Raw genomic sequence first — 206995 nt, 5'->3', positions numbered from 1 at the left:
AGAGTATAAAATAGCTGCTTTCTGTGCTGCTTTGTGAGATCCAGAGAATAAATAATTCTTTCTCCCCAGGGCTAACGGTCTAATCGTGTTTTAGACTAAGTTGTTATCAATTTCAAAACGACCATCGGTAATATATCTTTTCAGTTTACCCCATAATTTTAGTGTATATCCAATTGCTTTTCCGATGGCGCTTTTAGGAAGTACAATAAGAATTTGCTCTTTTAACCAATTCTCTAATGTACTTAAGACGGGAACTGCATATAATTTTCGATAGCGTTTTCTTTGCTCAAAGCAACTTTCCCGCTCTCTGGTTTTTCGTTCCATAGCATACAACCTTTGAGTCTGTTCTAATACATAAGTGGCTCTGGAGGCATCATTATCCAGTGCTTTTTCAAAATATCGCCTTGCATGCGCCATACATGCTAGTAAAGTCATATCTCCTTTAGTGTTTAGGTTTATATACCCAGAATATCCATCAGTTTGAATCCCTCCGTTATACTCTTGTAATAATTCTTCAGGTACCTTTCTAGATCTGCTAGGAGCATATTTAAATAGAACTAACCTTTCTATCGGAGCATGGTATACCCAATGATAGCCCATATGAAGTTTTCCTTTTTTAGCAGTATCCTGAACTCCTATTGGTGACTCATCCACCTGAAGGTAGCTACTTTGTAAAAGTTGTTTTTGTAAGGTATCATATAATGGCTCTAATAGTTTAGTCGTTGCATTAAACCGACTACAAAGTGTTCCTCTACTAATATCAAAGTTTTGACTTTTGAATATTTGTTGCTGTCTGTAAAAAGGTAGGTGATGTACAAATTTACTGACCATAATATGCACTAATAAGCTCCTGCATTTCCTTTTGGAATAGAAAACGATCCGATAACAATCTTTTGATCTTCTGGAAATATATATTTAGGACGCACTATTTTTCTAACATAAATGTTTGAAGGGTTATATTCCAATATTTCGGTAATCTCTTCTCCAATCTTAGTCGCTCCAGGCACTCCATTAGGATAATGAACCTCAATAGGTACTGTTTTAGAAACTACTTCTTCCTTAATAGAACCAGAAACTTCTATAGGAATAAAAACGGCATCTTTTTTTGAAATTGTTTTCTTGGATTCTGGAAAATCAATCCTGAATTGCCTATTCCAGTATTTCATAATACCATAATTGATACCACGTTTATAGCCATATTCCTTTAAACTCAAAGAACTTTTTCTCCAGTTCTTTAAAATGGAATACATCTCTTGGTTGTTTCTTTTTGCATACCACAAAACTAAAGCCTAAAACAACGTTGTACAAGATGCAGTTTGCCGAACGGTTACAGTTTTTCAATAAAGAAACTTATTCTGCTATTAATTTATTACATAGAATAGATATCTAATCGATTTTATGTAATAAAACGATCTAGAAGAACGCGACCTACTAAAATTTTCTGAAAAAGAAAATACATGTCATAAAGCAAATGTTAATAATATAAAACATAGAAGTATTTAATATTCTGACGGGTATAGTTTTAAATACTTTGTATCATAAGGAAATGAAATCTCTTGGTATTTTTTATTCTTATGCCCACAATATTTATTGACAACACACCCTCCGCATTTTTCAGGTTTAATTTTATCAATTGCAAAAGGTTCTTGTTTAGCGCTAATAATTTTTTTTATACTGGTAAAAGACTTTTGAAAAACATCTTCATTATCAGCATCTAAAACTATCTTTTTGGTACAAACTTTATGTATGTAAGGTATATCTTTTTTGTAATCGTAATACCAATAAATTAAATAGCCATACTTTAAATCAAATTCCGTTATAGATTTCAAATAAGTTAATAATTTCAATAAGTTGCCAATAAAGCTTTATATTCTGTCATAAACTCTAAAATTTCTTCTAAATATTCTATCAAAAAGTTTGAACTCTGAGGGTTCGGGCTCACAAGTTTAAAGCTACTGATAATCAGTGGCTTTTCTTGTTTTAACCCCCTTTGTGTTCTTCTTTGGGTATATGTTGCTTTTCCGTTTTTAGTCATTTTTAATCAAAAAACAGTAGATTTGTTAGACAATTGTTAGACAATTTTTTAAATATGATTGAAGCTGAAATAATAGTAATTACTAAAAGAAAGACGAAAAAGAGTTATCCGATAAAAATTTGAATATATTCCAATAGAGAGTATAGGCATGTTGAATTAAAAAAATACCATCAAAACAAAATACTGAAAATAGATAATGAAATAGCTGAAAGATCAATTTCATTAGAAAAAAATGTGAAGCGAGAGTAAAATGCAACAGAAAAGAATTTTGAACGTTTTTTTATTTAACTTAGTTATCTCTACATATTACGCCAACTTATTTGAATAAAAAAATCACATCCAATTCCATCAAAGAGACCAAATTCTCCAATTTGTTTGATAAACATTATAATAGACTGTATAGTTATGCCTTTAAAGTTTTAAAAGATACTGATCTTTCTGAGGAGTTGGTTCAAGAAACATTTATTAAATTTTGGGAAAAATTTGAGTCCATCAAAGAGTCTGAACGTTCTATAGAATCATTTTTAATTACAACACTCAAAAATAAAATTATAGATGAGTATAGAAAAAAACAAACTAGGGAAAAACATACTAATTTATATGTTCTTAATACAAGTCTTGAAACTCAGATTGATAAACAATGGGAATTAGTAAAGCGTATTGATGATATTTATATGACTCTTGAACAAAAAACAACAGATATTTTCAAATTATCGAGAGATAAAGGTTTGAGCTACAAAGAAATTTCTAAACAAAAAAATATTTCTATAAAAACGGTAGAGCTCCATATTTCAAAGGCTTTAAAAGCTTTTAAAGAAGGTTTAAAAGACTACTTTTAAGAGAAAAAAACGTGTTTCCGATAGGGAGATGCCACTCGGCATACGTCTTATAGCTATGGAGCATTTTAAAATTACAGAAACCGAACTTTGGGAATATATCTCAAAAAAGGCTGATGATATAACGATTCAAAAAATAGAAAAATGGATGAATTCTACAGATTTTGATGAAGATTTATTTATCAAAATGTCTACTATCTATAATCACACTTCTAAAGAAGATCCATCTGTTGAACAAGCAAAAAAACGTTTCTTTAATACGATCAAACCAAAAACGGCAATTTGGAAAGGAATACTAAAGTATGCAGCCATATTGATTGTAGTAATCTGTGGAACGTATTTTTACAGTACTACATTCTCAAATAAAAATGAAATAGTTGTACAGACAACTTTTGGTGAGCAACGGAGCTTTGTACTACCAGATGGTTCCAAAGTTTCGTTAAATGCTTCGAGTAGATTAACCTATGATTTAGAAACGCCAAGAACTTTATATCTAGAAGGAGAGGGTTTTTTTGAAGTTGTAAAAGATACACTAAACCCTTTTACAGTAACTACATTAGATCATATTACAGTAACAGCTTTAGGAACCAGTTTTAATGTAAAGTCATATACAGATGCTATAATTACAGAAACAAAATTACTTATCGGTAAGGTTAAAGTAACTTCTGATATACAGTTTAAAGAAAGCATAGTCATGATTCCTAGTGATAAAGTAACCTTTTATAAGAATACTAAAGAAGTAATGAAATCCAAAATGGATCTTAATGAGTCTAGAATTGCTTGGAAAGAAGGAAAAATACAATTCGAAAACAAAACCTTTAGAGAAATAGCAATTGACTTAAAAGCACATTTTGGAAAACAAATCCACTTTAAAAATAAAAGTATCGCAACTACTAAATTTACAGGTTCTTTTAATACTACAACTCCTATAGATGAGATTTTTGAAATACTTAAAATTTCAAAAGATTTTACATATAACCTAAATACGAAAACAAATGAGTGGATAATAGAATAAAAAAAGTGGGAAAACTGCCATTTTCCCACTATAAATGCTAAAAAAATCTAATCGCAAAATCAGTATAAATTAACAATATTCAAATTTATGAAAATAAACCTTTTTGGAGGCATGCCATGTCCAAAAAATAGTTTTAGAAAATCTGTTTTTTTAATGAAATTATCCTTCTTTTTTTATATAGTTTTTTGTTTTCAACTCTTCGCATTCAATGGGTTTTCTCAAAACAGTATTACACTAAAGGAAGAGAATAGTTCTTTAAAATCAATACTACATCAAATTGAAGAACAGACATCTTATAACTTTATTCTAAACAATGATGTGATCAATGTCGATCAAAATTTTAGTATTGAAGTTGTAGAAAAAGATGTAGCAGAAACAGTTGCATTACTATTTGAGAATTCTTCAATTTCTTATAAAATCAAAAAAAATCATATTATTCTCTCTAGAACTAGAAAGAAACCTAGCGATTTTACAGTTAATGGAATCGTTACAGATGCAAGTACTGGCGAAACACTTTTGGGTGCTAGTATTATTATTAAAAATAGCAACAAAGGTGTATTTACTAATGAATATGGTTTTTATTCTATAACATTAGCTAAAGGAGATTATATTTTTAAAATTTCATATTTAGGCTATGCCACCAAAGAAATTCCTGTTCAGTTAAATGATAATATAAACCTAAAAATAGAATTACAACTCTCTTTAAATGAGTTAGAAAAAATCATCATAGAATCCAATCAGAATACTAAAAGTCAAGTGCAATCAATTCTGGGAGGAACTTCTAGTATGACTGGTGCAGAAATAAAAAAATTACCTGCTCTTTTAGGTGAGCCAGATATTACAAGAGCAATATTAACACAACCAGGAATTAGTAGTGTTGGTGAAGGAACTAGTGGTTTTAATGTAAGAGGAGGAAATATAGATCAAAATTTAATTCTACTCGATGAAGCTCCCTTGTATAATTCGTCACATTTGTTTGGTTTTTTTTCTATTTTTAATGCGGATGCAATTAAGGTAATGAAATTGTATAAAGGTGGAATCCCAGCGCGTTTTGGAGGTAGAGCATCATCAATACTAGAAATCAGACAAAAAAATGGAAACTCAAAAAAAATTAAAGGAGAAGGTGGATTAGGGCTATTGTTTTCCAAATTCACTTTAGAAGGACCTATTAAGAAAGATAAAATAAGTTTTCTAGTTTCTGGAAGACGATCATATTTTGACTTGTTTTTTCCACTCTTTAAAGATATTCGGTTTAAAAAATTTCATTTTTATGATCTTAATACAAAACTAACTTGGAATATTAATAAAAATAATACCTTATATGCCTCAGGTTTTTTTGGTGCTGATGTGATTCGATTCGAACAAGAAACTCGTAGTACGCAAAGTGATAGCCCAAAAGTTATCGCAGATTCTGGCTGGACCAACACGACAGCTACCTTACGATGGAATCATATTTTTTCTAACAAGTTATTTGCTAATATCACTGGAGTTTATAGTAATTATAAGTTCGGTTTGTGGATAACAACCAATATTGAAGACAGTTTTAATTCCAATTTTAAAAGAAGTATTGAAAATTGGATTGTTAAGCCTGATTTTACCTATTATCCAAACCCTACTACAAAAATTAGATTTGGCTTGCACAACACACTTTATCATTTCATTCCTGAAATGAAAACTTCGAGGTTTGATCTATCCACAGATCGACAAAAAGCGCTAGAATCGGCCATTTACTATAGTATAGAAAAACAATGGAAGAAATTATCTTTACATACAGGTCTTCGCTTTTCTTGGTTCGCTAATTTTGGAGCAGCAACAGTTGCTCGCTATAATCCAAATTTTCCTCAAACACCTAGTACTATTATAGGGACACGAGATTACAAAAAAAATGAAATAATCAAAAACTATTTTGGTGTAGAACCTCGACTTTCCTTAAAATATGACCTTAATGAGAGAGAAGCCTTGAAAATTGGGTATAATAGAATGTTTCAATACATCCATTTAATATCTAACCAAGCCGTGTCCTTACCTACTGATACCTGGAAACCTTCTGGTCCATATATCGAACCCTTAGAGGTAAATCAATTTTCTGTAGGCTATGCACATGATACTAATAGTGGAAAGTATAATTTTTCGGTAGAAACCTACTATAAAACATTCGATAATATTGTAGAATATAAGAATGGTGCTAGGGTCGGAGTTATCAATAATATAGAAACCGAATTAATGCCAGCAAAGGGTTTTTCTTATGGATTAGAATTGGCAGCCTATAAAAATAAAGGGAAATTAACCGGAAATGTAAACTATACCTATTCGGTATCAAAACGGAAAACAGAAAGTAGTTTCTCTTCAGAACAAATTAGTAACGGGGCTTATTTTCCTTCGAACTTTGATAGACCTCATCTATTTAACATTACTGCGAATTATAACGTATCTAAAAAATGGAAGATAGGTATGTTTTTTACATATCAAACAGGAAAACCCTATACTCAACCTAATGGAAGAATAACTTTTGATGGAGACTCATTCGTCACTTATTCTGGAAGAAATGGATTCAGAATTCCAAATACCCATAGAGCAGACATTTCATTTACCTACACACCAACAGGAAACCCTAAAACCAATTGGAAAGGAAGTTGGAATTTTGGCGTATATAATGTGTATGGTCATAAAAATGCATTTTCAATTAATTCCATTTTCATAGATGGTAAAATAGAAACAGGACAAACCTCTTTGATAGGGGCTCCTGTTCCCTTTGTTTCTTATAATTTTAAATTTTAGAAAAATGAAATATATATATAAATATATCGTATTTGTTTCCTTAAGTGCTTTAACAACTAGCTGTTTTGACGAAATTACTCCAGATTTTGAATTTAAAGAACAGGTATTTATTTCTGGATTATTGACTAGCGACAAAGGGGCTGTGTCCGTTCAAATTCAAAAAACAGTAGCAATAACCGATACCACTTTTAGTGCTGTAAATGACGCACAAGTATCCTTATTTACCAGAGATACATCGAATACCATCTCCTTAATCTCGGATTCATTTACGATAAATAATGGTAAGTATACCACATCTGATAACATTACACCAATCATAGGAAATACCTATTGGATAGAAGTAAAATTGAAGGACCAAACCGTACTTAGATCGGAAGAAGAAATTTTAAACCCACCAATACCGATAGTAGACATGGTAAAAAAAGGTAATACGATTCGAATCACTTTTATAGATCCAATTGAAGAAGAAAATTTCTACTTTATTCGTGTAGATATTTTTAGAGATGAAGTCTTAATTTCTAAAAACCTAAACTTATTTGACGATAGACTAACAAACCAAAACTCAGAAAAACTTCTTATAATTGATGATGTAAATGAAGGGGATAGGGTTAGAACGACTATCTATAACCTGAACTTCAATACATTTCAATTTTATAACAATATATATACGAATCCAAATGATCCTATACTATCAGTTATTGTATTACCTACAAACTCTCTGGGCAATGTTACTAATATAGCGACTGATGAATTAGTACTAGGCAATTTTGGCATAGCAGGATTTAGTACCATGACTATGGATTTCTAAGTTATTATCATTCACATATACTTTTTATAAACGAGTTGGGGTACTACTACCTTGATCATACTCGTTCATTTTTAATAATCAACACCGTATTAATTTTATAAGTATCTAAAATAAAAGGGTTTGCATTTATTTAGATGCCCCCATTTAACTATTATAAACAATAAAAATAAACAATTATGAAACGTTATTTTACCTGTATAACAGCACTTATTGTATCATTATCTTTTACCAGCTGCGACTCCGATGATACTAATTCACCTTCGAACACATTTGATCAAATTTCAGATATTGCTAAATTTTATGGAAATTTAGATGGAGAGATTGTAGTCATTCATGCTCAGGGAGGTCCGAGTGTTAAACTAGATGATGATAAGACATCAAATGAAACGGTAATTGAACTAGGAATTCAATCAGCATTATATGTAATGGTGCATCAAGTACAAACAAAAAATCCAATGCTATTCACAAGTTCAGATATTACTTTTGAACAAGCAAAACAATATGATTTACAAAGTATTTCTAATATGAAACGTGTTGTTGATTTTTTTAAAAATCAACAAGGAAAAACTGTCTATGTACTTGGGGTTTCATTTGGTTCTTTCATTGTCCAAGAATTAATAGCTACTCATGGAGTTGATGTTGCTGATGGCTATCTTATATTAGGGAATCGTCTAAATGTCGATAATGATGTTTGGCAACTTCTTAGTGAAGGAAAATTTTTAAAACATGTCTATGATAATGATGGCAATTATACCATTGAATTAGAAAATGATCCTGATAATGATACCATAGAAGAAAGAAATATGGGAAGGTTAATTGCTGGGTTCGCATTTAATCGATATACTGATAAACTCAATAGCGTTTCAAGCCTTTCTAAAGTAACCTATGTCTATGGTGATAGAGATGAGGCAGCTGGGGCGCTTTCTGCTCAAGAAATTCAATTTTTAAATGATAAAGGTGCAAATGTAATAGTGGCTGAAGGTGCAAGTCATGATGAAGCGATATGGAAAGGAGTAGGGCTATTAAAAAAAACATTTGGGATACAGTAAGTTGAACAAACAAAACTGGTTATAACAAAATATAGATTTCTAAACTAACCATCCAATAAATATATACTTTTTATAAACTAGTCTAGATAATTAATTACCCTGATTGTATCCTTATTAGTTTTTAAGATTAATTTTTTTTAATAGCTTAATTTAATGTTATTAAGTGACTTAGATCACATTTGAAGAAATTGAATTTTTAAAGTCTAAAAATGTGAACATAATCTTAGAAAGTAGAGGTTGTGATAAATCTATTAATGATTTTGTTGTTCTATTTTATAATAGTGCGTGTTATTGTTGATAGTTTTGTGTTCAATCATGCTGTTAATGAATACGAGATTTTTTATAGTATTTAGAAAAATACACTATACTGGTATAAATTAGGGTAATTGTTTATTTTTGTTCCTGAATAGAAAACCAAGAAGTCTTACTTCTAACTAAAGGCGAAATTTTATGAGCATATACAGTGAATATCTTAAAGAGATTGAAGAAAGAAAAGATCAAAAACTTCACCCTAAACCAATTGATGATGCGGAATTGTTAAGGGAAGTCATTGAACAAATCAAAGATTTAACTAATGAGCACCGATCCGATTCTATCAATTTCTTTATTTACAATGTATTACCAGGAACTACAAGTGCTGCTGGCGTAAAAGCTAATTTTCTAAAAGAAATTATTCTTGGTGAATCCAAAGTAGAAGAGATTTCACCTGTTTTTGCCTTTGAGCAATTATCACACATGAAAGGAGGACCGTCAATTAAGGTGTTATTGGATTTAGCACTAAGTGATAATGTAACTACTGCTAAGGAAGCAGCAAAGGTTTTAAAGACACAAGTTTTCCTCTATGAAGCAGATATGGAACGTTTAGGGGAGGCTTATAAAGATGGTAATGAAATCGCTAAAGAAATTATTGAAAGTTATGTTCAAGCTGAATTTTTCACAAAATTACCAGAGATAGAGGAAGAGATTAAGGTTGTTACATATGTTGCTGGTGTAGGAGATATATCAACAGACTTACTATCTCCTGGTAGTGATGCTCACTCCAGATCAGACCGTGAGTTACATGGTAAGTGTATGTTCGAACATAACATAGAACGACAAAATGAACTTTTGGCTTTACAAGAAAAGCACCCTGATAAAAGAGTAATGTTAATTGCAGAAAAAGGAACAATGGGAGTTGGATCTTCAAGAATGTCTGGTGTTAATAATGTTGCTCTTTGGATAGGTAAACAAGCAAGTCCATATATACCATTCATAAACATTGCTCCAGTTGTTGCTGGAACAAATGGAATTTCTCCAATTTTTCTCACAACTGTTGGTGTAACTGGAGGGATAGGACTCGACCTAAAAAATTGGGTTAAGAAAAAAGATGCTAATGGAGAAACAGTTGTTGATGAAGACGGAGAACCTATTTTAGAACAAACTTATTCTATTGATACAGGTACTGTACTTACAATAAATACTAAAGAAAAAAAGCTTTATAAGGATGGTAAGGTATTGAAAGATATTTCTGCTGCATTTACGCCTCAGAAAATGGAGTTCATGAAAGCAGGTGGCTCTTATGCAATTGTATTCGGTAAAAAATTGCAAGCATTTGCTGCAAAGACTCTGGGTGTTGTCATACCACCTGTATTTGCGCCATCCAAAGAGGTTTCTCATCAAGGACAAGGGCTTACAGCAGTAGAGAAAATATTTAATAAAAACGCAGTTGGTACTTCGGGAGCAATATTACATGCTGGTTCTTACGTTCGAGTAGAGGTGAATATTGTAGGTTCTCAGGATACAACGGGTCTTATGACCTCTCAGGAGCTAGAAATGATGGCGGCTACAGTGATTTCACCAATAGTAGATGGCGGTTATCAGTCGGGCTGTCATACTGCTTCTGTATGGGATTTAAAAGCGCAGGAAAACATTCCAAGGCTGATGAAGTTTATGAACGATTTCGGTCTTATTACAGCTCGTGATCCTAGAGGAGTATATCATTCAATGACAGATGTAATTCATAAGGTACTTAATGATATTACCGTTGATGATTGGGCTATTATTATAGGTGGTGATTCTCACACAAGAATGTCTAAAGGCGTTGCATTTGGTGCTGATTCTGGTACTGTTGCGTTAGCATTAGCTACTGGTGAAGCAAGTATGCCAATTCCAGAATCAGTAAAGGTAACTTTTAAAGGAAAAATGAAAGATCATATGGACTTCCGTGATGTGGTTCATGCTACTCAATCCCAAATGTTAAATGAATTTGATGGAGAAAACGTATTCCAAGGTAGAATTATTGAAGTTCATATTGGTACGCTTCCTTCTGATCAGGCTTTTACTTTTACAGACTGGACTGCAGAAATGAAAGCTAAAGCTTCTATCTGTATTTCTGAGGATGATACCCTAATTGAATCACTCGAAATAGCAAAGGGAAGAATCCAGATTATGATCGATAAGGGTATGGATAATGAAAAGCAAGTACTACAAGGCCTTATAGATAAAGCAAATAATAGAATTATTGAGATTAGATCAGGGAAAAAACCGCCATTAACTCCTGATGATACTGCTAAGTATTACGCAGAATTTGTGGTTGATTTAGATATCATTGATGAACCAATGATTGCAGATCCAGATGTACACAATGAAGATGTTTCAAAACGTTATACACACGATACTATTCGAGAGCTTTCTTATTATGCAGGAAAGAAACATATAGATCTTGGTTTTGTTGGCTCCTGTATGGTTCATAAAGGAGACATTAAGATTGTTTCCAAGATGCTGAAAAACCTAGAACAACAACATGGTAAAGTTGAGTTTAGTGCTCCTCTTGTAGTGACAGCTCCAACATATAATATTATAGATGAACTCAAAAAAGAAGGAGATTGGGAGGTGTTACAGAAGTATTCTGGGTTTGAATTTAATGATGTAGCTCCTAAAAATACAGCACGTACAGAGTATGATAATATCTTGTATCTTGAAAGACCTGGTTGTAACCTATGTATGGGTAATCAAGAAAAAGCAGAAAAAGGAGATACTGTAATGGCTACTTCTACACGTCTATTTCAAGGACGTGTTGTAAAAGATTCAGATCGCAAGAAAGGAGAATCATTACTAGCATCAACACCAGTGGTAGTTCTTTCTGCAATTCTTGGTAGAACACCTACACTTGAAGAATATATAGCCGCAGTTAAGGGGATCAAACTGACTCAGTTCGCACCCCCACTTAAGAAAATGACTTCCAGTCCAATGTCCGGTCATAAGATTTCTTATTAAGTTTTTAAACACTAATTAGATTTAAGTTATGTCTAAAGACATTATAATTTTTGATTATATAAAGTTTAAACTTGAGGACTAGACGATTATGTATATGTTTAAATGATAGTAATTTAAAGAATATAACTGCAGAAATAGAACAATTTTTAACAAAGAAAGGCTTAAACATCAAAAGAAAACATGTTTATATGAATTTTTACATTTATCAAATGCAATAAAACATTTTAGATAAGAAGTTTCTGAAACAATACTGAAAAAAATACAATTATTCAGATAATATTAAAGATGGTTATTGAATAATATATTAGAAGGTAATGTAGATAATATAAATGCTAGAAAATGTTTAGGATAACTCAGTTTTTTAAAACAAGAATTATCTAAAACATACTTTTTAAAACTAGTTTATTATATTACACCAAATTCATATTATAAATAATTTTAATGCTTAAGTTCGCATCACTTTTTTTAATATCTATTATGCTATTTCATGATACAATACAATCACAGTCTATTGTAAGAGATTCAGTAGGAATAAAAAAAGTTAAGAAACTAGAAAAGGCGTCACAAGCTATATATAGAACAGGGAATTTTGAATTATATAAACAGTATGTAGATTCTCTACAAATATTAGCAAAAGAATATAATCTTTTAAAAGAAGAAGTCTTAGCTGTAGTAGGGCAAGGTATTTATTATAGTAATCTAGATATGTATGATGAATCCCTTAAAAAATACCTTGCTGCATTAGATATCGCAAAAGAATTACCAGAAAATTCTAAAACAAGAATTATTATTTTGGCTAATTTAGGTAATATATATAATAACCTAGGGCAATATGATAAGGCTGAGCAAACCTTTAAGAAAGTTATAAGGCTAGCGAAGAATCACAAAAATCCTGAACACGTATTGATTGCTTCATATAACGCTTTGGGAATTACAGCGATGCATCAAAAAGAATATGAAAAATCATTACTATGTAGTCAAAAAGTTTATCGTTTTGCTACAGACTTATCTAGGAATGATATGAAAATAAAAGCGTTAAACAATATTGCAGATGCGTATATAAAATTAGAAAAATATCAAAAGGCTATCATTAATGCTAAACAAGCATTAAAATTAATAACAAAAGAAGAATCGATAAAAGGTAAAGTAAGTTCTTATTTACATATTGGGGTATCATACATTAGACTTCATAGACTTTCAGAAGCAATTGATATACTTACAACTGCTCAAGAAATTGCCAAGAATAACCAATTATTGAGTTTAGAAATGTACGTTCATGAACATCTTGCAGAAGTTTATGAATTAAAAGGTGATTTTAAAAAAACCGTAGAAGAACATAAAAAATATATGGTATTAAAAGATTCTTATTTAAATACTCTTTCTGAAGGTAAACGTATTATAGCCGAGAGAGAGCTTAAAGAGCAGACAACTTTCTTTAAAAAACAAAAAAAATCATTAGTAAAGCAAAATAAGAAAATCATTATTTTTGGTTCTGTACTATGTGTTATTCTTATTGTCGGTATATGGGGATATTTTTTCAATAGAAAAATTTCTTTAGAAAAAGAATCTACTAGCTTATTACAATATAAAGAGCTTTTGGAAAACGAAAACCAAAGCCTTAGATCCAAGCTTAATACTATAATGAAAAGAAATAATGAAAGTATTATAGCAACATCAATATCTGATAGGTCTGTAAAGTACCAAAACTCTTCATTAAGCTCTGAAAATAGAGATATATATGCAGAGCGAATATTAAAATATATGGAAGAACAAAAGCCATATTTAAATGAAGATTTTAAGCAATCTGATTTAGCCAAAGCATTACAAATGAATATCCCTCAGGTTTCTGAAGTTCTAAATGTATGTTTTCAAAAGAATTTCAATAATTTTTTAAACTTATATAGAATAAATGAGGTTAAAGAATTAATGAAAAACCCAAATTATGAAGAATATAAAATTGTAGCTATCGGCTACGAAGCAGGTTTTAAAAGTAAAACATCTTTCAATAGAGCATTTAAAAACTTAGTAGGGATAACACCTTCAGAATACAGAAAAAAGAGTACTTAAACCTTTATTTATAGGTTTAAAATTATAATTTGAAACGTTTTTACTAACATTTATACATAGTTTTGACAAAGAAAAAATGAATTCTCCTTATTAAAGAAAATTCGGTTTGTTGATACAATAAAAACAATAATTTTCAGGAATAATCTGGATTATACTTATACTATATTTTAATGACTCAGGAGATAAAGAAAAAAATCATAGAAATTCTTAGCAGGGGAACTATTCAATGACAAACGATGGAGAATGTTTTTAATGGATGTGAAAACATGAACTTTGATGCTATAGATTCTCCTGATCTATAGAGTAACGAGTCTTAAAAATATATTTCGTGATTGTTTAATAAATAGCTCAATTAGTTATCATTAGATTTTATTGCTTTCCAAATACAGACTAATTTCTTCTAAATATTCTCTAAAAAAAAGTTTGATTTTAATAGGCTCACATTAAGTTATACTGATAGCAGTATAGCTTAATGTAAGCCTATCATCCTGTAATAATATAGGACTTATAGATAAAAGTGTAATTCTAACTGTTACGCTCACATAAAAAACTTAGTTAATATAAATAAGAATAGTTCATATTTTTCTCAAATTTAAAAATGTTAAAAAAGAAATGAGTAGTGTAATAAATAATAAAGAGTAGATTGATTTCCCCCAATTTATATGATTCTGTATTAAAGCTATTTTTGGCTTGAATTTACTCCAATCTTCATTTTTAACGAGGTAGTTTTCAAATATTTTAGGATAAAAATATAGCCTCAATTCTTCATGGAATTTATCCAGATGATCTAAAAACTGCATATGATTGTTTAAATCTGTTTGTGTAATTTGATTAAACATCAATTGAGTATGCATTGTAGGTATGATAGTCGCTATTGTCTGACTGATGCTTTCTCGTAACAATATTTTCTCTTTCATTTCTTTGCTAGATTCTCTAGATTCATCATCACCCATTTGTTGCATCCCATAATACCATAGCCAACTAAATTTATCTTTAGGAACTGGATACTTTTTATATTGTGGATAATGGGCAAAAAAATTATCCATAGTTACTTCTTTTGCCTCGTCCCATTTTTCGTGATACCCATCTCGTTGTTCTATCATTGTGCGTAAAGCTTCCGGAACAGGATATGTATTCATAACATAGTTATTTACAATAGCAGGAAATAGTATCGTTAATGTTATCCAGACAGAAAGTAATGCTAAAGCATTAAAGCTTGAGTTTTTTTGAAAAGAAACTACAAGAAAACATAAAGATGTCCAAAATGCTAAATAAAAAACACTTATACTAATGAATGCTAATAACGCTTCATTAATTGGGATTTGTAAAATACTGATGGCTAATAAAAATAGTACGATTAATATCATATATAAAAATAGTACTCTTATGGTTAATTTTTTATAAAGAAAATTAACAGTAGAAGCTGTCTGAGAAGCTATTAACCGCCATGTTTTACGTTCTTTTTCTTCAGAAAATAAATTAAATGTTAGTGCAATGAGTACTAATGGAAACAAGTAAATAATTACAAATCCTAAATCTAAATTTCCTGATAATAAAAGAGAAGGATTTTCAAAATCAGTATCGTATTTCTGACCTTCAAGTCCTCGTATTGTAACAGTTTGTATAGAAGGATTTACATCTCGCTGACCTATAGAAAGCCCTGTTAAATTATTTGGTTCTTTAATTAAAGAAAAACGTAAATAGTAAAGTAATAATCCAATATCATCATTATGATACATTACATTTCTCTTAATACTTTCTTTCTGAAATAACTCAGCCTCTGAAATAGCTTTTTCTTGTTTCTGGATAAATTGCTTTCCCAAAAGAATACTTATTAAGCCTACTCCCATAAGAAGAACAATTGAAATAATTGCTATTTTGGATCGAATAAAAGATTTAAATAATATAGAATACATAGTTTTATATGGCTTTTGCTTTTTTGGATAAACGGATCATTATTATTATGCTAAGAATACTCCAAAGTATTAAGGAAAAAATAGATAAGAACTCATTTTTAAGAATGGATCCTATGGATAAAAAATCATATTTAAAATCAGGAAATGCTTTCCAATGACTTTTATCGATACGATTAGGTTTGTCAGTTCTTTTATTAGGAATAAATTCCATTTGTAAGGTATTCATCTTTTGCGCCAATTGATAGCGATAACGCTCTGCCTGATGTTGAAAATCTATATATGAAGCAAAATCAGTTCCTGAGAAAGCCATAGAAATATGTTTTATTGCTGTATATGGATTAATTAAAGCAGAAAACCTTTCGATGGTATTTTGGTTTTTGTAAATGTTAAATAAATCTTTTTGATGTTTATTATAAATAGCCGAACTAATTTTTTCACTCTCATTCATAATAAACCCTCCATAGTTAAAAGGCAATTGATCTACAGATGTAACATTATTTGCTAGTAATACAGAGTCTCTGATTGTTTTATAATGAGCATCATCGGGATTATGGCTATCACCTTCCTTTATTAGATCATTCTCTACAATAGATTCAAATTCTATTTTTGAAGGAGTAGGGTAAAGGTAGTATCCTAAAGCTTGTAATGTTTTAGGAAGAATAATTATAAAAATGAGCCATATACCCAGTAGTTTTATTAAAGAATTTTTGGCAGTTGTACTTGTCGCAGAAACTAGTATCGTAATAATACTTAGAATTCCATAAAACAGTAAATAAGTAATGATAAGTATAAAGAATCTAAGCATTTCTGCAAATGTTATAGTATAGTTTTCTGTAGTACTTATAAACAACAGAGTAAGTACCATTACTGGGATAAAAAATAGCATTGAAAGAACGATTAGTCCAAGAGATTTTCCAAAAAGTATTTCATTCCAAGAAGCACCCTGAGTAATCATTATTTTTAAAGTACTATTCTCCCTTTCATTAGCGATAACTCCAAATCCTAAATAAAAAATAAGTAGAGGGAAAATAACTTTAAGTAACATTGCTAGGTTAATTTCCCCAAACCGAAGCAAGCCTGTAGATAGACTTGCTTCAGAAAAATTGATCGTATTTTGTTTATGAGCTTCTAAAAAAACAGCATTACCGATGTAGTTTTCCATTCCAAAATCAAACAAACTTAATTTATGTTTGAGTCGAAAAGCAAATGAGCCATAATGAGCCATACGATGTGGGTGTTTATCAGGATTACTCTCCCAACTGTGTCTTGCTTCTTCTTGATAAAAATTTCGAATACGGTTTTGATCTTTATAATTTTTCCATCCACTATATGCTGCGAATGTTATTAAAATAATAGCTAAAGTTAGAGTAACATGCAATACTTTAGATCTAAAAGCATTCTTCCATAACTGTTTAGCGATTATTATGATTACTGACTTCCTCATAGTTTTTAAAATTTATAAGTTGTTGTAAGCATTATGTTTCTTGGCGTACCAGGAAATAATCTTAAATAGTGTTGTGCTCCTATCCAATAGGTTTCGTCTAAAACATTATTGACATTAAGTGCTATTTGAAAATTTCTTTTCTTTGAAGGAGTATAATATAATGCAAGATCAAATATGGTGTAGGAAGGCACTGTAAAATCTCTAATAAACCAAGGAATTACTTCCTCTCGATGTTGCATTCCTAAGCCTACTCCTATATCTTTAAGAATAGATGTTGAATCAAAATCATATCTTGTCCAAATAGTACCGCTATGGATAGGAGTGTTTTCTTTTCGGGCATTATCTAGTTTTGGATCATTTGATTTTATAATTCTAGCATCAATATAACTATATGAAGCATTTAATTGCCAGTTAGGTAAAATATATCCGGCCAGTTCCATTTCAAAACCACGACTTCTTTCTTTACCTCTAGTAATGTACTTACCAATATCATCAGGATCTTCAACTAAGACATTTTTTTGGTTAATAGAGTATATAGATGTAGTTAGTTTAACTTTATCATTAAACAAATCAATTTTAGCACCGATTTCATACAGATCACTTTGTAAAGGATCTAATGAAGAACCTGCAGGAAGATAATATGCATTAGATACTAAATTAACAGTATTAGCATGTGGCTGATATCCTTCTAGATAAGTTCCATATACATTTATATCATCATTTATTGCGTATGTAATACCAGCCCTACCTATTAGTTCTGATTGAGATATTTTAGTTTCATTATTAGTGTCATAATTAGTAATATCATTGAACCATTCATTTCTTAATCCTAATAAAATAGATAACTTTTTCCACTTTAATTGTGTCTGTATGTATGCAGCCTGAGAAGTTGTTAAAGCGGATGCCAATGCAGTGTTTGAATAAATATAATTATCTATTTTCTTAATGGTATATGTCGGATTTTCTAAATCAAAATGATCAACATTTGGTTTAGGTATTTCTATACCATTTACAGTTATCATTTCGAATTCATCACTCTTTGCAGGGTCATATTTTCTAGAAGTAGTACCATCTTTTTTTACATAACCTCTAGCAGAGTTTAGCCCACCTCCTTTTAGTTTTTTCCATCTGTTTATGTCATAACCTATTAGAGTTTTGGTGTGTATATTACCTAGATCAATATCAAAATTTAGATAAGCATTTAGGTTATCAGTATTCCAGTTATGCTGTCTTATCCAAAATCGCATTGCTGCTAATGTAGAGACTTCGTTTCCATTTTTATCAACAGCAAATTTGTTTTCTGTTCGATGTTCTGCTAGATCCTCACTCCATGTTTGCTTCATGTAAGTGCCATTGAACGTAATTTTATCTGTAAATTTATGAGATAGATTTGTAATAAAAATGAATTCTCTATTTTTGAGATAATCATTCGTAGCATTAAGAGCCAAGCTTATAGGAGTACTTTTTAAATCAGTTTTACCTGCTACGGCACCAAAAATGGGTTGTCCTCTATCTAGTTTTGTATCAATAGAACTATAGATAAGCTCTGCATTAACAGCTGTTTTATCATTTGGGATATAAGAAAATGAAGGAGATATTAATAACGTTTTTTGTCCTTGCAAATCTCTGAAGCTTTTTCCTTCCTGATATGCTCCATTTACACGATACAACAAGGTTTTATCTTCGTTTAGAGGTCCTGTAAAATCTATTGTTGCTCTAGATGTACTATAACTCCCGACACTGAGGTTTACTTCATTTCGATTTATATGCAAAGGTTTTTTTGTAACCAAGTTAATACTACCACCAGGATCTACACTAGAGAAAGTCGCACTGGCAGGGCCTTTTACAACTTCTACTCGTTCGATATTACTTGTGATAGGTTGGGTAAAGAAATATTGGTGTGTACGCATTCCATTAATAATAGCACCCTCTTCATTTTGGTTTAAACCTCTAATAGAAAATTGATTATAAAAACTATTGGGGATTACACTACTAGCTGTTTTTATAGCATCTGATAATTGAAAAGCTTGCCTGTCGGCGATTGATTCTTTTGTAACAGAAGAAATAGATTGTGGTAGCTCTTTATTTGCGATAGCTATTTTTGTAGCCGAGAAAGAATAGTCGCTAGCATAATCTCGTTTGATACGACCTACGATTTCTATTGTTTGGAGTTGTTGTATATCTCCTTGTAATACTATAGTACCAAGATCATAACTTTTATTATCAAGGAAATCATACACTTTTGTAATAGGAATAAATCCAACAAAGCTTATTTTTATCTTATAGGTTCCTGTTTGTGGTACAATAAAATTGAATTGTCCTTCTTCATTAGAAATAATTCCACCATCTTTTTCTCCATTACTAAACGATATTGTAGCTCCTAGAATAGGAGTTTGTTTATGATCTGTAACCTTACCTTTAATATAGATTTGAGAAAAACTTTGTTGGAAAATGATGATGAATAAAATAATTAAAAATTCTTTTTTCATGGGGTCTTTATATAGTTTCTAAATACAATTGTTTTAATTGTTCGGCATTAATACCATTGGTTTGGATTTGCTGTACTAGCGCTCCTTCTTTCATAATTCCTATAGTAGTGCCTACATTTACAGCATTGAATATATCATGAGTAGCCATAAATATGGTTTTTCCTGTTAAGGCAAGTTTTTTACAGGTTTTAATAAATTCTGCTGTTGCTTTAGGATCTAAACCAGATGTTGGTTCATCCATAAAAATAACATCAGCATTTTTGGCTATTGCAATAGCAATACCTACTTTTTGCCGCATTCCTTTAGAATATGTAGACAATCGTTGATGATGTACTTTTTCTTGTAATCCAGCATTGGTTAAAAACTCAGATAACTGTTCTTTTGGATATTCTAATCCCGCTAAATGACTAAAGAAACCTAGATTTTCTACTCCTGATAAATTGTCATATAAATTAACCATCTCTGGGATATAGGCTGTTTTCTTCTTTAAGTAATTTTTATTACTTTTAATTTCTTTATTATCAATTAAAGCATTTCCACTATCGGCTTTAATAAACCCAAGAAATAGATTAATAGTAGTGGTTTTTCCTGCGCCATTTTGACCAAGAAGGCAATATATTTCACCACGTTTTACTTGAAAAGAAACATTGTTAAGCGCTTTTTTTTCATTATAGCTTTTTGTAAGGTTTATTGCTTTAAGCATTGTAAACTATTTTTATATTAGAGAATTGATGATACAGTGTGTTTAAGACGATGTCTTTTTATTATTTATATAATGTTTTGAAAATCATATAAATAAGTTTTTTATGTGTGATTATAGCTTAGTTTTAGGTCGTTATACCATGGTATGATATATAATAATCTAAGAAGTTTTTAAACTTTAAAAATAGTTGCAGTAGAGATTAAATTTCTTATTGAAAAAGAGTTTATTCCTGAAGGTTGGTTTAGAAATCATTTTTTCAAGAGCATACCTTATGAGCTTGCTACGAGATTATTGGTTTTCTTTTTAATGGAATGATTTTTTAAGAAATAAATTAATCTCTTTATTTATATTGTATATATCTGATGTATTCCATTAAGGAATAGATACATAAAATCGAATAGCAATAGTTGCTATACTACAAAAAATAAATAAAGAAAATTATACTAAGAAAGGAGGAGGTCTAGAGAGTAATTTGGTTCTATTAATATTTTTACTATAAATAAAGTTATAGCGATTTATTACATTTTTTTTAGTATAAAGCTCAACGTTACTTGTTATACAATTTTGAGCAATAATATCAATTGCAGGAGTGAAATTGGTAGTAGTAACAAGGTCACAAACCTCACAATGTTCAATACTACTGTTATCATGGGTTAATACATGCAAACTTACCACTTTCAAAGAAAGAAAGAAAACAATAAAAATATAAGATATATATATATTTAAACGACTTGTTAGCATAGAAAACAAACCTACTAAATTATATCAAAACACAATGTTAAGAACTTCTAAATTATTTAAAGACCTATAGGTATAATTGGTAAAAGGTCTAAACATTGTATCTTGATGTGTATTATTATTTTCTTAAATGACTGAAATCTGGTTGAGAAAGTAAAAATAATTCTCAGTATTTAAAAAACTTGTGTAGTAATTAATTAGCTTTATAAACTGTGGTCATGATTTGATCCATTTTAGAATCATACTTTTCTAATATAAAGTTTTTATCATCATCAAAATGACCTAAACAATTATCGTCATTTCCAAAGTTAACAATATAATACCCATTAGCTAATGCTCTAGCTTTTGCAGTTTTGTTATCGGATTTGCTTGATAAATTCATTATAAACCCTTTATCATCAGTAGTTTTGGTATAAGTTTTAATATCGGTAGAAGAGTGCGATTTTTGGACAGCTACTTCTTCATCTGTGTATTCTACTGATTGATTGGTTTTATTTTCATCATTAGGGTTGAGTTTTAATTTACTTTTTTTTGTAATAACTTCTTCCTTCTTAATAACTTTCTCTTCACCATTAGCTCCTTTAATACGAATAGTTTTAGTTACTGTTTCTTTTGATGAATTTCCTTCGGTTTTCACCTCTTCTGATTGAGAGTAGCTCATAGTAATGCTTACAAGCATAAATGGTACTAGTAGTAGATTGCTTAAATTTTTCATTATATTAATTGGTATTTAAAATTACTTGTACTTAAATCTACGAAAAAAAACAAAAACCAATAAGATTCCTTTTTTTTAACAATAAATAACATTTTTAAGAAAAAAAGTATTAAGGTATAATCTTATGAATCTGTATTTGCTTACTACACATGAATAACATTATATTTGCACTCTCAAAAATTGAGAATGAAATTTTAGAAATATCTCAATTATTATTAATACAAGCACCATGAAAGCAGGAATCGTAGGATTACCAAATGTTGGAAAATCAACATTATTTAATTGTTTATCTAATGCAAAAGCGCAAAGTGCTAACTTTCCATTTTGTACAATAGAACCTAATATAGGGGTTGTTAATGTGCCAGATCCAAGATTAGAGAAATTAGAAGAATTAGTAGACCCTGAGCGAGTAATTCCTGCAACAGTAGAAATTGTTGATATAGCAGGTTTAGTAAAAGGAGCTAGTAAAGGAGAAGGGCTTGGGAACCAGTTTTTAGGTAATATTAGGGAGACAGATGCTATTATACATGTTTTACGTTGTTTTGATAATGATAATATTGTACATGTAGATGGTTCTGTAAATCCTATTAGAGATAAAGAAACGATAGATATCGAATTACAACTAAAAGATCTAGAGAGTATCGACAAAAAGTTAGAAAAGGTAAAAAGAGCTGCTAGAACAGGTAATAAAGAAGCCCAAAAAGAAGAAGCAATATTATTACAACTTAAAGAAGGCTTAGAAGCGGGAGTTTCTGTTAGAGCAATTGATATTTCTGAAGACGATCATGAAGCATATGTTAAGCCGGCACAGTTTATAACAGATAAACCTGTTCTTTATGTATGTAATGTAGATGAAGACTCTGCTGTTAGCGGTAATGATTATGTACAAAAGGTAAAAGAAGCTGTAGCTTTAGAAAATGCAGAAGTGATTGTACTGGCAGTAGGAACAGAAGCAGATATTACAGAGCTGGATGATTATGAAGAACGACAGTTGTTTTTACAAGACATGGGGTTAGAAGAAGCAGGAGCATCAGTATTGATTCGTGCAGCATATAAATTACTAGATCAACAAACTTACTTTACCGCAGGAGAGAAAGAAGTAAGAGCGTGGACAGTAAATATTGGAGCAACAGCACCACAAGCAGCAGGAGTGATTCATACAGATTTTGAAAAAGGTTTTATACGAGCAGAAGTTATTAAATATGATGACTTTATTACATATGGTAGTGAATCTAAAACCAGAGAAGCAGGAAAATTGGGAGTAGAAGGTAAGTCGTATGTAGTACAAGATGGTGATATAATGCATTTCTTGTTTAATGTATAGTGAAGAACATCATAAGATTTTTTTAAAACCTTTCTAGAGAAGATTTCCTCAGAAAGGTTTTTTTATTGGGTATCGTAATTAAGGTATGTATAGAAGGTACTTTATAAATCAAGGCTTCTATTTTTGAAAAATGGAAAAAACTAAATTATCTTCATACGGAATTATATTGGCTATCACTGGTATTGTTTTATTTTCAGCAAAAGCAGTATTGGTTAAATTAGCCTATAGGTTCGATATAAGTTCAGAACATTTATTATTATTTAGAATGTTATTTTCATTGCCTGTATATAGTGTGCTAGCAGTTCTTAATAAACCTCTAAACAAAGAAAAAATTAAAAAAAATGATTATTTATGGATTTTCTTTTTCGGGTTTATTGGATATTATTTGGCAAGTTACTTTGATTTCCTTGGGTTACAATATATAAAGGCTGGGTTAGAACGGATCATTCTTTTTATATATCCAACATTGGTTATTATTATTTCAAAACTTTTTTTAAAAAAAGTAATAACAAATCAACAATTAGTAGCAATTCTAATCACTTATGTAGGTGTAGTTGTAACTTTTTGGGGAGAATTTCAGGTAGAAACTTCAAATATAGCTTTAGGTGTATTTTTAATTTTTTTAAGTGCTTTAACCTATGCTATTTATCTTGTAGGTAGTGGATGGTTGTTACCTAAATTTGGGGTTGTAGCATTTACATCATATGCAATGATAGTTTCATCAGGATGTATCATTATTCAGTATTTGATTTTTGATAGACAAGATATTATGGGATATCCACTAGAGTTGTATCTTATATGTATAGTAATGTCAATTTTTTCAACAATTATACCATCATATTTGGTTTCTGCTGCTATTTCAAAACTAGGAGCTTCTGATTTTTCAATTATCGCAAGCCTAGGACCTGTATCAACAATTATTTTAGCATATTTTTTCTTAGGAGAAAATCTATCTTTAACTCAGGGAGTTGGAGCTATAATAGTAATTTTTGGGGTATATATAGTTTCTAAAAAAAAGAAAAAATAATTTTCTATTAAATCAGAATGAACAATATTATTGTATAAAATATTTGTGTTACTTTGATATAGTATTTAGATAATATCATATTCTAATTCAGGTTATCTATGTCAAACAAAAAGATCCAAACAAATCAGTTACTCTTGGTTGAGCTAAGAGAAAGTAACAGAAGAGCTTTCCGGAAACTGTATACTAATTAATATCTAAATGATAATTGGCAAACTAGCCACAAACGATATTACATTTTTGAATACAATTTCAGGGCTTTCTTTATGAGGAGTGTGTCCAATATCAGATAACATTAGAGCGGTAGATTCTCCTGTTGTATTTTCTATGATAGAGTTAACCTGTTCTATTGTCCCATATTCATCTTTTTTACCTTGGATTATTAATGCAGGACACTTTATTTTTGGTAGACAATCCTCAATATTCCAAGATTTAAATGCTGGAGAAAGCCAAGTTTTTGCCCACATATTAAAAACAGCATCTGTTTTATTGCTATGATATTTTAATAACTTTTCTCTAAGGTTTGTGTTTTGATAGGCAAAAACAGCAGTTTTAATACCATTTAGCGTCTCTTCTTCCACAAATACGTGAGCTCCTTCTGTAATAATACCTATGATTTTTTCTGGAAATAAAGCTGCTGCTAATAATGCAATACTACCACCATCACTGTGACCAAATAAAATGACACTTTTTAGAGACAGTTGATCTATTATTTTACCTAAAACCAGTGCTTCTTTTTTTAAGTAATCAAGATCTCTTTCCGTACAAATAAAAGGATCTGATTTACCATACCCATTTCGATCATACGAAATGATATTACATGCTGTCTCAGAAGCTATTTTTTTAGGGAAATCTCTCCAAAGAGCAACACACCCTAATGAATCATGTAGAAAAATAATAGTTGTCTTTTCAGGAACCAATGCCTCTATATCATTAGAAAAATGTAATTGATGATTATCTATAATTAAACTTAAAATTATCATTTTATTATAAAAAGTTGTAAAAATAAGTCATAATATATCCAAATTGTATATTTTGCATCACTAAAGTTGGAATACTAGGTGTTTTAAGCCTAGTTGTAATAAAAGTTAATCAGATATAATGAAAAAAACATTAGCCAAGATTTCTATTGGTGTATTATTAATTGGTTGTGGAACTAAGAATTCTACAAATGATATAGCAACAAGCTTACCTATAGCAACAGCTATAGATTTAACACAAGTAAAAGATGATAAAATACCAGTAACAATAGATCCAGGTCGATTTGTTCAAGATACTGTAAAATATTATATCCCTAAAGTAGTTCAGGGTACTTATTCTGTAAGTGATTTTGGTAAATTTATAGATGATTTTAAAGCCTTTGACTATAAAGGTAATGAGTTGATTTCTAAAAAAGAAGGTGTTAATACATGGTTAATATCAAATGCAAAACAATTAGATAAAATAACGTATTTGGTAAATGATACGTATGATATAGAAAACATAGAAGTAAAAATCCCTTTCTCTCCATCAGGAACTAATATAGAACCTGATAATTATGTGTTAAATCTTCATGGGTTTATAGGGTACTTTGATGTGTTAAAAAATAATCAATACGCTTTGGAAGTAAAAGCTCCTACAACGATGAAAAGAACATCTGCGTTACAAAAAATTGGATCTGATGTAGATGGAACTGTAACCACAGATAAATATTTTGCCGCACGATATTTTGATATTACAGATAATCCTATGATGTATGGAAATCTAGATGTCGAAGAATTTATGGTTGGAGATATTAAAATTGTACTTAGTATTTATTCTCCAAATAAAGTTCATACAGCGGCTAAAATAAAGGAAACGGTTTTTAAAATGATGAAAGGTCAGAAAGCATACCTTGGAGATATTAATAGTACTCCTAGATATGATATATATCTGTATTTAGCACCAAGTACAGAGACTGCACCTACAGGATTTGGAGCTTTAGAGCATCATACTTCTACAGTAGTAGTATTGCCAGAACAAATGCCTGATGAAGCATTAGCATCTGCAATGATTGATGTAGTATCACATGAGTTTTTTCATATCGTAACACCATTAAGTGTACATTCTGAAGATGTACATTATTTTGATTATGATAAACCTACTTTTTCAAAACACTTATGGATGTATGAAGGAGTTACCGAGTATTTTGCAACACTATTTCAGGTTAACCAAGGATTGGTTGAGGAGCAAGATTTTTATGACAAAATAATGGGTAAAATTCAAAGCGCTAAAGGGTTTGATGATGCTATGAGTTTTACAGTAATGAGTGAGAATATATTAGAAGAACCGTATGCTTCTAATTATGTTAATGTATATGAAAAAGGAGCATTAATAGGGATGTGTATTGATATTTTGATGCGAGAAGAAAGTAATGGAAATCGTGGAATTTTATCCTTAATGAAAGAATTATCTTTAAAATATGGTAAAAACAAACCTTTTGAAGATGATACCATAATAGATGAGATTACTGCCATGACATATCCATCAGTAGGATCATTTTTAAAAACACACGTTATAGGTAAAACACCTATTAATTATGAAGATTTTTTTAAGAAAGTAGACCTTACAATAGTATCAGAGAATGTAGAAGCAAATTATATACAAAATTCTGGAGCTTTAATAATAGCTGGTAATCAACAAAAAGGAACTATCTTTTTTACAGAATTGGTGTCTGATAATAGTTTTTGGGCAAAAAATGGAGTAAAACCTAATGACGATATTGTAGAGGTTAATGGAACTAAACTAACATTGCAGAATGCTAATGATGTATTAGGAGCTACTTTTCAATGGAAAGAAGGAGATGATGTAGAGGTGAAATTAAATAGAGCAGGAGAAGAGATTGTTATAAAAACGAAAGTAACTAAAACATATACCAAAGGAAAAAAATTGAAGATAGTTGATACTCCTACTAAAAAACATACAACGCTTAGAGAAGCTTGGATTAAAGGGTAATTTATTATCTAACTAATAGAATATAAGTGAAAAAGAGTATCTGTAAATTTAGATACTCTTTTTTGTTTTAATCAAAACAAAAAATAATATTTCTAATAACTATCAATTAGTTGATTATAAAAATGACTTTATTATTTTTTAATCATAATAAGAAATGAAACCAAAAATTTTATTAGGATCACTAATAGATTTATAAATAAAGTGTTTGTTTGAAAAACAAGGATGAATTTTTGAAAATAAATATTATAATGAATCAAATAAGAAAATATTTTGAAGAATTTACTAAACTAAGCGACCAAGATTGGAAACTATTCTCTTCTAAACTAATAGAAGTTCACTATCCTAAAAAAACAGTTTTTACATACAAAGGAAAAATAGAAAATTATCTTTCTTTTATTGAAAAAGGATCAGTTAGGCTTTTTATACCTGAGGAGGATGAAGACCAAACGTTTGGATTTTGTTTTGAAAATCAATTTACAAGCGCTTATGATTCATTTATAACCCAAACATATAGTACCTATCAAATAGAAACATTGACCGATACAAAGCTTTGGAGATTAACATATAAAGATTTACAAGATATCTATAAGCAAACAAAAATTGGAAATGTAATAGGAAGAAAAATAGCAGAAAGCTTATTTATAATGAAATCTAAGAGAGAGCAATCATTACTTAATGACACTGCAGAAGAAAGGTACATGAAATTGTTTACAGAACAGCCTCATTTGATGAGAGAAATACCATTAAAATATCTGGCCTCGTATATAGGAATAACTCCCCAAGCTCTTAGTAGAATTAGGAAACGAATTTCTTAACTTAAATTCATTTTTTAGTAGTAAAGCTTTTCGATATTTGTAATAAAAAAATGAAACCACTTATTGTACTTATTATAACTTCAGTAATTTCATTGATCCTTATAAAAATAATTAATAGAGAATATGATTTTGCCCTTTCTGCACGTATTGGAATGTCTGTAATGTTACTTTTTACTGCCTTAGGACATTTCTTATATACAGATGGGATGACTATGATGATCCCTGATGTTATGCCTTTTAAAAGAGAAATCGTTTATTTTACTGCTATTATTGAAATTGTGGCAGCTATAGGTCTTCATATTTCTATAATCCGACCAATAACTGCATGGATTTTAATTGTATTCTTTTTGTTAATGCTACCAGCGAATATAAAAGCTTCGATAGAGCAAATAAACTATAAAACAGGTACTTATGACGGAAGTGGGTTACAATATTTATGGTTTAGAATTCCATTACAGTTAGTATTTATAGTTTGGGTATATGGTAGTTCTTTAAGGTTTTCAGTGAAAAATGAAATCGGTATGATTTTATAAATGAATTGGTTTTTATGGTTTCTGACTAAATAAGTTTTAATATATAAATCTAACAACATATAAAACTAATAAAGCAAGTTTCGGATTTTAGGATAACAAAATGAATTTTACTTTTGTAATATAAGATTTGAAATAAATGAGTGAGCAAGAACATATTAATTATAACCGAATAGCAGAAGCTATACATTATATAGCACACAACTATACGGAGCAACCCACACTCGATGAGATTGCCAAAAAAGTACACCTAAGCCCGTATCATTTCCAAAGAATTTTTACAGATTGGGCTGGTATTAGCCCTAAGAAGTTTTTACAATATACCAGTGTACAACATGCTAAAAAAATCCTACATAATACACAAGCGACATTGTTTGATACAGCATATGAAACAGGGCTTTCAGGAACAGGAAGATTACATGATTTATTTGTAAAAATAGAAGGAATGACTCCTGGAGAATACAAAAATAAAGGAAAAAATCTTTTTATTAACTATAGCTATGTAGATGTTTTATTTGGTAGAATCTTGATAGCATCTACCCCTATAGGGATATGTTATATGGGGTTTTCGGATACAGAGAATGATGCTTTTTTAGAATTGGAAAAACGCTTTCCAAATGCTAGTTTTAACCAAGCTACAGATTCAATCCAACAAAATGCATTACAAATTTATAAACAAGATTGGAGTAAAATCAATCAAATAAAATTACATTTAAAAGGAACTGATTTTCAGCTTAAAGTGTGGGAGACATTGTTAAAAATTCCATTAGGAAATTTATCAACATATGGAGCTATTGCAAAAGAAATACAAAAACCTAAAGCATCTAGAGCTGTAGGGACAGCTATAGGGAGTAATCCCATAGCGTTCTTAATTCCTTGTCATAGAGTTATTCAATCTACAGGATTGTTTGGAGGATATATGTGGGGAACAACAAGAAAAACGGTTATAATTGGATGGGAGGCTTCTAGAGTAGATATAATGATGAAAAATGATAATGAAGAATATCAGGACTAAAATTACTGATACTGATTGGCAAGAAATATCAGAAGCAATGAATGAAAAAGGATTTTCGATCATTCCAAAATTGGTGTCTGATATACAATGCAAAGAGCTTATCGATATATATAATATAGAAGGATTATATCGAAAAACAGTAGTAATGAAACGATATCGGTTTGGCTTAGGAGAATATAAATACTTTAATTACCCACTTCCAGAGATTGTTCAGATCATAAGAGAAACTATGTATCCTAAACTTTCACAGATAGCTAACTTATGGATGAAAGTTCTTAAAATAGATAAAATATTTCCAGAAACATTCAGTGAATTACAATTGCTTTGCCATCAGAATGGACAATTAAAACCAACACCTTTAATTTTAAAATATGGTAAAGGAGGATTCAATACATTGCATCAAGATTTATATGGAGAGATTTATTTTCCTATTCAGGCAGTATTATTTTTAAGTGAACCTGATAAAGACTACATAGGAGGAGAGTTTGTGTTAATACAGCAAATGCCTAGAGCACAATCAAAAGCTATAGTTTTAAAACCTAAAAAAGGAGATATGCTTATATTTACTACTAATTATAGACCAGTTAAAGGAGTAAAAGGATATTATCGAGCTCATATGAAACATGGAGTTAGTGAGTTAAGTGAAGGAGAGCGATATACTTTAGGAATTATATTTCATGAAGCAGTTAGCTGATATTATGATACACCATATAGAAATAAATACTCGAGAATTATACAAAATGATAGAACGAGATGAAATTGTTTATGCAGGAAATAATACATTAAAGATTTATGGAACATTACGTTGTAAATCAGGGAAACGAATGAAAATAGAAAACAGAGTATTCTTTTCATCTACGGCAGAAGCAGAAGAAAATGGCTTTAGACCTTGCGGAAACTGTATGAAAATAGCTTATAAAAACTGGAAAAATGGATCTATTTAATTCTAATTCAATATCAAATTTGCTGCCTTATGATGGAGAAGTAAATTATTATGGATATATTATGAATAGTCAAAAATCTCAAAACTATTATGAGCAACTTCTTAAAAATATTGAATGGAAAAATGATGAAGCAATTATTTTTGGAAAACGAATTATTACTAAACGAAAAGTAGCATGGTATGGAAAAAAACCTTTTCAATATACCTACTCTAATACGACTAAATTTGCTTTACCATGGACAAAAGAACTAGTAGAACTAAAGGAAATGGTAGAACATAATACTGGAGAAAAATTTAATTCTTGCTTACTTAATTTATATCATAATGGACAAGAAGGAATGGCTTGGCATAGTGATGCAGAAAAAGATTTAAAAAAGAATGGAGCGATAGCATCTCTAAGTTTTGGAGCAGAAAGGAAATTTTCGTTTAAGCATAAAGAAACAAAACAAGTGGTATCTCTTGTTTTGGAAAAAGGAAGTTTATTGGTGATGAAAGATACTACACAAACTAATTGGTTACACCGTTTACCACCTACAAAAAAAATAATGAAACCTAGAATTAACCTAACATTTAGGACTATTTGTAAGGAGATATAATTAATATACAATTTCTATTCTTGGTAAGGAATTGTATTTAGAATATACTGTATTGCTTTAATTCTAGCTTCTGTTTTGCGATCAGCTTCAATAATAACCCAAGGAGAACGTGCTGTATTTGTTCTTTCAAACATTTTTATTTTATACGCTGTATATTCATCCCATAATTCCTGAGCCCTTTCATCTACTGGAGTCATTTTCCATTTTTTTAAAGGGCTTGATTTTATATCCATAAATCGAGAAGCCTGTTCTTCTTTAGTAATAGAGAAATAGAACTTTATAAAATAGATGTCAGACTCTAATATCATTCTTTCAAAATCATTTACTTGTCCCATAAATCGGGTATATTGATCTTCGCTACAAAAACCATTAACTGGCTCTACAACAGCACGATTATACCAACTACGATCAAAAAGAACCATTTCTCCAGGTTTTGGTAATTGGTTGATATATCGCTGAAAATACCACTGACCTTCTTCTTCACTTGTAGGTTTAGGTAAAGCTATAATTCTAAAATGACGGGGATTTATATGTGAAGTAATACGTCTAATAGCACCTCCTTTTCCTGCTGCATCTCGACCTTCAAAGACAATAACAATTTTCTTTTTGTTCTCGATTGTCCAGTTTTGTAATTTTATAAGTTCAGCCTGTAATTCTTTAAGCTTTATTTCATACTTAGTCATTCTGAGGGCTTTTTCAATATCTGTTTTTCTATCTAAAAACAGATATTTTAGACCAATAGGAGAATTTAGTAATTTTAAGTCTTCTTCAGAAAGATGGATGTATTCTGGTTTTTGAGTTGCTGTCATAAATTAAATATCTATCTGTTCAATATGTCTATAATATCGCGCAATTATATTAGGATCGGGAAGTAATGTAGTTTTTGCATCTAGCTTTCCTGTATACTCAAATTTTGATAAAATGTATCGCATACTTTCTAAACGAGCAGTTTTTTTATTATTAGTATTCACAATTATCCAAGGACTAAATGTAGTATGAGTTTTTGAGAACATTTGCTCTTTATATTTAGTGTATTCATCCCATAATTTTTGTCCTTGCATATCTACAGGGCTAAATTTCCATCTTTTTAATGGGTTTTTTAATCTTGCATCAAAACGCTTTTTTTGTTCATCTTTTGATATAGAAAACCAGAATTTAATTACAATAATTCCATCTTCATATAACATATGTTCGAACTCAGGAACTTGTACCATAAATTTTTGATACTGTCTATTGGTGCAAAAATCCATAACAGGCTCCACAACAGCACGGTTATACCAACTACGATCAAAGAAAACAATCTCTCCTGGGTTAGGTAATTCTTTAATATATCGTCTAAAATACCATTGTCCTTTTTCAACCTCAGTAGGTTTTGATAATGCCACAATTCTCATAGAACGCGGATTAAGATGCTCGGTGAATCGCTTTATAGATCCACCTTTTCCTGCAGCATCTCTACCTTCAAAAATAACAGCTACTCGTAGCTTATTATTAGCTATCCATTGTTGTAGATTTACTAACTCACCCTGCAAAAAACGTAATTCTTCTTCATATCTTAATTTTTTTATAACTTTTTTGATATTGATATTTTTTTGATCAGCGATGTTGATCAAATGTTTTCGTTTTTTAACCTGATTCAGGTTTTCAAGTGTAAACATATAAACTATGATTAGTAATCATTAAATAAGAATTAAAGGTAAAAAATGTATTTCAATAGAAACGGAACAAATTTAATTTTTAGATTTTTTATAATTCCTGATTTTAATCATATGTTTTATTATATAATCTATCTTTTTTTGGATAAATGATGGGATGTTTTTAGCTATTTTAGTTTAGGGTATTATTTTTATATTTTAACATAGAGGATGATGCGTAATTATGATTACCAAGTAACTGTATATCAAATAATCAACAAAAATCGATGTTGATTTGTTAATTACTTTGTGAAGAGGCTATTTTAATTTAATAGGTGAAACCTTATATTAGCGAGCATTCTACCCAAAATTTATGAGCAAGGAAACCAAATATACCGAAGATAATATACGATCCCTCGATTGGAAAGAACATATCCGTATGCGTCCTGGGATGTATATAGGAAAATTAGGTGATGGATCTTCTGCAGATGATGGAATTTATATTTTAGTAAAAGAAGTACTCGATAATTCTATTGATGAGTACGTTATGGGAACTGGTAAAACGATTGAAATTTCTATACAAGGCGATAAAGTAATTGTTAGAGATTATGGTAGAGGGATTCCCTTAGGAAAGGTTGTAGACGTAGTTTCTAAAATGAATACAGGAGGGAAGTACGATTCTCGTGCTTTTAAAAAGTCAGTAGGTCTTAATGGAGTAGGTACTAAAGCAGTTAATGCATTGTCTACATTTTTTAGAGTAGAATCTACGAGAGATGGTAAATCTGCTTCTGCAGAATTTGAAAAAGGAAACCTCATTAATCAAGATACTCTAGAAGAAACTTCGCGTAGACGAGGAACCAAAGTTTCTTTTGTACCAGATAATACTATTTTTAAGAATTATAAATATCGTGCAGAGTATGTGGTTAAGATGCTTAAAAATTATGTATATCTTAATCCTGGATTAACTATTATCTTTAATGGAGAAAAATATTTTTCAGAAAATGGTCTTAAAGATTTACTTTCTGATACGATAGCTCAAGATGATAGATTATATGATATTATCCACCTCCAAGGAGACGATATAGAGATAGCAATTACTCATAGTAGAACACAATATAGTGAAGAATACCATTCTTTTGTAAATGGACAGCATACTACGCAAGGAGGAACACATCAAGCAGCATTTAGAGAAGCTATAGTAAAAACCATTAGAGAATTTTATGGTAAAAGCTATGAAGCTAGTGATATTCGTAAATCAATTGTATCCGCTATAAGTATTAAGGTAATGGAACCTGTTTTTGAGAGTCAAACCAAAACTAAATTGGGCTCTACAGAAATGGGAGGAGATTTACCTACAGTACGGACATATATCAATGATTTTGTAAAAAATAAGTTAGATAACTTTTTACATAAGAACTCTGATACAGCAGAGAGCTTACAACGTAAAATACTACAAGCAGAACGAGAACGTAAAGATTTATCAGGGATACGTAAGTTAGCTAAAGAAAGAGCAAAAAAAGCTAGTTTGCATAATAAAAAACTAAGAGATTGTCGTGTTCATCTTACTGATAGTAAGAAAGATCGTAATCTAGAAAGTACACTATTTATTACAGAGGGAGATTCAGCAAGTGGATCTATAACTAAGTCCCGAGATGTAAATACTCAAGCTGTTTTTAGTTTACGTGGGAAACCACTTAATTGCTATAATATGAGCAAAAAAATTGTGTATGAAAATGAAGAGTTTAACCTTTTACAAGCAGCATTAAATATAGAAGAATCTTTAGAAGATCTACGATATAATAATATTGTAATAGCTACCGATGCAGATGTAGATGGAATGCATATACGATTATTACTGATTACCTTTTTTCTACAGTTTTTTCCTGAAGTTATAAAAGAAGGACACTTATATATATTACAAACTCCATTATTTAGAGTACGTAATAAAAAAGAAACAATCTATTGTTACTCAGAACAAGAAAGAAAAGATGCTATAACAAAATTATCAGGAAAACCAGAAATAACTCGATTTAAAGGATTAGGGGAGATTTCTCCAGATGAGTTTGTGCATTTTATAGGAGATGATATACGTTTAGACCCTGTAATGCTAGATAAAGAAAAACCTATTGAAGAGTTATTGTCATTTTATATGGGCAAAAACACACCGCAACGACAAGAATTTATCATTAATAATCTAAAGGTAGAATTAGATACTATAGAGGAAGAAAAATAAAGATCTATACTTGTTTTATAATAGTATAGATTAGATGTTTTTATTGTATTAAAATACTTTATAAGCGTTATAAAATAAGCTCTGGAAATTATATATGGATTTGGAAAACGACAACGAAGAATTGGATAATGATTTAACCTCAGAAGATCACCAACCGCAAGAAGTGATTACCAAGGTTACAGGAATGTATAAAGATTGGTTTTTGGATTATGCATCATATGTAATCCTAGAACGAGCAGTACCAGCAATAGAAGATGGCCTAAAGCCCGTACAGCGACGTATTCTTCATTCTATGAAAGATCTCGATGATGGACGGTATAATAAGGTAGCCAATATAGTAGGGCATACAATGCAGTATCACCCACACGGTGATGCTAGTATTGCAGATGCAATGGTACAAGTAGGGCAGAAAGAGTTGCTAATTGACATGCAAGGGAACTGGGGTAATATACTTACAGGAGATAGAGCTGCAGCTTCTCGATATATCGAAGCCCGTTTGTCTAAATTTGCTTTAGACGTAGTCTATAACCCTAAAGTTACAGATTGGCAATTGTCATATGACGGTAGAAAAAAAGAACCGATTAATTTACCAGTAAAATTTCCATTATTATTAGCACAGGGAGGAGAGGGAATTGCAGTAGGGTTGAGTACTAAGATTCTTCCTCATAATTTTATAGAGCTTATAGATGCATCAATCAAACATTTACAAGGTAAAAAATTCACTATCCTACCTGATTTTCCAACATCAGGAATAGCAGACTTTACCAACTATAATGATGGAAATCGTGGAGGAAAGGTAAGAGTGCGAGCAAAAATATCGCAGTTAGATAAAAACACACTGGTTATTAATGAAATACCGTTCTCTACTACAACTACCACTTTAATAGATTCTATCCTTAAAGCGAATGAAAAAGGAAAGATAAAAATTAAAAAAATTGAAGACAATACAGCTGCAAAAGTAGAGATTTTAGTGCATCTCCCTTCAGGGATTTCTCCTGATAAAACTATTGATGCACTATATGCTTTTACGAATTGCGAAATTTCTATTTCGCCATTAGGATGTGTTATTGAAGATAATAAACCAAATTTCATTGGAGTTTCAGAGATGTTACGTCGCTCTACAGATAACACTGTAGCATTATTAAAAAAAGAATTAGAGATCCAGTTAGGCGAGCTTCAGGAACAATGGCATTTTGCATCATTAGAAAGAATATTTATAGAAAATCGTATCTACCGAGATATAGAAGAGGTAGAAACTTGGGAAGGTGTAATAGAGGCTATTGATAAAGGATTACAACCTTATATAAAGCACTTAAAAAGAGCAGTTACAGAAGAAGATATTGTACGATTGACAGAAATACGAATTAAGCGTATATCTAAATTTGATATTGACAAAGCTCAACAAAAGATAGAAGCTTTAGAGAATGACATAGCTCAGATAAAGCATGATTTAGAACACCTTATAGAATTTGCAATAGCCTATTTTAAAAGGCTTAAAACTACATATGGTAAAGAGAAAGAACGTAAAACTGAAATTAGAATTTTTGATGATATCGAAGCTACTAAAGTAGTTATTCGTAACACAAAACTATATGTAAATAGAGAAGAAGGGTTTATTGGTACTTCACTACGTAGAAATGAATACGTTACAGATTGTTCTGATATTGATGATATTATTTGTTTTACAGAAGAAGGTAAAATGATGATTACCAAAGTTGGGTCAAAAACTTTTATTGGTAAAAATATAATCCATGTAGCCATTTTTAAGAAGAAAGATAAACGTACTATTTATAATCTGATTTATAAAGATGGTCGAGGAGGAGCATCATATGTAAAACGTTTTGCTGTAACAAGCGTAACTAGGGATAAAGAATATGATTTAGCACAAGGGAAGAAAGATTCTAAATTACTGTATTTTTCTGCAAACCCAAATGGAGAAGCAGAAGTTATTACGGTTCTTCTACGACAAGCAGGGAGCATCAAAAAATTGAAATTTGATCTTGATTTTGCAGATTTATTGATTAAAGGAAGAGGAGTAAAAGGAAATATTGTTACCAAATACAATATTAAACGAATAGAATTAAAAGAACAAGGGGTATCAACTTTAAAACCAAGAAAAATCTGGTTTGATGATTCTGTACAGCGACTCAATGTTGATGATAGAGGAGAATTATTAGGCGAATTTAGAGGAGAAGATCGACTCTTAATAATTAATCAAAAAGGGAATGTAAAAACAGTAGTTCCTGAGATGACATTACATTTTGATTCGGATATGATCGTTCTAGAAAAATGGAAACCTACTAAGCCAATATCAGCAATATATTGGGATGGAGAGAAAGAACGATATTATGTAAAGCGTTTTTTAATTGATACTCCAGAAAAAGAAGATATTATTATAACAGAACATCCTAAATCCTTTTTAGAACTTGTTTCTACAGATTATAAACCAATAGTGGAGCTTGTCTATACTAAAATCAGAGGAAAAGATCAACGCCCTAATGATGTAATAAATTTAGAAGAATTTATTTCTATTAAAGGTGTTAAAGCATTGGGGAACCAATTAACTACACATAAGGTAAGACAAATTAATTTATTAGATCCAATTCCTTATGAAGAACCAGAATCTTTACCTGTAGAAGAAATAGAAGTAATTGAAGAAGAAAATATAATTGCAGAAGAAAATACACCTCAAGGTTTTTCAACAGATGCTACAGATACTGATAATGAAACAGGAGGAGAACAGGCGAGTTTGTTTTAGAATCATCAAGAGTTGTAACCGTACTAATTTATTTAATAAACCTAGACTATAGGATATGATAAAATCGTTATTACCTTTTTGTTTTTAATAACTTGATATTAAGAAGGTAAGAGTACATAAATTATTTGAATTTATAATTATACCAGTTAAAAAGAATCGAGTTGTAATCATAAAATGGTTAAAACGTATTACCAGAAATTACACAAATAATACTTTTACCATTGGTTAAATTATATTTCCACATCCCTCAAAGCTGTTTTTTAAATATATTTTAAAATAATGAACTAAGTTTTCTTAACAAATTTGGTGAGAATTACAATATGCTGACCGCTAACTCGTCCTTCAATATGCTCAGGGTTATCATGTACTAATGAAATATTACGAACAGGAGTACCTCTTTTAGCAGTAAAATTAGCACCTTTTACATCTAAATCTTTAATTAATACTACAGAGTCACCAGCTTGTAAGATAGCACCATTAGCATCTAAATGCTTAATTATATCTTCTGGATCATCTCCTTCTCCAGTAGCATTTGCCCATGCAATAGTATCTTCATCTAGATATAACATATCTAATAAATCTTGTGGCCATCCTTCAGATTTCAATCGATTTAGCATTCTCCATGCCATTACCTGTACTGCAGGGATTTCACTCCACATACTATCATTGAGACAACGCCAGTGATTAGGATCTATCTTTTCTGGATTTTCAATTTGTTCTAGACAAGTTTGAGAAATTAAAATATGAGAGTCTAGACCTGTTCCAGGAGATTTAGGTACTTCATAAACTTTTAGATTATCTGTTTCTCCGGATAATTCACATACAGATCCACTACGCTTATTTAATTCTCTTTCTAAACTCATTAGTATACTTGATTTAATAAATTTTAATAGTGCAAAAATGCACTAAAATTTATGAATTATGATGCTCCATAGTATTTATTTAAACACAAAAATATGTTAACTTTTTTGAATAGTATTTTATATATTTTAATACATTCTAAAATAGTTTTATTAATCTATTAATCAGGCATACGGTCACGATCTGATTTTTTTCGATTAAATCGATATGTAAACGTTATAGTAGCTCTTCTGCCACTTCTGATATTAGAAGAAACTAAACTATATTTTGGTCCTGTAACAGTATATTTATCAATTCTAGAGTCAAAAATATTACTTACGTTTAAAGTTATGGAAGCTTTATCTTTAAATAGATCTTTACTAACTCCTAAGTTAGCCCAATATTGAGATTTAATGAATCGTTGCCCACTATTACTTTTTCCTTGATAATTAAAATTTGTTTGTATAGATAACCCTTTTGTAAATTTCATGTTAGAATTAAATCTTGTAGACCATTTAGTATCTTCTGTAGTATAATTAACCTCTTTATATACCCCTTTTTGGGTGAATGTATAATAATTAAACTCCCCTGATAATCGCCACCATTTTATAGGTTTATATGTTATAGATAGTTCAAAACCAAGACGATTTTCATGAGATAGATTTACAGGAGTTGTTACAAAACCTTTTTCCATAGTTGGAGTAGTAATAAACTGAAAGAAATCAGTTTGGTATTGATAATAGAGTGATGGATTGATAGTTATTTTATCCCATCTTTTTAATAAAGCTAATTCAATAACATTAGCATACATCGGGTTTAAATCAGGATTTCCTTCAAAAAGATTTTTAGGATCCGAAAACCCACCAAAAGGATTTAACTGCCAGAATCGAGGTCTGTTAATTCTTTTACTGTAACTTAATTGAAGGTTTGTTTTTTCTGTAAAATTATAAGTAAGATGCGCAGTTGGAAATAGATCCGTATACCTTTTTTGATTGTTAAAAACTTTTTGATCATCATTAATTCTGATATCTGAATGTTCTAATCGAAGCCCTAAAAGATAATTGAACTTTTTTATACTAGTACCATATTGCATATATGCTCCATAGATATGTTCATCATAATTTAAAAGATTGTCAAAATCTTCTGCTATTTTATCATCTATCCAGACAGTATAATCACTGGTAATCCTTCTTATTTCTCCTCTAATTCCTGTTTCTAACTTTGATTTTTTGGTCAATGGAGCTATAAAATCGGATAAAATAAGGAGATCTTTACTGCTTTCGACATCTTTGGTTATAACTGTTGTTTGATTATTAGAAATTGGTAATGTACGGTGTTGTATAATCATTTCATTTTCATCATCATTCCAAAAATCATACTGAATAGTAGTAGTAAGTTTCTGTTCTTTTTTATCAAATGTTTTTAAATACGTAAGTTCTAACTGGTTAAAATTTTGAGGTTCCTTATACTCTTCTTTCCGAGAAACAATACTATCTAGTTTTCTATTGTTATTAAGATAATTATATGTAAAATCAGTTTCGTCAGTATTTTCTAGTTTATTATGATAAAAACTTGCAGTCAATGTATTTTTTTCATTGAAATAATAATCACCGCCAAAGTAAAAATTGTAATAACTATCATTTCTTTTAGTATCCGAATTTAATTCTAAAATAGTAATAAAATCATCTATTCTAGAGGTTTGTAATTGTTTTTGTTCTCCAAAGAAATTAGCATATTGATACCCTAAATTAGTAAAAACATTAAATTTTGAAGTTTTATAATTTAGGTTAACATTTACTCTATGATTAGCAGGAATTCCGGAGGTAAGTTGTATAGAACCTCCGAATCCAGAACGCTTATTTTTTTTAAGAATGATATTTATAATACCTGCGGAGCCTTGAGACTCATATCTTGCTGATGGATTAGTGATGACTTCTACTTTTTCGATATTTTCTGCAGGAATTTGTTCTAACCCATTATTTTCTGTAAGCACAGATGGCTTTCCATTAATCAATATTCGAACACTAGGATTTCCTCTAAGACTAACTGCTCCTGCCGCATCAACACTTACTGAAGGAACATTATCCAGTACATTACTTATTGTTCCTCCTTTATGAATAAGATCTTTACCAACATTATATATTTTCTTATCTAATTTATACTCTACAGTGGTTTTTTCGGATACAACAGTTATTTCATCCAATTGCTCATTATCTTCTTCTAGTTCTATAGTATTCAGTACAGTATCTTTATTAATAATGATGTTTTTTACTATATAAGGTTTAAAAGAAATATATTCTGCTTTGATCGTATACGTTCCTAATGGAATTTCTATCTCGAACTCTCCCTTTATACTAGTAATTCCTCCCGAAATGATTTTATTGCTTACAGGATCCATTACGGTTATAGTAGCAAATTCTAAAGATTGTTGCTGTTGTTTTTCGACAATTTTACCACTTAAGATTACTTTTTTTGAAATTTGCCCCTGTAGTGATAAAACACTATAGAATAAACATATAAATGTTATTATTCTCATTTAGATAAATTTTTATTTTTTTCAAAAATGACTGTTTTAATGGTATAGATTTTTGCTTATCGACAAAAACCTTTAAAAAATCGTCAGAAGTTAGAAAATCATTTATAAGTTGTATTCGTCGTTTATTCTTATCGTTTAAGGTGTTTTTTTTAAGTATTTGTCTACTTTTTATTTTAAATTGAATACATCTTATATTTTTGAATTAAATCGGTTATATAGCCCTAAATGATTTTTATAGAATTGTAATTATGAGTTATGTTAAAAGAATAGAAGTATATTTTTCCCAATCAAAATATTCTTTTCACATTGTTTTTTGGGTATCTACACTATTATTTTTTAGTCTAAGAGATGAATTAGAAGAAAATCACAATATTGTTAGAGCATTTGTGTATTCTGCATTTTTGATGATTCCTCAATTGCTAGCTTCATATTCATTAGCATATTATTTGATCCCAAAATTTATATATACAAAACGATATTTGTCATTTTTAGGACTATTTGTTTTTAGTGCATATTTTTTTTCAGTATTAGCAAGAGTTTTTACAGTTCATTTAGCAGAACCACTAGTACGAAAACGACCATTTGATCAAGAATCAATTTTGGAGATTTTGGTAGATTTACATTATTTGACTGATAATTATTTCCCTTTAGTATATACTGTAGTTTTGGTTTTTTTAATGATACGTTTTATTGTTGATATATCTAAAGTTAAACAACAAAATTTAGAGTTAGAAAAGGAAAAAGCTACGACAGAATTAAAAATACTTAAGGCGCAATTACACCCGCATTTTTTATTTAATACACTTAATAATATTTATATGTTATCCTTGGAAAATTCTCCAAAAACACCTGAATCTATTGAGAAATTATCTGAAATTTTGGATTATGTACTATATCGATGTAATACAAAATTTGTATTGGTTAGTAATGAAATTTCATTTTTAAAAAATTATATTACTTTAGAAAAATTAAGATATGATGAACGTTTGCAAGTAACGATTCATACATCTATAGAACGGGGGGATATAGTCATAGCACCATTAATCTTATTATCTTTGGTAGAAAATGCTTTTAAACATGGTGCAGGAGAGGATAGCGGAAGTCCAAGAATAGATATTTCTATTGATTATGAAGATTCTCTTTTTACCTTTAGAATAACAAATTCGATAGCAAGCTCAGCTCAGATAAAGCCTAAAATTCCTATTGGACTTACTAACATTAGAAAACAATTGGATTTAATTTACCTAGATAGTTATACAATGGATATTGAAGAGCAGGAAAACTTATTTACTGTAACTTTAGAAATTAAAGTATGAATACTCCTATAAAAAAAATAAGATGCTTAATTGTAGACGATGAACCTTTGGCTGTACGACTTATAGAAAAACATGTCTCTCAGATAGTATCATTAGAAGTAGTAGGTACTTGTAATAATGCATTAAAAGCATTTGATATTATTACTAATCAATCTATTGATTTATTATTCTTAGATGTAAAAATGCCTTCACTCACAGGAATAGATTTTTTAAAAACATTAAAAAATCCACCAAGCACAATTATAACAACAGCATATAGAGATTATGCTATAGAAGGATACGATTTAGATATCATTGACTACCTTTTAAAGCCGATTATCTTTGATCGTTTTTTTAAAGCAATAGAGCGCTATTTTAGAATTAAACAAGGTCCTGAAAAAACGATAATCAATACAGCTACAGCAATAGAAGAAAATTTATCGATCTTAATAAAATCAGGGAGTAAATATCATAAAATATATATAGACACTATTTTATATATTGAAAGTTTAAAAGATTATATAAGAATACATACACATCAAAAAAGTATTGTAGCAAAATATAAGATTAGCGATATAGCACTAGAATTACCAAGTACTGATTTTTTGAGAATTCATCGTTCTTATATTATTAATTTAAAAAAAGTAACCGCTTTTACACTAAGTGATATTGAAATTGATGATATTGAAATACCAATAGGAGCTAGTTATAGAGAAAAAACACTTCCATTTTTAGAGAGATTATAATTTTAGAATAAATTATTTATCTGTAAGTTAGCAAGTATCAAAATTGAAGGGTAAAAGATGAGAATTCATATTGAAACAGAGTGCTCATGAAAAAAATGAGCAAAAAATTAAAGAATATACTTATTGCAATTGGGATTCCAACAATCTATGCAATAGTCTTACGCTTAGTATTTGGAGTAAAAGGAGGAAGTAATTTATTTTCAGTAATGTCTGTTACATTTCTATTTCTTCTTCCTTCCATAATTGGCGCACTAACAGTTTACCTATCTGATAAAGAAAAAATTAAAAGTATTTGGTATAGAATATGGATGCCATGGATTCCTATATTTTTATTTTTGATTATCACATTGATTCTAGCTATTGAGGGGTGGGCATGTTGGTTAATGATTCTTCCTATTTTTTTAATAGCAGCATCAATTGGTGGATTGATCGGAGGGTATCTAAAATTAAAAAAAAGAAATGATAGTTTAAACATTTCAATACTGATACTCCTTCCGTTTTTAATTTCTCCAACAGAACAGTTAATCGAAAAAATCCCAGGAACGTATACCGCATATACCTATATAGATATTGATTCTACAGCAGAAAAAATTTGGGATACCGTTGTAAGAGTTAAAACAATCAAGAAAGAAGAAGATACAGGATACTTAACGGAATTTTTAGGATTTCCAAGACCTTTAAAAGCCGAATTAAACTATAAAGGAGTCGGAGCATATCGAGAAGCTATATTTACAAATGGTCTTATTTTTAGAGAAACAGTAACTGAATATGAAGAAAATAAAAAAATGGTATTTTCGATAAAAGCAAATACGTATGAAATTCCTTCTACAACACTGGATGAACATATATTAATCGGAGGAAAATACTTTGATGTTTTAGAAGGAACTTATAAATTAGAGAGATTAGAAAAAGGAACATATCGTTTACATTTATATAGTACATTTAAAATGAATACTACTTTTAATTTTTATGCAGGTTGGTGGGGAAAAATAATAATGAAAGATATACAGAATAATATTTTAAAAGTAGAAAAAAAAAGAGCTGAAAATAAAAACTAATATAATGATTCCAACAATAAATAAAGAATCTGAATATTTAAAAAATTAGATATAACTCAATTTATAAAATATGAAACTTAAGCTTATTTGTTTTTTAATATATTTTTCTCTTCAATTTTGTGATGCGCAAAAATCAGTAGTATCTAAAACAGAATGGTTAGCAAATCATGCAATTGAAGTAAAATCTATTTCTGTAGAAAATACTGATTTTTCGGACTTAGAAAATCTAAAAAACTTATTAAAGGATAAACAGATTGTGTTATTAGGAGAACAAAGTCATGGAGGAGGATCTACCTATTCTGCAAAAGTGAGATTAGTAAAGTTTTTACATCAAGAAATGGGTTTTGAGGTTATGGCTTTTGAAAGTGGAATGTATGATTGTGCCAAAATAGCAAGGCAAATGGAATTAGGGAGTACACTTATCAAAGAAAAGACAAATAGTATGTTCTATATGTATTCTAATAGTACTGAGATAGAACCATTATTTAACTATATTGATGCACATAAAAATACTGAGACCCCACTGTTATTTACAGGAATGGATAGTCAGCACACAGGAGAAAAATCACAATCATCCATGCTTAATGATCTAGCTTCTTTTTTAAATATGCATAATTCTAAAATACCAAATACAGAAAACTGGCAATTGTTTATAAAAAAAACTAATGAGATCTTCAAAATGCAAAGAACGATTACTAATACAGAAAAACTTCTTTTTTATAAAACTTTAGAAGATATAAAAAAACAATTAATTACTATACCTTCAACAAATACGAATCTTTTAGAAGATACTAATTTTTGGTTACAGATTATGGCTAGTATAACCTCTCAAGCCAAAAGATATTGGGGAGATATTGACGATATAGATCGTGATCGTCAAATGGCAGATAATATGAGTTGGTTAATAAATAATCCTTTTAAAGGTAAAAAGGTAATCATATGGGCTCACAATTTTCATATAGCAAAAAAGGTTGATAACATAAAGCCTATGGGGTATTACTTAAAAAAGGAGTTCAATAAGAAAATGTATAGTATTGGGTTTATAGGCTATGAAGGGGCTTATATAGATTTTGTCTCTGGTAAGAATAAAAAAATTAAAAAACCTAAAAAAGGAAGTTTAGAGTATAGTATTAAAAATACAGGTATAAAAAATGCAATAGTAGATTTTAATAATCTTTTTAATGGGGGATTATGGTTGAAAAAACCACTAGAAGGAAGATTAGCCAATTTTAATACCTATAAGGCTATTTACCCAGATATTTTTGATGGTATTTTCTATATTGAGCAAACTACTCCAACAATTCAAAAATAAAAAAATGCTTTATTGAGTATATTTTAAATCCTTCTATTCTAATTAAGAAGGATTTAAAATTACAGAAAATAAATTAAGTATTTAACTTAGGTGTTATTTATTTAATTCTAGGAATTACTTAGTTTTCTTTTTTTACGAAGTTTGAAATTTAAAAATTCGATGAATAAAGAAAATGCAATAGTAAAATATAAGTATCCTTTAGGGATAGTGCCAACCTGACTATCAAATATTTGTAAGTGAGCTAAATGAGCAGCTTCCGCAATTAGCATAAATCCGATAAGAATTAGAAAAGAGAGCCCTAGAATCTGTACAGAAGGATGTTTATTTACAAAACGTCCCACAGGATTAGCAAATAGCATCATTATCACTACAGAAATGACAACAGCAATAATCATTAATAATAGCGCATCATTAGGGTCATCACTTAATCCATTAGTCATACCTACTGCAGTAAGAATAGAATCAAAAGAAAATACTACATTGATTAATGTGATTTGTACAATCGCTTTAGATAAAGAATTAGAACTTTTTTGTTGTATTTCTTTTTCTTCTTCACCTTTTTCATCAACCTTTTCATGAATTTCATGCACACTTTTGTACAATAGAAAAATTCCACCACCAAATAGAATTAAAGCTTGCCCGCTAATACCTGCTTCTATCCAAGGTAGATTGATATGCCAGAAAGGAGCTTCCATAGCTACTAGTAATGAAATCCCAAACAGTAGAACGATACGCATTACCATTGCTAATAATAGTCCAATACTAGTAGCTTTTTTTTGTTGTACTTCAGGTAATTTACTAGAAGCTAATGAAATGAATATGATATTATCAATACCTAATACAATCTCTAAAAAAGTAAGAGTTAATAAGGCAACCCAAGCATCAGCTGATGTAAAAATTTCTAACATTATTTTATTTTTTTTGTGGTTCCACGTTGTTTATTAGTTTCACCTACTAATCCATATTCAAAAGTATAGGTGTTTTTATCTGTTGTCAAGATTTTCATATGTATTGCTTTTTTTTCAGCTCTATTTTTTGGATTCAATTTTTGTAAAATATATTCACAATCATTAATCCATCTAATACTAGAAGTATCGCTTTTACCTCTGAAATAATCAATTTCTATAGTATCATTACGAACAAATGTAGTTTTTACCAATTCGGCATCTAAAAAAGTTTCAAATTCGAAAGTCCCTGTATGAAAGTTAATACATTCACGTTCTTGTTGGTAACAACTACTGACAAGTAAAAAATAGAAGAGTAGTAAAGCTATTTGCCTCATAGATAATCTTAATAGTGAACGAAAATAAATCTATTTCCATAGATTTAATAGAAAAGAAAGAAAAAAATTAATAAGTTTTTCGATATGAATAAATTTAATCCTTCTTATTAAGGTTTCATTTGATAAGAATTAAAAGTACCATCTACATAAAAAATTACAATTCGATCTATATGATGATCAGAAGAAGGTATTTGAGGTATTTTTTTGATAGGTGGTGTAGGTGATTGTATATCTTCTTCGTTGGGTAATGACTGTGATTGTGAAAATAAATCTTGATCAGAGGATATAATCGGAGTAGAGACTTGTTCTTGAAAAGTGTCAGAAGACTTTAATATTGTTTTTTTTTCTTCTACAGGGATACTATCAGATTTTGGAAATGTTCCTTTTTCATACAATAACCATTCTAAATCAACATCTGTATAAGCATCTACAATTTTCATTACAAAATCAAGGCTAGGTTTGTTTCGTCCACTAAGAATATGTGAAATAGAAGATCTACCGACTCCCATATAATCTGCAAAGGATGAGGCTGATACTCCATAATAATCCATTATTTTTTGAATTTTATTTCCAAATGATTTACTGTTTACCATTGTAACATGTTTTAAGAATAATGCTTTTACAAAAGTAAACAATTATTAATAAATATAGAGTTTACATTTGTAAATAGGGTATTTAAATATTAATCTTTTTATTTAAATAAAGCAGTCTATTTAATTGATATGTAATTAATTGCTTGCTAATATTTATGTAATTATAATTATATGTTAATTAGCTGTATACATTTATAAACAGCATTTAACTATAGTTTACATAAGTAATTAAACTCTTTAAATCAGTTTGTTTACAAATGTAATCTATGTAAGTTTACATCTGTAAATACAATCTCTATTTACAAATGTAAATACTAGAGTAATTGTTATGATTCCTCAATAAACTACAGTAATTTCGTAGTTACTAAACTTAGTTATGGATATAAATACATTACAAAAATGGTATAATACATACAAAGAACATTCTTTATATGGTCGTTATATTAACCTAAATCATATAAACCCTTTATTAGAGTTATTATCTTCAAAAATAGAAAGCCAAGAAATTGGTCTTTCAGAAAACAATGCTCCAATACATCTATTGAAATTAGGAAAAGGATCAAAAAAACTTTTATTTTGGTCTCAAATGCATGGTAATGAAAGTACTACTACAAAAGCAATTTTTGATCTTTTAAACCTCCTAACAGACCTGTCAAATGATGTAACTAAAGAAGTTTTAAAAAAATGTACGTTATATATTATCCCTATATTAAGTCCAGACGGAGCAAAAGCATATACTAGGCTTAACTATAATCAAGTAGATCTTAATAGAGATGCACAGCAAAAAACACAGAAAGAAAGTATATTGTTTAATAACTTAGTTCATCATGTACAACCAGATTTTGCTTTTAACTTACACGGGCAGCGTACTATTTTTAGTGCAGGAGAGACTAATTATCCTGCTACAATGTCGTTTCTGTCTCCTGCGAGTGATTCTGAACGCTCAATAACCCCTGATCGTAAAATTGCAATGGAGATTATAGTTCAAATGAATAAGGTATTACAAAAAGTTATTCCAAACCAAGTTGGGAGATATGATGATAGTTTTAATTTAAATTGTCTAGGAGATACATTGGCATATCATAACATACCTACGATATTATTCGAAGCGGGACATTATCCAAATGATTATGATCGAGAAATAACTAGAGAGCACGTATTTTATTCATTAGTAACCTCGATTCATTATATAAGTACCACTCATATTACCGGGAAAGATTATGAAAACTATTTTTTAATTCCAGAAAATGAAAAATGTTTTTATGATGTGATCATCCGAGATGTCATTTTAAAAGGCAAAAATGTAGATATCGCTGTTCAGTATACTGAAAAATTGAATGAAAATAAGGTAGAATTCACTCCTATAGTTGCTAAAATTGGTAATCTTCAAAAATTTTATGGTCACAAGGAAATTATAGGAGAAAAAAGGGCTATACATAACGAAAACGTTACAGTAGAGATAGTTCCAGAGGGTGAGTTGTTAAAATTTTATCTAAATTCTGAATTATTCTTAATAGAATCAATAAAAAGTTGAAATAAAATGTGTGAATACTTTATTTTTCTGCTAAATTTGTAATTAAATAATCGGGAAAATAATCAAAAACACTATGGCAAAGTTTAAATTAGACGAAGTTGATCATCAGATTTTAGATATGCTGATCGAAAATACTCGTACACCGTTTACTGATATCGCAAAAAAATTATTGATTTCTGCAGGTACAGTTCATGTACGAGTAAAAAAAATGGAAGAAGCAGGTATTATAGAAGGTTCTTCATTAACATTAGACTATAAGAAACTGGGATATTCATTTATAGCATATGTTGGAATTTATCTTCAAAATACTTCACAAACTAAATTTGTTTTACAAAGGATAAATGAAATACCACATGTAACTGTAGCACACATTACAACCGGTAAATTTAATATTTTCTGTAAAGTGAGAGCTAAAGATACCAATCACGCCAAAGAAATCATCTTTCAATTAGATGATATTGATGGAGTATATCGTACAGAAACTATGATTTCTTTAGAAGAAAGTATCAATGACAAGAAACGTTTGATGCATTCTATTTTTCAAGAATTATAAAGGGAACATACTTTTTAATATAATAACCACCCCCTTTAAGTATTTCTCTTAGGGGGTTTTTTTACATAAAATGAAGACTTTATTGTGATACGTAGTTATAACCAAACTATTACAAATAAGTTACATATTAACCAATTAAATTAGTACCATCACCACAAATGGCTAGAAAACCAAAAATCGAACGCTTTAATGAAAGCGTTCTTGCAAAGTATGAGATATACAATAGTATATTTATTACATTACCTTTTGATAGTATAAGCAATACAGGAGTTTTGTTACCACTCTTTAAAGAAATATGTGAAAAAGGATATGATCAGCATAAAAACCCTACAGAAATTGTAGAAGATTTTTTTAACTCATATCAGAACAATCCATCATCTAAAGAAAAACATGATTTGCTATTTCGATTTATTCAATATATCGAGCGTCAGGTCGTATTATTTGATGCTATTGAAGACGCAGCTTTTCCTATTGTTAATAATATGGATGGTAGGGGAACTTTACGAAGTATTAAGGAAGAAGCGCAGGCAAAAGGACAGCTAGATGAGCTTAAGGAGTACTTAAGACGTTTTAAAATTCGTCCAACCTTAACAGCACATCCTACCCAATTTTATCCCGGGACGGTACTTGGAATCATCCATGATTTAGATGCTGCTGTCAGAAATAATGATTCAGCTATAATTAAAAAATTATTAGCTCAGTTAGGTAAAACTGCATTTTTTAAAAAAGAAAAACCTACGCCTTATGATGAAGCTGTAAGTTTAATTTGGTATCTAGAAAATGTATTTTATCATTCGATAGGAAAAATATATAATTATATTCAGCAAAACATATTCGAAGGAGAAGATCTTGAAAATGACTTGATAAATTTAGGATTCTGGCCAGGAGGAGATAGAGATGGAAACCCATTTGTAACTACAGAGACTACATTAAAAGTTGCAAAACGATTACGTAAAACAATTTTGATAAATTACTATCGAGACATACGAGCTTTAAAACGTAGAATTACCTTTGGAAACCTTCAGGATAAAATTACCATTTTAGAAAACGCATTGTATGATAATTTTTATTATGCAAAAACGGCAGAACCCTTATCTATAGATACATTAATGAATGGGTTACTAGAAATTAGAGAAGAGCTAATAGCAGAGCATCAATCCTTATTTTTAGAAGATCTACAAGATTTAATTAATAAAGTAAAGATTTTTGGTTTTCATTTCGGAACATTAGATATTAGACAAGATTCCAGAATCCATCATAAAGTACTTACAGAAGTAGTACAAAAAACCAATCAATTAGAATTAGGAATTTTTCCTGATAATTATGAGTCTCTTTCAGAAATAGAACAATTAGAAATACTTTCTAAAATTAAAGGAAAACTAGATCCATCAATCTTTGAAGAACAAGATATCACAAGAGCTACTATAGAATCGATATATGCTATAAAAACAATTCAGAAAAATAACGGAGAGCGTGCAGCTAACCGTTATATTATTAGTAATAATGGTAACGAGCTTAATGTAATGGAAACTTTCGCTTTGATACGATTATGTGACTGGGAACTTCCAACAGTAGATGTGATACCTCTTTTTGAAACAGTACCTGATTTACAAGTTGCTCATCAGGTAATGGAGTCTTTATATAGCACTCCTGTCTATATGGAGCATTTGAAGCGTAGGGGAATGAAGCAAACTATTATGCTTGGTTTCTCTGATGGGACTAAAGATGGAGGGTATCTCATGGCTAACTGGGGGATTTTTAAGGCTAAAGAAGCATTGACCGAAATTTCTAGAAAATATGATGTGAAAGTTGTGTTTTTTGACGGTAGAGGAGGACCTCCTGCACGAGGAGGAGGAAACACTAATCAATTCTATGCATCTCTAGGACCTACTGTTGAAGATGAAGAAATACAATTAACTGTTCAAGGACAAACGATTAGCTCTAACTTTGGAACTTTAGATTCGTGTCAATATAATCTAGAACAGCTATTAGGAGCAGGAGTGCAAAATGAATTGACAAGTAATGAAGAAAATCTTTTTTCTGTTGAAAACAAAGCAACAATGCAAGAGCTTGCAGATATAAGCTATCAGACGTATGTAGATTTTAAGAATCATCCTAAGTTTCTTTCTTATTTAGAACATATGAGTACGTTAAAGTATTATGGTAAAGCTAATATAGGTAGCCGTCCATCTAAAAGAAGTAAAAGTGCTACTCTTGATTTTGGGGATTTAAGAGCGATTCCATTTGTGGGTAGTTGGAGTCAATTAAAACAGAATGTGCCAGGGTTCTATGGAGTAGGTACTGCAATAAAAGAATTTGAAGATCGAGGAAATTTTGATAAAATAGTTTCATTATATAAAGAATCACCTTTTTTTAGAGCATTAATAGGCAATAGTATGATGAGTCTTACTAAATCATTCTTTGAGTTAACATCATATATGAAAGAAAATGAAGAATATGGAGCATTCTGGGATGTTATTCATGAAGAATACCTATTGACTAAGCGATTATTATTAAAACTAACAGGATATTCTGAGTTAATGCAAAATGAACCTTCAGGAAAGGCTTCTATTGATATTAGAGAAAATATTGTATTGCCATTACTTACAATACAACAATATGCATTAAAGAAAATTCAGGAATTAAATGCTAGTGAAAATCCTAACCCAGAAGAGCTATTGGTTTATGAAAAAATGGTAACCAGATCTTTATTTGGTAATATTAACGCTAGTCGTAACTCGGCATAATTTTTATAAAATACTGTTAAGAATACTTAGTAATGAGATTGGAATTATTAAATTTCAATCTCATTCTTGATTAAAGTTTATAATTTCAATAGACTAGACTTATTAATTTATTATCAGATATAGTTATGTTATCACAATTAAAAAAAGAAGAGTATAACCCATATTTTGCTACCTATATTTCTAAAGCTTCTCATACTAATATAATAGAAGGGTTAAAAAATAGTAGGCAAGAGTTTGTTGACTTTGTAGAATCAATTCCTGAAGAAAAATTTCTTTATGCATATGCAGAATCTAAGTGGACTATTGCCGAGGTAATACAACATATCATTGATACAGAGCGTATTTTTTCATATCGCGCATTACGTTTTGCTAGGAATGATAAAACACCTATTATGGGGTTTGAACAAGATAACTATGTTCCTTACTCAAATGCTAATGAATATAGTAAAGAAGAATTGATAACAGATTTTGAGTCCGTAAGAAATAGTTCTATCTCTTTATTTAAAGGATTTACAGAAGATATGCTTACAAGAATAGGTGAAGCAAGTAATAGCCCTATGAGTGCCCGAGCAGCAGGATATATCATGGTAGGACATCAGAAGCATCATTTCGAAGTTATCAATGACCGATACTTATAAGGAATGACAGAAGAACAGATAGCACATTATTATCTCTCTTATTTAGAAAATAGTGAAACCTCTAAAATAATTAAATTGTTTGCCGATAATGGAGTAGTAGAATCTCCATTATACGGTATCATGCCTGCCGATAAATTCTATAAAGTTTTAGCAAATGATACTACTACTTCAAAACTTAAATTGGATGGATTGTTTTTTGAAAATGGTAGAAATCGAATTTCACTTCTTTTTGATTATAGTTGGGAGCTAAAAAATGGAAAAAAAGTAGTGTTTAAAGTCGTAGATATTATTGAATTAGATTCTAAAAATAAAATAGAAAAACTTACTATAATCTATGATACTGTACATAGTAGAGTTGCCATTGAAGAGTTAAAGAAGTAGTTCTAAAATTTAAAACAGATTAACTAGAGTTTTTGGATCTAGTTCATGTCCGCCTTGATGAGTTCTAAATTCAATTTGTGGTAATATCTCTTGTACCCGAACTTTTTCTGCATTAACTTTTTCTATTTCAAAATAAGGATCGTTTTCTCCTAAAATATGAGTAACCCTTGTTTGATTTGTTAGAAAAGAAAAATTTTCTTTAGAAAGTTCTTTTGGGAAACCTCCAGAAATTAACACTAAAGCATCACAGTGTATAGTGCGACTAGCAATCCATCGGCTAGCAATACTTACGCCCTGTGAATATCCTAATACAACTAATTTAGTATTATATTTTGTTAATTTTTCTGTAGATACAATAGCATCGATATATTCCAATACATTTTTAGTCTCTAGAGCAGTGTTTTCTCTAGTTAACCAGCTAGAACCTACTCTTCTATAATCTTCCCCTTTATAATATTTTGAAGGCGCCTGTGGAGCAATAATGTAATTTTCCTTTTTATCAAAACCTTCAAATAATCGAATAAAATAACGACTTAGATATCCAATACCATGAAAAACTAACCAAACTGTTTTAGTACTCTCATTCAGATTATTTAAGGTAGAATATGAATTCGTAGTATGATATGAAATTTCTTTTTCAGTAGTAGTACTCATTAGATATTAGATAAAAATATTGTATTAAGCTTAGAAAATGATAAATAAATTTATGACTGCAAGATATCTCGATTTTTTGTCCTAAAAAAATTGAAATTACCAATAACATAATATAATTTTATTAAAGGCATTGTATATTTTTGTTTTAAAATTTAGAGAATATGAATTTGACAGAAGAAGAAATACTACTGCAATGTGCTAAAATGTGTAAAAATACACTTATGGAGACATTAGAAATCTCTTTTTGTGAAGTAGGTAAAGATTATTTGGTTGCCAAGATGCCTGTTACCCCTAAGGTTCATCAACCAGATGGAGTATTACATGGGGGGGCTATGGTAGCCTTAGCAGAGAGTGTAGGCAGTGCGGCATCTTTTATTTTTCTAAACGCTAAAGATTTTTATATAAGAGGAATAGAAATTTCTGCAAATCATGTAAAAAGCATCAAAGAAGGTTATGTGTTTGCTAAAGCAGAAATTTTGCATCAAGGGAGGACTACTCAGCTATGGGATATTAAAATACGAGACGAAGAAAAAAACCTTATCTCGATAGTTAAATTAACTACTATCGCTCTTCCTAAACATTAGAGGTATGAACATAAATGATGTTTATACTAAGATCCAAACACAATTAGAGCAGCAATTGCCTTTTGTAGTATATAGAAAAGCTAATTCTAATAAACTGAAAGCATTTTTTCAAAAAAATAATGAAGTACATACTATAGAGGAGTATTCTACTTCAGGTTTTATTTTTGCACCGTTTGATAGTGCTAATCAAACAATAATTATCCCTTTAGATAAATCAGAATATTATAATGTTACAATCCCTGAAGAAAATGCATTAGAACATAAAAAAAATATAGCTACTATAGAAATAAAAGAGCAAGCTTATGAAAAAGAAAAACATGTACAACTTGTAAAGAAAGGTATTAAAGCAATAACATCAGGTGCTTTTAAAAAAGTAGTATTATCAAGAAAAGAAGAAACTTTAAAACCAAACTCTCTTACGAATCTTCAAGTATTTCAAAATTTGATTAAATACTACCCAAAAGCTTTTGTGTATTTCTGGTTTCATCCTAGCATAGGTACATGGATGGGGGCAACTCCAGAAACATTACTTAGGGTATCAAATAATAATTTTTCTACAATGGCTTTAGCAGGTACACAGCCTTACACAACTACTTTAGATGTAGATTGGGGAGTTAAAGAAAAGGTAGAGCAAAAAATAGTTACTGATTACATAGTCAGTAGGTTATCTTTAAAATTTAAAACAGTTCAGTGTTCTGAAACATATACTTATAAAGCAGGTACACTATTGCACCTTTGTACCGATATTAATGGTGTTTTCGATCATACGGGGGGCTCTACGATAAAAGATATTATTGATGTTTTGCATCCAACGCCAGCAGTTTGCGGGCTTCCTAAAGATGAAGCTAAATCTTTTATTTATAATAACGAAAAATATGACCGTAAGTATTATACAGGTTTTTTAGGAGAACTTAATATAGATATAGAAGGCGTACTCCAGACCAATATATATGTAAATTTACGTTGTATGGAAATAAAAGAAGATATAGCAATTTTGTATATCGGTGGTGGAATTACAAAAGATTCTAATGCAGAAAAAGAATGGGAAGAAACGATTAGAAAAACAGAAACAATGAAAAGAGTTTTGTTTTAAATTACTTATAAAAACCTATTGTAAATTCGTATGATATTGTAATTTAGCCACTCTAATGAAGAAACGCTTATATTCAAAAATTCCTTTAGCACAATCTATTATTACTTTATGTGAAGTAAAGGGAATTAGACATATTGTTATTTCACCAGGATCACGTAATGCACCACTCATTATAGGTTTTAGCGAGCATCCTGAGATGAACTGTTATAGTATTGTAGATGAACGATGTGCTGCATTTTTTGCTTTAGGGATTGCTCAGCAACTTAAAAAACCCGTAGCATTAGTCTGTACTTCTGGTAGTGCACTATTGAATTACTATCCTGCTATTTCTGAAGCATTTTATAGTGATATCCCGTTAGTTGTTTTAAGTGCAGATAGACCTATAGAAAGAATTGATATTGGAGATGGACAGACGATTAGACAAAAAAATGTGTTTAATAATCATATTTTATATTCAGCAAACCTATATTCAGAAGTAGTTGCAGAAACACCAATAGAAGATGCTAAAGTACTCCAAAAACAGCATGAAGCACAGAAGCATAATGAAAGAGAAATTAATCTAGCATTAAATAAGGCAATAGAAAAGAAAGGACCTGTACACATTAATATTCCTTTTTATGAGCCATTATATGATAAAATAGATCACCCTACGATTATCTCTAAAAATATTCCTATTGAGACTCGTAACTATCAGTTTTCTGATAGGTTACAATCTAAAATGTCTGATCAATGGAATCATGCAAAACGTAAAATGATATTGATAGGTGTAAATTCACCAGAAGCAATTGACCAAAAGTGGATATCACATTTTGCAAATGATTCTTCTATTTTGGTATTAACAGAAACTACATCAAATATTCATCATACGTCTCATATTAATTGTATAGATCAATTAATTTCTACATTAAATAAAGATGAATTAGAAGCATTACAACCTGATATTTTGATAACTATCGGAGGAATGATCGTTTCTAAACGAATTAAAAATTTCTTAAGACAATATCAACCAAAATCACATTGGCATATCGATTCAAAGAAGGCATATGATACATACTTTTGTCTCACTGAACATATAAAATTAGAGCCAAATTCATTTTTCTCCCATTTTTTAAGTACTACTGTAACATTTGTAGACAGTACTTATAAACCCTTTTGGACTTCTATTAGGGACGAAAGAAGAGTAAAGCACGCGATATATCTAGAACAAGCCGATTTTACAGACCTTAAAGCATTTGAAACTATTTTTAAAAAGATTCCGGATAATCAAATGATACAGTTAAGTAATAGCTCTACTGTTCGTTATGCGCAATTATTTACATTAAACCCTACTCTTAGAGTATTTTGTAATAGAGGGACTAGTGGTATTGATGGTAGTACATCAACAGCTATTGGAGCCGCATTAGCATCAGGAATACCAACTACTTTAATAACAGGAGATTTAAGCTTTTTTTACGATAGTAATGGTTTATGGAATGAATATATTCCTTCTAACTTTAAGATTATTTTGATTAACAATGAAGGAGGAGGGATATTCAGAATTTTGCCTGGTAAAGAAGAAAGTAGTAACTTTAGTAAGTATTTTGAGACAACACATCATCTTACAGCTATGCATTTAAGTAAAATGTTTGGTTTTGAGTATAGAGTAGCACATGATCTTGATGAGTTGACCTATGGAGTTGAGAAGATCTATCAAGACAATAAATTACCCCAATTGTTAGAAGTTTTTACCCCTAGAAAAGAAAATGACAGTACTTTAATCGATTATTTTAAACATTTTGTCTAAAATTGATGTTTTAATATAATTTATGGCTAAATTGATTACTTATAATTAAGCTATATTTGATATACAGATTAAAATAAACTAAAAACCTAAAAACACTAACTCTATGAGTAAAAGAGATGAATTAATCACTAAGTATGCAGCGGATATTAAAGACAAAATAGGTGAAACTCCAGATATGGATCTTCTAACTAAAGTTACTATTGGCTGTGGTCCTTCAATTTATAATGCTGATGCTGCTACTGTAGCAGGTAGTGATCAAAGTGAATTAGATACTGTAAGAAAAAACTTTTTGATCAAAAAATTAGGACTTTCAGAAGGACCAGAACTAGATAAAGCTATTGCTTCTGTAATGGAAAAATATGGTAAATCAAATCGTAATAAATATAGAGCTGTTGTTTATTATCTTTTAGCAAAACATTTTGGAAAAGAATCTATATACGATAAATAGATATTAATTAGTATCAATAAAAAAAGGTGCTCTTTTTTAGAGCACCTTTTTTTATTGAAATCTATGAGTAGCAATACCGATAAAAAGGTATATTTGCGAAAAATATAACATATGCTAGAACTAGGTAGATATAATACTTTAGAGGTTGTAAGAGAAAGAGATCAAGGAATATATCTCTGCGATGAGGATGGAAATGAAGTTTTGTTACCAAATAAATACGTGCCAGAACAATTTATGATAAGAGATACTATAAGAGTATTTGTATATCTAGATAGTTCAGAACGAATTGTAGCTACTACTTTAGAGCCTTATGCCACTGTAAAGTCCTTTGCATACTTAAAATGTACAAATATATCAGAAGTTGGTGCTTTTTTAGATTGGGGATTAGAAAAAGATCTTTTTGTTCCTTTTAAAGAACAAGCTTCTAAAATGAGAGTAGGGAGTTGGTATCTTGTTTATGTATACTTAGATGAAGAAACGAATAGATTGGTTGCATCTAGTAAAACTAATAAGTTTCTGGATAATACTTTAGTGTTATTATCATCGTATGACGAAGTTAACCTTATAGCATCACATCCCTCTCCACAAGGGTGGAACATGATTGTAAACCAAAAACACCTTGGTTTAGTTTATGGAGATGAGATTTTTCAAAAAATCACACCTGGAGATGAATTTAAAGGGTATGTTAAAAAAGTTCGCCCCGATGGAAAAATAGACCTTACACTACAGCGACATGGTTTTAGAAGCATTGAACCTAATGCAAAGGAAGTTTTACGAGAATTAAAAGCTAGTGGTGGATTTATAAACCTGAATGATAAATCAGATCCTGATGACATTAAAGAAGTTTTTCAATTAAGTAAGAAAAGTTTTAAAAAAGCAATAGGATCTTTATATAAAGACAGAATAATTAGTATTGAAGAAGATGGAATACGTTTGGTAGAATAGGGGAAGAAACCTAAGTTAAAAGAGACGTTAATTTTTTATTTATTTTATTTGGATCAAATCTAAATAAAAACTATTTTAGCCATCTCTAATTATGGAATTACTATTTGCTTCAACATATTACTCGTCGTATCAATCCTCAACAGAGCGATGTTTTTATATTAACTTTGGCCATAAAACAGTTAGAGTTACTTTCTGCCAATTACTGAGCTTACGATATAAAGCTAAACAAATGTCATCGTTTGAGTATATAGATAATTTATTAAATCATAATGACACTGTATTATTATCATTATGTGATAAAGAACATTTAATTTTATTAGATACATTAAGAGTGCTTGATTTTATAGATCTTATGAAAGGAACATTTGCAATGATAGAACTAAATGCTGCATTAGTATCATAAATAGCTTAATTAGTTATTAGATTTAGACTTACTATAAATAGAGCGTTAGTTGAGATTTATAGCCAGATTTTCTATACTTTTATTAAAAATATTAGAAAAAATGGAAAATCTAACAAGACAAGAAATAAGCATTAATCTAGAAGTAATGGATATGCTTAATGCGCAAATAGAGAAAGAACAAAAAGCATCCTCATTATATTTGGCAATGGCTTCTTGGTGTGATCAGAGGACACTTGTTAATAGTGCTTCTTTTTTTTACAAACAAGCAGAAGAAGAAAGAGAGCATATGATGAAAATCTTTAAGTTCATTAATGATGCAGGTGGATCAGCCTATTCTCCTAATGTTTCGAATATAACTCACGAGTTTTCTTCTCTTAGAGAGATTTTTGAAACTACATTAGATCATGAAATAACAGTTACACAATCTATTTATAAAATTGTAGCAAAATGTAGACAAGTCAATGATTTTGGTTCTGAGAATTTTTTGATGTGGTTTGTAGGAGAACAACTTGAAGAAGAAGAAACAATTAAAGATATTTTGGATATGTTTGATTTATCAGAAGGTATGCCACTGCAATATATTGATGAGAGAATCCCTGTTGGAAAATAATAAGTTCTAATTCTTTTAAAAAAAAGTAAGTACAGTTTTATCTGATTTTACTGATTTTAATCAAAACAAACCACTATGTACTAAAAGTACATAGTGGTTTGTTTTGATTAAGCTGATGATATAATCTATTAGTAATAAATTGGTCTTCTAGTAGCAGGGCAGAAGAAAGAATTGCTATATGAACTAGCATCTTTATAAGCAGTATTTTTTATACCATTAGTATTGATGTTTGGATTATAACCATTACTCTGTATTGTAAAACTAGAAGTTTTTGGTTTTGATACTACAATATTGTATCTTGATGTATCGTTTTGTTTTTTTGATGATGTAATCATCATCATTGAAGAGTCATCTCTTAAAGCCTCTTGTCGTAAATCTATATCTAAATTTACTTCAAGCAATTGATATGTAATAGTATTATTTTCTTTTTTGTGGAGGACTAATGGAGCACTTAACTGTTCCCATTCTATATGGATAGTTTGTATACTATTTTCTTGTCCATATGATAAGAAACTAATGCTTCCAATAAAAAGTATTAAAATAAATCTCATTGTAGTAAATGTAATGCCAATATATGTAAAGTTATCAAAAACTATGCTAAATTCTTTTTTAAATTTAAATAAAATGAAGGTTTAAGGTATTTCTATTATAAATGATATAGTTTGATATCTTATATTGTATTATTTTTGAGCATACAAAATAAAAAAATAATGAGTTCAATAGATTGGAAAACTGTAAAAGAGTACGAAGATATCACGTATAAAAAATCTGGAGGTATTGCACGTATAGCATTTAATAGACCTAATGTGCGTAATGCATTCAGACCAAAAACAACAAGTGAGCTTTATGATGCATTTTATGATGTTCAGGAAGACACATCTATAGGAGTTGTTTTACTTTCAGCAGAAGGTCCATCTACAAAAGATGGTGTATATAGTTTTTGTAGTGGAGGAGATCAAAAATCTAGAGGGCATCAAGGATATGTAGGAGATGATGGTAGACATAGATTAAATATTTTAGAAGTTCAGAGATTAATTAGGTTTATGCCTAAAGTAGTGATCGCAGTAGTACCAGGATGGGCTGTCGGGGGAGGACATAGCCTACATGTGGTGTGTGATCTTACACTAGCGAGTAAAGAACATGCTATTTTTAAACAAACTGATGCAGATGTTACTAGCTTTGATGGAGGCTATGGTTCTGCTTATTTGGCAAAAATGGTTGGACAAAAAAAGGCACGTGAAATTTTCTTTTTGGGTAGAAATTATTCTGCACAAGAAGCTTATGAAATGGGAATGGTAAATGCAGTAATACCTCATGGGGAATTAGAGGACACTGCTTATCAATGGGGAAAAGAGATTTTGGAAAAATCTCCTACCTCAATTAAAATGTTAAAATTTGCAATGAATCTTACTGATGACGGCATGGTAGGGCAACAAGTTTTTGCTGGGGAAGCAACACGATTGGCTTATATGACTGACGAAGCAAAAGAAGGTAGAGATGCATTTCTCGAAAAAAGAAAACCTGATTTTAAGGACATCAAGTGGATGCCTTAAGTATTTAGTTTATTGTAATTTTTATATCCTATTTCTATACTGACTAGACCTCAATATGGAGCATACAGCCTGTGTTTATTTTTGATGTGGTTTTTTTATAATCAACATTAATAATAGACATGTTTGAGGGCATGCATTATTTTGAAATTGAATTGGAATTATTTACTGTATAAGAAAATGAATAAAAAAGAAGGGAAGCTTTTATCATTATATTATCAGATAGAAAAAACAGATGTAAAACAACAGCGATTAGAAGATCGCCTGATTTCTATTTCTAATGATTTAAAAAGAAACAAAAACATACGTAATTTTTACTTTGTATTTATTATAATTTTAATGCTGTTATTAGCTATAGGAAGCTATTATGTGTTCTTAACTCAACAAGAAGGGAGCAATGAAATTATACTACCTGAAGAAGAACCAAGTAATGTTAATCAACTTTTATTAACAAATGATTCACTGAGAAAAGAAGTGATGGAGCTTAGAACAAATATTTCTGAATATAAAAGTAAAAAGACGTTAGATTATATAAACAGTATAGATGATGGTAAAAATTCTAACAAAATGAGTACAATTATTCATCGTAGTAAAACAGGAAGAGCAGATGTTATCAGTCCTAGAAAATCTAAATATAAAAAAGTATACTGCTATGTAAATAAAGTATATAAAAATAATGGAGTCATATTTATAGAAACTGACAATATAGAATACTATCAAGGTAAAAAAGCAGTTAAAAAAGCCAAGGAATATGGTAAGGCTGAGTATGATATAGATAAAAATGGAGATACATTATATTTTTTATATAATAATTATTATATTCATAATCAACATGCTAGATATCGAAATTTAGAATTAGATGATAATATAAAAATAAAAGTTAATGGTATTAATCAGATTTCTAATGGTTTTCCATTAACAGCTTTTAAGAAAGTTATTACTGATAAACCTATTTTAGTTTTAGAAATAAGTAATGGAGTCGTTTATAAAATAACAGAACAGAAGCTTCCATAAAGTGACATATTTTAAACCTTATTAACCCCCCTATACAATGAAGGTTATTGAAGATGAAGATCTTTTATCATTACATGATCAGATAGAAAAATCTGAAATTAAACAAAAGCGACTAGAGGATCTTCTTGATAAAGAATCAGAGAAGTTAAAAAAAAGTAAAAAATCAAATAGAATCTATGGAATATTTTTAGGTGTTCTTTTTATAGTAACTATTTTTTTTATTTTTAATGCATTTTATTATAAAAAACATTTGCCACAGAATAATATCGTTGAACTTTCTTTGATAAAAGAAGAATTAGAGTCTGCTCAGGAAGAATTAGAAAAATTAAAAAAAGAAAAAATAAACCTTAAAGAAATTAGCAATTTATATCTTTATAGAAAATTAATTAATAAGGATACAGTATACTCTGTTCAACTAAAAGCTTTTTATTCTAAAGAGGTTCCTCTTATTTCAGAAAAATACATTAATGCTCTTATTTATAGTGATACTTCATACTATAAAATGAGTTTAGGAATTTTTGAAACACTATCCGAAGCTCAAGTTTTTAGAAAAACATTAATAACTTCTGGTTTTAGTAAGAAAATTTTTGTCATCTCTTATAAAGATGGAAAACGAATTAAAATAGAAAACTTTCAATAAATATACTCGTCACTAAAATAAATCTATTATAGTTGTGTATTCGGTAAATATATTTCTTTAAAAAAAAAGAGTTCACAAATTTTAAAAAAACTTCTGAACTCTATAGTATTATTATAATAGATAAAATTTTTATTATCTCAATTGTGGATACTTATTAGGATCTGTTTCATTCATGATAACATATACTTTTTCAAAAATATCTTCTGTAGATGGTTTACTAAAGTAGTCTCCATCAGTTCCAAAAGCAGGTCTATGTGGTTTAGCACTTAGGGTTTGTGGCTTACTGTCTAAGTATTGGTATATATTTTGTTCATCAATTAATTTATGTAAAATATATCCTGTAGCACCACCCGGAACATCTTCATCAATGATCAATAGGCGATTTGTTTTAGCTACACTTTTTACAATATCGTGATTTAAATCAAAAGGAAGTAAGGATTGAGTATCGATTACTTCTGCATTAATTCCTACTGATAATAATTCTTTTGCAGCTTGTTCTACTAGTCGTAATGTAGAACCATAAGACACTAAAGTAATATCTGTTCCTTCCTTCACTGTTTCAACCACTCCTATAGGAGTTCTAGTTTCGGATAAATTAGACGGCATTTTTTCTTTTAATCGATATCCATTAAGACATTCTACGATTAATCCAGGCTCATCACTATCCATTAATGTATTATAGAATCCTGCTGCTTTAGTCATATTTCGAGGAACCAAAATATGAATACCTCTTAATAAATGTATGAGTCCTCCCATTTGAGATCCTGAGTGCCATATTCCTTCTAATCGATGTCCTCGTGTTCTTATGATTAAAGGAGCTTTTTGTTTTGCAAAAGTTCTATATCGTAATGTTGCAAGATCATCACTTAATCCTTGTACACAGTATAATATATAGTCTAAGTATTGGATTTCTGCAATAGGTCTGAGACCTCTCATAGCCATTCCTATTCCTTGTCCGATTATTGTGGCTTCTCGAATTCCTGCATCAGAAACTCTAGTTTCTCCGTATTTTTCCTGAAGCCCTTCTAACCCCTGATTTACATCACCAATTTTACCACTATCTTCTCCAAAAATAAGCGTTTCGGGGACTCTATTAAATAATTCATCAAAATTATCTCTAATAATAACTCTACCATCAACTAACTCTGCATCTTCGTTATAGAGAGGTTTTACCTCTTTTATGTGAATAGCACTAGATTCACTATCATTATATAGATGAGCACTATATTTTGGTTGAGTAGTATTGATATAAGTATTTACCCAATTCTGAAGTGTTGATTTTTCAGTAAAATTTTCTTTAGTAATATGTCTTAATGCTTTTCTTGTAGCTTCTAAAATATCTTTTCGAATAGGTTCATCTTTAGCTTCTAAAGTATTGATTAATGGAGAGATAAAGTTTTTATTTGTACTTTTTACCTCTACAGACTTAAGAATAGCAATAGCATCTTTTTGCTCTGATTTGATCTCGGATAAATAAGAATTCCAAGCTCTGGTTTTTCCTTCTCGTACTTCTTTTTTTGCAGTTTTTTCAAAATCTAACAACTCTGCTGCTGTAGCAATATCATGTTCAATAATCCATTCTTTAAATTTTTTATTGCAATCATGTTCACGTTCCCAGTTTAATCGTTCTTCATTTTTATATCTTTCGTGCGATCCAGAAGTAGAGTGTCCTTGTGGTTGTGTTAATTCTTTTACATGAATAATAACAGGAATATGTTTTTCACGAGCTAATTTTTCTGCTTTCTCATATGTTTCTATCAATGCTGCATAGTCCCATCCATTAACTTTAAAAATCTCATATCCATTATGAGTATCATCTCGTCTAAAACCTTCTAGAATAAGTGATATATCTTCTTTAGTAGTTTGGTGTTTAGCGTGGACAGATATCCCATATTCATCATCCCAAACACTAACAACCATAGGTACTTGTAATACACCACCAGCATTTATAGTTTCCCAAAATAATCCTTCGCTAGTACTGGCATTTCCGATAGTACCCCAAGCTATTTCATTTCCTTTAATTGAAAAATTAGAACCATTAGTAATTCCTTTTTCATTACGATACACTTTTGATGCTTGTGCGAGTCCTAACAATCGAGGCATTTGACCAGCAGTAGGGGAGATGTCTGAACTTGAATTTTTTTGTTGTGTTAGGTTTTTCCATGTTCCATCTTCATTTAAGCTATGTGTAGAAAAATGTCCTCCCATCTGTCTTCCTGCAGCAAAAGGCTCTTTTACAATATCCGTATGAGCATATAAACCTGCGAAGAATTGTTCTATACTATACTTATCAATTGCCATCATGAACGTTTGATCTCTATAATATCCTGATCTAAAATCTCCATCACGAAAAACCCTAGCCATGGCGAGCTGGGGTAGCTCTTTTCCTCCTCCAAAAATTCCAAATTTTGATTTACCAGTTAATACCTCCCGTCTTCCAAGCATACTACATTCTCGACTAACCAAAGCAATCTTATAATCTCTAAGGATTTGGTTTTTATATTCTTCGAATGAAATATTAGATGAAGTAACGGTATCAGTTTGCATGTGAACGGAATTTTGTTTTAATAGATTGCAAATTTAATTAAAATACTGACCATTTGCAAGGCGCAAACTCTTAAATTTATTGAGTATTATTCATTAAAAACCGTTTTTCATTGAACTATTATTGTTTTTGAACCTTATTTTAAAAGTTAATTAACAAATGTTTAAAAATTTCACATTTATTGTTTTTAAATATATACTAATACCATTCTCTTGTAAAAAGCTTTATTAATGTTTCAGGACTTAATGTTATTATAAATCGTATTCGTTCATTATAATTTTGTTGTGATATTTCCCATCCGTTATTAGAAACTACAGGGAAGAATACTTCAAAATAATCTGCCACTAAACTTAATCGTACTCCTGCATCGTATACAAATTTAGAAGAGATTCCTTTGCTTTTAATTATTCCTACATCACCATATGCATAAATCCAATTCCATATGTTAGTGTTAGCGTTTAGAGTAGTAATCCATTGATTAGAATACGGATATTTAAGTTTTGATTTAAATCCGCCTTCTGCTAAAATAATTTGCTGACTTACAAGTCCTGTACTTTCACTACGACCTAAGTAGTTGTAATCAAATAAATAATCTGTAGGTCTGTCTAGAGCAAAGCTAAAGAAATTACCATCTTTTTCGGTATCATTAAATATAAAAGATCCAGCAAATAAGCGTAGATTTAATTGCCTATTATTAATAAATAATTTTCTGTAATTTATAGCAGTTGATATTTTACTAAAGTTTTTTGATATTTGATAATCAACAGAATACCCTATAAAATCAGTAAGATTAAAATCTGTATTTTTATATCTTATATTAAATATATTATAGTTAGGAGTAGGAACTTTCCTTTTTTTATTTTGTTCTCTAAAAACATTTACATTCCTTAACGTTAATTTTTGTTTCTTATTTGATCTAAGGTCTTTGGGTCTAAAAAGAAAATTTACAGACGATGAAAGTTTTCTAAACAATAGGTTAGGAGCATAGCTGTACATGCTAGCTTTCATTCCATATTGTATTTGATATAGATCATATTCTGATACTTGATGTCTATATAGTATTGCTGTGGATCCCAGTAACTTATTAGAGTTGAATCCATAGGCAGGAGATATATTATATTCAAAATTCTTTCTTATAAACGATCTATTATAAAATTTGGAGGCTATTGTAAAACCATCATACACATTAAATTCAAATTCTGGAATAAAGAATAATTGATTATATCTGGGGTCTTCAGCATCTTGTAAAAATCTAAATTGTAGTGGTTTATTGAATATCCATTTTAGATTTTTATGATTATTACGTCTATTTACTTCTGGTATATTTTGATCATAATCTAATACCAGTTTACTAATATCTTGATTAGCAATCTTTACAGTTTTAGTATTCTTAATATCTGTAATCCAAGTTTTAGAAACTATATTTTTTTTTCTTAGCCCATAAAGAGAAACTGGCATCGAATTATCTCCTTTATTTTTAATCGTAACTTCAATAGAATCAGTTGTCTTTTTTACTGATTTTATTTTAAAATCTAGCTTTTTATTAGTTTGTACAAAATCTTCGAAGAACCATTCGATATCTTTTGTTGCTAATGAGGTAAGAATTTCTCTGTATGTATTGGAGTTGGTATACTGCAATACATTTTGGCTATAAAATTCTTTAATACTTTGATCAATAATGGTATCATCACCCAGATAATCTTCTAAATATTTAAATCCTACTCCTGCTTTATAGGCATTCGCAATGTTTCTATTAAATTTTATTAATTCATCTTTTGGTTTTGATAAAGGCTGATCCAGAAATAGTCTGATCATGTTTTTATACCCTAAAAAATATTGATCATTAAAGTCGAGATCGGCAATATGAAACCATCGTATGCCAATAATATTACTAAGCTTACCAATCAGTTTCATTTTTGGATAATACTTTTTGGTATACGACATCATTAGATGAATCTGTATAGCATCTCGTATCCAAATATCTTGTCGTGGGTTTATTAGTAATGTTTTTTCGAGATAGTATTCTGTTATTGCTTTTAGTTGTTTGATCTCGTATTGAAAACCATCAGGAAATGGTCTTAGAATATCGGGTAATTGATTTAATCCATATACAGGATTTTTTTTATAATCACTCTCAGAGATCATAATTTTATCAAAAGGATAGGCTCCTAATCTTTCATTTAAGAACCTAATGATTCTACCTGTTGCAATTGATTTCATCTCAGGTAATAAATCAACATTATTTATATTGCTTATAAACTCAATTCCATTATTTTGAAAACTATAAAAGGATGATACTTTCTCTATGTACAGATTTACTTCATTTCTTTTATTTCCTATAAGAGAAATCGTTTTTAGATGTTCATTAGTAGGTATAGGGTCATTTTTTTGTTCTAAGTCACTTATGATAGTATATGCTGAAGGAATTGTAAAACTCACTTTATAATTAGCTATAGGAGCGTATAAATCATCTTGATTTTTATGACTATAAATATTCCATTTTGTATCGTACACTGCAGGAATAATATACCAATATTTTAGGCTAAAATTTCCATTTTCGTTATACCCATATCTGGTAAACTTATCACTAGCTACTTTGATTTTATATTTAAAAAGCAAGGTTTGGCTTTCTCCAGGGAAAATAGGAGTAGGAGTTGTAACCCATATAATATCCTGAATTCCATTATGTCTTCCCCATTCTAACGATTGTTTTTTTGAAGTAGTAATATTTTGGATGGTTGTACTTCCTCGTTCTTTATCTTTTGCAAAATAAAAACGCTTCATAAAATCTTCGTTAAACCTTTTACCAAGAGGTGTGGTTTTATTAGAAAAACTATTGGCCCAATCATGAAAAAATAATTGTGTAAGAGTATCTTTTGATGAATTGGTATATGTAATTTCTTGCTCTATTGTTATAACCTTTTTTGGGATATCCAAATTAGCATTTATAACTATATCATGCTGAGCGGATACTATAGTAGTAAATACAAAAAAGATAATTATAGTATTATATATTTTTATAATATTCAATTTTAAAATTTTGGTTAAAGAGGTTATAATATAAAAACAGGGAAATGTGTTATGTCCCTATTTTTTTTTGTTAAAATACTAAAAAAATATAGTATAATAGATCGCTTAGGTTTTACTATATACTAACTGATTATGTAATTAAATGTTTCAAAAATTAGGGCTTAAATTATATTCTGTATAGAACTTATCTAAAATTGTTAATACTTCATCCGGAGTGTCTACAACATGAATAAGATCTAAATCTCCAGCGCTTATGTTTCCAAATTTTTCTAACAATGTACTTTTAATCCAATCGATTAATCCTCCCCAAAACTCAGTACTTACCAATATAATAGGGAATTCTCCTATTTTTTTTGTTTGTATGAGTGTTATAGCCTCAAATAATTCATCTAAAGTTCCGAATCCTCCTGGCATTACTACAAATCCTTGAGAGTATTTTACAAACATTACTTTGCGAACAAAGAAATAATCAAAATCTAGGCTTTTATCTCTATCGATATATGGGTTATCATGTTGCTCGAAGGGTAAATCTATATTTAACCCAACAGAAGTACCACCGCTAAGATGAGCTCCTTTATTACCGGCTTCCATGATACCAGGTCCTCCTCCAGTAATAACACCATATCCGTGATCTACAATTTTTTTAGCTACATCTACGGCTAATTTATAGTATTTATCATCTGTTTTTGTGCGGGCAGACCCAAAAATAGATACGCAAGGACCTATTTTGCTCATTTTTTCAAATCCATTAACAAATTCTCCCATGATCTTGAAGATTGCCCATGAATCATTTGTTTTTATTTCATTCCAACCTTTATGGTGCTGTTCTTTTCTCATAAAACTCTAATTCTTTAATTTTAAATACCTAATTCTTTCTTTAAAAACTTTGCGGTATAACTTTTTTTATTTTTTATAATTTCTTCAGGAGTTCCTTTGGCTACTATTTTCCCTCCATTTTTTCCTCCTTCATATCCTATGTCAACAATATAATCTGCCATTTTAATAACATCTAAATTATGTTCAATAATCAAAACAGTATTTCCTTTATCGACTAATTTATTTAAAACGTCCATTAAAACACGAATATCTTCAAAATGAAGTCCTGTTGTGGGTTCATCAAGGATATAAAATGTATTTCCGGTATCTCTTTTTGACAGTTCTGTTGCTAATTTTATACGTTGCGCTTCTCCTCCGGACAGAGTAGTCGATTGTTGCCCTAGTGTGATATATCCTAAACCTACATTCTGAATTGTTACTAGTTTTCTATAAATTTTAGGAATATGCTCAAAAAACGTACATGCGTCATTGATTGTCATTTCTAGGACATCAGCAATTGATTTTCCTTTATATCTAATTTCTAAAGTTTCTCTATTAAAGCGTTTTCCTTGGCAGGTTTCGCACTCAACATATACATCTGGTAAAAAATTCATTTCTATAACTCGTAATCCTCCTCCTTTACAGGTCTCACATCTTCCTCCAGTTACATTAAAACTAAATCGTCCTGGTTTATATCCACGAATCATCGCTTCAGGTGTTTTAGAAAACAGGCTTCGTATTTCAGAAAAAACGCCTGTATATGTAGCAGGGTTAGATCTTGGAGTTCGACCTATTGGAGATTGATTTATATCAATTACTTTATCAGAATGCTCCAAGCCTTTAATAGTCTTATAAGGCATTGGTTTTTTAACTCCATTAAAATAATAAGCGTTTAAAATGGGGTAAAGTGTTTCATTAATAAGTGTAGATTTTCCACTTCCAGAAACTCCAGTTATTGCTATCATTTTTCCTAAAGGAATATCAATAGAAACATTCTTTAAGTTATTTCCTGTTGCTCCTTTTAAAGAAATTGATTTTCCGTTACCTTTTCTACGTTTTGCAGGGACTTTAATTTGTTTTTTACCGCTTAGATATTCTGCGGTTAGCGTATGGTGTCGTTGCAATTCTTCTGGAGTACCCTCACTAATAATTTCTCCACCATATTTTCCTGCTAGGGGTCCTATATCAATTACATGATCAGCTCGTTCGATCATATCTTTATCATGCTCTACTACAATTACAGAATTACCGATATCTCGTAATTGAAGTAGTGAATTGATTAGTTTTTCATTATCTCTTTGATGTAAACCAATACTAGGTTCATCCAATATATATAAAACTCCAACTAACTGAGATCCTATTTGAGTAGCAAGACGTATACGTTGTGCTTCTCCTCCGGATAGTGATTTACTACTTCTATTTAAAGAAAGATAGGTAAGTCCTACATCTATAAGGAATTGAAGTCTTGTATTAATTTCTTTTAATATTTCTCCAGAAATTTTATATTGCTTTTCATTTAGGTGTTTAGGCAATACTTTAAACCATTCAGAAAGCTCACTAATATCCATTGTAGCTAGTTCTGCAATATTTTTTTCATGTACTTTAAAATATAAAGATTCCTTACGTAACCTAGATCCGTTACATTCAGGACACTCAATATTATCCATAAAATCTTTAGCCCAACGTTTTAGTGAAGTAGAGTCATTGTTCTTATAAGTATTTTCTATAAAAGTAGCAATACCTTCAAAATCAATTTTATATTCTCTATTAACTCCTAAGGTTTTGCTGTTTATATTAAATTTTTCTTTTCCTCCATAAAGAATAATTTGCATTGCTTCTTCTGGGATTTTATGTATAGGGTCACTTAATTTAAAATCAAAACGCTGTGCAATTAATTCTAATTGTTTAAAGATCCAGTCTTTTTTTTGAGTTCCTTGAGGAGCTAAACCTCCATTTTTAATAGATTTAGTATCATCTGGGATAATTTTTTTTAGATTCACCTCATATAGATTACCAATACCATTACATTTTGGACAAGCACCTTTTGGTGAATTAAATGAAAAATTATTGGGTTCTGGATTAGGGTATGATATTCCACTAGAAGGGCACATTAAACTTCTACTAAAAAAACGGACTTCTTGGGATTCTTGCTCTATTACCATTAATACATCATCTCCATGATACATTGCTGTATTAATGGTTTCCATAAGGCGTTTTGAATTATCCTGATCTTTGGCAACCAGTATCCGATCAATAACAATCTCAATATCATGAGTTTTATATCGATCTAGTTTCATACCCTTAGTGATATCTTTAATTTCTCCATCGGTACGTACTTTTACAAATCCTTGTTTAGCGATTTGTTCAAATAATTCTCTATAATGCCCTTTTCTAGAGCGTACTACAGGGGCAAGAATATTTATTTTTTTTCCTTCAAAATCTTTTAAAATTAGATCTTTTATTTGTTCATCACTATAACTCACCATTTTCTCACCACTAGTATAGCTATATGCAGTACTACCTCTAGCAAATAGTAATCTTAGAAAATCATAAATTTCGGTAATTGTTCCTACGGTACTACGCGGGCTTTTACTAGTAGTTTTTTGCTCTATAGCAATAACAGGAGAAAGACCATCAATTTTATCAACATCAGGACGTTCTAATCCTCCTAAAAACTGCCTTGCATAGGCAGAGAAAGTTTCAATATATCGCCGTTGCCCTTCTGCATATATAGTATCAAAAGCCAAAGATGATTTCCCTGACCCTGATAATCCAGTAATAACTACTAATTTCTCACGAGGTATGGTAACATCTATGTTTTTTAAATTATGAACACGTGCTCCTAAAACCTCAATATTTTCTTTTGATACGACCATAATTTTTAAACCAAGATTGCAAATGTAGGTATTTGATCGCGTTTTGTGAAATGACTAGTTTAGCTTTATATTAAAAAGCTGTTATATAACTTTTTTTATGAAGTAAAATTACCAATTATCTATTGCTCAATTATAGTAGTATGATGCTTTTTTATTTAATAAACTTAAAGTAAAACTTATTAGTAATTAATACTTATAAAAAGGCTATCTATATTATAGTTTAGATAGCCCTTTATACAGAGTTATTATTTTATATTGGGGTATTTATAAAATTAAAGTCATCTGTTTTTTATCTTCTAAAAACGACACCTTTGCTTTTTCCATTTACAATTCTGAAAAGAGCAAGTCTGTCTCCTTTTATTTCATAACGATCAGCTACAGATATATCATTTGCTAATCCAGCATTACAAAACTCACTAAAGCGTAAAAGTCCTATTGTAATTTTTCCGCCTGATGCCGATGGAGTATCCTTAACTAATTTTACACTTCCTGTTAATGTCTGACAGTCATCAGATAAAGCAACAATAAGACCAAATTCATTCTTACTGAAACTTACAGTCGCATTAGGATAATCAGAAAGAGGTAGATCACTAGCAAAAGAGAGATTCCATTTTCCTAATAAATTAGAACTTTCTAATTCATCTGGGAAAACAATACTTCTTTTATTAGTTGATTCTGATTCGAATTCTTCTAAAATGTTTGCTTCTTGTGTTATAGGGCTATTATCTGCTACAGAATCTTTTGAACAAGATACTGTAAGAAATAAAACGGCTACAATTGCTAAGTGAAATAATTTGTTAATTTTCATTGTTTATGGTTTTTTGAGTTTAATATGGTGCTAAAGTAATATGCTTATAACACAATATTGGTACTGCTTGTATAAAGAGAATAAATAGATGTATAAAGAACTATTTTCGATGTATAAAGATCATTTAATCATTAGAGAAAGTTTTTATTGAAGCTACAGATTGGTAACTAAGTTCTAAATTATTTTAGAATCCTTATAAAAATACTTACCTCGACAATAAAATATCATAATATACTTTCATCATTTCTAGTAATGTTATTTTTTTAGATTTAAAAAAATATAAAACATGATATTAGGTATAGGATCGAGAATAAAATACCCAGAATTAGGAATGGGTATAGTAATTAATATAACCTCTAAGTTGTATTGGGTTACTTTTATTGATAAAGGGCTAGAAACTATTGATATTAATGGAAAATTTGAGGTGATAGAAAGAGTTGAAAATGAAGTAGATACTGTGAGTTTTTATGAAGTAGAAAAAACAATTAGAACTCTATTAAAACGTTATAGTGATATCTCTGAAATTGTAGCAATTGCAGATAAATGGAAAGGCGGTATTTTAATATTACAGCCCGAAGATTCTAATTTATCTTCTAAAGAAATTTCTATAGATATTTTTTTTCATAAAATAGTAATTGGTTAGAGATCGAATTAGGGTAATGGAACAAAAAATTAATAGTTCTGATCTAGATGAGCAAAATAAAATAGACCTACAGCAGTATATTACCAGAATATATGGGAGCTTAACAACATTTAGTATTTGATCGCGTTTTGTGAAATGACTAGTTTAGCTTTATATTAAAAAGCTGTTATATAACTTTTTTTATGAAGTAAAATTACCAATTATCTATTGCTCAATTATAGTAGTATGACACTTTTTTATTTAATAAACTTAAAGTAAAACTTATTAGTAATTAATACTCATAAAAGGGCTATCTATATTATAGTTTAGATAGCCCTTTATACAGAGTTATTATTTTATATTGGAGTATTTATAAAATTAAAATTATCTGTTTTCTTATCTTCTAAAAACAACACCTTTGTTTACTCCATCTACAACTCTAAAAAGAAAGAGTCTGTTTCCTCTTATTTCATAACGATCAGCTAACTCTACAAGATTCGCTACACCACTAGTTAATCGAGGACATCCTCCAAATCTTGTGGATAAGAACGTACTAAATTTAATATCTCCACCTGTTTCTGTACGTCTAAGTAAAGTGTTTATACCTCCTGACGAAGCACATACCTCTCCTCCAGCTCCTCTGATTATGACTTTATCATTATTGCTGAAGTGTATATTTATTGTAGAGCCATTTGTGTCTAAATCACTAGCAAAAATAAGATTCCATTTTCCTAATAAATTAGAATCTTTTAATTGATATGGGAAAGCAATACTTCTTTTATTAGTTGATTCTGATTCGAATTTTTCTAAAATGTTTGCTTCTTGTGTTATAGGACTATTATCTGCCACAGAATCTTTTGAACAAGATACTGTAAGAAATAAAACAGCTACAATTGCTAAGTGAAATAATTTGTTAATTTTCATTGTTTATGGTTTTTTGAGTTTATAATACGATGCTAAAGTAACATGCTTATAATACAATATTGATACTGTTTGTATGAAGAGAATAAATAGATGTATAAATGACTATTTTAAATGTATAAAAATCACTTAATCATTAAAGAAAGTTTTTATTGGAATGATACTGTTCGATTAATTTCTACATTATTGACTTTAGTTAAGTTTATCAAAATAAGGGTTATAAAAAAACAATCAAAAAAACTTGGTATGGTTTGAGTGATTATAAAATATAAGATCGTGTGAATGATAGTATTTATTTTAGTTATTTCTTGCGGGTTGAATATTGATCAAATAGTTCCTGATCTCAGTACTTTAAGTAGGTTTAGGACAGCTAAAGCTGATGAGTCGTTTTTCAAAGAAATCAACGCTCAATTAGAATTTTATAATATTATTGTCAAAACAGAAACTATTTTAGATACCAGTGTGATAGGCACTCCATTAAAACCTAATGGTAAAGCTAACCATAAAGTTACTAAGGGTAGAGAAGATCTTCAGCAAGTAGAAGTAAATAAAGACTACGCCGATAGTATAGATAAAGAAGTTTATAGGTATAGCATGATACAGAGATAGTAAAAAAATGCATTCTCAAAGACCTAATAGAAGCGATGTGTTACAATTTATACAGGAGTCTAGGGATGATTACTTCTAATTGTGAAAATTAACTAAAAGGAGTTAATATATAATAAACAGGGATTGTTGTCTATAATAATGTATTATAAACAACAATCCCTGTTTTTCTTTTACATAGAAAATTCCGATAGCGACTCTTAACTATATTGGAACATTTGTAAATTATAATTTTCTATCTTCTAAAAACAAGCCCTTTGTTTTCTCCATTTACAACTCTAAAAAGAGCAAGTCTGTTTCCTTTTATTTCATAACGATTTGCTGACTTTACAGTACTGATTACATTACCTGTTAATGGATCGCATAATCCAAAATTAGATCTAAGAAATGATCCAACAGAAATTTCCCCACCTGTTTCTGTGAATTTAGTTAAAGTTTTTATACTTCCAGATCCACCGCATTGTTGTAAATCTTTTGTATTTTCAACATTAACTCTATTACTTTCAGTAAAAATTATTTTTATTGAAGTGGAGTCATCTATCGATAAATCAGTAGCATGAGTAAGGTTCCACTCTCCTAATAAATTAGAATCTTTTAATTGACCTGGGAAAATAATACCTCTTTTATTAATTGATTCTGATTCGAATTTTTCTAAAATGTTTGCTTCTTGTGTTATAGGACTATTATCTGCCACAGAATCTTTTGAACAAGATACTGTAAGAAATAAAACGGCTACAATTGCTAAGTAAAATAATTTATTAATTTTCATTGTTTATGGTTTTTTGAGTTTAATATGGTGCTAAAGTAATATGCTTATAACACAATATTGGTACTGCTTGTATAAAGAGAATAAATAGATGTATAAAGAATTATTTTCGATGTATAAAGATCATTTAATCATTAGAGAAAGTTTTTATTGAAGCTACAGATTGGTAACTAAGTTCTAAATTATTTTAGAATCCTTATAAAAATACTTACCTCGACAATAAAATATCATAATATACTTTCATCATTTCTAGTAATGTTATTATTTTAGATTAAAAAAATATAAAATATGATATTAGGTATAGGGTCGAGAATAAAACACCCAGAATTAGGAATGGGTGTAGTAACTAATGTAACCTCTAAGTTGTATTGGGTTACTTTTATTGATAAAGGGCTAGAAACTATTGATATTAATGAAAAATTTGAGGTGATAGAAGGAGTTGAAAATGAAGTAGACACTGTGAGTTTTTATGAGGTAGAAAAAACATTTAGAACTCTATTAAAACGTTATAGTGATATCTCTGAAGTTGTAGCAATTGCAGATAAATGGAAAGGTGGTACTTTAGTATTACAGCCCGAAGATTCTAATTTATCTTCTAAAGAAATTCCTATAGATACTTTTTTTCATAAAATAGTAATGGTTAGAGATCGAATTAGGGTAATGGAACAAAAAATTAATAGTTCTGATCTAGATGAACAAAATAAAATAGACCTACAGCAGTATATTACCAGAATGTATGGGAGCTTAACAACATTTAATGTGTTATTTAAAAATAAATCACAGCAATTTAGAGGAAGTAGTAAAGGTAAATAATAAAGTATAGTTCTTACTTTACAATTTAAGCCGTATACAAGAGGTAAAAAAAGTTAAGATTCAGAGCTGTTTTTTTGCATTGGTTCTTAACTTTTTTTTAAATAAAACAGCCTTATGATAGTTGATGGAGTTTAGTTATTCCAAGCTTTTAGGTTACTAATAGGGATTCCAAACCCTAGGAGTTTATGTTGCTTAGACAGATATGCACCACTAGTCATAGTAGTCCAATCTCCCCAAGTAGCTTCAATACCGCCAATGGGAAGTATAGATACCCACATTTTAAAACTTGTAGGGCGATAGTCTTTATCCACTTTCCAGAGATAAGAATCTCCTGGAGTAGTCCCTCCTGATGGATAAGTGATCAATAATGCTTTTAAGCCCTCTTCTAATACCACTAGCTGCCTGATTGCTCCTTTATCAAAAAGTTTATGAGGAGCAACTACCCAAAAAGAGTCGTTATTAAAATTAGACAGTGCTTTAGTTATCAATTTTTGTTTGCCATTATTGGTAATCAGTTTTTTATGTTCATACACGATACTTTTTTTAGGATGATTTAAATCAAGTATAATTTTATAATCGTCCCATCTTACTTCTACATGATTATCAATTTTATTCCATAAATAATGATTTTTATTTCTAAAAGTCCATTGTATGTACTGAGTAGTTAGGTATGCATCATGCTTAATTGCGTTTTGTATTTTTAGCGCAAAAGCATCTGCTTCAGAACCTGTTTTTCCTTTAGGAAGTTTTTCATGTAAAGAGAGGTATAATACTATCGATATAATACATACTATTGATATAGAGCTTATGAGAAGTATTTTTAAAATTTTGAGGAGCTTTTTTTTCAATTGAAATTATTTTTTTGGTTTTATAAAAGTATAAAATTCTTTGAATAGATCTTTCTTCTTTATCTAAATACAGTTTTTTTAACACTCTAGATTCTCGTTTTAAAAATATCAAGTTTCTATTTATATAACATGATCTAAATCATAAAATATAGGTTGATAGTGTTAGTAATTTTACCTTAAAAATTTGCATAAACTTAAAGCAGAAAACAATGAGAAAAATATGGATAGGATTTATTACGATTATTGTACTCTCTTTTATAACATTACTATGGGTAGGGGTTAAAATATACCAAGATAAGCCTCCAATACCAGAAAAAGTAATGGTTATGGGTACAAATGAGGTATTATTTACAAGAGAACAAATACAAAGAGGACAAAATGTATGGGAATCTATTGGTGGTATGGAAGTAGGTTCTATATGGGGGCATGGGAGTTATGTAGCTCCAGATTGGTCTGCAGACTGGATTCATAAAGAAGCAGTCTTTTTATTAAACAAGTGGTCTTTGCCTTATGAAAAGGATTATGAAAAACTTTCTGAGGAATATAAAGGACTATTAAAAGGGCGTTTGATTACTACGATTAAAACAAATACCTATGATAGTATTACAAAAAATGTTTTTATTACAGCAGATAGAAAAGAAGCTATTCTTTCTAATTCCGAATATTATGCAACTATTTTTTCAGAAGGGCATGAAGAATATGCAATTCCTAGAAATATGCTCACAGATATATCTAAGTTGGATGATCTTAATGCGTTTTTATTCTGGGCATCTTGGGCTGCATCAACCAATAGGATTGGAAGTGAAATTACCTATACTTCTAACTGGCCACATGAGCCTCTTATAAATAATACAGTAACTGTTGATTCTCAGATATGGTCTGGGTTTTCTATTGTTTTACTATTGTTATGTATATCGATTATGGTGTGGTATCACATTAGGAGTAGTCATAAAGAAGAAGATCATAGTGAAGTACCAGAACATAATCCTTTACAAGATATTAAACTATATCCTTCTCAAAAAGCAACTTTAAAATACTTTTTAGTGATTAGTCTTCTAATCGCATTACAAGTAATTTTGGGAATCATAACCGTTCATTACAGTGTAGAGGGACAAGCATTTTTTGGATTCGAATTATCTCAATACCTTCCTTATAGCATAAGTAGAACATGGCATACACAATTGGCTATATTCTGGATTGCAGCAGCATGGTTATCTACAGGATTATTTATAGCTCCATTAATTAGTAATAAAGAACTTAAATTTCAAAAATTTGGAATCAATTTTCTATTTGTAGCAATACTGATAGTCGTATTAGGATCTATGATAGGAGAGTGGCTAGGGGTAAAACAATATCTAGAGTTAACCACTAATTTCTTCTTTGGACATCAAGGATATGAATATATGGATTTGGGTAGATTCTGGCAGATTCTATTAGGAGTAGGCTTAGTACTTTGGGTATTCTTAGTAGGAAGACATATTCTTATTGGTATCAAACGAAGAGATGGTACTAGAAATCTTCTAATTTTGTTTTTAATATCTGTTATTGCGATAGGATCATTTTTCTTCTCAGGATTAATGTATGGAGAGAATTCATCATTATCCGTAATAAACTATTGGAGATGGTGGTTAGTGCATCTATGGGTCGAAGGATTTTTTGAAGTTTTTGCGACTGTAGTTATTGCCTTTTTATTTACCAAAATGAAACTGATTAAAGAAAAGACTGCGGGTAGAGTTACTGTCTTATCTGCGATTATCTTTCTTTCTGGCGGAATTATAGGAACATTACATCATTTATATTTTTCAGGAACCCCTGTACATGCAATAGCATTAGGAGCTACATTTAGTGCATTAGAGGTAGTACCTCTAACACTAATTGGTTATGAAATCTGGGAGAATTGGAATCTATTAAAGATAAAAGAATGGGTGCAAGAATTTAAATGGCCGATTTACTTTTTTCTTGCAGTATCATTCTGGAATATGCTAGGAGCTGGAGTATTTGGATTTTTAATCAACCCTCCAATAGCATTGTATTATATCCAGGGACTAAATACTACCGCAGTGCATGCACATACAGCATTGTTTGGTGTTTATGGTATGTTAGGAATGGGACTAATACTATTCTCTCTGAGAATGATATCAAAAAGTGTATGGAATACCAAAGTATTAAAAATTTCATTTTGGTCATTAAATATAGGACTATTAGCGATGGTAGTATTTAGTTTATTACCACAAGGAATTATACAAGCATTAGCCTCAATCAAACATGGGTATTGGTACGCAAGAAGTACAGAGTTGTTATATTCTCCAACATTTCAGACGATAAAATGGTTACGTATTATAGGAGATATTATTTTCTCTATCGGGATAGGATATTTTTGCTGGTTTACGATTACAGAAACCTTAAAATGTTTTTCTAAAAAAAGTTAATAACTGTAAGAATACAAGGTTTTAAAAAGGTGATTTCTACTATAAGAAACAAGAATCTAAATTGGCTCGTTTTGATTCTTGTTTCTTTAAAACAGAGCTGATAATCTATTACAATGAATAGAAGAATAAACAGTTTTAATCGAGTCTAATTTTTATATGAAAAATATATATAGCTATAGTTTTATTTTAATTTTTGTTTGGTTAGGTTTTTTAGTAGCGATAAGCTTTATGGAAGCTCCATTAAAATTTCAGGCACCTTCTGTAACAACTGCTATTGGAGTAGAAATAGGGAGAATAGTATTTAATGCCCTTAATACAGTAGAGATTATTTTTAGTATCTATTTATTAGTACAACTCAATTATTTTAGAAAATTAGATCATAAAATATTCATCGGAGTAGTATTACTTCTAATGATTATAGGAGTGCAATCTTTTTATCTACTTCCTGTTTTGGATAGCTATGCGACTATTGTAATTAATGGAGGAATATCTCCGTCGAATATAGAACATGTAACCTATGTTGTTTTAGAAGTAATTAAGGTAATTCTCTTACCATATATTGGTTATCGACAGGTTATCATGTTTAAAAAATAGGTTATTATAACATGAATTTATTTATTATGATAATTAAATCCTCATTCATTTTATTTAGATTCTAATTTAATTATTCTGAATTCTAATCAACAAGAATTACCTCTAGTAAGCAGATCAATTAGTTGTAGATTTATGTATTATTAATTTAAAAATATAAATCATGAAAAAAAAGAACTTAAAAACTTTAAAACTGAACAAAATGGTTATTTCTAAATTGGACCAGAATAGCATTAAAGGAGGAATAATAACTTGGGATGATAATAAGCTTAAACCACCAACAGCTCCAAAAACAATTGATTGTCCAAGTAAATTATGTGCTTCTTTGGAACATAAGTGTACTTGGTCTTAATCGATTATAATAATACAAATTTTATTAAATTGAATCTCAGCAGACAATTGTTTGTTGGGATTTTTTATTTTATAAAATAAATATTTTTAAAATTATAGCGTAACCAGTTCACTTAATGAATAAATAGTATAGAATTAGCACTCTTATTTAGAATGATTCTACAAGAAAGAAAAACGCCACGGGTTTTCCGGGAAGATATTCTATGCTCAGAATAACGCCTCAGAAAACCCGTGGAGGTAGTATACATTAATAAAATACTCTCAGATAATCGAGGGTTATATTCTATGTGTACTATCTATTGCTGTATTTTCTAGTTTCGTATAAAAGTAATTTTTTGGTTGTTTTTGATATTTTCTTTCCTTTGGTGTCTGATTCTTATAATTTAGTCTTGATTCATATCTAGGTCAAAACTGCTGGATATCTAACAGTATAATCAATTATGTAATAAGAAAATTATTTAACCAATAATTTAGTATCTTTTCAATCGTTTAAAAAACAACCCATATTTAGATAGTTCTTAAAAAAAGAAGAATAATTAATATAGCCTAATCAATTGAAAACCTATCCATGGAAATTTTTTCTTCTTATAACGTTATTATAGAAATTTCACTGATTATCATTTTATCGTTTATTTTTAATGGTATTGCTAAAAAGACTAATGTTCCTGCGGTATTACTATTAATTATCTTAGGAATTATATTACAGTACGCTCTAAAAGCTTTTGGAGGAGATTCTACCGTCTTTTTTCCAATGTTAGAAGTACTGGGTATTGTAGGTTTAATCATGATCGTCTTAGAAGCAGCTCTAGAGCTAGAGTTAAAAAGAGATAAATTAATGCCTATTCTTAAGGCATTAACAATTGCATTAATCGGATTAGTAACTTCCACATTTATCGCAGCCATTATATTACAATCATTAGTAGATTGTATGACAATGCAATCAGCATGGCTATATGCTACTCCATTATCAATACTGTCTAGTGCTATAATAATACCCAGTGTATCTTCTTTATCAGTTACAAAAAAAGAATTTCATATCTATGAGAGCACATTTTCTGATATATTAGGTATTATGTTATTCTATTTTCTGGCAGGTAGATTAAATCCCGCAGAAGATGCTGGAGTAGGAGGTTTTTTCTTAAATCTAATAATCACTATTATCATCTCATTAATAGCTAGTTATGCTATTATTCTAATCTTTCAGAAAATAAAAAGTCAAGTAAAGTTGTTTTTACTTATCGCAGTACTATTGTTATTATATGCACTAGGTAAAAAAATGCATTTATCATCTTTAATTATAATTTTAATTTTTGGATTAGTTATCGCTAATATGAAGCTATTCTTTAGAGGAAAACTCAGAGAGTATCTAAATATTGAAAAAGCAAAATTGATTTATCATGATCTACATGTGATTACTGCAGAAACCGCTTTTGTAATACGCACTTTGTTTTTTGTTGTTTTTGGAATTACCATTGTATTATCTTCTTTATTGAATCTACAAGTTACACTAATTAGCCTTTTGATATTAATTTCTATTTATGGTATACGATATGGTTTACTACGTATTTTTATGAGAAAAGATATTACGCCACAATTATTTATAGCTCCAAGAGGATTAATAACTGTTTTATTGTTTTATGCTATTCCTACAGAAGCGATTATAGAAGGTTTTGAACCAGGGATACTACTTTTCGTTATTATAGGTACTAGCTTAGTAATGACAGCAGGCATGATCAGAGATAAAAGAAAAAGTCCTTTTAAGCAATCTATATCAGAAACAGAGACAGCTAGTGAAGAGACAGAATATTTTATTAATAATACTACAGATTTAAGTAAAATTGATGACCTTAATACATCAAATGAACACGAAATAGAATAATGAAACGATTACACCGATTAACTGCAATATTAGTAAAATTACAATCCAAGAAAATTGTTCTAGCAGCTGAGCTAGCAAATAAGTTCGAAGTTAGCCTACGAACCATATATCGTGATATGCAAGCACTTACTGACGCAGGAGTACCCATAGGAGCAGAAGCAGGAACTGGGTATTATCTAGTAGATGGATATTCTCTACCACCAATTATGTTTACAGAAAAAGAAGCTAATGCATTACTAACTGCTTCTAAGATCATTAATACCAATAATGATCAATCACTAATCAATGAATATCAAGAAGCTATAGATAAGGTAATTGCAGTACTTAAATCTACACAAAAAGAGAAACTTAAAATTTTAGAACAACGTGTTTTTACATATAATAGAGAACATGTTAAATCAAGTAACTCCTTATCAATAATACAACAAGCTATTACTGATTATAGAGTCTTAGAAATAGAATACAGCACAGCATCTCAGGAATATAGTAAACGATTGATAGAACCTCTTGGAGTCTATTTTACAAACAATACGTGGATAATGATTGCACATTGTAGATTGAGGAATGATTATCGAGAGTTTAGAACAGATCGAATTCTAAGCCTTATAGAAACACATGAAGTTTTTTCTTCACAGCATTTCAGTTTAGAAGAATATTATAAAAAACGTACTGAATCATGTAACTATTACTAGTTAAATTTTCTTATAACGAAACAACTACTGACATAAGGTTGTCATAATGTGATTATAATTTTGATATGATTTAATAAATTATATTAACAAAGTAACACTAATCATTATGATAAACTTATTATTTAATAACACAATACGTACTAACCAAAATCCTTCATCAATATCTATAAAATCTAAAGTTGTAGAAATTGTATTATTTGATATCCATTCAGGATATTCTAAAGCAGCAGCAGAAAAAGCATTATCCTCTCTTAATGATATTATAAAATTATATTATGGATTTATAGAAAGAATTACTGCTAGTAATGGAGAAGGAAAATATATAGATATTGTGTATTGGACTGACATGCAATCAGCAAAAGATGCAGCCACTGATATCATGAATTCTAAAAAAGCAACTGAAATTTTTACCATAATAAACCGAGAATCAATTAAAATGTATCATTTTAATACCTTTAATCAGTTTGAAGAATGACACCTCACCTATAGATCATTTTCTATACTCTCTTTTTTTTAAGATTAAGTAAATAATTTAGGTATGTATAAGTATTGAAGATTATAAGAAACATGTATAAATGACATTTATTTTTTGCTTTTTATTTTAAACTTTACACTGTATTATCGATAATAAAAAATTAACGTTGTTTTTTTATTAAATAAATGTTAATACGTTGTTTTTTTTAAATAATAACAGCTTATATCTATTGGGTTTTTTATAGATTTAAATGATTTTAAATCTATAAAAACGGTTTTATTTATTCATGAATATTCTTCACACAAGTTTTGAATGTTATCCCGTAGCAAAAGTAGGGGGATTAGCAGATGTAGTTGGGGCTTTGCCAAAATATCAAAACAATTTAAATCTTAATACAAGTATCATAATGCCTTTTTATGATAACCAATTTGTTAAGAATTCTAAACAGATTACTATTTATAAAAGCACAATACAATTAGGGGAAATTTCATACCCGTATACCATACAAGAGTTAAAATCCCCTGATTTAGGATTTACTGCATATCTAGTTTATAGTAATGGTTTATTAGACAGACCTAATGTATATAATTATGAGGATGATACAGAGCGATGTATAGGGTTTCAATTAGCAGTTTTAGATTGGATAACTACTTTAGATAAAGCCCCTGATATCATTCATTGTCATGATCATCATACAGGATTAATCCCTTTTTTAATGACTTATACTACGCCGTACTCTAGATTAAGAAACATTCCTACAGTACTTACAATTCATAATGCACAGTACCAAGGGCAATTATCTTATGATAAACTACATTATCTACCTGATTTTGATAAAGAAAAAATAGGATTATTAGATTGGGATAATTGTATCAATCCTTTGGCATCAGGTATTAAATGTGCTTGGAGAGTGACTACTGTATCACCTAATTATATGGTAGAGTTACAAAAAAAAGCAAATGGATTAGAACGACTCTTACAACATGAAAATAATAAATGTATAGGAATCCTTAATGGAATTGATACAAAAACTTGGGATCCTGAAACAGATCCAATGGTAATCAAGAATTATGGACTAAGTAATGTCGCATTAGGGAAATTAGAAAATAAAAAATGGATTTGTAAGCACTTTAATTTAGACAGTAATAAGCCACTTTTTAGTTTTATAGGACGGTTAGTAGGAGAAAAAGGAGCTGATATATTACCAGATATAATAGAACAATCTTTTAATGATACTACAGATATTAATATTCTGATTTTAGGATCAGGTAATCCCGAAACTGAAGAACGGTTAAAGTCATTACAAGAGAAATTTTCTGGGATGTATAATGTATTTATAGGATATGATGAGAAATTATCCCATATCATATATGCAGGGACAGATTATTTAATAATGCCATCTCGTGTAGAACCATGTGGGCTTAATCAGATGTACGCTCTACGATATGGTACTATCCCTATAGTAAGAAGAACAGGAGGGCTTAAAGATACTGTTATCGATATTGGAGATAATGGTTTTGGGATATGTCATAATAATACCTCTGTATGGGATGTGTGTCATTCAATACAAAGAGGAATCAAATTGTATACTAATCAAGAAAAATATAAAGAATTACAAAAAAATAATATGAAAATAGATCATTCATGGGATCGATCTGTTTCTAAATACTTAACCATATATGAATCATTAATACAAAAACATGATCAATAAAAAAGTTCTTGCCATTATATTGGGTGGAGGCCAAGGAACACGATTATCACCTCTTACAGATCAACGATCTAAGCCTGCCGTATCTATAGCCGGAAAATACAGATTAGTGGATATCCCAATATCTAATTGTATCCATTGTGATATCAAAAGAATGTTTGTTCTTACCCAATTTAATTCAGCTTCTCTAAACCGTCATATAAAAAACACATATGTTTTTAGCACATTTAGTGATGCCTTTGTAGATATTATGGCTGCAGAGCAAACTCCGGATAATAAAACATGGTATCAAGGCACAGCAGATGCTGTTAGACAGTCCATGTATCAATTGTTAAACCATGAGTTTGAGTATGCATTAATCTTATCAGGAGATCAATTGTATCAAATGGATTTTAATGCTATGCTAGATGCACATGTAGAAAAAGGAGCCGAAATATCTATAGCAACCATACCAGTTAAATCTAAAGAAGCAACACAGTTTGGGATTTTAAAAACCGATGAAGAAAGCTTTATCTCTTCCTTTATAGAAAAACCAAGTCAAGAAAACCTTAAAGGATGGGAGTCTGAGGTAAGTGAAGAAATGAAAAAAGACGGTAAGAATTATCTTGCTTCAATGGGGATTTATGTATTTAACAAACAACTCTTAATCGATCTCTTATCTAATCCGGATACCGTAGATTTTGGGAAAGAAATTATCCCTCAATCTATTTCAAAACATAAAGTACTGGCATATCAATATGAAGGATATTGGACTGATATAGGAAATGTGCCTTCTTTTTTTGAAGCTAATATCCAATTAACCGATGATATTCCGCAATTTGATCTATTTAATAAAAGTAGTTCTGTTATTACCAGACCACGTATTCTTCCGCCATCAAAAATTTCGGGAACCAGACTACATAAATCTATGATTGCAGAAGGGTGTATCATTAATGCTAAAGAAATAGAACGTTCTGTAATCGGTATTCGATCAAGAATAGGAAATCAAACAATGATAAAAAACACATATATGATTGGTAGTAATTCATACCAAGATATAGATGAAATAAATACTGATTTGGCTAATGGAATTCCGCCTATTGGTGTGGGGGATAGATGTGTGATTACTAACACTATAATTGATAAAGATGTACGAATAGGTAATGACGTAGTGATCAATGGAGGGACACATTTAGAAGATGCAGAAGAAGACTCTTATGTAATACGAGAAGGTGTCATCGTTATAAAAAAAGGTACTATAATTCCTAATGGATTTAAATTATAATAAAAACTATGGGTACTATAATTCCTTATAGTTTCTTTTCTGAATTTGATATCAATCTTTTTAAAATTGGTAAACACTATCATTTATATAAAAAATTTGGATCTCATATAATTACTGTTAACGGAGTAAAAGGAACCTATTTTGCAGTATGGGCTCCATCAGCCAAATCTGTTTCTGTAATCGGTGATTTTAATTATTGGACAGAAGGAGAACATCAATTAAATGTACGATGGGATTCATCAGGGATATGGGAAGGCTTTATTCCTAATGTAAAAAAAGGAAATCTCTATAAATATAAAATTCATTCTAATCATAATGATGTCATAACAGAAAAAGCAGACCCTTATGCTAGACGGTGTGAGCATCCTCCTAAAACAGCCTCCGTAGTATGGGATGATGAATACCAATGGGAAGACATCAAATGGATGAAAAAACGCAAAAAACATAATGCTCTCAATGCTCCATACTCTGTATATGAAGTTCATTTAGGCTCATGGAAAAAGAAAGCAGAAGAAAATCGAGCATTATCTTATACAGAATTAGCAGATGAATTAGTGTCCTATGTAAAAGAAATGCAATTTACTCATGTAGAGCTAATGCCAGTAATGGAACATCCATATGATCCATCATGGGGATATCAAATTACAGGATATTTTGCTCCAACATCTCGTTTTGGATATCCAGAAGAATTTAAATTATTGGTAGATAAACTCCATCAAAATGATATAGGAATTATCCTAGATTGGGTTCCATCTCATTTTCCAGAAGATGCTCACGGGCTTGGTTTTTTTGATGGAACATGCTTGTATGAACATCCAGATAAACAAAAAGGTTATCACCCAGATTGGAAAAGTTTGATTTTTAATTATGGAAGAAACGAAGTAAAAAGCTTTTTAATAAGTAACGCAATCTTTTGGTTAGATCAATACCATATCGATGGATTACGGGTAGATGCAGTAGCATCAATGCTATTCTTAGATTACTCTAGAGAAGAAGGAGAATGGGAACCTAATATATATGGAGGAAGAGAAAATCTCGAAGCTATAACATTTATGAAAGAACTAAATGAAGAGGTATATCGTAGTTTCCCAGATGTGCAAACGATAGCAGAAGAATCTACTTCTTTTCCCATGGTTTCAAAACCTTCTTATCTAGGAGGATTAGGCTTTGGTATGAAATGGATGATGGGGTGGATGCATGATACACTTCTATATTTTAGAAAAGAGCCTGTTTACAGAAAACATCATCAAAATGATCTTACTTTTAGTATGACCTATGCGTTTACAGAAAATTTTATGCTCCCTTTTTCACACGATGAAGTAGTACATGGTAAATCTAGTATTTTTGGAAGAATGCCAGGAGATGAGTGGCAGCAGTTTGCAAACCTTAGAGTATTGTACAGTTATATGTTTACACACCCTGGAACAAAATTACTATTCATGGGAGCAGAAATAGGACAACGCGAAGAATGGAATTTTCAAGAAAGCTTAGATTGGTATATTCTACAATATGACTACCATATAGGCATTAAAGAACTTATAAAAGATTTAAATATCCTGTATAGAAACTATCCGGCATTATATCAAGAACAATTTGAGCAATCAGGATTTGAGTGGATAAGCTATGATGATCATGAGAATTCTGTTATAGCATATCTAAGAAAAGGAAAACAAAACTCTCTAATCATTGTATGCAATTTTACTCCAATTCCTAGAACAAATTATCGTATCGGTTTACCAAATAACGGAAAACTGATACAACTATTTAATAGTGATGCTAAAAAGTATAATGGAGGTGGTATTTCTAATCCAAAAGAAATCAATATAATAGATGAACATTGGCATTCTAGAGAGTACTCCGCAGAAATTAGTATTCCGCCATTAGCATCAGTCATTTTTAAAATTAAAGACTAAGTAATAAATTAACCATTTAGTAACAGTAGTAATAAACAAAAAAACAACCCAAAATATACTATTATTAATACATTTAATATCTTAAATTATTTTATAGTTTTTTTTAGAAAAAACACCGAATTAAATATAGTGTATACAAGTCTAAACTCAACGAAAAAGAAAATCATATGATTATTAATACAGAATTAGAACAAAAAGGGAATTTATTTCCTGGTAAGATTATTTCCTTTTCACAAAATGTAGATAAATTAAATTTCACAACAGAAAATGGAGTAATTCTACAAGTTACTATTTTAAGAGGTAGCGTTATTCGTTTTAGATACGCTACAGATAATAATTTTGAAAAAGACTTTTCTTATGCAATAAGCGAAACAGGTGCTAGAGGATATAGTATTCTAGAAGTAGAAGAAGATGAAAATAAATATATTGTAACTACTTCAAAAATAAGTATAACTATTTCTAAAGCTAATATTCATGTTACTATTAATGATAAAGAAGGTAATATAGTCTGTAAAGACGATTGGGGTTTTCATTGGGAACAAAGCTATGAATATGGAGGAAATATTGTAAAAATGAGTAAATCAGCACCTCAGGGAGAGTGCTATTATGGATTAGGTGATAAACCCATGCATCTTAACCTAAAAGGAAAACGTATACAAAACTGGGCTACTGATCAATATGCTTTTGGAAAAGATCAAGATCCCTTGTATAAGAGTGTTCCTTTTTATATCGGAATGTATGAAGAAAGAGCCTATGGAATATTTTTTGACAATACATTCAAAACCTTTTTTGATTTTTGTCATGAGCGCCGTAATGTAACAAGTTTTTGGGCTCAGGGAGGAGAGATGAATTATTATTTCTTTTATGGTCCTAATATGCAAGATGTTGTAACACGATATACAGATCTTACTGGTAAGCCAGAATTACCTCCATTATGGGCATTAGGATACCACCAATGTAAATGGAGTTATTACCCAGAGAATAAAGTAAAAGAGATAACCAATAAATTTAGAGAACTTAGAATCCCTTGTGATGCGATTTATCTAGATATTGATTATATGGAAGGGTTTAGATGTTTTACATGGAATAAAGAGTATTTTCCAGACCCTAAACGTATGGTAACAGAACTAGCAGAAGATGGTTTTAAAACTGTAGTGATTATTGATCCAGGGATTAAAATTGATGATGACTATTCTGTATACCAAGAAGCGATACAAAATGATTATTTCTGTAAAAGAGCAGATGGTCCATATATGCGAGGTAAAGTATGGCCTGGAGAGTGTTATTTCCCAGACTTTACAAATCCTGAAGTTAGAGAATGGTGGGCTGGATTGTTTAAAGAAATTATCGATGAAATAGGAGTGAAAGGAGTATGGAATGATATGAATGAGCCAGCTGTAATGGAAGTCCCTGGCAAAACTTTCCCTAATGATGTACGTCACAACTATGATGGAAACCATTGTAGTCATAGAAAAGCTCATAATATATATGGTACCCAGATGGCTAGAGCTACTTACGAAGGGGTAAAACGATTTGCATATCCTAAACGCCCTTTTATTATTACACGATCTGCATATTCTGGAGCACAGCGATATACATCATCTTGGACAGGAGATAATGTAGCAACATGGGAACACCTATGGATTGCTAATATACAAGCACAGCGGATGAGTATGAGTGGTATGTCCTTTACAGGTAGTGATATCGGAGGTTTTGCAGAACACCCTACAGGAGAGCTCTATGCACGATGGATACAACTAGGCGTATTTCATCCATTCTGTCGTACACACTCTTCTGGTGATCACGGTAATCAAGAACCTTGGACATTTGGAGAAGAAGTTATAGATGTTACCAGAAAGTATGTAGAACTACGTTATCAATTATTACCATATTTATACACTATGTTTTGGGAATACGCCGAGGCAGGAATTCCAATGTTAAAATCCTTAGTGCTCTATGACCAAGGAGATTTACAAACACATTACAGAACTGATGAATTTGTTTTTGGAAACCAAATTCTCGTATGCCCAATACAAGAACCAAACGCTAATGGTAGAAGAATGTATATTCCAAGAGGAAATTGGTATAATTACTGGACTCGTACCTATGTAGTAGGTGGAAAAGAAAAATGGGTAGATGCTGATCTAGATACTATTCCATTATTTATTAAAGAAGGAGCAATTATTCCTAAGTATCCAATACAACAATATGTCGGAGAAAAGAAAATAGACGAATTGAAACTAGAAGCTTATTATAAATTAGGAGACAAAGAAGTATCAAAAGTATATGAAGATGCTCAAGACGGTTATGATTATGCAAAAGGACGTTTTAGTCTTAGAAGTTTCTCTTTTACAGGAAAAGATAATGAAATCATTATACAGCAACATAAAAGCGGAAGTTATATTAGTGAGTATGAAACCATGAGAATTGAATTAATAGGGCTTCCTTTTAAAATCAATACTATCGAAATTGATAATGTAGTAGTAGCATCTGAAAGTGTAAATTTTGATATTGATAAAAATGAATTAATTGTACCTAAAAATTTTACAGAACTTCATATTGTGGCATGATAGATGTACTTTATCGAAAAAAATAACAATACATAGATTTTTAAAAACATTATTATCTATTGTTTTTTGAAGAACGCTTGTTATTTTTGTATTTTTAAAAAAAGAACCTTACAAGATAGTATTACATATGAAGACACGAAAATCTATAGTTATAATAGGAACCATTTTATTGTTTATGTCCTGTGCTACAAATCCATTTACTGGTAAACAGACATTAGCATTAGTTCCTAATTCTCAGATACTGCCTATGGCTTTCCAGCAATACAATCAGTTCTTAGGAGAGAATAAAGTAATAAAAGGAACATCTGAAGCAGAGATGATCACCAGAGTAGGTCAAAAAATTTCAAGAGCTTCAGAACGTTGGTTAAATGCTAATGGATATCAAGGATATTTAAAAGACTACAAGTGGGAATACAATCTTGTAGATGATAAAAATGTAAATGCTTGGTGTATGCCTGGTGGTAAAATAGTATTTTATACAGGTATCTTACCAATAGCAAAAAGTGAAACTGGTATAGCAGCTGTAATGGGACACGAAGTAGCTCATGCATTAGCAAATCACGGTCAACAACGAATGAGTGCAGGTCAAATTCAACAACTAGCAGGAGCTGCAACAGCAATAGCAGTGAGTGGAAAAGATCAAAAAACACAGCAAATTGTAGGTACTGCTTTTGGTCTGGGAAGTCAATTTGGAGTAATGTTACCATTTAGTAGAAGTCATGAAACTGAAGCTGATCGCATAGGGTTACAATTGATGGCAATTGCAGGATATAATCCTGATGAAGCAGCTAACTTATGGAGACGTATGAAAGCTAATAGTGGAGGACAAGCACCACCAGAGTTTATGAGTACCCACCCATCTAGTGATACACGTATTGCAAATCTTACCGCTTGGGCTCCAGCAGCAAGAGCCGAAGCTAAAAAATTTGGAGTTACATCCTTTAAATAAATTATAAAGTTTATATTCTTAAAAAGATTATACTTACTTTAGAAGCTGTTCTGAGCAAATTCAGAACAGCTTTTTTTTAGTTAAAAAAAAACTATTAAAGAATTCAGTTTTTTTAAGTGGTATTAATCCCACGATATAACAAATTTATTTTTTATAACTTTTATATATTCTATGAAGACAATATTACCAAAAGGAAGTAAAAAATTATTAAATGCATGGGCATTTTATGATTGGGCAAACTCAGTATATAATCTAACTATTTCATCAGCTGTTTTTCCTATCTTTTGGGGAGCATTAACTATAGTAAGAAATGATCAAGGAGCTATTGTTAGTGATACAGTACGTTTTTTAGGTTATGATTTTAACAATGATTCCTTAATAAGCTATGTTACTGCCATAGCTTTTTTAACAGTCTCAATAATTAGTCCTCTACTTTCGGGAATAGCAGATTACATAGGAAATAAAAAGAATTTTTTGAAATTTTTCTGCTACTTAGGAGCATTATCATGTATTGGTTTATATTGGTTTAGTTTAGAACATCTATGGTTTGGTTTATTGTGCTATTTTTTTGCATTAATAGGTTTTTGGGCAAGTTTGGTATTCTATAATTCATATCTACCAGATATCGCATTTCCAGAACAACAAGATGCTATTAGTGCAAAAGGGTATTCATTAGGCTATATAGGAAGTGTACTCTTATTGATTATTAACCTTGCTATGATATTTTTTTATGATTCGTTTGGTTTTGAAAATAAAGGAGTCCCAACCAGATTGTCTTTTGTTATGGTAGGAGTGTGGTGGATAGGCTTTAGCCAATATACGTATTATTACCTTCCTAAAGGACATCAGAAAGATGTGCTCTCAAAAGCAGTTGTTTTTAATGGATTTAAAGAATTAAAAACAATTTGGAATGCATTGAAGAATGATATAAGACTTCGTAGATATCTTAGTGCATTCTTTGTATATAGTATGGCAGTACAGACCATAATGCTTATTGCTACATATTTTGGTATCGAAGAATTAGATTGGGGAGATCAAGATGCTACTACAGGATTAATTATAAGTATTCTATTAATTCAACTTGTAGCAGTACTTGGAGCATTCTTTACCTCAAAAGCTTCTTCAAAATTTGGAAACATACAAACATTAATAGTCATTAATTTTATTTGGATAGGGATCTGTATATACGCATACACTATTACTACACCTTATCAATTTTATATCACTGCAGCAATTGTAGGTTTAGTTATGGGAGGAATACAAGCCCTATCAAGATCTACGTATTCAAAATTGTTACCAAAAAATGCTGTAGATACAGCCTCATATTTTAGTTTTTATGATGTATCCGAAAAAGTAGGTATTGTTATTGGAATGTTTTCATACGGTATCATCGCCCAGATGACAGGGAGTGTACGCTACTCAATACTTTTTTTAATACTCTTTTTTGTAATAGGCCTTATATTGTTATTTAGAGTTCCAAAAAAATAAAATTTAAGATAACTATAGTATTATCTGCTTATAAAGTTAATAACTAGTTAAATATATATTGTAGAATATTTTTTATCCAAATTTTATGCGTCCTATCTATTTTTTAGTATTTATTTTACGTAATAATAAATTATAATTTTGAAATATATTAATATTGGGTACGTTATCCGTATTCGCTATTTTTATATACTAAAACACACAATAATGAAAAAACTTATTTTAGTACTGACAGTTGTTTTATTAGCCTCATGCACTAGTACACAACAAACAGTTATTGCTGCAAAAAAAACACTTAAAGGAAAATGGACTTTGAGTAAAATATCTTATGATCGAGAAGGGATTTTTCAAGTTAATTTATATAATGATGCTCCTTCAGAATGTTTTATAGGTAGTTACTGGAGATTTATTCCTAATAATAACACAGGAAACTATGAAGTATATCAAAGTGAATGTGCCTCTAAAGGATTAAGAAATTTTAGATTTACTATACCTAAACCAGAAGGAGATGGAGAATACTATTTCTTATTTAAACCAATAGACGAAAAGAAAAAAAGTACTAATAACAATGCTGGATATAGAATGCTTTTAAAGCATCTAGATACTACTACAATGACTTGGTCTATGACAGTAAGCTTAGAAGGTAAGCCTTTTGTGATTACTATGGATTTTAACAAAGAACAATAATTAAAATATCAAAAGACAATGAATACAAATCTTAAAAAAATAATAGTTGCAGTAATAGCAATTACATTCTTGATTAGTTGTGATGCCGTTAATAATGCTAATAACACACAAAAAGGAGCAGTTATAGGTACTGCTACAGGAGCTGTATTAGGAGGAATCATAGGAAATAATGTTAAAGGAAAAAATTCTGCACTAGGAGCAGTAATCGGTGGAGTAGTAGGAGGTGTTGCAGGAGGTGTTATTGGTAAGCAAATGGATAAGCAAGCTCAGAAAATCGAATCAGAAATACCAGGAGCAGAAGTTACTAGAGTAGGAGAAGGTATTGATGTTGTTTTTGATGAAAATAGTGGTGTTTATTTTGATACTAATAAATCAAATATCAATTCTAAATCTAAAACTAACCTTAATAAATTAGCTAGAATATTTAAAGAATATCCAGATACTAACATTATTGTAGAAGGACATACTGATAGCTCTGGAAATGATGCATATAATATGACCTTATCACAGAAAAGAGCTAATGCCGTTTCTGCTTATTTGGTATCTCAGGGAATAAGTAAAAATCGTTTGACCATATATGCACATGGAGAAACACTTCCTAAATATGATAATGCCACCCCAGAAGGGAGAGCTAAAAATAGAAGAGTTGAACTAGGTATTGTTGCCAATGAAAAGATGAAACAAGACGCACAAAAACAGGTGAAACAATAATTTTTCAGCATTAACTAAAATAGATAAAAAAAACCTAACAATATTGTTAGGTTTTTTTTATCTATTTTAGTTAGTAATATTCATTATTTTTGTTATTCTTACATAATATATTATTAACCAAAATTGCCTTACACAATGTCATTTTTCATAAAGATTCAAATACTAATTATGTACGGAATTTTATGTTCTTGTTCAAACTCAGAACAGAAAATAACAAAAGAAGTATCTGATGATACAGTTACTGAATTTAAAATTGATTATGAAAAATTTACTCTAGATAATGGCTTAGAAGTAATTCTCCATGAAGATCATAGTGACCCTATTGTAGCAGTAGCTACAATTATGCATGTTGGGTCTAGTCGAGAAAAGCCTGGTAAGACAGGATTTGCGCATTTTTTTGAACATATGTCTTTTAATGATTCTGAGAATACTCCTGTAGGAGCAAATAGAAAGCTAATACCAGAATGGGGAGGAAAACGTAATGGAGGTACATCAAATGATGCTACCAGATATTATGAAGTAGTACCAAAAGATGCTTTTGAAAAAATTCTTTGGATAGATTCAGACCGTTTTGGATATATGATTAATACAGTTACTAAAGCAGCACTAGAAAGAGAAAAGCAAGTAGTTAAAAATGAAAAACGCCAACGAGTAGATAATATGCCTTACGGATATACAGATGAGATTATTCGTAAACATTTATACCCAAAAGGACATCCTTATAGCTGGACAGTTATTGGTTCTCTTCCTGATTTACAATCAGCAACATTAGATGATGTAAAAGAATTTTATGCTCAATATTATGGTGCTAGTAATGCCTCTTTAGTCATTGCAGGGGATATTGATATAGTAGAAACTAAAAAATTAGTTACAAAATGGTATGGTGAAATTAGAAAAGGACCAGAGGTAACTCCTTTAAAGCCGATGCCTGTTATTCTAAATAATAGCAAATTGTTATATTTTGAAGATAATTTTGCAAAGCTACCAGAACTTAGAATGGTATACCCAACTGTTGAAAAATATCATCAAGACACCTATGCATTAGATATTTTAAGTAAACTATTAAGCGGAAGTAAAAAATCGCCACTATATAAAATTCTTGTTGAAGAAAAAAAACTAGCCCCTAATCCTTATAGTTTTCAGAAATCTAATGAAATAGCAGGTGAGTTTTCATTTGTAGTACGTGCTAATGCAGGTAAAGATTTAGATAGTGTAAAAGTAGCAATAGAAGAAGGGCTCAAAAAATTTGAAAAACAAGGATTTACAGATAATGAACTTAAAAGAGTTAAAGCAGAATTAGAAACCAAATTATATATGGGAGTTAGTACTATATTAGATAAGGCTTTTCAACTAGTTTTGGATAATGAATTTATAAAAGATCCAGGGTATATTTCAAAAACTGCTAAATTAACAAGTGCAGTAACCCGAGAGGATATTATGCGAGTATATAATACTTACATTAAAAATCAAAACTATGTGATGACCAGTGTAGTACCAAAAAATCAATTAGACTTAGTTGTTACTCATAGCACAGAAGCAAAAGTATGGTTAGAAGAAATAAAACAAGATGTAGTAAATGAAGTAGTTAGCCAAGGAGAAGAAGCTGTTTATAAAAAAACACTATCCAAACATGATAGAAGTGAACCTGACTCTAGAGAATTGCCATTGTTTAAATCTCCCAAAGTATGGACAGGAGAAATTGCTAATGGAATGAAGTTGTACGGTATAGAAAATAATGAATTACCTCTTGTAAATTTTGATATAACAATACCTGGAGGTCATTTATTAGATCCTATAGAAAAATGTGGGATTTCGAATTTTATGGCAAGTATGATGATGGAAGGAACCGCAACAAAAACCCCTGCAGAGTTAGAAGAAGCTATTGGTCTTCTAGGAGCATCTATTACAATATCTAACGAAACAGAAGAAATAAGAATTAAAGCCTCTTGTTTAGCCAAAAATTTCGAAAAAACATTAGATTTAATAGAAGAAATTTTGTTAGAACCTCGATGGGATAAAAAAGAATATATTCGATTAAAACAAGCATTACAAACAAGGTTAAAAGGTCGTGAAGCAAGTCCAAGAGCAATTGCATCATTTAATTTTAAAAAACTATTATATGGGAATCAAAATATTTTAGGATTACCAAATTTTGGAACATTAGAAACTATAGAAAATATTTCTTTAGAAGAAATAAAGCATCATTATAAGAATTTATCTCCTAACAATGCAATTTTTCATATTGCAGGAAATATAGAAAAGAATAAAGTTGAAGAGGCTTTATCATCACTTGCAACTAATTGGAAAACAAAAGAGATAACCATTCCCAAAATAAAAATTGTCGAAAAAGAAAATCAAAAAAACCAATTGTACTTTATAGACGTACCAGGTTCTAAGCAATCTGTTATATTTATAGGGAGATTAGCATTATCAGCTATGGATCCAGAGTTTAATAATTTAGATTATGCTAATGAAATTTTAGGAAAAGGATCTAGTAGTCAATTATTTCAAACATTAAGAATAAACAAAGGATATACTTATGGAGCATATTCATTCATTAGATCTCAAAAGAATATTTCGCCTTTTTATATAACAACGAATGTACGTACTAATGCGACATTACCATCTCTTAAAATTATTAAAGAAATGATAACTAGTTATAGTACCAATTTTAGTAAGAAAGATGTAAAAGTTACAAAATCAAAAATACTTAAAAGAAGTACTCGAAATTATGAAGGTTTAAATGATAAATTAAATATCTTAAGAGAAATGAGTAAATATAATAAACCGGCTTCATTTATAGAAGATGATCAGAAAGAACTTATTGAAATGAGTGAATCTGATTTTAAGACTATTATATCTAAACATATCAAAGAGGACAAAATGATCTATGTTATAGTTGGAGATAAAGCTTCACAATTTGAAGAAATTAAAAAACTTAACAAAATAATCATAGAGTTAGATATAAATGGTAATCGGATATAATTAGAATATATCATAAATAAAAAAATAGTACAGATATCCTATTTTACATAATATAAATTATAGTACAAATGTATTTATATGAGCAAAACGGCGAATAGAACTTTTTCTGTTCTATTTTACATAGATGCAGATATAGCGCCTTTAGGTCTATATCGTCAGCATTTATGTAACAGCCGTTTTACGCACGCCAGTTTATTATTAGTAGCTATAATGTAATACTATGTAAAATATCCTGCGATTCTCGTGAAGTTGCCGCATAAGTATAAAATTACTCTAAGGGTTTGCATATCTTTTTGTCTTGATACAAAAAGAAATCGACTTTAGGAGATTCACTAACTCCTCTAAAAAAATATTAACCTTGTGAGCTAAACAAAAAATCAAGGCTGCATAAAACTTTGGAAACAATCACGGCGCAGTCGCTATATTTTAGAAAACATTCTGACTTATAAGATCGCTTCGTACCAGAATGAATATGTATAGCTTTTATTGAACCTTCTTACTAAACCTCTAAAATATTGACGCTCCTTTACCTATTGACGCTCCTTTATCTATTGTTTGTGCCAAAGTTTTCTGAGGCCGTTTTTAAACTTTTAGGTTCTATTTTACATAATGTTCAATATTTTAATGTCTTCCACATAGAGGTTTTAATTTCTGTGCTACTAATTTCTCGATAATATTTAGATACATACTATTAGTACTTTCAATTTTAACAACTTTAACAACATTAATTGTTATATCGAAATCACAGTCTTTTGCAAAATGTATTAATTGTAAACCTTGTGTGCTCCCTGTACGATAATAACCTAAATATTGATTAATTCTATTTGTGATATTTGATGTTTCCCATTTTTTGGTATAACCACCACGTCGAATACCTACATATAATACATTACTATCTTTGTTTTTATTTGTTGCAGGAACACTTCTATATGATCGGGTAAATCTTTTATTTTAAAGGATATAGTAACCCTATCCCCTACATCATTGATTATTTTGACACTGATGGATTCAAAAACATTATTTACATTTATATATCCATAAATTAATCACTTTATTTTAGGTACTAAAACTCTAATCTTCATCTTCTAGTAAAAAACCTTTTCTTTTTAAATATTTATTATAAATCTCATTTATTTTTAGTTTCTTTTGCTTCGATAACCATTCAATTGGTGTTTCTTCTTGTTCTTCAGGTATCAATTTATAAACTTTAATAGCTATTGATCTAGACATACCTTTAGAAATTAAAAGCAAAACTAATGAGTTATAGGTACCCAATTCTAACATTGTAGGCAATGAAATACTTAGTTTATGTTTTTCTAGCTCCTCTTCGGTAAGTATAGACTCTAATATATCTGCAAGTAATTTTGTGTATTTGACAAGAATATAACTTACTACTGTAGAATAAACTTTAATAATTTCATTTATAGTTTTGTTTATATCAATTTTACTCTCTTTATCAATAGTTTTTCGAATATCAGCTTTAAACTTTATTTCTCTTGTGATTAATTCATTAAAGCTTTTATTTTCCATCCATAATACAGCATAAAAGACCATTTGAGATAACGATCTTGATATTTGATGCTTGAAAAAAGCTTCAGCATTAAAATCAAAAATTTCGTCTAGCTTATATAATATATTGCTCAGTTGACCAAAGAAATTTGTGTTTTCGTGAGATCTACTATTGATGGTCTCTTTAGTCCATCTTGCATTAAAATTTTCATTTTTATGTAGCACCCATTTGTTTATTCCTTCTTTTTTTATTCTCTTATATAATTTGTCCTGTAGTTCAGGATCAATACTTGGATTTAATCTCAATAATTCTTTAGGAATACTTATACCCTCTAATCTATTGGAAAGGCTATCAATGATAGTGTTTATTATAGAATTGTCAACTCCTTTATTATTTAAATATTCGGTAAGAAGATTGTCTCCTCTCAAAAACTTATTCTTTAAGAAAACAACACCAAACTCAATGTCTTTATTTTTTTTATCCAATGGTTGGTTAATAGCATTGATAAGTTCATCTACAGGATAATGTAAAATTTTATTAATTGCTGGAATTATTTCTTTATCAGGGTCATTTTCGTAAAACTCTTCTGCCCAAGATTCATCATTCTTCTCCATGCAAATTATTGTTCCAGTAAGAGCATCTCTTATCCTACCTGCTCTTCCCACAATATTACCAAATTCAAAAGGGCTTAAATGATTAATATCTTTTTTGGGGTAAGGAATAAATACTTTTTCCGCAGGTAAATTTATCCCTTCCATTAATGTGGATGTGCAGATGATATTATTAAGAGCACCTTTAGAAAAGAGATATTCCAATTCTCCTCTTATAATTTCTGGTAACTTACCATGATGAAAAGCTGATTTAGTTTTTAACGCATCTATTAAATAGTAATCGGGGTGTATTTCTTCCTTAATTAATTCAATTAACTCTTTTATTTCATCATCTAGATTAATATTATCATTATTTGCATTAATCTCATTCGTTAAATAGTTAGAAAATTGTTCGACATAATTGGTTTTTGGAAAATAAATAATGTTTTTACTATTTCTACCAAACCTTAATACAACCTTAACGGTAGTTTTTAATTTACTCATAGAGATTTCTTTAGAGTAATTAAACTCTACATATCATTATTTAATTCTCTTTTAAAATCTTCCGATACTTGAGAAATCAAAGCTCGAGTTGGAACAATGTATACTATAAAAAACTTTTCTTTTTTAATGAAAGTCTGCCTTATGTAATTTTGAATGATAAAAGATTTACCCGCAGAAGTCGGCGCAGATATAGCAATATTTTCATCTTTTTTTGTTAAAACATTCCACAAATATTTTTGATAATCCGATCCAATAATTTTCCCTTCACCATTCTCAATTTCATTAAGAGCTATTTTTGAACCAAGTTCATAATCAATTATGGTTCCGAAGTTTTCATTGAAAAAGAGTCTACCACTAATAGAATTAATTTTAATCAATTCATTAAAAAATCTAGAAGCAATCAAATTTCCAGACCTTGATAATATTACATATGCTGCTTTTCTATATTCTTTAGAGGGCTCTTCTAAAAAAAGAGCTATTCCAAAAACTGAACTTAAATATTTATCATTTTCATCTGTACTTGAGGCTATAATACTTGCCAACCATATTGCATTGTCCAGTTTCTCTTTTTCAATGTTATCATTATTTCCTTCAATTTCTAGCTCAGAATAAAATCTATTGGTTATCATTGTATTCAAAACATCTCTGAATACAGGGTGGTTTTTAGCAGATTCTATTGTCTGATTTGACATTCTTATTCTCTTTTATATTTTTTGCCATTATGAAATATTTCATAGCAAGATTCTCTAAATTCATTGACATCTTTAACTGGCATCATAAAAAACTCTAGTGTTAAACCTTTAATTGGAGGCAATGTCTTTTCTATATAATTTGCTCTTCTTGTTTTTACTGAATTAATAAACTTATTTATTACTTCCTCTATATCTGGTAAACTCTTGGCTATTAATTTTTTTAAGTTTACTTCTTTGTACATTAAAAATGCTGGATAACATATTCCATATCCTTTGAATTCTTCTTGTTTAGTTCTAAGGCTCTGATAGATTAAGTCTAAATCACCAACTTCTAAATTATTCAAATCCCTGCTTAAATGCTTTTTAGCAACTTGAAGTTCTCTATCTATTGAATGAGGATTATTTATATATCGATTTAGTGAATCTAAAACATCTCCAACGCAAACGTGAAAATTATTTCTCATTTTTGATTCTCCAATCAACAAAGTTGGTTTGTCAAGAATATTACCTATGAAAAGTCCATCAGAACCTTTTACTTGGTCATTATTATTATAAGTTTGAGAAATCTTGTGAACAACCATAGGAGTTTGTAGAATAGCTTCTACAAATAGAAACAATATTAGTTCTCCATATCTACCATCGCTTATTGGGTCTATATCTCCAAAATAACTTAAAGCCTTTTTATATGGTATATCTCCATCCTCTATAAGTTCTTCAATGTCTTTTTCATCAAAAACATAAGTAACTACTTGTTCATATAAATGTTTAATAAAACCTTCATAATCCGGAGATCCATCTACAAAATTTAAACTATAGAATTTAACTTTAACATCTTCAGACAATGTAACCTCTTCATTTAAACTAAACCAATCAGTAAAAGCATTTTTATCAATTTTTAATAGCTTGTCCCAAGCTATATCCTTCAGGTCTTTTGGCATATATTAATATAATATTTAACAATTCCTTAATTAAATTAAATTAGAGAATGTAATATTGTTAAATTTATGAATTAATATCTTCTTTAAATTACGGAAAACCCTCACTTTTTAATTTAATTTAAGAGAAATATTCCCATTCCACACACATTCACCTACTCTCCTACTGTTGTTTCGGGTAATAAGTGTTGCACTACCTTTTTTATAGGAGCTTTTCGTTAGAAAACTTTTAAAGAAAATGTAGAAGTAATAAACTTTGCTTTCACCAAAGCAAAGTGACATAACGCAAGTATATTATAGTACAAATGTATTTATATGAGCAAAACGATCGTTTTGAACTAGAATCAATATGTTTAGCTTTTATTAAACCTTAGTACTAAATCTCTAAAATATGGACGTTCCTTTACCTATTGTTTGCTCCAAAGTTTTCTGAGGCCGTTTTGTCAACGCTTCTATTTTACATAATGTTTAATGTCTACCACAAAGAGGTTTTAGTATCACATTTTATTTTATCTAACTCGGTAAATATATTTCTCGAATTTGCGTGTGCATTTACATCTACAGTAAAGTCTTTGTGGTTGGGTAAGTCACTTATTTTAAATATTTTACTTACCCTATCATCAGTTTCAGACACAACTTTATTACTTATGAACTCAAAAACCTTGTGTATGACTAAGATTTCATCTTTTATATTCATAATTGGTAATCTCCTATTAAAAAATCAACTCCTTCCCTCCCATTTGGTTTTGAAAATAATTCTAAATTGAATTCTTTTAGCTCGTATTTTAAATATTCACTATTCATTTTCTAATGGATTTGTACCTAATATTTGATTAGTATGTTTCATATCTACATAAACAGAATTACCGTGCATTATAAATTTATCGAGTAATAAATTAGAAACATTTATATTTTTTAAAAGCAGATAGCCAATAACATAATCAATTAAAAAACTAATATACAATAGCTCAAAATCTGTAAAAATATTTTTGTTTTTTAAATCGCTGTGAACGTGATAATTCCTAGACCTTATTAGTTTACTTGGAAACTTTTCCCAATCTTCATCGGTTAGTTTTCCTATCAACTTAAAAACAGATTCATAATGTTTTATGTATTTTTTTAAGTTGGGAGGGTTAATGCCAGAATATATTTTACAATATGCTTCAAATGCCGATATACTATTTGTAAACCTCTTGCTATGACTAGAATGGTTTGTAATAAAATTCTCCATCAATCTATCAAGGCAAAATTTAAAGTCATTATCATTATAAGCTACTTCCAAAACTTTATTCAAATCATCTGTTATCTCATCATAATTTGTATTAACAAAAGAGGATGTTCTTTTAGATAGATTTTTGTCATTATAATAAAGCTCTTTCCATTCATTGCAACTAAGACACTTAAAATTAAATTCGCTAAATTTTTCCGAGCCACCTCTTAATAACTGTAATACTTTTTGGAACTGATTATAAATTTCAATAGCCTTGAGAATTGCTATAGGTTTATCTAAAGTAAATTTTATTGCTCCTTTATTTGTTATATGAAGTTCTGAACGGTTTTTCGAATGATAATTAATATAATGCTGAATTTCAATTGTTAGTCCTTTTTTTTCAATTTTGAATTCATCTATAAACTTTTTTGTAGATAAGCTATTTGTTTGAGCATCGAACCAATTCATAAAATTCACCCATTTAACAATAGCATCATTTACAATAAGAAATTCTTTAATTTTTAAATCAATTGCATTAACAAAATGATGTGGACTTGTGAATGTATATTTAGGTCTATATACCCTTAACTCTGAGATACCAGAAGAGGAACTTTGAATTCTACAATCAATAAATGTAACATAACCAACACCTGTAAATGTGCCTATAATTTGTAATTCTTTATAAACTGGTCTTTCCGAACAAAGATTTGTTTCTAGAAATATATCATCACCCTTAAAAAAGAGAACACAAAATTGTTTTTGGCCTTCTTTACCTACAAACCATATATCACCATAATATTTTTTGTCTTTTTTCAATATAATTTTAGAGGTTTTTTAATTCAGAACTAATTATCCTTATCTCCGATTCAAGAACTTTCTTTTCTGATGAAATTTGATCTAATCTATGTTGTACTTGGTTTGTTTTTTGAATTTCATTTAATTCCCCCTCTTCTACACTTAATTTAAAATACTGATTCTCTAAAATATTTAGTTGATTTTGCAATTCTATTTTATTCGTGATTAGGTTTACCATATCCCATATGAATATTCAAATCTCTCAATGTAGTATATAAATCTACCATACTCCCTTTATTGATGATCCAAGTGGTAATTAGTTCTAATATTTTTTCGGCATCTTCAATATACCCCATCCTACTATCTGCTCCACGAATACCTTTTTCATCAATTCTATGACCTCGGGTTAAATAGGTTTTTTTTTCTTCGTAAATGTAATCTCTTGCATTCTTATATTCTTTTCCTTCAGGTAAGTGTTTCTTTAACAGTTTACCTATTCCTTTGTAGTAAATATCATATTTTCTTTCAGGGTCATCTATATCTCCTAGTGCAAATTTCTTGAGTTCATCTTCTGTCTGTATCGTACCATCTATATCAATTGATAATTGTTCTCCTACTACTTCATCAGCTTTTGAAATGAGCATCATTCTCTCCATCTCTTCCTGTTCAGAAAGTTTTTCAGACTCTTTTTTTTTCTGTTTTTTCTTTTTATCACTCATATATCTTAAATATTAAAAATTTCTGTCTTCAATTTATCAACCGTTTCATCTACTGATTCACTCTGCCAAATATTAACATTTAGATTGTCTATTGCTAAACTTATATTTGGCATCTTACTTTTAAACTTAGCCCAATTGTTATTATCGTACATATAAAAATTATAGATAATACTAGAGTGTACTTGAGACTTTTCGGCATACTCTCTAACGAGAACCGCTTCATTAATAAAAGGTTCAATATATTTTGACCTTTTGTAACTAAAAAGATATTCCCGTGCAAAATCATTAGCTTTTTCTTCTTTTAACCATAAATCAGGTTCTCCAGTCAAATGATATTTTACTTGTTCTATTTCATCAAAATCATATAGAACGTGGTGTAATTCGTGCATTAGAGAAAACCATAAGGTTGGATATCTTTTGTACAGGTCATTTATAACAATACAAGGTTTCCCATTCACAACAAAAGTTGCTCCTCTGACTGAAATGTTTGGTAGTGATTCTTGATATATTACAGTAATACCAACAGAAAATAGAGCTTTTACAACTGTAACTAATCCTTTTTTTACATTTCTAGTATATGGTCTAATTTTAGGGATTAAATCGATTAATTTTTCTCTAGAGTATTCATTAGGGTTTTCCAAAAGTTTAAATTGAGAAAGAGCCGATTGCACCCAAAACTCTCGCATTAAATCGCTTGAACTTCTTTTTGTCCTACTAAAAGCAGGAGTAACTATTTCTTTAGCAAAATCATAAATCGATTCTAAGCCAAAAAATCTTGTTATTCTATTCTCAATACTTTCATAATCAGTTTTAGAAGAAATAAACTTTGATTTGTGAAGTTGTGGTAAATCAAAATTCTGAACGATGAAATTATTACGTTTTGCTTTTTCTAAATCTCCAATTTGTTCAGAAGGCAATTCTTGAAGATAAACTTTAACGAAATCATCAACTGGTAAGTTAAGAAATTGCGCAAGCTTAATAATTGTAATAATGTCTACTCTTTTAGCTTCTTTATTTAAGATACTATTTAAGCTCTTCTTTTCTATACCAAGCATTGCTTCTGCTCGACTTTGCGTAATGCCTAATTCTTTAATTCTTTTATTGAAAAGCACACTAAAAGGTTCTTTGCCAATACCATCATTGATATGCAAGGGTTCAATTAAACGGTTAAATGCTTCAATAAAATCAGAATCTTCATTCATATTTTTTAGGTGGATTTACATATTAAAAATGTATAATTATGATACAAATATATAAAAGTTAGGTAAATTTACCTAACTTTTCTTTGTATGTTTAAGAAATAAGGAAAATATTCCCATTCCACACACATTCCCCTACTCTCCTATCGTCGCTTCGGGCAAAGCGTATTCCATTACATTTTTAAAGAAACTTTTAGAAAGAAAAAAAACAATAAAATTTGAGATATAAACTTCGCTTTTACCAAAGCAAAGTTACATAACGCAAGTACATTATGATAAAAAAGTAATCATAATAAAACATTATATAAAATTGCTTTGAACTTTAAAAACTATTGTTTTATTGTATTCGGATAGACTATACATTCTTTTCATAATCCATGCTTTGATTTAATACACGAACAATTAAAATATCAATATCTGTAGCCAGATAAAAAATAGTGTGAGATTTATAATAAAATCGCTTTAATGATAGCATAAATTCTGATGCATCACGCCCAAGATTAGTATTATCGGCTAATACCTGAAACAGTGTATGCATTCCTAATAAGTATTCCTTAGCTTGTTTTAATCCAAATATTTCAATACCATATTCATACATTTTGACAAGATCCATCTCTGCCTTTCTTGATACTTTATAAACGCCCATCTGCTCGCATACGCTCTTCGACTTCTTTCATAATATCTGGAACAGTTTTATCACTAATACCACTTTCCATCCCTTCAGTTATAGCTGCTTTTAGTGCAGAAAATTTAGCGTTTTTTGCCTGATCTCGTCTTACTAAATCACGAAGATATTCACTATCATTTGTGAACTCGCCTGCCTTAATTCGTGACTTTATCCATTTATCTTGTTTTTTAGTAAATGTTATTGTTTTTCTAATTGTAGACATATTTTTTGTTTAAATAATCATACTATTGATGTAATATAATCTTTTCGATTGAATATTACAAAATTAAAAAGCTCTAATTTTCATGTATTTAGTATTTATTCCCATTCCTCCATACAATAGTATTGTTGCAAATTGGTGGATGCTTCCATTTTACATATTCCCTTGCTTCCTGTAATTTTTTGAGATTAATATAAATTGCTTTAGTTAGTTTGGATCAACATCTATATTATATTTCATAAGCTCCTTATTCTCATGTCCATATAAACCATTCCCCAGAAGAAAATAAAGATCCTGTCCTAATCCAAAAACAAAATGATTTCTCATTACATTTAACATAGGTGTTTTTTCTTCCCACTGTTTGGTTTGTATATCATATGTGAATAGTCCTCGTTCTTCTCGTATATTTCCTTGACCACCGCTGAAATACAAAACATTATTGTATTCATAAAGGTTCATATCATAGAAAAAGTTACTTGATTTAGGATGACCTATGTCTGTCCAAACATTTGTAATTGTATTATAAACCATTACATTAAAATTTGGAGAACTTAAATAGACTTTATCTCCACTTGAATAAAATATGAAGAAATATGCATTTCCCGCATTTATTTCAAAATTGGGAGGTGAAGATATCTGTTCTTTTTGATCTGTATTTAGGTTATATTTATAGAAAGAGGTACTTCCAAAGTTTTCTTCACTTAATGCTAATATTAAATTATTATTATCAATGGCAACAGCTCGGTTAATAAATAGACCCGCTTCAATATCAAGTCCTTTAGACTCCCAAGTTTGGGTTATTAAATCATACGTTTTAAAAGTATTATTTACAGCATATATAAACAACTTATTATTTATAATAGGAGGATTTATTTTACCATTTGAAAAACTCAAATCCGAAGGTACGTTATTTTCAATTTTATCCCAGATATAAGAATTGTTATTTAGTCTATAAATTCCATGTCTATTAATGTAATGAAACATTCCATTATATTCAAATCCAAAACTACCCAAATGATAGTCTGCTAGACTAAATTGATATTCAGGTATTCTTTCATATGGTTCTATTATATTAATAGTTCCTACATTAATAACCTGTGGACCATATTCTATTGTTATTGTTGTTGTTGGATCCAATTCAATACTTTGCGGTAGTCTGAATTTTACTTGATTTTGTGTAGCATTTAATTTATCACAATAATGACCGTTCGCTTTAATTATATATGAATAGGTATCTTCTAAGTTACTACCTTCTATAATATATGTATCCTTTCGTGTTCCAACTTTAGGATTCAAATCATTAGCTGACAATGATTTAATTGTAAAACTAACCTCATTACTTTCTTGACCTCCAGTTATTATTTTTATTTTATGATTACCCGGATAAAGTGTATTAGGAATTGGAACTTGAGCTCTTTGATTGTGTAATGAATATGTAGAAATCCCAGGGTCGGGAATCAAAATATCATTAATATAAATTTTACCAACACCTATATATCCTCTATCATACCCAAAATCATTTCCTTCTAATACAATCGAGCTTTCATGAAAAAAAGAAGCCTTATTAATTTTTGTAATTTCTGGAGAATAGATAGAAAAATCTAAAGACGAGCTTCCATAATTTGTTTCAATAAATACTTCGATTAATCCAGGAGATTTTATATTATACTCTGGATATAAACTTTTTACATTAAGCCATTCCTTTAAATTCACATTAAAAGTACCATCATAATCAATTTGACTATAAGCATTTTCTGTATTTGCTATTACATCACCTATCTTAGCTGTGTTTCTATCTCCCAAATAATACTTTGTTTTTATTATAATATTATCTTCTATATGATATTTCTTTTTATCAAAACTTAAAATTTGAGGAGGTAACATAGTAATTGGTTCTGATAGACTAAAAGTTCCTGTATTCAAAATCAATTCTGGATTATCTACTGTAAATAATTGATCAATAATCACTTTAATTTCTTCATCATTTTTGCTGATAATATTTTGTACTTGATTACCAATGATAACTTCAAAAACATCACTACGTTGATCTAAAAATTTTCCCTTAATAGTCAATGTATCTAAAAAACCCGTACTACGTGGAGTTACTTCTTCTATTACAGGTGTAGTACTTTGATAGTAATCTTCTTTTTCAATTATTTTATCAAGTACTTGTAACTTAAAATCTAATTTACCTGAAGGTAAATTTTCAGGAACTTTAATTTTCAAAAGGGTAATTGAATCTGTAGTTATTAACTCTGTTTCTATTCCTTCAAGCCATACTTTACTTATATTATTATGTATATTTTTTCCATATACAACTAGTTCTTCTCCTACGTACAAGTTTTTATTAGAAATCGAATCCAATTTAGGAAGATCAATCGAAAACACTCCATCAATGTTTGTAATAATCCCACAACTCTTTAAGGAAGGTTTCAATTCAGAGGCTTTCAAATAAGGGCTAACTACAGTTTTGATCAATGAGTCAGATTCAAATATTACCTCATGATATGATTCATCTAGTAAAAAGCTATTAGAGTTATTAAAGGAAGAAGTACAAAAATTTTTACCTATAATAACAATAGTATCACGTATAAAACCATTTCTTGGTGATAAACCCGTAATTGAAACATCAATTTCTACGTTACTTTTAAAACTTAATGTATCTCCATAAATTGTTCCAAACTCAGTTCTTAAATATGGATATACAAAATATGTTTGCCCTTTAATTAATCCATTGTATAAAGTTGCCTCAAAAAAAAAATTCTCAAGTTTTCCTAGTTGAAGTTTATCTATCAAAGTATTTTTGTCTAACCAAATAACACCATGATCAGTAATGTCATATTCCGCTAAAATTTCTGATGAAATTTTTGTTCTGGTAATAACACCATTCTTTTCATTACTAACAATTTCGAAAGATGAAATCATTAATTCTTGAATACTAACTTGTTCATCATCTTCATTACAAGAAACAATAATAAAAGTAAAAAAACTGATAAGTAAAAAAATGGAAAGTACTTTTTTCAACATATTTCATTTATTTTGAGAGAACAAAACTACTATATTTTTATTTTAAGTTTGAAAATATTTCAATCATAAAAATAACTAGTACTTATAGATGTCTTTAAAGACTAATTTGTTACTATCATTTCAAAAGAATTTTTAGGTAGTATTCCATTTCACACACATTACACTTTTAAAGAAACATTTGAGAAGAAAAAATAAAAGAAAATTAGTATTAGTAAAAGCTTTTACCAAAGTAAAGTGACATAACGCAGAACATTATAGTACAAATGTAGTGTTTAGTTAATAAGAGTGGTTTATCCATTTGATAGCCATAATGTAATACTATGTAAAATATCCCAGAAGCATTGTATTTCACTAAACTCTCTCATTCCCTGCAAATATTTCCGTCATTACATTAAACCTCTTTTTATTAACTAACTCCCAAGATATATTTAACCAAATAATAATAAAAAGGTAAAGTTTTAAAGAAATCAATTGCCAACTATTTTATCCTTTTAGTTTAAAGTTACATACCTAATAAATAGGCAAATATTAATGGAGCAACAATTGTAGCATCACTCTCAATTATGAACTTTGGTGTATTAATATCTAATTTTCCCCAAGTTATTTTTTCGTTTGGAACTGCTCCAGAATACGAACCATAACTCGTTGTAGAATCACTTATTTGGCAGAAATAACTCCAAAACGGTGTGTCTGTTCGCTCCATGTCTTGATATAGCATTGGTACAACACATATTGGAAAATCTCCTGCTATCCCACCTCCTATTTGAAAGAATCCTATACCATTATCCGAATTATCAGAATACCAATCAGCAAGAAAAGTCATATACTCAATTCCAGATTTCATAGTACTGGCTTTAAGCTCTCCTTTTAGGACATAACTTGCAAAAATATTTCCCATAGTACTATCTTCCCATCCTGGGCAAATTATAGGTAGATTCTTTTCTGCTGCTGCATACATCCATGAATCTTTTAAATCTATTTCGTAGTATTCTTCTAATACACCAGATAATAACATTTTATACATATACTCATGTGGTAGATAACGCTCTCCTTTATCATCTGCCTCTTTCCATATTTTATAAATATGCTGTTGTAATCTTCTAAACGCTTCTTCTTCAGGAATACAGGTGTCAGTAACACGATTAAGCCCCTGTTCTAATAAATCCCATTCTTGCTCTGGAGTTAAATCACGATAATTAGGAATGCGTTTATAATGAGAATGTGCTACTAAGTTCATGATATCTTCTTCTAAATTTGCTCCAGTACAAGAAATGATTTGCACTTTATCTTGTCGGATCATTTCTGCAAAAATCTTTCCTATTTCTGCTGTACTCATAGCTCCTGCCAAAGACACTAACATCTTTGAGCCTTTATTTAATTGCTCTTCATAAGATTTAGCAGCATCAACAACAGTTGCTGAATTAAAATGCAAATAATATGTTTCTATAAAGTTTGAAATTGCTCCTTTAGTAATCATCTTCTTCTTTAAATTTTGATAAATTATTATTTAGTAGTTTCTTACTATAAGCATTGTCATAATCGTCTTCTGTTGCATCCTTTTGAAACTTATAACTTAACATTTTGTAATACAATTTAGCCGCAAGAAAATCTGAAGATTTATCAATTTCATTAGGACATAATTCAACAATGTCAAAACCAACTACGTTTTTCTCCTTAAATACCTGTTTCAAGAAATCTAATGTTTCATACCAAAGTAAGCCCCCAGGTTCAGGTGTACCTGTACTTGGTAGTATTGAAGGGTCAAAAGCATCCAAATCAAAAGTTATAAACACATTATCTGTCATTTGGTCAATAGCAGAATCCATCCAAGAATCATCTATTGCCATTTCGTGAGCAAAATAAGTTTTGTCTACATTCATAACAGATTTCTCTTTTATGTCCATAGAACGAATTCCTACTTGAATTAAATTAGTATTCTGACTAGCTTCATAAACAGCACAGGCATGATTAAAAGAACTGCCATCATAACTTTTACGTAAATCGGCATGGGCATCAATATGTAAAACTGTTAAACTTGGAAACATTTCATTAAATGCTCTAATAGTTCCAATTGAAATAGAATGCTCACCTCCAAAAATGGTAACAAACTTATTTTTCTTAATGTATTTTTTTGTGACTTCATGTACAGCATCCACCATACTTTCTGGAGAGGTGTTTTCATTTACTGCATCTGTCAAGTAAATACCTTGTTTATAAACTTCTGAATCAGTTTCTATATCGAAGAGCTCCATGTTTTCTGAAGCTTCTAGAAATGCTTTAGGTCCTTTGTCTGCTCCTTTTTGCCATGTGCTTGTACCATCATAAGGAACAGGAATTAATACAATCTTTGCTTGTTCTAATTTTGAGAATTCTTCAGGTATTTCGGCGTAAGTTTTTATTTTCATTTTTATTTATTTGCTAATTGTAATTCAGCATTTGTATTTAATTTTTTAAATTGTATACTTTTCAGGGTTTTTATCATAGCCTAAAATATCAAGCAATTCTTCACTTTTTTGTTGTTCTCTAAATAATTGAGTTGAAATATTTCCGTGAACATCTTTATCAATTAATATATGTTTAGGAGCAGGGATTAAGCAATGTTGTAACCCTCCATAACCGCCTATAGATTCTTGATATGCTCCAATGTTAAAAAACCCTATGTATAATGGTTTATCTTTATGATATTTTGGTAAATAGATAGCATTCATGTGTTGTTCGCTATTATAATAATCGTCACTATCACAAGTTAATCCTCCAAGAAGAACACGCTCATAAGTATCATTCCAACGATTTATTGGCAACATGATAAAGCGTTTATTAATCGCCCAAGTGTCTGGGAGTGTTGTGATAAAAGAAGAGTTTATCATATTCCATTTTTCTCTGTCATTTTGTTGCTTTTGATACAAGACCTCATAAATGGCTCCACCGCTTTCACCTACTGTAAAATTCCCAAATTCTGTAAAAATATTAGGGACATCTACACCTTCTTCTTCACAGGTTAATTTAATTTGATTAATGATTTCATCTATGATGTATTCATAATCAAAATTAAAGGCTAATGAGTTTTTAATAGGAAATCCTCCTCCAATATTTAAACTGTCAAGAGTTGGACATATCTTTTTTAAACTTGTATAAACTTTAAGGCATTTTAAAAGCTCATTCCAATAGTATGCATTATCTCTAATACCTGTATTGATAAAGAAGTGAAGCATTTTAAGCCGAACTTTCGGGTTATCTTTAACTTGCTTATTGTAAAAAGGTATGATATTTTTATATCCTATGCCTAATCGAGACGTATAAAATTCAAATTTTGGTTCTTCTTCCGAAGCTATGCGAATGCCTACATTATAGTTTCCACGAATTTCATTTGAGAGTAAATCAATCTCCTCATAATTATCAATAATTGGTATGCAATTTTGATGTCCCCTATTTATTAATCTTGCAATATTAGTTACATATTGCGCTCGTTTAAAGCCATTGCTTATGATAAAGGTATTGTTGTTAATTTTTCCTTCACTTTTTAGGGTTTCAACAATATCGATATCAAAAGCCGAAGAGGTTTCAATATGTATGTCATTTTTTAAAGCCTCATCTAAAACATGCTTAAAATGTGAACTTTTTGTACAATAGCAATAGTTATAGTTCCCATCATAATTATGCTTTTTAATGGCATTCTCAAACCATACCTTTGATTTATTTATATTATCAGAGATTTTAGGTAAGTATGTGAATTTTAAAGGTGTTCCATAAGTTTCCACCAATTTATTTAGGTCAACATCATAAAAACGCAAGTGGTCTTTATCAAGAAGAAATTCTTCTTGAGGGAAATCAAAAGTTTGATTGACTAAATCAATATATTTTGTGTTCATTATAAATGTGATAAAAGTTATTAGAATACGAAAGCATGTAGCTCTATTAAAAAGAATTAATAACTAAAATCAAATCATAATTTGATATTGCATTTTGGGGACAAAACACAATTTATACTGCGTAGATATATTTTTTATAACGGAAGTTAGCTTTAAATTTCGGTTACTTACTCCGTAAGCTTCTTTTGAATACGACTTCCTAATTTTCAAAAGACCGAACTTATAAACATGTTTCAATTTGTTCAGCTAAAAGCTCCTATGATAAAAGCTTTATTAAAACAAATTAAATACAAAAATTTAATATTTCAATGTTTTTTGTTTTTTTTTATAACATTTCCATTCCATACACATTGCCACTTCTCTCCTATCGTCGCTTCGGGCAAAGCGTATTCCATTACATTTTTAAAGAAACTTTTAGAAGAAAAAAATCAAGGAAAATTAGTCCTAGTAAAAGCTTTTACCAAAGCAAAGTTATATTAACGCAGAACATTATAGTACAAATTCTAGTTGTTATACCATTAGAACTTGGGTCATTAAACTATTTAAGCGATTTGCTTCGAAGAGTTCTTAAAAACATATGTACTTAAAAATTACTTAAAACCTTTCTTTTTAAACGAACACTTATAGGAATTTCATAATCATCAATAATAATTTGATTTTCTACAATTCTATCTACTTTATATTTTGATACTATATATGATTTGTGTGTTTGAATAAAATTATCTTCGGGTAATTGATCTTTAAAACTCTTTAAAGATATATGTGTAATTATAGTCTCTTTTGATGTTACTACTTTGATATAATTTTGCATTGCTTCTGCAAATAGAATATCCTTTATATTTACCTTTTTAAGTTGTCTTTCACTCTTTAAAAAAAGTATGTTTTTTTCATCATTATGACCATAATAACTGTTAACTTTATTTACTGCTTGCAAAAACCGTTTAAAAGAAATGGGCTTTACTAAATAATCTAAAACATTATACGTAAAGCTTTGCAAAGCATATTCTTTATATGCAGTGGTCATAATAATTGAAGGAGATTTTTTTAAGTCTTTTAACCAATCAATACCAGATAGTATTGGCATATTAATATCTAAAAAGATGATATCAATTTCATTGTTTTCAAGATAATGATTTGCTTGTAATACATTTTTACATAATGCAACAACATTTAAAAACGAAATCTCATTACAATACTCTTTAATGCCTTCTCTTGCTATAGGTTCATCATCGATGATTAAACAATTTAGTTGTTTCATTCTGTTATTTTCTATAAATCTATTATCAAGTTAACCATAAAACTTGAATTTTCCTTACGTATGATTAATTCATACTTATCTGGATATACTAATGACAAGCGTCTTTTTACATTTATTAAACCGATTCCTCCAACAGCATTCTTACCGATTATCTCATCAAAAGTATTTGTACAATTTAGTGAGAGCTTACCTCCTACTTCTTTAATCTTTATGTCTATAATATTATCATTGTTGTTGATGTGATTACTACAATGCTTAAATGCATTTTCTATAATTGGAATTAATAATAATGGCACTATTTTTTTTGTAGGGTTCTCAAATTCTATATTATAGCTTAGCTGAATATCCGAACCCTTACGGGTTTTTTCCATCTTAATATACTGTAATACAAAGTCTAATTCCTTTTCTAATATAATTTGAGTACCACTTTCATACAATTGATAGCGTAGTAGCTCTGAAAACTGAAGCAATGTATCTTTAGCTAGGGCATCATTTTTACCTATTAAGTGGTAAACATTATTAATTCCATTAAATAAAAAGTGAGGATTTAACTGTGCTTTTAGATATTTTAATTCTGCCTTAAAAGATTCTTCTATCAGTAGTTGTTTTTCCTTTTCAGATTTTTTGTGCGCTTGTCTAAAGATATAATAAAAACCAGCAACACTATAGAATAGGTTAACAAAAACAGTAGCGCTAAAGTTATCCATAAATTCATCTGTATCATATATTTTAAATACATCATACAGCATATAATCAAAATAGGTTTCAATTAGAGAAACTACTAGACATATAGAAAAAGAAAGCACATAGTATGTTGTTTTTTTATTATGCATATACATTTTTGGCACCAACCAAAACACTTGTATATAAAACAAAAAGACATTGGTAAAAATCCCATAGGTATAGGCATAGGCTAAACTATTATGAGCATCAGAAACATTATTAAACCCGTTCCAATCTGAATGGACAACAAAAGCAAACAACAAATAATTTAATAACCAGATCAGCAGATGTATTGCTATTTTTTTTATTGATTTGGTTTTACTCATTGATATATTTTGTGCAAAGAAACATATTATTTTTTTGTAATAAAGCGATTATTACGTTCGTCAATAATTATTCAACGATAATCAAATTACTATATTTTAAAGCCTTTTTACCCATTTCTTTGCTCAAAAATTATAAATAAAAAAATACATCTTTGCCATTCTATAGTTCTTTATACCTAAGACAATAAATCTTTTTTTAGTGAAAACTGAATTTAAGGTTGGCAATCACTTTGTGTTTTTTTGATGAATCAAAAAAAATATAAATCATGAAAAAAGTGCCCTTAAAAATAACAAAATCCAATCGCTTACATTCTATAACCAATACAGTTCTAGTTGTAATATTCTCAATCGTTATATGCTCATGTTCTAAGGATGATGATGGAACACCTCCTAAGGTTATTACCGAACTATCGCAAGACATTAAAGATTTAATTTACTTTAAAGGAGACGAAAAAGCCTCTACGGTGCTGATAACTATCCCTGGTGGTCCTAGTACAGAATTTGCTACAGGTGTAGTAGACCAGTTTTCAGGATTTCTTAATCCAAAGGATATTTTAACTGTAACTGTACATCAAGCACAAACATTAAACCCTGGTATAGTGGCTGGAAATGATATCACATTAACTCAAGCTAGTTCTTTTAATACAGAAAGTATAGAGATGCTTTCTAAAGTGACTAAGTATTTTAAAGACCAAGGTAGAACAGTGTATGTTTTAGGATTATCATTTGGTTCGTTTGTAACACAAGATCTCATTGCAAAAAAAGGAATAGATAGTGCTGATAAGTATCTTATTGTTACAGGTAGATTAGATATGAACGATGTTATTTGGCAAGGAGCCGCTGAAGGAAGAAATGGTTTTTTTGAAAACGGCGTTACTCCCAAAGTAGAAGCAGATCCAGCTCTGGATGTAAAAGATAGAAATCTTAATAGAATAGGTGCCGGATTCTCAATGAACAGGTATACACAACTTTTTAATACCATTTCGGACTTATCGAACGTAACATACATTTATGGGGCTATAGATCAAGCTGTCGGAAGTCTTACCCCTAGTGAGGTACAGTTTTTAGAGTCGAAAAACACCAACGTAATCGCTGGTCCTGGAGATCATGATACTACTCTTGAAAATTTCATAAAGCAAGGTTTTAAAGATGCCTTCGGAATTGAATTAGAATTAGAATAGTAAATAGTAACACGATAATTCAAAAACATGAAAAAATATAGTATCATTTTTCTACTCATGGTCATAAGATATCTAAATAGCTTCAGAAATTAAAAAATTCAATGGTTTAATCCATACATTGACTTTCATTAAGTGACCTCATTATCAAAGATTTTGAATATGAAAAATAGCTTTACTCATGCAATATCGATAAATAAGAAAATATTTTTTTTAAATTGCATATATTACTGTAAACTTAATTTTATAACACCAAATGAAAAGCTTAAAATATTACCTTCTAATTTTTGTAATTGCTTTTAGTATATCCTGTAGTAATGAAGAATCTGATTTTAATAGAAATGATTCAGACAATGTAGCAGATACAGAGGATTTGGATGCTAATGGGTTACCTAAAATTCTTTTTGATGTTCAATTACCTACAATGCCTAACAATCAAGAATATATTATTGATTTAGATCGATGGAAAATTCCTGATACTAGCACTGATGCAGTTAAGACCACTACTAATTTACAAGCAGCAATTGACTGGGCTCATAAAGAAGGTTATAGCCGAGTTATATTACCTACAGGTAAATATTTGGTTGGTAAAGATGTAAACGATATTTTTCAAGGAGGGATTAAAATTCATGGTAATACTGAATTTATACTTAGTGAAGGTGCTATTTTAGAAATTGAAGCAAATAATAAATGGAATTATTGTGTCATTAGTTTAGATGGAGATAATATAATTATTCGAGGAGGGACAATTAAGGGAGATCGAGATGCGCATATTTTTACACCTCGTGGTAGTGATGGAAAGACGGCTCATGATGAAGGTCACGGTATTTGTGTTTGGAATAATAATAATGTACTAATAGAAAATGTAAAGATTCATGACTTGACTGGAGATGGTTCTTTAATATTAGATTCAAATGATGTTACTTTTATGAATAATAATATCTATAATAATAGACGTCAAGGGATTTCAATAGTTGGTGGTATGCGCATTGAAATAAAAGATAACGAGATACATCATATTAATGGAACAACTCCTCAATTTGGTGTTGATATCGAGGGACCTGGACGTATCGATAAAGACATATTGATCCAAAAGAATTATTTCCACCATAATACAGGCGGAGATATTGTTAATGCTACGGGTAAAAATGTTTATATTCTTGACAATGTTATGGAACAAGGTGAAGGGAGTAAGTATGTAGATGGTCCTATTGTTAGTTGGCATAAAACGCATAATATTATTGCTAGAAATACCATTACAATGGTTACTGGATCAGTAAATGGAAGATTGGGATATATCCAATACTCAAGCGGAGGAGATAAAGGTCATAATCGTGCTACTTATGTACACGAAAATATTTGTAATAGTTGTGGTATGTATATGTATAAGAGTTCTGATGCCGATGTTCGTCGTAACAAATTTTTAGGTTACTTCATGGCATTTACAGAATTTAAAAATGTAATACTAATTGATAATCTAGTTACTTATTCTGATGAGCACCCTAAGCTAAGGTTTTGCTGGTCATACCGTTTTAATAATGTCACAGGCTCAGCTAGTGGTAATTACTTAGGTGATACCTTAGAAGAGATACCATTGTCAAAAACTACACCACATACATTACAGTGTGTATTAGATGGTTGGTAGTAGTTATTTATTTTAAATAATAGTCTCCATTTTTTTAGATGACTGGATTCGTTGGATATAAAAAAATCCTTCGAGTGTCTCTTTAGTTGTCCTTTTAAATACTAAATTAAAAGTAGATTTAGAGTTAAACCTACTTTCAAGAACAATGAGTATACATTTTATTACTCTTTCATTTATTTTTTCATTAACATTTTTAGAGTATTTTTTGAAAATGAAATCCTAATATTCTAAATCCTTGATTAAAATAAAATTTGTGAGATCTGCTATTTTCGATATAAGTGTTCAATCCTATGGCTTCATAATCATTTTTTAAAGCCCAATCTTCTATAAAACTGAAGAATGCTTTTCCATAGTCTTTAGATTGTATTTTGGCATCAATTATAACATTATCCAATTCTAATTGTTTACCGGAATATAATTTAGTGAATGTCCAACAACCAATTACTCCTTTCAAAGATCCTTTCAAAAACAATCCAAAACATTGATATGCGTTACTTTCTAACATTTGTTCCAGTCTTTGTTTTAAAACTTTACTTTCCTTACTTGGATTTAATTGTTTAACTAAGTCTAACATTTCGTCAAAATTACTTGTATCAACTTTCTTAAAGGATACTTCTGGTTTCATATATTATAATTTTAGTTTTTACAGATTTTTTTTAGAAAAAACGATAAGTTACTTTTAGTAAAAAGGTATTATTAGGTTGTTTACTAAAAACTTGATTATCAAAACTCCTATATAAACTCCCTGTTGGTCTTCTGTAATCGGTAATACCTTGAGCCCAAACCAAAAATATTTCTGAGCCTGGTTTGTATTCATATCTCACCACAAGATTTGACCTAAATTGCGCAAATGAAAAATCAGGAGTATTAAAACTATAATCTACAGTAGTATCCGAAGTTTCATCAACAGCATAGTTACTATTCGTTTCATCGTAATAAATTTGATCTTCTGAAAATAGCGACAGTTGCTCACTTTGTGATCTAGCTAAAGGAGTATTCATATACCCAAAACCAGTATATACTCCCTTAGAAATATATGGTTCTGCATAATATTGAATAGATAAATTAGGATTAATGGTATAATTAAGTCTAAACGCTAAACTAAAGGTATCTTGGTCTAGTTTAGACATAATATAGCGTGGAGAACCATTAAAATTGATAGTGTTATTAAACTGTAATCGATGCCTAATCATAGTATATCTCGGAGAAACCGAAACACTCAATTGGTTTAAAGGCTGATAGGTAATTTTGAGTCCGTTTTCTAATAAGAAATAACTATCTTCATTTCCATTTTTTGTCCATCCGTCAAGGCTAAATGATAGTTTTTTTCTAGAATCTGTTCCTAGCGCCCACCAAGCACCATATTGATCTGGCAAGTATATTCTTGGTCCACCTTGTAGCAATGATTTTGAATAAATATGGGGTTGATGAAAAAAACCTAAAGTAGCATTCCAATTGTTTTGAAATGTTCCTCTAGCTTCTACATCCCAATCAATATAATTTAAGTTCCCACCAAAATCCCATTTCAACCAATGTTGATAAGTTAATGTCCCTTTTCTAAACTTTCCAAAAGGTTGTAAAGAAGTATATGTAACACCGGTATAGTTTTGAATATCATCAGCTTCACGCATAAAACCAAGGTCATTCAATTCTAATTCTGGCGATCGCCAAGTAATTCCTGTTTCAAACTTAAAATGTCCTTGCCCTGCTTTTCCGAACTTGATATCGCCTCCTGTTCCTGTAAGTGAAGTTTTTGTTGAATCTACAGCAACATGACTAGCATATGTACGCTGAAATAAATGCGGAATAGAAAGTTGTGTTCTTAATATAGCTACTTCGTTTCCTTCTACATGGCTCATAACAATATTTGTCCCCAAATACCAAGTTCTGTTTTTCCATTGATGCATAAAATCAATCCCAGCAGTTGTCGAAGATTTGTGTAAAAAATCAGTATCTTCATCTAAATTTCTTATGGTCGAGGTTACAATACCTCCCAAAAAAGTATTACGATTATTAAAATCTTTTTGTACACGTCCTACAAAATAATTAGTAAACGGTTCTATGAGTTCTTCTCTTTCATCACCATTAGTATTAATTTTTGCATACTCGTTGGCAGTCATACTTTCCATAACACCTATTGACCAACCATTCTTGGTTTTACCACTAAACTTTACAGCTCCTAATATGGTGGTTCGCTCTGGAGCATCAACAAATTCTCCGGCTACGGTTTCAACAGAACCTTGTGGACTTCTACCAATACGTCTGGAATAAAACAGGTTATCACTACTAAATGACCCCCCAACTATTGGGTTAGAAAATTGATAGTTAAAGATATTCTTGTTTTCTACAAAAAATGGACGCTGTTCTTTAAAAAACAATTGAAATCCATCTAATGCAATTGCTGCAGGGTCTGCTTCTACTTGCCCAAAATCCGGATTTATAGTAAAATCCAAAGTTAGATCATTAGTAACACCTATTTTTCCATCTATTCCCGCATTTATAGAGCGTATATTTTTATCACGGTACGGGTTATTGAGTTCTTTTTCGAAAGTCTCTAGAGAAGTGACTACAAAAGGTTGAATTTCAAATTGCCTTTGTGACCCTATCCCTTTTAATCCATGTAATTCTCCAAATTCACTTATCCAACCAGAAGCATCGATAGGAATACGCTGCCAAACAGATATCTCATCGTTTTTAAAATACTTTCTTACCACCTGTAGCCCCCAAATTTGATTTTTAGTAGTGCCAAAACGCAACTGACTCAAAGGGATTTTCATTTCTGCTGTCCATCCCTCCTCTGTAACTTTACTTTTTGCATACCAAATAGGATTCCATGTCACATCTTCATTTTTTCCATTTAAAGTTATTACCTTATCACCTTTAACCCCTGCTGCTGTTACTGTAAAAGAAAATGCCGAACGTAAATCATGGTAACTATCAAAAATGATTTCAATCCAATCTCCTTCAAAACCGTCACGCCTCGACATCCAATTTGTAATCTTATCAGGTTGTTTATCATAATTTTTAACTCCTATATACATATATCTAGAATCATAGTATATTTTAAAAGAAGTAGTTTCAGAAGGTGAAACATTTTCTATAGGTTCTCTTTGTATAAAATTTGACTCCCAACTGCTATTATTATTCCAAATGGCGTCTTCTAATTTTCCGTCTATAGTTGGAACTTCAGTTTCAGAAATTCTTTGAGTATTGTATACTTTTTTAGAAACAATTTGTTTCTGTTGAGAAAATGCGGTAAAGGAAATACTGAGAAATATTGATACTATAATAGCAAACTTTAGCATGGTTTATATATTTATTTAAGCCAAAATTATTATAGTAAATAGTGTCATGCCAGAAAGTTGATTGAATGCTTTAATTGCTATAGTTGAAAATTTATCAACTACGGAGATAACTAATGTATTGTATCTTTGAACGATGGAATTAAAATATTTTAGGCTTATAAAAACAATCGCTGAAGGAGGCAGTCTTACTAGTTCTTTAGAGCGTTTGTTTCTTACGCACTTAGTGTTAAGTCAAAACGAAATTTGATTCAATACCATCATCAAAATTATAACGTATCATAGTATTTAACACTAAAAAGCAATCATTCCTAACCCTTAGCACTTCGATTTTAGGGGGTATTAGTTTATTTAGGTATTACAATTTTAAAAATCAAACTCGACTTTTTCTATATGATGATGGTGTGATACCTTCAAATTTCTTAAATGCGCCATTAAAAGAAGAAAGGCTACTAAAACCTGTATCAAAAGCAATTGATGAAATCGTATATTTATCGCTCTCTGTATCTAAAAGCAGTTTCTTTGCGTCTTGAATTCGATAATAATTTATAAAATCATTAAAGTTTCGTTTGGCATATTGATTAATAATTGATGATGTTAATTGTGTACTCTTTCCTATCATCGTACTCAGTTTAGCAAGAGATAAATCTGGTTCGAGATACAATTTAGCATTAATAATTAACTTTGAAATCTCATCAAATAAGAGGTTATTATTGGTTGTCTTAAACACATTACCATCTAGATCTGTAGCTTTAAGTTGGAATGCTTTATAGCTTAAAAAATAGATGATTATAGAATATACAATAGGTCCTACGACATAGGGTACTGTTTCATCTAATAGGTTTAGAACATAAGATCCCCAGATGATCATAAAACCAATAATTAAGTGATCTAACCAGTTGAATATCGCTCTACGGGATTTTGTTTGTTGCTCTTGTTGATAATGTTTTTTTGCTCGTTTTAAGATTCTCCAGCCTAAAACTATATAAAAAGCAAAATGTAGATATATAAAAATAAGACCACTTGAAAAAATGATAACAACCAACTTACTATTTTCATACCATTCTTTGGTCACAAATAGACTAGCAATAAAAATCAAAATAAATGGAATGAGTTCTATAAGATAATACTTTGGTAATTTAAAATTATGACGTGTCATCCCTAAAATATACCATCTTAAAAATGGTCCGATTAATAAAAGAAATGCTAATCCTATAAAAATAAATATTGGTTCTAAACCATCACCAAAATTTAACATAACTGATTTACCAATTCTAAATGCCATAAATACAAGAATCAACCCAAGTAAAAGATTAGTTAATGTCTTTTTCTTCTTAAAAATACTTAAGTAGGAGGCTAATAATATCCCATGCAAAAGTCCTGCACTGCTAACAATGATGAGTAATATATCTAAAAAATTCAATCCTCTATTTTTTTCAAATGTAAGGATATTTAAAATTCAAAGAAAGTACAAACCTAGTATTAGGTTGTACTTTCAATATGAGATGGATACTACTTTGTTATATGTTCTTAGATTGACTTTTTGCATATGATGTTAGACTAACAAGGCTAAAAAATCGTCCAATACCCCCTCTCATAATTGCAATAACACTATGTGATGCTATAAGTTGTCTGTTCAAAGGTTTCTTCTCTATAATCAATATTTGTTTAATTAATTCTTTAGCTTTCTTAGCCCCGTCAGTTTCATATGCTATTAAAACCTTCATAGCATTTTCTTCGGCTGTGATTTTTCTATATTTAGGAGTATACCCTAGTGTTGCAATCATGGTTTCTGCTAATTCCCATGTTGACCACGGGTTTTGCCCTGTCACTAAGTTTTTATCACGACTAATATTCTTTAAATACATAGCTCCTTCATTAAAGCGTGCACCCTGCGCTACTAATTTATCCTGTAAAAAGAAAGGAAATATAGTCTCGGCATCAGGAATGAGTAATAACTCTTCATCATTAGTAAAACTACTTACCTTTTTGTTTTCTAGTAAAGATCGACCTGTATCTAGAGTTACATTTACCAAAGCTGCCGGTCCGTGGCATACTGCACCAACGACCTTATTTGATTGATATAAGTGACGTACAATATATTGAATGTCTTTATTTTCGGGAAAATCAAACATTGCGCCTTTTCCTCCTGCAAAAAAAACAGCTTCATATTCTTCTGGGTTGATATCTTTTACAGGGATGCTATGTTTTACTTTATACTGGGCAATGCTATCATTTAAAAACGCATGATCGTATTTTCCCATATCATCATCGTCAATCACAACTGGTGGCTCCCCTCCTAATGGACTAGCAATGTCGACTTCAAATCCATTCGCTTGAAAAACATAATAGGCTCGTGATAATTCGGTTAATTCGTAACCAGTACTTTTATCAGTGTTCCCCATGGTAGCTGTACTTGTCACTATAGCTAAGATTTTTCCTCGTGAGGGTTGAACATCCTCAGATAAATATGGCAAATCAGATACTTGTGTGGTAGATATATCAACACCTATTTCTTCTAACGGTAATAAACTTATAAACCACCAACCAAAAGCAAACAATAAAACGATTGCACTACCAAAGACAATTAGAATCCATTTAAGAACTGGATATTTTTTAAACATAATAGTATTTTTAGAATTATAGCACGAAGTAATACCAAAATCCTTTCAAAAACTGTCGAAATGATAATTCTGTCAGACTAAATTATGTTTTAAATACTGCTGTTGATGCTTGTCTTGCTAATAAAAAGGTACAATAAATTAATGTTAATAATTCTATGATTATTATGATAGGTAGTATAACAAAAAATGAATCAAAATTAACTCTATTCTAATATATTTAAAGAAATTATTCAGAAATTAAATTGAATTATAAATTCAATTCCATCTCAAATTGATTGACAGTGTTTTTTAGTTTTATATGATTTAAAGCAGTTATTTTTGATGTTAGCTGCTCATCCACATTGTTAATTTTTATAGTTTCTGAGATGCTTCTTATGGCTGCAAACAACCTATTCCAACTATCTGTAGTAGTATTTAAAATATTAAATTGAGCGACATAGCCATTTTCTGGATGAATAACAAAATATGATTCTGGTTTATTATGTACTAAAATAGTATAATAATGATAATTCCCTTTTTTTAAAGTTTTAATATGATTATCCCAAGAGTATTTATCTTGAGATAAAGTCGCCCAATCAAAATATGTAGCGTTTACTTTTTTTAATTCAAAATCGGTAAGCTCATTTTTAAGAATAACAGCGCCATTATAACACTTATAACTTTTAATAATTTTAAAACCAATAAATTCATAAACTTTTATAGCAATAGTATTTTCTGTGATGACTTCTAACCTACACTTTGTAATACCATCTGTCTTTAATTCAGAAATTGCATGTTTATATATCGTACTTATAATGCGTTGTCCTCTATATTCTGGAAGAACTCCTGTACCGGTATTAAAAGCTATTAAGTTTCCATTACGTTCATCAATAGCATTGATGATAAAACCAACCAAATGGTCTTTATCAAACATTCCATAAGACAGTTCCAAACGTACATTTGCCATTTGCCAACGTTTCTTATAATACTCATGATCTGTTGGCATTTTTACATAGTAATTTTCAAATGCTTTTAGAAAACAATTCATAAGAATAGAAAAATCTATAGCACTTAAATTTTTTACTTCCATTATCTAATCTTTTTAAGATATAAATTTACTTTATTATTTATGAATCATTATACCGATATTACTTTTATGACAAGAGCAATTGTTATTTGAATTTATAAATAGTACTTTACTCATAGCTTCTACATAACTCATAAATAACCTTATAAATACATGAGTAATTTTCGAATCACAATTTGTTTGTATTTTGCATGTTTTCATAATTTTTAGTTGGTTTTATATATTGAAGTCTCAATAGCTTTATAAGCATGAATTCTTCCGGTGTCGAATGTAGTAATAGAAACATCCTCTTCTTTGATAAGCATTGGAAGTTCTGTACATCCGAGAATTACGCCTTCTACACCTTGCTCTTCTTTTATTTTTTCAATAATCATTACGATATCATTTTTAGAGCTTTTTTTAAACACTCCTTTTAATAATTCTTGATAAATAATATCATGAATAGTTTTCCTATCGCTTTTCTCCGGAATAACAATTTCTAAACCATAGGTATCTTGTAAAGTTTTAGTATAGAAATCTTTCTCCATAGTATATTTTGTTCCTAAAAGAAGTATCTTTTTAAGATTCTTTTTTTGAATAGCTTCTCCTGTAGCATCTGCTATATGCAAAAATGGAATTGATGAATGTTCTGTAATAGCATTACTAACAATGTGGATTAGATTGGTGCAAAGCACAATCATATCTGCTCCGGCATTTTCTAATTGCTGCGCGCTTTTTTTCATAATATTAGCGATTGCATTCCAATTATTTTTAAATGTTAATTGTTCAATCTCGGCAAAATTTACAGATACCATAATTATTTTTGCAGAATAAGAACCTCCTAGCGCTTCATTTATACCCATATTGATGCGTTCATAGTATAGTTTTGATGACTCCCACCCCATCCCTCCTATTAGACCAATTGTTTTTATCTGTTTACTCATTAGTATTTGATTTTATTTTAGTCAAATTTATATAGATGAAGAACATCTAAACAGAAAGTTAATTGAATGATTCATTATCGGTAGTTGAATATTTCTCAATTATAAGTACTATGAATTGGTTGTATCTTTGAAGTATGGAGCTCAAATATTTTAGACTAATAAAGACTATTGCTGAAGAAGGTAGTATTGCTAACTCTTCAGAACGTTTATTTTTAACACAATCTGCTTTAAGCCATCAATTACGTGATTTAGAAGAACGTTTAGGGTTTAAAGTGTTTTATAGAACTCGAAATAAATGGAAATTAACAGATGAAGGTAGTGAACTTTATAAGCTAGCTAATAAATTGTTTAGTTCTATAGATGAGAGTTTTAATAACATTCAGAATATAAAAGAAGGTTCAAAGGGTTCTATAAAATTGAGTGCAGAGTGTCAATCCTTTTTTCATACGATTCCAAGATTTATACAAAAAATGGGGATTCTGTATCCAGAAATTGATATTGATTTAAGTTTAGGCGCAACACATCAAACGATCTCACAAGTACTATCTAATGAAATTGATATTGCTATTGTAACTTCAAAACCTGCTTCAGAAGAATTGACAAGTATTAAAGTATATGAAGATGAAATTTTTGCTATAATGCATCAAGAAAATCAATTGAATGCTTTAGACTATATCGAGGCCGGTCATTTCTCAGATATTCATTTAATTATTAACTCATTTCCGCTTGAAGGAGTTGCTGTATACGAACATTTTTTAAAGCCTAATCGTATAAATCCTATAAAAATTTCTGCTATTCCATTTACCGAAATTACTTTATCTATGATTGAAGCCAATATGGGTATTATGTGTGCTCCAAAATGGCAATTAAAATCTTTTAAATTATCAAAAGAGGTCGTCTTTAAACGTATTGGAAAAAATGGTTTTAAACGAAATCATTATTTAGTTGTAAAAACAATACATAAAAATAAAAAATACATTCATGATTTTATTTCTAGTTTTGAAGAAGATTTTTTGAGGTACTAATACTAGTATTTTTGGAGTGTCGTTTAGACTATAAAATTGTAAAAAACTTATCTTCGCGCCATGTGGATGTATTTAGGTCTTTTAGCGGCATTATTTTTAGGGTTACATAATTTATGTAAAAAACACGCGGTACAAGGAAATGAAGTTTTTCCTGTACTTTTAGGTACAATCGCTTCTGGTTTTTTATTACTTCTTCCGTTTTCTATAACTTCTTTTTATTTTCCAGAATACACCAAAAAAATAGGCTTTTATATTGCAACTATTTCTTGGAAAATTCATGGTTTTATTTTTATAAAATCTCTGATAATGACTACCTCATGGGTTTTGGCGTACCAAGCTTTAAAACATTTACCTATAACTATTGTAACTCCTATACGTTCTGCTGGTCCTTTTTTTACTTTTATTGGTGCTATTTTTATTTATCAAGAACAACCAAATTTTTTACAATGGATAGGTTTTTTTCTTATTATTTTCTCAGTGCTATTATATTCTAGAATAGGAAAAAAAGAGGGAATTAATTTTAAAAAAAATAAATGGATATTTGCTATTATTGGTGCAACGTTTTTAGGAGCCTCTAGTGGACTATATGATAAGTTTTTAATTCAGAACTTACACTTAAACCCACAAACCCTACAATTTTGGTTTTGTTGGTATACGATACTGATTTTACTCGTTATCTTATCAATAACATGGTTTCCAAATATTGAAAAACGAAAAGAATTTAAATGGCGTTGGACTATTCCGGCTGTTGGTATTTTGTTACAGACTGCTGACTATTTTTATTTTAAAGCCTTACAAGATCCTGATGCATTAATCATGTTGCTATCTGCTATAAAACGAAGTCAAATACTAATTGCCGTTGTTATAGGTGGTCTTATCTTTAAAGAAAAAAATAAACGTAAAAAATTAGTTCCTTTATTTGGTATTATGATAGGTGTATTTTTGATTTTGTATTCCTAAATCTACAATCTTGGAACAATCTTTATATGTTTTTATAATATCGTATTCTTATTTCTCTATATACATTATGTATCCATCGAATTAAAACGAAGATTTAATGCTATATGATTAATACCAATGTTCTACTTAATTAATTGTAGTATCGAATTATAATCTATTGAGTTACCTATAGGAAGTAATTTTCCATTAACTAATTCTATATTCTCTTTATTATATGATTTAATTCGATTTTTATTAATAATATGAGATTTATGGATTCTAATAAAGTTATCAGATAATTCATTTAAAGTTTTATGTAAACCACTATACACTACAATTGTAGTGTTATCTATTAAGTGATACGTAACGTAATTTCCTAAACCTTCAATATGTACAATTTCATCTTCAGAAATAGTATATATCCTCTTATTTGATTTTAATTCTAAAACTCGATTCCCTTCTTTTAAAGAAGACTCATTTCGTTCTTTTTCTTTAAAATAATACTGTAATATATATATAGAAGAAACAAAAAACACAGTAGAATTAATAAGAACCATTGCTCTTAACAAAGTATCAAAACCAAAAACCTGAATAGCATTAAAAGTATCAAAATCATCTACAAAAAAATGAATAAATACCCGTTGTATACTACTTGCAAAAAATAATAGAAGAATATAAAAAGTTATAAATTTTAAAAAATGTTTTTTGAGTAAAAACTGAGGTATTAAATAAAGAACTGTAAAATAAACACAAAATATTCTAACTGGTAGTAGTACAAACTCTAAATAAAAAGAAGCTTTATACCCATCTTCTTTTACCCAAATAAATCCAAAAACAATGTAATAAGATACCCAAAATAATATATGAATAAATAAAATTTTATGTCGGCTTAAAGATCTAAACATTTATGTAATACTATATGTTGTACATGAGATATCAAATTTCGTATAAAAAATAGAAGGACTCGTATAAATTTTGAAATTAAAATAGCTTCATTGCTAGTTTTGGCACAAATTAAATCAAATACATCATGCAAAAAACAATCTGTTTCTTTTTATTAATTCTTATAATTAATTCGGGATTTTCACAAAATCTAGAGCGTAGAGCTTCATTTATATCCAAAATTTCTTGGCCAAATAATACAACTCCTGGAGCCAAAATTAAAGAAATCATTAAAAACTCTCCTCTAGAAAAAGCAGGGTTTAAAACAGGGGATTTAATTATCAATATAGATGATAAACCTGTACTTAATCAAGAAGATTGGAGTGCTATTATATATAGTTTAAAATCAACTAGTGATACTAAAATACAAGTAAAACGAAATAATGTATTCATCACTAAAAAAGTGCTTCTTAAAGCACTCCCTCTTGAAGAAAATACCAATGTAAAAACTATATATGAAACTATTGTTAGTGATTATGGTATAAAGCAACGCGCTATTATAACTATTCCTAATGGAAATATGCAGAAAAAGCAACCTGCTATTATAATAATCCAAGGATTAAGTTGCTCTTCTGTAGAAAAATATTCTGGGCGAAGTAATAATTGGGTTAAACTCATTAAAGATATCGTAGAAAAATCAAATGTGGTTGTAATGCGTATTGAAAAACCTGGTGTTGGAGATAGTGAAGGAGATTGTGCAGAAGTAGATTTCTTAACCGAATTAAATGGATATGAATCCGCTATCAAAACACTAAAAGAGAAATCTTATGTAGATACTTCAAAAATTATTGTTTACGGAAATAGCATGGGGAGTGCACTAGCTCCATACTTAGCTAATAAGTATAACTTAGCAGGTATAATATCTGATGGAACATTCTTTAAATCATGGTATGAGCATATGTTAGAAATAGAACGTAGAATACTAGAAATAGAAGGTAAAAATCAAGAAGAAATTTATCGTTTAATGAATACCGTTTATATTCCATTATATTATGAAATGTTAATTAAAAAGAAAAGTTTTGAAGATATATTAAATGATAATCCCACATATACTGTATATCATAGGCAAGGAATGAATCATATGTATGGTAGGTCTATGAAATACTATCATCAGATACAAAATTTTAATTTTGCAAAACACTGGGAAAATGTAAAAGTACCTGTCAGAATTCGTTGGGGAACAAATGACTGGATTATGACTGAATATGACAATGATATGATTATAAATGTTTTAAAAACAAAAGGGCATAAAAATCATAAACTTTACAAATATAAAAATTTAGATCATTGGAGTACAATACACCCTAACTACGCTAATAGTTATGCTTTTAAACCAGGTAAATGGGAAAACAAAATAAGTCAGCAAATTATTGATTGGACTTGGGAAATAATTAATACTATAAAATAGAAATTCTATTGTATTAATTAGGATGGGTTGTTAATTTAGGGATTCCATTTTTTTGAATTTCACTTTATTTAATCAATTATAGCTTCCGATTATCATTTTTTAGTCAATTTAACCAACCGGAATTCCCGATTTACAATTTTTAGTCAGTTTAACCAATCGGGAGTTCCCGATGAGCTGTTTTTACTCAGGGCAGCCAATCGGGAGTTCCCGATGAGCTGTTTTTACTCAGGGCAGCCAATCGGGAGTTCCCGATGAGCTGTTTTCACTCAGGGCAACCAATCGGGAGTTCCCAATGAGCTGTTTTCACTCAGGGCAGCCAATCGGGAGTTCCTGACGAGTAGTTTTCACTCAGTTCAGTCAATTGCGTCTAAACAATATGATGCCATATCTTATTTGTTAAAAAAATAAAAGATTATGGTAGTGCATGGAGAATTCTAAGACTACCACCACTAACCGATCAAATGTTTATTAAAGAACAGCGAATTGTAATTGTTAAAATTAATTATCATCTAAAATAGTTTTAACAATTATGTCTGACCCAGAATATGTATGATCAGAATACTCATACCAATGCCTTATTCTAGGTATTTTTATTCCATTTATGTGAATCACTCCAGTAAAATAAAGGCGTTCTCCTTTAGAAGTATCTTCAGGGAACCTAATTTCTATCCCTAAGATTGTATACTCATCCTGAGAAATGTATACATTCCAATATTTAGAAAATACAGCTTCCTTTAGTATTAGTGCTATTTTATAACTATCTGTTTTATTAAAAACCTCTTTACTTACAGTACCTAAACTGTCAATAGTAGCATGATTTAATGACATCGGTAAGCCTAATAACTGCTGATAAAACTTTTGATAATTAAAGTTTCGTTCTGGTTGAAGTCTATAGCGTCTTACAAGAGTACTATCAGTAATTATTGCATTATCTAATAATGTTGTACTTATCCCCTCTTTATCAATAAAGTGTTTAGAGATGTATTGACCTCTACTTCTCGATAATTCAAAACTATGCTCTTTATTATTCATTCTAATTATTGAATACCTATGAGGGTTAGATAATCGAGGTTCTTGTATATGAACGTGTAGATTAGTGGTACTCCATTTATTACCTGGATCGTGTGCTTGTATACTTTTTTGTAAAATTGTATAACCGCTTTCTATTTTTTTTTGTGAATAGGCTTGATAAACCATGCCTAAAAAAAGATAGAGTATAAAAATGTATGTTCTCATCTATGTAATATCTATTGTGTTAGAAAAATTATAAAGAATCTTTTAAGTTTATTTAGATGTAATGTTAGTATCATGAAATGCAGCACGTTTCCAAACATTATTTTCTTTTACCCAAACATGTGATACTCTATATTGATTTTCTTCTACTGTCCCTCCTTTAGTAATTGTAGTCATTATTTTGGCCGTAATAATTGCAAAATTATCATACAATTCTGATTGCATTTCTTTCATTTCATAAGCGTTTACTACTAAATCACCGTTTCTTATTGTCTTCTTTCTCTTCTTTAAATAAGCCAACCACATAGTTTTTCCAATAGATTTTGAAGAACCATTGGTATGTATATAATTATCGGTTATCATTGATTCTAATTTTGTAACATCTCCTTCTTTAAATGCTTTATTGAAAACAGAAATCGTATTAAGCAATGTTGTCTCACTAGTAATAGCTTTATTTTCTTGCCCTGCAAGATTAAAAACAGTAATAAGAAATAATACTAGTAGCTGTTTTTCTTTTTTCATCTCTTTGATTATTAGTTTTATAATTTTATAATTTCACTTGGTTTATTACTTTATGTACTACTGTATATGCCATAGTATACTCATCAGAAAACCGAATTATAGGGGGCGAAATATCATCCCATTTTTCGAACGTTACAGAATTAAAATAGGTATCATATTTCTTTATATTGTCTCCTTTTGTAGGCTTTTTAATTTCACCTCTATTAACAGAGATAAAACCCGTAGACATCTGCGAAGCAAATTCTTTTGCTAATTTTTTAAAGTGATATTCCTTTTGCAGATGATGTAATTGAAGAATTTTATTTTCTTCTTCCTCTTTATTTGTCTTTTTTTCTGTCGTACATGATAAAATGATCCCTAGAAAACATAACAGTATAAACCTATAGCATATAATTAACTTTATTTTCATTGCAATTCAATTTTTCGGATTATTATATTCTCTAGACTATCCATTGGTTTTAATGCTTTTTTATCTTTGTATACTCCACTTCTTATCTGCGAATTGACTATAAAGTGGTAATCTCCACCATTTCCCAATTCACCAGTTGTAGAGGAATCAAATTCTTTTCCAGAATTTAGGGTTTTAACATTTATAACCTCTGTATGCTCGTCATTTAGATAAAATCTAGAAACTTTTGTACTTTGATGGCCTATTAAAGAATTTTTATAAAAAGTTAGTCCGTCAATCACTTTTACATCAATATCTCCCTTTGTCTTAAGCAACATATAACTTTTTGTATCTGGATCCATCTTTATGATACCCTGATTAGAACTTATAAATAACATATTGCTTGTTTGATCGTAAGTAATACCATTAGGAAAAGTAAAATTTTTAAATTCTACAAAAAGTGATACACTATCTTTTTTAAAACTAGTCGTATAAATTCTATTATGTACTGATTCTGTGACATATATTCTTCCATCATTTAATATAGTAAGGTCATTAAAAAAAGCTTGTTTTTCTAGTAATGGATATTTTTTTATAAGCTTTCTCTTATCGATATCAAAAACAGAAATATTAGTCATCCAATCTTTATTGGATGTAGGCTTTTTTAATGGCATCACTTGATTAGCATGAGCAGTATTTACCCATAATAAGTTATTTTTTTCATCTACTTCCATTCCTAAAACACTCCAAATACCTTCGAATTCTTCAGGAATAAAATCTTCATTTTTACCAGTAGTATCTATTTGAATGATTTTTCGTTTATAAGTACTTCCAATATAAGTGATCCCTGTACGCTTGTTAAATGCTACACCCTCTGGAATAAGATCTTTTTCTGTAATAATAATATCTTGTTTAATAGTATTATGACAACTATATATAGTAATAAATAAAAGTATACATATTAGTCTTTTCATAAAAGAACAGTTTAACTCACTTTATGCATTTAGAAAATCTATTACATCTTTGAGCTACTGCAAATACATACGTTACACTTGATTGTTTAATTTAACCGTAGCGATGCTACGCTAAAACTAAGAAAATTACTGTATGTATGGTATCTCAAAACTTCATAACGAAGTTCTAATGCATACGGGTTTAATTATTTTTGGAAACTTAATCATAATACAGCTATATTATATCTAAAATGCAATCTAAAAAGTCTCATTTATCGAAAATGAGACTTTTTTTATTTGTTTTTAACATTTTAAAAAAGAGTGTATTAGCTATGTTTTATTTTTTGAAGATACTCTCTTGGAGTTATGTTTTCTTTTTTCTTAAAAACTCTATAAAAAGTAGCTTTAGACTTAAATCCACATTCTTTAGCAATACTAAACAGGTCAAACTTATCAAAACCTGCATTAACAAGTCTTTCTTTAAAATCTTCAATTCTATGGCTGTTAATTAGATCCTGAAAATTTTCATAATCATGATCATTTAGATATTGATGAACTATTTCTTTTTTTAGATTAGATTCATTCAGAAAATGAAGCAAACCAAGATTAGGATTTGTATATACCTTATCATTAACTAATAAACTTTCTATTTTTTTATAATCAAAAGTATCTTGTCTTTCGTTTTTATAAATTTTCACTCCAATAAAACTCTTTTTTAAAGCATTAACTTCTGTAAGAGCATAAAATATATAAATCAAGCAAAGAATAAGAAATGTAGGGACCACGACATAATAAAAAACAGGAAGAGAGAAATTTTTATAAATAGCATTCAGGATTGAATGATTAACTAATCTATTGAATAAAGCTATAGCGATAACAAAAGTTTTTAAAAGTATATACACATTAGCAGAAATATAAAAAAACTGAAAACGTACTCTTGGATAAGAGTCTAATTTTTCACGTAATTGATGTTTAAATAGTCTAATACCTTTTAAGAAATAGAGTATACTAAAACTAATGATTGAAAACAAAAAATAAGGTGCAATAGTATAATGAGAATCCCTAAAAAATATGATTGCCAAAAAGTGTAATATCAGATATACTGCAAAAGCGATACTAATATGTCTAAGAAAAATTTTAGTATTATTTTGAGAAACTAGTAAATATGTATATAATAGAGGAGCATATAATAATTCATGAGGTCCCCCAAATACACAATATAACGCAGATCCTTCTATAGACTCCCAAAAACTTCTTTTTAACAGAGAAAAAATAAGTAAAAAACAAAACACTCCTAAAACCTTATTCCGTTTTGTATTCTGAAAAAGGTTAATCATTCCCACGATTGCTATTTGCACAGCAAGACATATATATACCCCTACTAGAATATTTTCCATCTACAAAATTTAATTTGCGTATTATTATATTGCAAAATAAGATTTATTTAGCAATACCCTTTAGAATACATCTACTCGAGGTATAATTATTTAAAAGATCGCGACATAAAACTTAAGAAACGTATTCTAAAACATTGTGTTATAACATTTTTTTTCTTATTTAGAATCGCTAGAGGTTAAACCGGTAATTCGCTTTAAAAGACACTCCCCAGTTTGCTCTATGAATATTTTTATTAAAATTATCTGTTACGACTAAATACACATATGATAATGGTTTGTATTCCCATTGTAATCGGCTATTGATATTAAAATTATCAAACTGTGTATTATACTGCACATAAGTCGTCCAGTTTAATCTATTAGAAAAAAATAGTTCTCCTATAAATCGAGCTAGATGAAATGTTTTTTTGCCTAATTCTCTGAGATCTATTTTATTAACCTCATATCTTGCTTGTAATTTTGCAAAAGGCAATAATCTGTATTGCATATTCATATATCCTCTGGATCTGAATCCATTATAATAAGAACCATAGCGTGCAGCAATATTATAGGAAACTTTTTTATTATAAACTGAATTATATCCTATCTGAGAACTGACATAATTATAAACATCAGGTTCAATAAAATTCTCATTCTTCAATATATCAAATGCATATTTTAGATCTTCATATTCATAATACACATTAGCATATATCGATGATAAATCACTAAACCATAATGCATTATTAAAAAAAAATGATGACTGAGTCAATACACCTTGTTTGTCCCAATAAGAATTGTTTTTAAGAAGGAGATACCTATACGAATCAATTTTTTTTGATTTTTTAGGAAAATGCATTAGTGATAATTCTCCATTAGCATGTGTATACCCTTCTCTTACAGTAGTATCACTAATAGGATCATAATTCAATAATCGAGGTACAAAACCGATATCTGTAATATAATTTTTTCCTACTTTTTTTATAGCTGTATTCCATGATGTTTTTAATGTATTATACCAAACCCCTATATTATAAAAATTAGTATCTCCTGAGTAATTACTAGTATAACTTTTTCCATAATTTAGTAGCCCCGTCCATTTATTATTTCCGGATTTATAATTTATGTTAAGCCCCCCTACTCGATTATAATTGTTCAAAAAATCAAAATCTTCTGTTTGCTGTCTATTGATTAAAAACCCTGTAGTTGTAAAAGCATTTGACAATTGTTGTTGTAATATTAATGCTGCATAATTCTGTGCAGGATCCGTATCTTTTTCTTTGGTCGCTACATCCAGAACTCCTAAACGTGTTTTCCTTGCGATATTACCAGAAAGTTTTACTCCAAAAAGAATTTCATTAACAGCTCCAATTCGTCTAGAGTAAAAAGGATTCACTCCATCAGTTCCTAGATTAGAAAACAAATCGTTATTCTCTAAAAAGAAATTACGCTGTTCTGGGAAATCTACTGCAAAACGAGTTAAATTAGTAACCTGCTGATCTACATCTATCTGAGAAAAATCAGGATATATTGTAGCATCTAATTTTAAGGATGATGTTACATTATATTGCACATCTAAGCTTGGTTTTAGTGTAGTATCATCACTTCTATTAGTAACATCTTCTTGATGGTTAATTGTTAGAGATGGTGTAATGGTTAATCGAGAAGTACTATTATTTGATAGTTTTTCTACCATAAATGGTTTTGTAAATCGTAGATCAAAAATTCTATAATTACGATCCATATGAGTATAGGTAGTCCATTCATTAGTTTTAATATCTCTGGTATAAAATAAGAGCCCCCAAGTAGGAGTTTCTGTAGCATATCCTAATGCCTTTAATGGAATCTCTATTTCGTATATTTTTTGATTTCCTTTTACACTAGTTTTAGCTTTCCAAACAGTATTCCAGCTTCTATTAATTAAAAAACCATCATCAGTACGTTCTATAAGAGCATCGGATTGAGTACTTCCCATATTAGTTGCAAAATAGTACCCATTTTGTTGTTGGTTATAAGTATCTATAACAATAATAAAAGCGTCACTAGCAGCTACAGAATTAGAAATATCATCACGTTTTAAAGAACCTAGTTGTACTACAGGTGTAGTATCTTGATAAACAGCACTAATATATAAATGAGTACCATTATGAAATAACCTTACAGTAGTTTGTTGTGTTGCAGTTCCTGTATTTTTAGGATAATAATTAGAAAAATCAGAACGTGTAGGAAGCTTGTTCCATATAGACTCATCCAATCTCCCATCAATTACAATCTTGCTATCATTAAAAGTAATAGCTTCTGTCTGTGCATTACTATATACAGCAAGTAAAGAGCAGAATATTAATAGTATTTTTTTCATTATTATAAAATCTATTGTTTACTCCCCTCTAACCTTCTTACATCATAAATTTTGCCTACTATTTTCCACTCCCCATTAATTTTTAGTAACTGCATATAATCAGTAACAGTCACGCTTGGAGATGCTATTTCTATTTTAGCACTTGCAGCATTTCCCGAAATATCAATATACGTTATCCTATATGTTTTATTTGGTTTTGGTTCTGTCCGTTTTTTTGCTTTTTTAAAAACCTCTAATGCAATAAAATCTCGATATCCATGCTTAGCAGAAACATTTCTCATTGTTGCATCAGCATGAAAAGCTTTTTTTATAACCTCATAATCCCCCATCATACTACCATCTAAATAGTATGACAATGTTTTTTCTACTTTACTATAATCAGAATCCTGAGCAAATGTTGTTGTCATAATACTTATTAATAAAACAAGCATTAAAATTATTTTTTTTCTGTTTTGTAAATTTTTCATAATGTATATGGTATTTAAAATTGTTTAACTTCTGGTGATCATACTAAGAGCAGTAGTGCTATTTATTTTAATAATTTAAAATATTGGTATATAAATAATTAAGATAAACCATGTGCAGTATTAGTTTATCCGTATTATTTATAAAATTAAATGCCCTAATAGGTTAAAAAAAGTGTTCTAAATTCAGTAGAGTTTTAAATTTAGAGATGTTGCATAGTTGCTGTTTTACTAATTATTTTCCATTCATTTTCTATTTTCCTTAGCAAGAAAATATCTATAAATTTTAGTTTTCGATCAGGGATCAAAATTTCGACTGTAGCAGTAGCAATATCATGATGTATTACAGTAGATAGAATTTTTCCTATTCTACCATTAGATTGACCATATTCTCCTTTAAAAAATGCAACATATTCTTTTGGGGTGATTATTTTTAGATCCCCTTTTATGGTTAAATATAACGTAGCTTCTTTTGCAAAAACCTGCTCTAACACATCTAGTTTATTATAAGAACTACCATTTATGTACTTCTTAATTGTTTTTGTTACTAATTTCTTTTCTATGAAATTAGCATTATTATTATTTTGTGAAATCCCTATAAAACATAATAAAGAGAATACGATAAAGAACAAATGTTTCATGTTTTTAATAATATTGTTTTCTCAAAAATAGATTTGAAATAGTCATCTTTTTAAAAAAATCGACCAATCCAGTTTTTACGTAATCAGAAAGGTTATTTTTATAAAAAGAAAGTTCATCTACTATAACCATCGATATGACATCATCAAAACCAATTCTAGCTACTTTTATATACATTAGTACTTTTATAATTGTACTTTAGTCAGTCATTATGAGCAATCTTATCAATACATATCGTTTTTTATACACTCCGTTTTTTAAGCATATTCTATTTTGGATAGCTATATTTTCATACTTTATTATAACAGCTAATATTAGTTTTTATAGTGGATATAAGCAGTTATTTGAATCTAATGGGATACTAATTAGTTTACAAATACTAACAGCATATATTGTAATGTATGTATTAGTTCCTCGGTTTTTAAATAAAAACAAGATTGTACAATTCATCTTTTGGCTATTTATACTATTGGTTATGATGTATGCGCTATATAACTTTATTAAGATATACTATTATGACCCCAAATACGTAGCGTTTTATAGTTTAACAGCAAAAGAATATGCCAAAAAATCATTATTAACAAAATGCCTTAACTTTCCAATATTCTTAAGTAAAAGTATTAAGTTTATAACTCCTACCGCTTTATTAATGATGGCTCGATTTTATAAAAATCAACAAAAACTCTTAAAACTTAATGAACAAAAAAAATCAGCAGAACTGATCGCTTTAAAACATCAATTAAACCCACATTTTTTATTTAATACTTTAAATAATCTATATGCTCTTGCATTAAAAAAATCAGATCAAACCCCAGAAGTTATTGAAAAATTATCAGACATCTTAGACTATATGTTATATCGGTGTAATGATAAGTTTGTATCACTACCTAAAGAGATAGAGTTAATTGAAAATTATATAGTTTTAGAAAAAATACGATATGGTAAACGTGTAGAAATATCTTTTGAAAAAAACATAACTAAAGAAGTCAAAATAGGACCTCTATTACTATTAACTTTTATAGAAAACGCTTTTAAACATGGAGTAAGTCAAGAATTAGGAAAAGCCTATATATCTATACGTATTGATTCTAATGAAGATCATATTGTTTTTAATATCAAAAATTCTAAAACGCAGACCATTTCTAACGAAAATAAAGAATGTATTGGATTAAAAAACATTAAAAAGCAACTAGAGTTATTATACATGGATCAGCATGATTTAGTAATAGAAGATAAAAAAGATAGTTATAGTATCATTCTAAAATTAAAAGCCATATGACTTATACATGCTTAATTGTAGATGATGAAGAATTAGCCAGAGAATTAATAGAGACACATTTAGCCCCATTAAACAATTTTGAGCTAGTAGCATCATGTGCCAGTGCAATAGAGGCAAGCACTATTTTACAACAACAATCTATAGATCTTATGTTTTTGGACATCGAAATGCCTGTATTAAAAGGCACCGATTTCTTTAAAAATTTACTTCATAAACCAAAAGTCATTTTTACTACAGCATATAGAGATTATGCGCTTGATGGTTTCGAACTCGATGCTGTTGACTATCTCTTAAAACCTATTGTTTTTCAACGTTTTTTTAAAGCTATCGAAAAATTTATAGCTTCACAGAAAAAAGAAAGCCCTCCTACTCTACCTCCACCAACATCAATAAATACTACTACCGAAAACTCATTTCTATTCATCAAAAAAAATAGAAAACAAGTTAAAATTAAACTCGATGAGATCATATACATAGAAAGTCTAAAAGATTATATCAAAATTTATTTAGATACTGAAAATCATGTTGTTAAATATAGTATCTCTTCTTTCGAAAAAAAATTAGACCATCGCTTTATACGAGTACACCGTTCTTATATCGTAAATAGGAATAAAGTAACTGCGTATACAAAAAATGATATCGAAATTAATACTATAGAAATACCTATAGGAGGAAATTATAAAAATAGCATATCTAATTTATTAGTTTAGTTATAATTCGTTTTTGTTTATTTTTTTAATGTTTTAACTTCTAATTTGTAGGAAAAAATAGCACAACTATACTCCATCCATTATTTGTTTTTTAGTATTTAGAAATCATAAGTCATTTATAAGGTATTTAAAAGAGGGGGGAAAACCCCTTTTTTACTTTATAAAGTAAAAAAAAATGAATTTTACATCTCTAATTTTCAAGAAATTACCTATTTTCATAAGACATATTTCTGTTTTTGATATTTTTTGTAGGAATACATATATCAATCGTTCATTTCTAAATCACGTATAAAAAATCATTAAATACAAGATTATAGAAATAAGTATTTTATATAGTTTTTAACATCTATTATAAGATACACTTATAATAATTACAATACACAATTAGATAATTTAGACTAAAAATAAAAGGGCTATGGGATTACAATCTAAAACACTTATATATATAGGAGGCAATCCTATTGATTCTTTTAAAGAATTCACATTAGATCAGAGCATAGCCAAACATCACTACCTAGAACTCGTCTGCCGTATGGATGTTTTGGATAACCTCACTCAGGAAATTGCATCAGAAAGCAAAAATTTCTTAGGGCAGATCATTACCATACAAGTTGAGTCAGTAAATAACTACTCCAATCATAAAAAACTAGAGTTTAAAGGTGTTGTCACTTCTATAGATAATAGTAAGGGTAGTAATAAGTTAGATGGTGACTTGGTTATTATTAAAGCCCGTAGTTGTGATATTATTATAGATGATGGACCTCATTACGCATCCCATAGTGATGTAAATTTATCCAGCATACTACAAGAAACCCTACGAGGATATGATCAATCTAAGCTAGAGACTGTTATATCACCTCGTTATAGAGAATCATTACATTACAGTGTACAGAATGGAGAAAGTGCATACCAGTACATCAGTCGATTAGCCGCACAATATGGCGAATGGTTTTATTATAGTGGTAAAAAACTAATCTTTGGCGCACCTGAACAAGGTGATACAATTACACTAAATTATGGTTTGGATTTACATCAGTTTTCTATTCATCTAATCCCTACCTCCAATAATTACAAGTACTTTACTAATGATTACATTGCAGATCAGCAACAAGAAAAAGCCACTGCACAGATTAACTCTGGAGCAAACGGATACACCAATTTTACGAATCAAAAAAGTAAAGAACTCTATAGTAAAGAAACCAGAGTATTCACTAATATATACAATGATTCACAACTAAAACATAGGCTTGATATACATGTAGAGCAGCAAAAAAAAGCAGAAGAAATCAAACAAGTGCTTCTTAAAGGAACTAGTGATAACCCTGCAGTTCAGATCGGGCAAATTGTTAGAATAGAAGGAGATAGTGCACAATGTGGTAGTTATAGAATTACTAAAGTAGAACATACCAATACAGAAAATGGAGATTATCATAATACATTCGAGGGAGTTACCTCAGAACTAGATGCATACCCTAATACCAATATGATGGCATTCCCACAAAGTGGATCACAAGTAGGAGTCGTTACAGACACAGCCGATCCAGAAGGAATGAGTCGTATAAAAGTACAATTTCCATGGCAAAAATTAGATGGACAAAAAACCCCTTGGCTACGCGTACTTACCCCACATGCCGGAGGTGGTAAAGGACTACAATTTACCCCAGAAAAAGGAGAAGAAGTTCTTGTTGGTTTTGAAGGAAATAATGCCGAACGCCCCTATGTAATGGGAGCTTTATATACAGGAACCAGCAATGCTAATGATTGGAAATCTGATAACAACGATATCAAAGCAATTAGTAGTAGAAGTGGGCATAATATAACGCTAAATGATAAAGAAGGAGAAGAATCAATTACAATTACTGATAAAAACGGAAACTCAGTAACCCTTAATACGTCTAAATCAGAAATAACCATAAGCGCCCCTAAAAAAATAACATTATCATCAGAAGAAATAGAAATCAATGCTTCTAAAAAAGTAGTTGTAGAAGGCACTAATAACGTAGAAATAAAATCCCAAGAAATTTTAGCCGATGGCACTTCTAAAACGACTATAAAAAGTACTACCCAAGTGAATGTAATGGCCGCTAATACAAATATCAAAGGAGATACTAAATTAAAATTAGAAAGTGCTACAACCGATATTGATGGTACGATGGCTACAAATGTCAAAGGAGGAATGTTGAACCTTAATTGTAGCTAATGAGTAGAGAGCATAACCCTATAGCTAGATTAATTTCTCAGATTCAGCAAAAATGGATTGATGAAGTAGCTCCAAATGAGCATATACAATTAGTCCGTTGGTTAATAAAACCCGATCAAAAAAGACTATATAGAGGTTTTTTAAAATTAGAATCTACCGATCAAGGAAGTTTACCATGTATTCCTGTAGTATTACTTACGGCATATGAAGATATAGAAATACACAGTAAAAAACTTATCAAAGATTGGCTAGAAAATTTCGAGAACGATAAAAATATTCAGCAAGCAATCACTGATAAAACAATAGAATTTAATTGGAATACTGAAATATTTAAACAAGAAATAGAACATACTGATTCTCATTATAATTTGCTTTTAGAAATGCTACAATCCTTTCAACAAGCAATGCCTAATAAAGAATTACCATTAGTACTAACACTCTTTCCTAATGCTATCCAAAACGAAAAAGAATATCAAAAATGGATAGATAAATTAGTCAGTAATGGAATCCCTGAAAATGTAAAAATTATGCTATTCGATGATGTAAACAAGCGTAATTTAGACACCATTATGAAGAAATATGAAGAAATTTCTAAATCACTATCCGTACCCTTAGACTTAGATGGAGCTATCAATAAATTAGCAGCGCAAGGAAACCCTAATGATCCAGAAGTGCAGTTTAGAAAATGTATGATCGAGATGGGAAATAGTGTTAATAAAGGTAATCTAAAACGATTACACAATTGGGGAAATAAAGGCTTAGAAATAACCAAAAAAACAGGATTAAAATCTAGTTATGCAACTGCCCATTTAATATACGCAGGCTATTTATTTAACTTTAAAGAATATGAATTAGTAGATGACTTATTACTAAAAGGTATGGCCATTACCAAACAAGGAATAGTAACAGGAGATAAAATCTGTGAACCAATACTAATCCAGAATTATGGATTACAAGCTAGTAGTAAGCAAATGCAAAAAAAAAATGAATTAGCCGCAAATCTATTTTGTAAACAAGCAGATGCAGCCATACAATATAACTTAGGAGTACAATCATTATCCGCATGGTGGCTAGCCTATAACCTCATTAAGAAAAAAGATAAAAACAAGTACCAAGAACTACTTATAAAATCTTATACCTATGGAACCACATTACCCCATGATACATTAAAAGCCACATGTATCAATTTTATTAGTGCAGACTATTATAATTTTTGTACAAAGCATAAAGATATAGAGAAATGTAAAGAAATAGACCTATTTATGACGCAGGTAGATGACAAAGATTGGAAAAAGAATGTAGAAGAAAAGCGCAAAGAAATGGAAAAGAAAAAACTAACGATACTAAATTGGTTTTAATATGTTACTAGCAAACAAACACTTTACACCAATTGTAGGTGTAGACATCCATATCGTAATTATCCCACCAGGTATCCCCACTCCTATACCACATCCGTTTATAGGTATAGTTATGGACCCTATAGACTATGTGCCTGTAATAGGCTCTACAATAAACGTTAATTGTGTCCCTAAAGGTAATAGTGGTACAGCAGGCATGCTAGGAATGAAAGCCCATATCCCCTTAGGAGGAGCATTTGCTATGATGCCAGCTATCGGACATGATTCTGTAAATTTTTATGGCAGTCAAAAAGTAAGTGCCGAGGACGCTCTATTTAGCCCCTCTGGATACATGCTAATGACCTGTAATGACTTAGGCATGCCTCTAGCCCCACCAAGTATGTATCTGCCAACTTCTGCCACCATACCATTACCAGGTGGCAAACCAGTACTTGTAGGAGGTCCTTATGTGCCCGATATGATGGGAGCCATAATAGGAGCCCTATCTACATTAGGTTTTGGTGCAGTAATGAAAAAATTAGGCAAACTAGGAAAAAAAGGATTAAAAAAACTAAATAACAAAGTATTAAAAAAATTCCCTGCTACAGAAGGACTCAGTAAAAAACTCTGTAAAATGGGATTTGAACCCGTTGATTTAATCACTGGGCGAATGGTATATGAAGGAGAAGACTTTACCTTACCAGGAATCATACCCATTACTTGGGAGCGCAACTGGTACTCCGATTCATCATACCATGGTATGCTAGGCTACGGCATGCATTCTAATTATGATCTAGCCCTACATATAGTACAAGAAGAAGACACTATAGTAATGCGATTGCCAGACGGTAGAATAACTACATTCCCTTGGTTAGTAGCCGAAAAAGAAAAAGCCTATAACAGAGCAGAAAAACTAACACTTACCTGTATCAATGGCACTACATACACGATCAAAAACCATAATAATCAGCAAACGTATACCTTTACTAAAATAGGTGATGATCTATATAAACCCACTCGATTAGAAAACCCAGAAGGATTAAGCATTACATTTTACTACAATGCAGTACAGCAATTAGAACAAATCAAAGATACCGCAGGTAGAATTCTAAACATCACATCAGATACCGCAGGTAGGATTATCGAAATAACCGCAAAACACCAAGAAGAGATACGAACCCTTATTACCTATCGCTATAATGAAGAAGGCGATATGACCCATATCATAGATGCACTAGGGCAAGCAACCGTTATGGAATACAAAAACCACCTAATGATTAAAAAAACTGACCGAAATGGACAGGCATTTTATTGGGAGTATAACGGAGATACAACAGGAGCTAAATGTATCAAAACATGGGGAGATGACAACATCCTATCAGGTACCTTAGAATATCACCAGGGATATAATATCATTACAAACTCATTAGACCAACAAAGCATTTATTATTTTAATAATGATAACCTATGTACTCAGGTTATTGACCCCATGGAGAATACTATTTATCACGAGTATAATCAGTACAATGAATTGTATAGAGATATCGATGAAGAAGGAAACCTAACAGGTTATAGCTATGATGATCGAGGCAACCTAACAGCCTTACACCAACCCGATGGCTCCGTAATCAGTTTTGTCTATGATCAAAAAGATAGACTAGTACTCACCCAATATCCTAAGGGAGGTTCAATCATTAAAGCCTTTAATGAGCAAGATCAATTACAATCAGTAATAGGTATGGACAGTGGTGTAACCTCTTTTACCTATAATAAGATCGGATTGATAGACCAAGTAAGAGACAATGTCGGTAATATCACCGAACTAGCATATGACCAAGACCATAATTTAACCAAGATGACCCTACCTAATGGCGCAGAATCCACTTGGCAATACGATCCTTGGGGGCGTTGTTATCAATCTAAAAATGCCGAAAATCATAAACAACACTTTTTTTATGATAAATTAGATCGTATACATCAAATCCATCAAGCAGATAAAAACACCATACACCTTAAGTATAACGCCTATAACGAAGTCCTACAAACAAAAGACCAGCGCAAGCGAGAAATAAACTTTCAATACACCCCCATGGGAAGCCTGCAAATGCGCGAAGAAAATGGTAAAAAAGTACATTTTAAATACAATACAGAAGAGCAACTGACCAGTATTACCAATGAGCATAAAGAACACTATCTATTCGCTCGCAACCCTAAGGGAGAGATCATAACCGAAACAGGATTTGATGGTTTAGTACGCCAATACGACAGAGACCGAGCAGGAAAAGTATTACGAATTAAACGCCCCGATGATAAATTTACTGAATACGAATATGACCTAAATGGTCGTATTATACGTGCAGAACACAGCGATAATACCTGGGAGACCTATAGCTATGACCAAGACGGTAATCTTATAGAAGCCATAAACCAACATAGTCAGTTATCCCTAGAGCGCGATCAAACAGGCAGAATAGTAACAGAAACCCAAGACAGTCATACAATAGAAAGTAAGTACGATGCATTAGGCAATCGTATCCAAATAAACAGCAGTCTAGGAGCAGATATCAACCTAAACCGTAATCAACTAGGGCAAATACAAAATATATCAGCCAATGTATCCCCTAACTTAGAAGAAGAAACATCCCAAAAACAAAAAAACCTCCCTTGGCAAGCCCAATTTGCATACAATAGTATCGGTATGGAAACAGAACGAGCACTACCAGGAGGCGTTATAAAACATACCCAATACGATGATGCAGGCAGACCCATACAACAAAAAATAACCGTTAATAGTAGAGAAACACGCCACCGTACCTATGCATGGAATGTTAATGATCGCTTAACCAAGATGGTTGATGAATTAACAAACGGAGTAGTCAGCTATGGATATGATGCCTTTAACAACCTCGCTAGTGCCAAGTATGAAAACAAGCAATTCGATTATAAACTCCCAGACGAAGTAGGAAACCTTTATAAAACCGAAAGCAGATCCGACAGAAAATATGGTAAAGGTGGACAACTCCTAGAAGCCGATGGAAACACATATAAATATGACAAAGAAGGAAACCTAATCACTAAGGCCACACACCAAGGAACATATGAGTATCAATGGTATGGCAATGGAATGCTAAAATCGGTAAACACCCCCGATAGAGATATTATTAAATTCGAATATGATGCACTTGGCAGGCGAACCGCCAAAACCATACTCCCCTCCCCTTTTAAACCCAGTGCCAAAAAACAAATTACCAGATGGGTATGGGATGGTAATGTACCATTGCATGAGTGGAAATATGATCTAAAAGATAGACCCCAACTCGTAGTAGACGAATTTGGAATGCTCGCAGAAAGTAAACCCGAACCTATTGAGAATCTGATCACTTGGATATTTGATGAAGGTACATTTAAACCTACTGCTAAGATCATTAATGACGAAACCTATTCCATCATCACTGATTATCTAGGTACACCCGTAGAGATGTATAATAGCAAAGGGCAAAAAACTTGGCAAGTAGAGTATGATATTTACGGAAAAGTACGTAAACTTGTAAAAGGTTCTTTGAATGATTGCCCGTTTAGATATCAAGGGCAATATGAAGATGTGGAAACTGGATTGTATTATAACAGATTTAGGTACTACTCAAGCGATACGGGAACTTATATTAGTCAGGACCCCATTGGACTAGAAGGAGGAATGCCCAATATGTATGCTTATGTACATGATTCTACTACTTGGGTAGATCCTTTTGGGCTAACTGGAATAGGTGCTTGGGGCGAAAAAGTAGCAGCAAATTATTTATCTAAACAAGGGCACCAAATCCTTGGATCTGTACAAAATGCTTCTGGACATGGTTTTGACTTAGTTACTAAATCCGCTAATGGAGATATTAATATTATAGAAGTTAAAACTAGCCAAAGTAAATGGAGGAGTAAGAGTAATATGTCCAGATGGACAAATAATAATATTAGAAAAATCTCTGGTAATACGAATGGTAGATGGAAAAATATGCCTAATTATCAGAAGAATTTAATGGATACTATTGATAAAGCTAATGCAAAAGGTAAACTAAAAAATAAATTACTTCAAATAAATATAGATCAGCGCTCAATTAGATTAAAGTGTAAATAAAAGTAAATGAGGAATTTAATAAATAAAGCTATTAAGCATTATGAATATAATAATGAAGTAGAATCATGTAATAATGATTTTATTAGAAAATATGGTAATTTTACTGACAAAGATACACTTAAGAATTACTCGGATATAATTTATAAAGTTCTAAATGGAATCCCAAATTGCACACATATAAAGGCAAAAAACTTACTATTTCAAGGAGACGATGATTGTTGGAAATACTTTGAAAGAACAGCAATGTTTTGGGTATATGGTCATAGTAACGATGAATGGATCGATCATTTAAAAGATGCTTATGAATACGCTTTATATGTTGAAAGAGAAGATTTAATTAAAAAATTATTTAATAAATCGCTACATTATTTGTCAGACAAGAATAATTTATCAAACAAGGATTTTGAAAAACAAAAAGTTTATCCTAGTTCACAATTAGTACAATTTTTAATAGAAAAATGGTTAGGAGAGAATCCTGTAAAAGATTTGATCTTAAAATATGGAGATGGTTATGGTATTTATCAAAAAATAATAGATAATTGGGACGATCTTTCAAAGATAGAGTTAAGTTATTGGGACGAATTATGTGATTATCATTTAAATGCAATTGGATTACAAAGCGGTGAAAAATGGGAGAATGAAGAGTTTTTAGCTAGTGGATTGATTCCTATGGAATTAATAAATATTTTTAAAATAAGGAATAAGTTAGGTTTAGATATACCAAACATTACTCACGAATTATTCTCTACACCAATGGCAAAATATCCTAAAATACCAACTGGGTATAATGAGAATTTAGACATTAAATTTCAATTAATAGATCGAACAGTTAAGACAAAGAAAAAATATACTTTACAAGAAATTGAAGATTATATAAAAAGTCAAAATAAAGGAGAAATTGAAATATTAGAATAGAGGTATGACTTCCTGCTCGATTATAGTATGTGCTAGTGCTAGTTTGTAACGAGTGTTAATTATGAGGAAAAAACATAGTAAAAAAAATAAAGTAACCTTAAAACCAGAGATATGCCAATCAAAGACAAAGATTACAACAAGGCTAAGGCGTTGCTAGAAGTCGCAGGCAGTAAAAGTGCCGAGAAATCGCACAAAAAACATACAGGTAGCAAAGGCTCTTCCGATAGTCATGGCAGGAGCTTGTACAACGAGGCACAACAAGATTTTGGCGGGCAACCTACCGCAGTGCAGTTAGAAGCTTTACGCAAAGCAGGTAATTTGCTAGGTGTATAGCTTTATGTAAAAAAATAAAATCAATAGAACCACTGGATATTACAGTGGTTTTATTGTAATATTATATGGTATCTCTGGTATAAAGTAGTAGTACTATTAAGTATGTGGCTTTACAAGAGATAAAACGTTCATACCTTTTCTATACCAAGGGCAGTATTTTGATGAAGAAACAGAGCTAGCTTATAACCGCTATAGGTATTATGCTGCTGATGAAGGAGTTTATATATCCCAAGATCCGATTGGGTTATTTGGTATGAACCCTACAATGTATGCTTATGTATCTGATTCCAATAAATTTATTGATGTTTTTGGACTAAATGTTCAGACTGGAGCAAATAGAACACATGTCAAATATTCAGGAATTAAAGATGGGAAACCATATCACGGATATGCGAGTGCGCCAATAGAAGACGGTTTAACTGGTGATGATATTGTTAATAGGAGATATGGTGGTGATTTTAGTGATTTTGATGTAGCCCCTGAAGTTGATTACATTGGCGAAGGAGTTGAAGGTAAACGAACTGCGAGAGGTTTAGAACAAAGAGGGTTTGAAGCTGATGGCGGGTTAGACGGTACATCAAATAAACAAAACCCTGTCGGACCAAATAATCAAAATAGACAAAAATACTTAGACGCAGCAGATGCTCATAATAAAAAGAAAGTAAAAGCTAGTTGTGGTTAAAAATATTAGGTAAAATATATGGCAAAAAGAGCTACACCTTGGAAAGAAGGTAAAGTAATTAGTATAGAAACAAGAAAAGGAACATTTGTATTAGCGCAAATGTTAAAATCTCCTTTTTTAAGATTTTATAATGTATTTAGAGAAGATGAAGATTGGGGTAATGTGGATGTTAGTGTTTTTGAAACACTTTTCACTAAATCTATAGTAGCTGCATTTCTAAAACACAGTAATGTTTCCGTTTTAAAAAATGCTATTCCTGATTTAGAAAGAAAAGATTCTGATACTTGGATAAACGGAAAATCTGGAAATCGAAAAGTAAAGGTATGGGAAGGTACGGAAGACGAAAAAGAATTTTATATTTTGGGTTCAGAATCAGGAGGGAGTTTAGTAAAAAAAGATCTGTGGTGGAGTCCAACACCGGAGATGAGAACTAGACCACACCCCAGCGGTGTTATCGATTCTGTTATACTAGAAGAAATACCTTTAAACTCAGATAATATCATAGACGATCACGAATTAACTAGTTTAGGAATATTTCCTTTAACAAACGAGCGTTTATATCTATGTTATAAGGCAGGTAAAAATGTCGATCCAAGCAAGGATTTAAAGTTTAATCGAGAAATACCCAAAGATTATAAGATTGCTATTGAGATAATGTCTGGTGGTGGTGGAAAAGAAAATAAAGAGAAAATACTGGATACTTATTTTAGATAAAATTTATACCGATAATCGGTAATAAGATTTAGCCACTCCCCTCCCCTTTTAAACCCAGTGCCAAAAAACAAATTACCAGATGGGTATGGGATGGTAATGTACCATTGCATGAGTGGAAATATGATCTAAAAGATAGACCCCAACTCGTAGTAGACGAATTTGGAATGCTCGCAGAAAGTAAACCCGAACCTATTGAGAATCTGATCACTTGGATATTTGATGAAGGTACATTTAAACCTACTGCTAAGATCATTAATGACGAAACCTATTCCATCATCACTGATTATCTAGGTACACCCGTAGAGATGTACAATAGCAAAGGGCAAAAAACTTGGCAAGTAGAGTATGATATTTACGGAAAAGTATGTAAACTTGTAAAAGGTTCTTTGAATGATTGCCCGTTTAGATATCAAGAACAATATGAAGACCCTGAAACAGGGCTGTATTATAATAGATTTAGGTACTACAATCCCGATAGTGAAACTTACATCTCGCAGGATCCGATTGGGTTAGCTGGAAAGATGCCTAACCTGTATTCATATGTACGTAATAGTAATACTTTTGTTGACCCATATGGGCTTTTAGAGGAAGTGGTATTCCCTAAAAATAATGTTATAGCTGAAACAACAATTCAAATGCAAGGATCTAGAAGTCAAGATTTCAAAGCTGCAAATTCAAATGTAGGTCTTAATGGAAAACGAGGCAAACCAACAGGTAATGCACATAAAGAAATTCATGGTGATGTTGTTTGGCATCATGTAGATTATGACCCTGAAACTAATACTGCTAAAATGCAGTTAGTAAGCTCGGCAGATCATAACGCAAGTAAACCACATAAAGGTTTTGAAGATCATACTGGAACAGTATATGAAAGTCCAGAAGCAAAGGCAGAAGCTAAAAAATTAAATGCAAAATGCCCTTAATTAATATTATTTATTATGAACAGTAGTGATATACTTTTTGATGAAAATTTAGAGTTTTATACTTCAATTAGTGAATCTAATAATCAAGTTTGTATTACGCTATCCGATAGTTTGGATGCATCAGAAGAAGAATTAACCGGAAATTATAAATCTAAAATAGCTAGATTTCTAACCGATTCTTCAAAATGGTATGAAATAGCTATTCTTGCAGTTATAGATAGGGCTAAAAATGAATATAATACAGAGGTTCAAAAAAATGATATACAACTAATGAATGTTTTTATTCTTTATGAACAAGATGAAAAAGAACTATATGGGCTACAATTTAGAGTTAGCTTTGATATTGAACATGGTTGTGGTTTAAAAATTACTAGTGATAATTATGAAATCATAGAATCAGGAGATGCGGATGTAGCATTTTGTTAAAAAAATAGTATCGCGAATTTATAATCGATAGTTTAATCAAGTATAATAGAGAGTCACTTTCTTTTTTAGGAAGTGGCTTTTTAATGTATTATTTCTCGATATTGTATAATGAATAAATGATCCCATATATAATCCAACATCATATATTGTACTAATAATTTATAAATAATGACAAGAGATAATTACAGGTTTTACAATAAGATTGTTGAACGAAATAACAAACTAAATATTAATTATAAAAGAGGAGAAAAAGACACACTGTCTAACTTTTTTAACAATACTTCTGTAGCATTTGATCTACTACTATTAGTAGAAACTGAAGCGGAAGAAATCACTTTAAAATATCATGCTAGAAAAAACTACATTATTAACTTAGTATCATCAATTGAACAGTTTTTTAAGCAACTTGTTAAATATGATTTAACAGAATATAATCATAATATTAGAGAATTACTTAAAGATAAGATATCTCTTTGGGAAGCATCAAAATTATTTACAGAGAAAAAGCTCAAACCTCATGATATAATTGCAAATTATTATTCTTTTCAAAACTTAGATGAAATAGATCGTATCATAAGTTTAATTGTTTCTAAGAAATTTTTGAAATTCATAGGAGAGTATGATTCTGGTAATCTCAGATCAATATATGAAGATAAAAAAATTAACTCTTACAAACTTAACAAAGACTATCCTGAATGGAGGAATGACATCAGTGAATTATTTAATTTAAGGCATAATTTTGTGCACCATTTTAGCTACAAGGAGAGGATTTCTTATAACAAATTAAATCGTATGACAGATTCATTACATTATATAATAATGGTAATATATATTGTCATTATAGATAATGAAATATAATTTAAAACAACCTTAAAACTTTCCTACTAGCGCAATCTTCTTCGCTTGTACCGATTATAAGTATACAATAAAGAGTAAGAAGTTATATAAACCTATAATAATTATTAAGTATTCTTAAAATGTTAAATAGAATTTGGAGTACTTCATATTATTATCTATTTTTTATTTAATATACTTTATTAAACACTCCCAATAGTATTGTTTAAGAATAAATGAATACTCTTTCGGAATTCATGAATACTCTTTCGGAATTCATGAATACTCTTTCGGAATATATGAATACTCTTTCGGAGTGCATGAATATTCTTTCGGAATGCATAAATGCTCTTTCGGAGTGCATGAATACTCTTTCGGAATACATGAATGATATTTCGGAGTGCATGAATACTCTTTCGGAATGCATAAATACTCTTTCGGAATGCATGAATGATATTTCGGAATGCATAAATGCTCTTTCGGAGTGCATGAATATTCTTTCGGAACACATGAATGATATTTCGGAATGCATAAATACTCTTTCGGAGTATATGATCACTATTCTTTAAAATTAGAAATAGCTACATAAACTCAAAATACTAAAGTTTCTTTAAAAAAAACTGCAAGTATCAACATTCCTAAATCATTGTTATCAAATCCATATTTAAAAAATAGATTTAAAAAACTTATGAGATGTAATTTTTCATTTTTGCCTTTTAGATTTTATAATTCTAATTGAGCATTAATATAATGGTGTCCAAATATTTTATTCTTTTTTACAGAAGCGTTTGTAATACTAAATACAATACAGCGTTTGATACTCTTCTTTTATTAAAAATAGCATCAAAACAATTTCTAAAAAAAGAGATAATCAATAAAAAACATGAATTTTAGTGTGTTTTCTATATTATTTTAACAGAATTTAACTACTTAATTATATATTCACCATTAACTAAATTTTTTTTAATGAAACACAAACTCAAAATGAAACACAAAAAAAGGCGTAAATTATTTATTAGCTTATGCGTAACAGTATTTACTTTTTTTATCCATACTAAAAGTATAGCTCAAACAAGTTGGGATGATTTTAACTACCCAAAAGTAACAGTTATTGATCTAGGAACAGGAACCAATACTAATGCTGATGCAATACTAAATGCTATTGGAAGAACACAATCCGAAAGAACACGTTTTTATAATGCTAGAATACTATCTGTTGTTAAGCGATTATATAAAACCCCTCAAGAAGTTCCGAATTTTACTGAATTAGAACTTGTTTTTAGTCCTAATTACTGTGGTGGTATTGCTGCCAAAAGTGGAACACCTCCTAAAATTAGAATTGAAAACAGTACACATTACTTAAATATGGTACTTAACCAGAGTATAGAAGAATTAAAAGCAGAAATTGGAGGTACACTTACTCATGAGGTTACACATGCATATAGCCACGAACCTAAAAATGCAGGAACATACGAAACTGGGCAAAATTTCTTTGGATTTATAGAAGGAATTGCAGATTTTGTACGTTTTAAAGAAGGATATTCTACCTTAGCTGATATTGATATTGACCAAACTCATAAATGGTTAAAGGGATATAACGGTTCTGCTTTTTTTATCAATTGGTTGAATGATAACTATACTGATTTTGCATATAAATTTAATAAATCAGCAAAAACTATAGACCCTTGGACATTTAAGGCTGCAACAGAACAAATTGTTCCAGGAAAAACCATTGATCAACTCTGGAATGAGTATGTAAATAGCATTGAAAATCAAAGAAGAAATATCTCATTACCAACACCTAACTTTACAACTAGTAGTACTACTGTAACTGTTGGTGAGCAAGTCTCCTTTACAAACACATCTACCAATGCTATAGAATATGCATGGATTTATAAAGGTAAAAGTTGTGTTAGTTTTACAAACTCTAAAAACTTTAATATTACTTTTGATACCCCTGGAACATATAAAGTAACCCTTGAGGCTAAAAACTTTAAAGGAAAAAATTTAAAAGATATTAGCATTACAGTAAAACCTTGTGAGGACAAAAATAATATTGCTATTGGAAAAACAGTAACCACTTCTTCTTCAGAAAATGCTGAGTTCTCGGCAAGTAAAGCTACAGATAATGATACGAATACCAGATGGTCTAGTGGGTTTTCTAACGATCAATGGATTGCTGTAGATTTAGAAAAAGAAAGCAATGTATGTGCTATCGAGATTTCATGGTTTACTTGCTGTAGTATTATGATTGGAGCTAAGGACTATCAAGTACAGACCTCTAATGACGGTAACAATTGGTCGACAATCAAAAATATCACTAATAATTTTGATAACTTTAATTACATACCTCTTAATACTAAGAGTCGGTACATTAGAATTAAAGGTATAAAAAGAACCGCAACATCTTTTGGATATTCTATCAATGAGTTTAAGATATATGGCGGTGAAGGAACAATTACTCCTCCTGACACTTCTGAAGACTTAACTCAGCCGAATGGAAGTATTGTAGAATCTAATAATGATAGCCCTAATGGAGAAGACATTAGTAAACTAATTGATAATGATAGCTTTTCTAAATATTTAACCTTTAAAGCAAGTACAACAGTTACCTATACTTTTGACAAAGCATATGTAATCAATAAATATAGCTTAACTTCTGGTGGAGATGCTCCAGAAAGAGATCCTAAAAATTGGACTTTACAAGGATCTAATGATGGTACTACTTGGACAACTATTGATACAAAATCTAACAATAGTTTTGCGAATAGAAATGAAAAGAAAATATTCTCTTTTACCAATACTAAAGCATTCTCTAAGATTAGATTTAACTTTAACAATACTTCTGGAACTATTTTCCAATTATCTGAATTAGAAGTGTTCGGTAAAGAAGGAAATACTGATACAGGTGGTGGAGATGGTCCTGACACACCTCCAGTAATTACAGGTAAAGATTTTCAATTCTTCCCTAATCCAATTATTAGTGAAGTATATGTTATCCCATCTGAAAGTAAAATAAGTACCATAAACATACGTAACTTACAAGGAAACGTCGTATTTTCTAAAGAAAATGTAAGGCTATTTAATAGAACAATGACCAGGGTCGGAATAAACTTACCTTCTGGAATGTATTTATTAGAAATAGATGGCGTAACTAAAAAGCTAGTAGTTAGTGCTAGATAAATTATTGATTATAGTAACATAAAATTATGTAAACTAGATTAATAATACATTTCTTAATTAATTTATTAAAACCTGTGAAGCTCTAACTTCACAGGTTTTTTGATTGATAACAGTCTATTCTTTAAATTACTATAATAAAAACATCTAATGACTATCAAAGATATAAGCACCTCTAGTATTCTACTTATTTTTAACGTATAATGTAAAAGGGCTAATTTTACACGACTAATTTCATCTTAGAACAGTGTATTCTTTTAAAGCAGTAATAAATTTGTTACTTGATTAAGAACACATTTAGTTAGCATTAATCCAATCTATTCTTTTAGTTTTAACCACTTTTTTAGTTGCATTATAGGTGTCAACATATGCAGTATATTCATTCCATAGTACATCTATATCTTTTTGTAAAATTTCTTGAAAAGCAGCTTTAAAACTCCAAGGATTTATCGTTTTCACAGAGGCATTAAATTTATAAATAAAATCATCATCATAAGTATCTACAATCCATTTTAGAAAAAAACCAGAAGGTGTATATCCCGAAAGATACTTATGACCATCAAACCCTAAGTCTGGATGTCTTGTTTTATGATATCCTGCATTGATCCGAACTAAGTCTGCTTCTCCTTCCAAAAAAGCAAAATAATCATATCCTGGCTTATATTGATCATCAGAAGTTACAGGGTTAAACTGATATCCATGAGTAAGCTCATGCCAAAGTACTCCGTATAACTCATACTTTACCGCCTCATCAGGTTTTTCCTTTAATGCATTTTGAATATATTTTGTGCTAAACCAAAGTTCCATTGCTGCACTACTCCCTCCTTTTGCTGCTAAAACATCACTCCAATTAAACGTAAAATTAACTTTTTCAAAATCAGGAACTTCTGTTATATTTCTATATAACTGCTTACAAACCCCCAAAGTAACTTCATTAATTGCTTTTTTCAAATCAGGAATAACAGAAATTGCTCTTTTATATCCATCAGAAACAGTATCAGTAGGTGTTAATGATATTGTTGGGTAATAAAACCCTTTCCATGGATTTTCAGGATCATAGATTTTAATTTTGCGTTTAGTAAGTAATGTATCTCTTCCAAATTTATTATCAATAATTAAAGTTACATTATGATTACCTGGTATGTTATAAATTACTTTAGGGTTTTGTTCATTACTTGTAGCCGGTATACCATTCTCAAAAACCCAATACCATGTATGTGGAGCATTTGCAGACTGATCTTTAAACTGAATAGTATCTCCTATCTTACCTTTTGTATGATCTGCTATAAATTTTGTAACAGGCATATCTGTTAAAGCAGTCAATTCTATTTCTGCAATCTGTAAGTAATCATCACCATAAATAGAGGTTTTAGAATACTCAAAATCAAATTTATAGTGTGAATATGCTTTCTTATTATGCTCTAAACTATAAGAATTAGTAACTGTTCTTTTACTAAACTCTTGATCAGTTTTTGAATCTAAAACCTCCCAGTTAATACCATCCGTAGAACCACTTAAAGTCCAATTCTTTGGATCTCTACCTGGTGCATCATTTGCAGAAGTTATTGCATACTTTTTTATGATAGAAACTTCCTTGTTTTTTAATTGAATACTATTTTTAGGTTGCTGTACTAAAAACTTAGTATTCTTATCATTATCAAAAGCATTCTCTAAACCTTCTGATTTTGATATTCCTGGAAACTCACTAGATAAAACGGTATGTAATGTTTTAATATTAGCATATCCTTGTATAAACGGAGTTTTAGTTTTGTTTTCACAGCCAATACAAAAAAGAATAGTAAGCATAAGCAATATAATTGAGCCTTTATCTTTCATAAGTTTAATAAGTAGTTTAGTTATATTTTAATAATTATGATCATCATCATACTACAAACAAATATAATATGCTTGATACATAAATATGCTATTTAAAGAGTAAAACTATTGAGCAAATTAAGTAATCATTAGAAGTAATATTTTTAGACTAATTTATATAACCCATGTTACATTGTACATATTATAAAGAAAGGAGTATATAAATATTTTTTAAAAAAAAATAGGGTATTTCACATGATAACTGTTGTCTATAATAATAACTTATCTTTCTCTTAAAACATGGGCAATAAAAAAGCAGAAAACAGGAATTTTTTAATCTTCATTTTTTTATTTTTTATAATCATGATGATATACAGTTATATGATCTGTAATTTGATGATTACATGACAATCATTTGCCTATTATAAAGCTAGCATTCTATAATAGAAAAAATTATTCTTAAAATCCACTCAAATCAACATAATGAATTCAAAAGAACTTTTATTCGATTCTGTAAACCAAAAAAATCAAAAGTTTGATCTTAATTTGTTTACTACTACAACACATAATCCTTCTTATGCCAGTTTAACCAATAATTTTAATACAATTAACGGGCTTAAAGATTATTGCATTCCTGTAAATACGTATTTTCCTCCAGATTCTGTTATGAATCAATTATATAGTAAAATTCCATATGCTATAAAATATTATCCTAGCTCTAATGATCGTATATCCGAATGCATTGCTCATTTTTCAGATATTGATACCCCAGCTCGCATTATTACAGGGAATGGATCTACAGAAATTATCTCATGGCTTAATTCTTTATTTATAAAAGATAGCCTATTCGTTCCCACACCTTCTTTTGGAAGATGGATAGAGGAACCTATAAACTTAGGTAAAAAACTACATACGATACGCTACTGTGATGAAAATGCACAACAACTCACCCCCGAAAAATTAATAGAAGCTGTTATAAAATCTGGAACAAAAAATCTTATTATCTGTAATCCTAATAACCCCACTGGGTCTATTTTTACTAGATCTGAGTTACTCTCTATTATGGGTAAATTACAACATTTAGATAACATTGTTATTGATGAATCATTTATTGATTTTTCATCAATAAATCCTCCTACAGTAAAAAATGACGTACACCTATTCCCTAATTCTTGGGTAATTAAGAGTTTAGGTAAAAATGTAGGGTTACACGGGCTTAGAATAGGGTATGCTATTAGTAATGAAGATAATATAAGTAAACTAAAGAAACACTTGCCTTATTGGAATGTGAATGGAATATCAGAAATGTTGTTGACTCTCATTCAACATGAAAAAATAGCATATAATCAAAGTAGAATCAAAGTTATTGAAGACACTAAGTATCTCGAAAATCGTTTTAAAGAACTACATTTTTTTGAAACTTTTCCTACGAACTCAAACTTCATATTTACTAGATTAGATTCTATAATTGATGGAGAGGAATTAAGAAATAGATTAATGCAAAACAAATCTTGTTTTATAAGAAATTGTGGTAATAAAATGGGCTCTACAAAACAATACTTTAGAATTGCAGCAAGAAAAAATGAAGATGTTGATTTTCTAATTGTAGCTATAAAAGAAGAAGTAACTGATATACTAAGTAATGTTTATAGTAACAGGACTTACTATCAATCTGAATTTAATAATGCTCAAGATACTTATTCAATATCATAAAAAATCTAGATTTGTCACAATTCTAAGTTTTGGTATAAGAAAAAATTTATATCAAAACTTGGAATTATATCTACTAAAAACTAGTGACGTGAAATAGGTTTAAATAGCATATATACAAATGCTAATACTGCCATTAGTGCACAAGTATATATAATTATAGGTATTCTATACATATCATCTTGATAATACCACCCAGAAAAAAATGCCCCTAAGCCAATCCCTACTTCTAAAGAGATATACATTGTAGCCATTGCTTTTCCTCTATGATCAGGATGACTCATATCGATTGTCCATGCATTTAATGCTGGAGATAATACTCCCATAGCTAATCCATAAAAACCAGATCCTATAAGCAAACCAATGGAATTATTAAAATAACCAATAATTAGCAACGACAAAATGAGCACAATAAGTCCCATTTTTATTACAATGGAGCGACCATAAATATCAGATGTTTTACCAGCAATAAATCGTACACATAAAGATGATAATGTAAAAACAATAAAAAATGTTCCTTTATTAATAATTCCTAAATGCTCACTCCAGTCAGCAATTATAGTCAGAATAACTCCAAAAGCAATATATGTAAAAAATGTTACAGTTGCTGAAGGCAAAACTTCTTTTGCAAAAAAATCATGTCTTGAAAACTGAAAAATAGAGGACTTCATAAATTTAGTTTTCAAAAGACTCTCTCTTAGATTGATGATTAAAAGAAATGATACAAATGCAATAAATGATGAACTATAAAACAATACGTTAAATGAATAATACAGTTTAATAAAGCTACCTAATGCAGGTCCTAAAGCTAATCCTGCACTAAAACATAATCCCTGAATACCTAAGGCTTCACCCAAACGATCTTTAGGTATACTATCTGCTACATATGCTGCTATTGCTGTAGGACTAAAACCTGTAGAAAACCCATGTAATAATCTTAAAAACAAAAATCCTGAAACTGTTATCATTACAGGATACAAAAAACCACATACTAAAGATACCAATACTCCTATAATCATTACAGGTTTACGACCTATTGTATCAGTTAATTTACCGCTAAAAGGTCTTGAAATAGCAGCTGTAAGTGTAAAGAGAGAGATAATTAATCCCTTATACTCTGCCCCTCCAAGGATACTTAAATATGCAGGTAACTCAGGAATTAACATGTTAAAACTAGCAGAAAAAAATAAGGAGCTTATACATACTACTAAAAATCTAGTTTTATAAATACTAGGAGGCTTATTCATCTTTTATTATATAATTTTACAATGTTCAAAGAAATAACTTCTTAAATTTATTAAAAAGGACATCTGTCCCATTACGACAAAATGATAAGAACAAATCCAGAATTATTAAGTTATACTGAAACTATATATCATAGTAATAAGCATCATATTAATATAGAGCAGTACAATCCAACAGAAAAAATAATAGAACAAAATAAAAGATATAATTGGGTCTATATTATTAAAGAAGGAGTTACTAAATGCTATTTATCTGATGAAAAAGGAAAAGATTTTATTCAAGAATTTTTAGGAAAAGGAATGGAATTTGGTGAAATAGAAGTATTTAGTAACAAACCTAGTTTTTGCTGTATTGAAGCTATAACAGAGCTAATAGTATATAAAATTTCATATACTCATTTTAATAATTTGTTAGAAAATGATAAAAAGTTTAATAAACTAATCATGAAAGCAATGGCAGAAAAAATTAGTTATAAAGCTCCAAGACATTCTTATCAGCAATACCATCCCATAGAAGAAAATATTTTAAAGATCAAAGAGAATTTCCCTGAATTTACTGAGGTAGTTTCCAAAAATGATTTGGCTAAATATTTAGGAATTACTTTAAGAAGTTTGAATAGAGCATTATCTAATTTAAAAATATAGTTTTATACCTTAATTGCATATAAGAATTGAATACACATATCTTTGTATAAAAATCCATCAAAATTGCATCCTAATAATATCCACAATAACAGCTCGTATGATTTCTCTGCATTGATAGCTACACATCCTATTTTACAGCAGTTAACTTTTATCAATACATTCGGAAATACAACTATCGATTTTTCTAACCCAAAAGCTGTTTTAGAACTAAACAGAGCTATTTTAAAGCATTATTATAAATTAATTGATTGGAATATCCCTGAAGGTTATCTTTGTCCTCCAATCCCAGGTAGAGCTGATTATATTCATCATCTAGCAGATATTTTAAGTAATAAAAAAACTAAAAATGCTGTTCCAAAAGGATTAGACATTGGTACAGGCGCTAATTGCATCTACCCTATTTTAGGCTCACAACTATATAATTGGAATATGGTAGGTGTAGACATTGATGAAAAAGCTATAGTATCAGCAACAAATAATGTAACTATAAACCCACATTTGTCTGATATGATAGAAGTACGATTTCAGTCTAATCCTGCTCATATATTTGATGGAATTATAAAAAGTAATGAATATTTTGATTTTGTGATGTGTAACCCTCCATTTCATACATCAAAAGAAGAAGCTACTAAAGGGACACTTAGGAAATTACAGAATCTAGGAAAAACTAAAGATGTACAACTTAATTTTGGAGGTCAGGCTAATGAACTCTGGTGTAATGGTGGAGAAGCGTTATTTTTAAAACGAATGATAAAACAAAGTGTGAGTTACGCTAAACAAATAGGTATTTTTACCAGTTTAGTTTCTAAAAAAGAGAATCTACCTAAATTAGAAAAACAACTAAACAAATTAAACGCTATACACTTCTCTGTAGAAATGTCACAAGGAAATAAAAAGAGCCGTTTTATAGCTTGGAGTTATAAATAATACGCTATGCGTATAGGTTTAAGAACCTATACGCATAGCGTAGTTTATTTGAAAAGGATTGCTTCCTTTAATTTTTATTCTTCCGGAGGTTTACCGTGGATATCTTCATACACTTTATCAAAATTCTCACGTAAATATGCGTTCAATTTCTTTCGATAATCATCTTTTAACCATGTTAAAAAATTATGGGTACTCTTACTAATACATTTTGCATAAGCTTGGATCCTATGATTTATATCCTCCCCTAACTTTTTTGCCAAGGCTAGAGCATCATATATATCTTCGCTATTCTCTATACATATCTTAGCGTGTTGTTCTATTGATTGTTCTAGTACTACTTTAGAGGATTGCCCTCTTTTTACAGATTCTATATAGGTATCTTTAATATCAAAATAAACTTCTTCAGAATTTGCAAACTCGGCTCTTAATTCTTCTGGCATTTCATGCCTAAATTTACCCTCTATCTCCTCATCATTAAGGAGCTTATCCATATAATAGTTAGGCGAATTAAATATTTTTTGCCAATCTAAATCTGCTCCCCAAGGACCAAAACGATGATGATTGTTTCCTAAATCAATTACCGCAAATGTAGATTTGTTTTTAAGGATACGAGAACCACGACCAATCATCTGGTAATATAACGTTAAAGATTTGGTCGCTCTGTTTAAAATAATAGTATTTACTGTAGGTTCATCAAAACCAGTAGTTAAGATACTTACAGAAGTTAAAATCGCATTTGGCGTTTCTTTAAACCACTTTAAGATTTGATCTCGTTGTTTTTTTGTAGCAGTATTATCTAAGTGTGCAATAGGATATCCTGCTGCTCTAAATGTATCATATACATGTAATGAAGTATTAATACCATTATTAAAAATTAACGTTTTCTTACCCAAAGAGTGTTTTTTATACGCTTCTAATAACTTACTGAGCATATCTCGATTAGTATACAAATCCTCTGAGGATTTTACAGTATAATCTCCATTAGATCCTACTTCTAAAGAAGTTAACCCCATATTATAACTAAAAACCTCTGCACGAGCTAAAAACTCATTATTTATTAAAGATTCTATCGTCTCTCCTACAATTAACTCATTATAATTGTCTTTCATAGGTAATTTCATGTTCGAACTCAATGGGGTTGCAGTAACTCCTAGAACAAAAGATTTTTCGAAAAACTTGAATAATTTTGTAAATGAATTATAATGTGCCTCATCAATAATAACTAAACCAATATCAGATATATCTAGTTTACCTTCATTTAATCTATTATTAAGAGTTTCTACCATAGCTACAAAGCAACTATACTCTTCTTGATCGTCTAGATTAGCTTTACTATCGACAACCTTATTAATAACACCAAAACCAGTAAGCATCTTTGATGTTTGCTTACACAACTCTATACGATGTGTCAGTACTAATACTTTTCTATTATGGTGTTTAAGATATTGTCTTACTATTTCAGAAAAAATAACTGTTTTTCCTCCACCTGTAGGCAATTGATATAATAAATGATAGTCTTCAGGTGATTCTTCAAAACTTTTAAAAATTTTATTAATAGCTCCTTTTTGATAGCTATATAGCTCTTTTCCTGTTTTCTTTTCTTCTGCTGTTATCCCAGACATATAGATTTACTTTTTTTAGGGGGTGTAAAATTAATGCCTTTATATGATTTTTGCAGGGTTTTCCTTAGGTTTTTATTAGGAATACGTAAAAATATTACTTAAAAGTAGTGCTTTGAAACACTTTTTTCAAGAAAAAAGAGGAATTAGAAGATTATATTTATTAATATTCTACTTAATCATTATGTTAAGAGTAGGTATAAAATAGTAGTATATATCACAAAAAAAGAGGGGAATTGAAAAACAATTCCCCTCTTGTACAGGTTTAAGCGTATATGTTAGATAACTTTTACGTTTACTGCATTTAATCCTTTTTTACCTTCTGTAAGATCAAATTCAACTTCATCACCTTCACGAACTTCATCTACTAATCCAGAAATGTGTACAAAATGCTCTTTGTTCGAACCTTCTTCTGTGATAAAACCAAAACCTTTAGCATCATTGAAGAATTTTACTGTTCCTTTACTCATTATATATAATTTAATTTTAATAATTACTTTTATACTGTCAAATATAATGCCATAAATTAGAAAACTCTCTTCTTCCTTTAAATATAGGGATAATACTAATTTGACATGTGCTCGAATGTCATGACAAACAGTGTTAATTCGTATTTAAGAAGCTCCTCATATACGAGTTACTCGTATCTTTTTTTTCTTAAGCCTACTGTTATTTAGCAAATTAACTAACTGATCAGCAATAGTAACAGGTACTGCAACAAAAGTACAATCTTCTTTTAACTCTATAATTCCTAATTGGTCTTTATTAATTTTGCCTTGCTTAAAAAATAATCCTGCAATATCCCCTTTAGATATTTTATCCTTTCTTCCTCCTGAAATAAATAAGGTCTCCCAATATTGAGAACGCTTTACAGATTGTTTCGTAATCGTTTCTATCTCGGTATTAGTAATAAAATCTGGAAGGCTTTCTTTTTCCCATTGTAATACATAAGCGGTGCCACTAGCATTTACTCTAGCTGTTCTACCATTTCTATGTGTAAATTCTTCAATTTTTAGAGGCAATTGATAATGAACTATATATTTTATCTCTGGGATATCAAGTCCTCTGGCTGCTAAATCTGTAGCAATAATGATTTGATGCGTTCCATTTCTAAACTTTATTAAAGAACGCTCTCTTTCTTTTTGTTCCATTCCTCCATAAAAACAACCATGATTGATATTATTTTTATTCAAGAAGTCACTTACATTTTTAATAGTATCTTTTAGATTACAAAATATGATCCCGGGTTGACCTCCTAATTGATTTAATAAATTGACTAAGGTATTCAACTTGTTTTTTGAAGAAGAGATTACCGTTTTTATTGCTAGATTAGTAACTCCCTCCTGCAAATAATCTATGATAACTGGGTTCTCTAATTTTACAAAACTAGGAACTTCAATCTCTTGTGTCGCAGAAGTTAATATACGTTTTTCTATACTAGGCAATTCATTAATAATCCCTCTCATTTCATACTCAAAACCTATTTCTAATGATTTATCAAATTCATCTAATACCAATGTTTTTATACTTTCTTTAGCAAAACGTTCTCTTCCAAAATGATCTGCTATTCTACCAGGTGTACCAATAAGAATTGATGGAGTATGTTTTAATGCTATTTTATCTCTAGAAATAGAACGTCCTCCATATACGGCATTTACTTTATATCCAGAACCCATTTCTCTAATTACTTGTTCTATTTGGATCGCTAATTCTCTGGATGGCACTAATATTAGTGCTTGTACATCTGTGCTATTACGATCTAAACCAGCAATAATGGGTAGTAAAAATGCTAAGGTCTTACCTGTTCCTGTAGGAGAAAGTATAACCGTATTTGTAGTATGTTTAATAGCAATAAGAGCCTCTTCTTGCATTGGGTTTAAGCTTTTTATTTTTAGCTTATCAAGAATATCTCGTTGCTCTTTAATGCTATTTGCCATAATAGTTTATTTTTTTTTCTTTTTAGGGGTCTCTGTTTTCAAAATGTTCCCGCTTGAATGTTGTATGAGATAATTTGCTAGCATTTTCTCTACCAGTTCTTCTTTTGTAAGATGATGAAACACTGTCTTTATTTTTTCTTTAAACTCTCCTGAGACTGAATGATTAGGCTTAGTTTTAAATATTTTTCTTGCCCATAGAAGAGCATTGTTCTCTTCAATACTCTGAGAGTTGGCTTTTTCCTGTTTCTTAAACTCAATCCTCAATACAGATTCGAATTCTGCTAAATCTTCTAATTCGTCTTCTTGTAGTACCGTTAAGGAAAGTCCCTCTGCTCCTGCTCTTGCTGTTCTTCCACTTCGGTGAACATAAGACTCAAAAGAATCAGGTAAATGATAATGTACTACATAAGATGTCTCTTTAACATCAATTCCTCTGGCAGCTAGATCTGTAGCAACAAGAATATTTATATATCCTTGTCTAAACTGTTCCATAACTCTATCTCTAATAGGCTGTGATAAACTCCCATGAATTGCTCCTGAAGAAAATTTATGTATCGCTAGATTCTTTGCTAATTTATTTACCGCAGCTTTTGTTTTACAAAAGATAATACCTTGTTTTCCTTCTTTAGAGCTAAGAAAGTGCATTAATACTTCTAGCTTTTCTATAGGTTCTACTACAATATATCTATGATCAATGCCTTGATGTCCTATAGTTTCCATATCTGCACTTACTTGAATAACGTGCTTAGACATATAATTCTGTATCATCTGTTTTATAGTCCCTGGCATTGTGGCAGTAAACAAAATAGTCCTTCTTTTTTTAGGTAAAACTGCAACAATTTTATCTAACCCATCTTTTAAAGAACTTACCATTTCATCAGCTTCATCAAGAACTAAATAATCTGAATGTTGTAAATCAATGGCATCGCGATTAATTAAATCTATTAATCGGCCTGGAGTTGCAATAACGATATGTGTCGTACTTTTCAACCCTTCTATCTGTGGTTTTATAGGAATCCCTCCACAAACTGAAATAATAGAAACATCTGGCAAATAGGTACTAAACGATTTTAGATTATCGTAGATTTGATGTCCTAATTCTCTGGTTGGAGCTAATACTACTGCTTGGATAGCGGTATTTTCTGTATCGACCAGTTGCAATAAAGGTATCCCAAATGCGGCAGTTTTTCCGGTTCCTGTTTTGGCTAAACCAACAACATCTTCTTTTTGATTTAATAAAACCGGAATTGCTTTCTTTTGTATATCGGTTGGAGTACTAATATCTAAATCTACTAATCCTTTTTGGATTGAAGCTGTAATACCTAATTCTGAAAACTGTTTTGACATAAGATGGGTTTAAACAAAGATAGACACTCTTTTTCTATGTAATGACCATAAATAAAGACTAATCATATAAACATTCTAATTTTATACTTCTTGAAGTGTTTTTTTTGATTTTCTATATAAATAAGAATTAAATATATTTCTTTTCGCAAATCTATACAGCTTGTCAGAATTCATCATTTTTATATAAACTGTCTTAGGTACACCAAAATACTCATAAGTTGTTCCGTCTAAGAATGAAATTTCTAATAGCATGCCTTTATGCTGATAGTCTGCAATACCAGATTGAGAGGTTGTAATAGCATATTCCTCTAAGTTAGAAGCTTTTGTTTCTGGAGCAATACTTACTAAAAAATGATAACCATCAATAATTTGTCGACTTTTTATTTCTGCTTCTTCCTTTTGAACATCACCTTCCTGAAATTTATCCGGATGCCATTCTTTAACTAGGTTTCTATAGCTTTTTTTTAAAGTTTTAAGGTCAATTTCTTTTTCAACATTAAACAACTTCTTGTATTCTTTGATACGTTTCATGATTAGGTTTTTCTATCGCAGGCGCGAAACTACATCTTTTTTATTGTAAGTCACTTGTTTTTAAGGATGAATACTGTAAATAAAAAAACACAAACCTATTAAAATACCAAAATACCATAAAAAACAAGCATAGCTATAGGCTATGATTCTTTTTTATTCTGTAACAAAAAAGAGTATTTTATTACAGTAAATTCAAAATGTAAATGGTATTACATCACAATATATTAATTATAGATCACTTAGTATCAACCTTTCATTTTTTATTTTTTAAAGCGAGTATATTTCCTATAAGAATAAATCCCATTCCTATAAAAGCATACATATCTGGTCGATATCCTTCAAAAATACTAGAAATAGTTAAAGCTATTACAGGAATTACTACTATGGTATATGCAGCTTTGCTTGCACCAACTCTACCTATTAAAATAAGATAGGCTGTAAATGCTACAATGGATCCAAAAATTGTTAAATATGCTAGTGAAAAAATGTAAGAAAGAGAAGTATCTATAGTTAAATCCTTACCACTAATGATAGCTATTAACAACATTGCAACTGCTCCATATACCATCCCAAAACCATTGGTTTGTATCACAGGAAGTTTAAATTTACGTTGGTTATGCGAAGAAATAATATTTCCTAATGAAGCGAAAGTGATGGAAGCAATACAAAATAGCAATCCTCTAATTTGATCGCTAGTAAAATTAATCCTTCTAAACTCTGATTGATAAATCAATATAGTCCCTAAAAGACCAAAAACAGCTCCGATTATGATATTTTTTTTGATTTTATCTCCTAAAAATAATGCTCCAAAAAATATATTTAAAAAAATTAAAGTTGAGAATGCTACTGCAACCAAACCACTACTAAGGTATAGTTCAGAGATATATACTAACCAATAATTTGTACCAAATAGTAAAACTCCTTGTAGAGCAATAAAAAAATGTTCTCGTTTTGTAAACGATAAAGGAAGTTTTCTAATTTTAGAATACCCAAGTAATATAACACCTGCTAATCCGAATCGATAAGTAACTGAGACTATAGGATCTACAACACCTAATTGATATTTAATAATATACCAAGTAGATCCCCATATTAAAGCAGGAATTATAAATAATAAGTAATTTGATTTAAACACAGACTGGATGATTATTTTTTTAAGGGTAAAGGTATCGTATTATACGTTTCTAATCATAAGGGAGAATAGGTTTTTTGTCAGATCTTTATTTGGCATCTAACCAACTCTAACTGCCTTACTGTGATTCGGATTCTTTATGAGGATAGGATACTCTCATATACCAGAACCTGTTTTTACTATTAATACTACGCTATCTTTATCGTTATCATAAATCGGAAAAATAAAAAGTAAATCATACAACTAATACTATTATCATTTTTAAAAACAAAAATTTAGAAGCTTCACATATTAAAAAAACTTACAGACTCATTTAATCGTATCAATTACACTACCGCAGTTTAGCATAGCACTACCAAAATAAGGGTTACGAATTTCTTTTTCGGTACTTATCCAGATGGCTCCTCTATTGGTATTTGCCATAGGGCATTTTTGTACATATATTGGTGTAATCATCTCATTAAAATTAGATACCAAAACTACAATACTTTCATTTAGCGTTACAAAATAAGCTCTTTGTTCTTTTAGTTCTTTAGTAATACTAATCTTATGTAACTCCTCTATAGACTTAGTAAGGTGTATTATTGTGGTTCTACTTAATCCTGTAGTTTTAATTGCTTGTAAGCGTTCTTTTGTTGTTTTAGCAAAATCAGTAACCTTAGTACTATTAGATGCTATAAATGCATCTTTCATTTTTAGGTAAGGTATAAGAGCTGTTAAGAATTCTTTTTGAAATACTTCTGATCCTGGAGCTGTTTTATTAGGTATAACACGCTCTTCTTGTATCCTATTCATCATTGATTTTTTGCCTTGGAGTTGTGCCGCAGCATCAATAGTAAAAGTTCCATTGGTTACAATCTCATCTCCATTTTTTACCCCTTCAAGAATTGTATACATATCTCCATTAACAGTACCTAATAGTACTTCTCTCATTTCAAAAACGGGCTCATTAGGGTTTGTTTTTATATATACTACAGAACGTTTTCCTGTCCATAACACTGCACTTTTGGGTACGGTAAGCTGTTCTTTAGCTGTTGTCATACCTATAATTTTTCCTGTTACAAACATTCCTGGTTTAAAAATCTGGTCTGGATTATTAAGAGTTGTTCTTATGGTAGTTGTTCTGGTTTTTATATTTAAAATTGGATCTATAAAAGAAATTGTAGCGGTATGGTTTCTATCGGGATACGCAGTTATAGTTATATCAATTTGTTGTCCTTTTTTAAATTGTGAAATTTGATTTTCATAGACCTCAAATTCCACCCATACGGTAGCAAGATTGCTTACTCTTACAATAGGTTGTCCTTGTTCTATATATGCTCCTTCTTCACTCATTACTTCTGAAACGGTACCAGAAACTGTTGCATAAATAGGAAAATTTTCCTGAACTTTACCTGATGATTCTATAGTACTGATTTGACGTTCTGAGAGTTTCCATAATTTTAATTTATTACGAACTGCTTTATATAATGCAGGTTGTGATTTTTTTAATGAAACTGCAGTAATCAACTCTTGTTGGGCTGTAATCAAATCTGGGGCATAGATTGTTGCTAATTTTTGTCCTTTATTAATTTTCTGACCTGTATAATTAACATTCAATCGTTCGATCCTACCCTTAAAATAACTCGCCTGAGTCGCATTAGCCTCTTCATTTTCTATTATTTTTCCAGATAGCGTAATCATACCATCATCACTAGCGGTATGATTTTTAATAATAGTAGTTTCAATATTTGCCAATGCCATGGCATTCTCTGTCATTTTAAACTCGTTAGCAGCAAGCCCATTTGTTATTGTTCCTGTAGGGATTAACTCCATTCCGCATATTGGACAATCACCTGGTTCTACCTGTTTTATCTGCGGATGCATCGCACAAGTCCACATTTGATGAACTGTTTCTTTTTGATGATTATGATTATCTTGTGTAGAAGTATTACTAGTTCCAAAAATTAAATAGCCTACTAATACTCCTACAAGAGCTGCACTACAGATATAAATGATATTCTTATTCATCATATTTTTTTTTCTTAATTATTCTAAGCGTTGGTGATGATATAAACCATAAGCTAAATCCACTTACAACAGTAAGTAAACCTAATAGAGAGAACAATCTTAATGTAATCGTATTAAAATTATCTCTCCCTTCATAATCCATAGTATGTGTCATCCAAAGAAAATCAAACCACCTCCAAGAACGATGTCGTACTCGCTGAAAACTTCCTTCTTGTATCGCTATATATGCTTTTACATGCTCTGGATGATCATAAGTAATCATATATGCGGGTAGTGGTCTACCTCTATACTCATGATGATTGCCTACTTCATTTATTCTTTCTATATTTTTTACTACTAATGTAGATATCATATGTTTTTTTGCAATTTGTAAGGCTTCAGCCTCCGTAATTTCGGGTGTAAACTTTCCTGTTTTTGCATCAAAAAGCTGTTTTTTATTAATCCAATAATAAGGCTGCCCTCCTACATCCCTAAGTTCTAAGGATTGTATAGAGTCCTCAGTGTATAATTCTGTTGGACTAATTAAGTTCTTAAAAGATATTGAAGAAATATTCTCGTTTCTATACTGATTTCCATGAATCTCATCAATATCTGTCCAACTAAAATAAAGGCCACTGATTGTCCATAATAAAAATTGGATTCCTAAAAAAAGACCTAAATACCTATGTGTTTTTCTAATTTTGGTCGCTACTTGTCTTTTAACCATATTTAAATTATGTATTATATTAAAAACTGATGTTTACTTTTCTCTATTTAGTCTATATGTATTGTCCTTAATCTTAATGCATTTGCTATAACTGATACCGAACTAAAACTCATTGCTAATGCGGCTATCATTGGTGACAATACGATCCCAAAAAAAGGAAATAATACTCCAGCTGCTATTGGTACTCCAATACTGTTATAGATAAGTGCAAGGAAAAGATTCTGCTTGATATTCTTCATTACTTTATCACTTATTTTTTTTGCTTTTACTATTCCTTGTACATCTCCTTTTACTAAAGTTATATTAGCACTTTCTATAGCTACATCTGTACCTGTACCCATTGCTATACCAACATCACTTTTTGCTAATGCTGGTGCATCATTAATACCATCACCTGCCATAGCTACCACTTTTCCTTGTTGTTGTAATTTTTCCACTTCTCTCAGTTTATCCTCTGGTAGCATATCTGCTTTAAAATTAGTAAGGTTAAGTTCGCTAGCTACTGCAAAGGCTGTATCATAATTATCTCCGGTGAACATTAGGATATCAATTCCTTTATCTTGTAATTCAGTAATTGCTTGCATACTGTTTTCTTTGACTTTGTCTCCTATAACTATATATCCTACAATAGTTGTATCTATAGATAAATAAGATACTGTTTTACCTTTTTTTTGATACGACTGAACACGTTTGATTAACTCACTTGCAATTGATATATCATTAGATTTCATCATTTTAATATTCCCTAACACCATTTTTTTACCTGCTATATTCCCTTTAACACCTTTTCCTGTAACAGACTCAAAATCAAAAACTTTTAAGAATTCAATATTTTGTTCTCTGCCATATTTTAAAGTTGCCTGAGCTAATGGGTGTTTACTTAAATTATTAAGTGAAATTATATACTGAATAATTTCTTTTTCCTGAAAATGTTCTCCTAAAGCTTCTACTATTTCTACAGTAGGTTTTCCTTCTGTTATAGTTCCTGTTTTATCCACAATAAGTACATCTACTTTACTTAATGTTTCGAATGCTTCTGCATTTTTGATAAGTACCCCATTTTGTGCTCCCTTGCCTACTCCAACCATAACAGACATAGGAGTAGCGAGTCCTATAGCGCAGGGGCATGCTATTATAAGTACCGCAATTGCATTTACTAAGGCATATACATAGGAAGGTTCTGGACCGTATAGTACCCAAATAGCAAATGTGATCAAAGCAATAACAACTACTACAGGAACAAAATATCCTGAAATGATATCTGCTAGCTTCTGAATAGGTACACGACTGTGACTCGCATCATTAACCATCTTAATAATCTGGGATAATACTGTATCTGAACCTATTTTTTCTGTTTTCATTAAAAAAGATTGATTCCCATTGATTGTACCACTAATCAATTGATCTCTTTCTATTTTATTCACCAGGGCTGACTCTCCTGTAATCATAGATTCATCTACCGTTGTTTGTCCCTCAACTAGTACTCCATCCACAGGAATTTTATCCCCTGGCTTTACACGAAGTATATCATTCAGCTCAATCTGATCAATAGAAATTTCTTCTTCTTTTTCTTCTATAATACGTATCGCCTTATTAGGGATCAATTTTAGCAATTCTTTAATTGCAGCATTTGTTTTACTATGTGCGCGTGCTTCTAATACTTGACCAAAGAGTACTAATGTTAAAATTACAGTAGCTGCCTCAAAATAAATATGCACTGTTCCTGTTGCTGTTTTAAATTGATTGGGAAATAAATCTGGAAAAAAAATACCAAAAACACTAAACAACCATGCTACACCAGCTCCAATTCCTATAAGTGTAAACATATTTAGATTCCATGTTTTTATAGAACGAAAAGCTCGTTCAAAAAACATCCAAGCGGCATAAAATACAACTGGTATAGAAAGTCCTAATTGAATCCAATTCCAATGTTTTAGCGCTATTATTTTATAAAGTGGGTTATCATAAAGCATTTCTGACATTGCTATTATAAAAATTGGAAGTGTAAAGAGTATGGCTATCCAAAATTTTCTTAAAAGCTTTTTATAATTCTTCTCTTCTACAGAAAGATCTGGTTTTAGTACTACTAGGTCTATACCACAAATAGGACAAGATCCTAATACATCTTTTACCACTTCGGGATGCATTGGACAGGTATATTGATCTATAATAGGTACTATTAAGCGTATTTCTTCTACCAAATCCATACCACATATAGGACAATCCTGTAGTTGGTCATATGTTTTGTCTTCCTCACAATGCATTGGGCAATAAAAAGTACCTGTTCCTTCTCCTTTAGGCTTTTTCTTTTTTACTTCTGACTGATGGTTACACTCCCCTGGTTTATGAATCTTATATCGATTGGTATCTTTTTCTAAAGCTTTTTGAAAAATATCGATTGAGATATGGGAGTTCATTTCGATAGTTGCTTCGGCTTTTTCTAGATCGACCACTGTACTGGTTACTCCTTTAACATTTCTAAGAATTTGTTCTACATGACCACGACAACCATTACAAGTCATTCCTGATATTTTATAGAGGTGCTTCATTTTTCAAGTTTTCAATGTTCAAGCAGTAAAATTATTTAGTTTATATCTTTTATCTTTTAACAATTATGGTTTGTATTTATACAATTTTGTCTAGTGGTTGTCGATCCCATGATTGTAGGCTTTGATAGTCAGTCATTGACATTCCTGTAATCGTTTTAAATTGTTTTGCTAAGTGACTTCCGCTTTTATAATTTAATGAATATGCTATTTCAGAAAAACTTAGATTTCCCATCTGAATCAATTCTTTTGTCTTTTCAATTTTAAGGCGAATAAAATAGTTTTCTATAGTTATACCTTGATTACTACTAAATAGCTTACTTATAACAGAGTATTCTTTGTTTATACGTTTGGTTATAAAACCCGATAATTTTTCTGTTAATGTACCTCCATTAGATAATTCATTGATTAGATATGATTTTATTTGCTCGATAATAAGAGTAGCCTCATCATTAATAATCTCGAAACCATTACGAATAATAATTTCATTTACCTGATTAAAATCTATGGGATTAGTATCGATATTATTAAAAATTAGTTGACCTAATTCTATTGTATGAACAGGGATTTTGGCTTTTTCAAATTCTTGTTCTAATATACGTTTACACCTATTACAGACCATATTTTTTATAAAAATCTTTTTCATCTGTTTATTTTATGATTTCTGAAACACTACCACATTTTAACATCTGATCACCAAAATATGGGTTTCTAATTTCTTTTTCTGTAGATAACCAATATCCTCCTTCGTTATTAAAAGCCATAGGACAGTATTGTTTATATACTTCTCCTGATGATAATGCGCCTCTTAACATTGCTTCCATTTGGGTAGTAACTGCTACAAACGCTCTTCTTTGTTCCTCTATATCATTGCTTGCTATGATAGCATCAATTACTGTTTTAAGCATCGTATTCTCCGTTATTTCTGCAAGCTTTTTTGCACTTGCCTTTACTTGTTGGGCGTCTGTATGTACTAAAGCTGTTTTAATATCGATATACTGTTTAAAAGCTTTACCTGTTTGTGCATTGTTAAATTGAACTGTTGCTGTTTTTATATGATTATGGTGTACATGATCTTTATTATGTTCTATATCTGAGTGAATATCCTTCTTTTCTCCCTTAGATGTAGTATTATCTTTGCAAGATAATAGTGTGCATAATACTACTGATACGATGACTAGATTATAAATTCTTAGATTCTTCATTATATTTAATTTTAGGTGTTGTTATTATTCTTTTAATTTGTTAGATAATTGATAATTGCAGCTTGGGTATAATACTGTTGTACACTTTCTATTGTATTGATTTGAAACTTAAACTGTAATTCTTGAATATCTAGAATATCATTAAAGTTGATTGTTCCTGTTTCATAACGCTTCATTAGTATTTCTTCTGCATTTTTTGCTTGTTTTAAATTTTTCTCTTGGATATCATTTTTAATTCTCGCTGTATTCCGCATAGATACTGCTTTTACTAAAAGTGATGTCAAATAATCTAAATGTTGCTCTTTTTGGGTTGTAGTTTGTTGTTTACGTAATTCATTCTGACGAGTTCTAGAGTTATATTTCTTATTGAATATTGGAATAGAAAGAGATACCATAGGCATGATAATATCTTTACCATTATCACTAATTGTAACATCAGATCGCTGAGATACGGGGATATAATCCAACCCAAAACCTATTTGGGGGGCATTTTCTTTTTGATTAAGTAGTTCTGATTGCTGTATAGCCTCGTGTACTTTATCATATTTAAGGACTTCGGGATTAAGCCGTATTCCTTCATGATTAAGAATAGGATCTTCTACTGGGATTTGTAGTTCATTAGGTACGATTACTTCTATATCAAGATCTCTATTTAAAAGAGTATTAAAAGTTGCTTGCTCTGCCAAAAAGTCTTGCTTAAGAATCTCTTTATACTGCTGTAATTCGTTTTGCCTAATCTGTAATTGTAAAACAGCTACTACAGTAGCTTTCCCAACCTCTACTGATGTTAGTGCTAATTTCTCATAGGTTTGTAGAAGTTTACTGCTTTCTTCGAGTATATTCTGTTTTAAATGAATTGCTGAAAGTTTATAATAAGATTGAGAAATCGAAAGTGCCAGTTTTCTTTTTTTAGTGATACTAGTTACATATGCTGTTTCGGCTATAGTAGTTGAATAGTTCTCTCTTGCTGTAATGGTTCCAAACCATGGTAGCATTTGTTGTATCGAAAATTTTGCACGTTGGGCTCCTGTACGTGTTTCTGGCTCACCTATAAAATACCCTACACTTACTTGTGTATTAGGTATCGTATTATCTTCGTTTATTTTTTCTTTTAAGAGATTATATTGTAATTCAAAATACTGAATTTCAGAATTATTACGTATTGCTTCTTGAATATATAGTTGAAGCTCTTGCCCATGAGTTAAATGAAAGGTTAATAGAAAAATAATTATGATACTTAACTGTTTCATATGTTTTCTCGTTTAAGTTGAATTTCTTTTTTCCAGCTAAATAATACTGGTACCACAAATAATGTTATCAGTGCGATAAACATCCCACCAAAAGAAGGAATTGCCATTGGTATCATAATGTCACTCCCTCGTCCCGTAGACGTTAGTATTGGTAATAGTGCCAAAATTGTGGTTGCTGTAGTCATTAAACAAGGACGAATTCTCTTTTTACCTGCTTCTATCACTGATGTTCTGATTTCGTTAAGGGATTTTGGTTTATTTTTATCAAACGTTTGTGTAAGATATGTAGCCATTACTACACCATCATCAGTAGCAATACCAAAAAGAGCTATGAACCCTACCCATACGGCAATACTCAGATTAATAGTGCGTATCTGAAATAGGTCTCTTAAATGTTCTCCAAAAATGCTCGTATTCAAAAACCAATCCTGACCATATAACCAAATCATTATAAATCCGCCCGAAAAGGCTACTGCAACACCTGTAAATACTAATAATGAAGTACTTATAGACCGAAATTGAAAGTAAAGAACTAAAAAGATGAGTACTAATGCTAATGGCACTACTACTGCTATTGTTTTTTCTGCTCTTAATTGGTTTTCATAAGTTCCTGTAAATTGATAATTGATTCCTTTTGGAACTGTGAGTTCTCCTTTATCAATTTTTTGTTTAAGTAATGCTTGGACATTTTCTATAACAGTTACTTCGGCAAAATCATCGAGTTTATCGAACAATACGTACCCTACAAGAAATGTATCTTCACTCTTAATAACTTGTGGTCCTTGCTCATATCGAATTGTTACTAGTTCGCTTAGAGGTACTGGGTTCCCTTTTTCTACAGGTACATAAATAGCTGTAAGACCTTCTGGATCGGCTCTAAGCTCTCTGGGATAACGTACTCGTACTTCATAGCGTTCTCGACCTTCGACTGTTTGGGTTAGAGATATCCCTCCTATTGCTACTTCTAGTATCTGCTGTACTTCCTCAATCGATACACCATAACGTACTAATTTTTCTCGATCAATATCAATAAGCAAGTATGGTTTTCCAACAATACGGTCAGCAAAAACGGCTTCCTTTTTTATTCCGTCGACTTGTTTTAAGATCTCCTCTAACTGAATTCCAAAAGCTTCAATCTGTTTTAGATTTTGTCCTTTTACTTTTATGCCCATTGGGGCACGCATACCTGTTTGTAGCATAAGAAGTCTTGTTTCTATCGGTTGTAATTTGGGTGCCGAAGTTACTCCAGGGAGTTTGGTAGCTTTTACAATTTCATCCCAAATATCATTAGAAGATTGTATCTCTGGTCTCCAATTACGATAAAATTTACCATCATTGTCTACAATAAGGTTTTCGTTTCTAATAGAGAAATATTTTATTTTTGAAACGTTTTTAACCTCGTTTAAATTAATAGTATAATTTTTATTATAAATAAGGGCTCCATCGGTAGTTATAAATAAACCGTCCTCATTAACTTTATATCGTTGTCGTTCTCCCTTTTTATTCAACATATATTCTGGCTTATATACAATGATATTTTCGTACATCGATAATGGTGCTGGATCAAGAGCTGATTCAATTCTTCCTGCTTTACCAACAACAGTCTTAACTTCTGGAATACTTGCTGTCGCCATATCTAATTGTTTTAAGATTCGTTTATTCTCGGCTACTCCTGCATGTGGTAATGTAGTTGGCATTAAAAGAAAAGAGCCTTCATCTAGTGATGGCATAAATTCTTTTCCTATAGTATTTAGTATTAGAAAACCTAAGATTATAATACTAGTTGGTAGTGATAAGAATAGTGTTTTGTTTTGTAATGCCCATTGTAGTATCCTAGTGTAATATGTTCTAAATAAAGTAAAAACTCCTAGTAAACCAAAACAAATAACTCCAACAAAAATGAGGTTCCAAAAAATATTTTTACCTACTCCTAGTGGTCTCCAATATTCAGCTAATAAAAATAATATAGTAATGACAGAAATACCTGTATTTACTAAATTTTTCTGCTTTTTAGAAAGGATATCTTTTAATCCAAAAATTGCAGTACTCCCAAAGGCTATTAGAAGTATTCCTAACCATAAAGTATTAAAAATGGCTATACAACCTATTAGTATTATAATAGTATTGAACGTATAATGTATAGATAATCTGATAGTTCTTTTCTTAAATAAGAAAGCTGCAAATGGCGGAATAATAAATAATGCTACTATAATAGCGGCAATTAATGCCATTGTTTTGGTAAATGCTAATGGTTTGAATAATTTTCCTTCTGCACCAACCATAGTAAATATGGGTAAAAAACTAATAATTGTAGTAAGTACAGCAGTAAGTATCGCTCCAGAAACTTCGGCAGTAGCATTATATATAACAGTGTTAATAGGAAGATTATCTTTGTTATCATACAGATGTCTAATCATATTTTCAGAAAGTATCACCCCCATATCTACCATGGTACCAATAGCGATAGCAATACCTGATAAAGCAACAATATTGGCATCTACATCAAAAAGCTTCATTGCAATAAAAACTATTAAAACTGCTACAGGTAAAAGCCCAGAAATAAGAATTGATGCCCTTAGATTAAACACCATAATAATGATAACCAAAAAGGTGATCAAAATTTCTAATGTTAATGCTTCTTTGAGGGTTCCTAATGTTTCTTGAATAAGTTCTGTACGATCATAAAAAGGAACGATGGTTAATTGTGAAATACGACCATCTTTTAATTGCTTAGATGGTAATCCGGTGCTAAGTTCTGCTATTGTATTCTTTACAGTAGTAATAACTTCTAAAGGATTTGCTCCATAACGTGCTATCACTACTCCCCCAACTACTTCGGCTCCTTCTTTATCTAGTATACCTCTTCTGGTTGCAGGTCCCAAACTAACATTAGCAACATCCTTAATTCGTATCGAGGTGAATTCCTCTGACATCACTACTGCATTTTCGATATCCGCTATAGATTTTATATATCCTAAACCACGAACGAGGTATTCTGCCTGATTGATTTCTAAAGTCTGTGCACCTATATCTCTATTTGATTGCTTTACAGCTTTTACAATATGATTTAAGCTAATATTATACTGACGCATTAATTCTGGATCAACATCTACTTGGTATTCTTGCACATATCCACCGATAGATGCTACTTCTGAAACTCCACCAGCAGATGATAATGCATATTTTATATAATAATCCTGAATGCTTCTTAATTCTTGTAAATCCCAACCACCAGTTACATTTCCTTTTTCATCTCTTCCTTCTATGGTATACCAAAAAATCTGACCTAATCCAGTTGCATCTGGACCAAGTGTTGGATTAACATCATTTGGTAATAATCCATTTGGCAAAGAACTTAGTTTTTCTAAAATACGACTGCGACTCCAATAAAATTCTATATCTTCTTCAAAAATGATATAGATACTAGAAAAACCAAACATCGAAGAACTACGAATGGTTTTTACTCCGGGAACTCCTAAAAGCGATGTTGTTAATGGATATGTAATTTGGTCTTCAATATCTTGTGGTGAACGCCCTTGCCATTTTGTAAAGATAATTTGCTGGTTTTCGCCAATATCAGGTATAGCATCAACTGCTACAGGGTTATTAGGTACTATTATCATGTCCCAACCAAATGGTGCATTGATAATACCCCACCCTATAAAAAGTGTAAGTAGGATAACTGCTACCAGTTTATTTTCTATAAGAAACTTGATACTTTTATTAAGCATGTATTTGACTATTAAATAATTAAAGAAAAGTATTGTCGTTAAATAATAAACAACAACTCTAGCCCAAGTAACTAAAATACTACATTGGGTAACTCAATTATTAAATAATTCAAATAAGAAAAGTTTGATTAAGTACTTGAATATCCTTAATCAATATAGGAGGTGGATATTCTTCAGAAGGAATTATAGTATTTTCAAATCCCTCAAAAAGGTTTATATATGAATAGTAAAAAGAAATTACAAAAACCTGCTGCTCGAATGTAGTTTTATCTAATGAAGTCCGAAGTTCATCTTGTCCTTCATAGGCAAATTGCTTATCTGTACAACATCCTTTCTTAGTTAATACAGTACATGTAGGTGAGTCAGAAATTACTTGTTCCATACCACAAGATTTTGCCTCTTTATAAAGTGCTATATCTACCAGAGTAGTTCCACAATAATGCATATCTAATGTAAACGACATTGTAGAGCATAATACTACAATTGCCATTATAATCGCTGATATGTTATAGATTACTTTTTTCATGTATATAACAAATTTACAAAAATTTGAATTTTATTCTGTTATATAATCAAATCAATTTTAAGTTAAAGTGTGCTACACGATAAAGGATATACTAGTATGTTCTATAGAATTAAGGATTAGCTAGATGTATCAAAAATCAAATCATAATTGGGGTTAAAATGATTTAAAATCACTCTTATCAATATATTATAGTAGTTAACATTATCCTAATCATTTGTTTAAGAACTACAAACAATCAGATCATATATACAATGTAATTTTATAGCATCACAATTTGACCGGCTTTTAACTCTAAAACGTAGTACACATCATGAAACACAATCATCTAATTGTATTAAAAACAAGGAGTACATTATTTTTAAGTATTCTAAGTGTGTTTTTATATACAATACAAGCCCAATCACCTATCTCAAAAAAAGAAAATATAGAAAAGTATCAATTTGATATTCCTACAGATAATTATTTTAATAAAAAAGCATATCCAAAAGGAACTGGTAAGTCCTTTATAAACTTTGGAGACATATTGATATCTAGAGCAGTTTTACCTGCCGCTAGTTTCTCTGAAGGGCCTACCTCAGGACAATACATAAGCCAAAGATTGATCAATCAACAACCAGTTCCTTTTTTTAACAAACAACCAATACAAGGATTTTCTGCTGTTCTAAATAATTATAACGGCACCTTTACGGTACTATCGGATAATGGTTTTGGAAGTATGGAAAACTCATCAGATTATCATCTTCGGCTCTATACAATAAAACCAGAGTTTAAGAATGTCATAGGTTGGGGAGATGGATCTATAGACGTACTAAATTATATAGAATTAAGAGATCCTAATCACTTAATCCCTTTTGCTATTACAAATCATTTTAGTGAGTCTCGAATTCTTACTGGAGCTGATTTTGATATAGAATCTATACAAAGAACTCCTAATGGAGAGTATTGGATTGGGGATGAATTTGGTCCTTTTTTATTACACTTTGATAAGAAAGGTGTTTTATTAGATGCTCCTTTTTCTCTTCCTGATTTTGATACTCCTGGAAAAGAACTTCGTGCTCCACAAAATCCATATAATGAAGAGTATAGTGCTCTTAGAATTATGAATGCTATGAGATCTCATGCGCAAACCTACGGAAGTAAGCCTCCTGTAATGTCTCCTTGGCATGTAATGCTAGATGATCAAAATACTAATACAATTGTAGGTAGTAGAAAAAACCCTCCTTCTGGTCTTACTACTGCATCAAGCGAATTATTTAACGTATCTTCTCTTAATCGTGCAGGGCATCAAGTAGTCGTTTATACTGTAAATGATCTTAAAAATATGAATTTACTTTTAGATCTAGGAGTACAAGGAATCATATCTGATCGTCCTGATATATTATTAGAGGCATTACAAAACTATGATAAAAATAAAGATGGTAAGCCTGACTTTATAGATGCAGATGGGCTAATTGATGTAAGCCTATTTGATGCACAAGGACATAGAGGTGCTAGAAACTTACGCCCTGAAAATACATTACCTGCTATGGAAGCGGCTCTGGATTTTCTAATGCCAACTTTAGAAACAGATTGTGGTATTACCTTGGACGGTGTTCCTGTTTTAGATCATGACCCGCATATCGAAGCTGCAAAAACTCGCAAAGCAGACGGGACTATTTATGAATTCAAAGATGAAGTATTGGTAAAAGACTTAACTTTAGATCAGATACAAAATACATTTATTGCTGATAAATTACTTAATGGTAGGCCTGCTCAGACTAATGATTTATCATTATCACCTGTTGCAATAGCATTTGCCAACCAAAATGGCTTTATACATCCTTATATTATGCCATCGTTACAACAATTATTTGATTTTGTAAATTTCTATATCGAGTATTATAAAAACGGACACGGAGTTTCAGATCCCGAGGCTACCAAACGTTGGAAAAATGCTTCTAAAGTTCGTTTTAATATTGAAACTAAGATTAATCCCAGAACTGATACTGATGATCGCGGAGATGTCTTTGCTAATAGAACTACTGATGCAGAGACTTTTACAAAAGCTATAGCGGATGTCATTGTCTCTAATAAGCTTACTGATCGTGCTGATATTCAAAGTTTTGATTTTAGAACATTATTAATTGCTCATAAAAATTATCCTACTATACGAACAGTGTGTTTATTTGGTGATTTCCCTAAAGTAGGTAATAAAGGTGATGGAACTAATTTACAAGATCAAAATGGACAAAATACACCTTGGCTAGCAGGATTATATTGGCCATATAGAACTACTGAATTAGATACTCCTTTTAGAGTAAAAACAAGTGGTGGTTTTGAAGGAATGGCATTAACTACTGATAGAAAAAAATTATTACCCTTATTAGAAAAACCTTTGCAAGATTCTAAAAATGCTAATTTACTAATTCATGAATTTGATCTAAGAAGTAAATCGTATACAGGCACAAAATATAAGTACCCTATCCATAAAAAAGCTAGTGCAATAGGAGATTTTATTATGTTTAATAAAAAAAGAGGATTGATTATAGAACGAGATGGTTCTCAAGGAGATATCAATGGTTTTAAAGCTATATACGAAGTAGAATTAAATAAAAATAAAGACATTATAGAAAAAAGATTGAATATTAATCTTCTCAAGATCAATGATATTTTCAGAATTTCTGAGCCTGGGTTATCAGGAGATGTAGGTATCGGTAAGAATTTTGCTTTTCCATTTGTAACAATAGAAAGTGTTGTTGTATTCAATCCATTCTTAATTGGAGTATTAAATGATAATAATTATCCTTTTAGTGTTGGTCGTCATAAAGGTACTGGATTACCTGATGATAATGAATTTATTCTTTTATGGTTAGATCAACCTCTTGGAAGGCGATGGAAATTATCAGAAAATAATACTCTAAAAGATCTTAAGTATAGTATTAAAGCATATCCAAATACTTTTAGAAAAGAAGTGACATTTTTTAGTACTTCTAAAAAAGAAAATATAACTTCGATTACGATCTATGACATACACGGAAGGTTAGTGAAAAAATTAGTAGATCATCAAAAAAATGATAGCGGTTTTACTTATATCTGGAATGGATCATCAGAAAATGGTTCTAAGGTTGCAGAAGGAGTTTATATAGCTGTAATCGAAGTTGATGGAGAGTTCTTTAAAAAGAAATTATTAAAAAAATAAATCCAACTTAGTTATACATATACAACACACAAATTAAAATTTTAAAAGCTGCCAACATAGGCAGCTTTTTTTAATGTGTGCATACAAAAACTAATTAAATATGTTTAATCCGAATTATATAGTAAAACTTTGTTATGAAACTTGAAAAAAAAAACAATAAATACTCGTATTTTAATGATTTTAGTATACATCTATAGTGAAATTAGAAAACTCAGAGAAGTGGAACTGTTTAAAACAGTTTCTAAATAAAATAAACTTTTCTATTGCATAATATGTGTTTTAATATAATCTCATTTTATATGACCCAATAATAGATTAACTAGTCTACCTCAGATAGATAAAAGATGCCTATATTAGATAGATAATCCATATAGATACAATATACATTATAGATCCGTTAAAGTAAATAGATATGAAAAGAAGCTTAACATATTTTTTAACCCTTTTTGTTATTAAATTAAAAGGGATAAAAAGAGATTTTAGCAAAAACCCAATAGACTATAAGAAATTACGAAAAGAAGATATTCACTCCCCAAATAGTAGGTTTTGTAATTCAAAGTTAGTGTCACAATTCAAAATTTCAGAAACACTAATTACTGAAGTAAAGTCAAAAAACATATCTGACAGATTACTTATTTTTATACATGGTGGTGCTTTTGTTTCTGGTCCTGGAAAACATCATTGGGATACGATTAAAGAAATAGCAAAACAAACAGATATTACAATATGGATGTGTGATTATCCAAAAGCTCCAGAAAACAGAATTACTAAGATATCAAACAATATAGATTCGGTATACAATTCAGCTATCAAAACATATAATCCTAGCAAGATTATAATTATTGGAGATTCTGTAGGAGGCACTCTAAGTATTGCTCTTACACAAAGATTGATTAAAAAAAATATCGAATTACCTAATAAAATAATACTTGTAACACCTGTAATGGATGCTACTATTTCAAATCCTGAGATTGATAGGATTGATAAAATTGATCCTATGCTTTCTAAAAATGGAGTACTCAGTGCAAAAAAAATGTGTGCCGAAGATAATGATTTAGAAGATCCTAATATTTCGCCAATCAATGGAGAGTTTGATAATTTTCCGAAAACGATCTTATTTTTAGCAGAAAACGATATTATGTATCCAGATCAAAAACTAGTTCTTCAGAAATTAGATAAAACTAAAGTAGATTTTGAAATTATACTAGGAAAAGGGATGCCTCACATATGGCCATTTTTGCCTATTATGAAAGAAAGTAAATTAGCATTAAAAGAAATCATAAATAGATTGTAAACGCAATAGATCATATACCTCATAAATTTTTATTAAAAAAGGAGGCTACGTATTATTAATAAATATACAGAATATCAATTTCTTATTAAACCGAAAGTAAGAATAAAGTGTTTAACATGATCTTATACAGATCTATAAAGGAGAAATCTAGTTAACATAACTATTTAATTCTTAGGGTATAAAAACGATTTTTCAACTTCAAAATCTATTACTCCTCCTTCTTTTACTTCATAAATAATAAACAGTTCTCCCCAATAAACTCCATCGGTAAAATCTGCTATAATCCATTTATGGTTTAATAATCTAACTTTATTAATATTCATGGTTCCTTCCATCCCTGCATATGGAATTATAGGATTATCCTTTCCTATCTTATTTTGACTTATAATTTGATCACTAATTGTCAAAGCTAATTTATTAGCATCATAACCCATTTCCTCAAAATAACTTGCGGCATCTTCATTACTTTCTAATGAAAAATAAGTAAGATCTAAATTGGCACTAACCAATGAATCAATAGCGGTTTCTTTTGTTTTAATTTTAGCCTTTAAGTTATCAATTTTTGTATCATAAGATTCTTTTGCTTTTTTAGCATTCATAAATTGAAAAAGAATAAATAAGGATGCAAAAATAAACAGGTATAGAAAAATTTTACTTCTCATTTTTTAGATAGTTATTTTTAAATTATCGTATGCTATATATATATTTTCTGGTAATGTTTTCTCTACTTCAGCATGAAATCCTAACATATGACTTATATGAGTAAGATATGCTCGTTCTGGTTTTATTTCTTCTATAAATTTAAGAGCTTCTGCTAAATTAAAATGAGAGTGGTGCGGTTCTATCCTAAGTGCATTAATCACCAAAACTTTAATGTTCTTTAATTTTTTTTTCTCCTGTTCTTCAACAGTTTTGATATCTGTCAGATATGCAAAATCTCTAAATCTAAACCCAAAAACTTGTAAACGATTATGCAAAGCGTTTATAGGAATAACATCTAGGTTACCTAATAGAAAAGGTGTATTTAAAATTTCATTTTCTATTACGCTAGGCGCTCCTGGATACTTATTTTCTGAAGAGAAAATATATTCAAATCTAGTTCTAAGTGCTTCTAAAACTCTTTGATGCGCATATATAGGAATATCTCCTTGTCTAAAGAAAAATGGTCTAATATCATCTAACCCCATAGTGTGATCTGCATGCTCATGAGTAAAAACAATCCCATCAATTTTAGATACTTGATTCGAGAGCATTTGCTGTCTAAAGTCTGGACCACAATCTATTACATATTGGTATTCATCCCAAGAGATTAATACAGAAACACGAAGTCGCTTATCTCTAGGATCATCACTTAAACATACAGGGTGAGTACTCCCTATAACAGGAATCCCTTGTGATGTACCAGTGCCTAAAAATGTTACTTCCATTATCTAGATAAATTATGACAAATGTACTTATATTTTTTTGCTCAAAAATTACATCTGCATCTTAATTATCAATTACTCTATAAAAGAGAAGTCTTTTTTATACTAGTAACCGAACTTCAATTTGATACCTCTAATATGAATTATTTATATAATAGTATATTCAATCTCTTCCTATAATTTCTATATTCATTTTATGAATATGTTCATCTACAGTAATTTGACATGCAAGTCGGCTATTAAGATAGTACTCTAATTGATAATTAAGTGTATTTTTCTCTAAATCATTTATGAATAAAAGAGAAGAAGATGGCGAATATATACGAATATGACAAGTACCACATAATCCTCTACCTCTACAATCACCGATATCATCAAATAGTTTATCAACTAATAATTCCATAAGAGTTCGATATTCATATTTTTTATATTCTAAAACATGATGATCTCCAATAGAATCTATAACAGATATATAATACATAATATCACCGTTTAATTTATAGTAAAATTACATCGGTAAAATGATCTTGACTTATGATTTAACTCATAAAAGGTAAAAATTAATTTCTAATCTCTATATTAGTAAATATACCTAAGAAAGAGTACTATGTTATAGGTAAGTAATTCTTAACAATTAGGAAGTATTATTCTTTAACAACAATCATTGTCGCTTTAACACCTGTGGTAAGATTCCATTCATTACTCATAATTAAATTACCTTGATCGTCATAAAGTTGAAATTGTGCTGTGTTAGGTCCTGACTCGCCTTGATTTAGAGCTTGTATATCTATTTTATTAAATCCTTTAACCAAATCAATTGCAATACCTCTAAAATCTCCAGAAAGAAATGCTTTCGAAAGAATAACACTATCATTACTATAAATTCTTACAACATCTCCATCTACAGATTGATGATCTCTGTACATTAATCTTACAAACTTTCCATTATTTTTAAAATCGCCAAAATATTGATCACTTTTAAACTCATCTCTAATTTCTTTATCCTTTTTAAACCATTTTGGTGTAACTGCTACTTTAGGCTTAAAAAAACCATCATCTCCTGTCATATTAATAGTTGGCTTGCTACGTCCATATGTACTTAAGTCATTAGGAGTATCATATTGAGAAGTGCCTATATCAAAAGTAGAATTGAGTCTTTTTGACAAACTAGAATTATTGTTTTTTGCATCAATCCGTAATGAATTAGAATTTTCTACTTGGGCGTTTAGTATCGTACTGATACTTATCAAAAAAAATAGTACTAATTTAGTTTTCATTTCTTTTTACATTACTCAACAGCAACAATATAAAAATTATTTTTTTTATAATTGTTATTCTTTGTTGATTCTCATTAACTGAGTACAATACAACTTAATAATAATGACACTCATTTTAATATTGATTATAACCTTAGTGAATCATTATCATTTTTCTAATAATATTACTTATCAATTTTTATGCCTCGAGTGTATAAAAAACAATAATAATATTAAAAAAAAACAAATTTAACACCATTTTAGGTATGAAAGTATAGTTTACATCATTTTATGTAAAGTATCTAAAAAAAGATATCAACAAATTTTTAAGATCTATCTTATATCCTTACTTTGTTATTAAAAAAGTTATGGTTTATTATATAATTGGAGGAATACTTATAGCTATACTCATATGGTTATGGTTAAAATACACCGAATTAAAGAAAAAACTTTATAATAAGAAGAAGAAATTAAAATCTATACAACAAGAGGCAAATAAACAATTTAAATTACAACAAGATTTAATTTGTATTATTAATAAAGAAATCAGAACTCCGTTGTATGGCATTATGGGGTTAATTAGTTTGCTAACGGAAGAGCATCCCGAGCTTAAAAATGATAAAAACCTAAAATCTATACAATTCTCTGGGGAATATATATTTAACTTGATTAATAACGTATTACATGTAAATTTTTTAGAATTTAAAGAAGTGACATCACAAAATGTATCGTTTAATTTAAAGGAAGTTACAGAAAACTTAGTCCATTCTTTTAGTTACGCTACAGAGAATAGTAATAATGTATTACATTTTGATTTTGATTCAAAAATTAATCAATTAATTAATGGAGATCCTGATATTCTCTCTCAGATACTTATGAATCTTCTAAGTAATGCTTTAAGGTTTACAAAAAATGGTAGTGTCTATTTTTCTGTAAATTTAATAGATAAACAAGAAGACTCTTGCACTATTTCGTTTACAATTAAGCATGATGGTTATAGAACATCCAAGGAAGAGCAAAATTCTATTTATCAAGAATTTATTAATGTAAAAAATGCTAAACAATCATATCTAGATACCGATATTAACTCTAAAATAGTTAATAGATTTGTACACGCGATAAATGGAAAAATTACTATTAAGAATGATAATGGATCTGAATATGCATTAGTAATTGATTTCAAAACACCAAATGTAGATAAAAGAATTACTACATCAAACCCTCATAAATCAAGACTTAAAGCATTGATCGTTGATGATAATAAACTAAATCTTTTAGTTACTGAAAAAATATTATCAAAAAAACAGTTTGATTGTACAACAATAGATAATGGATTTGATGCTATAAAATTAGTGAAAGAAAATGGATATGATGTAATTCTTATGGATATTAATATGCCAAAATTAAATGGAATTGGTACTACAAAAAGAATACGCGAATTTAATACCGAAACACCTATTATTGCATTAACAGCTGTAGATATTACTCAATTAAATCGCCAAATCACACAAGCTGGATTAAATGACTACATTATAAAACCTTATAACAAAAATCATTTATTAGAATTAATTTATAAACATATCAATAATTCTAATAAATGACTCTATAATAAACATACTATAATTTAGTCAATAATTATTTGCTGTCCAATTTTTAATACGGAGTTTGATCGTATTGCATTTATTTTACAAATTTCAGAAATTGCTAACCCATATTTATTTGCAATTCGATGAAGAGTATCTCCTTTTCTTACGGTATATATTTTCTTTTCTTCTTCTTTAATTTTTGCAATATCATCTATAGTTTTATATACAGTCATTTTACTTTTTCGTGTAGATTTATGATATCTTGGAGTTGCCCATTTTTTTATCACAAAAAGTGAATCTGATCGAATCTTTCTGTCGGTATCAAAATCAAATAAATATTCGGGATTAATACTTTTTCCATGATATCTTACTTCTAAATGTAAGTGACTCCCTCTAGCATTTCCTGTTACTCCTCCTCTCCCTATTACATCTCCTTTTTTAACAGTATCATTTTCTTTAACTAATAATTTTGACAGATGGGCATATACTGTCTCTAATCCATTATAATGTCTAACGACTATTGTATTACCATAACCCCTATGATATCCTACATATCTAATTTTTCCACTCAATATTGTTTTTACACTATCTCCTGTTTCGAGATCAATATCTATTCCTCTATGTGGTCTCCTCCTTCTCCATCCATAACGTGATGTAATTACCATTTTATGAGTAACTGGGGATGAAAAATCATTGTCTCTAAATTTTATTTGAAAAGGAAAAGTAAGAGCTTCATTCCAATATGGGTTAAAATTTTGATTATCCCATTTAATATTATATTCCTCTAACTCTTCCGCTAAAAAAATATTCTCTTCTATAGGAAAATCATTGTTTAGATAGATCGGTAAAGAAATGGTCTCACCTTCTATAAACAAATCTTTATGATCAACAATTGTATTTTGAGCAGATATTATAAAGAATGGTATCGCTATTAGAAAATATAATACATACCTTTTATTTATTAAAAACATCAATTATTATACGTTTTATCTATTTAGAGGTTGGTTAGGGTTTCAATATTTTATAACTGCTAAAATAATACGTTGTTACAACATGTAGGTAAATTATCCCTTAATATGTGAAAAATAATTTTCGCTAAAAAATTAAATCACTGAAAGTAAAATAGTTAAAATCTCCCCCTTGTATCTAGTTTTCTTATACATTTTACGGGATAACATTAGCTTAAAAAAACATTAACACATTTTAAGAAATCAATAAGAAAAGATTAATAACAGGTAAAGCAATAAATAATAGGGCTATTAGTTATAAAGAATTACTAATATTAATTAAATAACCATGAAAAAATCATTCACATTAATCGCATTATCTGGGATAGTATTAATGACATCTTGTGTATCAAAAAAGAAATATGTTGCTTTAGAGCAAGAATTACAAGATACGCGTAGTACATTACAAAAAACCTCTATCGAAAAAGATGAATTAGAAGGGAAATTTGCTAAAATTGAAGCTAGAGTTGCTGATTACAACGCTAAAATCAATTCATTAAAAGATTCTAATGATGAAAAAATGGTAATGGTAGATGATATTGTAGCAATATCTAACAAAACCAAAGAAAGGATGAAAGCTACATTAACCAAAGTTGACCAAGAAAAACTTAAAGGAGCTACATCATTAAAAGATTCTATGAATTTAGCCGTTTCTCATAATCTTAAAAACTCATTAGCTGATAACATAAAAGAAGATGAAGACATTTCTATCAATATTGATAATACGGTAGTAATGATATCTATTTCTGACAAAATGCTTTTTAACAGTGGTAGTTATAAAATAAGTAATAAAGCTGATGGTTTATTAAAAAAATTAGCTGATGTTATCAATTCCGAGCCTAGCTTAGAAGTAATGGTAGAAGGACATACTGATCCAAGAACGATCAGTACAGCGGTAGTACAAGACAACTGGGATCTTAGTGTAAAAAGAGCTACATCTATTATTAGAAAATTACAAAAATCATATAATGTTGACCCTGGTAAGTTAATCGCTTCAGGAAGAAGTAGCTATAAGCCTTTAGTAGAAAATGATACTAAAGAAAATATGGCAATCAATAGACGTACAAGAATTGTTTTATTACCAAATATGGATAAGTTTTTTGCTATGTTATCTTCTAATTAATTAGCAGAAAAATAGAACTCTTTACAGTAAAACGGGATGAAAATAATTCATCCCGTTTTCTTTTGTTATAGTTATTTTAATCAACAACTTCGGAGCAAGCTTACAAGATATGGTTCCGAAAAAAAATTTTGATGTCTCGAGGCAAGCCTCAGGGAATTAAACCCTCAATGAGGGATTAAATTACTAATATGATATTGGAATCGATCTACTTTATTTTAATCTGTAATACCCACATTTTAGATATGCTCCTTCAGGAAAAGTAATAGGATGATCAATATCATGAGTTGTTTTTTCTATAATAGTAAACGTTTTTCCTGTGTTAAGAATACTCTCCTCCGAAATTTTAAAAAAATCTGCTGCTACAACCCTCGATGAACATGAAGCTAAAACTAAAATACCATTATGTTTTACTAATTGTGCTCCTAATGCTGCTAATCGCATATAACTATTCTCTGCTTTATAGACTTCACTTTCTCTTTTAGCAAATGAGGGAGGATCTATTACGATAATATCAAATTTCTTTTGATCATTAATTAATGTTTGTAATCCTTCAAATGCATCTGCTACTATAATACTATGATTTCCTGTATGTGTATTTAAAGTAGCATTGGCTTTTGCCATATCCAGTGCCTGTTTACTTATATCCAAACTTACCACCTCTTTTGCTCCTCCCTTTAGAGCATGAACAGAAAAACCTCCGGCATAAGAAAATACATCTAATACCGTTTTATTATGCGCAAGCTCTCCTACTCTCTTTCTATTATGACGATGATCTAAAAAATAACCTGTTTTATGACCTTTAATCACATTAGCAGAAAATAAGACTCCATGTTCTTTAAAAACAACGACCTCATCTTCTAATACTCCATAGACAACTTGCCCGTCCTTAAGACCATATATCTCTCCTTTTGATTGCAATAACCTACTTAAACGAAGTACAACAACGGTACATTTTGTTATGGCTAACAAAGAACTAACAATCCAATTAAGATAAGGGAGCCAAATATGCGAATATAACTTTATAACCAAAACATGGTCATATACATCTGCAATAAACCCAGGAAGACTATCATTCTCTCCAAACAGTAATCGATAACTATTTGTAGCAGTTTTTAATAAAGGTCTCCTTATATCATATGCTTTAGAGATTTGCGTCGCAAACCACTCTTTATTAATCTGTGCTGTTTTCCCAAACTGAATCAACTTAATTCGTATTGGAGAATATGGATCATATAAACCACATGCTAAAAAAGTATTTTTTTTATGATCATATATAATCACTAAATCTCCTGCTTCTCCTGTTATGTTTTGTTTAATAATACTTTCTTCAAAAACCCAAGGATGACAACGCTTTACCATCTTTTCTGCTGATGATCGTACTTTTACAGCTATTCTTTTTGTTTCTATGTAAGGTGTAATATTCATTATAGGCAAGAATACTATTATTTTTTTCAATTCTTAGGCTAAAATAAATATAAAATAAAAACACCTACCCAAAAGATAATTATGGATAGGTGCTGTAACAGTATTGTTAAAACTAATCTATTTATAAATAAAGAAACTATTAATCTCTTTACTGTATATATTTTATAGACGACTATAGCAGTATTTTGTTACACTACATTTAGAAAATAGATTAACATATTTACAAAAATGACTCATAAAAAAAGAAGCTAATTATAGCTTCTTTTTTAAATACGTAAGTAAGTTCAAGGCAATTGATTAATTGTTCTTAATTCCCTGCTAATAACACATATGAACTGGTTACAGGAGAAATACTGTATTCTTTTACATTTTTTATATTCTTTAGGTATTTTTCTGCTTCTTCAAAAGCTGTTTCTAGTGCACTAAACTTAGAGTTTTTACTAACTACAATAGTTTTAGATATAACATTTCCGTTAGCATATTCAATAGTCATTTTCCATTTTTTTATGGAATGAACATTTTTTTTCTGAGTAGCGTTTCCTTCTATCTCTTCTTTATTTTTTTCTTTTTCATTAAAAGAAACGAAATCTCCTTTAAGCGGTGTAGCATTGCCCAAAGCCACACATAGTAGTGCTATTGTTAATAAAAGTTTCATGGTTAGATAATTTTGATTTGTATTTCACGAATATACAAACATTATTTGATTATTCAAATATTTTTTTAATAAAAATTTATTTGAATAATCAAATGTTATATGTATGTTTGTCGTATGGTTAATAAGAAATTAAAAAAGCTCCTTAAAAAAAGTAAAGGAGCTAAAACGGTATACGGTATTTCTAAAGCTCTAGGAGTAAGTCCGCAGGCAGGAGATTATGTGGTAAAGCGAAAAGATCTGGTAAAAGATTTTGAACGGCTACAAAAAATTGCCGATTATATGGGAGTAGAAATAAGAGATATCATTGACTATAAGGAAAAATAACTTTACTTCTCTGTATAGCATAAGTACACATCTAAATTGAAACTACTTCATTTAGATTTTGAGTTTCAAAAGATAATCCATATCAATTTATAAAAATTCCAATTTTGAAATCTTAAGTCAATTGCATTTTAAACACTTAAAAACCCTAGTATTCTACTGTTTATTTTAGTGTAACTGATCTCATTGAGATAGAAAATAAACTAGCTGCAACATTTCTTATACCTCATTAAATAGTAAATATGTACTATCGATTTATAAAATGATTTAATCAACAATCCTAAAGGAATAATTGAATGCATTACTCTACTCTAAACAAGCAAAAAACATACACTACGGATTAAATCATTATAGGTTTTAGCTTATCGTGGTTTAATTTTTCCTTTTCTACTACGTAATTAAAATAAGCTAGCATTGTTTTCTTTGATATAGTAGAAAATGATATCCCAATACTTTCTAATTGTAGCTGAGTGTAGGTGGTATCAAAATTTAATTTTGCAGTAAGTTCTTTTTTCATGCGTTGTACCAATTCTTCTTTTGATAACTCTAGATAATCATGCATAAATGGTGGTATTGGTAAAGTACTATCCTGCTCTAAATATAATTTTGCTAATTGCAACCAATCATATAGCGATACCTCCTTTAAAGAATTAGTATTGATATGATTATATTCTTTAAATAGTTTATACAATGACGATGGATTACCTGATAAATGGAATGTATTATTCATTAACTCTTCTTGCTGAGATAAATACACCAATGAGGTCACTACAGTATCTACTGGCATTATAGGTAATGCTAAATCTAATTCTTCATTAATCATGGCTCCCATAAGCAAGTAACATTTTATTAACCCATAGAACCATTGCTTATGATCTTGCCTACCATCAACTGTATCACCTGTTGTTAGTCCTAATCGGTAAATAGTACAAGGCACACCTAGCTCCCTAGCTTTGATCATTAAATTCTCTGCAACCCATTTACTGGTAGCATATCCATCCTTTTTATAATGTACCTCTTCTGATGATATGGTTTGTTCTGTTACTGTTTTTAAAACTGTAGATGTTGTATTATTAAACACTGCCAAAGTAGAGGTGTATTGTATCGGTTTTATACGTGTCTGAGTGGCTAATTTTACAATCTCTACAGCACCATTTACATTCGCTGGTTTAAGCATATCATATGTTGCCAAATGATTCATATGAGCTGCATTATGATATATCATTTCTATTTTTTGACTTAATAGATCAAAAGTTGTTTGATCTAACCCTAATAAAGGTAAACTGATATCCCCAATAATTACTTGTATTCTAGATACATATTCATCTGCCCACAGATTATAGTGTAGCATTCCATTTTTAATTTTTTGATATGCAGCTTCATTAGAATTTGCTCGAGTTAAGCAATGTATTGTTGCTGTTGTTTTTTCTAATAATTCTTTGAGTAAAAATACCCCTACAAAACCAGTAGCTCCTGTTATAAAAATATGCTCAGGAGCATTAGGATATTTAAATTCTTTAGAGATTAATTGTTGATTGACAACTAGATCTATTTCATCTTCAAGACTAAGTAGTTCTTCTTCTTTGTCTCCTTCGTCGATATATGTAGCCAAACTATGTACTGTTGGAAATTGAAATATATGTTGTGCTTTTAGTTGTATTTCTACTACTTTATTAATTTCGGTTATAGCTTTAATAACTAGTAGAGAGTGACCTCCTAATTCAAAAAAGTCATCAAAAACCCCTATTCTTTCTAGAGTAAGCACTTCTTCCCAAACACTTACTAATAGCCGTTCTGTTTCACTAGTTGCAGCTACATATTGTTCGCTTAGCAATTGCACAGAATCAGGTGATGGTAGTGCTTTTTTATCTATTTTACCATTACTGGTCAATGGTAATTCTTCTACTACAACTAATGATGCCGGTATCATATATTCTGGCAAGTATTGTTTTAGATACTTTTGTACACTTTTTATATCTGCATTTTTTTCTAATACTATATATGCAATTAACTTTTTATATCCATTACTATCATCGCTTGCTATGACTATACATTTACGAACAAAAGAAGACTCTATTATCACATTTTCTATTTCTCTTAATTCTATTCGATATCCTCTTATTTTTACCTGATCATCCACCCTGCCTAAATATTCTAAGGTATTGTCATATCCCCATCGTACTACATCTCCTGTCTTATATAATTTTGATTGTTTACTATATGGGTTGTCTACAAATCGTCTAGTAGTAAGCTCTGGACGGTTAAGGTATCCTCGGGCAACGCCTTCTCCTCCTACATACAATTCTCCTACTACACCTTGCGGCAGTAACTGCATCTCTTCATTCATTACATAACAACTTAATGTAGGTATAGGGACTCCTATAGTACTAACTCCTGATATAATTTCTTGGATTCCTATCTCTTTATAAGTAACATGTACTGTAGTTTCTGTTATTCCATACATATTAATCAGTTTGCAATTCGGAAATATGGTATGCCATTTTTTTAACATAGCAGGTTGCAGCGATTCTCCCCCAAAAATTACATATCGCACATCTAACTTATCAACAAACAGATCTATATGCTCTTGTAGTATATAAAAAGCTGATGGGGTTTGATTTAGAATCGTTATGCCCTCTTTTTGTAGTAATTCTCCAAAAGCTATAGCATCTTTACAAATCTCTACTGGAACAATTACTAATCGTCCTCCAAATAATAATGCTCCATATATTTCCCATACCGAAAAATCGAAACAATATGAATGAAAAAGTGTCCATACATCAGTATCATTAAAATCAAATTGGGAATTCTCTGGTTTTAATAATCGCACTACATTATGATGAGATACTAATACTCCTTTTGGTTTTCCTGTTGTACCCGAGGTATAAATTACATAGGCCAAATCAGTAGCTTCAATAGTTATGTTTAAATTTTCTGAGGTTTCTTGATCTATTACTTTTTTACTCCCTACGCAATCAAATAACGGAGCTTCAATTATAGGTTCTAGTTTTTCTTTTAGCTTTTTATTGCAAATAACTAATATAGGGTTAGCATCTTCTATAGTATACCTAATTCGTTCTATAGGATAGTCTGGATCTACAGGAACATATATTCCTCCTGCTTTTAGTATTGCAAAAATACTTACAATCATTTCTATAGATCGGTCTATACATACAACGACCATGGACTCTTTAGCTACTCCTTGTTTTCTAAGGTACTGTGCTAGTTTATTTGCTCGAATATTAATTTCGTTATAGGTACATTGTTGTTCTTTATAAGTAACAGCACTATGATTTGGTGTTTTGATGACCTGTTCTTCGAATAGATCGACAATTGTTTTATGGATTGGGTAATGATCTTGGGTTTTATCAAAATGTTTTAAAAACTGTTCTTCTTCCTCATTACTAAGTAATTTATATTTCTTTAAAAGTATATCACTACTATTGATAATTGTATCTATTAGTTTATCAAAATATTTTAAATGTCTACTAATTGTTGACTCTTCGAATAGTTGTGGTTTATATTTAAGATTAATTTGCAATTCAGTTCTAAAATCATATACTTCTAATGCATAATTATCTTGTGTTTCTTGGTAGATATCGTATATAGGCGTTACATTTTTGGAAGACAAACTTTCGTCCAAGATATGATCAAAAATATTTTGATATGTAAACGATACTGGAATCATCATTTCTGATGGAGTATCTCCTCTTTGTACCATTCCTAAATCTGCTAGTAAAGAAGTTAAAGGGTAATTAGAATGATCTAGTCCATCTAAGAATGCTTTTTTTATTTCTTGTATTACCTCTTTTATAGTATGTTCTTTATTTATTTTACTTCTGGTAAGAATAACGTTTACAAAACAACCAATACTATTTTCATAAGATTTTTTAATTCTTCCTTCTACAGGAGTTGCTACAATAATATCATCTTGTAGTGTGAGCTTATGTAATAGTATTTTAAAGGCTGATAATAACACTACTGATAGATTAACTCTAAGAGATTTTGCTACGGTTTTTAATGCTATTAATTGATCTCCCTCTATTACGATACTTTGATTTTGTTTTTCTTGGGTAGTATTGTATGTGTTTTTTTGGTGATCATATGGTAATAATAATGGTGTTTTATCATTTAGTTTTTCTTTCCACCATGCTATATCTATAACAGCCTGCTCACTACCCATATATTGTTTTTCCCATAATACAAAATCAAAAAAAGCAGTATCGGGTTCTTGCTGTTGATATTTTTTTCCTGTAGATATGACGTGATATTTATCCCAGAATGATTTCATAAAAAGAGTACCTGATAGTCCATCTAAGATTGTATGATGAATTATAAAAATAAGGTATTCTTCTTTTTTTGATGGGCACTCTCTTATATATAGTCTTATAAGGCAATCTGTATTAAGATTAAAAGGAATTCGCAGCAATTTTTTAAATTCTTGATTTGGGTTTTCCTCATCAGAAATAGAGGCTATATCAATTATAAGGCAAGAAGCTAAATTATGAAGCTTTTGCGAGATTTCTCCAGTAACTTCATTCTTTTCAAAATATACCCTTAATACAGGGTACTCTTCTAGCATTAATGCTAAAGCTTGTAATACAAAATGTGGTTTAATTGCTTTTTTAGTACTAAAAATAATAGGCAAATTATAAGTAGTAGATGTAGAATCTAATTCATGAATCAACCATAATCCTTTTTGGAACATCGTTAGATCAGAGCTATACTCTGGATTGAAAACTAATGGTGTATTCTCTGTTTTAGAGACTGTTTGTGGTATTTTAATTGAAGTAGCGACCATAGTAAAAAACTCTTCAAAGTTATTCATTCCTAATACTTGTCCTATTTTAATATCTATCTTCAATAATTCATTTAATCGTCTTACAAACTGTACTATTTTTATTGAGTCAAATCCATAATCTACAGGGGATAAAGAAGGATCTATTGCTCCGTATTCTAATTCAAAAACTTCATTAATTATACTTGCTATAGTAGCTTCTTGTTCTTGTTTTATAGTAGCTATAGTATGTTCTGTATTTTCATCTATTGTTGTTACAAAACTTTCTTCTTTAGCTTTTTTTGTTAAGATCTCAGAAGATTCATTATTAGGAATATATTCCTCTAGAATAACATGTGCATTAACACCTCCAATAGCATAACTATTTAGTGCTGCTTTTCTAGAGTCTGATCTATTCATATCCCATTTTACAGCATTAGAATGTAATAAAAGTGTATTATTAGACGGTATTTCTGTATTTGCACTACTAAAATTTACAATTCCTGGAATTATTTTAGCATTAAGTGCTTTTATAGTCTTAATTAATGATGCTATCCCTGCGGCTAACTCAGGATGACCTATCACAGGCTTTATAGTACTTATATGCCATTTTTTATCAGGTATTGTACTTAAAGACGTATATGCATCATGTATTGCTGTTAATTCTATAGCATCAGCAAGGTGATTTGCTATTCCATGTGCTTCGATATAATCAATACTATCAGTAGTAATTCCTGATTTTTTAATACATGATTTTATTGTATTCTTTATACCTTGTGCATTAGGGGCTTCTAGTGAAAAGTTTTTTCCTCCATGAAATACTGTTGTGCTTTTTAGTACAGCAAGAATTGTATTCTTATCTTTTACTGCCTGAGATAATCGTTTAAGTATTACTACTCCTGCTCCTTCGCTTCTTACAAAACCATTGGCATCTTCACTAAAACTTTTCGTTATATTTTTGGGGCTTAATAAATCTTTATACAATCCATTTTCTGAATGAATTTTAAATTCTTGTTCTGAGATTACATTTACACCACCTACAATTGCTTGATCAGATTCTTGTAAACGTATACTCTGTATAGCCCTATGCAATGCTACATATACACTAGTACAAAATGTATTAACGATCTCACTCGGTCCTTTTAAATTAAGTCTAAAAGAAATATCATTGGATAAAGGAGTTTGATATGCTATGTCTGTATTATTTTTAGTGTCACAAGTACTGGGTTGATAACCAATAAATACTCCTGTATTCTTAGTAGAAAAATCATGTAGTAATATCTTATATCTATGCATTGCATTAGCTATACATTGATATATTAATTGCTGCTGCCGGTTCATATTCTCATATTCTTTAACAGAGATCTGTATAGATTCCATCACAGAAGAAAAACTAATCGTAGAGAGATGTCTAAATTGCATATCTTCTTCTAATCTATCTGATATGGTTTCTGTAATGGATTTTTTCCATAAATGTTCTATATCTGTAACTCCTGGGAATATGCCTTCCATAGCAATAATTGCTATTGCTTCCTGTTCTTTTGACGTTTCTTTTTCTTTAGAAGATGTAGCTTCATTTACTATTTCATCTACATTTTTTTGTCGTATACTTTTAGCGTCCATTTCTAATACATCAATTAGTAAATACGTTACTAAAAGTTGCATATTAGGGTAATCAAAAAATAGTGTTGTCTTTAACAAACAATCTAACTCTTCTTCTAATTTAGATTTAAAGTCTATAGCCTCCATAGAACTTATTCCTAATGCTATAAAATCTTGATCTACTTCTATTTCTTCTATCTCATCGAGTTCCATAAACTCTACAAGTAACTCACGAATATATGTGGTGAGTATTTCTCTTCTATCAATGGAATGACTTTCTTTAAGTTGATTTAAAATATGAGTATCGGACATAGTGATGTTCTTACTAAAAAGTGAGTGTTTGATTTGATAGAGAGTATAGTAGCTAAGCTTGTAAAAAAGTATCGTATTGCAGTTCTTGTACCAGTATACTCTTTGATGAATATAAAACTATTTTTTACACAGTATATAATTCCATCCTAGATGAATATCCCAAATGGATCTATAATACAATGTACTATCTATCCGTTTGGGATGATTACTTATTATTTTGTTTGTTTTTAGATTATGGATGCAGGATTGCTAATGACACTTCTCCTTTAGATACACCATTATCATCATCTTTAAAGTTACAATACATATTAACAAACGTACATTTTGATCGTTTAGAAATAGACTTTACTCCTATTTCTCCATAAAAATGCTTAGCATTTACTTGGCTTCTGTATGAAGAAGTGATATTAGTTATTAAAAAATGTGATAATTGTTTTTCAAAAAAAACACTATCATCATCACTTGCAAAATCTTTTAATTCTTCGAGTAAACCATTTTTTATACAATATCCCATAAATACATATGCTAATTGATTATAACATATATTAAACTCTACAGCATTAAAATGTCCTGTATCTTCTATATAACAAGAGTCTCCTATTTCGAACACTCCTTTAATTAATAGTTTATTTTCTTCTTGTATCTCAAAAATTGCTTTTTTAAGATATGTAGTATGTTCATAATATGGTTTCAATACTTTTTTCATAAAAGCATCATCAACAACCTTTATATTACTTTCTTTTTCTGGTAATACTATATCAGTCGTTCCCATGTCTATTATTTTTCAAGTCCTACATAAAATGGTTGATCATCGTAGATTCCTATACGATAACTTTTACTCTTTTCTCCTACGGGTAATTTTGAAGATTTGTGTAATAAATATCTATTATCCCAAATAATTAGATCTCCCATTTCCCATGAATGGTTATGAATATGTTCTTCTTTTTCGATAAAATCAAAAAGCTTGCCCATTATCTTTTCATTCTCTTCATAAGACAACCCTTCTATTTTCATTGTAAAACCACGACTCATATATAGTATTTTGTCTCCTGTTACTGGGTGTTCTATTACTGCAGGATGTTTTACAAAAGGTACCATTTCATTCATTTCATCTATTAATTGTTGAATAGATTTATCTATATCATTAGGAGTTACTTTATATCGATTATTACCTCCATGTATCATTACAGCATTATCAACAATAGTTTTTAGATCTTCTGGAAGTTTTTTATATACTTCGCACATATCTATATATAATGTTTCTCTAAGTGTAGGAGGAATAATAATCGGAGTTATAGAGGTAAATGAAAGTGGTTTTTTCTCGAATTGACAGTCAGTATGCCAATAATGTCCCGTACCAGCAACACCTATTTTCTCTCCTTCTTTATTTACATTAGAGGAGACAAAAACTTCTGGATAATCAGGATGGTGATAATTATTCTGAAAATATATCTGAGGGGTTCCTAATATTCTAGTAAAATCAACATACTGCGATGTTGTAAATTTTTGATTCCGAATTACTATAAGTTTATTTCGATAAATAGCATCTCGTATTTCTTTAAGTTCTGGTGAATTAGATCTTAATTCAGTAAGATCAATTTCTGAAATCATTCCTCCAATCTGCCCAAGTTTAGCATCTTGGATTTTAATTGCTTGTGTAATCTCCATTGTTTTTAGGTTTTAATAGTAATTATTTATAGATTATTAGGGTATTTATAGATTATTTCTGTTATAATTTACGCTCATTAATTAACTAATCTTTCTTTTCCTTTCCAGAAAGGTTCTTTTAATACTCTTTTAAGTATTTTTCCACTAGGATTTCTAGGAAGAGAAGGTGCAAAAGAAATAGAATTAGGAATTTTAAAATCAGCTATCTTTCCTTTTAAAAACATAATCAATTCACGTTTTTTTATAGTTGATTCTGGTTTTAATACCACAAATGCTTTTATTTTTTCTCCCCACTTCTCATCAGGAATACCAATTACTGCTACTTCTGATATCAACTCGTGAGTACTTAATGCCGCTTCAATCTCTGCTGGATATATATTTTCTCCAGCACAGATAATCATATCTTTAATTCTATCACATATATATACGTATCCGTTTTGGCATATATACCCAGCGTCTCCTGTATATATCCAACCATCAACATATGTACTTCTATTTGCCTCCTCATTTTTCCAATATCCAATCATATTTGCAGGGGATTTTATACAGATCTCACCAATCATATTAACTGACAATTTATTATTATATTGATCAATAACTTTTATCATTACTCCTGGGAGAGGTTTTCCTGCAGATTTCATTTTTTCTGTCCATGGCATTGTATGGTCTTCAGGACGTAAACATACTGCCATGTTTCCTGTTTCTGTCATACCATATACTTGAAAGAAATCACAATTAAATGTTTCTAATGCAATTCTCATTAAGCTCGGAGTAATTGGAGATCCTCCATATAAAAGACCACTTATAGAAGAAAAATCGGTTTCTTTACATGATGGTTCTGCTAGCATAAACTGAATCATTGCTGGTACCATTGCTATTTTAGTAATTTTATTTTTAGCTATGATTTCCAGAGCTTTCCATGCCACAAATGTTTCTAATATAACGCCTAATCCTCCTACAATAAACCCTTGTACTGCCCACCAAAGTCCTCCAATATGAAATATTGGCAATGAGAGTAATAATCTATCTTGGTTACTAAGAGACATCCAATCATCTCCTTTTAGTTTCATCTGCTGTATTACTCCAAAAAAACTATGATTAGATAGTTGAACTCCTTTAGGTAATCCTGTTGTTCCACTAGTATATATCTGAACAACAACATCTTCTGGAGTATATGCAAACTCTATATTCTTTTCTTTTTGTTGTGACCTCCAATCCATATAATTAGTCCATTCTGGATGATTTCCATCGCAAGCAATAATTTTAGAAACAGTAGTTAGCTTATTTTTAATTTCTTCAATCACAGAAAAGAAATCTTTACTTACAAAAAGTATTTCTGCTTCTGAATTATTAAGTATAAACAAAACTTCTTCCGCACTTAATTTCCAATTAATAGGAGTCAATACACTTCTACTCTTAACACAACCAAAAAAGATTTCATATCCATAATCACTATCTTTTGCTAAATAAGCTACTCTTGATTCTTTTTTGATATTTTCTATGAGTAAACCATTAGCAATCTGATTTGCGTGTGCATCGAATTGATGAAAAGTCACTGCCCTATTTTCAAAAATAAAAGCTATGCTATCTGGGTTATTTTGTGCTTGCCAAAATGAAACTTCAGCTAATGTTTGGGGTTCAATATTTTTCACACTTAATATGTTATATATTTAGTTAAATACTTTAGTGTTTTTGATAATAATAAAGAGAACTTTTATTCTCAAAAATACATAAATAATTATGCATTTCTATAACCAAAAACTTGTAGAATTTAAATTATTGTTACTAATTAGCAAGTATAAATATTGATCATTATTAGATAAAGCTTATCTAAATTGATCTAACGTATCTATTTATAAAACAATTAATTATAGACCTACTATTATACCATTAAAAACATATGCTTTGACCATACTTAAAAATATGTTGATGTAACATTATGGCAACAAAGAATTAACATTACTCCTTATTTCAAAAATAATCAAAAACAGATTGTTTCTTTATTGCATTTATTACTCTAACATTACTTTAAGCTTTCAAGCTTTATCTGTTAAATAATGCTTAAATCAACAACCTTAGAGCAAGCTCACCTTTAGATTTGTGTTATAATTAAAATCTATAATAGTTATAATGTTGTATATATCATAGGATACGAGGTATACTTCCGAAAAAAATATTTTGATGTCGATGCAAGCCTTAGGAAATTAAACCCTCAATAAGGGATTAAATTGCAAAAACCTCTAATTTATGCATCCAATAAAAAAACTTCTGAAAAAGTTAACTTTTCAGAAGTTTTTACTTTGAACTCATCTAAACTAGTAAGCACTTTATAAAATTATAATATTTAGGTGTAAGCTAAAAAATCAAAACGAGTTCTTTATTTTGTAAAATATCTATATTCAATTAATTGGTTATAATAAATCTTTTGATTATCTTCTTAGAGCCTACATTAATCTCCATCATATACATACCATTAGGTAAATTCTTTACATTAATCCCATGACCTGAGAATTGATCTTGCATTACTATTTGCCCTATATAATTCACTATTTTGAACGATACATTTTTTAAGCGAACATTTTTAATATGTAAAACTCCTTGTTTTACTGGATTTGGATATAATACCAAATCATTAAAACTAGTAGCGATGGAAGATTCATTATTTTTAGATAGTAATGTTGGATCTATATTTATACTATAGTCTTCTACTTCTCCATAGGTAAATGTATCACATGCTCCTGAGGCTGTATTATATCTCATTGATACTCTCATTCTAGTTGTACCAGATAAGGCTGTAGTAGCTACATTGAAATTAAAAGATTGATTGGTGGAACTGCTAGATGAATTAGATACTATTTGTTCTGTGGTTTCAAAAGAGCCATTTTGATTATAATCAATCCAAACACTCCAATATTCTTTATATGCTGCATTAGTAAAACCTGCTTTTAATACAATAGTGTTAGCTCCATACCCAATCGTTCCTGTAAGATTAGTGAAATCTCCATAACCTGCATTAGCTCCTGTTGTATTTGCTATACCACCTAAACCTACATAATCAATATATTCATAAGTTACATTATTTCCTTTAGAAGAGCAATATACAATTGTTTCCTCTAGAGTAGTTCCTGTTACTGTAGTACTAGACTCAGAAATATTGCCTGCTCTATCTTTTGCCTTTACAGAAAACATATATGCTGTATTAGCAGTTAAACCTGTTACACTATAATTTGTATTCGTCACTGTAGTTAATAAGGATGCTCCCTGATATACGTCATATCCAGATACTGCTGTGTTATCTGTTGATGCGTTCCAAGAAAGATCA

At 30.0% G+C, this 206995-nt stretch carries 165 protein-coding genes and 2 pseudogenes (1 of these 167 cut by a window edge); 82 read left to right on the top strand and 85 right to left on the bottom strand.

Going from position 1 to position 206995, the window contains the following annotated elements; all coding sequences use genetic code 11:
- Positions 1–90: 90 nt before the first annotated feature.
- The 4 genes from tnpC to N456_RS14400 all read right to left on the bottom strand — a co-directional run bounded on the left by tnpC (position 91) and on the right by N456_RS14400 (position 2035).
- Entirely contained in the window at positions 91–831 is a 741-nt protein-coding gene (tnpC, locus tag N456_RS14415) for an IS66 family transposase (RefSeq protein ID WP_062058608.1), read from the bottom strand.
- Between the two features lie 8 nt (positions 832–839).
- The gene (gene tnpA / locus N456_RS14410; protein ID WP_062058605.1) at positions 840–1250 is read right to left on the bottom strand and encodes an IS66 family insertion sequence element accessory protein TnpA; all 411 of its coding nucleotides are present in this window, start codon (positions 1248–1250) and stop codon (positions 840–842) included.
- A gap of 249 nt (positions 1251–1499) precedes the next feature.
- Positions 1500–1847 (bottom strand): hypothetical protein, encoded by a 348-nt coding sequence (locus N456_RS14405; protein ID WP_062058602.1) that lies wholly within the window; start codon positions 1845–1847, stop codon positions 1500–1502.
- Complete coding sequence (locus tag N456_RS14400; protein ID WP_062058599.1) at positions 1844–2035, bottom strand: hypothetical protein; 192 nt, start codon at positions 2033–2035, stop codon at positions 1844–1846. Before N456_RS14400 ends, N456_RS14405 begins: the two co-directional genes overlap by 4 nt.
- Positions 2036–2355: 320 nt before the next feature.
- Between N456_RS14400 and N456_RS14395 the strand changes: the two genes are divergently transcribed.
- The 7 genes from N456_RS14395 to N456_RS14365 all read left to right on the top strand — a co-directional run bounded on the left by N456_RS14395 (position 2356) and on the right by N456_RS14365 (position 13843).
- Positions 2356–2874 carry an RNA polymerase sigma factor gene (locus N456_RS14395; protein ID WP_158447896.1) on the top strand — a complete coding sequence of 173 codons (519 nt, stop codon included), beginning with the start codon at positions 2356–2358 and terminating at the stop codon, positions 2872–2874.
- A 55-nt stretch (positions 2875–2929) separates the two neighbouring features.
- Positions 2930–3886: a FecR family protein gene (locus N456_RS14390; protein ID WP_158447895.1), complete on the top strand. Its 957-nt coding sequence runs from the start codon at positions 2930–2932 to the stop codon at positions 3884–3886.
- An 87-nt stretch (positions 3887–3973) separates the two neighbouring features.
- Positions 3974–6664 carry a TonB-dependent receptor gene (locus tag N456_RS14385; protein WP_082422540.1) on the top strand — a complete coding sequence of 897 codons (2691 nt, stop codon included), beginning with the start codon at positions 3974–3976 and terminating at the stop codon, positions 6662–6664.
- Between the two features lie 4 nt (positions 6665–6668).
- Entirely contained in the window at positions 6669–7472 is an 804-nt protein-coding gene (locus N456_RS14380) for a DUF4249 family protein (RefSeq protein WP_148639333.1), read from the top strand.
- A gap of 176 nt (positions 7473–7648) precedes the next feature.
- A complete protein-coding gene (locus tag N456_RS14375) occupies positions 7649–8521 on the top strand; it encodes a hypothetical protein (protein WP_062058584.1) in 873 nt (290 codons plus the stop codon).
- Between the two features lie 450 nt (positions 8522–8971).
- Positions 8972–11776, top strand: a complete 2805-nt coding sequence (locus tag N456_RS14370) for a bifunctional aconitate hydratase 2/2-methylisocitrate dehydratase (protein ID WP_062058581.1) — start codon at positions 8972–8974, stop codon at positions 11774–11776.
- 441 nt (positions 11777–12217) lie between these two features.
- Positions 12218–13843 carry a tetratricopeptide repeat protein gene (locus tag N456_RS14365; RefSeq protein ID WP_082422539.1) on the top strand — a complete coding sequence of 542 codons (1626 nt, stop codon included), beginning with the start codon at positions 12218–12220 and terminating at the stop codon, positions 13841–13843.
- Between the two features lie 575 nt (positions 13844–14418).
- Here the strand turns inward: N456_RS14365 and N456_RS14360 are convergent.
- The 5 genes from N456_RS14360 to N456_RS14335 all read right to left on the bottom strand — a co-directional run bounded on the left by N456_RS14360 (position 14419) and on the right by N456_RS14335 (position 21848).
- The gene (locus N456_RS14360; protein WP_062058575.1) at positions 14419–15759 is read right to left on the bottom strand and encodes a DUF3526 domain-containing protein; all 1341 of its coding nucleotides are present in this window, start codon (positions 15757–15759) and stop codon (positions 14419–14421) included.
- 4 nt (positions 15760–15763) lie between these two features.
- Positions 15764–17203: a DUF3526 domain-containing protein gene (locus N456_RS14355; protein ID WP_062058573.1), complete on the bottom strand. Its 1440-nt coding sequence runs from the start codon at positions 17201–17203 to the stop codon at positions 15764–15766.
- A gap of 5 nt (positions 17204–17208) precedes the next feature.
- On the bottom strand, positions 17209–19692 hold the full coding sequence (locus tag N456_RS14350; protein WP_062058570.1) for a TonB-dependent receptor domain-containing protein: 2484 nt from the start codon (positions 19690–19692) through the stop codon (positions 17209–17211).
- A 7-nt stretch (positions 19693–19699) separates the two neighbouring features.
- Positions 19700–20395, bottom strand: coding sequence for an ABC transporter ATP-binding protein (locus N456_RS14345; RefSeq protein WP_062058567.1), 696 nt, complete (start codon positions 20393–20395; stop codon positions 19700–19702).
- Positions 20396–21326: 931 nt separating this feature from the next.
- Positions 21327–21848 carry a hypothetical protein gene (locus N456_RS14335; RefSeq protein ID WP_062058561.1) on the bottom strand — a complete coding sequence of 174 codons (522 nt, stop codon included), beginning with the start codon at positions 21846–21848 and terminating at the stop codon, positions 21327–21329.
- 229 nt (positions 21849–22077) lie between these two features.
- Between N456_RS14335 and ychF the strand changes: the two genes are divergently transcribed.
- Positions 22078–23172, top strand: coding sequence for a redox-regulated ATPase YchF (gene ychF, locus N456_RS14330; protein WP_062058558.1), 1095 nt, complete (start codon positions 22078–22080; stop codon positions 23170–23172).
- Between the two features lie 130 nt (positions 23173–23302).
- Complete coding sequence (locus N456_RS14325; protein WP_062058555.1) at positions 23303–24199, top strand: DMT family transporter; 897 nt, start codon at positions 23303–23305, stop codon at positions 24197–24199.
- A gap of 194 nt (positions 24200–24393) precedes the next feature.
- On the opposite strand, the gene N456_RS14320 is transcribed toward N456_RS14325, so the two are convergent.
- Complete coding sequence (locus tag N456_RS14320) at positions 24394–25179, bottom strand: alpha/beta fold hydrolase (protein ID WP_082422538.1); 786 nt, start codon at positions 25177–25179, stop codon at positions 24394–24396.
- A 118-nt stretch (positions 25180–25297) separates the two neighbouring features.
- On the opposite strand from N456_RS14320, the gene N456_RS14315 reads away from it, so the two are divergent.
- From N456_RS14315 to N456_RS14285, 7 genes are all read left to right on the top strand, one after another.
- A complete protein-coding gene (locus N456_RS14315; RefSeq protein WP_062058552.1) occupies positions 25298–27169 on the top strand; it encodes a M61 family metallopeptidase in 1872 nt (623 codons plus the stop codon).
- Between the two features lie 248 nt (positions 27170–27417).
- Positions 27418–27984, top strand: coding sequence for a Crp/Fnr family transcriptional regulator (locus tag N456_RS14310; RefSeq protein WP_062058549.1), 567 nt, complete (start codon positions 27418–27420; stop codon positions 27982–27984).
- Positions 27985–28034: 50 nt separating this feature from the next.
- Positions 28035–28517: a DoxX family protein gene (locus N456_RS14305; protein WP_062058546.1), complete on the top strand. Its 483-nt coding sequence runs from the start codon at positions 28035–28037 to the stop codon at positions 28515–28517.
- Between the two features lie 136 nt (positions 28518–28653).
- Entirely contained in the window at positions 28654–29529 is an 876-nt protein-coding gene (locus N456_RS14300) for a bifunctional helix-turn-helix domain-containing protein/methylated-DNA--[protein]-cysteine S-methyltransferase (RefSeq protein WP_062058543.1), read from the top strand.
- Positions 29510–30223, top strand: coding sequence for a 2OG-Fe(II) oxygenase (locus N456_RS14295; RefSeq protein ID WP_062058540.1), 714 nt, complete (start codon positions 29510–29512; stop codon positions 30221–30223). Before N456_RS14300 ends, N456_RS14295 begins: the two co-directional genes overlap by 20 nt.
- 4 nt (positions 30224–30227) lie before the next feature.
- Positions 30228–30473, top strand: coding sequence for an Ada metal-binding domain-containing protein (locus tag N456_RS14290; protein ID WP_062058654.1), 246 nt, complete (start codon positions 30228–30230; stop codon positions 30471–30473).
- Positions 30460–31068, top strand: coding sequence for an alpha-ketoglutarate-dependent dioxygenase AlkB family protein (locus N456_RS14285; protein ID WP_062058537.1), 609 nt, complete (start codon positions 30460–30462; stop codon positions 31066–31068). The genes N456_RS14290 and N456_RS14285 overlap by 14 nt, the downstream gene beginning before the upstream one ends.
- Before the next feature lie 14 nt (positions 31069–31082).
- On the opposite strand, the gene ppk2 (N456_RS14280) is transcribed toward N456_RS14285, so the two are convergent.
- Positions 31083–31877 (bottom strand): polyphosphate kinase 2, encoded by a 795-nt coding sequence (ppk2, locus tag N456_RS14280; protein WP_062058534.1) that lies wholly within the window; start codon positions 31875–31877, stop codon positions 31083–31085.
- A 3-nt stretch (positions 31878–31880) separates the two neighbouring features.
- Positions 31881–32726 carry a polyphosphate kinase 2 gene (ppk2, locus tag N456_RS14275; protein WP_062058531.1) on the bottom strand — a complete coding sequence of 282 codons (846 nt, stop codon included), beginning with the start codon at positions 32724–32726 and terminating at the stop codon, positions 31881–31883.
- Between the two features lie 349 nt (positions 32727–33075).
- On the opposite strand from ppk2 (N456_RS14275), the gene N456_RS14270 reads away from it, so the two are divergent.
- Together N456_RS14270 and N456_RS14265 are read left to right on the top strand one after the other, a co-directional pair.
- Positions 33076–34935, top strand: coding sequence for a DNA topoisomerase IV subunit B (locus tag N456_RS14270; RefSeq protein WP_062058529.1), 1860 nt, complete (start codon positions 33076–33078; stop codon positions 34933–34935).
- 94 nt (positions 34936–35029) lie between these two features.
- A complete protein-coding gene (locus N456_RS14265) occupies positions 35030–37693 on the top strand; it encodes a DNA gyrase/topoisomerase IV subunit A (RefSeq protein WP_062058526.1) in 2664 nt (887 codons plus the stop codon).
- 284 nt (positions 37694–37977) lie between these two features.
- Here the strand turns inward: N456_RS14265 and N456_RS14260 are convergent, their stop codons facing one another.
- Together N456_RS14260 and N456_RS14255 are read right to left on the bottom strand one after the other, a co-directional pair.
- Positions 37978–38556: a PhnA domain-containing protein gene (locus N456_RS14260; RefSeq protein WP_062058523.1), complete on the bottom strand. Its 579-nt coding sequence runs from the start codon at positions 38554–38556 to the stop codon at positions 37978–37980.
- A 158-nt stretch (positions 38557–38714) separates the two neighbouring features.
- Positions 38715–41069: a TonB-dependent receptor gene (locus N456_RS14255; RefSeq protein WP_062058520.1), complete on the bottom strand. Its 2355-nt coding sequence runs from the start codon at positions 41067–41069 to the stop codon at positions 38715–38717.
- A gap of 248 nt (positions 41070–41317) precedes the next feature.
- Between N456_RS14255 and N456_RS14250 the strand changes: the two genes are divergently transcribed.
- From N456_RS14250 to N456_RS14235, 4 genes are all read left to right on the top strand, one after another.
- The gene (locus N456_RS14250) at positions 41318–42385 is read left to right on the top strand and encodes a sensor histidine kinase (RefSeq protein ID WP_240315536.1); all 1068 of its coding nucleotides are present in this window, start codon (positions 41318–41320) and stop codon (positions 42383–42385) included.
- Positions 42382–43110: a LytR/AlgR family response regulator transcription factor gene (locus tag N456_RS14245; RefSeq protein ID WP_062058515.1), complete on the top strand. Its 729-nt coding sequence runs from the start codon at positions 42382–42384 to the stop codon at positions 43108–43110. The genes N456_RS14250 and N456_RS14245 overlap by 4 nt, the downstream gene beginning before the upstream one ends.
- 95 nt (positions 43111–43205) lie before the next feature.
- Positions 43206–44168 (top strand): SRPBCC family protein, encoded by a 963-nt coding sequence (locus tag N456_RS14240; RefSeq protein WP_062058649.1) that lies wholly within the window; start codon positions 43206–43208, stop codon positions 44166–44168.
- Between the two features lie 70 nt (positions 44169–44238).
- A complete protein-coding gene (locus tag N456_RS14235; protein WP_062058512.1) occupies positions 44239–45480 on the top strand; it encodes an erythromycin esterase family protein in 1242 nt (413 codons plus the stop codon).
- Between the two features lie 107 nt (positions 45481–45587).
- On the opposite strand, the gene N456_RS14230 is transcribed toward N456_RS14235, so the two are convergent.
- The 3 genes from N456_RS14230 to N456_RS14220 all read right to left on the bottom strand — a co-directional run bounded on the left by N456_RS14230 (position 45588) and on the right by N456_RS14220 (position 47355).
- Positions 45588–46388, bottom strand: coding sequence for a TerC family protein (locus N456_RS14230; RefSeq protein ID WP_062058509.1), 801 nt, complete (start codon positions 46386–46388; stop codon positions 45588–45590).
- Positions 46388–46762, bottom strand: coding sequence for a hypothetical protein (locus N456_RS14225; protein ID WP_062058506.1), 375 nt, complete (start codon positions 46760–46762; stop codon positions 46388–46390). Before N456_RS14225 ends, N456_RS14230 begins: the two co-directional genes overlap by 1 nt.
- 107 nt (positions 46763–46869) lie before the next feature.
- A complete protein-coding gene (locus N456_RS14220) occupies positions 46870–47355 on the bottom strand; it encodes a helix-turn-helix domain-containing protein (RefSeq protein WP_062058503.1) in 486 nt (161 codons plus the stop codon).
- A 376-nt stretch (positions 47356–47731) separates the two neighbouring features.
- Between N456_RS14220 and N456_RS14215 the strand changes: the two genes are divergently transcribed.
- The 5 genes from N456_RS14215 to N456_RS14195 all read left to right on the top strand — a co-directional run bounded on the left by N456_RS14215 (position 47732) and on the right by N456_RS14195 (position 53208).
- Positions 47732–48889, top strand: a complete 1158-nt coding sequence (locus N456_RS14215) for a M14 family zinc carboxypeptidase (RefSeq protein ID WP_062058500.1) — start codon at positions 47732–47734, stop codon at positions 48887–48889.
- Positions 48890–48962: 73 nt separating this feature from the next.
- On the top strand, positions 48963–49442 hold the full coding sequence (locus tag N456_RS14210) for an Lrp/AsnC family transcriptional regulator (protein ID WP_062058495.1): 480 nt from the start codon (positions 48963–48965) through the stop codon (positions 49440–49442).
- 158 nt (positions 49443–49600) lie between these two features.
- On the top strand, positions 49601–52189 hold the full coding sequence (locus N456_RS14205; protein WP_062058492.1) for a phosphoenolpyruvate carboxylase: 2589 nt from the start codon (positions 49601–49603) through the stop codon (positions 52187–52189).
- A 125-nt stretch (positions 52190–52314) separates the two neighbouring features.
- Positions 52315–52827 (top strand): DinB family protein, encoded by a 513-nt coding sequence (locus tag N456_RS14200; protein WP_062058489.1) that lies wholly within the window; start codon positions 52315–52317, stop codon positions 52825–52827.
- A gap of 3 nt (positions 52828–52830) precedes the next feature.
- Positions 52831–53208, top strand: a complete 378-nt coding sequence (locus N456_RS14195; protein ID WP_062058487.1) for a hypothetical protein — start codon at positions 52831–52833, stop codon at positions 53206–53208.
- A gap of 9 nt (positions 53209–53217) precedes the next feature.
- On the opposite strand, the gene N456_RS14190 is transcribed toward N456_RS14195, so the two are convergent.
- Positions 53218–53862 (bottom strand): alpha/beta hydrolase, encoded by a 645-nt coding sequence (locus N456_RS14190; protein ID WP_062058484.1) that lies wholly within the window; start codon positions 53860–53862, stop codon positions 53218–53220.
- Between the two features lie 161 nt (positions 53863–54023).
- On the opposite strand from N456_RS14190, the gene N456_RS14185 reads away from it, so the two are divergent.
- The 7 genes from N456_RS14185 to N456_RS14160 all read left to right on the top strand — a co-directional run bounded on the left by N456_RS14185 (position 54024) and on the right by N456_RS14160 (position 59728).
- Positions 54024–54446, top strand: a complete 423-nt coding sequence (locus N456_RS14185) for a PaaI family thioesterase (protein WP_062058481.1) — start codon at positions 54024–54026, stop codon at positions 54444–54446.
- A gap of 4 nt (positions 54447–54450) precedes the next feature.
- Complete coding sequence (locus N456_RS14180; protein ID WP_062058479.1) at positions 54451–55539, top strand: chorismate-binding protein; 1089 nt, start codon at positions 54451–54453, stop codon at positions 55537–55539.
- A gap of 55 nt (positions 55540–55594) precedes the next feature.
- The gene (menD, locus tag N456_RS14175; protein ID WP_062058477.1) at positions 55595–57322 is read left to right on the top strand and encodes a 2-succinyl-5-enolpyruvyl-6-hydroxy-3-cyclohexene-1-carboxylic-acid synthase; all 1728 of its coding nucleotides are present in this window, start codon (positions 55595–55597) and stop codon (positions 57320–57322) included.
- Positions 57323–57425: 103 nt separating this feature from the next.
- A complete protein-coding gene (locus N456_RS14170; RefSeq protein ID WP_062058474.1) occupies positions 57426–57770 on the top strand; it encodes a DUF2853 family protein in 345 nt (114 codons plus the stop codon).
- Between the two features lie 111 nt (positions 57771–57881).
- Positions 57882–58715 (top strand): CvfB family protein, encoded by an 834-nt coding sequence (locus N456_RS14165; RefSeq protein WP_062058471.1) that lies wholly within the window; start codon positions 57882–57884, stop codon positions 58713–58715.
- Between the two features lie 229 nt (positions 58716–58944).
- Complete coding sequence (locus N456_RS24885) at positions 58945–59118, top strand: hypothetical protein (RefSeq protein WP_205410274.1); 174 nt, start codon at positions 58945–58947, stop codon at positions 59116–59118.
- A 100-nt stretch (positions 59119–59218) separates the two neighbouring features.
- Entirely contained in the window at positions 59219–59728 is a 510-nt protein-coding gene (locus N456_RS14160; protein ID WP_062058468.1) for a ferritin, read from the top strand.
- A gap of 128 nt (positions 59729–59856) precedes the next feature.
- On the opposite strand, the gene N456_RS14155 is transcribed toward N456_RS14160, so the two are convergent.
- A complete protein-coding gene (locus N456_RS14155) occupies positions 59857–60279 on the bottom strand; it encodes a hypothetical protein (protein WP_062058465.1) in 423 nt (140 codons plus the stop codon).
- Between the two features lie 159 nt (positions 60280–60438).
- Here N456_RS14155 and N456_RS14150 point away from each other — a divergent pair, with 159 nt between their 5' ends.
- From N456_RS14150 to N456_RS14140, 3 genes are all read left to right on the top strand, one after another.
- A complete protein-coding gene (locus N456_RS14150; RefSeq protein ID WP_062058462.1) occupies positions 60439–61281 on the top strand; it encodes a 1,4-dihydroxy-2-naphthoyl-CoA synthase in 843 nt (280 codons plus the stop codon).
- 177 nt (positions 61282–61458) lie between these two features.
- Positions 61459–62292 carry a hypothetical protein gene (locus N456_RS14145; RefSeq protein ID WP_062058459.1) on the top strand — a complete coding sequence of 278 codons (834 nt, stop codon included), beginning with the start codon at positions 61459–61461 and terminating at the stop codon, positions 62290–62292.
- A 37-nt stretch (positions 62293–62329) separates the two neighbouring features.
- The gene (locus tag N456_RS14140; RefSeq protein ID WP_062058455.1) at positions 62330–62932 is read left to right on the top strand and encodes a hypothetical protein; all 603 of its coding nucleotides are present in this window, start codon (positions 62330–62332) and stop codon (positions 62930–62932) included.
- A 132-nt stretch (positions 62933–63064) separates the two neighbouring features.
- Here N456_RS14140 and N456_RS14135 read toward each other — a convergent pair whose 3' ends face one another.
- The 5 genes from N456_RS14135 to N456_RS14115 all read right to left on the bottom strand — a co-directional run bounded on the left by N456_RS14135 (position 63065) and on the right by N456_RS14115 (position 73007).
- Entirely contained in the window at positions 63065–65479 is a 2415-nt protein-coding gene (locus tag N456_RS14135) for an alpha-ketoacid dehydrogenase subunit alpha/beta (protein ID WP_062058452.1), read from the bottom strand.
- A gap of 196 nt (positions 65480–65675) precedes the next feature.
- Entirely contained in the window at positions 65676–68507 is a 2832-nt protein-coding gene (locus N456_RS14130) for a gluzincin family metallopeptidase (protein WP_240315535.1), read from the bottom strand.
- A gap of 147 nt (positions 68508–68654) precedes the next feature.
- The gene (locus N456_RS14125) at positions 68655–69344 is read right to left on the bottom strand and encodes an LOG family protein (protein ID WP_062058449.1); all 690 of its coding nucleotides are present in this window, start codon (positions 69342–69344) and stop codon (positions 68655–68657) included.
- Positions 69345–69364: 20 nt separating this feature from the next.
- Entirely contained in the window at positions 69365–72199 is a 2835-nt protein-coding gene (gene uvrA, locus N456_RS14120; protein ID WP_062058446.1) for an excinuclease ABC subunit UvrA, read from the bottom strand.
- A gap of 289 nt (positions 72200–72488) precedes the next feature.
- On the bottom strand, positions 72489–73007 hold the full coding sequence (locus N456_RS14115; protein ID WP_062058443.1) for an META domain-containing protein: 519 nt from the start codon (positions 73005–73007) through the stop codon (positions 72489–72491).
- 286 nt (positions 73008–73293) lie between these two features.
- Between N456_RS14115 and N456_RS14110 the strand changes: the two are divergent.
- Positions 73294–73771, top strand: a pseudogene (locus tag N456_RS14110) (hypothetical protein).
- A 254-nt stretch (positions 73772–74025) separates the two neighbouring features.
- Here N456_RS14110 and N456_RS14105 read toward each other — a convergent pair.
- Positions 74026–74553 (bottom strand): hypothetical protein, encoded by a 528-nt coding sequence (locus N456_RS14105; protein WP_062058440.1) that lies wholly within the window; start codon positions 74551–74553, stop codon positions 74026–74028.
- A gap of 279 nt (positions 74554–74832) precedes the next feature.
- Between N456_RS14105 and N456_RS14100 the strand changes: the two genes are divergently transcribed.
- Positions 74833–75159 (top strand): transposase, encoded by a 327-nt coding sequence (locus tag N456_RS14100; RefSeq protein WP_062058437.1) that lies wholly within the window; start codon positions 74833–74835, stop codon positions 75157–75159.
- A gap of 232 nt (positions 75160–75391) precedes the next feature.
- Here N456_RS14100 and N456_RS14095 read toward each other — a convergent pair whose 3' ends face one another.
- On the bottom strand, positions 75392–75925 hold the full coding sequence (locus tag N456_RS14095; protein WP_062058434.1) for an META domain-containing protein: 534 nt from the start codon (positions 75923–75925) through the stop codon (positions 75392–75394).
- 285 nt (positions 75926–76210) lie between these two features.
- Between N456_RS14095 and N456_RS14090 the strand changes: the two genes are divergently transcribed.
- Positions 76211–76735, top strand: coding sequence for a hypothetical protein (locus N456_RS14090; RefSeq protein WP_062058431.1), 525 nt, complete (start codon positions 76211–76213; stop codon positions 76733–76735).
- A gap of 131 nt (positions 76736–76866) precedes the next feature.
- On the opposite strand, the gene N456_RS14085 is transcribed toward N456_RS14090, so the two are convergent.
- Positions 76867–77583 carry a hypothetical protein gene (locus N456_RS14085; RefSeq protein ID WP_062058429.1) on the bottom strand — a complete coding sequence of 239 codons (717 nt, stop codon included), beginning with the start codon at positions 77581–77583 and terminating at the stop codon, positions 76867–76869.
- 209 nt (positions 77584–77792) lie between these two features.
- On the opposite strand from N456_RS14085, the gene N456_RS14080 reads away from it, so the two are divergent.
- From N456_RS14080 to N456_RS14010, 15 genes are all read left to right on the top strand, one after another.
- Positions 77793–80012, top strand: a complete 2220-nt coding sequence (locus N456_RS14080; protein WP_082422537.1) for a nitric-oxide reductase large subunit — start codon at positions 77793–77795, stop codon at positions 80010–80012.
- Positions 80013–80168: 156 nt separating this feature from the next.
- A complete protein-coding gene (locus N456_RS14075; RefSeq protein WP_062058423.1) occupies positions 80169–80606 on the top strand; it encodes a hypothetical protein in 438 nt (145 codons plus the stop codon).
- A 160-nt stretch (positions 80607–80766) separates the two neighbouring features.
- A complete protein-coding gene (locus N456_RS14070) occupies positions 80767–80955 on the top strand; it encodes a hypothetical protein (RefSeq protein WP_062058420.1) in 189 nt (62 codons plus the stop codon).
- Positions 80956–81522: 567 nt separating this feature from the next.
- Complete coding sequence (locus N456_RS14065) at positions 81523–82833, top strand: cation:proton antiporter domain-containing protein (protein WP_062058417.1); 1311 nt, start codon at positions 81523–81525, stop codon at positions 82831–82833.
- Positions 82833–83525: a helix-turn-helix transcriptional regulator gene (locus tag N456_RS14060; protein ID WP_062058414.1), complete on the top strand. Its 693-nt coding sequence runs from the start codon at positions 82833–82835 to the stop codon at positions 83523–83525. The genes N456_RS14065 and N456_RS14060 overlap by 1 nt, the downstream gene beginning before the upstream one ends.
- Positions 83526–83631: 106 nt before the next feature.
- Entirely contained in the window at positions 83632–84000 is a 369-nt protein-coding gene (locus N456_RS14055; protein WP_062058411.1) for a hypothetical protein, read from the top strand.
- A gap of 286 nt (positions 84001–84286) precedes the next feature.
- Positions 84287–85711, top strand: a complete 1425-nt coding sequence (locus tag N456_RS14050) for a glycogen synthase (protein WP_062058408.1) — start codon at positions 84287–84289, stop codon at positions 85709–85711.
- Complete coding sequence (locus tag N456_RS14045; protein ID WP_062058405.1) at positions 85701–86972, top strand: glucose-1-phosphate adenylyltransferase; 1272 nt, start codon at positions 85701–85703, stop codon at positions 86970–86972. Before N456_RS14050 ends, N456_RS14045 begins: the two co-directional genes overlap by 11 nt.
- Before the next feature lie 8 nt (positions 86973–86980).
- On the top strand, positions 86981–88885 hold the full coding sequence (gene glgB / locus N456_RS14040) for a 1,4-alpha-glucan branching protein GlgB (protein ID WP_062058403.1): 1905 nt from the start codon (positions 86981–86983) through the stop codon (positions 88883–88885).
- A 167-nt stretch (positions 88886–89052) separates the two neighbouring features.
- The gene (locus tag N456_RS14035) at positions 89053–91455 is read left to right on the top strand and encodes a glycoside hydrolase family 31 protein (RefSeq protein ID WP_062058400.1); all 2403 of its coding nucleotides are present in this window, start codon (positions 89053–89055) and stop codon (positions 91453–91455) included.
- Between the two features lie 127 nt (positions 91456–91582).
- Complete coding sequence (locus tag N456_RS14030; RefSeq protein WP_062058397.1) at positions 91583–92404, top strand: M48 family metallopeptidase; 822 nt, start codon at positions 91583–91585, stop codon at positions 92402–92404.
- Positions 92405–92575: 171 nt separating this feature from the next.
- On the top strand, positions 92576–93892 hold the full coding sequence (locus tag N456_RS14025; protein ID WP_062058394.1) for an MFS transporter: 1317 nt from the start codon (positions 92576–92578) through the stop codon (positions 93890–93892).
- A 204-nt stretch (positions 93893–94096) separates the two neighbouring features.
- Positions 94097–94576: a lipocalin family protein gene (locus tag N456_RS14020; protein ID WP_062058391.1), complete on the top strand. Its 480-nt coding sequence runs from the start codon at positions 94097–94099 to the stop codon at positions 94574–94576.
- Positions 94577–94594: 18 nt separating this feature from the next.
- Positions 94595–95287, top strand: coding sequence for a YiaD family glycine zipper/OmpA-like lipoprotein (locus tag N456_RS14015; RefSeq protein ID WP_062058388.1), 693 nt, complete (start codon positions 94595–94597; stop codon positions 95285–95287).
- 168 nt (positions 95288–95455) lie between these two features.
- Positions 95456–98272, top strand: coding sequence for a M16 family metallopeptidase (locus tag N456_RS14010; protein ID WP_148639332.1), 2817 nt, complete (start codon positions 95456–95458; stop codon positions 98270–98272).
- Between the two features lie 1071 nt (positions 98273–99343).
- Here N456_RS14010 and N456_RS14005 read toward each other — a convergent pair.
- The 14 genes from N456_RS14005 to N456_RS13925 form a co-directional block, all read right to left on the bottom strand.
- Positions 99344–100876, bottom strand: a complete 1533-nt coding sequence (locus tag N456_RS14005) for a helicase-related protein (protein WP_062058381.1) — start codon at positions 100874–100876, stop codon at positions 99344–99346.
- A 26-nt stretch (positions 100877–100902) separates the two neighbouring features.
- On the bottom strand, positions 100903–101568 hold the full coding sequence (locus tag N456_RS14000) for a DEAD/DEAH box helicase (RefSeq protein ID WP_062058374.1): 666 nt from the start codon (positions 101566–101568) through the stop codon (positions 100903–100905).
- Positions 101569–101570: 2 nt separating this feature from the next.
- Positions 101571–102506 (bottom strand): HamA C-terminal domain-containing protein, encoded by a 936-nt coding sequence (locus N456_RS13995; RefSeq protein ID WP_062058370.1) that lies wholly within the window; start codon positions 102504–102506, stop codon positions 101571–101573.
- Positions 102507–103299: 793 nt separating this feature from the next.
- A complete protein-coding gene (locus tag N456_RS13985) occupies positions 103300–104529 on the bottom strand; it encodes an ApeA N-terminal domain 1-containing protein (RefSeq protein WP_062058365.1) in 1230 nt (409 codons plus the stop codon).
- Between the two features lie 194 nt (positions 104530–104723).
- Complete coding sequence (locus N456_RS13975) at positions 104724–105227, bottom strand: hypothetical protein (protein WP_062058359.1); 504 nt, start codon at positions 105225–105227, stop codon at positions 104724–104726.
- 5 nt (positions 105228–105232) lie between these two features.
- Positions 105233–106429, bottom strand: coding sequence for a helix-turn-helix domain-containing protein (locus N456_RS13970; protein ID WP_062058356.1), 1197 nt, complete (start codon positions 106427–106429; stop codon positions 105233–105235).
- A 352-nt stretch (positions 106430–106781) separates the two neighbouring features.
- Complete coding sequence (locus N456_RS13965; RefSeq protein ID WP_158447893.1) at positions 106782–107039, bottom strand: type II toxin-antitoxin system RelE/ParE family toxin; 258 nt, start codon at positions 107037–107039, stop codon at positions 106782–106784.
- A 19-nt stretch (positions 107040–107058) separates the two neighbouring features.
- A complete protein-coding gene (locus tag N456_RS13960; RefSeq protein WP_062058331.1) occupies positions 107059–107316 on the bottom strand; it encodes a type II toxin-antitoxin system ParD family antitoxin in 258 nt (85 codons plus the stop codon).
- 204 nt (positions 107317–107520) lie between these two features.
- The gene (locus N456_RS13955; RefSeq protein ID WP_062058328.1) at positions 107521–110340 is read right to left on the bottom strand and encodes an IPT/TIG domain-containing protein; all 2820 of its coding nucleotides are present in this window, start codon (positions 110338–110340) and stop codon (positions 107521–107523) included.
- A gap of 502 nt (positions 110341–110842) precedes the next feature.
- On the bottom strand, positions 110843–111817 hold the full coding sequence (locus tag N456_RS13950; protein WP_062058324.1) for a deoxyhypusine synthase family protein: 975 nt from the start codon (positions 111815–111817) through the stop codon (positions 110843–110845).
- Entirely contained in the window at positions 111807–112745 is a 939-nt protein-coding gene (speB, locus tag N456_RS13945) for an agmatinase (RefSeq protein WP_062058322.1), read from the bottom strand. The genes N456_RS13950 and speB overlap by 11 nt, the downstream gene beginning before the upstream one ends.
- 45 nt (positions 112746–112790) lie before the next feature.
- Positions 112791–114209, bottom strand: a complete 1419-nt coding sequence (locus N456_RS13940) for a type III PLP-dependent enzyme domain-containing protein (protein ID WP_062058319.1) — start codon at positions 114207–114209, stop codon at positions 112791–112793.
- Between the two features lie 583 nt (positions 114210–114792).
- Positions 114793–115467: a LytR/AlgR family response regulator transcription factor gene (locus tag N456_RS13930; protein WP_062058314.1), complete on the bottom strand. Its 675-nt coding sequence runs from the start codon at positions 115465–115467 to the stop codon at positions 114793–114795.
- An 11-nt stretch (positions 115468–115478) separates the two neighbouring features.
- Positions 115479–116516, bottom strand: coding sequence for a sensor histidine kinase (locus tag N456_RS13925; RefSeq protein ID WP_062058311.1), 1038 nt, complete (start codon positions 116514–116516; stop codon positions 115479–115481).
- A 266-nt stretch (positions 116517–116782) separates the two neighbouring features.
- Here N456_RS13925 and N456_RS13920 point away from each other — a divergent pair, with 266 nt between their 5' ends.
- Both N456_RS13920 and N456_RS13915 read left to right on the top strand, forming a co-directional pair.
- Complete coding sequence (locus tag N456_RS13920; RefSeq protein ID WP_062058308.1) at positions 116783–117697, top strand: hypothetical protein; 915 nt, start codon at positions 116783–116785, stop codon at positions 117695–117697.
- A gap of 253 nt (positions 117698–117950) precedes the next feature.
- The gene (locus N456_RS13915) at positions 117951–119339 is read left to right on the top strand and encodes a right-handed parallel beta-helix repeat-containing protein (RefSeq protein ID WP_062058305.1); all 1389 of its coding nucleotides are present in this window, start codon (positions 117951–117953) and stop codon (positions 119337–119339) included.
- Positions 119340–119532: 193 nt separating this feature from the next.
- On the opposite strand, the gene N456_RS13910 is transcribed toward N456_RS13915, so the two are convergent.
- The 6 genes from N456_RS13910 to N456_RS13885 form a co-directional block, all read right to left on the bottom strand.
- On the bottom strand, positions 119533–119964 hold the full coding sequence (locus N456_RS13910; protein WP_062058302.1) for a GNAT family N-acetyltransferase: 432 nt from the start codon (positions 119962–119964) through the stop codon (positions 119533–119535).
- 31 nt (positions 119965–119995) lie between these two features.
- Entirely contained in the window at positions 119996–122644 is a 2649-nt protein-coding gene (locus N456_RS13905) for a DUF5916 domain-containing protein (RefSeq protein ID WP_062058300.1), read from the bottom strand.
- A gap of 370 nt (positions 122645–123014) precedes the next feature.
- Entirely contained in the window at positions 123015–124064 is a 1050-nt protein-coding gene (locus N456_RS13900; protein WP_148639331.1) for a helix-turn-helix domain-containing protein, read from the bottom strand.
- Between the two features lie 97 nt (positions 124065–124161).
- Positions 124162–125265 (bottom strand): type 1 glutamine amidotransferase domain-containing protein, encoded by a 1104-nt coding sequence (locus N456_RS13895; RefSeq protein ID WP_062058294.1) that lies wholly within the window; start codon positions 125263–125265, stop codon positions 124162–124164.
- A gap of 247 nt (positions 125266–125512) precedes the next feature.
- The gene (locus N456_RS13890) at positions 125513–126334 is read right to left on the bottom strand and encodes a GNAT family N-acetyltransferase (RefSeq protein ID WP_062058291.1); all 822 of its coding nucleotides are present in this window, start codon (positions 126332–126334) and stop codon (positions 125513–125515) included.
- A gap of 203 nt (positions 126335–126537) precedes the next feature.
- The gene (locus N456_RS13885) at positions 126538–127254 is read right to left on the bottom strand and encodes an aspartate/glutamate racemase family protein (RefSeq protein ID WP_240315534.1); all 717 of its coding nucleotides are present in this window, start codon (positions 127252–127254) and stop codon (positions 126538–126540) included.
- A 134-nt stretch (positions 127255–127388) separates the two neighbouring features.
- On the opposite strand from N456_RS13885, the gene N456_RS13880 reads away from it, so the two are divergent.
- A complete protein-coding gene (locus N456_RS13880) occupies positions 127389–128279 on the top strand; it encodes a LysR family transcriptional regulator (RefSeq protein WP_062058288.1) in 891 nt (296 codons plus the stop codon).
- Positions 128280–128339: 60 nt separating this feature from the next.
- Entirely contained in the window at positions 128340–129239 is a 900-nt protein-coding gene (locus N456_RS13875) for an EamA family transporter (RefSeq protein WP_062058285.1), read from the top strand.
- Positions 129240–129361: 122 nt separating this feature from the next.
- On the opposite strand, the gene N456_RS13870 is transcribed toward N456_RS13875, so the two are convergent.
- Entirely contained in the window at positions 129362–130123 is a 762-nt protein-coding gene (locus N456_RS13870; protein ID WP_062058282.1) for a LytR/AlgR family response regulator transcription factor, read from the bottom strand.
- Positions 130124–130248: 125 nt separating this feature from the next.
- Between N456_RS13870 and N456_RS13865 the strand changes: the two genes are divergently transcribed.
- Both N456_RS13865 and N456_RS23745 read left to right on the top strand, forming a co-directional pair.
- Positions 130249–131568 carry a PDZ domain-containing protein gene (locus tag N456_RS13865; RefSeq protein ID WP_062058279.1) on the top strand — a complete coding sequence of 440 codons (1320 nt, stop codon included), beginning with the start codon at positions 130249–130251 and terminating at the stop codon, positions 131566–131568.
- A 386-nt stretch (positions 131569–131954) separates the two neighbouring features.
- Positions 131955–132053: pseudogene (locus N456_RS23745) on the top strand (nucleotide modification associated domain-containing protein); the annotation flags it as partial.
- Positions 132054–132066: 13 nt separating this feature from the next.
- Here the strand turns inward: N456_RS23745 and N456_RS13860 are convergent.
- The 9 genes from N456_RS13860 to N456_RS24510 form a co-directional block, all read right to left on the bottom strand.
- Positions 132067–132804: a DUF6503 family protein gene (locus N456_RS13860; RefSeq protein ID WP_148639330.1), complete on the bottom strand. Its 738-nt coding sequence runs from the start codon at positions 132802–132804 to the stop codon at positions 132067–132069.
- A 48-nt stretch (positions 132805–132852) separates the two neighbouring features.
- A complete protein-coding gene (locus tag N456_RS13855; RefSeq protein WP_062058273.1) occupies positions 132853–133323 on the bottom strand; it encodes a nuclear transport factor 2 family protein in 471 nt (156 codons plus the stop codon).
- 25 nt (positions 133324–133348) lie between these two features.
- Positions 133349–133732, bottom strand: a complete 384-nt coding sequence (locus tag N456_RS13850) for a hypothetical protein (protein WP_062058270.1) — start codon at positions 133730–133732, stop codon at positions 133349–133351.
- Complete coding sequence (locus N456_RS13845; protein ID WP_062058267.1) at positions 133729–134685, bottom strand: NHL repeat-containing protein; 957 nt, start codon at positions 134683–134685, stop codon at positions 133729–133731. The genes N456_RS13850 and N456_RS13845 overlap by 4 nt, the downstream gene beginning before the upstream one ends.
- Before the next feature lie 305 nt (positions 134686–134990).
- Positions 134991–136061, bottom strand: a complete 1071-nt coding sequence (locus tag N456_RS13840) for an AraC family transcriptional regulator (RefSeq protein ID WP_062058264.1) — start codon at positions 136059–136061, stop codon at positions 134991–134993.
- Positions 136062–136230: 169 nt separating this feature from the next.
- Positions 136231–138399: a DUF5916 domain-containing protein gene (locus N456_RS13835; RefSeq protein ID WP_062058261.1), complete on the bottom strand. Its 2169-nt coding sequence runs from the start codon at positions 138397–138399 to the stop codon at positions 136231–136233.
- 11 nt (positions 138400–138410) lie between these two features.
- Positions 138411–138866, bottom strand: coding sequence for a nuclear transport factor 2 family protein (locus N456_RS13830; protein WP_062058258.1), 456 nt, complete (start codon positions 138864–138866; stop codon positions 138411–138413).
- 200 nt (positions 138867–139066) lie between these two features.
- Positions 139067–139504, bottom strand: coding sequence for a nuclear transport factor 2 family protein (locus N456_RS13825; protein WP_062058256.1), 438 nt, complete (start codon positions 139502–139504; stop codon positions 139067–139069).
- Between the two features lie 4 nt (positions 139505–139508).
- On the bottom strand, positions 139509–139679 hold the full coding sequence (locus tag N456_RS24510; protein WP_158447892.1) for a hypothetical protein: 171 nt from the start codon (positions 139677–139679) through the stop codon (positions 139509–139511).
- Between the two features lie 34 nt (positions 139680–139713).
- Here N456_RS24510 and N456_RS13820 point away from each other — a divergent pair, with 34 nt between their 5' ends.
- The 13 genes from N456_RS13820 (at position 139714) to N456_RS13760 (ending at position 157167) form a co-directional block, all read left to right on the top strand.
- Positions 139714–140781, top strand: a complete 1068-nt coding sequence (locus N456_RS13820; protein WP_062058253.1) for a sensor histidine kinase — start codon at positions 139714–139716, stop codon at positions 140779–140781.
- A complete protein-coding gene (locus N456_RS13815; RefSeq protein WP_062058250.1) occupies positions 140778–141491 on the top strand; it encodes a LytR/AlgR family response regulator transcription factor in 714 nt (237 codons plus the stop codon). The genes N456_RS13820 and N456_RS13815 overlap by 4 nt, the downstream gene beginning before the upstream one ends.
- 415 nt (positions 141492–141906) lie before the next feature.
- A complete protein-coding gene (locus N456_RS13810) occupies positions 141907–143691 on the top strand; it encodes a type VI secretion system Vgr family protein (RefSeq protein WP_062058247.1) in 1785 nt (594 codons plus the stop codon).
- Positions 143691–145049, top strand: a complete 1359-nt coding sequence (locus N456_RS13805; protein ID WP_062058244.1) for a hypothetical protein — start codon at positions 143691–143693, stop codon at positions 145047–145049. Before N456_RS13810 ends, N456_RS13805 begins: the two co-directional genes overlap by 1 nt.
- A 1-nt stretch (position 145050) precedes the next feature.
- Positions 145051–149157 (top strand): RHS repeat-associated core domain-containing protein, encoded by a 4107-nt coding sequence (locus N456_RS13800; RefSeq protein ID WP_062058241.1) that lies wholly within the window; start codon positions 145051–145053, stop codon positions 149155–149157.
- 6 nt (positions 149158–149163) lie between these two features.
- Positions 149164–150072 carry a hypothetical protein gene (locus N456_RS13795; protein WP_062058238.1) on the top strand — a complete coding sequence of 303 codons (909 nt, stop codon included), beginning with the start codon at positions 149164–149166 and terminating at the stop codon, positions 150070–150072.
- Between the two features lie 111 nt (positions 150073–150183).
- Positions 150184–150405 carry a hypothetical protein gene (locus tag N456_RS13790; RefSeq protein ID WP_062058235.1) on the top strand — a complete coding sequence of 74 codons (222 nt, stop codon included), beginning with the start codon at positions 150184–150186 and terminating at the stop codon, positions 150403–150405.
- Between the two features lie 130 nt (positions 150406–150535).
- A complete protein-coding gene (locus N456_RS13785) occupies positions 150536–151087 on the top strand; it encodes an RHS repeat-associated core domain-containing protein (RefSeq protein ID WP_082422536.1) in 552 nt (183 codons plus the stop codon).
- 18 nt (positions 151088–151105) lie between these two features.
- Positions 151106–151801 (top strand): hypothetical protein, encoded by a 696-nt coding sequence (locus N456_RS13780; RefSeq protein WP_062058229.1) that lies wholly within the window; start codon positions 151106–151108, stop codon positions 151799–151801.
- A gap of 104 nt (positions 151802–151905) precedes the next feature.
- The gene (locus tag N456_RS24880) at positions 151906–152724 is read left to right on the top strand and encodes an RHS repeat-associated core domain-containing protein (RefSeq protein ID WP_062058226.1); all 819 of its coding nucleotides are present in this window, start codon (positions 151906–151908) and stop codon (positions 152722–152724) included.
- 15 nt (positions 152725–152739) lie between these two features.
- Positions 152740–153150, top strand: a complete 411-nt coding sequence (locus N456_RS13770) for a hypothetical protein (protein WP_062058222.1) — start codon at positions 152740–152742, stop codon at positions 153148–153150.
- 168 nt (positions 153151–153318) lie between these two features.
- A complete protein-coding gene (locus tag N456_RS13765) occupies positions 153319–154008 on the top strand; it encodes a HEPN domain-containing protein (protein ID WP_062058220.1) in 690 nt (229 codons plus the stop codon).
- Between the two features lie 960 nt (positions 154009–154968).
- A complete protein-coding gene (locus tag N456_RS13760) occupies positions 154969–157167 on the top strand; it encodes a basic secretory protein-like protein (protein WP_062058217.1) in 2199 nt (732 codons plus the stop codon).
- Between the two features lie 294 nt (positions 157168–157461).
- On the opposite strand, the gene N456_RS13755 is transcribed toward N456_RS13760, so the two are convergent.
- Positions 157462–159000, bottom strand: a complete 1539-nt coding sequence (locus tag N456_RS13755; RefSeq protein WP_062058215.1) for a basic secretory protein-like protein — start codon at positions 158998–159000, stop codon at positions 157462–157464.
- A gap of 462 nt (positions 159001–159462) precedes the next feature.
- Between N456_RS13755 and N456_RS13750 the strand changes: the two genes are divergently transcribed.
- Positions 159463–160692, top strand: coding sequence for a pyridoxal phosphate-dependent aminotransferase (locus tag N456_RS13750; RefSeq protein ID WP_062058213.1), 1230 nt, complete (start codon positions 159463–159465; stop codon positions 160690–160692).
- 80 nt (positions 160693–160772) lie between these two features.
- Here N456_RS13750 and N456_RS13745 read toward each other — a convergent pair whose 3' ends face one another.
- A complete protein-coding gene (locus N456_RS13745) occupies positions 160773–161936 on the bottom strand; it encodes an MFS transporter (RefSeq protein ID WP_062058210.1) in 1164 nt (387 codons plus the stop codon).
- A gap of 81 nt (positions 161937–162017) precedes the next feature.
- On the opposite strand from N456_RS13745, the gene N456_RS13740 reads away from it, so the two are divergent.
- Both N456_RS13740 and rlmF read left to right on the top strand, forming a co-directional pair.
- Entirely contained in the window at positions 162018–162578 is a 561-nt protein-coding gene (locus N456_RS13740) for a Crp/Fnr family transcriptional regulator (RefSeq protein WP_062058208.1), read from the top strand.
- Positions 162579–162641: 63 nt separating this feature from the next.
- Positions 162642–163505: a 23S rRNA (adenine(1618)-N(6))-methyltransferase RlmF gene (gene rlmF / locus N456_RS13735; RefSeq protein ID WP_062058205.1), complete on the top strand. Its 864-nt coding sequence runs from the start codon at positions 162642–162644 to the stop codon at positions 163503–163505.
- A gap of 74 nt (positions 163506–163579) precedes the next feature.
- Here rlmF and N456_RS13730 read toward each other — a convergent pair whose 3' ends face one another.
- From N456_RS13730 to N456_RS13665, 14 genes are all read right to left on the bottom strand, one after another.
- On the bottom strand, positions 163580–165127 hold the full coding sequence (locus N456_RS13730) for a DEAD/DEAH box helicase (protein ID WP_062058200.1): 1548 nt from the start codon (positions 165125–165127) through the stop codon (positions 163580–163582).
- 275 nt (positions 165128–165402) lie between these two features.
- The gene (locus tag N456_RS13725; RefSeq protein ID WP_062058197.1) at positions 165403–165594 is read right to left on the bottom strand and encodes a cold-shock protein; all 192 of its coding nucleotides are present in this window, start codon (positions 165592–165594) and stop codon (positions 165403–165405) included.
- Between the two features lie 156 nt (positions 165595–165750).
- Positions 165751–167061 carry a DEAD/DEAH box helicase gene (locus N456_RS13720; protein WP_062058194.1) on the bottom strand — a complete coding sequence of 437 codons (1311 nt, stop codon included), beginning with the start codon at positions 167059–167061 and terminating at the stop codon, positions 165751–165753.
- Positions 167062–167067: 6 nt separating this feature from the next.
- Positions 167068–168408, bottom strand: coding sequence for a DEAD/DEAH box helicase (locus N456_RS13715; protein ID WP_062058191.1), 1341 nt, complete (start codon positions 168406–168408; stop codon positions 167068–167070).
- Positions 168409–168489: 81 nt separating this feature from the next.
- Entirely contained in the window at positions 168490–168939 is a 450-nt protein-coding gene (locus N456_RS13710) for a KTSC domain-containing protein (RefSeq protein ID WP_062058187.1), read from the bottom strand.
- 253 nt (positions 168940–169192) lie between these two features.
- The gene (locus N456_RS13705; protein ID WP_062058184.1) at positions 169193–170074 is read right to left on the bottom strand and encodes a DMT family transporter; all 882 of its coding nucleotides are present in this window, start codon (positions 170072–170074) and stop codon (positions 169193–169195) included.
- A 306-nt stretch (positions 170075–170380) separates the two neighbouring features.
- Positions 170381–172081 carry an efflux RND transporter periplasmic adaptor subunit gene (locus N456_RS13700; protein ID WP_062058181.1) on the bottom strand — a complete coding sequence of 567 codons (1701 nt, stop codon included), beginning with the start codon at positions 172079–172081 and terminating at the stop codon, positions 170381–170383.
- On the bottom strand, positions 172074–172787 hold the full coding sequence (locus N456_RS13695; RefSeq protein WP_062058178.1) for a hypothetical protein: 714 nt from the start codon (positions 172785–172787) through the stop codon (positions 172074–172076). Before N456_RS13695 ends, N456_RS13700 begins: the two co-directional genes overlap by 8 nt.
- A 47-nt stretch (positions 172788–172834) precedes the next feature.
- A complete protein-coding gene (locus tag N456_RS13690; RefSeq protein WP_062058175.1) occupies positions 172835–175336 on the bottom strand; it encodes a heavy metal translocating P-type ATPase in 2502 nt (833 codons plus the stop codon).
- Positions 175337–175412: 76 nt separating this feature from the next.
- On the bottom strand, positions 175413–175979 hold the full coding sequence (locus N456_RS13685) for a helix-turn-helix domain-containing protein (protein ID WP_240315533.1): 567 nt from the start codon (positions 175977–175979) through the stop codon (positions 175413–175415).
- Positions 175980–175983: 4 nt separating this feature from the next.
- Complete coding sequence (locus N456_RS13680) at positions 175984–176538, bottom strand: DUF3347 domain-containing protein (protein ID WP_062058172.1); 555 nt, start codon at positions 176536–176538, stop codon at positions 175984–175986.
- 32 nt (positions 176539–176570) lie between these two features.
- Complete coding sequence (locus N456_RS13675) at positions 176571–177788, bottom strand: TolC family protein (protein ID WP_062058170.1); 1218 nt, start codon at positions 177786–177788, stop codon at positions 176571–176573.
- A complete protein-coding gene (locus tag N456_RS13670) occupies positions 177785–181519 on the bottom strand; it encodes an efflux RND transporter permease subunit (RefSeq protein WP_062058168.1) in 3735 nt (1244 codons plus the stop codon). Before N456_RS13670 ends, N456_RS13675 begins: the two co-directional genes overlap by 4 nt.
- Before the next feature lie 109 nt (positions 181520–181628).
- On the bottom strand, positions 181629–182045 hold the full coding sequence (locus N456_RS13665) for an HYC_CC_PP family protein (protein WP_062058165.1): 417 nt from the start codon (positions 182043–182045) through the stop codon (positions 181629–181631).
- A 310-nt stretch (positions 182046–182355) separates the two neighbouring features.
- Here N456_RS13665 and N456_RS13660 point away from each other — a divergent pair, with 310 nt between their 5' ends.
- The gene (locus N456_RS13660) at positions 182356–185223 is read left to right on the top strand and encodes an esterase-like activity of phytase family protein (protein ID WP_062058163.1); all 2868 of its coding nucleotides are present in this window, start codon (positions 182356–182358) and stop codon (positions 185221–185223) included.
- Positions 185224–185635: 412 nt separating this feature from the next.
- Positions 185636–186517: a YqiA/YcfP family alpha/beta fold hydrolase gene (locus tag N456_RS13655; protein ID WP_062058160.1), complete on the top strand. Its 882-nt coding sequence runs from the start codon at positions 185636–185638 to the stop codon at positions 186515–186517.
- Between the two features lie 164 nt (positions 186518–186681).
- Here N456_RS13655 and N456_RS13650 read toward each other — a convergent pair whose 3' ends face one another.
- From N456_RS13650 to N456_RS13635, 4 genes are all read right to left on the bottom strand, one after another.
- Positions 186682–187179, bottom strand: coding sequence for a hypothetical protein (locus N456_RS13650; RefSeq protein WP_062058158.1), 498 nt, complete (start codon positions 187177–187179; stop codon positions 186682–186684).
- Positions 187180–187182: 3 nt separating this feature from the next.
- Positions 187183–187944, bottom strand: coding sequence for an MBL fold metallo-hydrolase (locus tag N456_RS13645; RefSeq protein ID WP_062058155.1), 762 nt, complete (start codon positions 187942–187944; stop codon positions 187183–187185).
- A 160-nt stretch (positions 187945–188104) separates the two neighbouring features.
- Entirely contained in the window at positions 188105–188422 is a 318-nt protein-coding gene (locus N456_RS13640; protein ID WP_062058152.1) for a 2Fe-2S iron-sulfur cluster-binding protein, read from the bottom strand.
- 163 nt (positions 188423–188585) lie between these two features.
- Positions 188586–189218, bottom strand: a complete 633-nt coding sequence (locus N456_RS13635; RefSeq protein ID WP_062058149.1) for a hypothetical protein — start codon at positions 189216–189218, stop codon at positions 188586–188588.
- Between the two features lie 347 nt (positions 189219–189565).
- Between N456_RS13635 and N456_RS13630 the strand changes: the two genes are divergently transcribed.
- Complete coding sequence (locus tag N456_RS13630; protein WP_062058145.1) at positions 189566–190798, top strand: response regulator; 1233 nt, start codon at positions 189566–189568, stop codon at positions 190796–190798.
- A 23-nt stretch (positions 190799–190821) separates the two neighbouring features.
- Here the strand turns inward: N456_RS13630 and N456_RS13625 are convergent, their stop codons facing one another.
- Positions 190822–191754 carry a M23 family metallopeptidase gene (locus N456_RS13625; protein ID WP_062058142.1) on the bottom strand — a complete coding sequence of 311 codons (933 nt, stop codon included), beginning with the start codon at positions 191752–191754 and terminating at the stop codon, positions 190822–190824.
- A 325-nt stretch (positions 191755–192079) separates the two neighbouring features.
- Between N456_RS13625 and N456_RS13620 the strand changes: the two genes are divergently transcribed.
- The gene (locus N456_RS13620; RefSeq protein WP_062058139.1) at positions 192080–192913 is read left to right on the top strand and encodes an OmpA/MotB family protein; all 834 of its coding nucleotides are present in this window, start codon (positions 192080–192082) and stop codon (positions 192911–192913) included.
- A gap of 210 nt (positions 192914–193123) precedes the next feature.
- Here N456_RS13620 and N456_RS13615 read toward each other — a convergent pair whose 3' ends face one another.
- Both N456_RS13615 and N456_RS13610 read right to left on the bottom strand, forming a co-directional pair.
- Entirely contained in the window at positions 193124–194338 is a 1215-nt protein-coding gene (locus tag N456_RS13615) for a class I SAM-dependent rRNA methyltransferase (RefSeq protein WP_062058136.1), read from the bottom strand.
- Positions 194339–194645: 307 nt separating this feature from the next.
- Positions 194646–194993, bottom strand: a complete 348-nt coding sequence (locus N456_RS13610; RefSeq protein ID WP_062058133.1) for a hypothetical protein — start codon at positions 194991–194993, stop codon at positions 194646–194648.
- Positions 194994–195107: 114 nt separating this feature from the next.
- Between N456_RS13610 and N456_RS13605 the strand changes: the two genes are divergently transcribed.
- The gene (locus N456_RS13605) at positions 195108–195317 is read left to right on the top strand and encodes a hypothetical protein (protein WP_148639328.1); all 210 of its coding nucleotides are present in this window, start codon (positions 195108–195110) and stop codon (positions 195315–195317) included.
- A 337-nt stretch (positions 195318–195654) separates the two neighbouring features.
- Here the strand turns inward: N456_RS13605 and N456_RS13600 are convergent, their stop codons facing one another.
- The 5 genes from N456_RS13600 to N456_RS13580 form a co-directional block, all read right to left on the bottom strand.
- Complete coding sequence (locus N456_RS13600) at positions 195655–202005, bottom strand: non-ribosomal peptide synthetase (protein WP_062058127.1); 6351 nt, start codon at positions 202003–202005, stop codon at positions 195655–195657.
- 232 nt (positions 202006–202237) lie between these two features.
- Complete coding sequence (locus N456_RS13595; protein WP_148639327.1) at positions 202238–202777, bottom strand: FcoT family thioesterase; 540 nt, start codon at positions 202775–202777, stop codon at positions 202238–202240.
- Between the two features lie 5 nt (positions 202778–202782).
- Entirely contained in the window at positions 202783–203673 is an 891-nt protein-coding gene (locus N456_RS13590) for a TauD/TfdA dioxygenase family protein (protein ID WP_062058124.1), read from the bottom strand.
- A gap of 77 nt (positions 203674–203750) precedes the next feature.
- Positions 203751–205325, bottom strand: coding sequence for a long-chain-fatty-acid--CoA ligase (locus N456_RS13585; protein ID WP_062058121.1), 1575 nt, complete (start codon positions 205323–205325; stop codon positions 203751–203753).
- A 751-nt stretch (positions 205326–206076) separates the two neighbouring features.
- A protein-coding gene (locus N456_RS13580; protein ID WP_062058118.1) for a M14 family zinc carboxypeptidase crosses the window boundary here: on the bottom strand, positions 206077–206995 show its end. 2333 nt of this gene lie beyond the right edge of the window; 919 of the gene's 3252 nt are visible here — the last part of the coding sequence; its start codon lies beyond the right edge, outside the window; its stop codon occupies positions 206077–206079.

The sequence above is a fragment of the Aquimarina longa SW024 genome, from assembly GCF_001401755.1.
Taxonomy (GTDB): Bacteria; Bacteroidota; Bacteroidia; order Flavobacteriales; family Flavobacteriaceae; genus Aquimarina; species Aquimarina longa.
This window is presented reverse-complemented; position numbering and strand designations above follow the sequence as displayed.

What these genes read in the sequence shown, in the direction of transcription:
- tnpC (WP_062058608.1), bottom strand. Translation starts at nt 831, where the DNA reads ATGGTCAGTAAATTTGTACATCACCTACCTTTTTACAGACAGCAACAA.
- tnpA (WP_062058605.1), bottom strand. Translation starts at nt 1,250, where the DNA reads ATGTATTCCATTTTAAAGAACTGGAGAAAAAGTTCTTTGAGTTTAAAG.
- N456_RS14400 (WP_062058599.1), bottom strand. Translation starts at nt 2,035, where the DNA reads ATGACTAAAAACGGAAAAGCAACATATACCCAAAGAAGAACACAAAGG.
- N456_RS14390 (WP_158447895.1), top strand. Translation starts at nt 2,930, where the DNA reads ATGGAGCATTTTAAAATTACAGAAACCGAACTTTGGGAATATATCTCA.
- N456_RS14385 (WP_082422540.1), top strand. Translation starts at nt 3,974, where the DNA reads ATGAAAATAAACCTTTTTGGAGGCATGCCATGTCCAAAAAATAGTTTT.
- N456_RS14380 (WP_148639333.1), top strand. Translation starts at nt 6,669, where the DNA reads ATGAAATATATATATAAATATATCGTATTTGTTTCCTTAAGTGCTTTA.
- N456_RS14375 (WP_062058584.1), top strand. Translation starts at nt 7,649, where the DNA reads ATGAAACGTTATTTTACCTGTATAACAGCACTTATTGTATCATTATCT.
- N456_RS14370 (WP_062058581.1), top strand. Translation starts at nt 8,972, where the DNA reads ATGAGCATATACAGTGAATATCTTAAAGAGATTGAAGAAAGAAAAGAT.
- N456_RS14365 (WP_082422539.1), top strand. Translation starts at nt 12,218, where the DNA reads ATGCTTAAGTTCGCATCACTTTTTTTAATATCTATTATGCTATTTCAT.
- N456_RS14360 (WP_062058575.1), bottom strand. Translation starts at nt 15,759, where the DNA reads ATGTATTCTATATTATTTAAATCTTTTATTCGATCCAAAATAGCAATT.
- N456_RS14355 (WP_062058573.1), bottom strand. Translation starts at nt 17,203, where the DNA reads ATGAGGAAGTCAGTAATCATAATAATCGCTAAACAGTTATGGAAGAAT.
- N456_RS14350 (WP_062058570.1), bottom strand. Translation starts at nt 19,692, where the DNA reads ATGAAAAAAGAATTTTTAATTATTTTATTCATCATCATTTTCCAACAA.
- N456_RS14345 (WP_062058567.1), bottom strand. Translation starts at nt 20,395, where the DNA reads ATGCTTAAAGCAATAAACCTTACAAAAAGCTATAATGAAAAAAAAGCG.
- N456_RS14335 (WP_062058561.1), bottom strand. Translation starts at nt 21,848, where the DNA reads ATGAAAAATTTAAGCAATCTACTACTAGTACCATTTATGCTTGTAAGC.
- ychF (WP_062058558.1), top strand. Translation starts at nt 22,078, where the DNA reads ATGAAAGCAGGAATCGTAGGATTACCAAATGTTGGAAAATCAACATTA.
- N456_RS14325 (WP_062058555.1), top strand. Translation starts at nt 23,303, where the DNA reads ATGGAAAAAACTAAATTATCTTCATACGGAATTATATTGGCTATCACT.
- N456_RS14320 (WP_082422538.1), bottom strand. Translation starts at nt 25,179, where the DNA reads ATGATAATTTTAAGTTTAATTATAGATAATCATCAATTACATTTTTCT.
- N456_RS14315 (WP_062058552.1), top strand. Translation starts at nt 25,298, where the DNA reads ATGAAAAAAACATTAGCCAAGATTTCTATTGGTGTATTATTAATTGGT.
- N456_RS14310 (WP_062058549.1), top strand. Translation starts at nt 27,418, where the DNA reads ATGAATCAAATAAGAAAATATTTTGAAGAATTTACTAAACTAAGCGAC.
- N456_RS14305 (WP_062058546.1), top strand. Translation starts at nt 28,035, where the DNA reads ATGAAACCACTTATTGTACTTATTATAACTTCAGTAATTTCATTGATC.
- N456_RS14300 (WP_062058543.1), top strand. Translation starts at nt 28,654, where the DNA reads ATGAGTGAGCAAGAACATATTAATTATAACCGAATAGCAGAAGCTATA.
- N456_RS14295 (WP_062058540.1), top strand. Translation starts at nt 29,510, where the DNA reads ATGAAGAATATCAGGACTAAAATTACTGATACTGATTGGCAAGAAATA.
- N456_RS14290 (WP_062058654.1), top strand. Translation starts at nt 30,228, where the DNA reads ATGATACACCATATAGAAATAAATACTCGAGAATTATACAAAATGATA.
- N456_RS14285 (WP_062058537.1), top strand. Translation starts at nt 30,460, where the DNA reads ATGGATCTATTTAATTCTAATTCAATATCAAATTTGCTGCCTTATGAT.
- ppk2 (WP_062058534.1), bottom strand. Translation starts at nt 31,877, where the DNA reads ATGACAGCAACTCAAAAACCAGAATACATCCATCTTTCTGAAGAAGAC.
- ppk2 (WP_062058531.1), bottom strand. Translation starts at nt 32,726, where the DNA reads ATGTTTACACTTGAAAACCTGAATCAGGTTAAAAAACGAAAACATTTG.
- N456_RS14270 (WP_062058529.1), top strand. Translation starts at nt 33,076, where the DNA reads ATGAGCAAGGAAACCAAATATACCGAAGATAATATACGATCCCTCGAT.
- N456_RS14265 (WP_062058526.1), top strand. Translation starts at nt 35,030, where the DNA reads ATGGATTTGGAAAACGACAACGAAGAATTGGATAATGATTTAACCTCA.
- N456_RS14260 (WP_062058523.1), bottom strand. Translation starts at nt 38,556, where the DNA reads ATGAGTTTAGAAAGAGAATTAAATAAGCGTAGTGGATCTGTATGTGAA.
- N456_RS14255 (WP_062058520.1), bottom strand. Translation starts at nt 41,069, where the DNA reads ATGAGAATAATAACATTTATATGTTTATTCTATAGTGTTTTATCACTA.
- N456_RS14250 (WP_240315536.1), top strand. Translation starts at nt 41,318, where the DNA reads ATGAGTTATGTTAAAAGAATAGAAGTATATTTTTCCCAATCAAAATAT.
- N456_RS14245 (WP_062058515.1), top strand. Translation starts at nt 42,382, where the DNA reads ATGAATACTCCTATAAAAAAAATAAGATGCTTAATTGTAGACGATGAA.
- N456_RS14240 (WP_062058649.1), top strand. Translation starts at nt 43,206, where the DNA reads ATGAGCAAAAAATTAAAGAATATACTTATTGCAATTGGGATTCCAACA.
- N456_RS14235 (WP_062058512.1), top strand. Translation starts at nt 44,239, where the DNA reads ATGAAACTTAAGCTTATTTGTTTTTTAATATATTTTTCTCTTCAATTT.
- N456_RS14230 (WP_062058509.1), bottom strand. Translation starts at nt 46,388, where the DNA reads ATGTTAGAAATTTTTACATCAGCTGATGCTTGGGTTGCCTTATTAACT.
- N456_RS14225 (WP_062058506.1), bottom strand. Translation starts at nt 46,762, where the DNA reads ATGAGGCAAATAGCTTTACTACTCTTCTATTTTTTACTTGTCAGTAGT.
- N456_RS14220 (WP_062058503.1), bottom strand. Translation starts at nt 47,355, where the DNA reads ATGGTAAACAGTAAATCATTTGGAAATAAAATTCAAAAAATAATGGAT.
- N456_RS14215 (WP_062058500.1), top strand. Translation starts at nt 47,732, where the DNA reads ATGGATATAAATACATTACAAAAATGGTATAATACATACAAAGAACAT.
- N456_RS14210 (WP_062058495.1), top strand. Translation starts at nt 48,963, where the DNA reads ATGGCAAAGTTTAAATTAGACGAAGTTGATCATCAGATTTTAGATATG.
- N456_RS14205 (WP_062058492.1), top strand. Translation starts at nt 49,601, where the DNA reads ATGGCTAGAAAACCAAAAATCGAACGCTTTAATGAAAGCGTTCTTGCA.
- N456_RS14200 (WP_062058489.1), top strand. Translation starts at nt 52,315, where the DNA reads ATGTTATCACAATTAAAAAAAGAAGAGTATAACCCATATTTTGCTACC.
- N456_RS14195 (WP_062058487.1), top strand. Translation starts at nt 52,831, where the DNA reads ATGACAGAAGAACAGATAGCACATTATTATCTCTCTTATTTAGAAAAT.
- N456_RS14190 (WP_062058484.1), bottom strand. Translation starts at nt 53,862, where the DNA reads ATGAGTACTACTACTGAAAAAGAAATTTCATATCATACTACGAATTCA.
- N456_RS14185 (WP_062058481.1), top strand. Translation starts at nt 54,024, where the DNA reads ATGAATTTGACAGAAGAAGAAATACTACTGCAATGTGCTAAAATGTGT.
- N456_RS14180 (WP_062058479.1), top strand. Translation starts at nt 54,451, where the DNA reads ATGAACATAAATGATGTTTATACTAAGATCCAAACACAATTAGAGCAG.
- menD (WP_062058477.1), top strand. Translation starts at nt 55,595, where the DNA reads ATGAAGAAACGCTTATATTCAAAAATTCCTTTAGCACAATCTATTATT.
- N456_RS14170 (WP_062058474.1), top strand. Translation starts at nt 57,426, where the DNA reads ATGAGTAAAAGAGATGAATTAATCACTAAGTATGCAGCGGATATTAAA.
- N456_RS14165 (WP_062058471.1), top strand. Translation starts at nt 57,882, where the DNA reads ATGCTAGAACTAGGTAGATATAATACTTTAGAGGTTGTAAGAGAAAGA.
- N456_RS24885 (WP_205410274.1), top strand. Translation starts at nt 58,945, where the DNA reads ATGTCATCGTTTGAGTATATAGATAATTTATTAAATCATAATGACACT.
- N456_RS14160 (WP_062058468.1), top strand. Translation starts at nt 59,219, where the DNA reads ATGGAAAATCTAACAAGACAAGAAATAAGCATTAATCTAGAAGTAATG.
- N456_RS14155 (WP_062058465.1), bottom strand. Translation starts at nt 60,279, where the DNA reads ATGAGATTTATTTTAATACTTTTTATTGGAAGCATTAGTTTCTTATCA.
- N456_RS14150 (WP_062058462.1), top strand. Translation starts at nt 60,439, where the DNA reads ATGAGTTCAATAGATTGGAAAACTGTAAAAGAGTACGAAGATATCACG.
- N456_RS14145 (WP_062058459.1), top strand. Translation starts at nt 61,459, where the DNA reads ATGAATAAAAAAGAAGGGAAGCTTTTATCATTATATTATCAGATAGAA.
- N456_RS14140 (WP_062058455.1), top strand. Translation starts at nt 62,330, where the DNA reads ATGAAGGTTATTGAAGATGAAGATCTTTTATCATTACATGATCAGATA.
- N456_RS14135 (WP_062058452.1), bottom strand. Translation starts at nt 65,479, where the DNA reads ATGCAAACTGATACCGTTACTTCATCTAATATTTCATTCGAAGAATAT.
- N456_RS14125 (WP_062058449.1), bottom strand. Translation starts at nt 69,344, where the DNA reads ATGAGAAAAGAACAGCACCATAAAGGTTGGAATGAAATAAAAACAAAT.
- uvrA (WP_062058446.1), bottom strand. Translation starts at nt 72,199, where the DNA reads ATGGTCGTATCAAAAGAAAATATTGAGGTTTTAGGAGCACGTGTTCAT.
- N456_RS14115 (WP_062058443.1), bottom strand. Translation starts at nt 73,007, where the DNA reads ATGAAAATTAACAAATTATTTCACTTAGCAATTGTAGCCGTTTTATTT.
- N456_RS14105 (WP_062058440.1), bottom strand. Translation starts at nt 74,553, where the DNA reads ATGAAAATTAACAAATTATTTCACTTAGCAATTGTAGCTGTTTTATTT.
- N456_RS14100 (WP_062058437.1), top strand. Translation starts at nt 74,833, where the DNA reads ATGATAGTATTTATTTTAGTTATTTCTTGCGGGTTGAATATTGATCAA.
- N456_RS14095 (WP_062058434.1), bottom strand. Translation starts at nt 75,925, where the DNA reads ATGAAAATTAATAAATTATTTTACTTAGCAATTGTAGCCGTTTTATTT.
- N456_RS14090 (WP_062058431.1), top strand. Translation starts at nt 76,211, where the DNA reads ATGATATTAGGTATAGGGTCGAGAATAAAACACCCAGAATTAGGAATG.
- N456_RS14080 (WP_082422537.1), top strand. Translation starts at nt 77,793, where the DNA reads ATGAGAAAAATATGGATAGGATTTATTACGATTATTGTACTCTCTTTT.
- N456_RS14075 (WP_062058423.1), top strand. Translation starts at nt 80,169, where the DNA reads ATGAAAAATATATATAGCTATAGTTTTATTTTAATTTTTGTTTGGTTA.
- N456_RS14070 (WP_062058420.1), top strand. Translation starts at nt 80,767, where the DNA reads ATGAAAAAAAAGAACTTAAAAACTTTAAAACTGAACAAAATGGTTATT.
- N456_RS14065 (WP_062058417.1), top strand. Translation starts at nt 81,523, where the DNA reads ATGGAAATTTTTTCTTCTTATAACGTTATTATAGAAATTTCACTGATT.
- N456_RS14060 (WP_062058414.1), top strand. Translation starts at nt 82,833, where the DNA reads ATGAAACGATTACACCGATTAACTGCAATATTAGTAAAATTACAATCC.
- N456_RS14055 (WP_062058411.1), top strand. Translation starts at nt 83,632, where the DNA reads ATGATAAACTTATTATTTAATAACACAATACGTACTAACCAAAATCCT.
- N456_RS14050 (WP_062058408.1), top strand. Translation starts at nt 84,287, where the DNA reads ATGAATATTCTTCACACAAGTTTTGAATGTTATCCCGTAGCAAAAGTA.
- N456_RS14045 (WP_062058405.1), top strand. Translation starts at nt 85,701, where the DNA reads ATGATCAATAAAAAAGTTCTTGCCATTATATTGGGTGGAGGCCAAGGA.
- glgB (WP_062058403.1), top strand. Translation starts at nt 86,981, where the DNA reads ATGGGTACTATAATTCCTTATAGTTTCTTTTCTGAATTTGATATCAAT.
- N456_RS14035 (WP_062058400.1), top strand. Translation starts at nt 89,053, where the DNA reads ATGATTATTAATACAGAATTAGAACAAAAAGGGAATTTATTTCCTGGT.
- N456_RS14030 (WP_062058397.1), top strand. Translation starts at nt 91,583, where the DNA reads ATGAAGACACGAAAATCTATAGTTATAATAGGAACCATTTTATTGTTT.
- N456_RS14025 (WP_062058394.1), top strand. Translation starts at nt 92,576, where the DNA reads ATGAAGACAATATTACCAAAAGGAAGTAAAAAATTATTAAATGCATGG.
- N456_RS14020 (WP_062058391.1), top strand. Translation starts at nt 94,097, where the DNA reads ATGAAAAAACTTATTTTAGTACTGACAGTTGTTTTATTAGCCTCATGC.
- N456_RS14015 (WP_062058388.1), top strand. Translation starts at nt 94,595, where the DNA reads ATGAATACAAATCTTAAAAAAATAATAGTTGCAGTAATAGCAATTACA.
- N456_RS14010 (WP_148639332.1), top strand. Translation starts at nt 95,456, where the DNA reads ATGTACGGAATTTTATGTTCTTGTTCAAACTCAGAACAGAAAATAACA.
- N456_RS14005 (WP_062058381.1), bottom strand. Translation starts at nt 100,876, where the DNA reads ATGAGTAAATTAAAAACTACCGTTAAGGTTGTATTAAGGTTTGGTAGA.
- N456_RS14000 (WP_062058374.1), bottom strand. Translation starts at nt 101,568, where the DNA reads ATGTCAAATCAGACAATAGAATCTGCTAAAAACCACCCTGTATTCAGA.
- N456_RS13995 (WP_062058370.1), bottom strand. Translation starts at nt 102,506, where the DNA reads ATGCCAAAAGACCTGAAGGATATAGCTTGGGACAAGCTATTAAAAATT.
- N456_RS13975 (WP_062058359.1), bottom strand. Translation starts at nt 105,227, where the DNA reads ATGAGTGATAAAAAGAAAAAACAGAAAAAAAAAGAGTCTGAAAAACTT.
- N456_RS13970 (WP_062058356.1), bottom strand. Translation starts at nt 106,429, where the DNA reads ATGAATGAAGATTCTGATTTTATTGAAGCATTTAACCGTTTAATTGAA.
- N456_RS13965 (WP_158447893.1), bottom strand. Translation starts at nt 107,039, where the DNA reads ATGGATCTTGTCAAAATGTATGAATATGGTATTGAAATATTTGGATTA.
- N456_RS13960 (WP_062058331.1), bottom strand. Translation starts at nt 107,316, where the DNA reads ATGTCTACAATTAGAAAAACAATAACATTTACTAAAAAACAAGATAAA.
- N456_RS13955 (WP_062058328.1), bottom strand. Translation starts at nt 110,340, where the DNA reads ATGTTGAAAAAAGTACTTTCCATTTTTTTACTTATCAGTTTTTTTACT.
- N456_RS13950 (WP_062058324.1), bottom strand. Translation starts at nt 111,817, where the DNA reads ATGATTACTAAAGGAGCAATTTCAAACTTTATAGAAACATATTATTTG.
- speB (WP_062058322.1), bottom strand. Translation starts at nt 112,745, where the DNA reads ATGAAAATAAAAACTTACGCCGAAATACCTGAAGAATTCTCAAAATTA.
- N456_RS13940 (WP_062058319.1), bottom strand. Translation starts at nt 114,209, where the DNA reads ATGAACACAAAATATATTGATTTAGTCAATCAAACTTTTGATTTCCCT.
- N456_RS13930 (WP_062058314.1), bottom strand. Translation starts at nt 115,467, where the DNA reads ATGAAACAACTAAATTGTTTAATCATCGATGATGAACCTATAGCAAGA.
- N456_RS13925 (WP_062058311.1), bottom strand. Translation starts at nt 116,516, where the DNA reads ATGAGTAAAACCAAATCAATAAAAAAAATAGCAATACATCTGCTGATC.
- N456_RS13920 (WP_062058308.1), top strand. Translation starts at nt 116,783, where the DNA reads ATGAAAAAAGTGCCCTTAAAAATAACAAAATCCAATCGCTTACATTCT.
- N456_RS13915 (WP_062058305.1), top strand. Translation starts at nt 117,951, where the DNA reads ATGAAAAGCTTAAAATATTACCTTCTAATTTTTGTAATTGCTTTTAGT.
- N456_RS13910 (WP_062058302.1), bottom strand. Translation starts at nt 119,964, where the DNA reads ATGAAACCAGAAGTATCCTTTAAGAAAGTTGATACAAGTAATTTTGAC.
- N456_RS13905 (WP_062058300.1), bottom strand. Translation starts at nt 122,644, where the DNA reads ATGCTAAAGTTTGCTATTATAGTATCAATATTTCTCAGTATTTCCTTT.
- N456_RS13895 (WP_062058294.1), bottom strand. Translation starts at nt 125,265, where the DNA reads ATGTTTAAAAAATATCCAGTTCTTAAATGGATTCTAATTGTCTTTGGT.
- N456_RS13890 (WP_062058291.1), bottom strand. Translation starts at nt 126,334, where the DNA reads ATGGAAGTAAAAAATTTAAGTGCTATAGATTTTTCTATTCTTATGAAT.
- N456_RS13885 (WP_240315534.1), bottom strand. Translation starts at nt 127,254, where the DNA reads ATGAGTAAACAGATAAAAACAATTGGTCTAATAGGAGGGATGGGGTGG.
- N456_RS13880 (WP_062058288.1), top strand. Translation starts at nt 127,389, where the DNA reads ATGGAGCTCAAATATTTTAGACTAATAAAGACTATTGCTGAAGAAGGT.
- N456_RS13875 (WP_062058285.1), top strand. Translation starts at nt 128,340, where the DNA reads ATGTGGATGTATTTAGGTCTTTTAGCGGCATTATTTTTAGGGTTACAT.
- N456_RS13870 (WP_062058282.1), bottom strand. Translation starts at nt 130,123, where the DNA reads ATGTTTAGATCTTTAAGCCGACATAAAATTTTATTTATTCATATATTA.
- N456_RS13865 (WP_062058279.1), top strand. Translation starts at nt 130,249, where the DNA reads ATGCAAAAAACAATCTGTTTCTTTTTATTAATTCTTATAATTAATTCG.
- N456_RS13860 (WP_148639330.1), bottom strand. Translation starts at nt 132,804, where the DNA reads ATGAGAACATACATTTTTATACTCTATCTTTTTTTAGGCATGGTTTAT.
- N456_RS13855 (WP_062058273.1), bottom strand. Translation starts at nt 133,323, where the DNA reads ATGAAAAAAGAAAAACAGCTACTAGTATTATTTCTTATTACTGTTTTT.
- N456_RS13850 (WP_062058270.1), bottom strand. Translation starts at nt 133,732, where the DNA reads ATGAAAATAAAGTTAATTATATGCTATAGGTTTATACTGTTATGTTTT.
- N456_RS13845 (WP_062058267.1), bottom strand. Translation starts at nt 134,685, where the DNA reads ATGAAAAGACTAATATGTATACTTTTATTTATTACTATATATAGTTGT.
- N456_RS13840 (WP_062058264.1), bottom strand. Translation starts at nt 136,061, where the DNA reads ATGGAAAATATTCTAGTAGGGGTATATATATGTCTTGCTGTGCAAATA.
- N456_RS13835 (WP_062058261.1), bottom strand. Translation starts at nt 138,399, where the DNA reads ATGAAAAAAATACTATTAATATTCTGCTCTTTACTTGCTGTATATAGT.
- N456_RS13830 (WP_062058258.1), bottom strand. Translation starts at nt 138,866, where the DNA reads ATGAAAAATTTACAAAACAGAAAAAAAATAATTTTAATGCTTGTTTTA.
- N456_RS13825 (WP_062058256.1), bottom strand. Translation starts at nt 139,504, where the DNA reads ATGAAACATTTGTTCTTTATCGTATTCTCTTTATTATGTTTTATAGGG.
- N456_RS24510 (WP_158447892.1), bottom strand. Translation starts at nt 139,679, where the DNA reads ATGTATATAAAAGTAGCTAGAATTGGTTTTGATGATGTCATATCGATG.
- N456_RS13820 (WP_062058253.1), top strand. Translation starts at nt 139,714, where the DNA reads ATGAGCAATCTTATCAATACATATCGTTTTTTATACACTCCGTTTTTT.
- N456_RS13815 (WP_062058250.1), top strand. Translation starts at nt 140,778, where the DNA reads ATGACTTATACATGCTTAATTGTAGATGATGAAGAATTAGCCAGAGAA.
- N456_RS13810 (WP_062058247.1), top strand. Translation starts at nt 141,907, where the DNA reads ATGGGATTACAATCTAAAACACTTATATATATAGGAGGCAATCCTATT.
- N456_RS13805 (WP_062058244.1), top strand. Translation starts at nt 143,691, where the DNA reads ATGAGTAGAGAGCATAACCCTATAGCTAGATTAATTTCTCAGATTCAG.
- N456_RS13800 (WP_062058241.1), top strand. Translation starts at nt 145,051, where the DNA reads ATGTTACTAGCAAACAAACACTTTACACCAATTGTAGGTGTAGACATC.
- N456_RS13795 (WP_062058238.1), top strand. Translation starts at nt 149,164, where the DNA reads ATGAGGAATTTAATAAATAAAGCTATTAAGCATTATGAATATAATAAT.
- N456_RS13790 (WP_062058235.1), top strand. Translation starts at nt 150,184, where the DNA reads ATGCCAATCAAAGACAAAGATTACAACAAGGCTAAGGCGTTGCTAGAA.
- N456_RS13780 (WP_062058229.1), top strand. Translation starts at nt 151,106, where the DNA reads ATGGCAAAAAGAGCTACACCTTGGAAAGAAGGTAAAGTAATTAGTATA.
- N456_RS13770 (WP_062058222.1), top strand. Translation starts at nt 152,740, where the DNA reads ATGAACAGTAGTGATATACTTTTTGATGAAAATTTAGAGTTTTATACT.
- N456_RS13765 (WP_062058220.1), top strand. Translation starts at nt 153,319, where the DNA reads ATGACAAGAGATAATTACAGGTTTTACAATAAGATTGTTGAACGAAAT.
- N456_RS13760 (WP_062058217.1), top strand. Translation starts at nt 154,969, where the DNA reads ATGAAACACAAAAAAAGGCGTAAATTATTTATTAGCTTATGCGTAACA.
- N456_RS13755 (WP_062058215.1), bottom strand. Translation starts at nt 159,000, where the DNA reads ATGAAAGATAAAGGCTCAATTATATTGCTTATGCTTACTATTCTTTTT.
- N456_RS13750 (WP_062058213.1), top strand. Translation starts at nt 159,463, where the DNA reads ATGAATTCAAAAGAACTTTTATTCGATTCTGTAAACCAAAAAAATCAA.
- N456_RS13745 (WP_062058210.1), bottom strand. Translation starts at nt 161,936, where the DNA reads ATGAATAAGCCTCCTAGTATTTATAAAACTAGATTTTTAGTAGTATGT.
- N456_RS13740 (WP_062058208.1), top strand. Translation starts at nt 162,018, where the DNA reads ATGATAAGAACAAATCCAGAATTATTAAGTTATACTGAAACTATATAT.
- N456_RS13730 (WP_062058200.1), bottom strand. Translation starts at nt 165,127, where the DNA reads ATGTCTGGGATAACAGCAGAAGAAAAGAAAACAGGAAAAGAGCTATAT.
- N456_RS13725 (WP_062058197.1), bottom strand. Translation starts at nt 165,594, where the DNA reads ATGAGTAAAGGAACAGTAAAATTCTTCAATGATGCTAAAGGTTTTGGT.
- N456_RS13720 (WP_062058194.1), bottom strand. Translation starts at nt 167,061, where the DNA reads ATGGCAAATAGCATTAAAGAGCAACGAGATATTCTTGATAAGCTAAAA.
- N456_RS13715 (WP_062058191.1), bottom strand. Translation starts at nt 168,408, where the DNA reads ATGTCAAAACAGTTTTCAGAATTAGGTATTACAGCTTCAATCCAAAAA.
- N456_RS13710 (WP_062058187.1), bottom strand. Translation starts at nt 168,939, where the DNA reads ATGAAACGTATCAAAGAATACAAGAAGTTGTTTAATGTTGAAAAAGAA.
- N456_RS13700 (WP_062058181.1), bottom strand. Translation starts at nt 172,081, where the DNA reads ATGAATAAGAATATCATTTATATCTGTAGTGCAGCTCTTGTAGGAGTA.
- N456_RS13695 (WP_062058178.1), bottom strand. Translation starts at nt 172,787, where the DNA reads ATGGTTAAAAGACAAGTAGCGACCAAAATTAGAAAAACACATAGGTAT.
- N456_RS13690 (WP_062058175.1), bottom strand. Translation starts at nt 175,336, where the DNA reads ATGAAGCACCTCTATAAAATATCAGGAATGACTTGTAATGGTTGTCGT.
- N456_RS13685 (WP_240315533.1), bottom strand. Translation starts at nt 175,979, where the DNA reads ATGAAAAAGATTTTTATAAAAAATATGGTCTGTAATAGGTGTAAACGT.
- N456_RS13680 (WP_062058172.1), bottom strand. Translation starts at nt 176,538, where the DNA reads ATGAAGAATCTAAGAATTTATAATCTAGTCATCGTATCAGTAGTATTA.
- N456_RS13675 (WP_062058170.1), bottom strand. Translation starts at nt 177,788, where the DNA reads ATGAAACAGTTAAGTATCATAATTATTTTTCTATTAACCTTTCATTTA.
- N456_RS13670 (WP_062058168.1), bottom strand. Translation starts at nt 181,519, where the DNA reads ATGCTTAATAAAAGTATCAAGTTTCTTATAGAAAATAAACTGGTAGCA.
- N456_RS13665 (WP_062058165.1), bottom strand. Translation starts at nt 182,045, where the DNA reads ATGAAAAAAGTAATCTATAACATATCAGCGATTATAATGGCAATTGTA.
- N456_RS13660 (WP_062058163.1), top strand. Translation starts at nt 182,356, where the DNA reads ATGAAACACAATCATCTAATTGTATTAAAAACAAGGAGTACATTATTT.
- N456_RS13655 (WP_062058160.1), top strand. Translation starts at nt 185,636, where the DNA reads ATGAAAAGAAGCTTAACATATTTTTTAACCCTTTTTGTTATTAAATTA.
- N456_RS13650 (WP_062058158.1), bottom strand. Translation starts at nt 187,179, where the DNA reads ATGAGAAGTAAAATTTTTCTATACCTGTTTATTTTTGCATCCTTATTT.
- N456_RS13645 (WP_062058155.1), bottom strand. Translation starts at nt 187,944, where the DNA reads ATGGAAGTAACATTTTTAGGCACTGGTACATCACAAGGGATTCCTGTT.
- N456_RS13640 (WP_062058152.1), bottom strand. Translation starts at nt 188,422, where the DNA reads ATGTATTATATATCTGTTATAGATTCTATTGGAGATCATCATGTTTTA.
- N456_RS13635 (WP_062058149.1), bottom strand. Translation starts at nt 189,218, where the DNA reads ATGAAAACTAAATTAGTACTATTTTTTTTGATAAGTATCAGTACGATA.
- N456_RS13630 (WP_062058145.1), top strand. Translation starts at nt 189,566, where the DNA reads ATGGTTTATTATATAATTGGAGGAATACTTATAGCTATACTCATATGG.
- N456_RS13625 (WP_062058142.1), bottom strand. Translation starts at nt 191,754, where the DNA reads ATGTTTTTAATAAATAAAAGGTATGTATTATATTTTCTAATAGCGATA.
- N456_RS13620 (WP_062058139.1), top strand. Translation starts at nt 192,080, where the DNA reads ATGAAAAAATCATTCACATTAATCGCATTATCTGGGATAGTATTAATG.
- N456_RS13615 (WP_062058136.1), bottom strand. Translation starts at nt 194,338, where the DNA reads ATGAATATTACACCTTACATAGAAACAAAAAGAATAGCTGTAAAAGTA.
- N456_RS13610 (WP_062058133.1), bottom strand. Translation starts at nt 194,993, where the DNA reads ATGAAACTTTTATTAACAATAGCACTACTATGTGTGGCTTTGGGCAAT.
- N456_RS13605 (WP_148639328.1), top strand. Translation starts at nt 195,108, where the DNA reads ATGGTTAATAAGAAATTAAAAAAGCTCCTTAAAAAAAGTAAAGGAGCT.
- N456_RS13600 (WP_062058127.1), bottom strand. Translation starts at nt 202,005, where the DNA reads ATGTCCGATACTCATATTTTAAATCAACTTAAAGAAAGTCATTCCATT.
- N456_RS13595 (WP_148639327.1), bottom strand. Translation starts at nt 202,777, where the DNA reads ATGGGAACGACTGATATAGTATTACCAGAAAAAGAAAGTAATATAAAG.
- N456_RS13590 (WP_062058124.1), bottom strand. Translation starts at nt 203,673, where the DNA reads ATGGAGATTACACAAGCAATTAAAATCCAAGATGCTAAACTTGGGCAG.